This window comes from Spirillospora sp. CA-128828, from assembly GCF_050945415.1.
GTDB lineage: Bacteria > Actinomycetota > Actinomycetes > Streptosporangiales > Streptosporangiaceae > Spirillospora.
Genome location: NZ_CP191986.1, coordinates 1,431,727 through 1,658,178, shown reverse-complemented (window position 1 = coordinate 1,658,178; position 226,452 = coordinate 1,431,727). Strand labels below are relative to the sequence as shown.

Here is a 226,452-nt window from a genome sequence, read left to right as displayed (position 1 = left end):
CCGGCCTCGGGGACCAGCACCGCACAGCACACCTCGCCCAGCGCCGGATCGGGCAGGCCGACGACCGCCACGTCACGCACACCAGGATGCTCGTACAGCAGCCCCTCGACCTCCGTGGCGCTGATGTTCTCGCCTTTGCGGACGATGACGTCTTTGAGCCGCCCCGTCACGGTCACGTAGCCGTGCTCGTCGATGGTTCCCAGGTCGCCGGTGCGGAAGTAGCCGTCCGCGTCGAAGGCCCGCCCGTCGAGCGAGGCGTCGGCGTAGCCGGCCATCATCTGCGGTGCCCTGGCGCGGAGCTCGCCCTCCTCGCCGGGGCCGGCGACGCGGCCGTCCGGCGTCACCACGCGCAGGTCCACGCCGGGCATCGCGCGCCCCTCGGTGCCCGCGAGGGCCCGGTCCGGATCCCGCACACTCGCCATCGAGAGAATGGGGCATTCGGTCAGGCCCCAGCCCGACGCGACCCCCGCGCCGCCGAGCTCCCTCTTGACGTCGAGGTGCAGCCTGGGCGGCTTGGGAGCGCCGCCGCCCGGGCAGACCCGCAGGCTCGGGAACAGCCGGTCGCCCGGGTTCTCGCGCTGGGCGGCGAGGTAGGCCAGATGGAACGGCGTGCCCGCGCCGGCCGTCGTCACGCCCTCCCGCCGCAGCACGTCGGTCGTGGCCCGCGGGTCGAACGTCTCGGCGAGGATCTGCGCGAACCCGTGCAGCAGGCCGGCGAACAGCCAGACGATCCCGCCGATGTGGGTGAAGGGGAAGACCAGGGCGTTGCGGTCTCCGGCCGTCATGTCAAGCCGCTCGGCCATGCCCGCCGCGGTCGCCATGAGAGCGGCATCGGTGTGCAGTGCGCCCTTCGGGTCCGCGGTCGTTCCCGAGGTGTAGAAGAGCCACCGCACCGGTGGGGCGCCGCCGGGCCGTGCGGGTGGCGGCAGGGTGGCCGGGTCCCCCTCGGGCAGCGCACCGTCCACGACCAGCACGCCCACGCCCGGTGTCGCGCCCGCGATCCGGTGGGCCATCGCCGCGTGGTCGTACCCCCGCCACGCCGGCGGCACGACCAGCATCGCCGGCCGTGCCTGCCCGGCGATGAAGCCGACCTCGCGATCCCGGTAGATCGGCAGGATCGGATTCTGCACGACGCCGAGCCGGGCGAGCGCCGCCACCAGCACGAGCGACTCGATCCGGGTCGGCAGCTGCCAGGAGACCGCGGCGATCCGGCCAGGTCCTCCCCCGTCCGCAGCACCTGCGGCGAGCCCGGCCGCGGCCCGTTCGGCCGCCGCGCGGTACTCCCCGAACGTCAGGCGGCGGCCGTGCTCGTCGACGGCCATCTCGGCGTCCGGCGAGGCCGCCGCCCGCCACTCGACCAGCTCCCACAGGCCCGAGGGCCGCATCGTCGTCATCTGCGGGCCGCCGGCTCAGGCGTTCGGCCGGGCGCCGTCGGCGGCGGCCCGGGCCATCGCCTCGATCCGGTCCAGCATCGGCATCCGCTCCTGGCCGATGTCGCCGGGCAGCCGGTCCGCGATCTCCGCGGGAGTCCAGCGGCCGTCGGCGTACATCGCGCGCGTCTCGTGCGGCTGGTTCCACACGGCGATCTTGCCGCCCGCGGCGGTGTAGACCTGGCCGGTGACGTCGCGCGCCGCGTCCGACAGCAGGTAGACCACCAGCGGGGCGACGTCCTCGGGCTCGCCCATCTCCCCCAGCGCGAACGGCACGCCCGCCGACATCCGGGTGCGGGCGACCGGCGCGACGGCGTTCGCGGTGACGCCGTACTTGTGCATGCCGAGCGCGGCGCTGCGCACCAGCGAGACCACCCCGCCCTTGGCCGCCGAGTAGTTGGCCTGCGACACGCTGCCCGCGTGGTTTCCGGAGGTGAAGCCGATGAGACTGCCCGAGCGCTGCCGCCGCATCTGCTCGGCGGCGGCGCGGAACACGGTGAACGTGCCCTTGAGGTGGGTGGCGACCACCGGGTCCCACTCGTCCTCGGTCATGTTGAACAGCATCCGCTCGCGCAGGATCCCCGCCACGCACACGACGCCGTCGATCCGGCCGAACGCCTCGACGGCGGCTCCCACGATGCGGCCGCCGCCCGCCATGGTCGTCACGGTGTCGGCGACCGCGACGGCCGCGCCGCCCGCCCCCGTGATCTCCGCGGCGACGGCCTCGGCGACCTCGCTCGCCGGCTCCTCGCCGGAGACGCCCACACCGTGGTCGTTGACGACGACGGCGGCGCCCTCGGCGGCGCAGGCCAGCGCCACCGCCCGGCCGATGCCGCGCCCGGCGCCCGTCACCGCGACGACCTTGTCCTTCAGGAAACCCGTCAACTCTCGCTCCTCGTGTCCGGTGTGATCAGCTCAGTCGAGGGTCAGGGCCGCGGCGAGCGCCTCCTCGTGCACGGCCGCGGTCCCGAAGGAGGCCGCCAGCACCGACGCGCGCTTCAGGAAGAGGTGCACTCCGGCCTCCCAGGTGAAGCCCATGCCGCCGTGCACCTGGACGCAGCTCCGGGCGTTGTCCAGCGCGGCCCGGTCGGCCATGACCTTGGCCGTGGCGACGGGCGGTTCCCGGTCCCCCGGCGGGACGTCCGGGTCGTCCAGCGTCACGGCGGCGGCGTACACAGCGACGCGGGCCAGTTCCGCCCGGGCGAACATGTCGGCGCACAGATGCTTGACCGCCTGGAACGACCCGATGGGGCGCCCGAACTGCTCGCGCTCCTTGGCGTACGCCACGGCCAGCTCGGTGGTGCTCAGCGCGATGCCCGCCTGAAGGGCCGCGGTGAGCACCGCGCCCTCCCGCCGCCATCGCCGCGCGGTCTCCGGACCGCCGATGTCCTCACCCGCCGGCAGTCCGGTGGCGCGATGCAAGGGGGTGAGCGGGTCCAACGGCTCGGCGACCGGCGCGAGGGCGCCCGGTTCCAGTGCCTTGACGTCCAGGCGCCGCACACCCGTTTCGTCCAGGACGAACAGAACGTCAAGCGCGTCGGCGTGCTGGACGAGCGTGTGCGCGGCGGGCAGTTCGACCACCCCTGCCACCAGGTCTCCGGTGCCCGCCCGGGGAAGCACACCGCTCGCCAGGAAGGTGGCGGCCAGCGGACCCGGCATCAGCGACCGGCCGAGCTCCTCGAACACCAGCGCCGCCTCGGCCATGCCCAGGCCCGCGCCGCCGGCCTCGTCCGGCAGACGCAGGGAGAACACCCCGACGTCCGCCAGTTCCCGCCAGAGCTCCGGGGCGAAGGGCTTTCCGTCCGCGAGGGCCAGTAGCCGCCGCCGGTCGAGACGGCCGTCCAGCAGCTCCCGGATGCCCGTCCGCAGCGCCCGCTGATCCTCGGTGGGCTGGAAGTCCACTGCTGGCTCCTCCCGTCGTCGTACCGGATGGATGTCATCGCGAGGCGGTGTCCGGCTCCCTGGGCAGGCCGAGGATCCGCTCGCCGATGATGTTGCGCTGGATCTGGGAGCTGCCCGCCGCGATCGTGTACGAGAGCGAGGACAGCCGTTCCCGCGCGTACCGGCCGCTCGGCGGCCCGCCGAGATCGGACATGGCCAGCGCGGCCGGGCCGAGCACCGCGGCCGCCGCCTCGAACAGCCGCTGCCGCAGTTCGGAGAAGCGCAGCTTGACCACGGAGCCGCCGATTCCGGGGACGCCCGACCGGCTCTGCGACACGTTCCACTTGGTCAGCGACCAGAGCGCGGCCAGCTCCGCGTGCAGCCGTCCCAGCTCGCGGCGGAGCGCGCCATCGCCCCACACGGCCTCCGACGCGCGGGCCAGGACGGCGAGCTCGCGCAGCAGCCGCAGGCACGAGACGAGGTCTCCGGCGAACGCCGTGCCGCGCTCGAACCGGAGGGTGACCATGGCCACCCGCCAGCCGTCGTTCTCCGCGCCGATCCGGTTGGCGACCGGCACGCGGACGTCGTCGAGGAACAGCTCGGCGAACTCCGCCGACCCCGCCAGGGTGCGCATGGGGCGGATCTCGATGCCCGGCAGATCCATCGGAAGGATCAACCAGGTGATCCCCTTGTGCTTGGCGGCGTCCGGATCGGTGCGGACGAGCAGCTCGCAGTAGTCCGCCACCTGGGCGAACGAGCTCCACGTCTTCTGACCCCGCACCACGTAGGAGTCACCGTCGCGCACCGCGGTCGTGCGCAGCGCGGCGAGGTCCGACCCGGCGGCGGGCTCGGAGAAGCCCTGGCACCAGACCTCCTCCCCGGACAGGATCCGCGGCAGGTGGCGGCGCCGCTGCTCGGGCGTGCCCTCAGCGATGATCGTCGGACCGGCGTGGAGCAGGCCCACGAAGTTCACCCCCACGTACGGGACGCCGGGGCGCGCGGTCTCCTCCAGATAGATCAGCTGCTCTACCGGTGAGGACCCGCGCCCGCCCGACTCCGCCGGCCAGTCGACGCCCGCGTACCCGGCCTCGTGGAGCCTGCGCTGCCAGCCGGTGTCGTACGCGCGGCGTCCGGTCCAGTCGTCGCGCCGCGGAGCGGGCGGGAGGACGGGCAGGGTCGCGGCCAGCCACGTCCGCAGGTCATGCCGGAACGCCGACTCGGATTCGCTCAAACGCAGGTCCATGCTTCACGCCAGATCGAGCTTCAGCATGCGGATCGCGTTCCCTCTCACGATCTTGTGGACGGTGTCGGCGTCCAGCCCCTGGAACATCTCCTCGGCCACCTCCCTGGTGTGCGGCCAGGTGGAGTCGGTGTGCGGGTAGTCGGTCTCGAACGTCACCCGGTCCACGCCGATGCGGTGCAGGGACTCCAGCCCATGCCGGTCGCGGAAGAAGCAGCCGTACACCTGGCGGTGGAAGTAGGTGGACGGCGGCTCGGGAATCGTGTCGCGGACGCCGCCCCAGGCGCGGTGCTCGTCCCAGACGTCGTCGACCCGCTCCAGGACGTACGGCAGCCAGCCGATCTGGCCTTCGGAGTAGGCCACGTCCAGCCGCGGGAACCTGACCAGGACGCCGGAGAACAGGAAGTCGCACAACGAGGCCATGGCGTTGTTGAACGACAGCGAGGCGGCGACGGCGGGCGGCGCGTCGGCGGAGGTGGCCGGCATCTTGGACGACGACCCGATGTGCATGTTCACGACCGTGCCCGTGTCCTCGCAGGCGGCGAAGAAGGGGTCCCAGTCGCCGGAGTGGATGCTCGGCAGTCCGAGGTGGGGCGGGATCTCGCTGAAGCACACCGCGCGGACGCCCCGTTCGGCGTTGCGGAGCACCTCCTGTGCGGCGAGTTCGGCGTCCCACAGGGGGATCAGGCAGAGCGGGATCAGCCTGCCGCCCGAGTCGCCGCACCACTCCTCGACCATCCAGTCGTTGTAGGCCTTCACGCAGGCCAGGCCGAGTTCGCGGTCACTGGCCTCGGTGAAGGTCTGCCCGCAGAAGCGGGGGAAGGTGGGGAAGCACAGCGAGGCCTCGACGTGGTTGAGCTCCATGTCCTCGACACGGGCCTTCGGGTCCCAGCACCCCTTGCGCATCTCGTCGTAGGTGATGGGCGACATCGTCATGTCGTCGCGGTCGAACCCCACGGCGGCGACATGACGCTTGTGGATGTAGACGAGGTCCTCGTAGATCCAGCAGTCCGCCTGGGGGCCGTCGTCGTCGAACGTCTGGCGGTAGGTGCCGCCGCCGAGATGCTCCATCGCGCCGATGCCGCGGCGCTCGATCCGCGGGCCGCGGTCGCGGAGCCGGGCGGGCAGCCAGTCGCGCCAGACGTGCGGCGGTTCGACGACGTGATCGTCGACGCTGATGATCTTCGGCAGTTCCCCGAAGGACAGGGTCATTTCACACATCCTCAGCTATCTGATGGGTCGTCAGAAACAAGGTAATCGGTGTGCGTCCGGTACGGAAGACGGCCGAGCGAACAATCTGATGGTGTGTCAGTTACCTGCCTTCGAAGGACGCGCGGCGTCCCTCGGCGAAGGCCCGCAGCCCCTCCCGGGCGTCCCGGGTGGTCATGTTGATCTCCTGCGCCAGCGCCTCGGCCTCGAAGCAGGACGCCCGGTCGCCCTCCAGCGCCCGGTTCACCAGGCGCTTGGTGAGCGCATGGGCGAGGGTGGGTCCGGCGGCCAGACGCCGTGCCCAGTGCTCCGCCGTCGACGCCAGCTCGTCGTCCGCGACGACGCGGTTGACCAGCCCGAGCCGGGCCGCCTCGGCGGCCGGCAGATCGTCGCCGAAGAACATCAGCTCCTTCGCCCGCTGCGGGCCGGCCAGCCGTGTCAGCAGGTAGGCGCCGCCGCCGTCGGGCACCAGCCCGCGCCGGGCGAAAACCTCGATGAACCGCGCGCCGTCCGCGGCCAGGACCAGGTCGCACGCCAGGGCCAGATGGCAGCCGATCCCGGCGGCGGTCCCGTTGACCACCGCGATCACGGGACGCTCACAGTCCAGCACGGCGGCGACGAGCCGCTGCGCCCCGTCGCGGAGGAGACGCGCGATGTCGCCCGCGCGCGGTGCGGCGCCGTCCTCCTGGACGCCGGCCGCGGCGCGGAGGTCGGCCCCGGAGCAGAAGGCCCGGCCCGTCCCGGTGAGCAGCACCGCCCGGACGCCGGGATTCCCGCTTGCGTCACCGAACGCCTCGATCAGCCGTTCCCGCATGTCAGGGGTGATGGCGTTGAGGGCCCGTGGACGGTTGAGCGTCAGCCGGCAGACACCGTCCTCCACCTCGTAGAGCAGGTCGTCAGCGCTCATCATCGCTCTCCTCACTGCGGGACTCACGCGTCCGCTCGGCGGCGGTGACGGCGAGCGCGTCGAGGGCGACCGCTCCGGCGGGCAGCACGGCCAGGGGGTTGATGTCCAGTTCGGTGAGGACGCCGTCCAGCTCCAGGCCCATCCGCTGCACCTTCATGATCACGTCGACGAGCGCACCGACGTCCGCGGCGGGCCGGCCGCGGGTCCCGGTGAGCAGCGGGAACCCGCGCAGCCCGGTCACCATCCGCCGGGCCTCGTCGGCGTCGAACGGCGGGACCCGGAAGGCCATGTCCCGGAACACCTCGACGAACACCCCGCCCAGGCCGACCATCACCGTGGGGCCGAACACCTCGTCGCGGGCCAGGCCGACGACCGTCTCGACGCCGCCCCGCACCTGCTCGCAGACGAGTGCGGCGTCGACTCCGTCATGCGCGATGACGTGCCGGTACGCGTCCCGGACCTGCGCCTCACCGCGCAGGTCCAGATGCACGAGCCCGAGCTCGGACTTGTGCTCGACACCCGGCCCGCAGCCCTTGAGGACGACCGGGAAACCGATCTTCGCCGCGGCGCGTACGGCCGCCTCGGCGCCGTCCACCAGCTCCTCGCGCGGCGTCCGGATGCCGTACGCGCGCAGCAGCCGCTTGGCCGTGTGCTCCGACGCGGGGACCGACGCAAGCGACCGCCGGGCCTCGGCGGCGGCCGGAGACGGGTGCCGGGGCACGTCGCCGAAGGGAGACCGGTACCGGGCCCGGAACTCGTGGTGGTCGAAGTAGGCGCGGACCGCGCCGACGCAGTTGCCGAACGTGCGGAACACCGCCAGCCGCCGCGATCCGAGCAGGATGTCGCGGTACGCCGCCTCGGTGCCGACCGGCGAGCCCCACACCACGCACACCGGCTTGTCGGTCCGTTCGGCGATGTCGGCCAGGTCCCGCGCCAAGGTGTCGCTCATGGGCGGGAACGCTCCGGTGATCGGGCAGATGAGCACGCCGACCGCCGGGTCGTCGACGAGGGCCTCCAGGATGCGGCGGCCACGCCAGTCGCCGACGGGGTGGCCGCCGTTGTCGACGGGGTTGGAGACCCGCAGGTAACCGGGGATCCACTGGTGCAGCGCCTCCTGCGTCCGCTCCGACAGCGCGGGCAGCGGCAGGCCCGCGGCCGCGCACAGGTCGGCCATGTGCGCGCCCGTGCCGCCTGAGATGGCGTACACGCAGACACCGGTACTCACCGGCGGCTTGGCTCGGGCCAGCAGCTGCGAGGTGTCCAGGAGTTCGTCGAGCCCGTCGACCCGGGTGACGCCGTACTGGCGCAGGACCGCGGAGGTCACCGCGTCGGACCCGGTGAGCTTTCCGGTGTGGGACGCGGCCATCGACGCGCCGTCCCGGGTCCGTCCGACCTTCACCACCACGACCGGGAGGCCGCGCCGGGCCGCGTGGTCGGCGGCGAGCATGAGGGTGCGGCCGTCCTTGAAGCCCTCGACGTAGCCGGCCACGGCGCCGACCTCGGGAAGGTCGGCGAAGTACCGGAGGAAGTCGGCGAACTCCAGATCCGCCTCGTTGCCGGTGGGGGCCCAGTGCGACACCCGGATGCCGAGTTCCTGGGCCTGGAAGACGGGCCGTCCCTGGTGCCCGCTCTGCGAGATGAGCGCGATGGCGGGCCCGTCGAGGTCTTCGCGGAAGGTCTCGAACGCGTTGAGGTTGGTGTTGGGACCGAGGACGCGCGGACCACCGGCGGCGACCGCGGCCATCCGCTCCTGCGCGTGCCTGCCGTCGCCGTCGAGCTCGGCGAAACCGGAGGCGAAGACCACGGCGAAGCGCGCCCCGGCCACCGCCAGTTCCTCGATCACCTTGAGCGGATCGCCCACGAGGACCGCCGCGACGTCGATGGGCTCCGGCACGTCGGCCACCGACCGGTGGCACGGCTCGCCGTCCACCAGGTCACGCCCGGCGTTGACGGGATGGACGCGCGCGCCGACGCGCCCGGCCCAGGCGCGCAGCCTGCGGTAGACGGCGGTGTTCGGCCGGTCCGGCGCGTCCGAGGCCCCGATCACCGCGAGGGTGCGAGGCCGGAAGAAGGTGTCGAGATCCGCCATGCCGAGCGCCAGGACCCGGCCGCTCACGTCCTGTTCCGCGTCCACCGCCTGCGGCGGGCTGTTATCTGACATGTCGTCAGTTTAAGCTCACCGACGAGATTATCTGATAGCCCGTCAGATTTCTTTCGAAGGAGGGGAGCCTTGGCGCAGTCGCATCTGCCGCTGATCGAGGAGGAGACACGGCCGTACTGGGACGCCGCCCGAGAAGGCAGGCTGCTGATCCAGCACTGCGAGCCCTGCGGGGAGCCGTTCTTCTACCCTCGGCCGTTCTGCCCGCGATGCTGGAGCGACCGGGTCCGCTGGACGGAGGCGAGCGGACGGGCCCGCCTCTACACCTACTCGGTCGTGCGCTGGAACGACCTGCCGCCGTTCGGCGAGCGGGTGCCCTACATCCCGGCCGTCGTCGACCTGGCGGAAGGACCGCGCATGATGACCGAGCTCGTCGGCTGCGAACCCGGCGCGGCGGCCATCGGCATGCCGCTCAGGGTCGAGTTCCGCGACGAGGGAGAGGTGAGCGTCCCGGTGTTCCGGCCCGGGTGACCAGACCGGCCAGGGCACGCCGGTCGACCTTGTACATCGAGGTGAGGGGAAGTTCGGCCACGACTTGCAGCTCCTCCGGGAGCTTGTGCCGGGCCAGCCGTCCAACGGCGAACGCGCGCAGTTCGTCGAGCCCGGGCGGCACGCCCGGATCCGCCGGCACGACGACCGCCACCCCGATCTCGCCCATCACCGCGTCCGGCCTGGGCGCCACCGCGACCGCCGCGACGCCGGGACACTCGGCGAGAACGGCCTCCACCTCCTGCGGATGGACGTTGTAGCCGCCGCGGATGTACATCTCCCCGTGCCGGCCGGCCAGCCGCAGGCATCCCCGGTCGTCGACGACGCCGAGGTCCCCGGTGCGCAGGAACCCGCCGGCGAGCGCGGCGCCGGTCGCCGCTTCGTCCCGCCAGTAGCCGGTCATCGCCGCGGGCGACCTGAGGAAGATCTGCCCGACCTCACCGGGCGGCAGCGCGCGTCCGCGATCGTCGCGGATCTCGACGTCGATGCCCGGCCGGGGGCGGCCCACGGTGTGCAGCGCCTCCTCGTCCGGTGCGTCGAAGGCGGTCATGGTCCCCACCCCGCCGGACTCGGTGCTCGAATAGCGGATCGAGTACGCCGCCCCGAACCGCCGCCGCGCCCGGCGCACCAGCTCGGGCGGCGAGGGGCCGCCTCCCACGACCAGCGCCCGCACCGCCGACAGATCGTGGGAACCGAACTCCGGTACCCGCAGCAGCAGCGCCACCTGCGCGGACACCCCGCCGATCACCGGCATGCGCTGCTCGGCGACCAGCCGCAGCACATCCGCCGCGCGCCAGCGGCGCAGCAACTGCACACGGGCACCCGCCAGCAGGTGACCTGGCAGCTTGGTCATGAAACCCACATGCGGCAGCTCCGTCCCGGCCAGCACCGGCGGAGCGGGGCGCGGACCGCCCGCGTCGATCGACGCGATCGCCCGCAGCTGGCGGCCTGCGAACACCGCACCCTTGGGCGTCCCGGTGGAGCCCGAGGTGAACACGATCGCCACCGGCCGATCCGGATCGGTCCGCACGGCCGGCGGAGCCCGCCGGTCGTCGCGCAGGCCGGCGAGCACCGCGTCCGGCGTCCCGGCGAGCGGCACCTCGATCGTCTCTGCGGCGCACCGCCGTTCCGCGACGAGCTCCGCGGTGCCGATGACCACGTCCGGCCGGGCCCTGTCCAGGACGGCCCGGCCCTCCGGCGCGGTGAGCCGCGGGTTCACGCCCGCGGTGATCGCGCCGAGCCGGGCGAGGGCCAGGTAGGCCACCACGTACTCCGCCGAGGCCGACAGCAGCAGCGCCGCCACCTGCCCTTCGCGGACCCCGCGGCGGGCCAGGCCGGCGGCCGTCTCGTCGGTGAGCCGGCCGAGATCGGCGTACGACAGCTCCCCTCCCTCAGGCGTGCGGAGCGCCGGCCTGCGGCCATACCGCCTCACCGCCTCATCGAGCGCCTCGGTCAGCACGCCGAACCCCCGGTCACCGGTCGGCTCCCAGGATCATCGTGCCGTTGGAGCAGAACCAGCCGCCCGTCCCGCTCACGCAGCCCAGCCGCGCGCCGGGGACCTGCCGCTCGCCGCCCTCGCCGCGGAGCTGGCGCACCGCCTCCACCAGCAGGAACAGGCCGCGCATTCCCGGATGGCAGGCCGACAGCCCGCCGCCGTCGGTGTTGGTGGGCAGCGCGCCGCCCGGTCCGATCCGCCCCTCCGCGACGAACGCGCCTCCCTCACCCTTGGCACAGAAGCCGAGGTCCTCCAGGGCGACCGGCACCATGTAGGTGAACGCGTCGTAGATCTCGCACACGTCGATCTCGTCCGGCCGTATCCCCGCCCTGCCGAAGGCCAGCGGCCCCGAGACCGCCGCGGGCGACACCGTGAAGTCCGGCCACTCGCTCATCGTGACGTGCGAGACGTGCTCGCCGGTCCCCAGCACCCACACCGGCGGCCGGGCGCTGTCGCGGACGAGATCCGCGGCCGCCAGGATGACCGCGGCGCCGCCGTCCGACCGGATACAGCAGTGCAGCCTGGTGAACGGATCCGCGATCATCGGCGCGCCGAGCACGTCGTCCACCGTGATCGGATCGCGGTACTGGGCGCCGGGGTTGCGCGCGGCGTGCCGCCGGGCCGCGACGGCGACCTCCGCGAGCTGCTCGGGCGTCGTGCCGTACTCGTGCATGTGCCGCCGGGCCGCCATCGCGTACTTGGCGATGAGGGTATGGCCGTAGGGCGCCTCGAACTGGGCCGGGCCGCGGTTGCCGGAGGACAGGTTCGCGGCGCGCAGCCCGCGCTTGAGGTCCGAGCGGGCGGTGGACCCGTAGGCGAGCAGCACCGCGTCGGCGTGACCGGCCGCGATGGCGTCGGCCGCGTGCGCGGCCATCACCTCCCAGGTGCCGCCGCCCACCGAGGTGGAGTCGACCCAGCGCGGCCGGAGCCCCAGGTACTCGGCGACCTCGGCCGGGGCCAGCGTGCCGAGCCCGGCGGAGGCGAAGCCGTCGATCCGCGTCCGCGGCAGCCCGGCGTCGTCGAGCGCACGACGCGCGGCCTGGGCGTGCAACGCGTAGGGAGTCGCGCCGTCGGCCCGCCCGCAGTCGGACAGCGCGGCGCCGACGATCGCCACCTGGCGGCTGGACACCGGTCCCTCCCCACGCTCATCTGACGGGTCATCAGATTAACGCTCGCACGAACCGGTGGGAATACCCCCGCCCGGGCGGCTACTTCGGCGGGCGCCGGCCCGAGACGGCCCAGCAGACCAGTTGGGCCATGCTGTCCCGCAGGTCCTCGACGGAGATCTCCCAGGCCTCGAAACCCCGCTGATGTGCGGCGTTGTGCGCGAGCATGCCGACGAGCGCGCCGGCCATGGCGACCGGCCGCACGTTCTCGGCCACCCGCCCGCGTCGCTGCAGTTCCGCGATCTCGTCGGCGAGGGCCGTCGTCACGTTGTTGAGCATGCGGACGCGCAGCTCGTGGAAACGCTCGTCGCCCTCGATCGTGGCCAGGTCCACCACACGGAGGACGGACTCGTGGTGGCGCCAGAACTCCAGGAACCCGTCGACGAGCATCCGCGCCGTCTCGTACCCCGACTTGCCGGTCCAGGGCTGGTCCTCGACCAGCGGGCGCAGCTGCTTGCCCCCCTGCGCCATCTCGGCCGCGATCGTGAGGACGGCGGCCTCGATGTCGGGAAAGTACTGGTAGAACGTGGCAGGCGACGTTCCGGCGCGGCGCGCCATGTCGATCACCGTGATGTCGCGGTACGGCGATTCGCCGAGCATCTCCGTGAGCACCTCGAGCAGTCGCCGCCGGGTGGCTTTGGCGCGCCGCCCTGCGACCCTGCCGTCTGCGGTCAGCACCGTTTCTGGCATGTCGTCAGCTTAGAGCCTCCATACGTCTGACTGGGTGTCAGATCGGCATCTCCCTCCGCCGCTCGCCCTGAGGCGTTCCCGGCACGGTCGGCTTGAAGGGTCACCGGCCAAGAACTCTGAGCGCGACAGCCACCACGCACAGTTACTCCCATGGCTTGCCCTGCGGGTTCTTCTCCGGACGGTAAGCAATGTCCAGACCAAGCCAGATCTCGGACCGTTCGTGACCAGGTCACGGACGAACATAAACGGAGGAAAGATGAGCAATTATCGCACTGGCCAGGCGTCCCATATAGGTTCGCATCGCAATCTGTTGACCGACTTATCAAAGGTCGACGTCGGGACCCCTGGAACGTTGGACGCCATTGTGGTTCCCACGATCCATCCACAGCGGGTGGGACCCGCGATCGCCCTGGCAAAGGACCTGGGGTGCGCGATCGTCCTGCTCTGCAGCACATCTTCACAACTGCAGGAGATCCGGAAAAGGTATTCGCTGCCCTCCAACGCACTTCTCCTCGAAGTTCCGCCGGGACACGACCACCCACTGCTCGACTTCGGGCGGCGGGCCCAGGAAAAGCATACGGATATCGCGACGAAGAGGAACATCGGGCTACTGCTCGCCCACCTGTGCGGCTGGCGGACGATCTTCTTCCTCGATGACGACATCCGGGGTATGACGGCTTCCATGATCAGGAGGGCCGCCGCCCTGACCGAGCAGTACCCGATAGTCGGGTTCCGGGTTCCCGAGTTCCCGGATAATTCGATCGTATGCCACGCACACCGGGCTTCCGGAGGTGCGCAGTCGACCTTCGTTGGCGGCAACGCCATCATCGTCGACACATTTCGCGTGGTTGCATACTTCCCCGATATATTCAACGAGGACTGGATGTACATGCGCGACGCGGTCGCCGCTGGTTTGGTGGCCGTCGCAGGCGAACTGCGGCAGCTGCCGTACGATCCGTTCAGCCGGAACGCCGCAACGGAGGAGTTCGGCGACCTCATCGCCGAAGCACTGGTCCGGGCACTCCATTCCGAATTGGACGTGTCCTCGGTGCTCTTCTGGGTGGACGCGATCGAAAAGCGCTCGCGTTTCCTTGCCGAGGTGGCGGACCGCATTCACGGTCGCGAAAAGGAAGATCCAGTTCCGGATCGCGACCGGATCCTGGCACGCCTCGCCGAGGCGGAGGAGCGTCTCCGGGAGATCCGGCCGACGGACTGCCTGTTCTTCTATCGCGCCTGGCGCGAGAACGGGGACATCTGGCGGCGGCGGCTTCGGAGTCTTCCCACCTCCCTCACCCCTCATCAGGCGGCCGCTTACCTGGACCTGTCAGCCGCGTAGCCGGAACTCGCCGGCAAGGGAAAGGGAACAGGGACTCCAAATGGGGATCCGGTCGGCAAGGGCCGGATCCCGCCAGCCAACTTGTCCCGGGGGCTGAGGCCCCCGGGAAACTTTCCGGGACGAACCGACCAGGTTTCCCGCCCGATCGCCCGGCTCGATGTCGGCGGGAGGATCTACGCTTCCGAAGCATGAGCTTCGACCTGAGTGTCTGGCGCGAGGAAACCCCCATAACGGCGAGCGTGGCCGGTGAGAAGTACCGTCAGTTCTGCGACGGAATGCCGAACGGCGAGACGGACCCGCGAGTCGCCGACTTCCTCACGGGTCTGAGGGCTCGTTTCCCAGATCTCAAGGACGACCTGGAGTCATCGCCCTGGAACAGCGACCCCTGGGTCGGCAGCGACCACGTGATCCTGACCGCCGCCTGGTCGCGGGCCGACGAGATCGAAGCCGTCGTCAAACGCCTGGCCGCGGAGCATGAACTGGTCCTCTACAACCCGCAGGAGGAGATCGTCCGCAACCCGCCGGTCTTGTTGTCCCTGCCTGGCCAGACGTTGAGCATGTGCGACGGCTCCGCGCTCCACAAGCCTGCCGGCGCCGCTTTGAGAGAGGCACTCCACACGCTTTCACCACGCAACTGGTTCGCCATCCTCGACGTCGCGGAACAGGTGTACGTCCAGGTCGGCCTCGGCCCGAATGCGGGCCTCGACGAAGGCGTGTACTCCCTGGAACACCGGGACGGCTCCCCGGAGCGGCACCGCCGTCACGTGACCACCGACCTGGAGGCCGTGATCGCGGCCTTTGAAGCAGTCGCCGCGAACGAGCCGGACTGGACCGAACGGCTGACCTGGGAGCCGCTCACCTTCTGATCTGACGTGTGCGGCGAACTGGTACACAGCGTGGCCCGCGAGATTCTTGTGGTCGTCATGGGACTTGCGGGCACCCGTGGCCCTGGCGGACGATCTGGTTCGACGGCACGGCGCGACGGGGACGGGCGTGGGGCATGAGCGGTGCGGTGGGACGTGGGATCGTGGCGGCGGGATCGATCGTCCTCGGGGGCGTCACGGGGGCCGCCATCAACATCGCGACGAGCGAACCGGTGACGGCCGCCGTGGTCGGGGCCGTCGTCCTCGTGCTGGCCTGGGCGGCGGTGGAGGGATGGCGCGCCTACCGCGAGCACGAGCCGCAGAGCCGGTCCGAGCCGTCCCGCGAACCCGAGTCGTCGGACGATCCTCGGCCGTCCAGCCGGTCGATCGACCTCCAGCAGGACGTCGAGACGCTCAGCGGCGCGAACATGACGGGCGCCCGCGCGGTGTCACCGGACGCGTCGGTGAAGATCAGGCAGAAGGTGAAGAAGGCCGAGGGCCGAAGCGAGATCGTCGGTTACGACGGAAGGGCCGATGGATAACCGTTCAGGCCCCCCGTCCGTCCCCGACTCCTTCATCCCGCGGCCGTGGGTGCTCCGCCGGGTCGGCGGGTGGCTGCGCGATCCGTCCGGCGGATCGCTGCTGATCACCGGGGACCCCGGCGCCGGCAAGACGGAGATCGCCGGACATCTGGTGCGCATCGCGCGCGGCGAGGTCCCCGCACCGGGCGAGCTGGACGGATTCCGGCTGAACGCCGCGCACTTCTGCCGCGTCCGGGTCTCCGACAGCATCAGCGGAGGCGGCGTCGTCAGCAACATCTCCGCGCAGCTCGCGGACTCCGTCCCCGGCTACCTTCGCGTCCTGGCGGATCAGGCGGGAGACGCGGTCCCGCGAGAGTTCACCCTGAGCCAGCACATCGGCGAGGTCACCGGCGGCACGGTCGAGATGAGCCTGATCCGCGAGCTTCACCTCGCTGCGCACAACCACCGGGAGACCTACAACCTCCTGATCCGCAGGCCGCTGCGGGCGCTGAGCGAGTCGGGCGCCCTGACCGGCGCCGCGGTCGTGCTCGTCGACGGCGTCGACGAGGCGCGGTCCGGCGACCACGGCAGGCTGTTCCTCGACCTGCTGGAGGCCGAGCTGGCCGAGGCGGTCCCCGGTCTGCGGTGGCTGCTGCTCGGTCGTTCCAAGCCGGTCGCCGGACGGATCGCGCGCTACCTGGACACCCGGATCGACCTGCACGCGGACCGCCTGGACGACGCCGACGACATCGGCTCCTACGTCGCGGCCCGGCTCGGCGACCGGCCGCGGCTGGCGGCCCGCATCGCCGGGCAGGCCCAGGGCAACTTCCTCTACGCCCACTTCGTGACCGAGGAGATCCTGGCCGGACGGCGCGACGCCGGCCCTTCGCTGCCCCGCGGACTGACCCAGGTGTACGGGGACTTCCTCGACCGTGAGGTGCGCGCCGACCACGACCGGTGGGCGTCGGTCGTCCGTCCCGTCCTCTCGGCGCTCGCGGTCAGCTATGGCGAGGGCCTGACCAGGCGGCAGCTCCGCCTGGCGACCGGCCTGCCCCCTGCGCTGGTGGCGGACGCCGTCCGGGTGTGCGGTCCCTACCTGCGCGCGCATTCGACGGACGGCCCCTTCCGCCTTAACCACGACTCCCTGCGCACGCACCTGCTCTCCCCGCCCCAGGCGGCGCCGTCGGCGACGTCCCGCCCCGGGGACGACATCGCCGAGCCCGCCGAGCGCCACATCGACCCGGCGGGCGCACGGACGGCGCTCATCGAGGGCCTGCACGGCGCCCAGTCCGGCCGCTGGTCGGAGTGCGACCCCTATGTCCTGAAATACCTCCTGGAGCACATGGTCGACGCACTCGACGACGGCTCCGGCGACCTCGCCGCCGCATTCGCGGCCACCTGCGCAGACCCCGGCTTCCTCTGCGCCGTGATGGCCGGCGACGACACGTCCGACGCCTTCGTGCTCACGCTGGCCCGGGCGCGCAGGAACGGGGACACCCGAGTCCGCCGCGCCGCCGACGACGTCTACCTCATCATCTCCAGGCAGCGTGCCTCGATGCGGTTCAACGTCAAGGACTTCCCGTTCGACTTCCTATGCCATCTCGCCCACCAGGCCCATCTGGTGGGCCTCCCAGGCTTCGCCGCCGCGGTCGACGACCATCTCGACCGGCACGGGGCCGCGGGCCTGCGCACCCGCTAGTCCACCGACCATCGGATGCCCGTCGTCGCGCACCTGACCGCGGGCAGGCGTGAAGAGTTCGCCTGCAACGTCCTGACGATCATCGACGACGGCCGCCGTGCCCTGGGCGGGTTCGCCGACGGGACGGTCTGCCTCTGGGACATCGCGACCGGCGTCCGGCGGTACTCGGCGCGCGTCCACGAGGACGGGGTCAGCGCCCTCGCCGTGACCTCCGACGAGACGACGGCCGTGAGCGGCGGGTACGACGGCTCGCTGTGCGTCTGGCACGTGGAGACCGGAGAGATCGTCCATCGCCTGCGGCCGTCCGACCGGCGCCGCAAGGCCTGGCAGAACGGCGGCAACGGCTCCTACCAGCACATCTCCGGCGCCGCGAGTATGGTCGGGCGGATCCTCGTCGCCCCCGACGACCGGACCGTCATCGCGGGCGCGGGCACCGACGTCGAGCTCTGGGACCTGGAGACCGGCGACCACCTGACGACCCTCACCGGACACCGGAACCTAGTCGTCCACCCGATCATCACCGCGTCGGGCGACCTTGTCACCGCCGACGGCATGCGGGAGTGGGCCGTGTGGTCCGAAGCGTCCGACCTGCTCCGCGACCGCCTGCGCGACCGGCGCCCGCGGAGACGGGACCACCTGGTGTCCACCGACATCACCGGCGTGCACCTCCACGACCCCGCGACCGGCGAGCTCGTCGCGTCCGTCGCCGCGGCGGACGACACGCCCGAGCAACCCGCGGTCACCTCCGACGGCGGTTTCGCCGTCGTCCCCGCACCGGGCAACTCCTACATCATCAAGGCGGTGACCGGCGGCGAGGTCGTGGGCGGGTTCAAGAGCGACCGCACGCTCAAGTGCCACATCGTCGACTGGCGCGCGGAGAACATCGCGGTGAGCGTCCCGGGCGGCTATGTCCTCGAAGGCCTGATGAGCGGCGTGGTCCGCGTCCACCGCCTGGGCTCCGAGAAGGACTCGCGCCGCGTCCCGCACGCCGACATCGTCGGCGCGGTGGCGTTCGCCCCGGACGGCCGGACGGCGATCACGGCCTCGCGCGACACCACGCTCGGACGTTGGGACGTCGACACCGGCGCCTGCACGCGGCACAAGTACACCACCGACGACGAGGACGATATCCAGCGGTTCGCCCAGGAGCGGGCCTGGTGGATGGAGATGAGGTCCCCCGACCTGGAGATCCTGGCGATGGCAGTGACGCCCGACGGCCGCACCCTCGCAGGTGGCTGGAGCAGCGGGGCGGTGACGCTGTGGGACGCCCGCTCGGGCGAGCGCACCGGCGTCCTGCTCGGACACCAGTCCTTTGGGAGAGGCGACTACATCACGGCGATCGGGACGGGCGACGACCTGGTCACCGCCGCCTCCGGCAGGTCCGTCCGGGCTTGGCACCCGTCCGACGGCCGGGAGGTGTTCACCACCGAGCACGACGGAGACGCCGTCATCACCCCTTCGGGTAGCCACGCGCTCATCCCCTGCGGCGAGGACTTCCACGCCTGGGAGATCGCAACCGGCACCCTGGTCGCCGAGCTGACGGGGGCCCGCAACCGGGCCCTCCGCGTGGGAGACAGCCACCACCTCTCGTCCGACGGACGCACCGCCGTGCTGTACGGGGACGAGATCGAGATCTGGGACCTCACCGAATCCCGCATGCTCCACCGCTTGTCCGGCCCGCGCCAATGGAACGGCCGCAGGGAGGTCACCGCCGACGGCGGCCGCCTGATCGACATCGCCGAGCGCCGCTCGAACGCCCGGTACGAGGGCACCGCCACACGGCACAAGGGCACCACCGCGCGCCGCCTCACCTGGGATTCGGAGCCCGTCCTCACCGTGTGGGACCTGCGCACCGGCACCCGGCTTCACGAGACAAGGATGTCGTTCCTTCCGGGGAGGACGGCGCTTTCCCGGAGCGGCCGGCTCCTCCTGGCCCACGACGGCCGCACCCTCGCCGTCTGGGATCTGGAACACGCCGCCGAGCTCGGCATCCTCACCTTCGGCAAGAGCGTGTCCCACTGCGTGATCAACCCGGCGCGCGAGACCGAATTCATGGTCGTGCTGGAGAGCGGCGAGGTCGTCTGCCTGCGTCAGGTGGGCGTGACCTCGTAGGGATCCGCGCCGCCGCAATTCCGGGTCACAGCCGGGTCACAGCTTTTGGCGCCGCGCTGTGACCGTCCGTTGGATAGGAAATTGCCGACGGCAAAGTGATCCCAAAAGGGAGAAGGCCATGGCAAATGACGGAGAATGGGACCGGCGTTCGCTGTTGCGAGGCGCCGCCGTGGTGGCCGGCGCCGCCGCGACCGCACCACTGCTGGGCAACGCCATGGCACAAGCCGACACCGGTGACGCGGATGCGCTGTTCAAGGCCGGGAAGTTCGAGCAGGCCGGCCGCGCATACGAGGAGATCCTGAAAAGGGACCCCACGAACGTGCACGCGGCCCGCCAGCGCGGCCATGTGGCGCTACTGGTCAACCAGTTCCCCGATGCCGAGAAGTATCTGACGATGGCCCTCAAACTGGCGCCCAGCGACAAGGACACCAACCAGCTCCTTGGCGACTGCTACATCCGGCAGGACAAATTCTCCCTCTCCATCCCATGCTGGCAAGCAGCCGGAGGGGACGTCCGCGCCAAATGGTTCGGAGCGCTCCGCGGCCGGCCGTATCAGATCCACGGCGACATCGCACGGCTGCCATGGCAGCAGATGGATCCGACACCGCTGGTAGAGGCCTCGATCAACGGCGGACCACCGAAGCGCTTCATGTTCTACACCGGCGCCCCGTGGCTGGGGATGAACGCAGAAGTAGCCAGGGAAGCCGGGCTCACCGCCGTGGCCAAACAGCAGATCGACTATCTGGACGGCACCGCATGGCAGTACTTCGGGGTGCTGGACTCCTTCAAGCTGGGCGGCATCGAACTGCGCAACATCCCCGTGGAGTGGACGGAGACGGACCAGCCCAACCCCGGGGGGGCCAACGACGGCATCATCGGAACGTGGATCTGGTACCACTTGCTGACCACCTTCGACTACGCGGGCCGGTCGCTGATTCTGCGGCGCAGAACCCCCGAAACGGCCAGGAAGGCACGCGCCGAGGCGGCCCGGGCGGGCGCCAAGCCCCTGCCGCTGTGGCTGGGCCATGAGCACGAGGTGTACAGCAAGGGCAGCATCGCCGGCTCCGGCCCGGGAATGGTGGGCCTGTCCATCGGCGGAGTCGGCGAGATCGCCGCGGCCATGTCCGAGGAAACGGCCAAGCGGCTGCGCATCCGCATCGACTACGACCGCCCATTGGAGACTTTCGCCCACAGCCACCCGGTCGTCGTCTACCCCTGCTACCCGAAGGAAATCCGCCTCGGCGACGCCGTGGCAAAGGGCGTCTACTGCAACGCGAACCCGGACAGCAGACCCTCGCGCTCCGGATTCGACACGCTGGGCGCCTTCTTCCACCCCTTCTACAAGCCCTACAACGTCACCCTCGACTTCACCGACATGAAGCTCTACATAGCCCGCGGCAAAGCCACCTGACCCCCGCGATCGGCCCCATCACCCCTGCAACTCGTCCACCCAGAGTTTGGAATTGAAGAGCGCGTCGCCAGGATACGTATCCGCGCTTCCCGAAGGCCCGGGGCCCCGCGGAGCGTCCGCCACCGGTCGGACTGGAGGGTGTTGCGCACGTGCACCTGGTCGCCGACCGTGATCACGCGCACCGCTCCCGTCCTGACCAGATCCTCGCTGTACTGGCGGCCGATCGTGGTCTTGACCGAGAACAGGTCCAGATCGGTGGCGGGGCGCCCCGGCATGGATCGATGGGTCCCCCGCATCTGTGCGGACGTCCGGAACGACGGGATCGCGAGAGTGTGCGCATAGACGTCGACTGCAAGGTCACACGGGACGGAGGCGCCCGCTTGCCGGTTGCGGGCTTTCGATCCATCGCGCAGCACCAAGTAGGACTTGGTGGCAGGCGTCGTCGCTGACGCTTGTGGGTGCCGGCGCCTTGCCACCCCCCGTCGCTTACGGACGGTAAGCATCGCAAGGTCAGCCAACAAATCAAACTCACGAAGGGGAGAACTCGCATGACCGAGATCTCTGAAGTGCCTCCTCACCAGGCGGACCAGGGTTCCCGCTACGGGCTCTGGCACGAGCCGACGGAATCTGCCGTCCCTGCGGCCCAGGGCCTGGTCGGCCACGCGCTGCAGGCGTTCGGCGTCCACCAGGACCACGACGTCTACGACGTCGCTGATGGTGCCGTCTGCCACCTGGTGGACTACTCGGTCCAGTCCATGCGGAACCTGGGCCGGTCCGAGGACCCCGCCGTCAGCACGCGGCAGTCCGACGACATCTTCCTGAAGGTCCGCTTGGCCCGGAAGGGCGAGCGGCTGCAGGTCGTCATCGCGGTCCGCGACTCCTGCACCGATGAGCCCGAGCTCACCGGCGAGCACAACGCCGAGTTCTACTGGGTGCCACTGGCATCCGGCAGGCAGATCTCGGTGACGGTCGAGGTCTAGTCACGACACGACCGCCGCCTCGGCCTTCGGGCCGGAATCGGTAACGCCCGGCCCCCACCCCTCCACAGGTGGGGGCCGGTTCTTCGTCGTGGCCGGAGACCACAAGATCCGCTGACGAATCCATCTCGTGCCCCCGGCCCCTCACCCCGAGGTGCGCCCGATGCCGATGACCTGGCGGCGCTGCGCCACGCCGCGCGCCGTTCCGCTTAGACCCGTGGGGCGTTCGCGGCGGGTTCCTTCTGACCGGCGCGACGCCGTTCCGCAGACCCCACCCCGCCAAGCCGCGTTGGCGGCGCTGACGGCGCCGCCGCCGACGTCAGCCTCCGGGGAGTGATCCGCTCCCAGGGGGACAAACGCCGTCAGGGCCGTACTCCATGCGCGGAGTACGGCCCCGATCTGCGTCTTCGTGGTGGAGCTGAGGGGATTTGAACCCCTGACCCCCTCGATGCGAACTACCTGCCCGGCCGAGGTGATCCCTTCGCCTCGCTGGTCGTGGGTGTGGTGGCGAGTGATCAGATACGCCCGTGTGCGGGTGCGTTGCTGTACTTCTCTGCTGTACAGCAGAGCCATCGAATGCCCAGGTACGGGACGCCTCTACGCGTCCTCGTCGCCGTTCAACGCGCGCATGAACCAGTCGAGAGAACCAGTCCTCTGCGCCTCCTCGGCGAGAAGCTTCGCGGACGCGGTCTGAAGTTGTGCGAGCGAGCTGTCTATCCACGGCTGGGTGTTCTGGTTGCCGTGCTCCCGATACTCGATGGCCTGGATGAGGCACTCAAGCTTGTCTGCGTCGCGGGCGCACATCGCCTCGGCGCTGGCCTTGCCTTCGTACTCCGCGACGACGCCTGTGATCATCGCGGTGACCACCTCCGGCAGGCCGCGCGTCTGGCGCTCGGTGACCTGCTCGTTGGGCGCCTTCTTCACGTATGGCTTGGCCACGTAAGGGATGTCGGTGAGGCGCGTCTCCTGGCTGTCGTGGAAGAGGCTGAGCAACGCGGCACGCTCGGGGTTGGCGCCCTCCATCGCGGCCAGGACGCTCGCGATGATCGCCGTACGGAGCGAGTGATCGGCGATGCTCTCGGGGTCCTTCACACCTGCCACAAGCCACCCGGTGCGCTTGTAGCGCTTGAGAAGACCGATCTCGTACAGGAACCCCGCCAGCCGCTCCGTCTCGTTCGCCATGCTCACCCTTCTCTCAACGGCCGTCCGCCATACGTAGACCGTAGAGGACCTCTTCCAACTCACGTTGAGCTTCCCCCCGTTTCACGGCCACGGGACCTGAGTTGGCCGTGGGCCAACGGGGAAGGAAGAGTCTCGTGCCACCACCTCATCCGCCGGAGTTCCGGCGACGCGCTGTCGAGCTGGCTCTGACCGGCGACAAACCGGTCACGGCGCTAGCCAAGAGCCTGGGCATCAGCCAATCGTGCCTGAGCAATTGGATACGGCAGGCAAAGGCCGACGAGGGCCGCGGGGACGGCCTGACGAGCGCGGAGAAGAAGGAACTGGTCGAACTGCGGCGCAAGGCCAGGCAGCTGGAACTGGAGAACGAGATCCTTAAACGGGCCGCGGCGTACTTCGCTCGCGAGAACGTCCTCCCAAAATAAAGTACTCGCTGGTCCGTGAACTCGCCGATTACGACATTCCCGTCGCGGTGGCCTGCCGAGTTTTGGGCGTCTCGCGATCCGGTTACAAGGACTGGCTCGGCTGGCCCGCCTCGATCCGCGAGCAACGCAACACCGAGTTGCTGAAGCTCATCCGCACCGTCCACGCCGAATCCCGGCTCAGCTACGGCGCACCACGTGTCCACGCCGAACTGACGCTCGGGCTGAGCGAACGGGTGAACCGCAAGCGGGTCGAGCGGCTCATGCGCGAGGCGGGCATCCAGGGCATCTACCGGCGCAAAGGCCGCCGCAACCCGGTCAACGAGCCCACCGAGGAGGACCTGGTGCAGCGCGCGTTCGACATCCAGGCCCCGGACCGCCTGTGGGTAACCGACATCACCGAACACCCGACCGCCGAAGGGAAACTCTACTGCGCCGCCGTTCTCGACTGCTTCTCCCGCCGCATCATCGGCCATTCCATCGATATCCGCCAGACCACAACCCTGGTCGTCGACGCGATGGCCGCATCGGTCGCCCGCCGCAAACCATTGGCCAACTCCACGATCCTGCATTCTGACCACGGAACGCAGTTCACGTCCTGGACATTCGGGAAACGTCTGCGAGATACGGGCCTACTCGGCTCGATGGGGACGGTCGGCGACTGTTTCGACTGTGAGACTGTCGTTCGTCGCCTGGTGCCGGTCTGACCCTTGCTACGATCGGCCCGCTCGAGTGCCCTGGCGTTGATCTGTCGGCCGGTCACCAGGCGACGCGCCCCTGGAGGCGCGTGCCGAGCGAGCAGTGACCTCATAGGAGCCTGAGTACAGCAGGTCCCATCACAGTCTTGTCCACCCGCCCGGCCGCGTCGACCACGCCGCCCTGGGAAGGACAGGCAGTCGTTGACCAGCATCTCTCACGTTCGCGCCGCGCGCATCACCGTCGGTGTCGACACCCACAAGCACACTCACGTCGCCGTCGCGCTCAACGAGATCAGCGGTCGGCTGGCCGAGACCACCATCGAGGTCAGCTCCGACGGATACCGGCGGCTCGAGCAGTGGGCCCTGGCTCTGGGGATCCGCGCTGACTTCGGTATCGAAGGAACCGGGTCCTACGGCGCCGGGCTGGCCTCCCACCTACGGCGCGCAGGTCACCGCGTCATCGAGGTGACCCGGCCGAACCGGCAGCAACGCTACCTGCGCGGCAAGAACGACGCCCTGGACGCCGAGAACGCTGCCCGAGCCGTGCTGGCCGGCACCGCGACCGCCGTTCCCAAGACCGGCGACGGCTGCGTCGAGATGATCCGGCAAATCAAAATCGCCAAAGATACTGCGATCAAATCCCGCAGCCAGGCGATGATCTCTCTCAAGACAATTCTGGTGAACGCACCCGAAGAACTGCGGGAAGAACTCGGCGGACTCGGCGACCGGCCACTGATCGAGCGGTGCGCTGACCTGCCCTTTGAATCCATGACCACTCCGGCTGATGCGGCACGCTACACCTTGCGCACGCTGGCCCGCAGATACCGCCAGCTCGGCCAGGAGATCGACATCCACGAACGTATCCTGCAGACCCTCACCGCGCGCGCCGCACCCCAGCTGACCAGCGTCATCGGCATCGGAGCCGACTCAGCGGCCGAGTTGCTCATCGTTGCCGGGGACAATCCCGAACGCATCAGGAGCGAAGCGGCCTTCGCGAAGCTTTGCGGCGCCTGCCCGATCCCTGCCTCCTCGGGGAAGACCAACCGGCACCGCCTCTACCGCGGCGGTCACCGCCAAGCCAACGCCGCCCTGCACCGCATCGCCCTCAGCCGGATGCGATTCCACGCACCAACCATCGAATACACCGCGCGACGAACTGCGGAAGGGAAAACCAAGCTCGAGATCATGCGCTGCCTCAAGCGATTTATCGCGCGAGAAATCTACCATTTTCTCTTGATGGATCGCAAGAAACAAGAATTCGCTGGTGCGCTTGACGGGTCATAGGAGCATCAATGCAATGATGCAATGCCGTTTAGCTAAGCTGCCGGATGCATTAGATGGATCGTGGGTGGTGAGCTGTGGGATTCGTTCTTGTCAGTTGGACGCTTCGCTCGGTATGAATTGTGTCTGACTCTCTTTAGGGCGCGCGGGCAGGAGCGTTGACGTCGTTCGGGATTGGGGCGTTCGAGGATCTCTTCAACTGCTTCAGCGAGGTTCTCTGCCAGCCGGTGAGGGGGAAAAAGCCGCCTGGCCGGAGACCTGGCGGCGGACCACGCGGAGGGAGCGGATGAATGAGAGCCTGTCGGGATCAAGATCTGCTTGGTCAGCGGCCTCGCGCATGAGGTGGCGTATCCCATAATGTGTTAGCAGTAGCCCCCAAATCTCCTGCTCTACGAGCTCCGGCTTTCGCGACCGCAGGACAACGGTACTGCCCCGCTGATGTGTTTTGATCTCTCCTATGACCAGCTCGACCTCCCACCGCTCGTGATAAGAAATGGCGAGGTCGACCGCGTTGAGGTCATCCGGGTCAATGATATTGCTGATCAGTGTTATCAGCTCGCCGTCATCGTCGCCTCGGTCGGGCACCTCGTATTCAACGACTCGCACGTAGAATCCCGGCAGATCGGTGATCTGAATCTTGCCGGCGCGGATTTTGACTGATGCGCGCGCCTTCTCGGCGGAGTCGGCCACATAGGATAGGTATGAGCCGTCTGGAAGCCATTTTAGGAGGGGAAGCCCGACATTCGCCCCAACGCGGAAGAGTGCCTCGGCTCCCGCGTCTATTACCATGCGGAGATGATTATAACTGTAAAGGCCAGAGTCGACCATGACGAGCATGCCCGGCTCGATCGCTCCTGACTTCAGAATGCGGCTGGCCAGCGTCTCCTCGCCCTCGCCCTTGCGTCCGATCTCGGCCGCGACGAGGGCATGGGTTCCGCATTCGGCCAGGCCGGCGAGCCGAACGAAAGGCAGGGAACATCGTTCTTTCTTCCCTGCATAGCCGAAATATTCAGCATTCTCTGGACTGTCCGGAACGTCCATCCCGAATCCATCCAACGACATCAGCCTGCGGCCGCCGGTCCAAGCGCCCTTCGTCGACTTCATCGCGCACGGAACAGCCACACGCTCGTAGAGCTCGCGCATCACCTCGGCACCAAGGCGCTGCCTGGCCTGGCACAATGCTCCCGGGGTCGGCATGCCCCATCCTTGGCGCCACGTCCCCATAAAGCGTAGTCCATCGACGAGCTTCCGCATGACTTCTTCGTAAGCCTCACCGTAGAACAGCGCCATGGCCATCACGAAATAGACCATCACGCGAGCAGGAAGCTTACCGCTCCGCTGTTCTTTGCGGCCCAGGTCAGCAACGACCTCATCTACCAGTTCGCGCGACACCAGACGCGTCAAAACGCCGATCCCGATATGATCAACCATGGAGGAACGCGGAAAAACCGTGTTGCCGGAATCATCAGTCACGCGGAGACAAGATAGTCCTCCAGTGTACTTGATTCAACGGGTTCCCAGTTATCCACAGACATGCGGTGCCACCCCTGTGGAAATGTGGATAGATGAATACCACAACGCTTAGCTAAACGGCATTGTGCGATGATGCAATCGTTCTGGGGGACCATGTAACTCGAACTTCTGGACACCAAGAAGTGGTCAACAAGAGGAGAACTCGCCGCCGCAATGTTTGAATGGATCGAGTGCTGGTACAACCCATTCAGAAGACATTCCAGCATCGGAATGCTGAGCCCGGTCGCCTTCGAGGAACAACACCACGCCTCACCACCGACCGGCTGACCCATCTCACCCCAGGTGGCCGCGCTACGGGGGGAACCTCAAGTCGAGCCCGTTTACAACGGCAGTTGACTTCGTTCCCTGAACACTCGCCGTCAGGTACCGGCAAGCGTGATCCGGTCACTCGGTGCCCCAGCGTGTGGCGTCCACTTCGGCACCGTCCGCGACTTCTACGCCCGCGCCGCCGCGGGAGGCAACGCCGTCATCAAGGAGATCGGCTAGCCGAGGCGCTGAGTGAGGGACGTCGCGAGGCGGGTGGCGACCGGGGCCATGGTCTCCGGCTGGTTCACGGTGACCAGGTCGCCGTCCAGGATTCCCTGGAGGATCACGTTGTCCTTGCGCACGAGGACATCGACTCGCGGCGGGTCCACGGTGGATTGCCTGCCGATCACGCGGTAGCGGCACTCGTCCGCCGCGACCTTGCATTTGTGGCGGTAACCGGGCGTGATCCGTACCGCATAGATGGCCTTGGCCCGTTCTTCGCCGCTCTTCTTGGAATCTGTTCTGTAGAGGAGGACGAACGTCGCCAGAGATTCCCATCGGGCCGTCAAGGCCGGAGACTCGTCGGCGCGCTTCCAGACGCAGTCCTGCGGGTCGTCCTCGATCGTCGGAGGCTTCACCGCGGCTCCGGCGCCTAGAAACGCCTGGACGACCCCGTCGTCGAGGAGAGTACAGGCGTCCGGGGGGATGGCGTACGCGTCGGGTTTCGACCGGCCGAACGGCCCGGCACACGCCGAGGCGGCCAATGCCATGACCAACGCGAATGCGACGGCCGATCTCCTGCGCATGGGGCCTCCGGGAGTCAGTTCACGGACTTTGGTTGCGCGTGGCGAGGTCCGCGTCATCGCTTTGATCGTTGACGATCCACTGGCCGTTGGCGTTGTAGTTGAAGGTAGGTCCTGGAGTCCACACCCTCGTTCCTCGGCCGTGGTCGTCATGGGAGTGATTTCACCGGGGCCGCTGGTCCACGGATCTGACGCCATCGGCTGGTAGGCGGTCTCTGCGTTCGCCGATGCAGCCAAGCAGTCCGCGGCTTCATGACGGCTTCAGATCGGCTTCATCCCTGATCAGGGGGCCGAAGTGATCAAGGCAGGCCGTCCTGAGCAGCCGCGGCGGTCTCGCCGCACTCGACGCAGCGCCTGCCCCAGGTTCCTTTCGGTCGGGATTGGCCCGGTGCCGCGCTGGCCGCGCCGGTCGTCCCGCAGATCCCGCCCCGGCAGGCCGGAACCGCGCTGGTGGCGGCACTGGCCGTGACCGCGGTCCTAGGAATGTGCTACGACGCATGGCAGTGGCTCGCCGGCCGCTACGAACTGGCCCGCGGTGACCGTCCGGAGGCGGGCTGGCGGATCCGTCGCCGCTGGTACGCGCCCGGCTCGGTCGTCTGGTCCGCCGACTCGGTGGCGCCTCCGGCGCCGCTGGTGGTGCTGGGCTGGGTCTGCGACCCGGCCTGTCACGTGCCGTGGGCGCTGGTCCACAACGGCACCGAGCCCAACTCGGCCACCGGCGCCGGGGGCGCGTGCTGGGTCCCGCTGGACGAACTGGCACCCCACCCCACCCGGCCCGACACCTGGGACTACGGATCGGGGTCCGGCAAGTTCGGGCTGATGGCGTGAGCTGGCGGCAGATCCTCGCCCGGCTCGGGCTGATCGATGTGGCCATGCTCGCAGGTATCGCCGCCGGGGCGGTGTGGCTGGTCCTGACCCACTTCACTGCGATCGAACCCACCGCGGCGCTGATGCTGGCCGGGCTCGCTGCGGTGGCTGCGTTCAGCGCCCTGCACAAGCGGCTCCGGCACACGCCCGGCCCGCGGCACACCGCCCTGTCCGGTGACCGCGCCCCGACCGGTGAGCAGACCTCGCGCGAGTGAGCCAACCCGCGGGGTCTCCCCTCCTGACCGAACCCGTCCCCGAGCCGCCCCCGAGCCGCCCCGGCTCGGGGGCGGTTGCGGGTAGAAGGAGACGCCCTGATGAACGCCAACCCGACGACCCCCGCCCCGGTGAACACCGGCCCCCGGCCCGCCGGGACGCGTTCACCCCGAACCCCCGAACCGTTCACGGCCCGCCCCGCCGCGTTCACGACGGACACCGCGCCGTTCACGGCCTTGCCCGGTCCGGTGAACGGTCCGGTGAACGCCGCTCAGATCCGTTCAGCCGAGCGGGCGCTGTCGGCGGGCACGTGGCTGATCGTGTTCGGCGCGATGCTGTACTCCGTCCTGACGGTCACCCCGCTGATGCGCGCGCACACCCCCGATAAGTGGGATTGGACGGCGCCGATTCTGCCGCTGGTGGTGGACGCCGCGGTCGTGATCGTGGTCCGGCTTGACTCGGTGCTGGCCCGCCTGGGCCACCATGGCGGCCGGTGGCCGGCCGTCCTGCGGTGGATGACCGGCACCATGACCCTGTCCCTCAACATCACCGACTCGGCACTGAAGAAGGACCTGGTGGGGGTGGCGGTGCATGCGGTGGCGCCGCTGCTGTTGATCGTGACCGCCGAGACCGGGCTGGCCTACCGCCGGGCCATCACCGCCGCCCTGACCGCCGAGCACGCCCGCCAGCGCGCCGCACACGCCGCGGCCGAGCAGGCCGCCGCCGAGCGCGCCGAGGCCGAGCGGCAGCAGGCCCGCGAGGAACGCGAACACCAAGCCCGCCTCGTTCGCGAGCAACGCGAGCGCGAGGCCGCGATGGCGCGGCAGGAGGCCGAACGCCGCGAAGGTCTGGAGCGCGAGGAACGCCAGCGGGCCGAGGCTGCCGAGCGTGAACGGCAGGCCGAGCGTGAACGCGCCGAACGGGAACGTGAACGCGCCGAGCGTGAACGCCGCCAGCAGCAAGCAGACGCCGAGCGGCGTGAACGCGAGCGTGAACACGCCCGCGGCGAGGCCGAGCGGCAGCGCACCGAACGCGCCGAGCGTGAACGCCGCGCGCTGCTCGCGGCGGGACCGGCCCCGCACAAGTTGCCCCAGCCCCAAGCCCGACAGGTCGTGGCCGCAGCGTTCGAGGCCGGGCTGTCGGTGCGTGACGCCGCCGAGCGGTGCGGCTGGTCCATCGGCTGGGTCGCCGGCCGCTACCAAGAACTGCGCGACGCCCCGGCCGATCAGACCTCGGCCGATCAAAAGGGCCCCGTACCGGCCTGACGGTCCCGCTCGGCCCTGCCGGGTGCCACCTGTCCGCTACTTCACCCCTGTCCATCGCCGTCCCGGCCGCGTCCCCGCACGCGCCGGGACGGCCCTGCTCATGCCCTCTGTGTTCTGTCTCCAACCGAAGGGATCAACCGATGGAAGTCGGCAAATGGATCGTGTTCGCCTTCCTGTCCGGCGTCGTCATCGTCGGGTTCAAGACCCGGTCGCTGAAGGGCTGGGAGTTCTTCGCCTCCGGCGCGTTCGTACTGCTGCTGGACCAACTGGTGTTCAAGGGCCAGATCTCCACCTGGCTGGGCAACCTGGGCTCCAACGTCAAGGGCGCCGCCGGGAACGCTGCGGCCGGGATGGTGCTGTTCTTCAAACCCGGTGCCTGGCCGCGCGTGCAGCGGTTCGCCGCACGCATGTGGCAGCACCGCCCCGACCTGCCCGACCTGGCCATCTACGCCGCCGCGATCGTGCTCATGCACGTCTGGGCGGGCGCGCCCTGGCTGGTGGCTGCCCTCGCCCTCACCGGCCTGCTGATCGCCTTCACCGCGATCAGCGCCGCCACCGCACCCCAGCCCCGCACCACCCAGCCCGCCCCCATCCACGAGCCCGCCCCCCAACCCCGCGACTGGACGGGCGACAACACGGGGACCGGGTGCGGGCCGCTGTGCCCGGTGTGCGGGGACACCCACAACCACCGCATTCGCCCGCCCTGGCGATGCCATAACCCTCCCGTCCCAAACGGCCCCGGCGGACACACCACCAAGCACACCCGCCGGGGCCGCCACCTCTGCTAGGAGGCAGCAACACCATGCCCACGTCTGGCCCCGAATTGCAGAGCGTTCAGCAGAACCGTGACGAGATCCGGATCCACACCAAGGAAGAAGCCGCCGAGATCTTGCGCGTCAAGGTGAGCTGGCTCGAACGGCGGGCCGCCGCCCGTCAAATCCCCTTCACCATGCTCGGCGGCGCCTACCGATTCACCGACGCACACCTGGCCGAGATCGTGCGCCTGAACGAGCAAGGGGCCCTGTCGTCGCCGGCTACACCCGCCGCAGGCCGCCGCCCGCGGCGCCGCGCGGTCCAGCCCGCGACAAACACGAGCGGCTTCGTGCCGTTGCGACCGCGCCCCACGGCCAGAAAAGCAAGCTGACCCCGAACGAAAGGAAGTGCATTGGCGTACGCCGAAAATCGCGGCAACTACTGGCGGGCCCGCTGGCGTGGACCTGACGGCGTCCTGGAGTCGTCGCCAGCCAGTCTGCGTTTCAAGACCAAGAAGGACGCCGAGAACTACGGGCGCGATCAAGAGTCGGCCATCCGCAACAACACCTACGTCAACCCCCGCGCTGGCCAGATCATGCTGTTGGAATGGGTCAACACCTGGTACCCCGGCCTGGACCTGGAGCCTTCAACTCTGGCGAACTACAAGTATCTGATCGAGGTACATCTACTCCCAGAGTTCGGAGAGCGCGAACTCAAGTCGCTCACCCTCGAAGAGATCGAGAGCTGGGAGCGGAGACTCCGAGCGAATCCGGCCTACAAGGCACGAACCGCCAAGGATGCCCGGTCGATGCTCATCACCGTGCTAGAGGCCGCCGTCCCGCGGCACATCCAGACCAACCCGGCCGTGCGCCATAAAGGCCGCGGCAAGAAGGGGCAGCGCAGAATCCAGGAGGCCGAGCGCAAGGAGAAGGTCTGGGCGACGCCGCTCCAGGTGCTACTCCTCGCCGAGCGATGCTCTGTCCTTTCGGGAGTAGATACCGACTTCGTTGCCATGGTGATGATGGCCTACACCGGCGCCCGTTGGGGCGAAATGGTGGGCCTAGACCCCAATGAGGTCGAAGACGGCACCGCCGGTCTGAAGTGGAAGCTGTATGAGCTGAACGGCCGGTTCTATCGAGGCCGCCCCAAGGACGGATCCATTCGCGGCGTAGACCTACCGCCCTTCCTCGGGAAGTTGCTACGGCGTCACCTGTCCACAGGCGGCGGAGGAATCTGCAATTGCCGCCACCTGGAAGAGCCTTGGTGTCCCGGTCGCCGGTACGTCTTCCTTGGCCCGGACGGCGGTCACTTCCGCCGTTCCAACTTCAGCGAGCGGTTCATGCGTCCGGCGTCCGATGGCTGGTACCCAGCCAGAAAGGGGAAGGATGCACGTCCTTCGATGCCCGTCCTAGCCGACGTGAGCCGGGTTTGGCCGGGCCGCCCCCTGCCACCATGGCCCGCCGCGGTACCCGGCGATCCGTTCACAGTGCCGACCGGTCGTGGACGCCCCCGTCTAATCAGCGACGGGGAGAGTGGCCGGTGCGGCTATTGCGGTCGCAGCCATCGCCGCCGCGTCAATGGCACCTTGATCAACCATCGGCTGGGCAAGGGTGCGGAACAGTGCCCGGGGTCGGGAAAGCAACCTGCGGACGACGTGGCGGTCGCGACCTGGCTGGCGTTGGTCCCCGGGCTGACGCCGCACGGGCTCCGGCACGGTCACCAGACTTGGCTGGCGGACGCAGCTGTGCATTACTTCCTGATCTCCCAGCGGATGGGGCACGAAGTCCCCGGGATGCGCGGTACCTGGCATGTCACCCCGGCCATGCGGGAGAAGGCCGTCACTGCCCTGCAAGGCATGCGGGAGAAGGCCGTCACTGCCCTGCAAGGCATGTGGGAGGAGTCGTTGCGGCAGCGCGCCGCACTGGCGCCCCGCTCCGCCGTGGGGGTGCTGGACGACCTGCTTCAGGAGCTTCCGTCAGCCCCAAGGGAGTGACCCGCTCCCAAATCCGCTCCCAGGATCGGACATAACGCCGTCAGGGCCGTACTCCATGCGCGGAGTACGGCCCTGACCTGTGTCTTCGTGGTGGAGCTGAGGGGATTTGAACCCCTGACCCCCTCGATGCGAACGAGGTGCGCTACCGGACTGCGCTACAGCCCCGAGGACTCCGTAAGGTTAGCAAACATCGTGGGGTGTTCGCGCATCGGTTACTCGCCGACGGCGCGGCGGTCGTCGGCGTACTGGTCGAAGACCTCTTCGGGGGTGACCAGCTCGATGACCTCGGCGGGCTCGGCGGCTTCGGCGGCGCGGCGGGCCTCCAGGGCGCGGGCGCGGGCCGCCGCGCGGGCCTGGACGGCGGCGCGGCGGCGGGCGGCGTCCATGCCGACGGCGACGCGGAGCAGCGCCAGGTGGCCGGCCAGCAGCAGGACCGGGGGCGCGGTGATCCACCAGGGCGCGAGGCCGGACGCGGCGACGGCGCCCGCGGTGAGGACCAGCGCGGTGAGGCCCGTGGTGCGGCGGCGCCGCCGGGCGATGACGGTGGCCCGGCCCACCGGGCGGCGGGGCTCGGGGATCTCCTCGGTGAGCGGCTCCTCCTCGTCGTCCTCGGTCTCCTCGGGACGCTTGTGGAGGAGGCGGGAGATTCCGGTCGCCTCGGTGTCGCGGCGCAGCCACATGGGCACGAGGACGATGGCCCAGACGGCGACGATGGCGAGGTACAGGACGGCGCTGCTCATCGGCCCCACCGTTCCCGGGCACGCTCAAGTGGCGGGCCGACTTTCGGCGCGCGAACGTGCAATGGGAGCAGGGTCACGCCCCGCACGGTACGAGGGGGTGTCAGAGGTTGACGAGTATAAGGGGCGGTGTGTCGCGAGATCGTTCTCGCCGTTACTCTCCGTTTGCCGGGCCTTCTCGATCGCAGGATTCTTACGGCGGGAAAGTCATGGCCGGCTCAGGTGTGCCGGGGAAATGCCTGTTTCCGGCCGGCCAGCCAGCGGGCGCGCAGGCCACCGGGCACGTCCTCGACGGTGAGGGCGTAACAGATGTGGTCGCGCCATGCGCCGTCGATGTGCAGATGGCGGCGCCGAATTCCCTCTTCGCGGAATCCGAGTTTTTCGACGACGCGGCGGCTCGCGGTGTTCTCCGGACGGATATTCGCCTCGAGGCGGTGCAGGCCGACGGTGAAGAAACAGTGGTCGACGGCCAGGGCCACGGCGGTGGGAATGACGCCGCGTCCGGCGACGCGCTTGTCGACCCAGTAGCCGATCTGGGCGGACCTGGCCGAACCCCAGACGATGGCGCCGATGGTGAGCTGACCGGCGAATTCGTCCTCGTGGGTGACGACCCAGGGCAGCGCGAGACCCTGGCGGGCCTCGCGGCGCATGGTGTGGACCATGCTGAGGTACGGTCCGAGGCCGCTGCGGAACAGCGGCGTCTCGGGGTTCGTGGGCTCCCAGGGGCGGAGCCAGTCGGCGTTGCGGACCCGCAGTTCACGCCAGACGGCGGCGTCGCGATGCCGCAGCGGGCGCAGCCCGACAGGGCCTTCGGTCAGGGTGACCGGCCATCCCCGCAAACGTTCCACGCTTCCATGATTCCCTGGTCGGACGTCAGGACGCCATCAATTGGCACCGAGAAATCGGGCACGCGGGATGTTCGGTCACGGGAGTCACACGTGGCGGCCCTGTTTCATCACCCAGGCGACGTGGAGATCGGCGTCCAGGACGACCAGGTCGGCGTCCTTGCCCGGCTCCAGTGAGCCGACACGGGAATCGATGCCCAGCGCGCGTGCCGGTGCGAGGGACGCGGCCTCGGCGGCCCGCTCGATGGGCAGGCCGATGTCGGCCACGGCGCGGCGGAAGGCGTCCGCCATCGTGATCGTGCTGCCGGCGATGGACGTCCCTCCGGCGAGGGTGGCGCGGCCGTCGCGGACCTGGACGTCCATGACGCCGAGGCGGTAGTCGCCGTCGCCCATCCCGGCCGCGGCCATCGCGTCGGTGATCAGCGCGACCCGGGGCGAGGCCGCGAACGCGAGGCGGACCACGGCGGGCTCGACGTGGACGCCGTCGTTGATCAACTCGACGGTGACCCGGGGGTCGTTCAGCGCGGCGGCGACCGGCCCGCCCTCGCGGTGGTGCAGCGGCCGCATCGCGTTGAACAGGTGCGTCACCACCCGGGCGCCCGCGTCGAACGCCGCGCGCGCAGTCTCGCCGGTGCCGTCGGTGTGGCCGACGGCGGCGATCACGTCCGAGGCGACCGCCTCCTGGACGAGGTCGAGGGCGCCCGGCAGTTCGGGCGCGAGGGTGATCATGCGGACGTGCCCGCGCCCGAGCCGGACGAGCCGGCGGAACTCGCCGAGGTCGGGGGCCCGCAGCAGCGCCGGGTCGTGCGCGCCGCAGCGGTCGCGGGCCAGGTAGGGGCCTTCGAGGTGGATGCCCGCGATCACGCAGTCCGCGGCGAGGTCCGCCAGGCCCGCGACGGCGTCGGCCAGTTCGCCGGGGGCTCCGGTGACGAGGCTCGCCATCGTGGTCGTCGTCCCCTGCGCGAGGTGGAACGCCGCGGCCCGCCGCGTCTCGTCCGGGCTTCCGAGCTGGTAGGACGCGCCCGCTCCACCGTGGACGTGCATGTCCACGAAGCCGGGGACGACGTGCCGTCCGCCGAGATCGATCACGTCGGCGGAACCGGCCGCCGACGCCGTGATCACGCCGCCGGCGATGTGGAGGGCGCCGTGCCGGACGCCGTCCGGCAGGACGATCCGCGCGTTGACCAGAGAGACGGCGTCGACCGGCTTTGGCATGGAATCCCCTCGATGCGCGCCTATGATCGATGCTGATTGTTCCACGGCGGGAACGCGCAGGTAAGTCCAGCGACCACCGCCCGGACGCCCGTCCGAAAGGGGGCCGGTGTGACCCGGCACGAGCGCTGGAACGCGCTGCTCGAGATGCTCGCGGACGCCGGCCGGCTGACCGTCGAGGAGGCGTCCCAGCGGATGGCGGTGTCGGCCGCGACGATCCGCCGCGACTTCGACCAGCTCGCGCAGCAGCAGATGCTGACCCGCACCCGCGGCGGCGCCGTCGCGCAGAGCGTCAGCTACGACCTGCCGCTGCGGTACAAGGCGGCCCGGCACGCGTCCGAGAAGCAGCGGATAGCGGCGGCGACCGCCGAGCTGGCCAGGCCGGGGTCGATCATCGGGCTGAACGGCGGGACGACGACGTCCGAGGTCGCCCGGGTGCTCGCCACCCGCGCCGACCTGCACGCCGAGGGTTCGGCTCCGGCGCTCACGATCGTGACGAACGCGCTGAACATCGGCAACGAGCTGGCCGTCCGGCCGCATGTGAAGATCGTCCTGACCGGCGGGGTGCCGCGGCCGCAGTCCTACGAGCTGACCGGGCCGCTCGCCACCGGCATCTTCGACCATGTCACGCTGGACGTGGCGATCATCGGGGTGAACGGGGTGGACGCCCGGCACGGCGCGACCTGCCACAACGAGGGCGAGGCGGACGTGAACCGGCTGATGGCCGAGCGCGCCGACCAGGTGGTCGTGGTGGCGGACGGTTCGAAGGTCGGGCACCGCGCGTTCGCGCGGATCTGCGGCATCGATGAGATCGACGTCCTGGTGACGGACGGCACCGTGCCCGCGGACGAGCTGACCGCTTTCGCCGAGGCCGGCGTCCGCGTCATCCGGGCTTGACCGGTTCCAGGCCGGCGGGCCGGCCGCTCAGGAGGGCGGACGCGGATGGTCGCCGCCCCTGATCTGGTCCACGGCGTGGGTCAGGACGCGGCCGAGGACGGTCATGCCGTCGCGGACGCCGCCGGTGGAGCCCGGCAGGTTGACGATGAGGGTGCGGTCCGCGACGCCGGCCAGGCCGCGCGACAGGATCGCGGCCGGGACCTTCTCGCGTCCTTCCAGCCGGATCGCCTCGGCGATGCCCGGTATCTCCCATTCGATGACCCGGCGGGTCATCTCCGGGGTCTCGTCGGTCGGGGTGAGGCCGGTTCCGCCGGACGTGACGACGACGTCGTAGCCCTCCGCGACCGCGTCCCGCAGGACGTCGGCGACCGGCTCGCCGTCCGGGACGACGACCGGGCCGTCGACCTGGCAGCCGAGGTCCTCCAGCATCTCGACGAGCACCGGCCCTGACCTGTCGTCGTAGACGCCGGCCGCGGCCCGGTTCGACACCGTGACCGCCATCGCCCTGATCACCGGCGCCACACCCCGGTCTTGCCGCCGGTCTTCTCCTCGACCCGGACGTCGGTGATCACTGCGGCGGGATCGATCGCCTTCACCATGTCGACCAGCGCGAGCGCGGCGACGCTGACGGACGTGAGCGCCTCCATCTCCACGCCGGTCCGGTCGGCGGTCCGGGTCACGGCCGTGATCGCGACGCCCTCGTCCCGGATGTCCAGGTCGACGGTGACACCGTGCAGCGCGATCGGGTGGCACAGCGGGACGAGGTCGGGGACGCGCTTGGCCCCCATGATCCCGGCAATGCGGGCGACGGACAGGGCGTCGCCCTTGGGGATGTCACCGGCGCGCAGCATTTCGACGCACGCGGCCGAGAGGCGGACGAATCCCGTGGCCGTCGCCGTCCGGGACGAGACGTCCTTCGACGACACGTCGACCATGCGGGCCGACCCCTTGTCGTCCAGATGGGTGAACTCCGACCCCATGGCACTCATGACGGCAACCTCATGACCTCGACGCGGGAACCGGCCCGCATGGCTTCGACATCCTCCGGAAGCTCGATCAGCGCGTTCGCCGAGGAGAGCGAGCCGAGCTGGTGCGAGCCCTGCACTTCGGCCGCCGTGACGCTGTAGGAGCCCCGGTCGGACGACAGCCTGCCGCGCAGGAAATGGCGGAGCCCCGCAGGCGACGTGAGGTCTTCGGCGAGTACGGCGCTCACGGTCGGGAGGGGTTCGGGAGCCAATCCCTGCATCGCCATTAGCGCGGGGCGGACGAACACCTGGAACGACACATACGCGCTCACCGGGTTACCAGGGAGCGTGAAGATCGGCGTGCCTTCAAGGAGGCCGAACCCTTGGGGCTTACCCGGACGCATGGCCACCTTGTGGAAACCCACCGTCCCGGTGCCGGCAAGCACTTCCTTGACGACGTCCCTGGTGCCCATGGAAACGCCGCCGGTGGTGACGATGGCGTCGGCCCGCACAAGCTGGTCGTGAAGCATTTCCAAGACCTTGGCGGGCTCGTCCTCCACCGTGGCCTGCCGGTATCCTTGTCCGCCTGCCTCGACGACAGCGGCGGTGAGCATGAAGCTGTTCGACTCCCAGATCTGTCCGGGCGCCAGTGGCGTGCCGGGCTCGCGCAGTTCGTCGCCTGTGGAAACGACGACGATGCGCGGCTTCGGACGCACCGTCACCCGGGAGCGTCCCACCGCCGCGAGCATGCCGATCTGGGCGGCGCCGAGCCGCGTGCCGGCGCCGGCCACGACCTGCCCGGCGAGGACGTCCTCCCCCGCCCGGCGGATGTAGTTGCCGGGCGGGGCGGCGCGCGAGACCCGCACGGTGGCGTTGCCGCCGTCCGTCCACTCGACCGGGATGACCGCGTCGGCTCCGGCCGGCAGCGGCGCGCCGGTCATGATCCGGGCGGTCAGGCCCGGCCGGATCGCCGACACGCCGGGGTCGCCCGCGACGATGTCGCCGACGACCGGCAGCGTGACCGGCCCGGTCTCGGTGGCCGCCGCGATGTCGGCCGCGACGACGGCATAGCCGTCCATCGCGGAGTTGTCGAACGGCGGCAGCGGCGACGGCGCGGACACGGGCTCCGCGAGCACCGTGCCCTGCGCCTCCAGCAGTGCCAGTTCGAGCGGCGGCAGGACCGCGACGCTGCCGAGGATCTCCGTCAGATGCTCGTCGACCGTTCTCATGCCCACGGCCCCAGTCTGGCGCCCGTCACGAGCCCGCGGCGTCACCCACGCCGTCCTGCCTGCGGACGAACTCGCGCAGCCACGGGATGAACTCCGGCGCCAGATCAGGACGTTCCGCGGCGAACTGGACGACCGTCCGCAGGTACTCCAGCTTGTTGCCGGTGTCGTAGCGGCGGCCCCGGAACTTCACCCCGTAGACGCCCCCGCCCTGGTCGGCGGGCATGTCGGCGAGGGTGCGCAGCGCGTCGGTCAGCTGGATCTCGCCGCCCCGGCCCGGCGGGGTCTTCTCCAGGACGTCGAACACCGCGGGGTCGCAGACGTACCGGCCGATGATGATCCAGTTGCTCGGCGCCTCCTCGGCGGCGGGCTTCTCGACGAGGTCGGAGACGCGCACGACGTCGTCCTCGCCGGTCGCCTCGATCGCCGCGCAGCCGTACGCCGACACCTGGTCGGGCTCGACCTCCATCAGCGCGATGACGCTGCCGCCGTGCTGGTTCCGCACCTCGATCATGCGCCGCAGCAGCTTGTCGCGGTCGTCGATCATGTCGTCGCCGAGCAGCACCGCGAACGGCTCATGGCCGACGTGCTGGCGGGCGCAGTGCACCGCGTGCCCGAGCCCCTTCGGTTCGCCCTGCCGGACGTAGTGCATGATCGCCAGGTCGCTGGACTCGTGCACGGCGTCGAGCCGCTCGTCGTCGCCCTTCGCGCGCAGCGCCTCCTCCAGCTCGTAGGCCCGGTCGAAGTGGTCCTCGATGGAACGTTTGCTGCGTCCGGTGACCATGAGCACGTCGGTGAGCCCGGCGTCGACCGCCTCCTCCACGACGTACTGGATCGCCGGTTTGTCGACGATGGGCAGCATTTCTTTTGGAGTCGCCTTGGTTGCGGGCAAGAATCGTGTACCGAGGCCGGCCGCCGGGACGACCGCCTTGAGCACAGGTGCAATGTCGGCCATGTACTGACCCTAGTCACCCGCGAGGACAACAGCGTGCAGGACATCGTTTCGAAGACCGATCTCCGGGCCGCGGTGCTCGGACGACGTGCGGCGATGCCGCCCGAGGCCCGTGCAGAGGCGGCGCGCCCGATCCGGGACGCGCTGCTGTCCGTCCCGGAGGTCGAGATGGCCGGGACCGTCGCGGCGTACGTCTCGATCGGCAATGAACCGGACACGCGCAGCCTGCTGTTCGCGCTGTGGAAGCGAGGGACGTACGTGCTGCTCCCCCGGCTGCTCCCGGACGGCGATCTCGACTGGGCCTCCTACGAGGGGCCGGACTCGCTCGTCCCGGGCGCCCGCGGGTGCCTGGAGCCGTCCGAGCCCCCGCGCGGCGTGAACGCCGTGGGCAGCGCGGACGTCGTGGTGGTCCCCGCCGTCGCGGTCGACCGGACGGGCATACGCCTCGGGCGCGGCGGCGGCTCCTACGACCGGGCGCTCGCGCGGGTCGGCCCGGCGATCCTGACCGTGGCGCCGCTGTACGACGCCGAGCTGGTGGCGAGCCTGCCCGCGGAGCCGCACGACCAGCGCGTCCGGGCCGTGGTGACGCCGTCGCAGGGGCTGGTCCGCCTCGGCTGACCCGGGTGCCGGGCTCGTAGAGTGAGAGGGCCAAGATCGCGGACGGGGACGCGGTCGGAGACGGCCTGACAGGAGGTTCGAGATGACGGCGCCGTGGCGGATCCTTTCCCTGCCCCGGATCGGAGAAGAGATCGTCCGGGGGTTGTTCGCACCGCTCGGTGACGCCGCGGAGGTCACGTTCCCGCGGACCAGGGATCGGGCCGGCCTGCTCGCCGCGCTTCCCGGCGCCGACATCGTGATCGGCGACTTCACCGGACGGCTGGCGCTGGACGCCGAGGCGGTGGCCGAGGCGCGGCGCGTGTCGTTCGTGCAGATGCCCGCGGTCGGGACGGACAGCATCGACGTCGCCGCGCTGACGGAGGCGAACGTGCCGGTGGCGAACGCGGCGGGCTTCAACGCGCGCGGGGTCGCCGAATGGGCGGTCGGCGCGGCGTTCGCGCTGTGCCGCAACCTCGTCTGGGGCGACCGTGCCGTCCGGGCGGGTGGGTGGCCGCAGATGGAGATGGCGGGACGGCATCCGCGCGAGATCCATTCCCAGCGCGTCGGCATCGTCGGGTTCGGTGCGATCGGTGCCGAGGCCGCGCGGCTGTTCGCGGCGCTGGGCTGCACGGTTTCGTACTGGTCAAGGCGGAAACGTTCGGATGCGGCGGTCACGTACCGGGAACTGGACGACCTCGTCTCGACGTCGGACATCCTTGTCCTCGCCTTGCCGCTGACCGACGAGACCAGGGGGCTGATAGGGCCGGAACGTCTGGCCCTGCTGCCGGACAAGGCGCTGCTGGTGAACGTGGCGCGCGGGGGCATCGCGCCTGACGACGCGGTCATCGCCGCTCTGGATTCGGGTCGGCTGGCGGGCGCCGCCCTGGACGTGTTCGACGAGGAACCGCTTCCCGACGGGCATCCACTGCGTTCCCATGAGGACGTCCTGCTGTCGCCGCATGCGGCGGGGGCGTCCGTCCAGTCGCAGTTCAATCTGGTCGCGATGGTGCAGGAGAACGTCATCGCGGCCGTCCAGGGACGTGACGTGCAGAACATCGTCAACGGGGTAAATCCGCAGGTCACACGGCGATAGCGGCGATCCCGGACACGCCATCCCTCAATCGTAAGTATGTGATCAGCTCGTGAATCTGTAGGATTGCTAAACGATCAACTTTGACGACCTCGAAGGGTGGGATGTTGCACCTCGACATCTGGCTACTCCTCGGGGCCACGCTTGTACTCAGCGCTATCATCGCCGTCAGGCTGTCGCACAAGGCGGGTCTCCCGACCCTGCTGGCCTACATGGGCCTCGGCCTCTTCATCGGCGAGTCCGGCCCCCTCCACATCTATTTCGACAACGCGGAACTCGCCGAGACGCTCGGCTTCGCCGCTCTCGTCCTGATCCTCGCCGAGGGCGGCGTCACCACAAGCTGGCGGCACGTGCGGCCCTCGGTGCCGGCCGCACTCAGCGTCTCCACCATCGGCACCCTGATCAGCATCCTCGTCGTCGCGTTCGCCGCCATGTGGCTCGTCGACATGGACTGGCGGCCCGCCTTCCTGCTCGCCGCGGTGCTCGCCCCGACCGACGCCGCGGCCGTGTTCTCGGTGCTGCGACGGCTGCCGCTGCCGTCCCGGCTGTCCGGCCTGCTGGAGGCCGAGTCCGGCTTCAACGACGCGCCCGTCGTGATCATCGTGGTCACGCTCAGCGCGCACGGCACCGCCCCCAACCTGGCCGAACTGCTCGGCGTGATGATCTACGAGCTGGTCGCCGGCGGGATCATCGGCTTCGTCGTCGGCTGGCTGGGCGCCCAGGCGCTGCGCCGCGTCGCGCTGCCCGCGTCCGGCCTCTACCCCATCGCCGTCCTGTCGCTGTCCATCGGCGCATACGGGGCCACGTCGCTGCTGCATGCCAGCGGATTCCTCGCCGTCTACGTGAGCGCGCTCGTCCTCGGCAACTCGCGGCTCCCGCACCGCCCCGCCACCAGGGGGTTCGCCGAGGGCGTCGGATGGCTCGCACAGATCGGGCTGTTCGTGATGCTGGGCCTGCTGGCCGATCCCGGCGACCTTCCCGGCCAGATCGTGCCCGCCCTCGTCGTCGGATTCGTGCTGCTGCTCGTCGCCCGTCCCGTGTCGGTGGTGCTTTCCACGATCGGGTTCGGGATGTCGTGGGGCGAGAAGGTGTTCGCGTCCTGGGCCGGACTGCGGGGCGCCGTCCCGATCGTCCTCGCCACCATCCCGATGGTGGCGGAGGTCCCGAGCGCCGACCGGATGTTCGCGATCGTCTTCAACATCGTCGTCGTGTTCACGCTGCTCCAGGGGCCGACGCTGCCGCTGGTCGCGCGCTGGTGCCGGCTGAAGAGCGACGAGCAGACCCGCGAGCTGGACGTCGAGGCGGCGCCGCTGGAGGAACTGCACGCCGACCTGCTGGAGGTGCGGATTCCCGCCGACTCCATGATGAGCGGCGTGGAGATCTTCGAGCTGCGGCTGCCGCCCGGCGCGTCGATCACCCTCATCGTGCGGGAGGGGGCGAGCTTCGTACCCGAACCCACCACGCCCCTGCAGGCGGGCGACACCCTCCTGGTGGTCACCACCGAGGCCGTGCGCGAGACCGCCGAACGCCGGCTGCGCGCGGTCAGCCGGAAGGGCAGGCTGGCGGGATGGTTCGGCGAGACCGGCGGCTGACCTCCGGCCCGCCGGGGAACATCCCGGGGGCGAATCCTGTTTCAGGCATGGGTACCATTAGCAGTCGTTCAGAGTGAGTGCCAGTCCGGGCTCCGCCGGACTGAGTCAGCGAGGAGGAACCGTGCCGACGTATCAGTACGTTTGCACCGAGTGCGGCGAGCCTCTGGAGGTCGTGCAGAAGTTCAGCGACGACGCGCTGACCGAGTGCCCGGCATGCAGCGGCAAGCTCCGCAAGGTCTTCTCTGCGGCGGGGATCATCTTCAAGGGTTCCGGCTTCTACCGCACCGACAGCCGCGGCTCGGGCAAGTCGTCCTCGACCGTGGGCGCCTCGTCCAACGGGTCGTCCAACGGCTCGGGTGAGTCCAACGGTTCTTCGGGCGACTCCGCCAAGGCGTCCTCGTCCTCCTCTGACTCCTCGTCGTCTTCGTCTGGGGGCGACTCGTCGTCGTCCAGCAAGTCGTCCTCCTCGTCTGAGAAGGTCGCCTGACCTTCTAGGTCTCGTACGCGCACCGGGGGATCCGCTGACGGATCCCCCGGGTTTTCCTGTGCTCTGACGCCGCCGGCTACATCTTCCGATGTAGCCGGCGGCTTTTCTGTGCCTCGAAGGAGGTAGCCGACTTCCCTCCTCATGCCGGACGCGCAGGCGGGCCGGCCTGGCGACCATTGAGGAGATGGGAGATTCGGCCCGGGTCGCCCGGAACCATCCCGGCTTGACATAGCTCTACTTTAGAGAGACTCTTAGTTCGAGAAGCTCGCCAGCGCCTCCCGCGCTGGAAGTAATCGCGATAGTACTTGACATATCTCGCGGGTCGAGAGATTCTGGCGCGAACGCGACATATCTCGAATCGCCCGGTGCACACAGGAGAGGAACCATGAGCGCACCTAGCCCGGCTCCCCCCAGGGGACGGTCACACCGCCTGGCCGGACTGATCGCCGGACGGCGGACCAAGTGGGCCGTCCTGGCCCTGTGGGTCGTCCTGCTGATGGCCCTCGGCCCGCTCGCCGGCAAGCTCGGCGACGTCGAGGAGAACGACGCGGCCGCCTGGCTGCCAGGCGGCGCGGAGTCCACCCAGGTGGTGAGCCTGGAGAAGCAGTTCCGCAAGGACGAGACGATGCTCGCCGTCGTCGTCTACGAGCGGTCCGGCGGCATCACCCCGGCGGACAAGGCCAAGGCCGCCTCGGACGTCGCCGCGTTGCAGAAGCTGCCCGGCGCCCAGAAGGCACAGGGGCCGTTCCCGTCCAAGGACGGCAAAGCCCTGCAAACCCTCGTGCCCTTGACGGACGTGGACCTCACCGGCGCCGTCGACCAGGCGCGCGACCTCGCCAAGCGCGGACCTCCCGGACTGACCGCGCACGTCACCGGCCCCGCCGGTGGTGGCGCCGACCAGTTCGAGGTCTTCCAGAGCCTCGACGGCTTCCTGCTCATGGCCGCAGGGCTCGTCGTCATCGTCCTGCTGCTCTTCATCTACCGCAGCCCGATCCTGTGGTTCGTCCCTGTGCTCGGCGCCGTCTTCGCCCTAGGGCTCGCCCAATCCACGGTGTATCTGCTCGCCAAGTACGCGGACCTCACCGTCAACGGCCAGAGTGCCGGAATCCTGACCGTCCTCGTCTTCGGTGTCGCCACCGACTACGCGCTGCTGCTCGTCGCGCGCTACCGGGAGGAACTGCACCGGCACGAGGACCGGCACGAGGCCATGGCGTACGCGCTGCACCGCGCGGGGCCCGCCATCATCGCGTCCGCCGCCACCGTCGCGATCGGTCTGCTGTGCCTGCTGCTCGCCGACATGAACTCCACCGTGGGCATGGGCCCCGTGGCCGCCGCCGGCGTCCTCACCGCGCTCGCCGCCATGACGACCCTCCTGCCGGCCCTCCTCGTCATCTTCGGCCGCTGGCTGTTCTGGCCGCTGGTCCCCCGGTACGACGAGAAGTACCTGAAGCCGGAGGCTTACGAGGCCGAGCACGGCATGTGGAACCGCGTGGCCGGTCTGGTCGGCAGGCGCCCGCGCGCGCTCTGGGCCGTGACCATGCTCGGACTGATCGCCCTCACCCTCGGCTTGGGCTCGCTCAAGGCGGACGGCCTGTCGGACGCGGGACAGTTCACCGGAAAGCCCGACTCGGTGAAGGGTTCCGCGGTCGTCGCCCGGCACTACCCCGCCGGTTCGGGTTCGCCGGCCGTGGTCATCGGGTCCGCACCGGCGTCCGGCCCGCTCGCGCAGACCCTCCGCGGGACGCCCGGCGTCGCCGAGGTCGGCCCGCCGGTCACGGCGAACGGACTGGTCAAGTACGAGGCCACCCTCAAGGACCCGGCCGACAGCGAGGCAGCGCGCACGACCATCGACCGGCTGCGGGCCGCGGCGCACTCGGTCCCGTCCGCGGACGCCAAGGTCGGCGGCATGACCGCGACGCAGCTGGACATCAAGCGCGCCTCCGCCCGCGACAACAAGCTGATCATCCCGATCGTGCTGGGCGTGGTGTTCCTGATCCTCATCGCGCTGCTGCGCGCCGTCGTCGCGCCGCTGCTGATGATGGGCACCGTGGTGCTGTCGTTCCTCGCCTCGCTCGGCGCCTGCGCGCTGATCTTCGAGCACGGCTTCGGCTTCGAGGGCACCGACTCCGGCTTCCCGCTGCTGACGTTCATCTTCCTGGTCGCGCTGGGGGTCGACTACAACATCTTCCTGATGCACCGCGTCCGGGAGGAGTCGCAGGCGCTCGGCACCCGCCGCGGCATCCAGCGCGGCCTCACCGTCACCGGCGGCGTGATCACCTCGGCCGGCCTGGTGCTGGCGGCCACGTTCGCGTCCATGGTCACGCTGCCCCTGGTGGGCATGGTCGAGATGGGCTTCGCGGTCGCGTTCGGCGTGCTGCTCGACACCCTGATCGTCCGGTCGCTGCTGCTGCCCGCCCTGTCGTACGACATCGGCCGGCGGATCTGGGCCCCGGGCCGGCTCGCCAAGAAGCAGGCCTCCGCCCCGCCCAAGATCCTCGACCCCGTCGGCTGACGGCGTACCCGGCGATGTGAAGGCGCCCGGCTCCGGCCGGGCCCCGGGGAAGAAGGGGTCCGGCTTCGGCCGGGCCCCGGGGAGGAAGGGGTCCGGCTTCGGCCGGGCCCCTTCTTCGCGGAGTTATCCACAATCGGCGGACGGCCTGCCGGGGCGGCGGCCCGGGTGGCTAGTGTCGGCGCCATGTCCACTCAGCCTTCCGCCTCCCAGCCCGCCGCCGAGATCGGGGTCATCGGCGGCTCAGGGTTCTACTCGTTCCTCGACGACATCGAGGAGGTGCGGGTCGACACCCCGTACGGCCCGCCGAGCGACCCCATCGCGATCGGCGAACTGGCGGGCCGCCGCGTCGCGTTCGTCCCCCGGCACGGCCGCGACCACCGGTTCCCGCCGCACCGGATCCCGTACCGGGCGAACATGTGGGCGCTGCGGTCCCTCGGCGTCCGGCAGGTGCTCGGCCCCTGCGCGGTCGGCTCCCTCACCCCCGACTACGGCCCCGGCACCCTGGCCGTGCCCGACCAGCTCGCCGACCGGACGTCCGGGCGCGACCAGACCTTCTACGACGAGGGCGCGGCCGTGCACGTGTCGTTCTCCGACCCGTACTGCCCGGCGGGCCGTCGCGCCGCCGTGGAGTCCGCCCGGACGTCCGGGTGGGACCCGGTCGACCGCGGCACCCTCGTCGTCATCGAGGGCCCCCGCTTCTCGACCCGGGCGGAGTCCCAGTGGTTCGCCTCCCAGGGCTGGGCGCTGATCGGGATGACCGGCCATCCCGAGGCCGTCCTCGCCCGGGAACTGGCGCTCTGCTACACCTCCCTGTGCCTCGTCACCGACCTCGACGCCGGCATCGAGGAGGGCGAGGGCGTCACGATGGAGGAGGTCCTCCGCGTCTTCGGCCAGAACATCGGCCGACTGCGCGACCTCGTCGCGGACGTCGTCAAGGCGCTGCCCGCCGAACGGTCCTGCCCCTGCCCGAACACCCTGGACGGCATCAAGCTCCCCCTGGAACTGCCGTGAACGCCCGCTTAGCCCGCCTGCGGCGGCCGCTGGCGGCGCTGTTCGCCGCGGCCGCCGCGGGCCTCGCCCTCCTGGCGCTCCGCCCGGGGCCGCCGCCGTCCGTCCGCGTCCTCGGCGCCGCCCGCGACCTTCCGGCGGGGACGGCCCTCGCCCCGTCCGACCTGCGGTACCTGGAACTGCCGGCGGCCGCCGTCCCGTCCGGCGCGCTCCGGTCGGGCGCCGCGGGCCGCGTCATCGCCGGTCCCATGCGCCGCGGCGAACCCCTCACCGATGCCCGCGTCGTCGGCGACGGCCTGCTGCGCGGGTACGGGCCCGGGACGGTGGCCACACCGGTTCGCATCGCCGACGCGGACGCCGTCCGGCTCCTTCACCCCGGCGACCACATCGACGTGCTGACGGCCCCGCCCGACGGCGCCTCGCTCCGGCTCCCACCCGACGACGCCCCCGTGTCCGGCCCGCTCACGACGCACGGCGCCGACGCGCGTTCGTCCGGCCGTCCATCGGGCTCCGGGCCGGGGTGGGGCGGGGCCCGGATGGTGGTGTCGGAGGTGCCGGTCCTCGCGGTTCCGCCGCCGGACGAGGACGGCGGGCGCGAGGGGGCGCTGGTCATGCTCGCGACCGACCGGACCCAGGCGGTGGCGATCGCGGGGGCCGGCGCGCCGCTGACGCTGACGATCACCGGTCACTGAGGTCGCGCCGAGCCCTCAGAGATCGTTCATGCGCCCGACTTGGCGAACCGCGAGGGTTTCATTACGATCCGTAGCCGTTCCGGTGCCTCTCAGCCAGGGGCGCACCCCCGACAATCCCTGGAGCCGGCAAATGGGTGGATTCAAGAAGTTCCTCTTCCGCGGGAACCTGGTCGACCTCGCGGTGGCGTTCGTCGTCGGAGCCGCGTTCGCCAGCCTCGTGAAGGACTTCGCGACCTCCTTCATCACCCCGCTGATCGCGCTGATCGGCGGCAAGCCCGACTACACCGGGCTGGCCGTCACGATCAACGGCACGAAGTTCCCCTACGGGGTCTTCGTAACGTCGGCGATCGCGTTCGTCATCACCGCCGTGATCGTCTACTTCCTGGTCGTGCTGCCGACGGCCAAACTGATCGAGCGGATGGACCGCGGCAAGGAGGCCACCGAGCGCGAATGCCCGCAGTGCCTCAGCGAGATCCCGGTGAAGGCGAGCCGCTGCCGCTACTGCACCGCGGACCTCGTCCCCGCCACCGAGATCCCCTCCTAGACCCCGCGGCGGACGGCCCTGCTCACTCGTTCTCCGTCCCGAACTCCCAGTGCCAGGGCTCGAACGGATTGCTGTAGGCCCACGACGGGTGGATCCATCCGTACTTCCCGGCGTGGGCCTCCATCCAGTTGAACTGGACGGAACCCGAATTCTGCACGCCGCCGCACAGATCGAGGGCCTGCCCCTTGCCGTGGTTGCTCGTCCCCGGGACGGCCGCGAACCCAGGGCGCTGGGCATAGACCGCATGCTGCTCGGACAGGCTCCGGTACGCGTCCGTCACGCACATGTCGCGGCCGAAGTTGCGCTTGTACGCGGCGTTCAGCTTGTAGAAGGCGAGCGCCGCGTCCGCGCGCAGCTTGTGCCCGCCCTTCTGCGGCAGGTCGCAGAGGTACTTCGACGGGATGAGCCCGTTGGGGAACTTCTTGGCGTCCGCCGCGAGGCTCTTGTCGCAGCCGAGTTCGAGCCGTTTCTGCCGGGTCACGGCGAGCTTGTCGAGCATCGCGTTGAGCTGCTTGGTCAGCTGCGCCGACCGGGTCTTCAACCCGTCCACCTCCTGCTGGAGGCGTGTCTGCTCGACCGCGTTCTTCGACTGCAACTCCTGCACGGTGGACGCGAGCCGCTGCCGCCGGTCCTGCAGCTCGTCGGCACGGTCCACAAGAGCCTTCTGCGACCTGGCGATCAGCGTCACGTCCGCCGTCGACCGCAGCGCCTGGCTCGGGTCGCCGCCGCCGAAGATCGCCATGGACCCGGCCGCGCCACTCTGCTGGTAGGAGGTGTTCGCGAGCCTGGCCAGCGGCTGCCGGATACGGTTCAGCTCCGCCTCGGCACCGGCGAGATCCTTCAGCGTGCCGCGCAGCTTGACCTGCGAGGCGGCGAGGTCCTTCTGCCGGCCCTCCATCTGCTTCGTGGCCTTCTCCAGCTCGGTGCGCGCCTTCGAGGCCTCGCGGCGCAGCGACTCGAGCGAGTCGGCCCCCGCCGCCGCGTTCGCGGCGCCGAGCGGTGAGAGCGTCGTCATCACCAGGAAGACCGCGGTCAGCGCCGCCGACCGGGGGTTCGGCACGGTGGTATTCCTCCTGATGCCCAAAAGCGGAACAGCGGCAGAACGCTACTACAGGTTCTACGATGACCTGTGCGTAACGGGTTCAGCGACCACGGTGACGTTGCCCCTCACACCACTGCCGCATCCACCAGACGTCGTCCCACCCCGCCGGGCAGGGCCGCCGCACCCGCGCCGACGGCGACGGCGACGGAGCGGGCGTCGTCCTCCGCGGCGTGACCGCCGGCCGCGGGGGCCGGTCCGGCGCCTTGGTCGCGGCCTGCGGCTGCGTCTCGGGCGGCACGTATCTCCCGAACGTCGGCTCCCCTTCCGGGGTCACGATCCGCTGCGGCGTCCCCGCCGTCTCCGGCCGCTCCTGGGCGGGCTCCTCCCGCAGCCCGACCGCGATCACCGACGCCAGCAGGACGGGCACCGCGAAAGCCACCGCCACGACCGCGATCCGCTTGCCGCGAGACGTGCCCTCGTCCACCTCGTCCTCGGCAACCCTGTCACTCGACTGCTCGCGATGCCGTCCGGTCACGCCACCGAAGCGTACCCACACCGGCCCCGCGGGGCCTAGAGTCCGAGCCCCATAACAAGGAGCGCCCACCGCTCCCCTTCCCCTACTCTGTAGGAGCCGTCCGCTACGCTCTAGCCGCAAGCGAGACAAGCCTCCGTAGCTCAGGGGATAGAGCACCGCTCTCCTAAAGCGGGTGTCGCAGGTTCGAATCCTGCCGGGGGCGCCCCTCTGACCACACAGAAAAAGCCCCTGACCAGCGCGGACGCCGGTCAGGGGCTTTGAGGTCTATGCGGTTGTGTTCGGCTCTACGCGGCGGCCTGCGGTTGATCGGTCCCAATACCGTCCCACGGGACCGCACAGCCCTCGGGGTGGCTACTCGCCGGCCAGCGCGTCGGAGATACGGCGCTTGGCCGCTTCGTCCTGCCCAGCGATGCACTTGGCGTAGGTCTTGAGCAGGACTTCGACGCTGTGGCCTGCCCACTCGGCGACCTGGGGCGCCGGGACCCCGGCGTTGAGCCAGGTGGACACGCACGCGTGGCGCAGATCGTAGGGACGTTCGGCCAGCGGCGACGCAGCCTGATCGGCGGTGAGGGCGTCCGTCCGCGCTCTCCTCCAGGCGCGTCGGTAGGTGATGTTGGGGAGCTCTCCACTGCGCACGCCGTAGAAGACCCGACCGGCGGGGCCGTCGGTGAACTCGGCGAGGTGAGCACGAAGGATGCGGGTCAGTTCGGGCGGGCAGGGCACCGGCCGCGTCTCGTCCTCCGCACGGTGCTTAAGAGAGCGTTCCTCGCGCAGTGCGCCGTCGTCGGTCCAGTCGCGGCCGGCGAACGGCGCAGCCTTACGGACCACGATCTCGCCCCAGCCATCTGCCGGTTCTACAAGTTCTCCCGTCTCTTCGTTCTTCACCAGCGGAGGCAAGGTGATGTCCGGTCGCCGGAGGTTGACCGCTTCCTCGGGGCGAAGGGCGGCGTAGTACATCACAGCGAAGAACGCCACCAGTCGCATCCCGCTGGGCTCCTGGTTCCGTACCGCGTTGAGTAGCGCGCGGGCTTGGGCATGATTCACGACGCGCCGCCGGTCTACCTCGCCGGTCGTACGTGACGGTTTCCATTTCAGGTCGCGAATCGGGTTTCCCTCCAAGAGCTTGAGTTCCGCGGCGTAGTCCATAGCGTTGGCCAACAGCATGCGGTGCTTTCTGGCCGTGGTGGCGGCGGCCTTCTTACCGTTGAGCTTGGAGGTTGCCGCATCCAAGAGCGCCCGCGCTGTTGCCGGTTCAGCGAGCGCAGATACGGGTGCGGTGTTCTCCGACAGCCACCGCAGGATGGTGGCGATGTCATCGGGGGCGTTGCCACGGTTCTTGGTGTTATACCCCCAGCGCTGCATGGCGCTGCGAAGCTTCTTCGCGTCCGGCTTACCGCGCTCGCTGGACAGCAGCGCGGGAGTGGCGGCGGTCATCGCTCGCGCAATGTCGTCTCGGTACCTCGCCGCGGCCCCCTTCCACTTCATGTCCACGTAGGCACAGGCGAAGTCGTACCAGCTCATTTCGGTCAGATCGTCACGTGCCCACGAGACCGGCTTGCCCGTGGCCGTGCTGAACGCTTCGCCGTTACGGGCCGCAGTGATGAGGGCGCTGCGGTAGGCGTCAGCTTGTGCGTAGTTCTTGAACGGCTCCTTCCACACATTGCCTGCAACCTTCCACCGCACCCGATATGAGGTGACCTTGCCATGCTTGTTCTTACGCGTTTCGATCTCGTAGACGCGGACGTTGTATGTGCTGTTCTGTATCAAGCGGCGTCCTCACAGTTGTCGTACCAGCGGTCGAACTCGGCACGGCGGACACGGAGTTCCCCGTTCGGGATCCGCTTGCAGCGCGGCGCCCTGCCCTTTGCGCGCCACTCATAGAAGGTTCTCCGTGAAATCTGGAGGATCCGGCAGATGTCCGTGACGGTGAGGTCTTTCTCATCTTTGGCCGCCATCATGGTCTCCCTTTTCGAGCAAAGACCCGGCCGCGCTGATGGGCTGGCCGGGGCCAATTGAGTAAGAGTCGCCCTGGTTGCGTATGAAGGGCCGGGGTGTGCTGCGGGGATAGGTAGCGCGGGGAAAGGCCCGGCGGGTGTGCTTGGTCGTGTGTCCGCCGGGGCCGTCTGAGCGTGGGTGAACGAGGACCGGCCGCGGCCCCTCATGCGGGGGCGGCGGCCGGTTGACTGTGTGTAGCGGCGGTCTGGGGTCGGGTGGGGGTTCGGGGACAGGTGACAGGGTGACAGAAGGCGACAGAAGTCCTTTTGTCGCCTTCTGTCACCCTGTCCCTGTGTCCCTGGCCCCGGGTACGGGCCTGGTGGGGTGACGCTGGGTGTTGTGCGTGGGCCCGGCTTATTGGGTGTCGTTGAAGAGGTCGGGGTGGAGTTCGTAGGCGGGTGCGGTGGGGCGTCCGCCGGTGGCGTTGCCGGGGATTTGGCGGGTCCAGCCGTGGGTTTCCAGGACGCGTAGGGCGGGTTCGAGGTCGGCGACTTTGCGGACTTTGCCGCCTTTGAGTGGGCCGCGCATGAGGTCGCGGGCGGTGAATCGGGTGGTGTTGGTGCGGTGGGCCCAGTCGATGATGGTGCGGGCGTGGTTGACGGCGGGGTCGGCGCCGATGGCGTCGTAGGCGGCTTGGGCGTGGGTGGTGAAGTACTCGCCGAGTTGGACGGCTTCTTGGAAGGTGGCCGGGTCGATGGGGCGGCCGTAGCCATCGCGTAGGTGTTTGCCGAGGTGGAGTAGTGCGGCGATGCGGACGACGGCGCCGACGAGTTTGCCGCCCCAGTCGGTCATGTGGGCCAGGTCGCCGGTGCCGGTGCGGAATCGTGGTTCGGTGGCCTCCAACAGGTCGATGACGGCTTCTTGTGCTTCGGTGGTGAAGGTCAGGGCGACCGGTGCGGTGTCGGGGTCGTCGGGGTCTCCGAACGGCCTGAGTGACAGCACGAGTTCGGTGAGGATGCGTTCGTAGACGGTGGTGGTGTGTGCGGGGATGGGATCGGGGCGGGCGTTGCGGTGGCCGAGCATGGATTCGGGCATGGAGATCAGCAGGCGTCCGAGGAGGCCCTGTTCCCGGAATTCGGGGGTGTCGCCGAGCCCAGCGAGTACACCGGGTTGCAGGCAGATGCCGATGGTGAGTGCGGCGGCGTCGATGGTTTCGCCGGTGCGGGTCATGCGGTCGGTGCGGATTTCCTCACCGGCGTGGCCGGACAGGAAAACCCCGATGTCGACGTTGCCGGAGTAGCGGCCTCCGGCGATGGAGAACAGTTTCCCCCCTTCGGGGGCCAGGACGGCGAAGCGGCCGTTTTGTTCGGCCAGCCGTGAGGTCACTTTCTCTGTGGTGGAGTCGTTGCCGCCGAACAGCCGGGGTTCGGCCGGGACGCGGGTCGCCTCCAGGGCTTGGCGGGCTTCTGAGGCGTCCAGCGTGAACGTGGGGTCGTCGGGGTTGGCGATCGCGGCTCTTTCTGCGTCCTCGGCTTTGCCCTCGGCCACCTTGCGGGAGATGACGGCCTCGGCGATGGCGGGGCCGGCCAGTTCGGCCAGGGTGCGTTCGGCCGCGCGGATAGGGGCGGTCATGGCCTTGTAGACCTCGGACTTGCGGTTCCCCGGGGGCAGCACCATGACCAGGAACAGGTTGGTCGGCTCGGCCCAGGCCCCGGCGCTGACGGTCACGTTGCCGCCCGCGGCGGCGGCGAGCGCGGCCAGCGCCAGGCAGCCGGCCAGATCGACCGGGGTTTGGGTGACCTCGGCGACGCACGCGGCGTACTCGGCGGCCCACTCCGGCAGGCACCAGACCGGGAACCGCGGCAGATCCGGCGCTGAGGTGAGCGGGGTGGGGTCGGGCCAGCCGCGCCGGTCGGCGCCGGTGACCGCGGCGACCTCGGCGACGACTCGGGCGCGGAGATCGGCCGGTTGGTCGGCGGCGGCGCTGGCAAGTTGGATGAGCCGTGTTCCGGTGGCGGCGACGTGGCGGGCGTAGCTCAGGTCACGGATGATGTGAGCCCAGTAGGTCGCGTTGGCGGCGGTGGGGACACGGCTGATCAGGGTGTGCAGGTAGGGGCCGCCGCCGATCTTGTTGAGGTTGCGGGCGCCGATCTCGGCGCCGACGGCCAGCGGGTCGGCGGGCGCGCCACGGTCGGCCAGTGCACATATGGCGTCCCAGATGCGGGCGTGCGCGGGCCGGTAGAAGTCGGCGGCGTCCAGCAGGGGCCGCACCTCGGCCAGCGCGGCCGGGGACAGCATGGCGGCGCCGAGCACGCATTGTTCGGCTTCGATGTTGTGCGGCGGCGCGTCCCGGGGACCGATGTCAGAGCCGTCTTCGGCGGGCTCGTTGTGGACGACACGGAGAGGGGCGGATTTGGTCACGCAGGCACCTCCAGGTCTTGGCCGGTGATGGCCTCCACGAGCGCCGACACCAGGACCTCGGCGACGGGTGGGGTGACGGCGTTGCCGTACTGGCGGACGCGTTGGCGTTTGTTGCCAAGGACGATGTAGTCGTCGCCGAACGCCATGGCGGCGCCGATCTCGTGGGGTTCGAGCATGCGGAACAGCACGTCGTCCAGGTCGACTCCGGCGGTGTCCTCGGCTGTGGCCTGAGCGGCGTTCTGGGCGAGGGCGTACCTGTCGCGGGTCGACAGGGTTCCGACCGGTTCGCTTGCCGGGCGGGCGGTGCCGTTGCCGTAGTAGGGGACCAGCAGGTGTTCGGCGGTGATGAGGGACTGGTGGCCGGCGGTGGTGAGCGTGCGGAGCGGCTCGGACGCGGGCGTGCACATCTGCGCGAGATCACCGCGGGGGGTGTTGTTGCGCATCACCATCGCGGCGGGGGCCACCAGGCCGTGGTGGTTGCCGGACGCGGTGACCGTGGTGAGCGGGTCACCGATCGGGCGGGCGTTCTCCTTGTCGCCGCCACCGCGCAGCGGGACCAGGAAGGGCTCGGTGAGACCCTGGGCCGCAAGCGCTATCCCGGTCTCGTTGCGGGCGGTCTGGGTGCGCAGCGGCGTCGAGGCGGGCGCGGCGGTCTTGCCGGGGCGGCCTTCGACCGGGACCATCAGCGGCGGCACCGGTGGCGGTACGGCGATGCCGTCGTTCTCCCGGGTGGTGCGGGCGGGCATCGGCTCGTGAACGGTGGTGGCGTCCTTGCGCCAGGTGCCGCCCGCCGGTGTGAGGACGGGTGTCCAGTACCGGGTGATCCCGGCCTGGATGCGCGCCAGCGTCGCCGCGGCGAGCGGCTCGTCGCGGTCCCCGATGCGCTTGCCGGTGATGGTCCAGTCGATCGCGTGCGCGGCGGGCAGGACGTCGGGATCCACGACCTGGTTGCGGCAGGAGGTGGACGGGCAGCGGTAGAGGTACTGCTGCCGGTAGCGGCCCATGAACGCGCCGGGCTTCTTGAACACCTGCATGGCCGCCACGGTGCGGTCGCAGGTGGGGCAGTACGCCTTCGGGGACAGCCACTTGCGCAAGTCGGGACGGCGTCCGAACGCCTTGTGGATGTACATGATGAACGCCCGGTCGCGTGACTGCGGGGCCCGCCTTGAGGCGACCGGGCGGGCGTGCATGGAGTTGAAGGCGATGACGTACACCTCATACGGGCCGATCGCTTCGATCTCGCGGCGCCACCGGCCGAACTGGTCCCACTTGGTGACCTGGATGACGTTCTCGACCACGCCGCCCAGGACGGGGCGGCCCTTGTCGGCCCAGTGCCGCAGGTAGCGGGGCACCTCCTCCATCAGGGCGCGGGCCCGTGCGATGTTTTCGGTCGGCCCGTCGGGGCCGAAGAGGACCTGCTGGTTGGTGCGGTCGAAGTCCCGTTTGACGCCGCGGGCGTCGGTCCAGGGCGGGCAGGCCGGCGAGGCCCAGAACAGGTGCGCGTAGGGGAAGCGGGTGATGTCGGCTTCGACGACGTTGCCCTTGTAGTGCTCGACGCCGGGGAAGTTCGCCGCGTGTGAGGCGATGGCGGTGTCGTCGTGGTTGGCGACGAACACCGGGCGGACGCCGGGCACGGCGGCGGCGCCCTGGGTGGAGCCACCGGCCCCGGAGAACTCGTCGTACAGGGTCAGCTCATCGCCGGGCGTCCAGCGGGTGAAGAAGGACATCAGGCACCTCCGGTCATCGGGGCGGGCGTCTGGTCAGGGGTGCGGCGGTCGTCGGCCGGGGGCGCGGCGGTGTCCAGGCGGCGGAGGCGGCGCGGGAACGGGATCACCTCGCGGGTGCCGTCCGGGCGGCGTACGAGCACGTTGCGGGGTCCGCCGCCGGGCCCCCACCGGGTCAGGACCGTCACGGCCTCGGGCGGGTTCTTGCGGCCCGACAGCCGGTCGCCGGGGTCGAGGTAGCGGCGGCCGATCATGCCCGTCATGCGGCATCGCTCCCGGCGGGCATGGCGTTGTGGGTGCGGCCGTCCAGCAGCCGCCCGGCGTCCTTCTTGCTGGTGCGGCGCATCCACACGCCGCCCGGCGCGCTGGGCTCGCCCTGTTTGCCGGTGGGCAGGATCCAGGCGTAGGCGCCCGGCCCGTAGGGGTAGTGCGGCGTGCCGTCGAAGGGCACCCAGTTCCCCCATTGCTTGTGGAAGTAGGCGACGCCGGCGTTCTGGCATTGGTCGCGGATGGAGCGGAACCAGTCGGGGTGTGCGGGGCGGGCGCCGGGGCCGGACTCGCCGCCGGTGATGACCCAGTCGATGCCGTGGAAGCGGTCGCAGCATCCGCCGGCGTGGATGTAGCTGGCGGTGAGCCCGTGGCCGCGTTCGCTGCCGCACGTCCACACCGCCCGGGTCAACTCGATCGGCCCCAGCAGTGGTTCGGCGGAGACGAACCGGACCGCGGCGGGGGTCTCGATCAGGGCGGGGATGCGCCGTCCGGCCCATGACTGGTTCTCGGCGGACACCCCCAGCCACACGTTCAGCAGCGGCCACCGTCGCGCCGGGACGGGCCCCGGACCGTAGTAGGCGGCGGCAGCGTCGTGCACCGCGGCGGTGAACCGGGAGTCGCGCAGCAGGGCCCGCATGCGGGCGTGCCGCTTGGTGAGGACTTGGAAGGTGTGCTGGGGCGCGGCGAGCATCACGGCGAACACGCGGGCGATGTACTCGGTCGGGACGCCGGGGTGGAACAGGTCGGACATGGAGTTGACGAACACCCGCCGCGGGGCACGCCACCTGAGCGGCTGGCCGAGCCGTTCGGGCCGCAACGTCAGGTCGAAGCCGCGCTCGAAGTGGTGGCCGGGCACGCCCCGCCAGCGTTCGGCGAAGGTCTCGGCGTAGCAGTGATCGCACCCAGGGCTGACCTTGGTGCATCCGGTGACGGGGTTCCAGGTGGCGTCGGTCCACTCGATCGCACTGTGATCACTCACGACATGACCTCGATTTCGCACAGCGGCACCTCTTGCTGGAGTTGCCGGTGAAGTTGCAGGAGCCGGACACCGGCGTGCGCGTCGCGCCGGTTGAGAGCGGCGCGGACGGGCGCTCGGAGCGCCCGCCAGCATCCGCGGCACAGGTAGTGGCGGCGTTCTTTGGCGCCGTGGCAGGCCGGGCACCTCATGCGGCGTCACTCTCGGCGGGTGCGGCTGGTAGCTGGCGCCGGACGTGGCGGCGGGTGACGTAGGTGACCGGTCGTCCCGCGTCCTCGGCGATCTGGATCTGTTCGGCGGTCTCGGCGGTGATCCGGCCTTGCGGGGTGATGACCACACCGCCGTTTCGGGCGATCGCGGCGCGGTTCCACTCCCGGATGAAGTCGGCCGCCGCGCTCATGCGGCGTCCTCGGGAAGGACGATCAGCCCCTCAAGGGTGAGGACGAATTCGTGCCCGTTGTGGCAGGTCCACAGGTCGCCGGGGACGTCGGGGGCGAGGGTGGCCCAGCAGGTGACGTCGGTGCGGCAGTACGGGCAGTCGGGGCCGTCGGTCACCGGCCAGTGGTGGGCGGGGACGGCCCACTCGCCGCAGCATTCGCCGCACTCCCAGAGGTTGACCGGGTCGCCGTTGTAGTCCAGGCCGAGGGCGGAGCCACGCCAGCGGACGTAGTCGGTGGCACCGCAGTCGGGGCAGTCGGGGCCGGTCAGGATCGGCCATTGCTCGACCGGCGGGAGTTCGTCGGGATCGGGTGTCGGCAGTGTCATGATGGGTGTGCCTCTTTCACGGGTCGGCGGGTCTTCGGGTCCGGGCGGGCCATGATCGGTTGGGGCGGGCCCTCGGCGGCGTGCTTTGGTGGCTGTGCGCCGAGGGCCCTTTTGCGTCCCCGACGAGGGGCCGGTTTCCCCTCGTCGGGGCACCTTCCAGATCGGTGGACAGGGATTACGGCCGGTCTCCCGTCCGCCGGGCGTCCAGTCGCCGGGCGATGTCCTCACGGCGCTGTTGCCTCTGCCGGTTGCCGGTGAGGGTCCAGTAGAGGCCGTGGACGGTGGTGGCGCCCCGGCGGCGGTGCAGGCCGGTGCCCGCGCACTTCTTGCAGGTGCGAACGCGGCCGAGGCGGGTCTGGACGATGTGGGCGCCCTTGCAGCGCGGGCAGGTCCCGATGGGGTGGCGCAGCAGGGACATGACCCACAGGACCAGGGCGGCCAGCGCGATGAGGATCGTGGTGATCGGGTCGGTGGGCATGGGTCAGTGCCTTTCGGAGAGTGCGGCGGCGTATCCGGCGGCGTATCCGTGGGTCTGGCCTTCGCTGTAGCCCTGGGCGTAGCCCTCGGCGTGCCCGACCACGTGGCCTTGGGCGTAGCCGTGTTCGCGGCCCTCGGCGTAGATCCGGCAGGGGAAGCGGTCGCAGTCGTGGGCGGCGTGGCGCCGGTCGCCCTGGCTGGTGTTGAAGCACTCGCGGTGATCGTGGGCGTCGGCACGCCCGGTGGCGCGGCCCGTGGACGGAGAGCGCCCACCCTGCCGCGGCTTGGCCGGGGTCGCTTTGGGACGCGTCGGCTTGGCCGGGGCGCGGTTGGCGGGGGCGGGCTTGGGCCGGTTGCGCTGGCGTTCGCGCTGCCGTTGGCGAGCGGCTTTGGCCTTGGCCTTCTTGGCATCGGCCTTGGCCTTGCGGGCTTGGGCGGCCTTGCGCTTGCGGAAGTCGGTCTTGACAGTGCAGGTGTGGGTGAGCGGGTTGGTGTAGGGCTTGCCGCAGGTGCCACAGGTGCGGGTGGCGGCGGGCTTGAGCCGGGTCTTGCCGGGGCGCCGCTTGCGGTCCATCCGGGTGACGCAGGTGTGGGTCAGCGGGTTGGCGTAGGACTTGCCGCAGGTGCCGCAGCGGAACAGAGTGATCCCCATCCGGGGTGCCTCCCAAGGGCGGTTGAGCGGGTGTAGCGGCCCGGCGGGGTGTTGCCGGGGCCGGGTGTCTAGACGGGCGGGTTCTGCGGGTGCGGGCCGGTTCGCCGCTACGCCGTAACAGCGCAGGTCAGCGCGTTACGGCGGTTCGGGCATGTAGCGGCGAACCGGGGGTTTGTGCAGGTGGCCGGGGTGTAGCGGCGCCGTAACGGGTGGCGGTGTGTGGCGCTACGCGCCGGCCGCCTCCCCCGCCGTCTCGCGGTCGTCGGTACGCCCGTCGACGGTGGCGCCAGCGGGGGCGCCGGTGATGGCCAGCAGGGCGGCGCGTTCGCAGCCCTTGCGGGGGGTCTTGCCGGGTTCGCGGACGTTCTTGACCGTGACGCCCAGGGCGCGCAGTTGGCTGGAGACCGCTTCCTGGGTGATGTCTGCGTACAGGCCGGGCAGGTGCTCGCGGAGCCGGGCGGCGATGGTCTCGCACCACAGCGCGCGCGCGTCGCCGAACACGGTCAGGACGTCGGCGGCGAAGTCGCGGGCGGGCTCATCGGACTCGATCTCGCCGAGGGCGTAGCCGGACAGCACCCCGGCGGCTTCGCGCATCGCGCGGGCGCGGGCGGCGATCCGGGCTGTGTCGTGCATGTCCAGGTAGTGGGTGCGGACGGCCTGCATCTCGCCGGCGCCGTTGAACCAGCCCAGCCCGCGGTCCACGTCCAGGCGGAGTTCGGAGGCGCGGTATCCGGCCTTGTAGGCGCCGGTGCCCAGGATCATGTCGTTGGAGACCTGATCGGGGACCTTCAGGCAGAACCTGACCAGGGCCAGGTCCCGGACCTTGGGCGGCAGCGCGTCCCCGTCGGGGCGCTGGGTGGCGAAGATGATGATGATGCCGTAGGCGCGGCCGACCCGTTCCACCATGGCCAGGTCTTCGACCAGGGCGGGGCCGCCGTGGTCGGGGTGCAGGATCAGGTTCTGCACCTCATCGAAGATCACGCCGATGGGGCGAAGGTTGCGGCGCCGGTCGGCGGCCAGTTCGCGGGTGAGCTTGCCGTCCGGCTTGGCCTCGCGCGGCAGCTTCTTGAAGATCTCGCTGCGGCGGTGCACCTCGGCTTTGAGCTTGCGGACCGATTCGGCGGCGTAGGCGATCGCGTCATCGTCCATGCCGGAGGTGTAGCGGTGGCTGACCTGGGCCAGGGGTTCCAGGTCGCCCTTGCCGGCCAGCTCGTGAATCCACAGATCACAAAGCACGTCCAGGGCGATCCCCGATGCCAGGGCCCGCACGCCGGTGGTCTTGCCCTGCCCGGGCGCCGCGCCGATCACCCAGTTGTATTCGAACAGCGGCGCCCCGACGAGCTGGCCGCGGGGGGTGACCGCGAACGGGACGGTGGCGAACACGTCGGTGGTGCCGGTCCGGATCAGCGGGTACGGGATCGGCTTGGCCTTGGAGATGTCACGCCGCCCGATCCACAGGTACAGGCGCCCGGCGTGCTCGTGGGCGACGCGTTCGGGCCAGGTCGCCGACAAGGGTCGCCGCAGCCCGGACGCCAGTTCCTCACGCCTTTGCAGGATGTTGGTGGCGGTCACCCCGTGCGGCAGGTCCAGCTCCACGCCCCACCCGTCGCCGTCGCGGTGCACGTCGCTGATGAATCCCAGCCCTTCACCGTTCTTGATCAGGGTGTTGATCGCGGAGATGCCCAGCGATCCCAGCCCGCGGGTGATGATCTCGGGGGTGGGGGTCTGGTAGGCGGTCGGGACGACCGCGGCGCCGATGATCGGCTGCCCCTCGGGGGCGCCGTGCCGGGCCAGCACCGGTGCCGCGCCCGCCATGGCCAGCGGCCACGTCCAGCCGGGCAGGAACTTCCAGCCCACCAGGCCCGCCACCGCCGCGCCGACCGTGCATGCGGCGACGATCTGGCCGCGGGCGGCGCGGGTCTTCTTGCCTTCGCGGTGGGCGTTCATCGCGTCGTGGTGCCCGGACCGTCCGGCGGCCACGGCCTGGGATTCCAGGATCCAGCCGTCGGTCCATTGCCACCACGCCATCAGGCGGCCCGTCAGCCGCCGCACCCCGCGCAGCGCGTACCAGGCGATCACGATGGTGTGCTTGGGGGACCGGACGCCGTGGTAGCGGGTCTTGTACCACCACAGCCCGGCGTGATCGGCCAGCGTGGTCCGCCAGGTGTCGCGGCCCCATTCGGCCGGGACGATCGGCCGCCGGGTCGGCTCGTCATCGCCGCCGTCACCGGTCACCGGGTCGGTGACGGTGCTGTCGCCCAGGTAGTCGTCCGGGTTGTCGTCGGTGTCGGTGTCCGGGGCCGTCGGCCGCAGCGGGACCACCGTGGTGTCGTCGTCGGTGAGCTTGTCCAGGGAACTCATGAACGGGTGTCTCCCTCGGCATCGGTCGGGCCGGTCGGGCCGGTCGGCGGGTCGGTGGGGGTGTCGGTCTTCAGGCGGGCCAGCAGCGCGCCGACGCGGGCGTTACCGGCGGTCTGTCCGGCCTCCCGCAGCCGGGCGGCGAGGGTGTTGCGGGTCAGGGGCCGGCCGCTCTCGGCGAGGTCGGCGGCGATCTGCCGCCCGAGCGGCATGAGGTCGTCCACGTCCGGCGGCGGCGCGGCGGGCTTGCCGGTCCGGGACCGGGCGGCGGACGGTCCGCGCTTGCGTCCGGTGGACCGGGCGCCCGTGGTCCGGGTGCGCGTCCGGGACGGCCCCTCGGACGGTCCGGCGTCCGGTCCGGTGGACGGTCCGCCGTCGGGCGGGGTGGACGGTCCGGACTCCAGTGCCGGACGGTCCGGCACGGGCAGGGCGGGACGGTCGGCGTCCGATCCACCGGACGCGTCGGCGGAAACCTCTGCCGATACCTCGGTGGACGCCTCGGCGGTCAGTTCGCCGAGGCGGTACAGGGCCCGCGTGCGGCGGGGTGCCTTGCGGTGCCACGCCCACCGCCCGTAGGTGTCCTGTAGGCCGGTCAGGGCCAAGACGCGGGCGCGTTCGCGGGCCAGCGCGTCGGGGTAGGAGCGGATCTCCCACAGCACCATGCGGCGCCACAGCTTCAGCGTGGGCCACGGCGCCAGGATCCACCGCGAGATGCGGATGGTCTCCATGCGGGTTCCGGCGGCGATGCCGACGCGGATCCGGATCACGTGCGCGGCGATCTCCACCGCGATGACCCACAGCGCGGGCAGCACGGCGTGCGCAACCTTGCCGAAGCCGTCGTGCTCACCATCGACGTTCAGGTACACCGTCGCCGCGGTCAGTCCCCAGGGGATGAACCGCAGCCACCGGATCCGCATGTTCAGGTGCGCCAGCACGATGTCCAGCGCGGCGAAGATCGCGATGCCCAGGTCAATGCCGAGGGGCACCGTCCAGGCCATGTGCCCGAACGAGGGCTGGGCGCGTTCGGCGACGGCGGCGAAGCTGTTGACGAACCCCAGCAGGCCCAGCGCCGCCACCAGCGCGGCCACCACCGCCACCGCGGTGAACTGGTTACTGGTCAGATCACCGACCTTGGGCGGCAGCGCGTCCCCGTCGCAGGCGTCGGGCCCGGCCGGGCCCGACGTGCCGCCCTCGGCGCCCTCGGCGCCCTCGGTGGGCTCGGTGGGCTCGGTGAGCTCGGTCGGCAAGGCGGGCGGGGTCTGGGCGTCGAGGGTGTCGGCGGCGGGCACGCCGAAGCCGGCGGGCACGCTGCGGCTCGCGGGCGTGCGGTGATGATTGAGCGTGGTCATGCCGTCTGCCTCCTTTCGAGGGCGATGCGGAACGGGTCGAAGAACCAGGCGGGGCTACGGCGGCCCGTCATCGCACGACACCCCCCACCGGGACCGGTGCGGGGATCGAGGGCGGGCGGTACACGGTGACCAGGTGCCAGCCGCCATCGCGCAGCGACCGGTAGACCAGCGCACCTGCGGCCACCGTCAGTCCGGCCGTCACCACGGCGGTGAGCGTCAGCGTCGGCGCCGGGTGGGTGGCCAGCAGCGCCCCGGCGGCGAACGTGAGCCGGACCGGGGAGGAGCACAGCCAGCACGCCAAGGCGGTGAGCGCGGCAAGCGTCAGCGCAACGGGGGTCATCGGGACACCTCCTGCGGGGTGGCGGCGGTGATGATGTCTGCCATGGACATGTCCGCGCGGAAACGGTGGTTCAGCTCGGTTTCCAGCGCTGCGTACTCGGCGGCCAGGTCGGGCCTGAGCCGGGCGGCGCGGATGAGGTCGTCTCGGCTGGCCAGTACGCACAGCGAGCACGACAGGCGGGTCATGCCTCGGTCGTAGGCCGGGTGGTAGGGCACGCCACTGGCGCGGATCCGGTCCCACACCTGCGCGTCGCTCCAGTCATGGATCGGCAGCCAGCGGCGCATCACGCGCCGCCCGGACGTGCCCGCCTTGTCGATCTCCAGGACGGGTTTGCGTGCCCGGCCGGGCGACTCCTGGGCACGCAGGCCCAGGCAGTACAGGACTTCGGCCGGGCGGCCGGTGATGCCCAGCTCGCGGACGAGCCGGGTGACGGCCTTGCGGCCCTGGCCGGTCTTTTGGTCGGAGGTGCACCAGCGCGCCGACGCCGAGGGCCACTTGCGCCGCTCGTTGCGCAGCTGCTGGAACAGGCCGCCCTTGTCCCGCCGGGTGACCACCACAGGGAAGCCGTAGTGCGCGGCCTGCCGGTGGACGAGATCGGCGGTGCCGGGCCATTCGATCGGGATGCCGGTGTCGGTGGCGCCCAGGTCGTTGTGGACCACGGTCACCCGGTCGCTGACACCGGCCTCGGCCGCGAGCTGGGCGACATAGTCCAGCATCGCCTGGGAGTCCTTACCGCCACTGCTGTTGACCACGATCACGTCCGCGCCGGTGACCAGCCCCGCAGGGGTGATCGGGGCGATCTCCATCGGGTCGATCTGCGTCATGGGATTCCACTTCGTTCACGCGCGGTCGATTTCCCACCGGTCCGCGCAGGTCAGGCACGCCCCGATACGTTGGGGCAGGACGTATCCGGCGTCGCGTCCGCAGCGCGGGCAGGTGCGGCGCGCGGCCAGTGCTTTGGCCAGCGCGCGCAGTTGGGCCGGGGTGGCGGGGCGGCGGGGCTTGGCCCGGCGCACGTCGTACAGGTACGCGGCGCGGATCCACCCGTTGCGGGCGGCCTGCCGTGAGCGCCACAGGATCTGGCCCGCTACCGGCTGCCCACCCGGACGCAGCCCGCGTGCGCGTAGCTGTGTCCGGGTGAGCAGGTGCCCGGGCGCCATGCCCCATGACCATGTCGGGATACCCCAGCGGTCCCCGGCCGGGTCCATGAACGCGACGCTCGCGGCGGCCGGCATCACTTACCGGCCGGGAGCGTCGATCAGCCGGAGCGGCGTGATCCGCTCCTGGCATTTGGAGCATCGGACGCTGGTCATGGTCGCCTTCACCGGTGCCTTGCAGCACCCGGATATCTGCGCGGCCATGTCAGTGGCTCTCCCGGCAGCGCGCGGCCTCGGCCGGGGTGTCGTAGGCGGCCCCGCACTGGGGGCACTCGTTCCACGAACTCATCGCGCGGCCCTACTTGTTCTTCTTGCCGGACTGGGCGGCGTCGTGGGCGTCGCGGACGGACTTGCCCTTGGTCGGGTCGTCGGCCATCGTGGATGGTTCCTTCCTGTTGAAGGAGCCCCGGGACGCTCGTGCTTTGGTCGGTGCTGGCGTCTCGGGGCGCACCGTGTCCGGTGCGGGAGCGGCGGTACTGCCGTTCCGTGAGCCGCTCACCCACCGGGGGGCAGGGTGAGCGGCCGGACGCAACGTCAGTCAAGCCAGTCGTCGGTGTCCACCATCCGCAGGTGCTCATCGGCGTGGGTCAGCAGCACCGTGCGGGCGGCCGGGTCGTCGGTGGCCAGCGCGTCGCGCAGGTAGCGGTGCGCGGCGTCGATCTCGTCTTGGTCGTCGGCCCAGGTCTGGGACTGCCAAAGCCGTTCGGCGGCTTCGGCCACCAGGTCGGTGAATTCCTCGGGGGTGTGGGCGATCGCGGGGATGGCCGTGCCCGGGGTGGTGTCGATGATCGCGGCGATCAGGTCACGGTTGCGGTCGATGACCCGCTCGAACGTCATGCCGCCGGTCCGGGCGGTCTGCGCGGTCTGTGTGGCCATGGAGTGATCCCTTTCGGTCGGGGGTTCTGCCGTTCCGTGAGCCCGCTCACCCCACCGGGGGGCGGGGTGAGCGGCCGGATGCAACGTCAAGCCGGGGGATGCTGCTCCTCGGCCCGCGGGCCGAGGGCGGTGTCGAGGGTGACGTCGAGGTAGAGCGAGACCAGCGCCGAGGTTCCGCGGCGCGGGTAGGGCCGGGAGGTCTCCAGCACGGTGACCACGCCGGCGATGCGGGCGGCGGCGGTCTCGACCTCGGCGGGCAGGCCGGTCAGGCGGACCTTCACGTGAGCCCTCCGGTCAGCAGCGCCGCGGCGGCGATCGCGAGGAACACCACGGCGATCACCACGCGGATCCGGCCTTGCGGGTCCTGCACGGCGCTGCGGGCGCGGCCGATCAGCGCACTCGGGCGGACCATTCAGGCCACCCCCAGCATCGTGACGAGCATGGCGGCGTGGGCGTTGAAGACCTTGCCGCCGTAGACCTCGGCGAGGTGGGCGGACAGGGTGTCGTAGTTGTCAGCGCGGACCCAGGCGGCGCGGGCGGCGTCGTCGGCGCCGGTGACCGGCGGGAAGTGGTCGAGGGTGCCCAGGTTCTTGGTGCACAGCACCGTGACCATCCACGCCTCGTCGCTGGCGCGGGGGTCGGGCACGTACCGGGGCGGCATGGTGTTCCACCACGGGTCGGACGGGGAAAGGCCGGTCTCTTCGGCCAGCTCACGCGCCGCCGCCTCCAGGGCGGTCTCGCCGGGGTCGACAAATCCGCCGGGCAGTGCCCAGCCGTGCCCGTCGTCGCGCTCGACCATGAGGATCCAGCGGCGGCCCCGGCCGTCCAGCAGCCAGACCAGCGCGTCGGCGGCCAGCGCCTCACCCCAGTGCCCCAGCTCGTTGCGGCCGTAACGCACGGTGGTCTTCTCACACGGGTTGACCGGGCGCCCGTCGATCACCTCGAACGGGATCGCAGCCGACGCCTGACGCGCCTTCCAGTCGATGCGGGTGGGGTCGGTTTCCGGGTCGGCCCAGCCGTCGCGGAGACCGATGGTGAGCACGTCGGGGTGGGTGTAGGTCCGCATGGTCAGGCCACCTCGTTCAGGTCGGGGGCGAACGGGTCGAGGTCGGACAGGTCGGCGAGGATGGCGAGTTCGGGGGCGGTGAAACCGGCCCACACCCCGTGCTCGGGGCGGATCTGCATCGCCAGCTCGAAGCACTGGGCGCGCAGCGGGCAGGACTCGCACACCTCGGCGGCCACCGCCTCACGGGCCGCGCGCTCATCCGGGGACTCGTCGCCGTCCGGGCCGGTGTGCAACTCGGGATCGAACCGGCACTGCGCGCCGGTGACGGGCTTGCCCCGCAGGTCCACACCGGTCAGCGCGGCGAACGGGGTCAGGGAGCGGGACACGGGCACCTCGTTGGGGTCGGTGAGCGGGGGAACGGTGATCGGTGGAGCGGTCATCACGGGGCGTCAGAAGCCCAGCGAGCTGGCGATCACGCTGATCGCGTGGATCACCTTGTTGATCAGCGCGGCGGCCTTCTCCGGGTGGTTGATCGCGTATCCGAAAGCGGCGACCGCCACGAACATCGGCCAGATCTTCTTCGGCTGCGGCATGGTGAGATCTCCTTGCATCGGTGGCGCTTCGTTGACCGGCAGGCGGGCGCCTGCGGCCGGGGGCTGTCGCCGAACGTCAGGCGGCTTTCTGGCCAGAGGCCAGCAGGGCGTTGAGGGTGCCGACCGGAAGTTCCCGGCCGGGCTGAGCGGTGACGCGGGTGGTCTCGTAGAGCCACCAACCGGCCTCACGGCACCCGTCGGTGACGAACTCGCGGACACGGTCCACCTCGACGCGTGCGGCGCGGTGGCTGTCGTAAGGGCCCAGCGCGAGCGCGGCGTGGGCTCGGGCGCCGGTCCGCACCGCGACGTAGAACCCCGTCGCCCCCACCTGAGCGGGAGCCGGAGCGGAAGCGGCGGGGCCGGAAGAGGCTGCAAGGAACATCCGGCTTCTCCGTAGATCAGAGGAGTGAAAAAGAACGCGAAAGGACGAGATAGGTGCGTCGCCCCCGCCGCAGCACGGCAGGGACGACGCCAGGTTTCGGGACTTGACCCGGTCATCGACCAGGGCGTTCATACAGAGATGTCGTCTTCGGGAGCGCGCTCCCGTTTCAGGCGGAGACGTGACCTTCACGTCTCAGGCCCTCCGGTTGACCAGGGTTCCGGGTCCCTCGGCCCCATCTATCCGGGGCCCCTTGAGGAACAACTAACTTAAGTCAGCTGTTCTGGATTGAGACAGTAGGCCCAGCGAGGGCGCTCGTCAAGACCCCGTCTCAAGACAGTTGGGTAAGGTGGTTTCGTGGCGGACAGAGAAGATGAGCGGCTACCGAGCCGACGAGTCGCGCGCCTCCTTCGCGCCGAGATCGAAGGGGGCACTCGGTATCCACCGGGCCGCAAGCTGCCCTCGTATCGGCAGCTCGCGGAGCGGTACGAGGTCGCGACCAACACCGCAGCGGCGGCGGTCCAACTCCTTGCCCGGGAAGGGCTGGTCACGATCCGTGCAGCGAGCGGCGCCTACGTGCGCTCCCCCGGCGAAGTCGAGCCCGACATGAGAAACGAACTCATGAAGATTCGTGCTCAGCTCCACCGTTCGCGGTCGGAGTTGGACGACGCTGAGAAGGCTTTGGTCCACTTGCTCAGCCGCATCCCCTCGGCGGAGTCGGACGGGTAATCGCTTCGTCATGTCATCGAGGTTCTGTCGTCAGGCCGGATGTTCGGAAGTGGGAACCATGAGACCTAACACTCCGCTGACATTCGCCTGACATCCACCGATCTCGCCCCCGGAGACCTTCACAGTGGCCACCGACGAAGTACCAGAAGCGAGGAAAGCACTAGGCCGGAAGCTTCGCGGCCTTCGCGAAGCTTCGGGTTATACACAGCAGGAACTTGCCGACCTGCTTGGCTACTCTCGTCCTCGCGTCGCTGGCGCCGAACGCGGCGAAAGCTGTTCTGCACTATTCTGGCAAGGATGCGACAAACTCCTTAACACCGGCGCCCTCACCTCCGCCTATCACGAGGTAGAGGAGATCCGGCGTACAGAAGCCCGCAAGGCGGCAGAGGCGGAACGGATAAGGCGAGGGGTCAGCGCGGCCAAAGTCCCGCAAATCAAGGGCGATAGCGGCAGTGCGCTTGCGGGATTTTCTGCGCGTTCACATAAGTTCATAGCAGCTTTTATAGGCGCACGGGCCGCCGAGAAAGTAGCGAGTTCAAGCGAAGCGAAGACACCCCCAACCCCGCAGTGGATTTCTTGCCTATCCATCCCTTTCGCGCACTCGTCCGGACAGTGCGAGCTACACATTTGGCCATTTGGCGTCGCGATATTCCACTTGGTGGAAGAACTAAAGATGCCCAACATCGCCAGTCTCGCGCTATGGAGGATGCGCAGCTACGCCGAAAATCTGGCATGGGCAACTGCCAACCTCCAAAAGTTGACCGGGCTCGATGAGATTAGCGCGTCATACGTACTAAGCGCCTATTGGGTCACCGAGCCAGGATGGCCCGAGAACACGCTTGATACCGCCTTGCGGACCATCTGCACGCCAAGGATCCTATTGCAGCGCGAAGCGCGATTCCTTGAAAGCGAGAGGGAGGACGCCGAACAGGCCGAGCGCAGAATCCTAGCGAGTGGGCACGATGGAAGCGGAATCGAGCCGTTTGGACTTAGCGGCCTGTCTGTCGGATACGCTTCTTGGTCGGGCGTTGTTTACCATCCCATGTCTCCGGACCAAGCACTAGCCGAGAGCGACCTAGTTGCATGCGAGTTGGCAACTCAATCAATATGGGCGTACTGCGAACACATCAACCGACAGGTTGAATTCGGTCTCGATCCAGTCTTGCCCGAGGAACATGGGTGGCGGTTCTTGCGCGGCGCGAGATCCCGCCTGGTCAACCCTCGACCGCAAGAGACAGGTCAGCATCGTTCAATGAGGGATTCGATCGTAAAGACCAGCAGCCTGCTCGACCACCTCGATCAAGCGATAGAAATAGTGCGCCAATCGCAGAGTTAGGAGATCTCGTGACCTCAACTAGTACCGTACTGGTCGTCGTAGATGTACAGAACGGCTTCGTTCGCGCGGAGTCTAGCCACGTCGTTCCGGTAATAGCCGATCTGGTGGAACGCTGGCAGGCATCGGGAGGCGATGTCGTGTTCACGCGCTATATCAACTATGAGGGCAGCCCGTTCGAGCGGCTCATCAAGTGGAAGGAGCTTCGCTCCTCCCCACAGATAGACATCGTTCCCGAACTCGAACCACTCGCCGCGAGGGCAACGGCTGTCGTCGATAAGACTACTTACAGCCTATTTGCCGACGATAAGGGCCGCGCCCTGGTCAGCGAGCGCGGCTGGAAAGACATATACGTATGCGGTATCGCCACGGAGAGTTGCGTCCTCAAAACCGCCGTAGACGCATTTGAACTCGACCTTACCCCGTGGCTGATCGAGGACGCTTCCGCGAGCCACGCTGGGCAAGCCGTCCACGAGGCGGGAGTCCTGGTTACTCGACGCTTCATCGGTGAAGGCCAAATCATCACCACAAGCGCCATCCCCAATGCCCTCACTGGCGGTCCGGTCCAGCGCAACTAACCCCCAGGCAGGAGTCGCGGCCTGGCTGACGACCCAGGCAACGGCGAGCGTCTGAGCCCACCGAGGGCCCCGTGGTCCCAATGCATGCCCACGGAGACGACAAACACCCCAGATCGGCGACGTGCGCGCAGGTGAGCGCCGTTGATCGTCCGGCATGCACCTCTGACTCCTAAAGCGGGTGTCGCAGGTTCGAATCCTGCCGGGGGCGCACAGAACATGGGAAGCTCCTCCCGGCCTCGCCCGAGCGGCGCCCGCTCGCTGAGCTCGACGTTGTCGAGGTTGCGGCGTTGAGTGCGTGCACGGTGTCCTCTCTGATGGTGACGCGGATCAGGGCCTCATGCCGTGGCTTGTTGTAGCGGACCTGAAGCTGGAAGGCGTCATAGAGCTGACGTTGCAGTTCCTCGGGCAGCTCTCCCAGTTTGAGGGGGTAGTTGAGGGATCTCTCCGAGCAGCGCGATGTCATCACCGGGCGGTTGAGCCCGGGTGGTGAGCTGGGCCAGCCTTGCTTGTGCTTCGCGGCGCCTGGTGACCAGTTCGGCGAAGCGGCGCTGGATGCCGGCCCGGTACTCCCGGTCGATGTCGGTCTCACCGGTGGGCTCGTACTCCTCCAATTGCACCAGCAGGTTGTCCTGACGCCGCTGGAGGTCGGTGATCTCGGCGGCGAGCTTCGTCTTATGCGCGTCAGCGAGCGATTCCACCGGCGCGTCGATCGTTTCAGCGAGTCTGGCTCGCAGGTATTGCTGACGGCGCTGGCCGAAGATCCGCTGGGCGAAGAAATCGTGAACGGCCTCCAGCAAGGCGTCTTCACGGACCCAAATGCTCTTGGGATGGTCGTCGTACCAGTCACGTCGTCCCTTGTGATGCTGGCGTTGCGGCTGGCAAGCGTAATAGGCCCAGCCCTTGCGGGTCTTGCCGAACTTCCGGCGATCGCACAAGTCACACGCGATGAAGGAGCGCATCATGTAGCTGCGTTTGGTCTGCGGGTGACGGTTGGGCCCAACTGCGGCCCGGGACCCTTGGCGGTGCCGTGCCACCGGTGATGCAGCTTCGAACAACTCGTGGGTCACCAGAGGTTCGTGCGTGGGTTGCGGCGACCACACCCATTCGTTCATAGGGTTGTAGTGGCCACCCTGCTTACTGGCCCGCCGGTTCCACACCATGTAACCGGTGTACTTGGGATTGCTGAGGACACCCCGCACCGCCGAGCCCGTCCACCGACCTACGGCACGGCGCGGATCAACCGGCATCGGCGGAGGATTACGATCCAGATCGGTGTTGAGTCGGTCGGCGATGTCGTCGTATCCCAGGCGATCCAGTGCACGCAGTTGAAAGATCCGGGTGACCACAGGTCCGGTCACCGGATCAGTCTGCAGCCGCGTTTTGGTCTTGCCCTGCGCACGCTGTGCAGGTACTGGGTGAGGGCACCGCTCAGCCTGGTAGCCGTAAGGCGGGCGGCCGACGTTCCAGCCCTGCTCGGTATGCTCGTGGAAGCCGTTCCACGCCAGCTCCAGCATCTGCAGCACGTACCACTCGGCGATCGCCTGCTTGACCCGGCGGGTCAACGTTGCCGTGGCGCGCTTCTTGGTTTTACGGCCGGGTGTCGGGTCGTGCGATATGGGCTCGTCGGCGGCCAGCAAGGCGACGCCGCCCTGTTCCAGCTCATATTCCAGGATTAATTGGTGATGGCGGGTGTGGTGGTGACGGTGAGGCCGGTGGTGGTCAGGCAACCGTCGATCACGCCGGGGTGGTTCTTGATCACCTTGAGGCGGTGCTTGATCATGCCGGTCAGGTGGTCCAGGTCTGTGGCCAGGAAGTTGGCCATGGAGCGTTTCAGCAGGGACCACACGCTCTCGGCCGGGTTGAGGTCGGGAGCGTAGGCCGGCAGGTAGAACACCGTGAGCCAGGCGGTGTGGGCGTCGATGAACGCCCGCATCGCCGCGGAGTGGTGGATGTTCAGATTGTCCCAGACCAGCACGATCTTCCCGCCGGGCAGCTGCTGGTGGGCGCCCTGCAGCATGCTCTTGTACTCGGTCAGGGTGAAGGCGGCGCGTTCGCCTTTGCGGCGGCGGTAATGGTGCAGCCGGTAGATCAGCCGGGACCGCATCCCCGGGCGGTAGCAGACCATCCCGGCGACCGAGATGCGGGCGCCGTGTTCGCCGCCGTGCACCCTCACCTGCGGCCGGTGTCCCCGGCGGCTCCAGGAGCGTCCTTTTGGCGGCCTGAGCCCCTGACCGGTCTCATCGAGGAAACAGATCCAGGCGTCCAGGTCCGCCGCGGTGGTTCCACTTGCGGCCACACCTGCTCTTTCCACACCTGCACGGCGTGATCGTCGCGTTCGATGGCGCGGCGTCCGGCCACCTGTACCGACCAGCCGCCCAGGCGCAGCAGCAGCGACACCCCGGGCAGGGTGTAGTCGATCCCGAACAGCCGTCGGATCAGCGCGGCCACCCGGCCCAGCGTCCACCGCTGGTCATCGGCATAGCCGTGCGCGGCCGGACCGCGGTTCAGTTCGGCCTCCAACCGCGCGAAGGCCGCATCGTCCAGCCGCGGCCGCCGATGCGGGCCCTTGGACCGCAGCGCCTCGACCCCGCCCTCGCGCCAGGTCCGCCGCCATTTCTCCACCTGCCGCAGCCCGACTCGCAACTCGGCGGCGATCCACGCGTTGGGCCGACCCTCGCCGAACCATTGCGCGGCCTGCATCCGGACCTGTTCTCGTCGCCAGCGGCCGGCGTCGGTCATCCCACCGCCCTGGGGGTATCTGGCCATGCCACCGGCATACGCCCACACCACCGGCTCGTCCACTCACCCGGCCGCCATCACTCATTAACCCTGGGTTAGTGGCCCTGGTACGAACTCCGGTTCTGGTGTAGCCATCGCAGAATCTCTCGAATCACGGCGAGTTGGCGAACCTCAAGGGCTTCACCATCACGTCCACCGACAGCGACGAACTGAACCCTCACTGCCAGCGAGCGTCCCGATCCATCTGTGTCACGACCTTGACGGTCGTCCTGGTTCGCGAGCGGGCCCGCCCTCTCAGAGGCCGGGACAGCGATCTCAGGCAGGTCACCGGGAGGCCCGTCCGGACTTGATTCGGCAGCATATTGGCTGCTCAACTCGGTACGCCTAACCACTTGGTGAGGTTCATGTATCTGGCGCCTCACCGTGCGTTACCCCCGTGGCCGCTGTCCTCCCGGAGTCTGCGTTTGGCGATGCTGCGCAGGGCTGGTGTCTGTTCTACGCCGATGAAGGCGCGGCCGAGGTGCCGGGCGGCAATCCCGGTGGTGGCGATTCCTGCGAACATGTCCAGAACGGTGCCGCCGGGTCGGCATCCGGCGGCAATGCAACAGAGCGGCACCTCGATCGGCAGGGTGTGCCATTGCGGCCGCGTCGGCAACGACCAGACGTCTCCGGCAGGCCCGACCGGCACTGCTCCGGGATCGTGCCGCCGACTCGGCTCTTTTGCCGTGCCGCTTCGGTCGCGGCAATCGCCGATAGCTCTGCCGCCGACGCCACTGCCGTGCTGGCCGGATTGCCGTCTGAGGTGCGACCAATTGCACCCACGCGCGCTGCCGCCGGTACCCTGTTCGGTTTCCGGAACGCAGCGGAGGTCAAGCTCAGCGTTCGCATGATCGCGGATACGGCGCCTGTGTCGTCCGCGCGGTGGGCCGGCCGACCCGGACGCGTCCGCGTAGCGGTCGCTGGTGATCAGCCAAGCGGTCCCCTGGTCGGTCAGTACCCGGTGGGCTTGGGCGAAGACGCGGCGTAGGGCGGCGAGGTGAAGGGCCGGTGTGGGCTCGCGGCCGTAGCGGCTCGGGGTGTCTGCGGTCGTGTCGCGTGGTTGTGGTGTCCAGGGTGGTGGGCTGGTGATGATGCAGTCGGCGGATCCGGCTGGCATCTCGGCCAGCACCTGGCGGGGGTCTCCGGTGTAGAGGGCGTGGGTCTTGTCGTGCCAGTAGGGTTCGCGCACCTGTTCGGTCCCTCCTGTGCGTTCAGGTCGGTTTCCGGTATGGGCGCGATTGTCGGCACGGGCTTCATAGGAACCTCATAGAAGCGGCATCTACCTCGGGCGTTTGCCGTGCCGCCATGCGCCGGCCCAGGTTGCCGTTGCCGCCGTGCCGTTCCGTTCAGCACTGGTTCGCCGTCCGCTCTGCCGCGTGTGTTGCCGTGTTCGCGACCGGTTGATCCGACGTTGCCGCCGCGGCACACGACGATCAGCGTCCTTGCCGCTCCCGGCGTGCGGAGGAGTCGGGGCCCTTTGCCGAAGTCCGGCACGCCTGGTTTGAGGCTGGTCGTACTTACGGGCTGATGTGTGGCGTCGTAGGCAGCGTATTGGCTGTGTCACTTTCCGTGGACGTCGTTTCGACGCGAGTTCGGGAGTCACCAGAGAGCTGTCTGCATGATCAAAGTCGATGAGAATTGATGTCACTGTGCCGCTGCGTCAGCCCGTCAGGGCTGACGCAGCGGGCCGATCGTTGACGCGAAGGTGGCCGCCAGGAGGAAAGATCGATAGGGCAGGCCAACGAGGATCCTGACGTCCAGGTCAGGCCGTGGGAGGGACGGCGCGGTTGAGAGGTTCCAGGTCGCCGTGCGGGGCGGCATGGAGTGCGGCCGCGAGCTCACGGGCCCGCTCCTCGCGCGACACGTTGTGCATCATGAAGTAGATCGGCCCTGTGTAGGCGTCCGCACCGACTTCACGATTGTGGACCAAACGGGTGATCGCGGCCCGGACGGCGTCGTTCACCTCGTCGTCGACGTGGTGTCCGGAGCTCGCGGTGAGTGTGTCCGCCTTCACGGTCCACCGAGGACCGTCGGTTTCAATGGCGATGAATACGGCGTGCTGCCCCATGGCCCGCCTGTATGCCTTGTGGAAAGCGTCAGTGCCACTGGCGTTGGGGACGAGGGCCGGGCTGAATGTGCTGCTCGGGGCGTGGCGGCAGGCGCAGGCGCGTGGAGCGGTGCTGGTGCTGGCCTGTGTGCCTGAGCATCTGCGGCGGATCCTCGAGATGACCGGGAGCGGATCAGGTTCTGCGCGTCTTTGACACCGTCACCGACGCGGAAGCGGTGTTCTCTGGCTGAGCCGGGTTTCCGGTCTCGTGGTCCACGATAAGGTCAACGAGAGATTGCAGCGTGAGGCTGGCTTCCGCGGGATGCCTTTAGTGGGCTGTCGCCCAGCTCCCCAGCAGGGCCAGTCGTTCCGCCGTCTCCGAGCCCGGTTCCGGTGTGTAGACCACGATGGTCTGTTCCGGTGTCTCCGGGAGCGTCAGGGACTCGAACGGGAGGGTCAGCAGGCCCGCGACCGGGTGCCGGAGGCGTATCACGCCGTGCATGCATGCCCTGACCTGGTGATCGGCCCACAGGCGGCGGAAGTCCTCGCTCTTGAGGGAGAGCTCGCCCACGAGGTCGCGCACGGCGCGGTCGTCGGGGTGGGCGCCCGCGCTCAGCCGCAGGTTTGCGACGGACTGGGCGGCGTACGCGGCCCAGTCGGGGTAGAAGTCGCGGCCCCCGGGTTCGAGGAAGAGCTGACGGACGAGGTTGCGCCGGCCGGGGGCCATGCGGCCGAAGCCGTGCACGGCGTCGGCGAGGGCGTTCCAGGCCAGGGTGTCCATGGCGGGTCCGGTGACGAAGGCCGGGGTGCGCTCCATGCTGTCGAGCAACAGCTGGACGCCGGGGCGGACGCGGGGCGCGCCGCTGCGGCGCTCGGCCTTCTTCGGCGGCCGCGCCACCCTGAGCAGATGGGCGTGCTCGGTCTCGTCCAGGCGCAGTACCCGGGCGATGGAATCCAGGACGGCGTCCGACACCCTCGGCCCGCGGTCCTGTTCCAGGCGGACGTAGTAGTCGACGCTCACCCCGGCCAGCTGTGCCACCTCCTCGCGGCGCAGCCCGGGCACCCGGCGTCGGCCGTACGAGGGCAGCCCCACTTCCGCGGGCTGGATGCGGGCGCGGCGTGTGCGCAGGAAGTCACCGAGATCCCCGTCCATGGACTCGATCGTAGGGGAGCACCCGGCGCGGAACCTGGTACTGACAGACCCAGGAAAAGCTCAGCCCTGGGTAGAGCCGTCAGAGCGGCGGAGGGTCGTGGACGAGGCCGGGGATGTCCCGGCCGACTTCCCTTCCGAGGAGCACTTCCATGTCGTACGAGAACCTGGCCGGACGCACCGCCGTCGTCACCGGAGCCGCGAGCGGGATCGGCGAGGCCGTCGCTCTGACGCTGGCCGCGCAGGGGGCGAAGGTCGCGCTGTTGGCGCGGCGCACGGAGCGGCTCGACGCCCTCGCCGAGAAGATCCGGACCGACGGCGGGCAGGCGCTGCCCGTGGTCGCCGACGTCACCGACGGCGCGTCCGTCGCGGCCGCCGTGGACCGGATCCACGAGGTGTACGGGACCGTCGACCTGGTCGTCAACAACGCCGGCATCGGCCTGCTGAGCTTCTCCATCGAAGACGCGCCCGTCGACGACTTGCAGCGGATGATCGACACCAATGTCACCGGAGTCCTGCGTGTCACGCGCGCCTTCGCCAAGGACCTGAACGAAGCGGCCGCACAGGGCCGCAGCGCGGACCTGGTGAACGTCTCGTCCATCGGCGCGCACCACCTGCCCGGTTTCCCCGGCGCCGCCGTGTACGGGGCGACGAAGGCCGCGGTCACCCACCTCTCGGCGCTGCTGCGCGCCGAGTTCGGACCGCGGGACGTGCGGGTCACCAACATCGAGCCCGGGGCAGTCGCGACCGAGATCGCCGCGCACCTCGATGAGGACAGTCTGCAGAAGCTGGCCGGGGCGGCAGCGCCGGCGTACGGCCCACTGGCGGCCGGGGACCTGGCCGATGTCGTCGCCTACGTCACCAGCCGTCCCCGGCACGTCAACCTGCGGCAGATCATCGTGCTGCCCACCAGGATGGTCTGAGCGGGCATAGTGCAAGGACCCCTTAGCGGCAGGTCGAGGCTGAGGGTGTACTGGTTGCGCCGTCCGCTGAGTTGCCGGTGCAGATAGCCGGCTTGTTCGAGGTCGGCGATGATGACCTGGACGGCTCGTTCCGTGATCAGGCAGGCGGCGGCGATGGAACGCAGCCGTGCATCGGGGTCTCGGGCGATGGCCAGCAGCACCCGCGCATGATTGGTCAGGAACGTCCACCGGCCATCCGGGCGATCTCTGGCGTCAGCTGCCATCCCGCCCTACCTCCCGCCTCGACGTGCGATGAAGAATGCCGGAAATCCTCATCGCCCGTTGTGGCAGGGGGAACGTGATCGAATTGCCGTGTATGCCCATTGCCGGTGCATGGTCGTTGACCTGGCGGCCCCGGGCGTCCCACGCCGGCGTGCCCGCTGGGTCAGCCCACCACGATGGTCACGGCGTATCGCGGCGTACAGATCAGCCTTCGACTGAGACTTCCCCATCCGGCCCCCTGCGGCAGAAGCACACCCACCGTCCCACCGCAAGCCCCTGGCTGCCGTCAAAACAAACCGACACCGCAAACTCGGTCAGAAGGTGACTCCCGCAGTCACCTCGAAACGACTCCCCCTCTCGGTTACAAAGCCAGGCGTATGGCCGTTGGGGTTGCGGCGCTGAGATTTCGCATAGGTCCCTCTGACCGATCGGTGGGCCGTGCCTGTTGTGAGGTTTCTATGCGGGGGTGTGGCGTCCTGATGGGCGCCGGGGCCCTGCAGTCGGCCGATCCGCCCGCCCCATGCGGGCCGGATCTCTGTCCGACCGCGTGACCGTGGCCGGAGGGAGGTGATGGTCTCCGCCGGCAGAGCCCGCTTCCCTCCCGGTCGCTTCGGGGCCCCGGTCACGTCCATCTAGGAGGTGGCTGATGCGCTCGAAGATGTCCCGGTGGGCGGCGCCAGCCGTGGTCGTGCTGGTCGGTGTGCTGCTGGTGCTGTTGGCGGCGCCGGATGCGTTCGCCGATGCGCTGGCGGCGCCGCCGAAGGATCTGAATGAGGTGATCAATCGGATCACCAGGTGGCTGGTGGGGTTGCTGGTGGCGCTGGCGACCTTGTTCCTGACCGTCGGCGGGATCCGTTACCTGCTGGCCGGGGGTGACCCGGGCGAGGTCGGCAAGGCCAAGGACACCTTGAAGTACGCGGCGATCGGCTATGGCGTGGCTGCGCTCTGAGTAGCAGTCCGCCCAGGTGGTGCAGGTCGTCGTGGCGTCGGCGGCATGATCGCGGCGCAGAACGCCATGAACGCGCCCTTGGCACCGCCGCAGAACACCGCCACCTGGTCCGGGGTGCAGGGGACGCCGACGCTGGTGAAGTGGGCGGCGGCGAACGCGCGGGCCTCCTCATCCAACCCGGACGATCCGCCCCGGTAGGCGCCAAGCCGGTGGCGGCGCCCCGCGACATAGCGCAGGACGCCGACGGCCGATTCGCCGGGGCGGGCCAGCTGCGGGTACAGCAACTCGAATACGGCTCGGACGCTGATGCGGGGCCGGTGGGCGGCGTCGAAGACGTCCAGGTCGGCGTGGGCCGGCGCGTGGGGGCCCGCCTGGCGGCAGGCGTAGCCGAACAGGCCGCGCCGCTCGCGGTAGAAGAAGGCCCCGACATCGGTCACGACCGGGTGCGGATCAGGCGAGGCATGGCTGCCCTTGTACAGCTTGACCAGGTCGTGCCTGCTCTTGGCGTCGTCCAGCACCGCATACACCGCGGTGTACAGGTCGTCGAAGCCGCTCTGCAGCGCCGCCCCGCGGGACGTCGCCGGTCGTCCTGTCATCGGACCCGCCAGGGAGACCTCGCCGCTCATGGCGCCGTCCGCCTCGCGTGCGGCCGGGCCTGCAGGTCGGTGACGGTCGCGGCGATGAGGTCGGTGCAGCGGTGCTCGGCCCAGTCCCAGGCGTCATTGTCGACACGGGGATCAAGGGCGACCACCGCGCGGCGCAGCCGGATCCGCCGATGCGCCCGCCGTGCCTGATCGGCATCCTGGCCGACGTCATAGACCCGCCGCCGCCTGCTGGGTGCGGACGGCGATGTAGGAACGGTCAGCGGGCAGATCGGCCAGAGCACCAACCTCTTCGCCGTTCAGCCGCTCATCCAGCCATCCGGCCAGGTTGGCGGTCGAGGGCAGAAGGTGCCAGTGTGCGTGTTCGATCCGTCGTACTCCGGCGGCGGCCAAGCCGTACTCGAAGGCCAGGACGGGCAGGCCGTAGACCGCCTGCAACCGGGCGGCCAGATCCTCGACCAGGGCCTGGGCCTCCTCCAACGCATCGGTCCGCAGCTGGCCGAAGGACAGCGTGTGAGCCCGGGGCACCAGAAGCAGGTAGCCGGGGACGAAGCAGCCGTACGTCGGCACCGCGACGAGGTTCTCGCCGACCGCGATGAACCGGGACCGGCCAGGCGGCAGCAGCCCATCCAGCGGCGTGGACCGCGACGGATCCGCCCCCGCGCACAGCACACACCAACTGCGCTGTCCGACCGGTCCCGCTTGCGTGCGCTGCACCGTGCCTCCCCGCTGGGCCACCGCCCCCGACCATCGGGCGCTGTCTGGTCTCCAGTAGGCGGCGGCACAGGGATCGATGAGGCGGTGCCGCCAGTGCGGTCTGGTGCCGTTGGTGCGCGCGGGTGCAACCCGGTAGCCGAGCGGCCCGGCGCAGGGCTACGGTGCGAGCACCCGGGGATGCACGCCGCCGACTCGTGCCGGGGAGAACCTGATGACCAACTCCAACACCACCACCCCGGCCAGAGGGAACGGCCCGCCGCTGGCCGCGCTGCTCAACGCGCTGGGATGGAACCCCGAGCGGCTGGCACGCCGCCTCAACTCCTTCGCCGAACGGCAATGCCTCCCCGACCGGATCCACCCCAAGACCCCCTACAAATGGGTGACCGGCGACCGGCCCCGCCCTCCCCGGCCACCCTGGCCCTCCCTCACCGCGGCGCTCATGTCAGAAGTCCTGCACCGCGAGGTCACCCCCAGCGAGCTCGGCTGGCCGACCGACGACCCGCAGGCCGTGCCCGCCGACACCGGGCTGATCGTGCCCTGGGACACCCAAGGCACCTTGCGTGCGCTGCGCGCCCGCACCCAAGCTGGGGCCATGGACCGGCGCCTGTTCCTGATGCTGCTGGGGAGTGCGGCCACCTCACCCGCCCACGAGTGGCTGATCGCCCACACCGCCCCCGACAGCTCCCACACCACCGGGACGCGGGTGCCGATGCAGGTCGTCGACCACCTCGACCAGATCACCGCCCAACTGCGGCGAATGGACGACCAGCTCGGCGGCGGCCAGCTCCTGAACCTGGTCCACCAGCACCTGCGCTACGTCACCGGCCTGCTGGACCAGAACTCGTACACCGACGCGGTCGGCCGACGCCTGCACGCCACCGCCGCCGAGCTGCTGCGCCTGGCCGGGTTCATCAGCTTCGACGCCGGCCTCCACCCACGAGCCCAGCGGTACTGGATCGGTGCCCTGCACGCTGCCCACGCCGCCGGCGACCACGCACTCGGCGCCAACGTGCTGGGGTTCTGGTCGTGCCAGGCCAAAGACATCGGCCAGATCCGCGAGGCCGTCACCCTCGCCGAGACCGCGCGGTCCGGATACCGCGGAGCCACTCCGGCCGTCACCGCGATCCTGGAGCTGAGGGCGGCCGAAGCCCACGCCAACGACCACGCCACCACCCAAGCCCGGCGGGCGATCGACGCCGCCTTCGACGCCCTCACCGCCAACCCCACTTCATCCGGGCCACCGGACTGGTGTTACTGGATGGACCAAGCCCAGGCCCACGCCCAAGCCGGGTACTGCTACCTCAAGCTCGGCGACCACACCCGAGCCCGCACCCACCTGCGCCACGGCCTGACCCTCCAAGACTCCTCCTACTCCCGAGAAGGCGCGCTACGGCACGTGCTGCTGGCCACCACCTACCTCCAGCAAGACCGGCCCGAACTCGACCAGGCCCTCACCCACGGCAGCCACGCCCTGGACGCACTGGCGGGCGAAGTCGACTCCACCCGATGCATCGGCCACCTATCCCGCCTCGTCGACAACCTCCACCCATACCGCCGCAGAACCGGTGTCACCGAATTCGTTGACCGAGCCAGACCAGTACTCGCCGGGACGTCCTGACTAATTGATCTCTGCCGCCACAACCCGCGCGCCAGAAGCCGCCGTTTCGACTGGTCAGACAAGATATGTTGAATTCTCGTTGGATACCACTGCGACAGTTCAGCGGGGCCCTTTGAATCGACGAAGCCGATCCACAGATCGCATCAAATGGCCCGCCAGATGATGTCCTCGTCGGTCATCAGTTAGCGTCAAATTCGGTCGGCTCAGCCAGGTCAGCCATCGGCTGAGCAGCCGGGGGCCAGCAGGGCATCGAGAGCATGCTGATTGATCACCACGCCCGATCGGTCAGGGCGCGGGCTGGGGCAACAAAGGGCACTGACCGTTCAGCGGACCCCCTGCAACGGCGACCTAATCGGCGGTTCCGAACACCGCTCCGCCAAGTACCGCGTCGCCAGGATCTCGTGTATATGGCGGATGGCCAGCGGTGTCTATGAGACCAGTTTCACCGATAGACGCACGCACTGGGCAGCCCCCTGCGCGTGCGCGCTCCGACCTTCGCGACCATCGTCCACCGTGCGCCCGTCCGTGGCCGTGCCACGCTTCGTCCTACAGCGGCCCCGTCGCGCCCACTACGCCGCCTGCTCGGGTCAGGCCCGGCCGACGCTGGCGAGAAGCGCACCGGCTCGGGCGTCAAGGTCGGTGGCCTGACGCACTCCGCGGTCGCGGAAGACCGCCAACTCCTGCCGCATCTCGGTCACCGCCTTGCGGGTACGAGCCGAGTGCACACCGGCCATGAGGTCCAAAGAGCGCCGCCACGCATCGCACGCTGCCTCGATGTGCCCCTGCTTGAGGTGCATCCGCGCCTCGGCGGTGGTGTTGAGGGCGTTCACCCGGGCGTAGGTGCCGTCCGGCCGTGAGGCCGCCGCGTGCGCGTACTGCCCGGCCGCGTTCGCAGGGTCGTCCAGCGTGTTGAAGACCTCGCCGAGCCGGGCGTACACGGTGCCCGCCGGTGGCCCCCATGCCAGTACCCAGAATGGGATCTCCTCCGGCGGGTGCGGTACCGCCATCAGTTCATGGGTGCGCTTGACCTCCGCCACTGCCTCGCCGCGCCGCCCAGCCTTGGCGTAGGTGTGGGCGAGCGCGCTGCGGAACGTCGCCTCGGTGAACGGGTCGGCCTTCCCTCTCAACCGCGACAGGGCGGTTTCGGCGAGCGTCACGCAGTCGGCGGCTGGGCTGCGCTTGAGGCCTTGCAATGCCATCGTGCGCATGACCTGGCCGTCGACTTGAGGCGCCCTGGATCTTCCGGACAGGTCCCCAACTAGGGTTGGGGAGAACCGGAAGGGAAGGTCGTTGGCACGACAGAGGCGGCATTTCACCCAGGAGCACAAGGACGAGATCGTCCGCATGGTCCTGGACGGCCCACGCCCCATCGCCCATGTAGCCCGTGAGGTCGGGATCCACGACACGACGCTTGGTAACTGGGTCAAGGACTACCGCAGGCGACACGGCGGCGACGCGTCGACGGAAAGCGGCGGCGGCGAGAAGAAGAGCGCCCGGGAACTTGAGCTCGAGCGGGAGAACCGCAGGCTCCGCGAGGAGAACGCCTTTCTGGTAAAAGCCGCGGCCTTCTTCGCGAAGGATCATCGGTGAGCGCCAAGTACGAGCTCATCGATGCGGAGAAGGCCAACCACGCCATCATTGACATGTGCGCCTGGCTGCGCGTTTCCCGGTCCGGCTTCTATGACTGGCGGACTCGTCCGTTGTCGGCGACTGCCGAACGCCGGGAACGCCTCAAGCCGATGATCGAGGCGGTGTTCGAGGCCAACCACGAGACCTACGGCTATCGGCGTGTCCACGCGGTGCTGGCGCGCTCGGGTGAGCAGGTCTCGCCGGAGCTGGTGCGGCAGTTGATGCGCGAGCTGGGGCTTGTGCCGGTGCAGCCGCGGCCGTGGCGGCCGGTCACCACCCAGGCCGGCGAGCCCGGTGCGATCCCCGACCTGGTCAACCGGATCTTCACCGCCGAGCGTCCAGGCACCAAGCTGGTCGGTGATATTACATACATCCCGACCTGGGAAGGCTTTCTGTATTTGGCGACCGTGATCGATTGCCATTCGAAGATGGTGGTCGGTTGGGCGATGGCCGATCACTTCAAGACCTCGCTCATCATGACCGCCCTGGACTCGGCAGCCGGAAACGTCAACATCGAGGAGGGCTGCATCTTCCATAGCGATCGCGGGTCGAACTATACGAGCGATGAGTTCGGCCGGCACCTGCGCCGATACGGCATGCGCAGGTCGGTTGGAAGAACCGGGGTTTGCTGGGACAACGCGATGGCGGAATCGTTCTTCGGAGCGTTGAAGAACGAGTGGCTCAACCGTATGGTATTTGCCACACGCAGCAAAGCACGCCGCGCGGTTGTGCAATACATCGAGGGCTTCTATAATCGACGCAGACTTCATTCCGCGAACGGGTATCGGACCCCTCTTGAGGTCCACATAGAGTATCTGGGCCGGCAGCAAGCAGCGTAGATCTGCCCGCGGATCACCCATCAGTCAGCTGTCCGGAAAGCGCGGGGCCCCTCACCCTGACTGAGAACGACCAAAACGGCCACGTCCACGATCTCCTGAGACCGTCAAAGAACTCCCGAACCTGTCCAACAAGCATTGGACCCACTCCGTTCAAGATCTCCTGGAGGCGCACATTGACACCGGGCCCGAAAGGCGCATGACGGAAAACTTGACCTTGCCTTCCTTCGATATTCCTGCGCGTGACGGTAATGTTGAGCCGCACGCAGCAGTCCGGATCTGCGTGCGGGCTCGCATCAATCCGACCAGGTGGCTGCAGGCTATGCACCAACCGAAATGCGGTACGGAGCGACGAGCGATGAATGGAGGGGCCATGTACTTTCGGTCGGACACAGGATTACCCCATGGGTGACGCGAAGAGCTCGATCTGGGAGGCTGTTCCTGGAGCGGGCTCTTCCTCGTTGTTGCCGACCACGGTGCAAGATGACCTGTCGCAGACGATGGCGAGACCGTTGCGCTTGAGGAGTGCGACGAGTTCATACGGTGAGCGAGCTTCGCCTCGTCGTGGTGAAATCTGCCGCATCAACTCGTCGAGCAGGTGGTCTTCTCGTAGGTAAAGGTTCTTCGGCGCGTCGCGAGAGCGCGGCTTGGTGCTGTCGTAGCCGTGGCGGCAGCGATAGCCGCTGCGTCCGTTGACCCAATGGGAGTCCATCCGCCGCCGGCAGAGGCCGCATAGGAGCATGCCGGCCAGGAGGTATACGCGGACGCTCCCATCGCGGGTGGGTCTGGCGGCGCGGATCGTCTGCGCGGCGACGAAGTCGGCGTCGGAGACCAGTGCCGGATGGGCGGGCTTCTTGGAGATCGCCCATCCCGTGGTCGTGTCGTCGAACCCGGCTTGCCGGTCCCAGACTTGACGGCCGGTGTAGCGGGGGTTCTCCAGGATCGTGGCGACCGTGTTCAGCGTCCAGTCCTGTCCCGACCGGTGGGGATTTCGCTTTCGATCGACACGGGACGGGCAGGGGACACCGCGTTCGTTGAGTTCGCGGGCGATTCCGGCCACGCTCACGCCGGAGAGGCGGCGCGCGAAGATCCATCTCACGTGCGGAGCGGTCAGCGGGTCGGGATCGAGGCGCCGCAGGCGACGTCCCCATTGGGCGTGCACCTGGTTCGGGTGCGGACCGGCGTCCACGAGCCGGTACCCGTAAGGGGGCCGGCCGCCGAGGTAGCGGCCCTGCTCGCAGGCTTGGATGCGCATCGCGGCCAGGACACGGTGCCGTGCCCGCAGTACCTCGCGCCGCGACTGCGCGCCCAGCATCATCATGAGCGCACGGTGCGCCGGCTCGTTCATGTCGACGGGACCGAACGCCTCAGGCAGCCACAGCCGGATGCCGTGTGCGTCCAGGAGCGGAGCGAGCGCGGCAAACTGGTTTCCGGAGAACGCGCGTTCGTACTCCCCGACCACGATGGCATCGAAGGTGCGGGCCGTCAGGGCTTCGAGCAGTGCCGCCGCCTGTGGACGTCGTGACCACGGCACCTCGCGTGAGCATCCAGCGTCGAAGTAGTCGGCCACGATCACGCCTTCGCCGGTGATAAGGGAGTCGGCGGCTTCACGCCGCCACCCATACGACGTCCGCCGATCCTGGTGACCGGTAGTCGAGGTCCGCCCATAGAAGGCGAAGCGCAGGCCCTTCCCGACCGGTTGGGTACCGCTGGCGGCCTTCCGGCCGCCGGCCCGCCCTTTGTGCTTCGCCCACTCGCCGAACGGGTCATGAGACGACTGTTCTCGGATCGCCATCGCGGAGGCCTCCCAGGGGATGAGGTGACACACCGATCAGATGACATGAGCCGTCGGCTACGACACCGAACCATCGACGTCGTCCCGGACACGACGCCTTCCGCCTTGCTCGCCTGATCCACCCCCTGATCGCCCAACGCCCTCCTTGCACTGCGGCTGCCGTTGCCGTCCCCCACTCGTGACCGTGCCGCGGCCCGGCGGCTGCGCGAGTCAACGGACGGAGGGGGCAGGCAAGTTCCAGCGTTTACGATCGACGGTCGTGGCGACGAAGCGGATGAACAAGGACGAGTTCTACAAGGAACTGGCCGGTCTCGACGATGACGCGTTGAGGAAGCTGCTGTGGACGTTGTACTGGCGGGGCACCAAGCAGTTCCGAGAGCGCATCGAGACCGAACTCCAGCCCGCCGACACCGAGCCGGCCGTTTCCAACAAGGAGCGGATCGACCCCCAAGGGGTCTTGCGCGGCATCACCGACTTCGTGGCACTCGCCCGCGCGGGCGCCTACATGGCCGGGGATCGGCGCGTATCACCCCAGGAACGCAGTCGGTGGCGCTTCATCTTCCAGCGTCTGGCCAAGGACGCGCGCTCCGCGCTCGCTCTCGACGTCCCGACCGGCGCCGCCGCCCTTGAGCAGCTCATCGACCTGGCTTGCGAGATCAAGAGCTACGATCTGTTCCATTCCGAGGATCCCGTGGAGGCTGCCGGTTTCGTCGTCTCCGATGCCGTCGCCACCCTGTGGCAAGGTCTGCGCGACCACCACGGATTCTCCAGTTTCGCGCGGCTGGCCGCGCCGCAGCTCATCCGCTGGGAGCAGGAGCACGGGTGGACCCGTTCCGGATGGGGCCGCATCAGCGAGAAGGAGACCACCCTCGCCGCCGTTCTTGCCGGGCTGCTGCGGGGCAGCGACGCCTGGGCCGACTTCGCCGGCCACTACCTGACCGCACTCGACCAGACCCGAACCGCCGCCCCCAGAATCTACGGCGTCGACGCCGATCACTCTCGCAGAGAGCGCACCGGTGATCTCGCGGAGTGGCATCTGCTTCTGCTTGAACGCCTGGAAGGCACCAATGCCGACCATCTGCTCGACCGGCTCGTCACCCACCCCCAACTCGCCGGTCCCGAACTCACCTACCTCCAAGCCCGCCGCGCAATCCAGATCGGCGCTCCAGACAGAGCTCGTGCCCTGATGCGACTGTCTGAAAAAGTTGCCCGGCCATGAGGGCTTCCTCGCATTCGCGAAGAAGATCAGCGCCCGGTGAAGCTCACCCGCGTCGCCGGCACGTAGCTGAGCAGACGCCCCACCCAAATGCAACTGAAACTGCGGTAAATGTAACCGCATCTCTGTTACATTTGGCGCGTGAGCATGAATCTGGACGACCTGGTGGAACGCCTGCGCACAGCAGGCGGCGACTCGTCGGATGTGGAGGTCAAGTCGGCCGCTGGCGGGCTGCCGAAGTCGTTGACCTCGACACTCAGCGCCCTGGCGAACCTTCCGGGCGGCGGGACGATCATCCTGGGGCTCGATGAGGCGACAGGCTTCCGGCCCGTACCGCTCACCGACCCGCAGAAGCTCAAGCAAGGCATCGCCGTGAAGGCACGCTCGTTCACCCCACCCGTCCGGATCACCGTGGAAGACGGGGTTGTCGAGGGAATGCCGGTCGTTGTGGCGCACGTTCACGAGTGCGATCCGTCGGCCAAGCCGTGCCGCGTGACCGGATCCGGCACAGCCTACCTGCGCGGGTACGACGGGGACTTCGAACTATCAGCCCTTGAGGAGCAGGCATTCCTCGCCGCACGGCAGCCACCCCTTTTCGACCGGGCCCCGGTCGACGGCGCCACCCGCGACGACCTCGACCGTGATCTCGTTGAGGGCTTCCTGCGGTCGGTGCGCGAACGGGACCCCCACGGGCTGGGCCGTTTCGACGACAGCGCGGAACTCCTCCGCCGCGCGGGGGTGACGACGCCTGACGGGACGCCCACGGTCGCCGGGCTGCTGTCCCTGGGCGTCCACCCGCAGGAATGGTTCCCGCGGTTCGTCATCCAGGCATCGGCCGAACCACTGCCGAACGACCCTGCGGGATCACGCGCCCGCAACCAGGCCACCATCACCGGCCCGATCCCCCTCATGCTCGACGAGGCACTCGCCTGGGCAAGACGGACCTTCGACACCGCGATCGTCTCGGCACCCGACGGCACCGTCCACGACGAACCGGCCTTCCCCCTCATCGCCTTCCGCGAGATCATCGCCAACGCGCTCGTCCACCGCGACCTCGACCACTGGTCGGCTGGCATGGCCGTCGAGGTACGCCTGCGCCGTGACCGCCTAATCGTCTCCAATCCCGGTGGTCTTTACGGCATCACCGTCGAGAGACTCGGCCGCGAGGCCGTGACCTCGGCCCGCAATGCCCGGCTCGTCGCCATCTGCCAGCATGTCCGCACCCCCGACGGCGGCGCCCGCGTCATCGAAGCCCTCGCCACCGGCATCCCCATCGTGACCAAAACCCTCGCCGAAGCGGGACTCCCACCCGCGCACTACATCGACGCCGGTATCCGCTTCACGGTCCTCCTCCGGAGGGCCGCCTCCACAACGCGCCCCGGCGACGACTTCAACCAGACAGAGCTGCGCGTCTACGACGCACTGGCGACCGGCGCGCGTACCGTGGCAGAACTCCAGGGTCAGCTGAACCTGACCGCCCCCAACATCCGCAAGGCCCTCCGTGAGTTGCGCCGCCGGGGACTCATCGAACAACACGGCGGAAGAGGCCGAACGACCACCTACCGCCGACCGGCGGACTAGCCACCCGAACCTCCGGCCGTGATCCGGCACGGACCACCGATCGGGTACCGGCGAGGCGCTGTGCTGCCAGAGCGTGATCTCGGCCCGGCCGCTCAGGTGCCCGGCGGCGGGTGCTCCCCGTCCTGGACGGCGAGACTCCGGTACACGGGGTCGAGCAACTCGAGCAGTGGCGTGCCGCGTACCTCCACTCGGGGAGGCTCCAGAGCACGCAGCAGCAGATCCGCCGGTGCGGGGCCCGGGATGACGCGCGGCACCCGTCCGCCGGTGAAGAAGTCCTCCATGCGCTCGGCGAACGGGGTGTCCTGCACGTCGAGCAGCCCGGGCCGTCGCGGCTCCTCGTCGGCGGGTGCGCCGCGCAGGTCGTCCAGCAGGTCCTCCCTGGTCCTGCCCCGCCAGGCCAGGACCAGGAACGGGTCGTCGTCGAACGCCTCGGCCAGCAGGTACAGGGCCGCGGACACGTGCTTGCACGGCCATCCCCAGTCCGGGCAGGAGCAGTCCATCTCCAGTTCGGAGCCGTCGGGGAACAGCGGCAGTTCCAGGTCGTCGAAGACCTGCTCGATCTCCGGCGGCATCTCCCCGGCGAGCAGTTTGGCACGGTGGACGGCCCGCGCCGCCAGCTCGCCGGTCAGGTCTTCCCACTCGCCGGCGTCATAGGCGTCGATCTGGAGCGAGACGTTGTAGGGGCGGGGACGCGACCCCTGCACTCGCGCGCGGACCTCGCCGGGGGCGACCTCCAGTGACAGGACCTGGCCCTTGCGGGCGTAGGCGCGGCCGCGTGAGAGCCGGCCGGGGTCGCAGATCTCCTCCAGGACGTCGATGAACCGCCGCGACCACCACTGCGCGCCGATGGAGCCGCGCCGCGATCTCGCTTTGAGCCCGCCCTCGACCTGGACCGGCCGGGACGGCTCGAACCAGGGGCTCATGTCACCGCCGTCTCGCGGTCCAGGGCGAACAGGTCGCGGAGCCGGTCGGTGGACAGTTCGGAGATCCAGTCCTCGCCGGTGCCGACGACGCTTTCGGCCAGGGCCTGCTTGCGTTCGATCATCTCGTCGATCCGCTCCTCCAGGGTGCCCAGGCAGACGAACTTGCGGACCTGCACGTCACGGGTCTGCCCGATCCGGAACGCCCGGTCGGTCGCCTGGTTCTCCACCGCCGGGTTCCACCAGCGGTCCACGTGTATCACGTGGTTGGCGGCCGTCAGGTTCAGGCCGGTCCCAGCCGCCTTCAGCGACAGCAGGAAGATCACGGGTTCGTCGGCCTGCTGGAAGCGGTCCACCAGTTCGGCCCGCCGCCGCTTGGTCAGGCCGCCGTGCAGCCACAGCACCAGACGGTCCAGCCGGGCCTCCAGGTGCGGCTGCAGCAGCGTGCCGTACTCGGCGTACTGGGTGAACACCAGCGCCTTGTCGCCCTCCTCGACGATCTCGGCGGCCAGTTCCTCCAGCCGGGCCAGCTTCCCCGACCGGCCCGGCAGCGCCGAGCCGTCCTTGAGCAGCAGCGCGGGGTGTCCGCACACCTGTTTCAGCCGGGTCATCGCGGCCAGCACGTTCCCGCGCCGCTCGATGCCCTCGCTGCCGTCGATGCGGGCCATCATGTCCTCCACCACCGCCTGGTAGAGGGTGGCCTGTTCGGGCGTCAGAGTGCACCAGGTCTTCATCTCCAACTTGTCGGGCAGATCGGAGATGATCGACTTGTCGGTCTTCAGGCGGCGCAGCACGAACGGACCGGTCGCCCGCTTGAGCGCGGCGGCGGCCTGCTCGTCGGCGCGGGCCTCGATCGGTTCCTGGAACCGCCGCCGGAACCGCCGGGCAGGGCCGAGCAGCCCCGGGTTGGTGAACTCCATGAGCGACCACAGCTCGGCCAGGTGGTTCTCCACCGGGGTGCCGGTCAGCGCCAGCCGGAACGGCGCCGGGATCGCGCGGACCGCCTGCGCCTGCTTCGCCGCGCTGTTCTTGATCGCCTGGGCCTCGTCGCAGACGACCCGCGCCCACTCGACCGCCGCCAGCGCCTCCCGGTCGCGCAGCGCCGTCCCGTAGGTGGAGACGACCAGGTCGGCCTCGTGGACGAGCGCGACGTCCCGGTCCGGGCCGTGGTGGACGTACACGCGTAGCCCCGGCGCGAAACGCTCCGCCTCCCGCTGCCAGTTCCCCACCAGCGACATCGGGCACACCAGTAGCGTCCGGCCCGGTGCCACCAGCAGCAGCGCCAGCGTCTGTGCGGTCTTCCCCAAGCCCATGTCGTCGGCCAGGATGCCGCCCAGCCCGAGCCCTGACAGGAACGACAGCCACGCCAGCCCCCGCTCCTGGTACGGACGCAGCGTGCCGCAGAACGTCTCCGGCGTCGGGACGGGCGCGAGCCGACGGTCGGCCTCGCCCGACAGCAGGTCCCCCAGCAGCCCATCGGCGTCGACTGCCGTCAGCGGCAGGTCCTCCTCGCCCGCCAGGGCGATCTCGCCGAGCGCCTCGGCCACGGTCATCTCGCCCCGGCCCCGCTCCTGGACGACCCGCAACGCCGCGTCGAGCTGGCCGCCGTCCAGTTCGACCCACTGCCCGCGCACCCGCACGAGCGGCACTTTCAGCCGGACGAGTTCCGCCAGCTCCTCCTCGCCGATGGGTTCCCCGTCCATCGCCAGGTCGATCCGGAAGTCCAGCAGCTCCTCCAAGCCGAACCCCTGCCCGACCGCCGAGCCCGGGCCCTTGCGCTGCCGCGCCGTCATCCTCAACCCGACACGCCGCCGGCCCGCCCATGCCGGGAGCCGCACCCCGAACCCGGCCGCCTGCAACAGGGCCGCGGCGTCGCGCAGGAACGCCGCCGCCTCGGCCGTGGTCAGCTCCAGTGCGCACGGCCGGGCGCGTTGCAGCGCGCGGTCGAGTTCCGGATAGAGCCGCCCGGCCCGCCCCAGGCCCGCCAGCAGCCGCTCCTCGGGCCGGCCGCCGTCCGCCCAGACCTCCTCGGCCGGTACGTAGACACTCGGGTCGTCGGCCGGCTGCAGCGCGAAATCCAGCCGCCACGTGTCGTCGCCGCCGTCCGGTTCGGCCAACCGGAAGCACGTCCGCACCGGCTGGTCCAGCGCCTGCGCGTCGGTGAACCACGCGTGCAGCGCAGCGGCCGGCTCCTGCGCCTGATCCTCCCGCACTCCGGGAAGCGAACCGTCCGTGCCGCTCAGCGCCGCCGCCCACCGGTCGGGCAGCGGGGACCGCGCCCCCGGACGGCGGCCGCCGACGACGGGCCCGGACAGCGCGGCGCGGACGGCGGCGTCGGCCAGGCACACCAGCGCCTCGATCAGCACGTGCGCCGACGGGCGTTCCTCCTCGACGGCCCGGCCCACCGGCGGCATCGCCGCCGCCGTCTCGCGGAACCAGCGCGCGTCGTCCCCGGTCAGCACCGGCCGCCAGCGCGCCGCGAACCCCGCGGGCTCCCGCACCAGCTGGGGAAGCACCCGGCCGCGCCGCACCAGGTCACCCGCCCGCTCCGCGACGGCGGCCAGGTACCGCAGCGACGCCCCGGCCTTCTCGTCGACCGTCCCGCGCGTCAGCAGCGCGAACGCCTCGGGCGCAGCGACGGACAGCGCGGGAACCCGCCAACGTCCCAGCCGAGGGGCACGAACCGACACCGCCACCCCGCACCCGGGCGAGGCCAGCGGCGACGCCGCGGAACCCGGCAGCGTCAGCGTGACCTGCTCCTCCATGCCGTCCACTTCGGGAAAGGCGCTGACCAGATCGGCATGGGAGGCTGCGAACGGATGCGGTCTGACCCTCGCCCGCGAGGTGTTCCGCGTCACCTCACCGGACCGCTCCGCCCACAGCACCAGCCGGTCACCCGTCCAATTTCCGTGCGCCACAAGCACAGTGGATCGCCCTTCCCACGCGAAAGCACTCGCGCAAGGCTACGCTGGCCCGCGCTCGCAGGGACACGACCGGACGCACCCGGCCGCAGACCGCCACTTCAGCGCGGCGCGGAGAACCAGTGGCGCGGGCGACGGGTCACCGTGTAGCCCGCCACCGCGAAGCCGGCGGCGAGGACACCTCCGCCGATCGTCCACCACCATCGGCCGGACGGCCAGGAGAACCGGCCTTCGAGCCGCTCCGTGCGGGGGTCCGCCTGGACATGATCGAGGAACCGCGGTTGCCCGCCGGGACGCAGTGGGCTCCGCCCCGCGAAGGTTCGTATTGTGTCGGGCTGGGTGCGCACACCAGAACTGCGACGCCACGGCCGGCGGTTCCGCCCGGTCGACTGGTCGTGGAAGCGCAGGTTCACCTGTGACTTCCCGCCTTGGTCGGCCGCGAGGGACTGCCGTGTTCGCCACTGAGCAGCAACGTCGAGGTTGAGGCCACCTGGGGCATCTGCCAACCGCCGCCTATCGCAACCCGGATCGAGCCTCCGCGAAGACCGGGCCGGCGGAGATCATCACCGTCATCAGCGCGGCGGTGCCCACGGCCCTGACCGAGCTGATCAGCGGCGGGCGAACGCTCAAACGCCGGGCCGCCAGCGTGCCGGCCTACTTCGACCGGGTCGGCACCGGCAACGGCGCGACCGGAGCGATCAACGGCCGCGTCGAAGACCCAGGCGGCTCCGCGCTGGGCTTCAGCAGCCTCACCGGCTACACCGCAAGATCACTACTCGAGGCCGGCGGGTTCAGACCACGACTACAGCCTCAGATCGGATGAGCCCGGAAAGTTTTGAAAGAAATCCGGGAGGCGTGTCGGATCGGGGCGGTGGTGTTCGTAGCGAGGGTGAGGCCGCCACAAGGCGCGGCGCGACCGACTTCCCGCCAAGGAGACACCATGACCGCCACGTACACCTTCGACATCTTCTCCACGCTCGACGGCTTCGCCAACCACAACGGCGACTGGGGCGGCTACTGGGGCAAGCAGGGCCCCGAATTCCTCGCGCATCGCGCCGCTGCCTACCGCGACCCGCTGCGCATGGTGCTCGGGGCCAAGACCTACTCCTCGAACGCGCCGTTCCTCAACCCAGGCTTCGATCGCAGCCTGCTCGACGGGTGGATCACGCGCATGTTCGACTCTCCGGTCACGGTGCTCTCCAACCGGCTGACCGAGCCGCTCGACTGGCCGGACACCACCATCGAGTCCGGCGATCCTGTCGAGGTGGTCACGCGGCTCAAGGCCGAATCCGACCTGCCGCTGCGTTCCCACGGCAGCCTGACGCTCAACCGCGCGCTGCTGAACGCCGGCCTGATCGACACCATCGAGGTGACGGTCTTCCCAGTGATCTCCGGGGCGACCGGCGTGGACCGGATCTTCGACGGTGCGGACGACTTCGACCTCGAACTGCTCCAGGCCCGGACCTTCGACGGCCACACGCAGGTGCTGACCTATCGGCCGACCCGACACGGCTGACTCTCCCCGCTGACGTGTCGTGGCCACGCGCTGATCGCTCACGTTCATTGGGCTGGTGGTGACGTGAGCCCGAGCGCCGGTGGCCGGGTGGCGCGCACGTCGGCCAACCACGATCACCCCACGCGGAGCGGGAAGAGATCGTGCTGACGCCGCGACATCGATGGCTCGCCGCACGACGTGCACTACGCGTTCGTCAAGGAAGTCCGCAAGAAGATGAACGAAGGCTTCGTCTTCTCGCGGCCGGAGGCGGACGCTGCGCCCGGTCAGCTGGTGTTGGAGTGCCTGGCGCCCAACCGGTGTGCGTCGGACGCGTTCGACCTGCGTCCCGACGGAGCCGAGCTAGCCGTGGGGACCACCCTCAAGGAGGGGTACGGCGCTGAACTCCATTTGATCGACGTGGCGACCGGCGAACGAAGGCTCGTGCACGCCGAGCCGGTTGGGCCGCATCAGACGTTCGTCCACGCAGTCCGGTATGACGCGGACGGCACTTCCCTGATCTACGCGCTGAACGGGGAGACGCGCAGGCTCAATCTTGAGACCGGTGCCACGTGCGTGCTCGCCGCCTACGACCAGTGGAAGTCGGCATCGTTCAACCCGTTCTGCGTGAAACCCGCATGGGACGACGCACGGCGGAGGCTGCTCGTGTTCACCGCTACCACGACGCCTTGCACGACACGACCAACGAGATCGAGGTATGGACATCGCGGCGCGGCGCCTCACCGCTCGGATCCCCGTGCCGGTTCCATTGCGCGAACGGCCATTGCACGAGATCGGATTCGATCCCACCGAGAGTCTCGTCGTGACCAACCCCGACCCCGTCCAGGGGCCGTGCGCGCTGTCGATCGACACCGGTGAAGTGGCCTGGCACTTTCCGGATGCTTACCGCGCCGACCGCTGGGACACCTGTTTCACATGGACCTACGCCCCCTCCGGCGGCCCGCTGGCGATCGGGCGGCGGTTCGACGGCGCGGTGGACCTCCGTGACCCGGCTACGCGCGAACCGTGGCCGGTGGATTTGGAACGCCCCGAGCGACACCGTGTGCAGCGCATCGCCTTCTCGCGGGACGGGCGACTGATGGCGGCGGGGGGCGGCTCGGGTCCGGCGTTGGGGATGCGGGTGGCATCGAGGTCGAAGTGGTGGCAGGGCGGAAATCACCTGGACTCGGGAAGGCGCGATCAGGGGAAGAGTGAAGCGTCTGCGCGAGTCACGGCCTGGGAGAAAGGTTCAGGGCCGTCAGACCTGTTGGTCTGACGGCCCTGTTCGGCGGGTTCATGGTCAGGCTTTGTTGTAGGTGTGCTTGGCCCACAGGTAGGAGAGGGCGGCGATGCCGGTGCACCAGGCGGTGGCGATTGCGGCGTTGTTGCCGATGGGGGTGCCGAGCAGGAGTCCGCGGATGGTTTCCATGATGGGGGTGAAGGGCTGGTATTCGGCGAACCAGCGCAGGAGGGTGGGCATGGAGTCGGTGGGGACGAAGCCGCTGCCCAGGAAGGGCAGCAGGATGAGGGGCATGGGTGCGTTGCTGGCGGACTCGGGGGTCTGGGCTTTGAGGCCGAGGGCGACCGCGAGCCAGGTGATGGCCAGGGCGAACAGGGTGAGCAGGCCGGCGGCGGCGAGCCATTCGACGGGGGTGGCGTTGGGGTTGAAGTCGATGGCCAGGGCGACGCCGAGCAGGGCGGCGATGCCGAGCAGTTGCTGGATGACGGCGCCGACGACGTGGCCGGTCAGGACCGAGGCGCGGGAGATCCGCATGGTGCGGAAGCGGGCGATGATGCCTTCGGTCATGTCGGTGGCGACCATGACGGCGGTTCCGGTGGCGGCGGTGGCCACGGCCATGAGCAGGATGCCGGGCAGGACGTAGTTGACGTAGGTGTCGCGGCCGCCGCCGATGCCGGCGCCGAGGGTGCCGCCGAAGACGTAGACGAACAGCAGTAGCAGGATGACGGGGGTGATGACCAGCTGGATGGTCATGGAGGGGTAGCGGATCAGGCGTTTGAGCTGGCGGCGGACCATGGTGGAGGAGTCGCGCACGGCCAGAGAGAGGGTGAGAGTGCTCATCAGAGGGCCTCGGCGTTCTGGTCGGTGTTCTGGCCGGTGTGCTGGCCGGTGTGCTGGCCGGTGTTCTGGCCGGTGAGGGTGAGGAAGACGTCGTCGAGGTCGGGGGTGTGGATGCTGAGGTCGGCCGGTTCGATGCCGGCGGTGTCCAGCCGGGTGAGCAGTTGGCGTAGTGAGGCGACACCGACGTCGGAGGGGACCTGCAGGGTGAGCCGGTCGTCGTCGGCCGGGTCCAGGAAGCCCTGGCCGAGCGTGTCGAGGGCGGTCTTGAGTGAGTCGTCGTCGGTGAACCGCAGGGAGACGTGGCCGCCGGGGATGAGGCGTTTGAGTTCTTCGGAGGTGCCTTGGGCGATCAGGCGTCCGTGGTCCAGCAGGGCGATCTGGTCGGCGAGTTCGTCGGCTTCTTCCAGGTACTGGGTGGTCAGGAAGATGGTGACGCCGGCGGTGACCAGGTCGCGGATGATCTGGTACATGGCGCGGCGGCTGCGCGGGTCCAGGCCGGTGGTGGGCTCGTCCAGGAAGATCAGGCGGGGGTCGCCGACCAGGGTCATCGCCAGGTCCAGACGGCGCTGCATGCCGCCGGAGTAGGTGGAGGCGGGCTTGCCGGCCGCCTCCACCAGGTCGAACCGCTCCAGCAGTTCGGCGGCCTTGCTCCTGCCGTCCTTACGCGACAGGTGGTGCAGGTCGGCCATCAGCAGCAGGTTCTCCTGGCCGGTGAGCAGCTTGTCGACCGCCGAGTACTGCCCGGTCACCCCGATCGCGCCACGCACGTCGTCGGCCTGCCGGTCCAGATCGAACCCGGCGACCTGGACGGTGCCGCCGTCGGCGCGGATCAGGGTGGACAGGATCTGCACGGTGGTGGTCTTGCCGGCGCCGTTGGGGCCGAGCAGGGAGAAGACGGAGCCTTCGGGGACGGCCAGGTCGACACCGTCGAGCACGACCTTCTCGCCTTTCTTGTCGGGGTAGGTCTTGCGCAGCCCGTTCGCTGCGATGGCCAGGTTCGTCATGATGGATGCTCCTCGGGGGGCTGGGGGTCGGGGGGCTGGGGGTCGGGGCCTGCTGGTCAGAGGCTGCGGGCGGTGATGTCGCCCTGGGAGGTGGTGGCGCGGATGTCCAGTTCGGCGGCGCCGTCGTTCTTCAAGCTGTTGGTGATGCGGCCGTAGGAGGTGCCGGCATCCAGCGAGGATGAAACTCCGGTGGCGGCGGAGATGGTGATGTCGCCGGACTGGGTGTTCAGCACGACCTGGCCGCCCATGGCCTCGGCGATGGTGATGTCGCCCCGTGCGGTGCTGATCTGGGCGGGGCCGCGCAGCCGTCCGACCTCGACGTCACCGTCGGTCGCGGTGAGATGGACGCTCTCGGCCTCGTCGATCTTGATCTGGCGGTAGGCGCCGTCGAACGCGACGTCACCCAGGCGCCCGACGGCCCGCAGTTCGGTGGCGGTCGCCTGGGCCTCGACCCGGGAACCGGCGGGCAGCTTGACCGTCACCTCCACGCTGCCGGACGGGCCGAGGATCTGGTTGCCCGCCGCGGCCACCACCCGCAGCACCCCGTCGCCGTAGTCGACGGTGGTCTGCTCGGCGGCCTTCACGTCGCGGCTCTTGGCGGGGTTGGCGGGCCGGACCTCGACCGCGGTGTCGGTGCGGTCGGCGGCGATGACCTGGATCCGGCCGGCGGGCAGGGCGAAGGTCGCGGTGATCGGGGCGGGGGTGGCGAAGGTGTTCATCGTGTGCTCCTTGTGCTTGCGGCTCGTTGTTTCGAACACTGGAAAAGCTACGTTGCTTTCCAGTTTCACACAACAAGATCTTTGCCCTAGACCGCTATCTATGCAGGTAGAAGCACTATAATCATTGCAACGGTCTGTCGTTTAACGCAACAATGAGAGCATCTTCCGTTGCAATGTGTTGAAGGTGAACGCTATGGTCGAGGTGTCGAGCAACACCGAGCAGCACCTACGGCGGCACCCGTGGGGCAGGAAAGGGGTCGTGATGCCGGGAGGCAGGCTCACCCAGCAGGAGCGCCAGCAGATCGCGGCCGGGCTGGCCGACGGCCTGGCCTACGCCGAGATCGCCCGACGTCTCGACCGTCCGACCTCCACGATCACGCGTGAGGTGATGCGCAACGGCGGCCCCACCGGCTACCGCGCAGAACTGGCCCACCGCGCCACACAGCAGCGCACCCAACGGCGCAGGCAGGCCGCTCCCCGGGGGGCGGAACCGGTCTCCCTCCCATATGGACGCGACGCCAAGGCCGTACAGGAGTACGAAGAGACCCTCACCACCGTCCTCATGACCTCAGGCCTGCCCACGATGATGGCCCGGGTAATGGCCTGCCTCTACACCACCGACGCCGGCAGCCTCACCGCATCCGAACTCGCCCGGCGCCTCCGGGTCAGCCCGGCGTCCGTCTCCAAGGCGATCGCGTTCCTGGAAGGCCTGGACCTCGTCCGCCGGGAGAGCGCCGAAGGCCGCCGCGAGCGGTACGTCGTCGACGACGACCTTTGGTACAAGTCGATGATCCGCAGTGCCCGGGACAATGACCAGTTCGTCCAGACCGCCCGCCAAGGCGTCGCCGTCCTCGGCCCCGGCACCCCGGCCGCCGCCCGCCTGGAGAACGCCGCCCGCTTCCTCGACTTCGTCACCGAAGGGCTCATCCGCGCCGCAGAGCAGGCCCGCGAGATCCTCAACACCAAGAGTTCAGATCGCGGCTAGGGAGCCATCCCGACGGCCGCACCATGCACGCGAATCAGCCGAGGAGTCTGGCGATCAACTCCTCTCGGGCGGACACTGGGCGGACACACCGAGCTTGCGGTAGATCGATTTGAAGTGGTCATTGACGGTGTGGGGCGACATTCCCAGGCGCCGGGCGATCTGTTTGGTGGCCTGCCCCTCAAGGACGTGGTCGATGACCGCGCGTTCCTTGGGAGTCAGGCCGTGCCAGAGCGCCATCGCGGGCAGCAGTTCGGTGCCGGTGGCCGCCTGGATCGTCACGGCCACCGCGCTCTCCTTATCGCCGGTCATCGGCTGGGCGCGCAGTACGATCCATCCGCGCCGGGTCGGGACGCGGGTGAGCGCGGGCGTGTCCGAGCGGCGTGCGGCCTGGGTCAGGTTCCAGATGGTGCTTTCCATCGGCATGTGCGGCGCAGCGAGTGCGTGGGCGGGCAAGGTCTCCAACTCGCCGATCCAATCGCGCGCCGATGGTGTGGCCGCCACGACCACCTCATCGGCTCCGACGACGAGCACGCCTGGCGGTCGGCCGAGCCTGCTGGGCTCTGGCGGTGCGCCCGTCGCATAGCGTCTCATCGCGGCGACGACGTCCCGGCCGAGCCGCTGAGCGCGGGCCGCCTCGGCCACTGAGAACGGCCGGGCTCCCCGAGGGCGGAGCAGGACCAGTCCGCCCCATGCGGTTCCGGCCTCGACCAACGCGACACGCAACTCGCTACCGACGCCCTGGTCGGCCATCACGGAGCGCATCGCGGCGTTGCGGCGCAGGCCCGGAGCGTCGGTGTTGAGGACGCCCACCCGGCACGAACCCTCCACCAGCCGTTCGAAGGGAAAGGGGTGATCGCCATCCAGCCGGTCGCCCAGGGTCAGCCGGCGGGCTGCCGCCGGGCTGTAGCCGTGCTCTCTTGCCAGGAAGCACCCGACGCCGGTGAGCGGGTCCACCGCGGCGAGCATGTACCCCTCGTGCGGTATTACGGTCCTGATCCACCGTGAGATCACCGTGCCCAGCTCCGTAGTGGAGCCGACCTCCGCTGCGGCCCCGATCACCGCGACGCCAGATGCGCTCTCTCCAGTGCCCACCCGGCCAGTATCGGCGACGCAACGCAGCTCAACGGGCACATAGTGCCATCACTCACTGCCGTGCCACGGCTTCGTGCCCACGACAACCCCCAAGAGCTGGGGATACCTCCGCGCCCGCTGCCCGGGCGACCGTTGGGGCTGACAGCGCGGGTCACCGCCGGTGCGGCGGATGACCCCAGGACAGGATTGGAGAGCACGATGCGCAGATCCTCGATGCTGGCGCTGCTGCCGGCCATCGCCATGCTCGGCGGGCTGTGGGCCTTCCCCTCGGCTTCGGCGGCGCCCGCGCCGCGTCCGGAATCCCAGCGGCTCGCCGGCGTGCTGATCAAGCCCCGGACGGCCGGCGACCTGTGCCTCGAAGTCGCCGACGGCAACACCGGCAATGGCGCCCTGGTCACCGTGTGGGGCTGCCATGGCGGCAGCAACCAGCGGTGGACCTTCGACGACAACGGAAGGATCAAGAGCGATCTCCCCGGCGACAAGTGCCTGGACGTCCGGGGCGGGAACGGGGGCAACGGAGCCGCCATCAACCTCTACGACTGCAACACCGCAAACGGGCAGAAGTGGCACTTCGACGGAGACAGGCTGGTCAGCGGGGTCAACAACCACTGCCTCACCATCGTCGCCGCGAACTTCGCCGGCGGGGGCGCCGTTGTGAACTGGGAGTGCGTCGGCCACGTCGAGCAGGCGTGGGAACTGTCCTGACCGACGACGTCACGCCGAGCGGTTCGCCTCAAAGGCGAGGCGAACCGCTCGGCGGCGGCGTTGCCGGTCTCACCCCCTGCTAGGCGTCGGCGGCAGCGGTCATCGCCTTGACCGCCTCTTCGGCCTCGTCGGCGGTGTGCCGTCCGAGGCCGCAGGCCGTGGCCACCGCGTATGCCTCGCGGCCCGCGGCGGCCTCGAACAGCCGCAGGCTCTCTACGCCGCCCGCCGGGTCGGCCGCCGCCGCGATCCCAGCGATGACCTTCCACTCCGGGGCGAGCCGGCTCAGCGGCCGGTAGAACGCCTCGGTACGCGGCGCGGGGTGCGCGCCGTAGGCCGCAGGGAGGTGCACCGGCGGCAGGCGCCGGCCGCGGCGGCGCAGCGCGTCCGCGAGGAGGTCGAGGTATCGGACGGCCGAGCCGAGGTCGCGGGGCGCGAACATCTCGGTGTTGCGGTAGTTGCCGTAGCACAGATGCAAGATCACTTGAGCGTCGTCGGGGAAGCGCGCGATCAGGCTCGCGACCTGGGCGGCCATGAGCCGCGCGGCCAGGGCCGGCCCTCCGGGAGCGCGCCTGGCCATGTCCATGCCGATCAGCACGGACGGCGTCTCAAGCTGCCAGACGACGTCCGGTCCGGCGTAGGCCGCCAGGTCCGCCACCTCGTCCACGACGGCCTGAGCGAACACCGGCAGGTACCGCAGGGACGACCACGGCCGGCCGGCGAACACGAAGATCGCCAGGTCGAGCGGGCTGGGGAGGCTGATCTGCAGACGGACGTCGGCGAGCTCTGGGCGCTCGGCGCGCAGCGCACGGAACTCGTCCACGATCTCGCGCAACCGTTCGGTGCGGCGCATCGACACGTCATCGGGCCGCAACCGCCGGCCGCGCCGAACGCCGTGGGTGCGCATGTCGTCGTAGTCGGCGTACTCGCCGGGCCGCTTGATCTCGAACGCCTCCCGCTCGGCGAGGTCCCGTAGGTAGGCGATGACCCAGTTCGGGTCGAGATCGCAGGGCAGGGAGATCAGCCGGTGGCCGCGGGCATGATCGAGGACCCACTCCATGGCCTGACGGGGGCTGGTCGACAGATCCGGCGGCAGACTACCGACAAAGTGAACGGAACGTTCCATACCCTCCATTCCACACAAGGCGTGATATCCAGGGTGCCAAATACACATAACCGTGATTCAGGATCGCCGGATGGTGGGTCGGCTCGGGGTGTGGGAGGAGAGCACCTGGCGGACGGCGTGGGGCGACGGTGACCGCGTCCAGCGCACCGACACACCACAGGCGGTCCGCGCTGGTCATTTGGAAGTGGTCGATGCGGCTTGCGAGTCGCGGACCTTCAGGGCGAACCATAGGTCGTAGCGGGCTGAGGGGCCGTTCAGGAGCGAGCGGCCGAGCATCGTTTCGACACGGGTCAGCCGCTTTCGCGCACCGGGTATCGAGATGTCGAGTGTCGATGCGGTCGGTTCTATGCGAGCGTTGTTGGCCAGCCATACACGGAGTGTTTTCAGGTAGGGCTTGGGGTCTCGCTCAAGGAGTGGGGAAAGTTGCAAGTGGGCCCAGCGGCCGACCTCGGGATCGTCCAGTAGCGCGTCAAGGGGCACCTGGTCGCCGTCTCCTCCCGGGCCGTCCAGGATGCGGAGTGCCAGGTGAAGGCTTGATTGCGTTCCCATGTCGTGGAGTGATCGTCCGAGGAGCCCTTCGATGTGCCGCAGCCGAGCGACCAGGGTGTTGCGGTGGATCTTCAACTGGCGCGCGGCGCCACCGTTGAAGTCCAGCCATGCTCGGAGCGTCGCGGTCAGTTCGGGTGCATCGGGATCCTGCTTGCGCTTGGGGCGGTAGGCGGACAGCGGTTCGAGCGTCGCTTCCGCCCATTCGCGGGCGCGGGGGCGCAACAGCGCGGCGAGGTCTCCGCTCGGGCTGAAACGCGCGTAGCCCGTGCCTTGCCCGCGCGCCAACGCGAGCGCGTGAAACGCCTGCCCGTACGCCGATTCCAGGTCGCGGAGCGCGACGATCTCGCTACCGCCGATACTGATGCCGTTCGATGGGCGGGCCCAGCCCCGGAGGGCCTCTTCCATCGCGTCAGTATCATCTGTGGCCGGTGCGAGAACGATGATGTGCCGCCTGTAGACGGGACATTTGACGATCCATGCCCGGCCCTCCGACGCCTCCTCGCAGTGAGTGACCAATTCGCCGCGCGCTTTCGCGGGGCTCTCCATGACGTAGACACGGACCTCGTCCGCCAGGCTCGGTCCGATCGCGCCCGCCACACGACGGGCGCCCTGGACATTGCCCGTCATGAGCAGGTGGAGGACGGCTTCCCTGGTGTGTCCGTCCGCCTGGTCCGCGCGTCGCCCGCGGCGTGCGTCCTCCTCCGCGCGCCAGCACAACCCGACGAGCCGGGACGCGTCCGCTATCAAGAAGCGCGTGGGTGGGGAAAATGGTTTCTCCCGCGTCACCACCAGCACGCCGGCGTTGTCCGGCGTACCGACCGACTGGACGTTCACGACGCCTGAGCCGAGGTTCACCGCGGCCGCCCCGGCCAATCCGCTCAGTACGCGTTGGATCTCGCCTTGCGCCTGGTCCAGGACGTCCTGGGGAAGTTCGGGAAAGGCGTGCCGTGCCCTGCCGATGCGGTCGAGGAGCGCGACGTTTCCGGTCACGCGTCGTGCCAGCCAGCGCAGAAGGCACTCAAGACCGTTCGGGCGCATCGCCTCCCGATGCATCTCCCGATAGTCGTCGATGGCGCGCGCCCGATCCTCTCTGATGACCGTCATGATCCGCGCCCACGCCCGGGACGAGGGAAGGTGTGTCATCAGGAGCGGTATGCCGGCACGTTCGGCCGACGTGGTCACTGCCCGGAGATCGGGTTCTCGGCCGTCCGGGAGAGCGGGGGCCAGCACGACGCCTGCGGAACCCATGCCGCCGAGTCTTCGCACGGCGGTGTCGAGCACCTCGGGCGGCGACTCGGCGGACAGCGACAGGATGGGAAGTACCCGCCGGAGAATGCCGGGAGCCGAGTCGGGCCGGACGGCCAGATCCGCACCGTCGACGAGAAGCGCCGACTCGACCTCCGACATGCCCGCGGCCTCCCCAGTGAGGAGACGCAACCCCAGCTCAGGGTGTTCCAGAAGTGCGCTGAGCGTGGGCACCATGAAACCTCTTCCGCCTCGCGTGGTGGTCCGCGCAGGACACCGTCCTGCGTGGACCGGTCCTACACCGGAGGAGCGAGGTAAGGGAAGTCGGGGCCGGGGACGCCCGCGGCGGAGCCGGCGTCGATACCCAGTGGTACGGCCTTGTTGAGCACCAGCGCGAACATCACCTCCGGTGAGGGCTCGGTGAGCCCGCGCCCGTTGCGAACGGCGAAGCCGAAGTTCGCCGGCGTTCCGATCCGGTAGCGGAGGATGTCGGGGAAGATCGTGTCGACCACCTGCTGCGCGTGCGCTCGCGGATCGTCGTTCGTGCGCATCGCCGCGACGACCTTGGTGACCACGTCGCTCACGAGCGGGCCGTAAAGCAGCCTGTCCTCGGTCGGGTGGGTCGTGTTGTAGTCGCTGGCCCGTTGCGAGTCGTCCGGGTGGAAGATCGTGTTCACGAGCGGAGTCGCGCACCGGTTGATCTGGCGCCAGCCACCGGCATCGGTCGCAAGCGCCGTCGTCCCCCAGAAACCGATCTCGGCGACGTCGAAGGCACTGTCGGGAATCTCCAGGACGATGGCTCCGACGTTCGTGCCGGCGAACAGGTTCGTCGCATGACCGTGGTCCACGGCGGCGAAATCGACGGGTGTGCCGTTCGCGACCGCCTCCTTGACGGCTCCGACGGCGGCGCCATTGATGTAGAACGGATCCGCGGCCGGGCCGGCCCAGACCCGCGCACCGCCCGTGCCGATGAGCTCCTGCCGGGTCCTGCCCTGTGCGATGACCGTTCCGGCACTGTCGCGAAAGCGCGCCGCGGCTCCGTCGATTCGGTGGACTTCGAAGGCCTGGTCGCCATCAGGATCGCGGTCCGCGAAGGTGAGAACATAGGTGCGGTCCTCGACCGCGTCGCCATCGGTGTCGATTCTGAACTCGTATCGCGCCTCCGGATGAAAACCTCCACCGCCGGACAGCGGATTCACGTTCATCACGAAGACCGTGCCCGTGCCGCCTCGGAAGACGTACACGTCGGAGATGTCCAGACGTGGATCCTGCCGAGCGAGTGGCGAATCGAGATGGTGGGACACTAATGCTCCATCGCGGGGTGTCGGGGAGGTCGTTCCTCCAGGAAGCAATGGATCACGGTAAGACCGTCGCCGGGAATGCACTAGAAACACTTTGCACAGCGAGGCGGACGTCCGGTTTCGAAATGCTGAATCACTCCTCTCGTTGTACCTTGGAACGATCCAAAGCGTCTTGTGGCGTTATGCTCCGGGCGCATTCATGCACGCCACACGACCTAGGGCAGGAGCCTGTGATGACCCTTCCCCACGCCTTCCGCCTGGTGACCCCCGTCGATGAGGACGCGCCGCGCCGCGCGGCACGGCTGCGGGAGCTGGACCTCCGCGAGGAGCCCGATCCCGAGTTCGACGAGTTCGCCCGCGAGCTGGCGCAATCGCTGGACGCCCCGTTCGCCATGGTGAACCTCATCGGTCCCGAGCGGCAGTACTTCGCCGGGCTGTACCCGTCCTCTCTCGACCGTGGCGTCGACCCGGCGACGGACCCGTTCCGGACCATGGCCTGCGATCACGGGTACTGCATGTACGTGGTGACGCGGCGGCATGCCATGGCCTTGAACGAGGTCATGGACTATCACCTCTTCGCCGGCAACCCGGTGGTGGACGAAATCGGCATTCGCGCCTACCTTGGTGCCCCGCTGATCGACCAGGCCGGGACGCTGGGCACTATCTGTGTCGTGGACACCGAGCCCCATGATTGGGGTGCACAGGGAGTCGCCTTCATCAAAGCCCGGGCCGCCGAACTCGTGGAGAGGATCCACCAACGGGCGAATCTGCGGAACGGGCACGGATATCCGCCGGGCGCAGCCTCCTAGAATCGTCACCAAGGACATCGATGCCCGAAATTCCCAGGTACCCCGCACATCCCGCCGGAACCGGAGACGGACGGCACCGTCGACATTCCGAGAACGGCGAGCGCCCTGCGGTCGGTTTCCATTCTTCGCACCTGTACCTTTCCATTGTCCCGGCGGTTCTCATCGCCTGCCTGGGAGGGGCCGCGGTGGCGGTCCTGGTCGTCGCCGGGACCTTCTCCCGGGCGGCCGCGGCGACAGTGGTCCTCGCCGCCGCCGGAGCGGTGGCCGTCGTGTGCGGTGCCATCGTCGCGGCGGAGAAGGTGACACGGCGGGAGCACGAGCTCCTCGGTCGTTCGGCGTCCGACAACGAGAATCTGCGACGGCGGCTGAGCGAACTCGAATCGGTGATCGCTCAGGGCCCGAGGGAGGTGCGGGTCGCGGCGGCCCCCTCGCAGCGGGTCGAGGTCTTCGTCAACCTCGCCCGGCGCATGCAGACGCTGTCCCATCGCGCGCTTCAGAAGCTCGACGAACTGGAGAACCGGGTCGAGGACCCGGACCTCCTCAAGGGCCTTTTCAGGGTCGACCACCTCAGCACGCGCCTGCGCCGCCAGGCCGAAAGCCTCGCCGTGATCGGCGGTACCGCGTCCAGGCGCCAGTGGAGCAGGCCGGTCAGGGTCTACGAGGTACTGCGCTCGGCTGTCGCAGAGGTCGAGGACTTCAACCGGGTCAAGATCATGCCGCCCGTCGAGGGGACGCTCGAAGGCGGCGCGGTGGCGAACCTCATCCATCTGTTCGCCGAGCTCGTGGAGAACGCCACCAAGTACTCGCCACCGCACACCAAGGTCGTGCTCCGGGTGGAGGCCGTGACGGCCGGCCTGGCGGTCGAGATCGAGGACCGCGGCCTCGGCATCCCGCGGGAGACCCAGCGCCGGCTGAACGACCTGCTCGCCGACCCGGAGCGATTCGACGCCGACGAACTGGTGCGCGACGGTCGTATCGGGCTGCTGGTGGTGTCGGCCCTCGCACGCCGGCACAAGATCACCGTCAGGCTGCAGACCAACATGTTCGCCGGCACCCAGGCCGTGATCGTGATCCCGAAGGAGCTGGTCGATCCGATCGGCACCGAGGGCGGTGCACGACGACCGGCGGCGCCGCCCGAACCCGCCCGGCCGATGTCTCAGCCGTCAGGCGGGGCAGGGGACCCAATGCGCGGCCCGGTGCGTCCCGCGCATGAGGAGGGCGGCGCCCGCCCGGCCCCGCCGCCCGAAGGCATCGCGACGTCCGCCATGCAGACGAGTGGATGGAACGACCCCGGCCCTCCGGCAAATGGCGGGCGCCGTCCGGACCTGCCGAGGCGCCGCCCGCAGACGAATCTGTCCCCCGAGCTCGTCAATGCCCCCGCGCCACGAGACGACGGTGCGGACATCGGCCACAACCACCGGCTCATGGCCGCCTTCAAGCGGGGCATGGCCAGCGGTCAGGAAGCGGACCCGGTGGACAGGACCGACGAGGCCGGTTCATAGAGCACGAAACTCGTTAGGAGCATCCTTTGAGCGCCGTTTCTCCCAACCAGGCCTCAGATCTCGCCTGGCTGCTGCAAGGTCTGTCCCAGGAGGTCCCCCTCATCAGGGGAAGCGTGCTGTTGTCCTCCGACGGGATCACGAAGGCCGCCTACGGCCTTGATCGCGCCAACTCGGAATATCTCGCCGCACTCGCCTCCGGGCTCTTCTCCATGGCGCGGTCCGCCGGCACGAAACTCGACGGGGGCAACAAGGTCCGCCAGGTCGTGGCCGAACTGGAGTCCAGTCAGCTGTTCATCTCCTGGGCCGGCTTCAACTCGGTTCTCGCCGTCCTGGCCAGGGCCGAGGCCGACCCGGCCATCATCGGAATGGAGATGGCCCGGTTGATCAAGGCGGTCCAGCCCTTCCTGGAAACGGCGGTACGCCCGTCGTTCTCCGCCTCAGGCAACGAAAGCCGTCGAAATGGCAGCCGGTGACGAGGAAGTCTGGCTCGACGACGACGCCGGCCCGCTGATTCGTCCGTACACGGTCAACGAGGGCCGCACTCATCCGACCGTGCACCTGGACATGCTCTCCCTGGTGGTCGCCACCGGCGGCCCCACCCCGGAGATGGATCCGGAGCACGTCAGGGTGCTGGAACTCTGCCATACCCCGATATCCGTCACCGAAGTGGCCGCGCACATACGCCTCCCCCTGGCCGTCACCAAGGTTCTCATCGCGGATCTCCTTGACCGCGGTGCCATGGCGACCCGAGTCTCGTCCCCACTGTCCGGCGCCGAAGACCGTGCCCTACTGGAGGCATTGCTCGATGGTCTACAACGACTCTGAGATATCTCCCACCCCGGTCAAGGTTCTGATCGCGGGCGGTTTCGGTGCCGGAAAGACCACCTTCGTCGGTGCGGCGAGCGAGATCGAACCGCTTGACACGGAAGAGGTCATCACCACGGCCAGTGTGGGGATCGACGACCTCGGCGGGACGGCGGACAAGTCCACGACCACCGTGGCCTTCGACTTCGGCCGGATAACCCTTCCCCAGCAGAACATCGTGCTCTACCTGTTCGGCACACCCGGACAGGAACGCTTCTGGTTCATGTGGGACGAACTGTCCGCCGGAGCACTGGGCGCGATCGTCGTGGCCGACGCGGGACGCCTGGCCGACAGTTTCTCGGTCCTCGACTTCTTCGAGAGCCGGGGCATTTATTTCCTTGTCGCAGTGAACGAGTTCGACGGCGGGTTTCGCTATGCGCCAGAGGAGGTGCGTGTCGCTCTAGGGCTCGACCAGCGTGTACCGATCGTGTCATGCGACGCACGAGACACTCAATCCGCAAGAGGGGTGCTTCGGTCGCTGGTCCAGTACCTTCTCCTCTCCGCTCGATCATCTTCCGCTGTCCCGTAGGACGAGGCGGCCGTTGCCGCGCCGTTCTGCTCGGCCACCCATGCCGCGATCTCGGCCCGGCTGGTGAACCCCAGTTTGCGGAGGGCGGCGCTCACGTGCGACTGGACGGTACGGGGACTGAGGAACAACACCGAGGCGATCTGCTTGTCGGTCTTCCCTTGGGCGATCAGCTCGGCCACGGCGTGCTGCTTGTCGGTGAGCAGCCGGTTCACCGGCCGCGGCCGGGCCGGAACGTCGGCCCGCGGGCTGGACGACTGGCTCAGCGCCAGGTCGATCGCGGCGTCGAGTTCCATCTCCGCGCCGTAGCTCTCGGTCACGTCGTACGCGTCGCCGAGGGCCGACCGCGCCTGTTCGGCGCAGGCCGCGTGGGCCTCCGCCCAGGGACGCAGCCGGTGGATGGCCACGCCGAGGGCCCGCTGCATGTTCCGCGCGGCGCCGAGGAGCAGGGCGGCCTCTTCGTGATGACCGCGGGCCACCGCGCACCACGCGAGCGACTCCACGCACCAGACCGACCCCCACCGTTCGCCGATGTCCCACTGGGCGCGCAGCGCGGACCGGAACATCGTGACGGCGGACGCCGGGTCGCCGTGCCGGAGCTCGGCCACGGCACGGGCCCATTGGGCCCAAGCGGCGGCCCAGCTCGCGCCGTGGGCGCCGGCGTCGGCGAGGTGCCGGTCGGTGATGGCGAGGGCGTCCCGCGCGGGCGCGGTGAACGCGGCGGCGATGGCGTGGAGCATCTCGGCCATCGGCAGCACACGCGTGTCGTTCATCGCGGCCAGCTCGTCGCGTACGGCGGCCCACAGCGCGAGCGCATCGGGGTCGCCGTGGACGAACAGGGCCGTCGTGGCGGTGAAGAAGCGGTGAACGGCCAGCGCGAACGCCGCCTCGCCGTCTCCGGACACCGCCGGCGCCAGGGCTCGACAGCGGCGCGCCAAGATCTCGGCGTTGACCTCGTCGCCCAGGCACAGCGCGATCCAGCCGGCCTGCGCGAGCACCGTCAGCCGGAGCGGTGCGGCCGCCGGGTCGCCGGCCAGGGCCGCCTCGGCTCGCAGCAGGGTCCGCATGCCCTCGCCCAGCGTCCCGCCGAAGAACCACAGCCGCATGGCGGTCAGCGCGGCGGCGAGCCGGGCGCCGGCCTCCGCGTCCTCCGGCGTCGTCGAGGCGGCGCACCGGTCCAGGACGGCCCTGTGGTTCGGCAGGTCCTGGCATGCCTCCCACAGATACCGGGTCTCGTCCTGCCCGTACCAGTGCCGGCTGCACCATTCGGCGCGGTCGAGAAGGTACGCGCTGAGCCGGCGGTGCGCGGCCGTCTCGTCGACCGACGGCGGCGCGGGCCGGCGCCCCTCCGGTGCCGGCCGGTCTCCGGCGCGCGCGCCGAGGCGGGCCAGCCCGTACTCCCGCACGGTCGCGAGCATGGTGTACCGCGTCGGAATGGAATCGGTGTCGGGGACGATGATGCTCTTGGCGGCCAGCTCGCCGAGGAGCATCGGCACCTGGCCGGCGTCGAGCTCGCCGTCCGCGGCGACGGCGGCGGCCGCGTCCATCGTGAAGCCGCCCGCGAACACCGCCAGCCGGGCCCACAGCAGCCGCTCGGCCGGCGAGCACAGCCGGTGGCTCCACTCGAAGCTGTCCCAGAGGGTCCGGTGACGGGCCGGGGCGTGCACGTCCTCCGTGAGCGTCCGCAGCCGGAAGTCCGACAGCATCGACACGATCTCCGCGACCGACATCATGCGTACGAGCGGCGCCGCGAGTTCGATGGCGAGCGGGATGCCGTCCAGCATCCCGACCAGGCGCGCGGCGTCGGGGGCGTTCTGCGGCGTGATCGCGAAGTCCGCGCGCGCGGCGGAGGCGCGCGCCGCGAACAGCCGTACGGCCTCGTACTCGGTCACGACGGCGCGTTCGGGCGCGGCCGGGACGCTCAGCGGCGGCACGTCGATCAGGTGTTCACCCGCACAGCGCAACGGCACCCTGCTGGTCGCGATGATCCGCAGTTCGGGGCAGCCGCGCAGGAGACGGACCACCAAGGGAGCCAGCGTCGGGACGAGGTGCTCGCAGTTGTCGAGCACGAGCAGGGCCGCCCGCCTGCTCAGCTCCGCGACCAGGACGTCGCCGGACTCCCGCGCCGACACGTCGTCGATGGGCAGCGCGTCCAGGATGACCCGCCCGGCCGAGGCCGGGTCGGTGTGGGAGGCGAGGTCGACCCACCACGCTCCGTCGGGGTGGGCGCGGCGCGCCTCGCTCGCCAGCCGCATCGCGAGCCGGGTCTTGCCCGTTCCGCCGGCGCCGGTCAGGGACAGCAGCCGTACACCCGGGTCGGCCAGCCGCGCCTTCGCCGAGGTGAGCAGCTCCCGGCGGCCGATGAAACCGTTGAGCTCGGCCGGAACGTAGCCGTCGCGCCAGCCGTCCGCCATGCGTTCCGTCACCGCTCCGCCTGTCCTCGCCGCCCGCCGCGGGAGCGGGGATGCCGAACGATCCGAGATCGTAGTGAATACGGTGCCGTCCGGTGGCGGAGTCGGCAGTTCCGTCCCATCGCTCGCGAAGCCCCCGTAGGGGTGATTCCGTACCGGGCTCCGTAAATCTACGGATGAGCCGGGAATCCCTGCGGCCCCACCATTTCCGTATGCATCAGGCACCGGCGGCGCCCCGCGAATCCGCCGCCCGCGGAGCCCAGCCGGATCACGGTCGCGGATGATGAGCGAAGCACTGCGGCGCGTCGGCGAGCCGATCCGCGATCCCGGGCCCACGATGACGTCGGCGGCCCCGTCCATCGCCCGCGTCATCGACTGCCTGCTGGGCGGCAAGGACAACTTCCGGGTGGACCGCGAACAGGCGAGGGCGGCGGTCGCCGCCGATCCCCGGATCCAGCAGGTCGTCGTCGAGAACCGCCGGTTCTCCCGCAGAGCCGTCCGGTACCTGGTCCGTGAGTGCGGCGTCACGCAGTTCGTCGACATCGGGACCGGCCTGCCGGCCGCCGAGAACGCCCATGACATCGCCCAGGGCCACGACGCGAGCGCCCGGGTGCTCTATGTGGACAACGATCCGATCGTCGTGGCCCACGGTCAGGCCCTGCTCGCTGAGAACGACCGCATCGGGGTCGTCCACGCCGACCTGCGCGACCCCGGCGCGATCCTGGGCCACCCGGAGTTCATTCGGCTCATCGACCTGGACGAACCTGTCGCGGTACTGCTCACCCCGGTCCTGCAGTTCCTGTCCGACGCCGACCGTCCGGAGGAGGTCATGCGGAAGATCCGCGAGGCGCTCCCCCCGGGCGGTCACCTCGTGCTCTCCCACGCGTGCCCGGAGGCGCGCCCCCGGCAGGTCGAGGGCGTCATGGACGTCTACCGGTCCGTCGTGCCCTCGGCCACGGCGCGCGAACGCGAGCGCATCGCGGGCTTCTTCGGCGACTTCACCTTCGCCGAGCCGGGCCTGACCTGGGTGTCGTCCTGGCGTCCGGACGTCGCGGTGCCGCCCCGGGTGGCCGAACGCGTCTGGCAGCTCGGCGGCGTCGCCCGCAAGCCGGACCCGGCCGCCGTCCCAGCCTGACATCCACCACGACGAGCCGACGCATTGGAGAACGAACGCACATGAGCAGGAGACCGGTCCGCCGTTTCCGTGAACTCGGAGCCGCGTGGCCGCCGGCCGGCACGAGGATCGTGATGCGGCGTGCCGTCGTGCTGGGCGGCAGCATCGCCGGCCTGCTCGCGGCCCGGGTCCTCAGTGACCACGCCGACGAGGTGGTCGTCCTGGAACGCGATGACCCGGACGCGCACGGGGCCAGGCCAGGGGTGCCGCAGGGAACGCAGGTGCACGTCTTGCTGCACGGGGGGCGGGTCCAGCTCGACCGCTGGTTCCCCGGGTTTTCCGAAAGCCTGCTCGCAGACGGTGCGGTGCTGTCGAAGGACGAGGCCATCCACATGTACGTCGACGGCACCCTCAAGGTGCCGGTCGCCGACGAGATCGTCAGCGCCAGCCGGCCGTTCCTGGAGAGCCGGGTACGGGCCAGGACGCTCGCCCTCCGCAACGTCCGGCTGATCCGGGCCCGGGCCTGCGGCCTGACGTTCGCGACGGACCGGGTCACCGGCGTGCGGTACACCGCCGAGGGCGATCCGGCCGAAGGGATCGCCGAGTTGCCCGCCGATCTCGTCGTCGACGCGATGGGCCGGTCGAGCCGGCTCGGTGACTGGCTCGAAGAGGCCGGCCGGCCCCGGCCGCCGATGCGGCGGGTCGGCATCGACCTCGGCTACGCCACCGCCAGCTTCCGGCGTGACGGCGCCCCGCTCGGCGTCTCCACCGTCCAGTCGGTCGTCCAGCCGGGCGCGGGACGCCGCCCGGGGGTCTGCGTGCTGACCGCGGTCGAGGACGGCCGCTGGTCCATCCTGCTGTCCGGATTCGCCGACGACCGGCCGACGCGGGACCCGGAGGAGTTCCGCGCGCGCTGCCGGCGGCTCCCGCCCTTCTTCGGGTGGGTCGCCGAGGGGTCCCCGATGATCGGACCGGTCGTGACCTACCGGCAGGCCGACTCCCGGCGCCGCGACTTCCACGCGGTGCGGCGGCTGCCGGCCGGTCTCGTCGCGGTGGGCGACGCGGTCGCCTCGTTCAATCCCGTGTACGGCCAGGGCATGTCGTCGGCCGCGCTCCACGCCTCCTGCCTGTCGGCCTACCTGCGGTCGGCGCCGTCGCTCGCCGAGCCGGCGCGCGACTACTTCGCCCGCGTACGGCTGGTCGTCGACGCCGCCTGGCAGACGTCGACGACCAACGACCTCGCGCTGCCGCACGTCACCGGCCCCTATCCGCGCGGCTTCCGGGTCGCGCACCGCATCAGCGACCTGATCCTGCGGGCCTCCGTGACCGACGCGGAGATCAACCACCGCTTCCTCCAGGTCACGCACATGCGAGCCCACCCGAACACCCTCATCCGGCCCGGTCTCCTGCTTCGCGCCATGCGCGCCGAACGGGCGGGCACGGCGGAGCATCCCTGAGCATGCCGATCCGACCACCCGGAGGAACCACCATGGACACCGTCCCAGGCGGAACCGGACACCTTCCGCCGCACCCGGAGCGTGTGCGGCTGTACGACCAGGCATTCGCCGAGGACCCCGCGCGGACATACGCGCGGCTGCGGGAGTACGGAGAGGCCGTGCCGGTCGAGCTGGCCCCCGGCGTTCCGGCGACCCTCATCGTCGGCTACGAGGCCGCGCTCCAGGTGCTGCGGGATCCGATGACCTTCCCCAAGGACCCGCGGGAATGGCAGCAGGACGTCCCGCATGACTGCCCGGTGCTGCCGCTGATGATGTACCGGCCGAACTGCATGTACACCGACGATCCACTGCACACGCGGCTGCGGCGGGCGGTCACGCACGCGCTGGACCACATCGACTCGTCCTTGCTGCGCGAGCAGGTGGGCGACATCGCCGACGAGCTCATCGCGGGATTCGGCGCCGCGGGCGAGGCCGACCTGCTCGCCGCCTTCGCACGACCCCTGTCGCTGCTGCTGTTCACCCGGCTGCTCGGCTGCCCGCCCGCCCTCAGCGAGCGGCTGGCCCGCGGGTTCAAGGACATCTTCGACGGCGTCGACGCGGAGAAGGCGAACGCCGAGCTCACCCAGGGCGTCGCCGAGCTGATCGCGTTGAAACGGCGCCTGCCGGGGCAGGACCTGACCTCGCGGATGCTGGCCGATCCGGTCGGGCTGTCCGACGAGGAGGCGCTGCACCAGGTGCTCCTCCTCATGGGCGCCGGGGCCGAACCGGAGCAGAACCTCATCGCCAACGGAGTCCACCTGCTGCTGACCAGTGAGAAGACGGCCGACGACGTCTGGGGCGGCAACCTGCTCATCGAGGACGCGCTGGACGAGCTGCTGTGGACCGACCCGCCCATCGCGAACTTCGGCTTCACCTATCCCCGACGGGACGTGGAGTTCCGCGGGACGGTCCTGCCCGCGCACCAGCCGGTGGTGATCGGTTTCTCCGCCGCCAACACCGACCCGCACTCCATGGCGGATGCACGGGTCGGCAACCGGGCCCACCTCGCCTGGGGCGCCGGCTCGCACCTGTGCCCCGCGAAGCGGCCCGCGCTCCTCATCGCGACGGCCGCCATCGAAAGGCTCCTCGACGGACTGCCCGGACTGACGCCGGCTTTCCCGGGCGGCGAGGCGACCTGGCGGCCCGGTCCGTTCCACCGTGCCCTGACAGCGCTGCCCGTCCGCTTCACCCCGACCACGGCCGGTCCCGGCCGCCATCGCTGAAGCGATCGGCCTTCAACCCAGAGTCGGGCGTGGCCGGGCTAGGCGACGATCGCGAGCAGGGCCGTGATGGCGCTGGTGAGCTCCGGGTCGCCGCTGGTCGTCGAGCGCTTGCGTGCCTGCTCCACGGTGATGCCTCTGGTCGCCAGCCGCCAGAAGGTGTCCTGGTCCATCGAGACGCGGGCGGTCGGCTCCTCTTGGGGCTCGGCCATCCGCCATCGTCCGTCCTGCCGGATCACGCCCCATCGTCCGCCCGCCGGGCCCAGCACCTCCAGGTGAGCCGTGCTGCCCTCCGGCCGGTCGTGAGTCCGCAAGGTATGCGGCAGGGCGCGGGCGAAGAGGTCCAGCACCGGAGCCATGAGATCGGGCTCGGTGGCGCCTGAGACGGCGACGGCGTCGCGCACCTGCTGCTGGTGGACCCAGAACTCGGTGTAGTCGCGGCCGATGTCGAGCCAGGCGGGGCTGTCGAGGTCGGTCGCGGCCCAGGAGACGTTCAGGTCGGCGGGAGCCTGGAGGTCCCGTCCCGCCCACACGGCGTCCAGCCGCGGTCCCAGGTGATCCAGCAGTTCGATCATCAGTTGCGGGCTGAGCTGCCGGGACGCCCGGACGAACTCGTCGTTGGTGCGCGCCAGATATGCGGGAAGCGTCTCGTCATCGGCGAACACCGCGCCGCCATGCCCGTCGCGGCTGCCCGACAGACGCCGCATGTAGTCGTTGAGCACGTGCGCGACGACATCGTGCACGTCCCATCCGGGGCACACCGTCGGCGCGGCCCAGTCGGCGGGGCCCAGGGCTCCGAGCAGTTCGAGCATCACGCGCCGTTCACGCGGGAACAGCGGACGAACGTCGAGGACCGGGCCGAAGATCATCATTGCGCGACCCTACCGACGCGCCTTTCCATGTGGCGAACGGGTTTGGGCATGGGGGCCGACGTGCCGGGTAGGGGACGGCCGACACAATGGAGAGGAGGCGAAACAAGTGAGCACAGCACAGGAGACCGGCGGCATCACCGGCACGATGGACAAGGACTACAACCTGGTCTGGTTCGTCGAGCAGTGCCTGAGCAACGCGCTGCGGCTGGAGACCTTCATCGCCGACGCCGAGCGCGCCGGCGACAACGAACTGGCCGATCTGTTCCGCCGTGCCCAGACCGAGAGCCGCAAGGGCGCCGAGCAGGGCAAGGACTACCTGCGGCGGCGGATGGCCGGCTGAGCGACCACCGGGGCCGCGCCCACTGATCGGCGGGAGACGACCGGCGCACGGGCGTGGTCTTCGGATCGGGGCCGTGATCGCCGTGGCGATCGCGGCCCCGCGCAACGGTGAAGATCGATCATGCGTCCTCGTTGTGACGGTGCCTGCCACTAGGTTGCCGATCATGATGGACGACAACGACGCCGTTTCCGTCGACGCCATGATCAACGGGGACCGTCCGAAGGTTCTCGCGGCGCTGGACCGAGCGCCGAGCACGATGGCGGCGATCCACCGGACTTCGCATCACGTGCACCGCGATATGGCCCCGTGGAAGCGGCGGCAGATCCTCGCGCTGGACGCGGCGCGGTTCGGAGACCGGGCGTTGTCCTCCCAGATCATCGCGACGCCCGTACCGGACGAACCGGACGCCGAGTGGACGGTGGACTGGGCGACGGGAGCCCTCGTCGAGCCTCGCTTGCGCGTCACGATCGATACCGGTCCGCATTCGGTCGGGGCGGTCGCCCCGGTCGTGATCGGCGGACGGCCGCACGTCGTCAGCGGTGGCGACTGCGAAGACGGCGGCCGCGGGACGGCCCGGCTGTGGGACGCGGTCACCGGGGAGCCGGTCGGCGAGCCGATGGAATGCGGCGACGAAACGTGGGTGCGCGCCGTGACGACGCTGGAGATCGACGGCCGCCCGCACGCGATCACCGCCGGCACCGACGAGAACCTGCGGGTGTGGGACCTGACCACCTGCCGACAGGTGCGCACGTACACGGCCAGGTTCAACTGGATCGACTCTCTGGCCACCGTGACGGCCGGTGGGCACGCGTACGCCGTCGCCAGCTACAGCGACGACGGCTCCACCGACGGAATGGTCGAGGGCTGGGATCTCACCACCGGCTCGGCGCTGTACTGCCCCGATGACGAAGGGCTCGCCGCGCTGGCCGCCGTGGTGATCGACGGCCGGGCGCACGCGGTCGCCGGCTTCCGGGACGGGAGCGTGTGGGTGTGGGACATGGCCACTGGCAATCCGGCCGATCCGAGCCCGCGCGGGCATGACGCGGCGGTGAACACGGTGACCACGGTCGTCCTCGGCGAGCGTCCCCACGCCGTCACCACCGCCACCGACGGAACGGTGTTCCTGTGGGATCTGACCACGGGCGAACGGGTCGGCGCGCCGCTGGTCAGCCGGCCCGAACCGGTGCTGGACGTGTCCATCGTCGAGATCGACGGGCGGACCCACGCCGTCGTCCTGGACCGCGACGGGATGCTCGCCGTCCTGGACTTCGACAGCCGTGACGAGGTGATCGAGAAGCTGTCGGTCGGCTATGCCGGCTGCGTGAGCGGCACCGTCGTCGATGGCCGTCCGCACGCGATCACCGGACATCCGGACGGGACCGTCCGCGTGTGGGAGCTGAGGCCGCTCCCGCCGGAGTGCCGCCCGGTGCCCGGCCACCGGAAGATGGTCGACGCGGTGCTGACGGCCGAGCTCGACGGGCGCCCGCACGTCGTCTCCGGTGACTCCGGCGGAGTCGTGCGGACCTGGGACCTCGCCACGGGCGCCCCGGGCATCGTCCTGGAGACCGGTGGGCTCGGTGCCGAGATCGCACATTCCACGATCGGCTTCGGCGGCCGCGAGCACCTCGTCACCGGCAGGGGCCGCGGCGCCGAGGCCGGGATGTGGGACCTGATCACCGGCAAGCCGGCCGGCGAGCCGTTCACCGTCGGCAACGGGTTGGGCCCGGCCGCCACGGTGATGATCGACGGGCGGCCGCACGCCGTCTTCTGCACCGACGACGGCCTGCCCGTCTGGGACCTCACCACCCGCGAGCGGGTCGGCACGCCGATGGACGGCGACGAGTACTGGGACATCGCCGCACCGGTGGAGATCGACGGGCGGCCGCACCTGGTCGTCGCCGCGCTGGGCGGCACGCTGTACCTGTGGGACCTCATCACCGGCCGGCCGGTGGGCCAGCCTCTGACCGGCCACGACCAGTCCGTCTACGCCATCGCCACGACAGCGGTGGACGGGCGGCCGCACGCCGTCACCGCCGGCCCGGACCGGACCGTCCGGGTGTGGGACCTGACCGCGGGAGCCCAGGCCGGCGCGCCCATCACCGCCCACGAGTGGGGCGCGAACGCCGTGGCCGTCGGCGACATCGGCGGCCGCCGGCTCATCGTCACCGGCGGCGACGACCACACGGTCAGATTCTGGGATCTCGCCACCAGGGAGCAGGTCGGCCGAGACCTGCACTTCACGTGGAAGGTCTTCGGCGTCGCCATCTCTTCGGACGGACAGATCGTCGTCGGCTTCGGCCACGAAGTCGTCGCCCTGAGCAGGACGGCGGCGTTCACTCCAGATCGCTTCACCCGGCTCTGATGCCGGATGCCGCGAGGTCCGCGTCGATCATCTCGGTGAACAGCGCCCCGGTCGCGGCCGCCAGCTCCCGCATCACCGAATCGGGCAGCACCGCGCCGCTCTCGAAGGCCCGCCGCACGGTCCGTGCGAGCAGGTCGGCCCGCGGCTCCCAGCCGTCGGCCGACGCGCCGTCCTCCTGGGCGCGCAGGAACCCCTCGAACGTCGCCTGATAGGCGTAGCCGACCTCGGCCACGTCCATATCGGCGCAGAGCAGGCCGTGCCCGGCCAGCAGCTCGAAGTAGCCCTGGGCCATCGTGGCGTGGCGGTCGTCCAGGTCGACGGTCAGCCTGCCGATCAGCTCGGCGTCGGCGAGCAGGAAGCCGCGCAGCAGCGGCCGCCGCGCGATGGCCAGGAAGTAGGCGTGCGCGAAGCGGTGGAGCAGGGCGGTCCGCGGTTCGTCCGCCAGGGCCTGGCGCACCTCGTCGATCGCGAGGCAGACCTCGCGGGTGAAGACGGCGGAGAACAGCTGGTCGCGGCTCTTCCAGTGCAGGTAGACGGTGCCCTTGCCGATGCCGGCCCCGGCCGCCACGTCGTCGATGCTCACCCGCCGGTAGCCGTGGCGCAGCAGCAGGTCGGCGGCCGCGTCGAGGATGCGGGCGGCGCGGGCGGCGCGTTCGCGGGGGTCACGGAGGCGTTCCACGCCATGACCATATGACCAGATGTCACTTCTGGTCAACTTCCAGTTAGTAGTTGACTAAATTTCAAATCTGGTCATACGGTCTCCTCAATCCCTGAGGAGGACCCTGTGAAGACTGTTCTGATCTCCGGCGCCGGCATCGGCGGGACCACGCTGGCCTACTGGCTCGCCCGGAGCGGCTTCCGGACCACGGTCGTGGAGCGGGCCGCCGGCCTGCGCTCCAGCGGCAGCCCGGTGGACGTGCGCGGCCCGGCCGTGGAGGTGGCCGAGGGCATGGGCGTGATGGAGCGGCTGCGCGCGGCGGCGACCACCGCGACCGGAATGACCTTCGTCAACGACTCCGGCCGCCGGGTGGGCGGGGTGAACACCCGCGCCCTGCGGCGGGCCGGACGCAGCCGGGAGGTGGAGGTGACGCGCACCGACCTGGCCGAGATCCTCTACGAGGCCGGCCGCGACTCGGCCGAGTACCTGTTCGGCGACACCATGACCGCCGTCCAGCAGGACGGGAGCGGTGTGGAGGTCACCTTCGCCAAGGCCGTGCCGCGCCGGTTCGACCTGGTGATCGGCGCCGACGGGCTGCACTCGATGACACGCCGCCTGGCCTTCGGCCCCGAGGAGCGGTTCGTGCGCCACGCGGGGCTGTACGTGGCGACGATGGCGCTGGACGGCCCGGCCGAGGACGAACGCAACGTGGTCATCCACAACTCGCCCGGCCGCATGGTCGCGCTCCACCCCGTGCGCGGCCGCGCCCTGGCCGCGTTCATCTTCCGCAGCCCGGAGGTGGACGGCTTCGACCACCGCGACACCGGCCGGAACAAGCGCATCCTGGCCGAGGCCTATGCCGGCGCCGGCTGGCGCGTGCCCGATCTACTGGACCAGGCCATGGCCGCCGACGACCTGTGGTTGGACTCGGTCAGCCAGGTGCGGATCGACCGCTGGCACGACGGGCGCGTGGCGCTACTGGGCGACGCGGCCTCCTCGGTGTCGCTGTTCGGTGACGGCTCCACCCTGGCCATGGCGGGCGCCTACACGCTCGCCAACGAACTCGCCGCCACCCCTGAGGGCGCCTTCGCCCGCTACGAGGCCGCCCACCGCGAGCTGGTCGACCCCAGGCAGGACAACGTGGCCACGGCGGCCGCACTGATGGTCCCCACCTCACGCATGGGCATCACCGCGCGGAATTTCGCCTCCCGCCTGTGGCCCGCCGCCGCAGCCGCCGGCTGGGTCCGCACCCGGCTGACGTTCGGGTATCCGAGCCGGTGATATGTGTTGAGAGGTCGCGACCCATCGGCCACCGCCAGGAGGCGTTTCCATGAGCACTGGCCCGCCCGCCACGGTGTCCATGGCGTTGCTGGTCCTCTACACCGATCACCTAGAAGAATCCCGCCGGTTCTACACCCGCCTGGGTCTGACGTTCCGCAAAGAACAACACGGCAATGGGCCGGAGCACTACGCCGCCGTGATGCCCGACGGGACGGTGCTGGAGCTCTATCCCGCCACCGAGCGACGCCCTGCCACCAGCGCTCGACTCGGCTTCAACGTCACCGGCCACACCATGACGCCCCCGATGAAAGCCGGTCGGCACCTGCTCGACGATCCCGACGGGCGAACCGTCGAAGTGCACGCCGGGCCGGCCGTGCCGCCGGAATCCGAAGAGTGACGAAACCGCTCGGATTCGCTCTCCCGTCGTTCGTCGCCGTCTCCCTCCAGTTCGTTCCATGTGCGGTGCCGCGAATCCGCTTGCCCGGGCCCGCAGCGGTCGGACGGTTCCAGCAGAAGATCATTACGAACAAGAGAACCGGAGGTTCGCATGTTGGAGACCGAGCGGCGTCAGCCTGGCCTCAGCGAGCAGGAGCGCAAGGTTTACGACGACGCGGTGACGGCCGGGATTTCGCCCCAGGACCTGGACGACTTCCTCGCCTACCGTGTCGAGCCGCTCTCGCTTCTCGACTACGTCATCGCCCGCGAAGGCGCGACCCGTCAAGAGGTGTGTGAGGCCCTCAGGATCGTCGCCGGCTTTCGTCTCCGAGACCGGCGCGGCGTTTGGCAGCGCTACTGCGGTGCACGCCTGCTAGGCGACGGGACGCAGCGGGAGGCGATCGAGATCGCCCACCGCAGCGATCTCGACAACTGGGGGTACTTCACCGTACGGGCACACGGCGAGTCCCCCGAGGGCGCGAAGGAACTGTTCGTGCACCTGTTCGACGCCCGCGAGTACCAGCAGGTCCAGTTCTGGGCGATCGCCTTCACCGGAACCGCTCCCAGCCGTCAGATGATCATCGAGGTTCTGGGGGCCGCGGGCGACTACACCAAGGTCGAGAAGGGGTCCTGCTCGACGAGGGAGAGCCAGCCCGGCCTGCGCTACGGCCGGCTGCTGGGGACCGGCGCCTCCCATGTGCAGGCGCTGGAAGTCCTCGTCGCCGCCCGTTTCGACGGCGTGGAGTTCGAGGACTACTACATGCGCCGCGGGTTCTCCGGCGATTCAGTCGCGGGAAGGCCCTGGCGCATGCTGCCTGGGGGGCCCTACGAGCGGGCTCCCCTCGGGCACAATGCCGCGCTCCGCAACTGCGGGGAGCGGTGACCTACCGGCCCTCACCTCCGTCAACCGGAGGTGAGGGCCGGCACGTTCGCGCCAGGCCGGAGGGCGCGGGGTAGGGTGCTCGCGCACGTCCACGCGAGGGGGAACATGGCGGCAGGCTACGAGGAGACCAAGGCCCGTCTCCTACGCGCTGCGGTGGATCATGTGGCCGCCAACGGGGTCAGCGACCTCAGCCTGCGCCGCCTCGCCACTGCCTTGGGCACCAGCCACCGCATGCTGGTGTACTACTTCGGCTCCAAAGAAGGGCTCCAGGCCGAGATCGTGCGGGAGGTCGAGGAGCGCCAGCGCGCGGTCCTCCACGAGATCTCCCTGAGCCGGGACCTTCCGGCCACCGCGCGAGAACTGTGGAGCCGGCTCACCGATCCGGCGATGTTCCCGCACGAGCGGCTGTTCTTCGAGGTGTACGCGCACGCGCTGCAAGGCCGCTCCTACTCCCCCGACGTCGCGGACAAGTTCGTACAGTCCTGGCTCTCCCAGCTGACCGAACTCAACATCCGATCCGGCATGCCGCCCGAAACCGCCCGGCCGACCGCCCGGCTCGGCCTGGCGGTCATCCGCGGACTTCTGCTCGACCTCCTCGCGACCGGCGACACCGAGGGCGTGACCGAGGCCCTGGAGACCTTCATCACTGGTGGATTCGTACGCGGCCACGAGTGAACCAGGCCAAAGCCTGATCGATCTCTTCGGGTGGGCGGCGGAGTGCGGTCACGGCGAAGCGAAGGCCTTTGAAACCGAACTGCTTGCGCTGCAATGTGCGCTGAACGTCCGGGTGATCGAGCCCGATGACGCCTGGCGCGGCCGCCGTCACACCGGGGGCGAGTTGAATGAGAAGAGATTTCTGGCCGCGCCAGGATTTGAGGTGAAGCGCAACGACGGTGGGCCACGGGAGAAAGACCGGCGGCGCTCCATCCATACCGCAACGTAGCCCATCGTGGGACAGATGCATCGCCACTTCGGGGATACCTGCGGCCGCCCAGGTCTGCTTTATCCGCCGCAGCCCGGCGAACCGGCTACGTGCTCCGTAAAGCATGATCAACCCCGGTGCGCTGATGAACACCGCGATCGGCCAATTATCACCCAGATCGCGCTTTACCAGAATGGCGACGGCGCCTCCACAGGCGATGATGAGGCCACCGCCGGCCACCTGCACCCATGCCGATATTCGCAGTATCCGCGCTACTGCGCGACGGGCTCGGGCGACCGACTCTTGATTGACGGGGACGACGAATTCTGGCGTGAAGTCCTGCTCGGGGAGCACCGGTATTCCGCCTTGATCAGCCATGGCCACAGCCTAGTGCCGGCCCCATTGCCCGTTGCGTTACTCGCGGCCGGCGCCGTGCACAGCCGAAGAGTGCACGGCCGAAGAGTGCCCGTCCGGAAGTCCCAGGAGCGGCAGCCGGCGGCGCTCGACCTCTTCCAGCTCGGCGATCTGCTTCGCGCGCCGCGGCCCGAGCTTGGTGTTGTTGATCTTGTCGTGCAGCTTCAGGATCGCGTCCAGCAGCATCTCCGGGCGCGGCGGGCAGCCGGGCAGGTAGATGTCCACCGGGACGATGTGGTCCACGCCCTGCACGATCGCGTAGTTGTTGAACATGCCGCCGGACGAGGCGCACACGCCCATCGCGATGACCCACTTCGGCTCGGTCATCTGGTCGTAGATCTGCCGCAGCACCGGCGCCATCTTCTGGCTCACCCGGCCCGCCACGATCATCAGGTCGGCCTGCCGCGGCGTCGCCGCCGCGCGCTCCATCCCCCATCTGGACATGTCATGGCGGGGGTCGCCGGTGGCCATGAGTTCCATCGCGCAGCATGCCAGGCCGAACGTCGCCGGCCACACCGAACTGCTGCGCGCCCACCCCGCGACCTGCTCAACCGTGGTCAGCAGGAAGCCGCTGGGCAGGCTCTCCTCCAAGCCCATGCATCACTCCAAGCCGCGATCGCCCGGGCACGCGGGGCATCCGGAACGAGCACCATGAACCGATCTTGTACCACATGGTACAAGGCGAGGGTCATGGAGCGACCGCGGCCGCGACGAGGGCCTCCAGTTCGGCGGCGACGTCGTCCAGCGGGCGGATGTCACCGCTCGCACGGCACATCGCGACGGTGCCCTCGACCGCCGCGACGATGAGGGTGGCCAGCCTGCGCGCCTGTGAGTCACCGGCGCCGTGCGCGCGCAGCGATCCGGCGAGCATCTCCTGCCAGCCGGCGAACACTTCGGCGGCCGCGGTGATGGCTTCGGGGTCGCCGTCGGCGGGCGGTTCCTCGACCGCGACGGCGAGGACGGGGCAGCCCGCCCGGAACCCGCTGGAGATCACGGTTTCGCGCCACAGGGCCAGGAAGGCCCGCAGCCCCGGGATGGGTCCGGCTCGCAGTTCGCGGTCCAGGGCCAGGAGCACCAGGTCGCCCGCGAATCGGACGGCCTCGGCGGCCAGCTGCTGCTTGCCCCGCGGAAAGTAGTGGTAGGTCGAGCCGAGCGGCGCCTCGGCGTGCTCGGCCAGGTCGCGGACCGTACTGGCGGCCAGCCCGCGCCGCCGGATCAGGTCGGCGGCGCCGATGACGATCCGCTGCCGCGACTCCGCGCCGCTTCGTGACACCCTCACACCACTCCCTATGACGTACGTCATAGGATACGCGGGGCCCCAGGCGCGTGCGGCGGCCGGAGAAGGCGGCTCCGGCGCCGTCGCCGCCACGCCCCGGAATCAGCGTCGGCAGGTGTAACCGTTCGCGGAGGCCGGGTCGCCGCCGGTGTAGCGCGGGAACAGCGGGTAGGCGCAGACGGGCTTGGCGGCCAGCACCTCGAACGGCGGCGCATAGTGGTTGGCGGTGGCCGTCACCGAGCTTCCCGGTGCCCTGCCGTTCAGTGTCCAGTTCTCCAGGACGCCGAACCAGTCGACGTTGCGCGGCACTCCGTTGACGGTCCCGGCGCTGGTGCCGACTCCGTAGGGGGTCTTGCCGCCGGCGTCGAGGGTGGCGGGGTCGATGCTTCCGCCGCAGCCGTGGTCGGTGCCTGGTGAAACGTACAGTCGCATGAACCCGCCGGTCGTCGCCTTGCCCATGGTCGAGACCACCGAGTCGTAGTACTTCATTCCCATCGCCGCGCTCTGGGCGTAGTCGGCGGTGCACTCCAGGACGATGAGCTTGCCGCCGCGCTTGTCGAAGGTCGACAGGTCGGGGTCGAGCGTGTCCATCATCGTCGAGACCTGCGCCATGCGTTGCCGGTACTCGGTCCGGTCGAAGCCGTTCACCACGTCCAGGCCGGGGTCGCGGCCGAACACGAACTTGGCGGCGCCGACGCCGTACTCGGCGTATCTGGGGTATCCGGTGTCGCCGTAGTCGAGAGAGGGGTTGTCGCCGACCTTCGATGCCAGGGACCAGGGTTCTCCCCCGAACAGGAACCCCGGGTAGTGGTCCAGGCCGCTTGGCAGCCTGAACCCGAGGTCGAGCCGAGTGAACACCGTGTCGACGACGTTGAGTTGCGCGGCGGAGAGGCAGCTGCCCGGCCGTGGCGCCCCGGCGCATTTCAGGGCGCGCACGGCCTTGAGGACCTTGGCCTGGCAGCCGCGGTAGTCGCTGAGGACGGCGTCGGCGATGCCGTCGCGCGCGTCGCAGGCACGCGCGGACGTGCGTCCCAGCAGGCCGATGTCGGCGGCGGTGAAGCCGCCCGCCTTCCCGTTGCGCTCGACGGCCTGGAGGGTGGCGATGAAGTTGCTGAACAGCCCGGTCCATCCGATGACCGGCACGCGTGCGAAGACACCGTCGATGTCTTCCGGGAATCGCTGCGCCATGAGCAGGCCCTCGCGTCCTCCCTCGGAACCGCCGACCCAGAACCGTTTGCGGGGACGTTCGCCGTAGTAGCCCTTGGCGATCTCCTCCCCCACGTCGTGGACCTTCTTGTAGGCGTCGGTGGCGAAGTTGCGGAACATCTCCGGATCGAGCGCGAAGTCGAAGGTCGCGCCCGCCCGCTCGACGGGGTCGGGTGAGTCGTAGCGCGGGCTTGCGGTGATGAGGTGGCCGGAGTCGGTGCCCACGGTCATGTAGCCGCGCTTCAGCGGGGTGAGGACGTCGCCGGCGTTGATGTCGCTGCTGATGTATCCGGCCGCGTCGGTCAGGCGTCCGTTGAACCCTCCCCCGCCGAACTGGGTGGACGAGCCGTTCCACTCGGTCGGCAGGTTCACCTCGAACCCGATCGGCTGCGCGCTCTTGGTCACCGGCGCGATGTTCCCGGTCAGCCTGCAGTGGGCCGGCTTGGCCGGCGTCACGACAGCCGAGGAGTTGGCGGCGTTGCGTGCGGGCTGCCCGTTCGCGCTGAGGACCGCGTCGGACGCGTTCTGGTAGACGGCCGAGGTCACCGTGGCGTCGGCCCGGAGCATCCCGGGCGTGCCGATCCTGCCGGCGGGGACGGTGGTGCCGCGCATGGCGGCGCAGGCGGATTCCGGATCGGCCACGGTCACGGCGGGAGCGCCGTCCCGGAGGGGCGCGCCCGCCGGCCCGGCGACGGCGGGAGCCGCCATCGCCGAGGCCAGCAGGATCGCCGCCGCGACGGCGCTGAAAGGGGCTCTTCTCACGGGGACTCCTTCGCCGACGGCGCGACGACCGCCGTCGCCCGCGGGGGAGCGGCGATCATGCTACAAAACTATGACGTAGCTCAGAAGTTCCGTCAATAATCAATCGGCCCCGGCGGTCACCAGGCGGTGGGTTTGCCCGGTGCGTGGAGCCAGACCCTGAAGAACGCGCCGAGGTCCTGCCCGGAGACCTGCTCGGCCAGTGCCTCGAAGTCCTCGGTGGACGCGTTGCCGTACTTCTTGGTCGCCACCCAGGTGCGGACCAGCCGCAGGAACCGCTCGTCACCGATCTTGTGGCGGAGCGCCTGGAGCGTCATCGCGCCGCGGAAGTACATCGCGCGGTGGAACATCTGGTCGCGGGTGGGGTCGGCGATCACGACGTCCCAGAACGGGGGCCGGTCCGGCTGGATGGGCGGCGGGTCGTCGTAGGACTGCTGGAAGGAGAGCTGCGCGGACTGGCCGCCGTGCCGCTCGGCCCAGTACCACTCGACCCACTTCGCGAAGCCCTCGTTCAGCCAGACGTCCTTCCAGCGGCGCACGGAGACGCTGTCGCCGAACCACTGGTGGCTGATCTCGTGGGCCACGCCCTTCTCGACGGGCGGGCTCTGGTAGGTCGGCCGTGTCTGGGTCTCCAGCGCGTTCTCGAGGTTCAGCGGCGGGCCGGAGTCGTTCTCGACGATGGACCCGGTGCTGGTGAACGGGTAGGCGCCGATGTAGCCGGCCAGTTCGTCGGTCACCCGCGTGGTGTTGCGCGGGGTGTCGAGCGAGTTGGGGTCCGACGCCACCTCCGGGTCGACCGCGTCGAGCTGCGGGACGCCCTTGGGGGTCGTGGTCGTGGAGACGTTGAACCGCCCGATCGAGTTGGTCACCAGGTACGTCGCCATCGGGCGGTCCTCCCGCCACAGGAAGGTGTCCTTGCCGCCGGCGGTCCGCTGCCGGAGGAGGCGGCCGTTGGAGATCGCCTTGAGGCCGTGCGGCACGGTCGTCTCGACCGTGAACAGCGCCTTGTCGGTCGGATGGTCGTTGGCCGGGAACCAGGTGGACGCCCCGTTGGGTTCGCCCATGACCGTGGCGCCGTCCTTGGTCGCCAGGAATCCGTACGGCAGGTCGAAGACGACCGGGCCGCTCAGCGGCTGGGGCACACCGTCGTACCGGACGGTCACGCCGAACGACCTCAGCTTCCGCAGCCCCTTCCGCGGCGTGATCTCCAGTTCACGCTCGCCCGTGCGCTCGAACGATGCCTTGTGGCCGTTCACGCGCACCGACCGGACGTTCATCTTGTAGAAGTCGAGGTTGAACCGGGACAGGTTCTGGGTGGCGGTGGCCGTGATGGTGGTCGTGCCGGTGAGCCGGTCGGTGGCGGGGTCGTACGCGGTCTTCAGGTGGTACCGCTCGACGTCGTACCCGCCGTTGCCGAGGTCGGGGAAGTAGGAGTCGCCGAGGCCGGATGAACCGGGCTCGTACCGGACGTCGGCCGCCGCCGCGGGCGCGAACAGCCCGAGCGTCGTCGCGCCGGCCGCGGCCACCGCCAGCGGAAGCCGGTGCGCGGACCTGGGAATCGCCATCGGATGCCCTCTCCGTCGATGTCGGACGATCACCTTGGGGCGATCTATACAAGATCATTACCGCGACGGACGGGAAATGTCGATCATGCTTCGGCCGGTGCTCGGCCGGACACCGACGCGCTGAGCTGGGCGGTTCGTGATTTTGGGGGAGTTTGCCTTCCTTTGGTGGTCCATGTAGCTTGTCGTCCCATCAAGGTGCTCGCCAGGCACTTCCGTGTTATGTGCCCCATGGGGCACGAACGCCTCATCCGGCACCGCCGGCCGACCATGCGCACGCCACGCGTGCAGGTCTGAGCGAGCGCCCGCAGGTGTTCCCAGCACGCGGCCCCGACGCGGCCGCGCACCCATAACCATCAGCGCCGCTCTTTCGCGCACGGGACACAGGTCCCGTGGCCGGGCCCAGCGCCCACGGATCGCAGCGGCAAACGCCGAGTCCGCCATCGCGCGGAGCCGGGGACCCAGCGTGCCGGACTCCAGGCAGTCCCGCACTGGGGTGAATCGGCCTGTTCTCAGGCCGTAGGGCGACTTCCACGTCCGAACCCGTCAGCTAACCCGGTAGGCGGCTTGGAAGAAGGAGTCCCCCTTGAAAGGCAAGCACAGCAAGAGCCGTAGACCTCTGCGTCTGAACCCCAGCGCCACCGGCGCCCTCGTGGGCCTCGCCTTCGTGGGCGTGGCGGCGACGACGGCGGCGCACGCGTCGATCCTGTCGTCCGGTTCGGACGGCGGCGACAAGGTGACCGCCGCCGTGGCGACGCTTCCCGTGAAGCGGACGCACGCAAAGAAGTCGGCACACGCATCGAGCGACAGCCGCGCGGACGCGAAGGCCACGGATGATTCAGGGAGCAGCCGCTCCAAAGTGATAGCCCGGGCCAAGACCTGGCACCCGCACACCGACCAGAGGATCCCTTACAGCCAGACGAGCACTCACAACGGATACCGCACGGACTGCTCGGGCTTCGTTTCAATGGCGCTGGGCCTTTCCAAGCCCGGCCTCAACACCGTCGGGCTGACGTCATCGAGGTACACCGAGCGCATCCAGATGTCCGAGCTGAAGAAGGGCGACCTCGTGATGGACGCGCTCGGGACCAACACGACCCGGCACGTGGTCATCTTCGAGAAGTGGACCGACAGCAAGCACACGTCCTACTGGGCGTACGAGCAGCGTGGCCACTACGGCACCGACCACCGCACGCGCGACTACGGCGTGTCGTCCGACAGCGAGTACAAGGCCTACCGGCCGACGAACCTCTGAGGAGACGGTGAGACACGCCCGGCCGGGGCCTCCCGGCCGGGCGTTCTCCCATGCCGCCCTCGCCGCGCATATGGAAGCCGTGAAAGGTGAGGGCGCGGGCGTATGGAGTCCGTCAAGACGGGATCGGCGGCCGCCGGGCCGAGGTTGTCTCGGTGAGACGCCGCCGAAGGGGCGGGGGCTCGGGCTGGAAGGATGGGGAGCATGGCCAGGGGGCAGCTCCGCGTCTACCTGGGGGCCGCCCCCGGTGTCGGGAAGACGTACGCGATGCTCTCGGAGGCGCGCCGGCGGTGCGAGCGGGGCACCGATGTGGTCGTGGGATATGTCGAGACGCATGACCGGCCGCGCACCGAGGCGCTGCTGGACGGGCTGGAGATCGTCCCGCGCCGGAGGCTGACCTACCGGGAGACGGAGTTCACCGAGCTGGACACGGCCGCGGTGATCGCCCGCGCCCCGGCGGTCGTCCTCGTGGACGAGCTGGCCCACACGAACGTCCCGGGCGGCGGGCATGCCAAGCGGTGGCAGGACGTCGACGACATCCTGGACGCCGGCATCGACGTCATCTCGACCCTGAACATCCAGCATCTGGAGTCGGTCAACGACGTCGTGGAGCAGATCACCGGGGTCGCGCAGCGGGAGACGCTGCCCGACGAGGTGGTCCGCCGCGCCGACCAGGTGGAGCTCGTCGACATGGCGCCGGAGGCGCTGCGCCGGCGGATGGCGCACGGCAACGTCTACCGGCCGGAGAAGGTCGATGCGGCGCTGTCCAACTACTTCCGGGTCGGCAACCTGACGGCGCTGCGGGAGCTGGCGCTGCTGTGGCTGGCCGGCAAGGTGGACGAACAGCTCGACCGTTACCGCGCCGACCACGGCATCGTCGGGACGTGGGAGGCGCGCGAGCGGATCGTCGTCGCGCTGACCGGCGGCCCCGAGGGCGCCACGCTGCTGCGCCGGGCCACCCGCATCGCCGCGCGGTCGAAGGGCTCGGACCTGCTCGCCGTCCACGTGGCGCGCGGGGACGGCCTGACCGGGGCGCGGCCGAAGGACCTGGCCCGGCAGCGGCAGATCGTGGAGGGCCTCGGCGGCACCTACCACCAGGTCGTCGGCGACGACGTGCCGCGGGCGCTGCTGGACTTCGCGCGCGGCGTGAACGCGACCCAGCTCGTCCTCGGGGTGTCGCGGCGCGGCCGGTTCGCGCAGCTGCTGCGCCCGGGCATCGGGGTGACGACGACGGCGCGGTCCGGCTCGATCGACGTGCACATGGTCACGCACGACCAGGCGCGGCGTGGGGTGCCGCGGCCCGGCCGGGAGCAGGGAGTGTCGGTGAGCCGCCGGCTCAGCGGATTCCTGCTCGCCCTGTTCGGGCTGCCGCTGCTGACGTACGGGCTGCTGGCGGCGCGCCCGGCGATCACGCTGCCGTCCGACATCCTGTTCTTCCTGGCGGCGGTGGTCGCGATCGCGCTGGTCGGCGGCATGTGGCCCGCGCTCGTCACGGCGGTCGTCGGGTTCCTGCTGCTCAACTGGTACTTCACGCCGCCGGTGCACAAGCTGACCATCGCCGAGCAGGAGAACCTGATCGCGCTGGCGGTGTTCGTCCTGGTCGGGGTCGGGGTCAGCATCGTGGTGGACCGTGCCGCGCGAAGGTCGCGGGAGGCGGCCCGGCTCGGCGCGGAGGCGGAGGTGCTGTCCACGCTGGCCGGCGACGTCCTGCGCGGTGAGCACGCGCTGGACGCGGTGCTGCGCCGGCTCCGCGAGACGTTCGGGCTCACGTCGGTCACACTGCTGGAACGTCCCGCGGCGGATGAGGGCTGGCGGATCGTCGCGACCGTCGGCGGCCGTCCCTGCGCCACGCCCGGCGAGGGCGACGCCGAGATCCCGGTCGGGGACGACCTGACGCTGGCGATCCGGGGGCGTCCGATGCCCGCCGGTGACCGGCGCGTCCTGGAGGCGTTCGCGGTGCAGGCGGCGGGAGCGCTGCGGCAGCAGCGGCTGCGGGCGGAGGCGGAGAAGGCGCGCCCGCTGGAGGCCGCCGACCGGATGCGCACCGCCCTGCTCAACGCGGTCAGCCACGACCTGCGCACACCGCTGGCGTCGGCGAAGGCCGCGACCGACAGCCTGAGCAGCACCTCGATCGCCTGGACGGACGAGGAACGCGCCGAGCTGCTCGACACCGCCCGGCAGTCCCTCGACCGGCTCGACCGGCTGGTCGCGAACCTGCTCGACATGAGCCGGCTGCAGGCGGGCGTCCTCGGCATCGCCGCCCGCCCCCTGGCGCTGGACGAGGTGGTGCCCCGCGCACTGGACGACCTGGGCGCCGGCGACGTCTCGGTGCTGCTGGACACCGACCTGCCCGAGGTCGAAGCGGACCCGGCCCTGCTGGAGCGCGTCCTGGTCAACCTCATCGCCAACGCGCTCCGGCACAGCCCGCCTGGCGGGCCCGTCCTGATCACCGCGAGCCCGATCCGCGACCGGGTCGAGCTGCGGATCGCCGACCGCGGCCCGGGCATTCCGCCCCGTGAGAGGGAGCGGGCGTTCCTGCCGTTCCAGCGGCTCGGCGACCGCGACAACCACACGGGCGTCGGGCTCGGGCTGGCGCTGGCCCGCGGGCTGACCGAGGCGATGGGCGGCGAGCTGATCCCCGAGGACACCCCGGGCGGCGGCCTCACGATGATCGTTTCTCTGCCCGTCCACTCCACCGGCGGAAGGAAGCCCGATGACGCGGGTCCTCGTGGTCGATGACGAACCCCAGCTGCTCCGGGCGCTGCGGATCAACCTGCGCGCCCGCGGCTACGAGGTGGAGGTCGCCGCCGACGGCACGGGCGCGCTGCGCCGGGCCGGCTCGTGGCGTCCCGACCTCGTCGTCCTGGACCTCGGCCTGCCCGATCTGGAGGGCATCGAGGTCATCTACGGGCTGCGCGGCTGGACGGAGGTCCCGATCATCGTGCTGTCGGGGCGGGCGGGCAGCCGCGACAAGGTGGAGGCGCTGGAGGCGGGCGCCGACGACTACGTGACCAAGCCGTTCGACATCGAGGAGCTGGTCGCGCGGATCCGTGCCGTGAGCCGCCGGATCTCGTCCGCCGAGTCGGTCGTGCCCGTCCAGGTGGGCGGGCACACGGTCGATCTGGCCGCGAAGACAGTGACGGGCGGCGTTCATCTGACGCCCACCGAATGGCGGCTGCTGGACGTCCTGCTTCGCAACCCGGGCAAGCTCGTCGCGCAGCAGCAGCTCCTCACCACGGTGTGGGGTCCGGCCTACAAGAGCGAGACGCACTACCTGCGCCAGTACATGGCGCAGCTGCGGCGGAAGCTCGAAAGCGACCCGTCCCATCCCCGGCACCTGCTGACGGAGCCGGGGATGGGGTACCGGTATCAGCCCTGACGTACCGGGTAGGCGCGGTCCAAAGCAAGGTTGAGCTTGAGCACGTTGACGGCCGGTTCGCCCATGAAGCCGAGGGCCCTGCCCTGTCGCCGGATCAGCCGCTCGACCTGCGCCGGCGCGATCCCGCGGGCCTGGGCCACGCGCTTGACCTGGATGGCGGCGTAGGCCGGGGAGATGTCCGGGTCCAGGCCGCTGCCGCTGGCGGTCACGGCGTCCGGCGGGACAGCCGGCTCGGCGGGGGCGTCACCGCGGACCGGCACGACGAGGCCCTTGGCGTAGTCCTCGCCGGGGCGGGCGAGCTCGACGCGCACTCCCTTGTAGGACGCGACGAACGGCGCCTTCACCACGCCCGCCTCCTCGTTGAGGCTGACGACCCGGGTGGGATGCGGGACGGTTCCGTCCGCGGCGCGGCTCCCGAAGACCGCCAGCACGGCGCCGAGACCGCCCCGTGTGCAGAACGGCCGCGCGCCGCTCACGCCGTTGAGCTCGCCGACGGCCTTGCTGCGCGCGCAGACCTGGGTGAGCAGGCTTTGCACGCCCTCCACGCCGGCCTTCGGGTCGGGCAGCGTGTCGACGACGTTCTCCGGCCCGAGGTTGCTCGCCCCGGACGCCGCCGGGTCGTACTCGCCGCTGGACGGACGGCTCTGGAAGTACTGCCTGAGCGGCCGCCCGTCCGGGCCGGTGAACGACTGGCCGATCAGCTCGCTGCCGACCGTCCGGCCGCCGATCGTGACGAGGGAACCGTCGGCGCGGCTCTCCAGGCCGGGCAGTCGTCCGGCCGCGTAGACGGCCAGCGGGTAGACGAGGCCGAGCACCACGGTCAGGACGAGCAGGGCCCGCACGGCGGCCAGGTGCACCCGGAGCCAACTGGGATAGCGCATATCAGGACATCCCCGGAAGGAACTGAACGAACAGGTCGATGATCTTGATGCCGGCGAACGGCGCGACGAGGCCGCCGAGCCCGTAGACGGCGAGGTTGCGCGACAGCAGCCGGGACGCGCCGCCGGGCCGGTAGGACACCCCGCGCAGCGCCAGCGGGATCAGCGCGACGATCACCAGCGCGTTGAACACGACCGCGGACAGGATCGCCGACTGCGGGCTGTGCAGCCGCATGATGTTCAGCGCGTCGAGCCCCGGATACAGGCCCGCGAACAGCGCCGGGATGATCGCGAAGTACTTGGCGATGTCGTTGGCGATCGAGAACGTGGTCAGCGCGCCCCGCGTGATGAGCAGCTGCTTGCCGATCTCCACGATCTCGATGAGCTTGGTCGGGTCGGAGTCGAGGTCGACCATGTTGCCCGCCTCCTTGGCGGCGGACGTGCCGGTGTTCATCGCCACCCCGACGTCGGCCTGCGCGAGCGCGGGCGCGTCGTTGGTGCCGTCCCCGGTCATCGCGACGAGCCGGCCGCCGTCCTGCTCCCGCCTGATCAGCGCGAGCTTGTCCTCCGGCCTGGCCTCGGCGAGGAAGTCGTCCACCCCCGCCTCGTCCGCGATCGCCCTGGCGGTCAGCGGGTTGTCGCCGGTGATCATCACGGTGCGGATGCCCATCCGGCGCATCTCGTCGAACCGCTCCCGCATCCCGTCCTTCACCACGTCCTTCAGATGGACGACGCCGAGGACGCGCGCGGCGCCGTCGGCACGTTCGCCGACGACGAGCGGGGTGCCGCCCGACGCCGAGATGCCGTCCACGATCCGGCCCAGGTCGGACGGGACGTCGCCGCCGTGCCCCCGCACCCATTCGGCGACCGCGGCGGCCGCGCCCTTGCGCAGCATCCTCTTGGGGTCGTCGAGGTCGACGCCGCTCATCCGGGTCTGCGCGCTGAACGGCACCCAGGTCGCGTGGGTCAGCTCGCCCGGCGTGCGTTCCCGCAGTCCGTAGCGCTGCTTGGCGAACACGACGACCGACCGCCCCTCCGGGGTCTCGTCGGCGAGGCTGGACAGCTGCGCCGCGTCGGCCAGCTCGTCCTCCGCCGTGCCCTCGACCGGGACGAACCCGGCCGCCTGCCGGTTGCCGAGCGTGATCGTGCCGGTCTTGTCGAGCAGCAGCGTGTCGACGTCGCCGGCCGCCTCGACCGCGCGTCCGCTCATCGCGAGGACGTTGCGCTGGACGAGCCGGTCCATCCCGGCGATGCCGATCGCCGACAGCAGCGCCCCGATCGTCGTCGGGATGAGGCAGACCAGCAGCGACACCAGCACGATCCCGGTGACGCCGTGCGCGTCGAGGGCGAGGGAGTCCGGAACGCCCGGGTTGACGTCCTTGGCGTAGATCGCCATCGGCTGCAGCGTCGCGACCGCCAGCAGGAACACGATCGTGAGCGCGGCGAGCAGGATGTTGAGCGCGATCTCGTTCGGCGTCTTCTGCCGGCTCGCGCCCTCGACGAGCGCGATCATCCGGTCGACGAACGACCGGCCCGGCTCCTGGGTGATCTCGATGACGATCCGGTCGGACAGCACCCGCGTCCCGCCGGTCACCGCGGACCGGTCGCCGCCCGACTCGCGGATCACCGGTGCCGACTCGCCGGTGATCGCCGACTCGTCCACGCTGGCGATTCCCTCGACCACGTCGCCGTCGCCCGGGACGATGCCGCCGGCCTCCACGACCACGAGGTCGCCGCGGCGCAGTTCGGGCGCCGGCACCCGCTCTTCGACTGCGTCCAGTAGGCCGGGCCGCCAGCCGGTCAGCCGGCGCGCGACCGCGTCGGTCTTGGCCCTGCGCAGCGAGTCGGCCTGCGCCTTGCCGCGCCCCTCCGCGACCGCCTCGGCCAGGTTCGCGAAGATCACGGTGAGCCAGAGCCAGCCGACGATCAGCCACCCGAACACACTCGGGTGCAGGACCGCGAGGACGGTCGTCCACACGGCGCCGATCTCGACGATGAACATGACCGGGTTGCGCCACAGCGTGCGCGGATCGAGCTTGCGGCACGCGTCCGGCAGCGACCTGAGCAGCTGCGCGGGGTCGAGCAGCCCCTTGCCGCGCGCCGACGCCGGCGGGCGGACGGGGGACGACGTCTGCGTCGTCATCAGCGGATCCCTTCGGCGAGCGGGCCGAGCGCGAGCGCCGGCAGGAACGTGAGCGCGACCAGGACGACCGTCACGCCGACGACCATCCCGACGAACTGCGGCCGGTGGGTCGGGAGCGTCCCGGCCGACTCGGGGACGTGCCCCTGCCGCGCCAGCGACCCGGCCAGCGCGAGGACGAGGACGAGCGGCAGGAAGCGCCCGAACGCCATGCACAGGCCGAGCGCCGTGTCGTAGAAGACGGTGTTGACGGTCAGCCCCGCGAACGCGGACCCGTTGTTGTTGGACGCCGACGTGAACGCGTACAGCACCTCGCTGAAGCCGTGCGCGCCGCCGTTGAGCATGCCAGCCCGCCCGTCCGGCGTCGCCATCGCCACCGCCGTCCCGGTCAGCACGAGGGCCGGCGTGACGAGGAAGTACAGCGCCGCGAACTTGATCTCGCGGGAGCCGATCTTCTTGCCGAGGTACTCCGGCGTCCGGCCGACCATCAGCCCGGCGACGAACACGGTGATCACGGCGAGGATCAGCATCCCGTACAGCCCGGATCCGACCCCGCCGGGCGCGACCTCGCCGAGCATCATGTTGAGCATCGTCATCAGGCCGCCGAGGCTCGTGAACGAGTCGTGGAAGGAGTCGACGGCGCCGGTGGACGTCAGCGTGGTCGCCCCCGCGAACGTCGCCGAGTTCGCGACGCCGAACCGTGTCTCCACGCCCTCCATCGACGCCCCGGCGGCGGTCGGGACGGTGCCGTGGTGCATCAGCTGGAGGACGTTGACCAGCGAGATGCTGACGAGGGCGATCGTGCCCATCACCGCGAGGATCGCGTAGCCCTGCCGGTTCTGCCCGACCAGGCGGCCGAACGTCCGGCACAGCGCGAACGGGATCACCAGAAGCAGGAAGATCTCCAGCCAGTTCGTCCAGGACGTGGCGTTCTCGAACGGGTGCGCCGAGTTGGCGTTGTAGAAGCCGCCGCCGTTCGTGCCGAGTTCCTTGATGGCCTCCTGGCTCGCCACCGGCCCGCCGGGGATGTTCTGGTGGACGCCCGCGAGCGTGCCGGCCGCGTGACCGCCGCTGAAGTTCTGCACGACCCCGCCGGCGATCAGGACGATCGCGGCGGCGAACGCGATGGGCAGCAGAATCCGGATGCAGGTCCGCGTCAGATCCACCCAGAAGTTCCCCAGGTGCCCGGTCTTCCTGCGCGTGAAACCGCGGATCAGCGCGACGGCGATGCACATGCCGACGGCGGCCGACACGAAATTCTGCACCGCGAGACCCGTCATCTGCACCAGGTGGCCCATCGTCGACTCGCCCGAGTACGACTGCCAGTTGGTGTTGGTGACGAAGCTGACGGCGGTGTTCCACGCCTGGTCCGGCTTCACCGGGGCGCGACCCAGGCCCAGCGGCAGATGTTCTTGAAGCCGCTGAAGCCCGTACAGGAGCAGAACGCCGACCACCGAGAAGGCCAGCACGCTGCGGGCGTAGACGCCCCAGGTCTGCTCACCGTCCGGATCGGCGCCCACCGCACGGTACACGGCACGTTCCACCCGGTTGTGCCCTGAACTGCTGTAGACGCGATACATGTAATCGCCCAGGGGCCGGTAGACCACGGCAAGGGCGAATAGCAGAGACCCGATGAAAAGGATCCCCGCGAGGGTCGTACTCATTCAGAAACGCTCCGGGAAAAGCAATGCGGCGACGAGGAACAGGATCAGCGCCGCCGCCAGGACGAGCCCGACGGCGTTCTCGGCGGTCAAAGCCTCTCCACGCCCTTCACCACCAGGCCGAGCAGCACGAACACCGCCACGGTCAGCAGTACGAAGACCACGTCACTCACGAAAGTCCCCCCAAATCGAATTTTGCTGCCGGCAGCCAGGTATGCACTTTTTCTCCTGAAATCTGCCGACAAGGCACACCCTAGGGACGCGCTCCGGCCGTGACGCCTTCAGCTACGCGATATTGACACCGTCCCCGCCGATCCTGACGCCGGCCTGACGCGCCCGGCTTGCCCGGCGGGGGTTCGGCTGCTGGCAGAATCGCGGTGTGGCCAAGACTTGTCCCTGCGGTGTCGGCTCCCGGTATCGCGATTGCTGCGGACGGCTGCACCGGGGTGCGGCGGCGGCCGAGACGGCCGGGGAGCTGATGCGCTCGCGGTTCACCGCGTTCGCCGTCGGGGACGAGCCGTATCTGCTGAGGACGTGGCATCCGGCGACGCGCCCGGAGCGGATCGGCTTCGAGGACGGCACGCGGTGGACGCGGCTGGAGATCGTCCGTGAGGAGGGCGGCGGCCCCGGCGACAACAAGGGCGTCGTCGAATTCCGCGCCCATTATCTGGCGGGCTCGGAACCCGGAGAACTGCACGAGGTCAGCCGGTTCGTCCGGCATGACGGCGCGTGGGTCTACGTCCGGGGGAAAGTGAGCTGACATTCCGCCTTGCGGGCTAGGCGGTTCGGTCTCGCGGGGGAAGGCCGCCCCCGGTGGGCGCTGCGAACGTGTGGGAGGCGGACGAAGGGCGTCCGCGGAAAAGGGGATCCACATGTCGCGGAAAAGGCGTGTTCTGGTCGCCGGCCTCGCCGTGCTGGGGATGGCCGGAGCGGTCGGCACCGGCAGCGCGATGGCCCAGGACAAGGCCGCGAGCCCGAAGGAGGCCCACGTCACCGGGGACGCTTGGCTGAAGTACCCGGGCGATCCGGAGTACCCGTACCGGCGGTTCGTCGTGGACGCGCACGGCGGGCCGTGGAAGTTCGTCAACGGCAAGATGGTCATGGGAGCCGCACGCGGAACGGTGCGGTTCGACCATTACTCCCCGGACGAGCCCGGCGGGCCGTCGAAGCACCACTGGGGCTGGATCAAGGTCGACTACGTGATGGCGTCCGGCCCGATCGCGGTCGTGTCCGGAATCCGGCAGGACGACGAGCACGGCATCCCGCCGAACCAGAAACGCGCGAACCTGACCTTCTACCAGTCGCCGCGCGGCCACAAGTACGACCGGATGGGCTTCTCGTGGGGCGTCGTGTTCCCGCAGTGCCAGCAGATGGGGAGCGGCCCGGCGCCGTTCAGCACGGCCAGCTCCGGTCCCTTCGGGAAATGGCTGAAGGGATACACGGTGAAGGACGCGCCGCTGACGCTTCCGTCCGGTGAATTCCAGCCGCCGGACAACCCGGCCGACTGCTCGTTCGCCGACGAGTAGGCTCCCCGTACGTGGACGACCTGGACTGGGAGGCGCACCGCCCGGCGGTGTTCGGCGCCGCGTACCGGCTGCTCGGCAGCGTGGCCGAGGCGGAGGACGTCGTCCAGGACGTCTGGCTGCGTGCTTCGGCGGCCGACCGGTCCGGCGTCGCCGACCCCCGCGCGTGGCTGGTCACGATCGCCGCCCGGCTCGCGTACAACGTCCTGAAGTCGGCGCGGGTGCGCCGCGAGGAGTACGCCGGGCCGTGGCTGCCGGAGCCGCTGCCGACCGGCCCGGACGCGGCCGAGCGGGTGATCGTGGACGACTCCGTCGGCACCGCGATGCTGCTCGTGATGGAGGAACTGACGCCGCCGGAACGGGTGGCGTTCGTCCTGCACGACGTGTTCGAGATCCCGTTCGACCAGGTCGCCGGGGTGCTCGGGAACTCGTCGGCGGCCTCCCGCAAGCTCGCGTCCCGCGCCCGCAGACGGGTGGCGGACGCCCGCGACGACCGGCCGAGGGCGAGCCGCGCGGAACGGGAGCAGGTACGGTGCTCACCGCGTTCCGCGCGGCCGCCGAGGGCGGCGACTTCGAACGCCTCCTGAAACTGCTGCACCCCGAGGCCGTGTACGTGGCCGACGGCGGCGGCAAGGCCGTCGCGTCCCGCCGACCGGTCGTCGGCGCGGAGCGGGTCGCACACCTGCTGGCCCGGATCATGTCGCACTACCGCGTCGACCGGATCGGCTTCGTCGAGATCGGCGGCGAACTCGCCCTGGCCGCCCACCGAGACGGCCGCGTCATCTGGGTCGACACACTCGAAATCACCAACGGCCAGGTCACCACGTTCCGCCGAGTGGCCAACCCGGAAAAGCTAGGCCACATGTAAGCCTCCACAAACCCGGCCACATGCGAGCCCGACGGCCGGCCGCCCGTTCAACCCTCACGACCACGGCGAACGCGTCGGAACACAGCCGTCCGGCGGGTCGATATCCGAAGCCCGGTCACATGTGGGGGTGGTGTCTTGTCTTCCTGGCAGCAGTCGAGATGAGGGAGACGGACATGTCGCATGTCGTGGTCGTGGGCGGCGGTTTCGCCGGGGTGTGGGGGGCGGCCGCGGCTGAAGCGGATCCTGGAGCCGGTCGGTGTGGAGCACGTCCGCGCGGCGGTGCAGGACATCGACGTGGACGGCCGCGTGGTGATCGCGGACGGACGGCCGGTCGAGTACGACCGGCTGGTCCTCGCCGCGGGCAGCCGACTTGTCCGGCCGGACATTCCGGGCGCCGAGCGGCTGTTCGACGTGGACACCCTGGAGGGCGCGCAGCGGCTCCGCGGCCACCTCCGCGGCCGCGACGGCTACACGGCGGTCGTGGTCGGCGCCGGGTTCGCCGGTCTTGAGATCGCCACCGAACTCGCCGGGCGCGGGCGGGTCGTCCTGGTCGAGAAGGCCGGCGAGATCGCCCCGGACCTGGGTCTCGGGCCGCGACCGGTGATCGAGGTGGCCCTCGACCGGCTCGGGATCGAACGGCGCCTCGGCACGAGCGTGGCCGAGGTGACCGAGGGCGGGGCGCTGCTGGCCGACGGCTCGTCGATCCCCGCCGACGCGGTCGTGTGGACGGCGGGCCTGGAGGCGAGCCCGCTCACGTCCCGGATTCCCGGTGACCGTGACCGCCTGGGCCGCCTGAAGGTCGACACGCGCCTGCGGGCCCACCCGCACGTCTTCGCCGCCGGGGACGTCGCCGCCGCCCGCGCCGACGACGGTCACTGGACGGTGCAGAGCTGCCAGCACGCGACGCCCATGGGCAAGACGGCCGGGCACAACGCGGCGGCGGACCTCCTCGGCGTCGCGCTGATCGACTTCGCCCCGGCCCCGTACGTCACGGACGTCGACCTCGGCGCCGCCGGCGGCGTCTACACCCGCGGCTGGGACCGGCTCGTCGCGCTGTCCGGCGCGGGCGGCGCGGTCACGGGGCGATGAGGACGTCGAGCATTCCGGCGGCGGTGGTCGTCCAGGGGTAGCGCTCGGCGCGTGCGCGGGCGGCGGCGCGGCGTCGGGCGGACGGCAGGCGCAGGACCTCCTGGACGCCGTCCGCGAACGCCGTCGCGCGCGGCGCCACCCGGGCGCCGGCCCCCGGGACGACGAGTTCGTGTGCGGCGCCGCGGTCCGCCGCCACGACGGGCGTCCCGCAGGCGAGCGCTTCGAGGACGGCCAGGCCGAACGACTCGATGGGGCAGGTGGCGAGCGCGACGTCGGCGTCCGCCAGCAGCCGGGCCACGGCGGCGCGCTCACCGACATGGCCGTGGAACCGGACGGGAAGCCGCTCACGCCGGGCCCATTCCCGCAGCCTGGGCCCGCACGGCCCGTCGCCGACGACGTCCAGCCGGACCGGCACGCCACGGCGCCCGAGTTCCACCGCCGCGCCGATCGCCAGGTCGGGCCGCTTCTCCTTGGACAGGCGGCCGAGGTGCACCAGCCTGACACCGTCCTGCCCGGACTGCGGGCGGGGGCGGAAGGTCGTGAGGTCCACGCCCAGCGGGACGCGGTGCAGGGACGGCGCGCCGACCCGGGCGAACTCGGCGGCGGCGAACGCCGAGGTGACCACGATCGCGTCGAACTCCGCCGCGAGCCGCCGGTTCCAGCGGTCCGCGAGGGTCTCCAGCGGCATCCAGGACGGCACGCGCGGTGCGAGGATCGCGTCCAGCCGCTCATGGGAGAACAGCACCGCGCGGACGCCACGACGCCTTGCCCAGCGGGCCGCCACGGTGAGCGTCGCCTTGTCGGAAACCTCGACGACGTCCGGGCGGAGCTGGCAGAGGACCCGCAGCACCGGACGCGGATCGAGAACGAGCCGGTATCCGGGCGCCACCGACGGCCCGGGGACGGTGATGACCGGCCCGCTCTCCGTGTCGCGGCGCGTGTAGGCGGGCCCGGGGACGACGAGGGCCCGCCGGTGCCCCGCCGCGTGATAGCCGGCGCCCAGCATGTCGACGGCCGTGCGGAGCCCGCCCGAGACCGGGCTGTACAGGTTGGCGAGCTGGACGATCCTCACCCGGACACCAGCGACTCGTAGGTCACCGGGCGGCCGCCCGAGGCGACGGCGGCGTCGATGGCGGCGAGCGCCGCCCGGCGTAGACCGGGCCTGGTCAGGTCGGCCGGGTGCAGGGCGATGCGGAACGGCGTCCGCGTCCTCGCGAACGCGCGGGCCGCGCCGGTCATGAGGCGGGCGCCCGCGCGTTCGCCCGTCCCGCCGGGCCGATGCGACAGCGCGGGCATCCGGTGGACCGGGCCGCCGGGCAGGCCGTGCACGCCCAGGTGGCTCGTCCAGTAGGCGAAGCCGAGGGCCGCGAGGGCCCGTCGCGTGCCCGGGGAGGCGAGCCAGCCGGGCGGGGTGAAGCCGGTCACGCGGATGCCCGCGTCGGCGAGCAGGCCGAGACCGGCCTCCAGCCGCCGGACGGCCTCGCCTTCGGTCAGCGACCAGAACTCGCCGGCGCCCCTGGCCAGCATCCGGTTCACGCCGCCGCGCCACCGGGGGCCGCCGGGCACACCCGCGTGCAGATAGCCGTGGAGGGCGAGTTCGTGTCCGCGCCCGGCGGCGGCGTGCAGGAAGGAGACGAGGGCGTCGTCCTCGGGCAGGGAGGCGCCACCCCCGAACGGGCCCGGGATCGCGAGCAGCGTGCAGGGCGCGCCGCGCTCGTCCAGGTCGGTGAGCCAGCGCGCGGTGGGTTCCGCCGTGGACGGGGCGACATCGTGGATGGACACGACGAACGGGAAGGTTCTCACGCGGCCTGCTCCGTGCGTCGTCGTTCCCCTGTGCCGTGCACGATCTCTCTGTAATGGCCCATCAGTTGCTCGCAGACCGCGTCCCAGCCGCGTCCCCTGACCGACTCCCTTGCCTGGACGGCCATCCGCCGGCGCATCTTGACGTCGTCCACGAGCGTCGACACCGCCGCGCGCAGTTCGGAGCCGTCGTCCGGCGCGTACAGCAGCCCATTCACACCCGGACGGACGAGGTCGAGCGGGCCTCCCGCCGCGGCGGCGACCACGGGGACCCCCGAGGCGAGCCCTTCCTGCACCGCCTGGCAGAACGTGTCGTCCGCGCCCGTGTGGACGAACACGTCGAACGACGCGACCAGCTCCGACAGCTCCCTTCCTGTGCGGAACCCCGTGAAGACGGCGTCGGGCATCCGGCGGCGCAGCTTCTCCTCCTCCGGCCCGGCCCCGACGATCACGACCTTCGCACCGGGCACGCCCACGAGCCTGGTGAGCATCTCCGGCCGCTTCTCGGCGGCGAGCCGTCCCACGAACCCGACGATGGCCCGGCCGTCCGGCGCGAGCCGCGCGCGGAGCTCCGGCGACCGGTGGACGGGGCTGAACCGTTCCTGGTCGACGCCCCTCCCCCAGCGGGCGAGCCGCGGCACGCCGCACCTTTCGAGTTCCGCGAGCACGGGCGAGGACGGCGCGAGCGTGCGTTCCGCGCGTGAGTGCAGCCGGCGGAGCCACCACCAGATCAGCGGGTCGGTGCCGCGCAGCCCGTAGCGCCGGGCGAACCCGGCGATGTCGGTCTGGAACACGGCGAGCGCCGGGACGTCCAGCCTCCGCGCGGCGGCGAGCCCGGACGAGCCGAGCACGAACGGCGAGGCGATATGTGCGATGTCGGGCCCGAAGTCGCGCAGGATCGCGGTGACGCGCCGCGTAGGAACCCCCACGGCGAACGACGGGTAGAACGGCGGGAAGAAGCCCCGGACTCTTTCGACCGGGGCTCCGGCGTAGTCGGCGGGCCCGGGACCAGGCGCGACGACGACGGCCTCATGGCCATGGGCGGCGAGGTGTTCGAGAACGCGGCACACCGAGTTCGTGACCCCGTTGACCTGGGGCAGGAACGACTCGGTCACGATGGCGACCTTCACGGCCGAGAGGCTCTCCGGCGCGCCCGACGTCCGGACCGCCTCCCGACGCCGCCGAGGAGAACTTCACGCGAACGGCGGACTCACCTCGGTGATCACGCCGTCGCTCTGAGCCGCCATCCGCAACGCACCAGCAGGACCGTGAGCAGGGCGGGCGCGACGAGAACGGCCGCGCGCAACGTGGTGAGGTCGGCGAGCGTCCCAAGGAGGGGCGGCGCGATGCCGATCGCCACCCCCGACGCGAGCGCACAACGCGCGGCGGCCCGGACCGGCTGCGACGCCCACGCGGCCAGCGCCTGCCCCAGGATGACCGGGTAGAGCAGCGCCACACCGAGCCCGACCAGCAGCAGCCCGGCGACCGCGACCGGCGCGGGCGACGTCCACAGCACCGCGAACCCGGCGATGCCGACGAAGGCGGCCACGAGGAGCAGCCGCTCGGGCCGCCCCGCGACCCTCACCACCGGCCCGGCGGCCGCCCGCCCGACGGCCATCCCGAGCACGAACGCGGCCGACAACGTCGCCGCGCTCCCCGCCCCGAACCCCTTCACACTCCCCAGGAAGTCCGCCGCCCAGAACACCATGCAGAACTCCACCCCCACGGCAAGCACAAGATCCCCCCACCACCCCCAGAACACCCACCCACCCCCACCCCCGACGGCAGCGGTACCGGACGGATCGGCGGGCGTGGTTTTGGATCGGACGGGGGTGCGGAGGGAGGTGCGGGCCAGGAGGAGCAGGAGGGCGGCTGCGGTGAGGGGTGGGAGGACGAAGGCCGTGCGCCAGCCGAGGCCGTGGGCCAGGGCGGCGCCGATGAGGATCGGGGACAGGACGGACGCGGCGCTGGCGACCGCGTTCGCCTCGCCGATCTGGACCGTTCCATCACCGTGGTGCGCGGCCCGCAGCGCCGCCGGGACGAGCTGGACGAGCCCCGCCCCGCCGAGACCGAAGATCAGCGCGCCGGCGGCCGTGCCGAGGCGTCCGCCGGCGGCGGCGAGGAGCGCGGCGCCGCCGACGAGCGCGGTCAGAGCCGTGGGCAGCGCGTATCGTCCGAGCCGTTCCGTCAGGCGGGGCCCGATCAGGCCGATCACCACCAGTCCGAGCGCGAACGCCGACGGGTAGAGGGCGGCCTCCGCGCGCGGCAGGTCCCGTTCCTCGCGCAGCTCCGGCAGAATCGAGCCGAACGAGGCAAGCAGGTAGCCGAGGCACCCGAACATGGCGTACAGGGCGATCGTTCCCGCGGTCCGTTCGGAGGTCGTGTCGGAGGCGCCTGCTCGATGCGTGCCCTCGTCGGGCGCCCGGTCCGTGTCCATGTCACGACCTCCCGGATTATGCTCGTGCAGCGAGGATAACCCGCCGAGCGAAGCTCGTCCTTTGATTGGTGGTGGGTGGGGGCTGGAGGACGGTCTGTCCGGCGAGGATGTCACCATGCAGCCGAAGACCGCGCACTCGGCGCGCGCCCTGCGCAGCCAGGGGGCGCTCGCCGTGCTCCGGTACGTCCATGCGCACCCGTCCGCGACACGCGCGGATGCGACACGCGCCCTGGGCCTGAGTAGCGGCAACGCGGCCGAGATCACGGCCCGGCTCAAGGCGTCGCGGCTGGTCGAGGAGGAGGCGCCACCCCTTACCGGTGGACGCGGCCGTCCGTCCCCCACTCTCACCGCGCATCCCGACGGCCCGGTCGTCTGCGTCGTCGACATCAGCCACGAGCGGTGGCGCGTGGCCGCCGTCCAGCTCGGCGGCGGCCTCGTGACCGAGGAGGCGGGGCACCACTCCGGCTCGCCGACGATCCTCGGGGCGCTCGCCGAGCATGTCTCGGCCCTGCACACCCGTTACGGCCGTCGGCTCCGCGCGGTGTCCGCCTGCGTCGCGGGAACCGTCAGCGGGACAGCGATCGTCCAGGCATCCGGCATGGGCTGGCGCGACGTCGACCTCGACCCGCTCAAGCCGCCCGGCGTCCCGCTGCTCGTCGGCAACGACGCCTCCCTCGCCGGGCTGGCGGAGGCCAGGCGCGGGGCGGGCGCGGGGGCGCGCGTCGTCCTGCACCTGACCGTGGAGGTCGGCGTCGGCGGCATCCTCGTCGTGGACGGACGCCCGGTGGACGGCGCGACCGGCGCAGGCGGCGAGTTCGGCCACATGCCGTTCGGCGATCCCGACCTGGAATGCCCGTGCGGTGCGCGGGGCTGCTGGGACCTGGAGGTCGACGGCCGCGCCATGGCCCGCGCACTCGGCCGTCCCGCCCCCCGCGATCCGCGGACGGCGGCCGAGCAGATCATCGCCGCGGCCGCATCCGCTCCGGCCTCGCGCACCGCCGTCGCGGCCGCCGCGCACGCGCTGGGACGGGGCATGGGCGCCCTGGTCAACGCCCTCGATCCCGACGTCGTCACGCTCTCCGGCCTCGCGCCCGCCCTCGCCGAGACGGCACCGGTCGCACTCGAAAGCGGCTACACCGCCGCCCTGATGCGTTATCGCCGATCGGCCCCGCCACCCGTCCGCCCATCGACCTTGGGCGCGCAAGGCCCCCTGACGGGCGCCGCCGACGCCGCCTTCGACGTCCTCCTGACAGAAGACGGCCTGGACGCCTGGACGAGTGGCTAGGCCTGGCTCCATTCGGGGACTGCGCCGGGCTGGTGCAGGCAGTAGTCCGGGGCGGCCTCCAGGGCCTTCTCTTCGCCGCCCGGCGTGTAGGTGACGATGAGGCGGAGCGGGCGCCATGTCGTGTTGTACGTGGAATGCCAGACGCCCTTCGGAATGTGGACCGCGTCGCCCTCACGGAACGGGAACGGCTGCCCGTCGTCCACCATCTGCGCCGCCTCGCCGGAGATCACGTAGATGACCTCCTCGGTGTTCGGATGGTTGTGCCGCGCGTGTCCCTTGCCCGGGTTGACGATCACCTCGCCCAGCGTGCTGCCCGCGCCGGGCACGGTGGACGGCGTGACGAACCATTTGATCGATCCCCAGTCGAAGGTCATCGTCGTCACGTCGCCGGGATTCACCAGCATTCAGAGCTCCAGATTCTTGAAGGCGGCCACCTGCCGCGTGATGGCCCGCTCGGTCGGCAGCCGCTCGACGGAGGACGCGCCGAAGAAGCCGACGACACCCTGCGTTCGCGACAGGACGTATGCGGCGTCGTCCGGCTCGGCGATGGGTCCGCCGTGGCAGAGGACGAGGATGTCGGGACGGGCGGCGAACGCGGCGTCGCGCATGGCCTGCACGCGCTCGACCGCCTCGTCCAGCGTCAGGGCCGTCCCGGCGCCGATGCTGCCCTTGGTGGTGAGACCGACATGCGGGACGAGCACATCGGCGCCGGCTTCGGCCATCGCCCGCGCCTGGTCCTCGTCGAAGACGTACGGGGCGGTGACCAGGCCGCGCTCATGGGCGAGCCGCACCATCTCGATCTCCAGGTCGTACCCCATACCGGTCTCTTCGAGGTTCTGCCGGAACACCCCGTCGTAGAGCCCGACGGTCGGGAAGTTCTGGACGCCCGCGAAACCCATCGCCTTGAGCTGGTCGAGGAACACCGGCATCACCCGGAACGGGTCGGTGCCGCACACTCCGGCCAGGACGGGCGTGTCCTTCACGACCGGCAGCACCTCGGACGCCATCTCCACCACGATCTGGTTGGCGTCCCCGTAAGGCAGCAGGCCGGCCAGCGATCCGCGTCCCGCCATCCGATACCGGCCCGAGTTGTAGATGATGATGAGGTCGACGCCGCCCGCCTCCGCGCATTTGGCGGACAGCCCGGTGCCCGCACCTGCGCCGATGACGGGCTTGCCCTCCGCGACGGCGTTCCGCAGCCGGTACAGGACGGTCTCGCGGTTCACCGGGAGCCTCCCGAGATCATCTGGTGCAGCCGGTCGGCCATCGCGCGGCCGAACGCCGGATCGTTGATGTTCATGTCGAGCGTCTCCGACTCCGCCGCTCCCTCCAGCGCCACGAAGCACGCCTCGTCCGCGACCGGATCGTGGAACGGCATGCCGGGCGCGTCCAGCGCCGACACACCCCCGAGCGGGACGAACAGCACGGTGGGCCCGGTGGTGACGGCCAGCTTGGACGCGATCCGCCGTCCCAGCTCGCCCATCTCCTCCGGCGTCGTCCGCATCAGCGTCACGGTCGGGTTGTGGACGTACAGCTCGCGCCCCTCGAACCGCTCGGGAACCGTCTCGCGCGGGCCGAAGTTGACCATGTCCAGCGCCCCCGGCGCCACGACCTGCGGGACGCCGTGCCGCCCGGCCGCCGTGAGCCGGCCGGGCCCGGCCGAAAGCACCCCGCCGACGAGATCGTCCGCCAGTTCCGTCGTGGTCAGGTCGAGGACCCCGGCCAGCAGCCCGCTCTCCACGAGCCCTTCGAGCGCCCGCCCGCCGGCCCCGGTCGCATGGAAGACGAGCACTTCGTAGCCCAGTTCGTCCAGCCGCTCCCGCGCCGCGTCGACCGCCGGCGTGGTGACCCCGAACATGGACGCCCCGATCAGCGGCCGTTCGTCCACCACGCGCGCCGACCGCGCGTCGGCGTACGCCTTCGCCATCCCGGCGGCCGCCGCCGCCGCGTTCCCGAGGATCAGCCGCGACACCCGGTTGATCCCGGCGATGTCGACGACGCTGTAGGTCATCGTGACGTCCTTGGCGCCCACGTAGGGCGCGGCGTCCCCCGATGCCATCGTGGAAACGATCAGCTTCGGCAGGCCGATGGGCAGATCCCGGACGGCCCGCGCCGCGATCGACGATCCTCCGCTCCCGCCGACCGCGAGCACCGCGTCCATCTCCGGCAGCCCCGCGAGAACGGCCGCGGCCCCTTCACCCATCGCCGTGACCGCCGCGCCCCGATCCCCCGCGTCCCGCAGGGACTCAAGCGACGCGCCCCCCGCTCGGGCGACCACCTCTGCGGAGACATCGGCGTCCACTGCGGACGGCCCGGTACCCCCGTCGACGAGCACGGTGTCGCACCCCAGCTCCCGCACCCGCTCACGAAGCCACGTGTACTCCGCGCCCTTGGTGTCGAGCGTCCCCAACAGCACAACGGTCGCCATCGAGCCCTCCCATCCCGATACCGATTCCCCGGCTGATCACCCGGCAACCGGCGCGGCGAGGGCCCACCGGCACGGCGAACGTCACCGCAGGTAAGACGCCAAGATCCATCAAATGGGACAATGGGGACATGGCCCAGCCCTCCCTCTCCGGGATCCTGCGCAGCACCGTCGCGACCGTGCTCACCCTGCTCGCCGGCATCGCCCTCGTGGCGCTCGCCGTCTTCTTCGTCGCAACGGAAGCCCCCGACGGCACCCGGAACCTGGACGCCTACAACGCCGCACCGCGCTGCCCGGCCGCGCCGTCCAAGCCCGCCGAGTGCCGCTGGACGGAGGAGTTCACCGTGTCCGGCATCCACCGGACGTCCAAAAGGGGCCAACTGGATCGCGCCACGCTGACGGACGCGGACGGCACCAGGTGGGAAACGGCCTACACCAACAGACGCCCCGTCTTCAGTGACCTCAACAAGGGCGACCGGATCACCGGCACCATCTGGCGCGGCCACGTGACCGAGATCGCGGCGAACGGCGACACCCAGACCACGGACGCCGCCCCGGCCGACTTGCGCACACGGCTCCTCATCGGCGCCCTGATCGTGATCCCGCCCGGCCTCCTCGTCACGGCCGCCTGCGTCTGGCGCCTGACCCGCCGCGCCGTCCCGGACCCGACTCCAGGCATGATCGCCACCCTCGGCCTGGCCATCGGCGTCTTCTTCGTCGGCCTCCTCACCCCGCTCCTGACCAGCGCGGCCGGCGAGAACTTCTGGGTCATAGCAGCCGCCTGGCTCCCCTTGACCGCCATATCAATCACCGCGGCCCGCATCTACACAACCCAAAAACGAACCCTCACCCCCCAGACCACATCGCCATAACCCGCACCACCGCCGACGTCGACCAGCGCCGACTCCCGCGTGTGATGCCCGAACCACGTCCCGCCGTACTGCCGTCCGAGCAAGCGGACCCGTCTCGTCCAGGACTCCCAAGCTCACGGCTCGATGTCCCAGACGAACTCCGCCCACATGGTTTGACCGGTCTCATCGAGGTCGTGGCCGATCTTGTCGGCCACCTGCTCGACGAGAAACAGCCCTCGCCCGTACTCGGCCACTCCGTCGAGGACGGCTTCCGGGCGGTTCCACTGACCGGACCCGGCATCGGCCACGGAGATCCGTGCCCAACCGGGCCGCATCGCCACCGTGATGAACAATTCACCGCCGACGCCACCGCTCGGGGTGTGCCGCAAGGAGTTTCCGGCCAGCTCGGAGACCACGAGTTCGGCATCGGCAGCTCGTGGAGAACCGTCAAGGAGTCCGCGAACGAATGCGCGAATCGCAGGAACCATGGCTGGAAACCCTGGGTAGGTCTGCGACCATTCCATGACCAGAACACCCCTAAGCGATCAACTCATGACGTTGAGTAACGACCAAGCTGAGTACACAGCTTGATAGTTGAGTACTCAGGTTGTCAAGCTTGAGTCGAGAATCTGCAGCCGCCTCGCCACCCGGAGTCACAGTGACCCAGCCCGCGTACCTGCGCATCGCCGACAATCTGCGGCAACGGATCGTCAAAGGCACTCTCGCGCCCGGCGATCGGGTTCCCTCCAGGCACGAGCTGGCACGCGAGCACGGCGTCTCGGATCGTGTGGCCGTCGAGGCCGTCCGGCTTCTGGTGGCCGAGGGTTACCTGGAGTCCCGCTCGGGCAGCGGCACGTACGTGCGGCAGCGCCCGAAGGTGAAGCGCCTTACGAGGAGCTGGTATCGCGGGCAGGCCGGGGCGGGCTCCCCATTCCGCGCGGACATGGAGTCTCAGGGGCGCGCCGGGACATGGCGCTCCATCTCGGAGACGAGCACGGCGTCGTCCAGTGTGGCTGAACGACTGGGTGTTGCCGAGGGCGACCCCGTGATGGAGACGCGGTACACGTTCCTCGCGGACGACCGGCCCGTCATGCTCTCGACATCATGGGAGCCGTTGGAGATCACGCGTGATACTCCAGTGATGCTGCCCGAGGAGGGGCCGTACGCAGGTGCCGGTGTCGTTGCGCGGATGCGGGCCATCGGGCAGGACGTGGCGCTGGCCACCGAAGTGGTCTCGGCACGGGGCATTCTCGCGGACGAGGCCGAGCGGCTCGGCGAGCCGGTCGGATCGATCGTGACCGTGATCCAGCGGACCTACCTCGGGGAACGGCCGCTTGAGACCGCCGAGATCGTGGTTCCCGTCGAGCGGTACGAGCTGGTGTACGCCATCCCCGTCGATTGACGGCCAGCCGGGAGCGGACGGCGGGGCCGAGCTGCTCGACGCCGCCGGAACCGCCCCCGGATTACCAGGTCCGGGTCACTGGAAAGTGGTCGTGGAGGTGGGGAGGGCTTTTTGGCCTGTGACGAATTCGCTCCATAGGCCGAAGCGCAGTGGGGTGCCGGGGCGGGCAGAGGTCTCGGCGAAACCGATCGGGCGGCCGTGACGGTGGGTGGTGGCGCCGAAGGAGAGCCGGAACCGGGAGGTGCCGGCGCGGTCCTGCGGCGGTACGGAGGTGGGCGGCAGGATCTCGTCCAGCGCCCACCTGTAGGTGCCCTGGTAGGGGGTGGAGACCCGTTCGAAGGTCTGCTCCAGGATTACGCCCGTTTCGGGGAGGACCACCAGGACACCGGGCAGAGCGCCGATGCGGGTGTTGAACGCCAGGACCGGCTGTTCGCTTCCGTCGAAGGAGGTTCCGATGCCCCTGCCGACATGTGATCCCGGTGGGCAGGCGTCCGCGCCGTCCGTGACGATGGTCGTGCGCGCGCAGGTGGGGAACGCCTCGGGATTGAAGGAGATCGCCCGGTCGAAGAGGAACACGAACCGGCGGGCGCCCGCCGGGACCGTGCCCTCGGCGGTGCGGCTGCGGCGGTCGAAGGCGACCGTCACGCTGCGCCCTTCGTCCTTCGTCGCCGTCACCTGAAGCGAGTCCAGGTTGCGCGGGCCCGTCACATCGGGTTCGAAGGGCCGTTGAGGGCCACCGGGGGCGGGGTCGGGCGGAGCCGTCGCCGCGGCGGCAGGTACCGCCAGGACGACCAAGACCGTGGCCGCGAGCCCTGTGCGAAGCACGCTTTTCATCACGCCTCCAAGATCAGCTGTGACACCAACCAATCAGTGACGGCGGAAAGGCGACATAAAGCCGTCGGCGAAGTACGTGCGGCTGGAGGGGGCGATCCACAGGAGGGCCCAGACGGTCAGGGTCACTGCCCAGCCGATGACTATGAGTGTGCGGAGCAGGGGGCGGCCGTCGTGGGTGAAGACCACGAACCTGCCGGCGAACTGGACCGCCAGCAGGGCTGTCAGCCAGGCTCGGGCCCAGGGGCGCGGTCGGCGCAGGAGCAGGGCCAGCCATGCGTAGGCCAGGCCCCAGACCAGGTGGAAGAGGCCCGGCCACTGATCACGTGGAGCCCGGCATGCCGCCGGGCAGAACGGCGGCGCCGTCAGAGACGCATGCCAGCCCCGAACAGGGGCAATCGCACCAGTAAGCGGCGGGCGAATCCCGAGCTGGTGGACGCCGTTCCCGTCGAGTGACGGTCAGGCGGGGACGGGCGCCTCGGTTACTACGCCGTCTTCCAGGTTCAGCACTCGGTCGGCCTCCGCCAGGAGGGTCTGGTCGTGGGTGGCTACCAGGACCGTTACGCCTTCGCTGGAGACGACCGCGCGGAGCAGCGGCATGATCGCGGCGGCGGTTTCGGAGTCGAGCTGGCCTGTGGGTTCGTCCGCCAAGAGCAGGCGGGGGCGGTTGGCCAGGGCGCGGGCTATGGCCACGCGCTGGCGTTGGCCGCCGGAGAGTTCGTAGGGCCGCTGGGCTGCGTGGTCGGCCAGGCCGACGAGGCCCAGGAGAACGCGGACGCGTTCGTCGCGCTTCGCGGGCGGCGTGCGGACGAGGCGGAGCGGCACCTCGACGTTCTCAGCGGCCGACAGGACGGGGATGAGGCCGTGCGACTGGAAGATGTAGCCGATGTCGTCGCGGCGCAGGGCGAGGAGGTCGTCCTCGGAGAGGGCGCCGACGTCGCGGCCGTCGACGCGGACCGAGCCGCCGTCGGGGGTGTCCAGGCCGCCGATCAGGTTGAGCAGCGTCGTCTTGCCGGAGCCCGAGCGTCCCTTGACGGCGACGAGCTCGCCGGGCTCGACGGTGAACGACGCGCCGCGCAGCGCCGGCACCTCGATCTTGCCCGTCCGGTAGGTCCGGACGAGTTCTTCGACGGCCACCATCGGGTCGGTCATTCCGTTTCCTCCCGGTCGGGCCAGACGCCGACGTGGTCGCTTTCCAGGGCGAGGCGGACGCGGTCGCGCATGTCCAAGGCCTCGGTGAACCCCTTGGGGAGCTGGACGCGGCCGACGCGGTCGAGGAGGGCGTACTCCTCGACCGTGCGCGTCCCGTCGTCCTCGGAGCGGCGGCGGACCTCGACGCTGGTGCGGCCGTCGCGGATGCCGACGGTCCGGTCGACGCGCTCGGACACCTGCGCGTCGTGGGTGACGACGACGGTGGTGGTGCCGAGTTCCTCGTTGACGCGGCGCAGCGCGGCGAACACCCCGGCGGCGGTGGCCGTGTCGAGTTCGCCGGTGGGTTCGTCGGCGAGAACGACGTGCGGCTCGTTCGCGACGGCGACGGCGATCGCGATGCGCTGCTGCTGCCCGCCGGACAGCTCGGCGGGGCGGCGGCCCGCGCAGTCGCCGACGTCCAGCATGCCGAGCAGTTCGGCCGCGCGGGTGGCGCGTGCCCGGCGGGAGCGGCCGGCGAACTTCATGGGCAGTTCGACGTTCTGCGCGGCGGTCAGGTACGGCAGCAGGTTCCGGGACGTCTGCTGCCAGATGAACCCGACCTGCTCCCGCCGGAACTTCAGCCGTTCCTTGGACGCCATGGTGAGCAGGTCGGAGCCGGCGACGCGGGCGACGCCGGCGGTCGGCACGTCCAGGCCCGACAGGATGTTCAGCAGCGTCGACTTCCCCGAGCCGGAGGCGCCCACGATGGCGACCAGCTCGCCGGGGTCGACGAGCAGGTCGAGGCCCTGCAGCGCGACGACCTCGACGCCGTCGGTCTTGTAGATGCGGACGAGGTTGTCGCAGACGATGTGCGCGCCCTCGCCGTAGACGGGGCCGCGTTCGGCGGCGCGGCGTTCCAGTTCGGCGAGGTCCGGCGTGTTGGTCATGAGTCCCCCGTTCTCAGGACGTTTCCGGGGTCGGTGTCGAAGGCGCGGTCGACGGCGACGGCCGCGGCGGCGGCGAGGAGCAGCGCGCCGAGAAGCCCGAGCAGCGCCGAGACCCCCGGGACGTGTGCGGTGACGGCGAAGCCGCCGGTGTAAGGGCGCAGGTCCACGACCGGCCCGGTGATCTCGGGGAGCAGCAGGCCGAGCACCCATCCGGCGCCGACCGCGCACAGCAGGACGGGCGCGATCTCGACGAGCGCGAGGCCCCGGCTCTGCCGTCGGCTCAGCCCGAGGGCACGCAGGTGGGCGATGGTGCGGCCGCGGGCGCGGGCGCCGACGACGAGGACGAGCAGGACGGCGAGCAGCCCGAACGTCCCGCCGGCCAGAGCGCCGTCCCGGAACGTGTCGTGGACGACCGACACCAGCGGCAGCCGCGTCATGTCGCGGAGCACGTCCCGCCGCATCACGACGTCGTTCCCGGAGGCGGCGCGCAGCACCTTGGCGTCGATGTCGTGCCCGGCGACGAAGACCTGGGACGGGAAGCCGGTAGCCCCGGCGACCATCCGGTAGGGGACGATGACGAACGCGCTGCCGGTCTCCTGCCCGGGGAAGCTCTCGATCTGGGCGGACGGCTTCACGCGGATCGGGTCCATGCCCGCGCGGCTGAGGGCGGCGTCACCGGACCCCAGGGTGCGGGCGGCGAGCGGCGACGCCAGGACGCCGGAATCCGGGATGCCGGGTACCTCGGGGGCGAGCTTCCGGTAGGCGTCGACGTCCACGCCGACCACCGTCACCGGCGCCGGGTCCGTGGCGGTCGTGGCCCCGACGATGACCCGGGCCCGGACGGCGCCGGTCACCCCGGGTGCGGTGCGGATGCGGCGCAGCGCGGCGTCGTCCAGCGGCCCTGCCTCGACGCGCGCCTCGGCGCCGGTCTCGGCCCAGGAGGCGCGCTCCTGCCCGGTCCGCAGCGCGGTGTCCACGGTGGCGGTGAAGCCGGCGACGACCGCGGCCAGCAGCAGGACGACCAGCGGCAGCGCCCCGACGAGGTTCTGCCGGGAGGCGCGGGCGACGCCGATGAACGCGACGGCCCCGCTGCGCCGCCGCAGGAACGGCCCGGCCGCCCGCAGCAGAACCGGGTAGACGCGCAGGACGAGCACGCCGAGGGCCGCGCCGAGCAGCACGGGGACGGCGGCGATCAGCGGGTCGGTGCCGGCGGACGCGCCGCGCTCCCGCAGCAGCACGACGCCGATCACGGCGAGCGTCACCAGCAGGACGTCCAGAACGAGCCGCCGCCGCGACGGGCGCGCCGCGACGAGATCGTCCCGCCGGTCGGTCACCGAGCCGAGGCCGCCGCCGCGCTCCCGCAGGACCGTGACCGCCGAAACGCCCAGCACCACCACGACGAGCACGGCGATCGCGTAGATCGAAACGGTCTGCGGCGGGCCGGCGTCCAGCAGCCGTCCCGCCGCGTATCCGAGCACGGCGGACGGGACGGCGGCGAGGGCCGTCAGCCCGCAGGCGGGCCCGGCGAGCTGGCGCAGCGACGCGCCGCGCGCCCGCATGACGCCGAGGACGGGCCGGAGCCGCTCGCCGAGGAGCCCGGCGGCGAGAAGCAGCACCCCGGCGGCGACCGCGACGAGCCCGCCGGAGGCGAGGCCGATGACGGACTGGGCGGTGCGCAGCCGTCCGGTGAACTCCTTCAGCCGGTTGTCGAGCGCGGTGGAGACCTCGCAGGGGAACAGGTCGGCGCGTCCCTCGACCGCCGAGCGGAAGGCGTCGAGGTCGCGGCCCATGGCCCTGGCCTGTCCCGCGCTGACCGCGCCGGTGCGGACCGGGAACCGCCACTCGTACGTCAGCTTGGTGCGCGGGTCGCGGGTGAGGCGCGTGTACCCGGCGCTGTCGATCAAGGCCGTCCCCGCGTCGGCCTCGATGGTCGTCTTGGGGAGGAACTCGACGGTCGGGTGCAGGATCCGGGCGCGCGGCGCCCAGAACGGGTCGGCGGGGTTCAGCGGCTCGTACAGGCCGGTGATGCGGACGCTCATGCCACTGATCGTGATCAGGTCGCCGGTCTTGTGGCCGAGCCGGTCCGCGTACGCCTTGGCGACCATGGCCTGCATGTCGCCGCTCGTCTGTCCCGGCTTGTTGTAGGCCGGCTGCCCGGTCACGACCCGGATGCGGCGCCACGCACCCGGCTCCCAGCCCAGGTAGAGGAGCCTGGGCCGGCTGAACCGTCCCTCGACCGCGTTCCCAGGCGAGGTGACGGACGACTCGGGCTCGCCGACGACATCGCTCAGGGAGCGGGGCAGCCGCTGCTGCCAGGCGATGGCGTTGGCGCCCAGGGCCGCCTCGCTGGGGACGCCGGAGAAGGCGGTGCTGCCCGCCGCCTCGCCACGCACGCGGATGTCGGCGCCCGGGCCCACCGCGGCGGCCACGGCGCGGTCGTAGCCGGCGGTCGTCCGGGACGGGACGGCGACGGCGAGCAGCGCGGACACCAGCGTCAGCACGGCCAGCGCGGTGAGCGGCGCCCACTGCGCGCGGGCGAGCCGGATCGCGGCCCCTCTCATCGGTCCTCCCCCACGCGCAGGCCCGCGCCGAGGTTCCGGCGCCGCAGCGTCCGGATCACCGGTGCCAGCACGAGCCCGAGCACCGCCGCCACCGCACCGAGCACGGCCAGCACCACGGGCCATTGGACGACCAGCTCCGCGGGCGGATACGGCTGCGCGGCCTGCACGCTGAGCACGATGTGCGGGACGACGAGCCGGGCCACGACGAGGCCGAGGACCGTCCCGCCCAGCAGTCCCAGCGCGACCAGGTACGCCTGCTCGATCGCGAGCATCCCGGCGACCTGCCGGGGATGCACCCCAAGGGCCCGCAGCACCGCGAACTCGCGGTACCGCTCGCCGGCGGTCACCGCCGCGTTCACCACGAAGGCGATGACGGCGAACGCCAGCGCCGCGCCGAAGCCGAGCACGAGCGCGCCCTGGAGCGCCGCTCCGAGCGGAGCGTCGCGGAGCCGGGAGCGGGTCTCGACGCGGTCGGCGGCGACCTCGCCCCAGCCGGGATGCCGGGTGAGCTCCCGGACGGCCGGGGCCGTGCGCCCGCCGCGCGCAGACACCCACCATTCGCGGGGGGTGATGCTCTCGACGCCGGCTCCGTCCACGGCGAGCCGGTCCTGGGTGAGGGTGGGCAGGTCGACCAGGACGCCCGGCCGGCCGGGCGGCACGCTCGGCAGCGCCGGCGTGATCCCCGTGACCTTGACCGGCTGGTCGCCGTCGAGGGTGTTCACGGTGACGGTGCCGCCGACGCCGACCTTGGCGCGTTTCGCCATCTCCGCGGTGATGACGCCGGGCACGACCGGCAGAAGGTCGGTGTTCTTGATGTCGTGGGACGGCGGCTTGGACGTGCCGAGCATCGCGTGGACGGCAGTGCCGGTCGCGTAGCCGTAGAAGCCCTCGCGGTCGAGGGCGGGGGACGAGGGGACCGTGAGCTTCGCCAGTGCGTCCTTCGTGCTCTCGGCGCGCGCCTTGAGCGGGTGCTCCAGGTCCTGCGGGGCGGCGAAGGCGTCCCAGCGGGCTCCGGCGGGCAGCGCGGCCTCGCCCGTGCCGTCGCCGCGGATGCCCAGCACGTCGAGGTCGAGCCTGCCCGAGAGCCTGTTGTCGTCGTAGTCGAAGTGGATGCCGCGGACCGACAATGGGTAGGACAGCACGCCGTCCGGCCCGGCCAGGTCGGCGGCGTCCACCGCGAGGGTGTGCTCGTCGCCGTCCGCGTCGAAGCCGGGCAGGGGCACCTGGCGGGTCAGCCCGTTCGCGTCCACGACGGTCACCTCGAACCGGTAGCCCTTGCCGAGCGGCGGGACGTAGTCCGGGGGCACTTCGGGGTCCGGGCCGGAGCGGCCGAGCTTCAGGTCGAACAGCAGCCGCTTCGGCTTCCCCGGGACCGTCAGCGCCGGGACGGCCGGACGCGCCTTCGCCAGTTCGCCCAGCCGCAGGTCGTCCCGCAGCGCGGGCTCGACGCGCAGGAGCGGGCCGAGGGTCTTCGCGTCGACGCCGAGCATCGTCGCGGGCTCGGTGCCGAGGTCGGCGTCCATGCGCAGCACCGCCGTCGCGGCCGAGACGCCGGGCAGCGCCGCGAACCTCCCCTGCTGCCCGAGCGGGGCCGGGCTCCCCGCCGCGGGGGAGACGGAGAGCCGCAGGTCGGCGCCGCTCTGGAAGTCGGCCTGGTCGGTCTGCGACCGCCGCCAGGTCGCCATCGTCGTCACCGACAGCACCCCGACGGCCATCGCCATGACCAGCAGCAGCACCGGCCCGGTGTACCTGAGCTGGCGGCGCCCGACCTGCCGGGTGCCGAGGACGGGCACGAGCCCGCGGCCCCGGGTGGCGGCCCGTTCGGCGACCCCGGAGACGAACGGGACCAGACGGAGCAGCAGCACCCCGCCGGCGAGCAGGGCCAGGGCCGGGCCGGACACGATGAACGGGTCGATGCCGGACGTGCCGTCCCCGCCGCCCGCGCCGTCCGCCCCGTACCGGGTGAGCTGCCAGATCGCGAGCCCGGCGACGAGCAGCAGCGCGAGGTCGGTGCCCGAGCCGCGCAGGCCGCCGCGCCCCTGCCGCCCGATGCCGGCCTGCGCCTCCACGAACGTCCGGTTCGCGCCGCGCAGCGTCGGGACGGTCAGGACGACCGCGCAGGCGAGCGCGGTCAGCACGGAGACGATCCAGAGCGGCGGGAGCGGCCCGGCGTCGAGCCGCAGTCCCGAGTCCCGCACCGCGGGCGCGTGCCCGGCCAGCCGCAGCAGGGGCCCGGCCAGCAGCGGGCCGAACGCCGCCGCGGGCAGGACGATCAGCAGCCCCTCGGCGAGGCCGAGCCGGGCGAGCTGGCGCATCCCCATGCCGCGGGTCCGCAGCAGGGCGGTCTCGCCGCGCCGGTGGTCGGCGAGCAGCCGGGCGACGAGCAGCCACGCGCAGCCGGCGAGCAGGACGAGCTGGATCACCGGGATGAGCATGGTGGACCGTGCCACCTGAAGGGCGGTGCTCAGCTGCCCGGTCAGCTCGGGCAGATCGGTCGCGACGCTGAACTGCGCCCCGTCACCGGCCTTCTTGAAGGTGTCGCCGCCGGCGGTGACCCGGTCGCCGAGCGGGCCGAGGTCGCCGGGGGCGACACTGCGCAGGTCGGGCATGACGGTGAAGCGGGCCTCGGAGCCGGTGCCGGTGAACCGGGCGGCGAACACCTCGGGCGGCACGACGAACGGCCCGTACGTCGTGTAGTCGAGCCGTTCGACGCCGGTGGTGATGAGCTTGTCGTCCTGCCAGAAGTAGTCCTGCGGGTCGGGGACGTCGAACAACCCGACGACGCGCACCTTCACGACCGACTTCTCGTCCACGCGTCCGTGCAGCGTGAGGACGTCGCCGACGTCGGCGTGCATGGCGCGGGCGGCGGCGCCGGGCAGGGCCGCCTCGACCTCTTCGGCGGTCCCCGGCCCGGGCCAGCGGCCGTTGGTGAGCCGGGCCTGCTCGTCGATCCCGGTGTAGGTCTCGAACGCCGTCAGGTCGGGATGGTCGCTCTTCTCCTGCCCTGGCAGCGTGTAGGAGTCGCTGCGCACGCTCATCGAGATCGACAGCGGGACGTCCCGGTAGATCTGCTTGAGCGCCTGGTCGACCTGCCCCTGCACCTTGGTGAGGCCGTTCGCCGGGACGTGCGTGCCGAGCGTGGTCCCCACGGACTCGAAGGTCGCGTCCGCCAGCGTGCGGCGCAGCCCCTCGCGGGTGACCGATCCGGTGTAGCCGACCAGGGCGGCGAGGACGGTCGTGGCGAACAGCGCGGTCGCGCACGCGGCGAGCACCAGCGTCCGATCGCCGGTCATGCGTCTGAGAACTATCCCCCGCGGCCCCACGGCCGATGATCATCTTTCATGCACGGGGCCCCCACAAGGGCCTGTGACGCTATTTTGACATTTCGCAACGTTCTTGCAATACGGGACAAATTGCTCACCGTGGCGCCCAGCCGGAGGGACCCTCCGGCGGGACGGACTCCGCCCGCCGCAGGATCTCCGCCGGTTCGAGAAGGGCGCCGGCGGCGAACGCCTCCGCGAACCCGTCCGCGTCGAGCGCGTCGCGTGCGCGACCGGTGGCCCGTTCGATGTCGTCCTGCTCGGCCGGGCCGGGGGGCACACCGGCCGCTTCCCGGACGTCCGCCGCCTTCCCCAGCGCCTCCGCCGCGTCCCGGTGCCGTCCGGACAGCGTCAGCGCGGCGGCCAGGCCCTCCAGGGAGCCCGCCAGGTCGCGCGGCGCCTCCAGCCTGATCGCGACGGCCAGCGCGTCCCGCTGGTACCGCACGGCGGACGCCGCGTCGCCGCGCGCCTCGGCCACGTATCCGAGCCCCGTCTGGACCAGCGTCAGATACAGCGGCGGGGTCTCCTCGGGCGACGCCGCCGCGAGCATGGGCCGCAGCCGGTCCTCCGCGTCGTCGAGGCGCCCCTCACGGCACGCCACCAGCCCGAGCCCGAGGTCGGCGAACGTCACGGCCTGCGCGAACCCCTGCTCCACGGCGATCCGGTGCGCCCGCCCGAACAGCCTGCGGGCGGTCGCGTGGTCACGGCGCAGGTGGGCGATCCAGCCGCGCCACGCCATCCGGACGGCGACGTCCGGCCACATCCGCAGTTCCTCCGCCATCCGCTGCCCGTCGTGCTGCAGCCGCTCGGCCCGTTCGTAGTCGCCGGTCAGCTCCGCCAGCGCGCCCAGCCACTCCACCGCCTGGAGCCGGCCCCAGCGGTCACCGACCTCGCCGAACAGCGCGGCGGCCCGCTCGGCGTCGTGTTCCAGCGCGGCCGGGTCACCGCGGGCGTGGGCGTACATGGCCCGCATCACCAGCGCCGCCGCCTCACCCCATCGGTCGCCGGACGCGCGGAACGCCGCCAGCGCCTCGTCCAGCGGTGCGGCGCCCGCCGCGATGTCGTCCAGGTCGGACCGGGCGAACGTCAGGAACCAGCGCGCCCACGCCTTGAGGTGCGCGTCACCGGTCGCGTCCACGAGCCGGAGGGCCTCCTCGCGCCGGGCCGCCCAGTCGCCGGGGACGCCCTATCTGGACGGTGGCCGGGCGGTGCAAGAACCTGCGGTTCACCTGCTCACCCGACCAGGCCAAAATGCTCGCCGCGCACCGCAAGGGAGAATCCGACCTGGTCCACCGGGACGGGAAATGGTTCCTGATCGCCACCTGCGACGTCCCTGACCCGCAGGTGTACCAGCCCGCCGACTGGGTCGGGGTCGACCGCGGCATCATCAACCTGGCCACTACCTCCGACGGCGACAACCACCAGGGTCGGCGTCTGGACCGGTACCGGCGGTGGCAGGCCCGCAAACGCGCCGAACTCCAGGCCAAACGCACCCGCGCGGCGGCCCGGCGGCTGAAGAAGCGCGCCCGCCGGGAGGCGCGGCACGCCCGGCATGTCAATCACACGATTTCCAAGCAGGTCGTCGCCGTCGCGGCACACACCGGACGCGGCATCGCACTCGAAGAGCTGAGTGGGATACGCGCACGGGTCACGGTTCCTCGCGACCAGCGGGCATGCCTGTCCTCCTGGCCCTTCCACCAACTCGGCGCGTTCATCGCCTACAAGGCCCGTCGCGCCGGTGTGCCGTTCATCACGGTGGATCCGGCCTACACCTCGCAGCGCTGCCCGCGCTGCGGCCACATCGCGCAGGCCAACCGGCCCGCTCGGGATCGCTTCTGCTGTCGTCGGTGTGGTCTCGCTGGGCCCGCCGACGTCGTCGCCGGGGTCAACGTGCGCGACCGCGCACGCTCGGCGTGGGTATTCGTCAACATGCCCGATCCGGCCCCCGCCTAGCGTCGGGCTGGTGGATGCGACCCGTGACCGCCCCGCCGTAGCGGGCAGTCGGGAGCGTAAACAACGCCCACAAGGACCGAATCGGCAAGCTCGGTCCTTCAGGGCCAAGGCCGCGTAGTTAGGCGGTGGGGGGCAGTGGCAAGTCCGTGATCGTTTCTGGTGCTTGCCAGGTCGGTGTCAGCCGGTAGAGCCCTCGGGCTGTCCTGTGAAGGACGCCTTCTTTCACCCAGTGCCCAAGCTGCGCGCAGAGGCTGCGGTAGTGGTCGATCCCGAGGGCTTTGGCGATCTCGTGCGCGGTCCAGTCGCGGTCGCTGTCGGTCCTTAGGAGGCGGACGGTGCGATCGCGTCGCCCTTGGCCGCTGGTGCTGGGAGAGGAGGTGATGTCTTGGGGTGGTTTTGTGATCGTGATGGCGAGGTGGGTGATGTTCCGGCTGGTCAGCGGCCTGGGATCGGCGGAGTTGCCGCGATAGCGGGAGGTGAACGCCTTGACCTTTCGGGCGCTGGTGCGGGTGCGGCGCCTGGGCAGCAGGCTGGAAAGGACCGCCTCGGTGAGGGCCCCGCTGCCCGGGGAGCCGGGGAGGATGCCTTGCGCGGTGACGAGCTGGTCGCGGGCGGCCTCACGGGCGGTTGTGAAGCTGGCCCGGTCGGGGTCGATGCCGGGAACGGTGCCGGTGGCCTCGGACATCGCGCGCCGCAGGGCCTGGTAGACGGTCAGCTGGGCCCACAGTTCCTGGGCGATGCCGAACGGGTCTTGTGAGCGCAGGACGAGACCGTCCAGGAGGGTGTGGCGCAGGGCGTAGAAGGCGGATTCGACCTCCCAGCGTTCGTGGTAGAGCTTGACCAGGGCTGCGGCCTGGTCGGTGCGGTGGTCCAGCAGGGTTGTGGCCAGCCGGTAGTGCTCGGTGAAGGGCTGGCCGTCGGCGCAGGTGACAGTGATGCCGGCGTTGATGATCCGCAGGTGCCGGCCGCCGATCCGGGTCAAGAACGACCCGTCGGGCAGGCGGGCGAGCACGGCCGGGGTCCGTCGTCCGTTCAGGCGGATCAGCAGGTGAGCTTGGGTGTCGGTCACCTGGGCGAGGAAGTCATCGGAGTCAAAGCCGCGGTCGGCCAGCACCAGCATGCTCGCATCCAGCAGGTTCAGCAGGGACTGGGCGTAGTGGCGCTCGCCGCGGTCGGTGGGGCCGAAGCAGGCGCCGAGCAGCGCGCGGGTTCCGGTCTCGCACAAGACCATCAGCCGCAGCATCGGATAGCCGTCCCAGCCGTTGGGCCGCAAGACCTTGCCCAGCCAGCCGATGACCCGCGGCTGGTCAGGAGCCTTGATCGAGGAGCAGCCGTCCAGGGCCACGGTCCGCCAGCGCCGGTAGCAGGCGCCCGGGGTTCCCGGCTGAGCCACCGGACCTGCCAGCGTTTCGAACAGCAGCTTCAAAGGTGCCGCGCCGATGCGTCGGCGCACGTCACGCAGCGCCTTCTCCGATGGGGCCGCGCCTGCGGCCGGGCCCAGGCCCGCCACCAGTTTGCTCCACACCCGGGCGTACCCCAGGGCAGGGAACAGCGCGAGAGCGAGCACGAAGTACACCCCGACCCGCGAGGGCAGTCGTCGCAGCCGGCGCTCGGTACGGCCGGTGCGTTCCAGCACGTCGTCGACGAGTTCGAAGGGGATGTGCTGGGTCAATTCGCCCAGATGACCAGGCGCGAACAGACCTGCGGCAGCTTCAACGGCACGGGTGACCACGCAGATGGCAGACTGGCGGGACAACGGGACCTCTCATACGAGCAGTGAAGACCTTGGTCGGCTTCACCGCGACTATCAGAGGTCCCGTTCCTGTTGCACGGCGCCACACCGCCACGAAACAAGTGAGTTGACGGACGCCCTCCACCGCCTAACTACGCGGCCTTGCTTTCAGGGCCGAGTAGTTGACCCCGGGCACCGGAACCCAGCACTCCGAAGCGCACATCCCGACCCTAGTGGGGCCGTCCGGTCCCGGCCGCGCGGCGCCGATCCGCCCCCGCCGCGGAAAAGGGGCCGTAAGGATGTCGTAAACGGTCGGGCGCATCGTGGTTCAGGCCAGCGAGAAGGCGAACGATCACAGGCGACGGAGGACAACATGCGCAAGATCATCAACTCGACGTACGTGTCACTGGACGGCGTCATCGACAACCCGCAGAACTGGACGTCGGCCTACTTCCAGGACGAGGCCGCCTCATACGCCAACGAGCTGCTGTTCTCCTGCGGCGCCCTGCTCATGGGCCGCAGGACGTTCGACGGCTTCTCGCAGGCGTGGCCGGCGATGGAGGAGGCGACCGGCGACTTCGGCGTCCGGATGAACAACCTGCCCCACTACGTCGTGTCCGACTCCCTGAAGAAGCCCGGCTGGGGGAACACGACGGCGATCCCGCGGGCCGAGGCCGTCGCCGAGATCACGAAGCTGAAGGAGGAGGACGGCCAGGACATCCTGCAGTACGGCTTCGGGCCGGTGTCGCGGACGCTCGTCTCGAACGGTCTGCTGGACGAGCTGCGGCTGTGGATCCACCCGGTGCTCGTCGGACCCGGCGACCCCGTGGGCATGCTCAACGTCAAGGACTTCTCCGCGTCGTTCGAGCTGGCCGGCACCGAGGTCTTCAAGACCGGCGTCATCATCGCCACCTACGTCCCGGCCGGGAAGTAGGGCGCTCAGATCAGCCGGGACAGGGCGGTCCGGAGGAGCTCCCGGGTGCGGTCCGGTGGCTCGGCCTGGACACCGAGGCGGTTCAGGACGTCCCGGTAGCGGGCGATGTCGGAGGTCCTGTCCGGGTAGAGGGCGCCCGTGAGCTGCTCCAGGTAGACGACGTCGGGCAGTTCCGGCTCGGCGAACCGCAGCAGCGTCACCCGGCCGCCCTCCGCCGCGTGGCCGCCCGAGGTGAACGGGAGGATCTGCACGGTGATGTTGGGCAGCGCCGCCATCTCGGCCAGATGCTCGATCTGGCCGAGCATGGTCGCGGCGCCGCCGACCGTCCGGCACAGCGCCGCCTCGTCCAGAATCGCCCACAGCCGCAGCGGTCGGGAGCGGTCGAACACGCGGCGACGACGCATCCGCAGGTCCACCCGGCGTTCGATCTCCTCCGGCCGTGCCTCGGGGTGGCGGGCGGTGAGGAGGGCGCGGGCGTAGTCCGGGGTCTGCAGCAGTTCGGGGACGTCCTGGACCTCGTACACACGGACGACCACGGCGCCCTGTTCCAGGCCGAGGTACGGCTCGAACCAGGCGGGCACGACGTCGCCGAACCGCTGCCACCAGCCGGGCGTGTTGGCGTGCTCGGCCAGCTCCAGGAGCGGCTCGCGCAGGTCCGGGTCGGTCACGCCATAGAGGGTCAGGAGGTCGGCGACGTCGCGCTCCTTGAAGCCGACGCGGCCGAGCTCCATCCGGCTGATCTTCGAGTGGGAGCCGCGGATCTCGTACCCGGCGTCCTCGGTGGAGATTCCCGCGTCCTCACGGAACCGGCGCAGCTGCGCGCCGACCAGCATCCGGAGCACCGTCGGACCGACCGTCAGGTGGTGGTCCTGGGCGACGCGGGCCCGGTCGCCGGGGAGTTCGTCGCTCATGGCGCCTTGCGCCCCACGGCGCAGAACTCGTCGACCTCGCCCGGTTCCCCGGACGGGCCCGGCTCGGCGCGCCATCGCGACACCGGCACGACGCCCGGCTCCAGCAGGTCCAGGCCCTTGAAGTACCCGGCGATCTGCTCGGGCTTCCGCAGGTGGTACGGGGTGTCGCTCGCCTGGTTCCACATGTGGATCGCGGAGCGGAAGCGCTCACCGGTGAAGACGTCGGTGCCGTCGGCGACCACGAGGTGGCTGCCCCCGGGGAGCGCGTCGAGAAGGTGGCTCACGACGGACCGCGCCTCGTCGTAGCCGGGGACGTGCCCGAGGATGTTCAGCAGCATCAGCCCGACGGGCCGGCTGAAGTCGAGCGTCCGCGCGGCCTCGGCGAGGATGCGGCCCGGATCGCGCACGTCGGCGTCGACGCACTCGGTGGCGCCCTCGCGGGTGCCGGTCAGCAGCGCGCGGGCATGAGCGAGGACGAGCGGATCGTTGTCGACGTACACGATGCGGGCGTCCGGCGCGACGCGCTGCGCCACCTCATGGGTGTTGTCGGCGGTCGGCAGGCCGGTGCCGACGTCGAGGAACTGCCTGATGCCCGCCTCTCCGGCCAGGTGCCGGACGGCACGGCCGAGGAAGGCCCGCGAATGCTTGGCGATGTCCACGATCTGCGGGTAGACGCCGATGAACCGGTCGCCGGCCACCCGGTCGGCGGGGTAGTGGTCCCTGCCGCCCAGCCAGTAGTTCCAGACGCGCGCCGACTGCGGTCGCGTGCCACCGGTCCGGGGCATGGACTGCACACCGGTATCCGGTGCCGGGTCTCCCAAGGGACGCCTCCTCGACGCGTAAGAACCTTTCCACCGAAAGAAGTTACTCGTTGGAGACTCACTTGCCCACCGGACCGGGTCGGCGGGACGAGTGGGAGAAGGCGGGCAAAAAGGACTACGGCCTGGCACGATACGGCCCCGGGAGAAAATCCGAAAGATTCCGGGCCGCGGTGTCGATCCGGTCCCCCCTTCTTCGACGCGTGAGTGACGGGCCGGGAGGACCGGCCGGGAGACAGAGGAGACAGAGATGCGCTTCCTGATGATGACGACGGACGACGGCGCCGCGCAGGCCGGGCCGCCGGACGAGAAGACGCAAGTGGAGATGGGCAAGTTCATCGAGGAGATGTCCAAGAGCGGGGTGCTGCTGGCGACCGGCGGGCTGGAGCCCGGCGGCACCCGCATCACCTCCTCCGGCGGCAAGATCACGGTCACCGACGGGCCGTTCACCGAGGCGAAGGAGGCGGTCGTCGGCTTCGCGCTCATCGAGGTCCGCTCCCGCGAGGAGGCGATCGAGCTGTCCAAGCGGTTCTGGGCGATCGTCGGGGACGGCCAGGGCGTCATCCAGCAGGTGTTCGGCCCGGGCGACCCGTTCCCCGGGGAGTGAGCGTCCGCTGAGCTTGCGCGGCGGCCGGTGCGGGTGCTCTCATCGGCAGCGTGACGACTTCGGACGTGTCCGGTGTCCACGCGAGCGTCGACGCGGTGTGGCGGCTGGAGGCCGCGCGCATCATCGCCGGGCTCGCCCGGATGGTGCACGACATCGGGCTCGCCGAGGAACTCGCGCAGGACGCTCTGGTCGCCGCGCTCGAACAGTGGCCGGAGTCGGGCGTCCCGGACAACCCGGGCGCCTGGCTCATGGCCGTCGGCAAGCGCCGCGCCATCGACCGGATCCGCCGCCGGCAGCGCCTGGACAACAAGATCGAGGAGCTCGGGCGCGATCTGGAGACCCGGGAGCCGGCCGAACTCGACGTTCCCGACGACGACCGGATCGAGGACGACGTCCTGCGGCTCGTCTTCACCGCCTGCCACCCCGTCCTGTCCACACAGGCGCGGGTCGCGCTGACGCTGCGGATGCTCGGCGGCCTCACCACCGAGGAGATCGCGCACGCGTTCCTCGTGGCCGAGCCGACCGTGGCGCAGCGGATCGTCCGGGCGAAGCGGACGCTGTCGGAGGCGGGCGTGCCGTTCGAGGTCCCCGAGGGGCCGGACCGCGCCGCCCGGCTGTCGTCCGTCCTGGAGGTCATCTACCTGATCTTCAACGAGGGGTACGCGGCCACCTCGGGCGACGCCTGGGTGCGGACGGACCTCTGCCAGGAGGCGCTCCGCCTCGGCCGCGTCCTCGCCGAGCTGGCGCCCGGCGAACCCGAGGTGCACGGGCTCGTCGCGCTGATGGAGATCCAGGCGTCCCGCACCCGGGCGCGCACCGGGGCGTCCGGCGAGCCCGTCCCGCTGCTGGAGCAGGACCGGGGCCGCTGGGACCGGCTCCTCATCCACCGCGGCTTCGCCGCCCTCCTCCGCGCGAAGGCGATCGGCGAGCCGCCCGGGCCCTACGTCCTGCAGGCCGCGATCGCCGCCTCGCACGCCCAGGCCGCCACCGCGGACGACACCGACTGGACGCAGATCGCCTCGCTCTACGAGATCCTCGCGAGCGTCGCGCCGTCCCCCATCGTGGAGCTGAACCGCGCGGTGGCCGTCGGTATGGCGCACGGCCCCGGCAAGGGCCTCGAAATCGCCGACGCGCTGCTGGACGAGCCGGTCCTGCGCGACCACCACCTGCTGCCCAGTGTCCGCGGCGATCTGCTCGCCCGCCTCGGCCGCCCGGACGAGGCCCGCGCACAGTTCGAGCGCGCCGCGGAGCTCACCCGCAACGCGCCCGAACGCAGGGTCCTGCTGGAGCGGGCCGCCTCGCTCAGTAGTCCCGCACGGTGAACGAGCCCACGATCTCCCCGAAGTCCTGAAAGTCGATCATCTCGGTCTCGGCGCCCATCTCGGCGTTGCGCTGCGCCTCCACCCGCGCCTTGTTGGTCAGCGCGAGCTCCTGGTTCGCGGCGACGTACCCGCGCAGTTCCCGCTCGTAGTTCGCGAACGCGGCGCGGTGGTCGCCGCCCACCGCCTTCAGCTCCCCGGCCAGGACGTACGCGCCGACGATGGCCATGCTCGTCCCCTGCCCGGACAGCGGCGAGCCGCAGTAGCCGGCGTCCCCGAGCAGGACGACGCGCCCCTTCGACCAGGAGTCCATGCGGATCTGCGCCATCGAGTCGAAGTGGAAGTCCTTCGCGTCCCACATCGCCTCCAGCAGCTCGGGCAGGACCCAGCCGCCGCCGGCCAGCGCGTCCTCCATGATCTTCTTCTGCGCGGCGGTGTCCCGGAAGTCGTACTCGATCGGCTCCTCGGACTCGAAGCCCAGGTAGACGCGGACCTCCTCGTTGTCCCGGACGCTCATCACGCCGCCGCCCCAGCTGCTGCCCGGCACCTGGTGGAAGACCTGCCAGCGGTCCAGGCCGAGGAAGTTCGGGGCCGTCCACACCGCCAGGTACGTGCCGAGGTGGGCGATGAAGTCCTTCTCCGGCCCGAAGACGAGGCGGCGCGTGTTGGAGTGGGCGCCGTCGGCGCCGACGACCAGGTCGAACGTCCGGACCATCCCGCTCTGGAAGATCACCCGGACGCCGTCGTCGTCCTGCTCCAGCCCGGCGATCGAGTCGCCGAACAGGTACTCGACGCCGTCCCCGGCCGCGTCCACGAGGATGCGGGACAGGTCGTCGCGGAGGATCTCGACATCGGGGCTGCCCAGCTCGCCGCCGGTGATCGTGTACTCCTCGCTCCGGTAGAGCTCGCCGCCGTCCGCGTCCACCATGGACATTCCGCGCATCTCGACGCGCTCCGCGCGGATCCGGTCGAGGACGCCCATCCGCTCGGCGACCTCCAGCGCCGGCCCGCGCACGTCGATCGCCTGCCCGCCGGCCCGCAGCCCCTCCGACACCTCGACGACCGTCACACCGAACCCGTGCCGCTTCAGCCAGTACGCCAGCGCGGGACCGCCGACACTCGCACCCGAGATGAGGATGTTCTTCATGAGGGACTCCTATTTCATCCGGCGGGACGTGTTTCCCGCGCCGATGAAGAGACTCGCCGCCCCCGCTGACCATCGACGCACCGCGCGCTGACCGGCGTCCGGAGCGGAGCGCCGGCGGAGTGGAGGACGACGGTCAGCCGCCCTTGCCGGGGGTCTGGGGTCGCCCCAGACCAGCGCTGACGGCCGGGTGGCCCGGGGAGTGGTCATGCGCCAAACTAGGGTTGGCTGCTTATGTCTCGGGAGGGAGACCCGGTGATCGAACCTTCGGACGTCCAGGCCGCGGCGCGTCGCGTGGCGGGGCGCATCCGCCGCACGCCGCTGATCGAGGTCGACCCGGGCCCGCTCGCGGCCGCCGGGCGGATGTGGCTGAAGCTCGAACTGACGCAGCACAGCGGGTCGTTCAAGGCGCGCGGCGCGTTCAACCACATCCTGGCCGCGCGGGACGAGGGGCGGCTGCCGGACGCCGGCGTCGTCGCGGCGTCGGGCGGCAACGCGGGTCTCGCCTTCGCGTACGCGGCGTCGCAGGTGGGCGTCTCCGCCGAGGTGTTCGTTCCGGAGACGGCGCCGGCGGTGAAGGTCGCGCGGCTGCGCGCCCTCGGCGCGCAGGTCGTCCAGGTCGGCACCCGGTACGCCGAGGCCCAGGACGCCGCCACCAAGCGGGCGGCCGACACCGGCGCGCTGTTCTGCCACGCCTACGATCAGCCCGAGGTGTGCGCCGGCCAGGGCACTCTCGGCCTGGAGATCCTGGAGCAGACGGGCGGCGAGGTGGACACCGTCCTGCTGGCGGTCGGCGGGGGCGGGCTGATCGCGGGCGTCGCCACCGCCCTCGACGGGCACGCCCGCGCAGTCGGCGTCGAGCCGGAGACGATCCCGACCCTCGAACGCGCCCTGCACGCGGGACGCCCGGTCGACGTCGACGTCTCCGGGATCGCCGCGGACTCGCTCGGCGCCACGCGGCTCGGCGACATCGCGTTCGCGGTCGCGTCCCGTACCGGTGTGCTCCCCGCCCTGGTCACCGACGAGGCGATCATCGAGGCGCGCCGGTTCGTCTGGGACGAGTACCGGCTGGTCGTCGAGCACGGCACGGCGGCCGCGGTCGCCGCCCTGCGCACCGGCGCCTACCGGCCGTCCGCCGGGGAACGCGTCGTGGTGGTGCTGTGCGGCGCCAACACCGACCCGTCCGACCTCGTCTGAGCGGAGGTCCGGCGGCTCACCGGACGACGTGCAGGGACTGGAGCGGCTGCAGCCGGACGGGCGGGGCGGGGCCCGCCGTCCTCGTGGCGGGCTGGGTACCGCAGAGGGCCTCCACCACGTGCGCGGCCAGCGCGTTGTCGATCGGGTGCGGGGCGGGCGAGCCGTTGGCGTTGAGCTGCTGGTACTTCATCAGGTTGAGCGCGACCGAGATCTGCCGGGCACCGCCGGCTGACGACAGCGACTGGGTTCCGGCCCCGAAGACGGCGCCGTCGTGGCCCCAGAACGTCCCGCACGGCAGGTCGAGGGAGTAGAGCCCGAGACCGTAGTTCATGAGGACGTTGCCGTCGGCGTCCTTCACGGGAATGGTCCGCTGCATCTGCGCCAGGGCGTCCTTACCGATGAGACCGCCGGTGAGGAGCTTGCGGTAGAAGCGGTTGAGGTCGTCCATCGTGGAGACCAGCGCGCCCGCCGTCCCGGCCCAGCTCATGTCGTAGGTGCTGTAGTCGCGCGGGGGCTTGATGTGCTGGTACAGCGATTCGTACATCCGCGAGTGCGGGCCGGTCATCCACGCTGTGGACGGGAAGTAGGTGTGCTTCAACCCGGCCTTGTCGATGACGTTCCGGGTGATGTACTTCTCCGCCTTGCTTCTGGTCACCTTCTCCAGGAGAAGTCCGGCGATGACGTAGTTGGTGTTGGAGTAAGACCACCGCTCGCCTGGCTCTCCTGTACGCGGCGCCTGCAACCCCCACTTGATGAGCTGCTCTGGCCGGACGTTGCGGAACCGGGACTCGTCCAGGCTCTCCGGTGACAGTTCCTGCAACGACGGGAACGCCCCGGCGATGTAGTCGCCGATCCCGCTGGTGTGGTCGAGCAGCATCCGGACGGTGGTCTGGTCGCCGTAGGAGCCCGGAAGGAGGCCGGGCAGATAGCGGCCGACCGGGGTGTCGAGGCCGATGTGCCCCTTCTCGACCTGCTGAAGGATCGCGGTGGCGACGAACGACTTGGTGATGCTGCCCACGCGCTGCTGCATGTTCGCCGTGACCGGGCGCGCGGTGCGCACGTCCGCGACACCGGACGCGCCCGCCCAGGTGGTGGCGCCGTCCTTGGCCTCGGAGAAGATCCCGTACATCCCCGCGTCATGGGTGGCGTCCAGCGTGGCCCGCAGCTTGGCGGGGTCGAACGGCATGGTCGACGGGCCGGGCACCGGCAGGGCGGAGGGCGAGGCCGCGGGCGGAGCGGCGGCGGGCCCGTCCTGCGCCGCCGTCGCGGGCGCCTGCGCCAGGGTCACGGTCAGCGCCAGCGCGGCGCCGGCCGCACCCCCGCGCAACGCGTCGGTGCCCGCGAGCCGCCCCAGCCGTCCGAACCGCCTCGCCATCGTCCCCGTCTCTCCGCCGCGCCGAGATGTCCCGAGAAGTCGCCTCTCTGATCATCTACTTTCTCATTCCGGCGCGCGGGGAGTGCACCGTTTCGGCGACGTTCTCCGGTCATCGACCGATGTACGCGCCGCCGTGGGGACGGAGGACCCGGCCGGCGAACGGTGCCCCCGTCTCAGCTGAGCAGGTCGGCGAGGGTTTCGCGGCGGGACGGGTGGCGCAGCTTGTGCATGCCCTTGGACTCGATCTGCCGGATGCGCTCGCGCGTCACCCCGTAGACCTTGCCGACCTCTTCGAGCGTCTTGGGCTCGCCGCCGGACAGCCCGAACCGCAGCGAGATCACGCCGGCCTCGCGTTCGGTGAGCGTCTCCAGGACGGCGTCGAGGCGCCCGCGCAGCATCGAGGACGCGACGACGTCGGCGGGGTCGCCGCCGTCCGGGTCCTCGATGACGTCGCCGAGCTCGCCGTCTCCGTCCTCGCCGAGCGGGGTGTGCAGGGACAGCGGCTCGCGGGCCTGCCGCCGCAGCCACTCGACCTTCTCCGGCGTGACGTCGAGCTCGACGGCCAGCTCCTGCGAGGTCGGCTCGCGGCCGAGGTCCTGCATCATCCGCCGGCGGACCCGCGTCATCCGGTTGAGCACCTCGACGACGTGCACCGGGATGCGGATCGTGCGGCTCTGGTCGGCCAGCGCGCGGCTGATCGCCTGCTTGATCCACCAGACGGCGTAGGTGGAGAACTTCAGGCCGCGGCGGTACTCGAACTTCTCCACGGCGCGGATCAGGCCGAGGTTGCCCTCCTGGACGAGGTCGTTCAGCGGAAGGCCGTGGCCCATGTAGCGCTTGGCGAGCGACACGACGAGGCGCAGGTTCGCCTCGACCATGTGCTCCTTGGCGCGGCGGCCGTCGGCGGCGATCCACTCCAGGTCCTGCTTGTCCTGGAGGCTCAGTTCGTCGCCGAGGGTTTCGAGGCGCTCACGGGCGAACAGGCCGGCCTCGATGCGCTTGGCCAGTTCGACCTCCTGCTCGGCGGTGAGCAGCGCGGTGCGCCCGATGCGGGAGAGGTAGTCCTTCATCGGGTCGACGAGGTTCACGGTGGCGCGGAGAGACGCGCTCGGCGCGTGGCTGGCGTTCAGGGCGGTGTCCTTTGCTCGTCCGGCCGGGAGGGAACGGGTCACCCGATCTCGGTACCCATCAGGCTTGCGACATAAACTTAGGATCGACATAAGTATATGTCAAGAAGAAATTTAGGTCGAGGTATGAGATGATGGCCGCATGGGACTCCGTGAGATGAAGAAGCAGCAGACGAGGCAGAACATCTCGCACCAGGCGACGCGCCTGTTCATGCGGCACGGCTTCGACCAGGTGACGATCGCCGACGTCGCGGCGGCGGCGCAGGTCGCGAAGATGACGGTCACCAACTACTTCCCGCGCAAGGAGGACCTGGCGCTCGACCTGCACGAGGTGTTCGTCGCCCTGCTCGCCCGGACGGTCGCCGAGCGGGAGCCGGGCGAGTCGGCGCTGGCCGCGCTCCGCCGCGGGTTCCTGCAGGCGGTCGCCAAGCACGACGCCGTGATCGGCTTCTCCGGCCCCGGCTTCGCGCGCATGATCGTCGAGAGTCCGGCGCTGGTCGCGCGGCTCCGCGAGTTCCATGAGGAGCGGGAGGACGCCCTCGCCGCAGTCCTGGCCACGGAGACCGGCAAAGGACCGGACGACGTCCTCCCCCGCATCGTCGCCGCGCAACTGGGCGGAGTCCACCGCGTCCTGTTCCAGGAGACCCTCCGCCGGACCCTGAACGGCGAGACCCACGACGAGATCGCGACGGCCCTCGCCGAGTCCGCGAGGACCGCCTTCGACCTCCTGGAACCGTCCCTCTCCGGCTACGCGGTACGCCCTCCGTCCAGTCCTGGATGACGAGCTACTCCTGGATGACGAGAAGGAGGTCGCCGGCCTGGACCGGGGTCGCCGCGGGGACGGCCAGGCGGGCGATGGTGCCGGCCACCGGGGCGGTGATGGCGGCCTCCATCTTCATCGCCTCGATGGTGGCGACCACGTCACCGGTGGCGACCTCGTCGCCCTTCGCCACGCGCAACGTCACCGACCCGTCGAACGGGGCGGCGACGTGGCCGGGTTCGGCCGGGTCGGCGCGTTCGACCGGCGGCGCGTCCGAGGCGACGGACTTGTCGCGGACGGACAGGGTGCGGAGCTGGCCGTTCACCGTGCAGATGACCTGCCGGACGCCGGCCTCGTCGATGTCGCCGACGGCCTCCAGCCCGGCCAGGACACGCACACCGGGTTCGAGGTCGAACGCGACCTCGTGTCCCGTGTGGAGCCCGTAGAGGAACGGGCCCGTGGGCAGGACGGACAGGTCGCCGTAGGCCGCGCGGGCTTCGCGGTAGTCCTTCGCTGGGCCGGGGAAGAGCAGACGGTCGAGAGTGTCACGCACGTCTGGGCCGTCCAATGCCTTCTCCTCGGCGCCGTTGAGTTCGGCGCGGGCGGGCGTGTACTGGCGTCCTGCGAGGGCCTTGGTGCGGAACGGTTCGGGCCATCCGCCGGGCGGGTCGCCCAGTTCACCGTTGAGGAACCCGATGACGCTGTCCGGGATGTCGTAGCGGTCCGGGTTCTCGGCGAAGTCGTCCGGGTCGGCGCCCGCCGCGACGAGGTGCAGGGCCAGGTCGCCGACGACCTTGCTGGACGGGGTGACCTTCACGAGCCGCCCGAGGATCGCGTCCGCGGCCGCGTAGCAGCGCTCGATCTCCTCGAAGCGGTCGCCGAGGCCGAGCGCGACGGCCTGCTGCCGCAGATTGGACAGCTGCCCGCCTGGGATCTCGTGCTGGTAGACGCGTCCGGTCGGAGACGGGAGCCCCATCTCGAACGGTGCGTAAAGCTTCCGGACGGCCTCCCAGTACGGCTCCATCACGGTGAGCGCGTCCAGGTCGATCCCGGTGGCGGCGTCGGTGAAGTCGGTCGCGGCCACGATGGCCTGGAGGGGCGGCTGGCTCGTGGTGCCCGAGAGTGGTGCGGCGGCTCCGTCGACGGCGTCGACACCCGCCTCGATGGCGGCGATGTAAGTGCCGATCTGACCGCCGGCAGTGTCGTGGGTGTGCAGGTGGACGGGCAGGTCGAACCGCTCGCGGAGGGCCCGGACCAGTGTGCGCGCGGCCGGGGCCCGGAGCAGACCGGCCATGTCCTTGATGCACAGGATGTGGACGCCCGCCTCGACCAGTTCCTCGGCGAGCCGCAGGTAGTAGTCGAGGGTGTACAGACGTTCGTCTGGGGCCGACAAGTCACCGGTGTAGCAGAGGGTGCCTTCGACCAGGGCGTGGGTCTGCAGAACGGCGTCGATGGCCGGACGCATGCGCTCCACGTCGTTCAGGGCGTCGAACACGCGGAAGATGTCGACTCCTGTAGTGGCCGCTTCCTTCACGAAGGCGCGAGCCACGGAGTCGGGGTACGGCGTGTATCCGACGGTGTTGCGGCCACGCAGAAGCATCTGGATGCACAGGTTCGGCGCGGCCTCCCGGATCGCGGCCAGCCTGTCCCAGGGAGACTCGCCCAGGAAACGGAGCGCGACGTCGTACGTTGCGCCGCCCCATGCCTCGACGGAGAGAAGCTCCGGAGTCATACGGGCGAGGTAGGGCGCGGCGGCGAGCAGGTCGTAGGTACGTACTCGCGTGGCGAGTAGCGACTGATGCGCGTCCCGGAACGTCGTGTCGGTGACGGCCAAGGTGTTCTGGTTCCGGAGTTGCTCGGCGAACGCGCGCGCGCCGAGAGCCAGTAGCCGGTCACGCGAGCCTTCAGGGAGCGGTCCGTCCTGGTTCAGCGGAGGCAGCTTGGTCGCCGGGTCGAGGTCGGTGGGCGCGTCGCCGTGCGGCTTGTTGACGGTGACGTCCGCCAGATACCGGACGAGCCGCGTCGCGCGGTCACCGCTCGAACGGGCCGTGAGCAGGTCGGGATGGTCGGCGATGTAGGACGTCGTGACGCCGCCCGCACGGAAGTCCGGCTCCTCCAGAAGTGCCCGGAGGAAGGGGATGTTGGACGCGACACCGCGGATGCGGAACTCGGCGACGGCCCGGCGCGCCCGCCGCACGGCCTCCTCGAACGTCCGGCCGCGGCACGTCAGCTTCACCAGCAGCGAGTCGAAGTGCGGCGAGACGATCGCGCCGCCGTAGGCGGTACCGGTGTCGAGCCGCACCCCGGCGCCGCCCGGCGACCGGTACGCCGAGATCTTCCCGGTGTCGGGACGGAAGCCGTTCGCGGGGTCCTCGGTGGTGATGCGGCACTGCACGGCGAAGCCGTTCACGCTCACCTCGTCCTGCGCGATGCCGAGGTCGGCGAGCGTCTCGCCCCCCGCGATGCGCAACTGGCTCTGCACCAGGTCGATGCCCGTGACCTCCTCGGTGACGGTGTGCTCGACCTGGATGCGCGGGTTCATCTCGATGAACACGTGCTCGCCGCGGTCGTCCACAAGGAACTCGACCGTGCCCGCGTTCTCGTAGCCGATCTCCTGGGCGAACCGCACGGCGTCATCGCACAGCCGCCGCGCGGCATCCGCGTCCAGCCGGGGCGCGGGCGCGATCTCGACGACCTTCTGGTGGCGGCGCTGCACCGAGCAGTCACGTTCGCGCAGATGGACGACGTGCCCGGCGCCGTCCGCGAGGATCTGCACCTCGATGTGCCGGGGGCGGTCCACGGCCTGCTCAAGGAAGACGGTGGGGTCGCCGAACGCGCTCTCCGCCTCGCGGCGCGCCGTGTCCACGGCGGCCTCCAGGTCCTCGCGGTGGTCGACGCGGCGCAGGCCGCGCCCGCCGCCGCCCGCCGCGGCCTTCACGAACAGAGGAAAACCGACCTCGTCGGCCGCCGCGAGTTCCCGTCCCGGCTCGGGCGTCGCCGAGCGCAGCACCGGCAGGCCCGCGCGCCGCGCCGCGGCGACCGCCTCGATCTTGTTGCCCGCCAGGTTCAGCACGCGCGACGGCGGCCCGACGAACGTGATCCCGTTGCGTTCGCACGCCGCCGCCAGCTCCGGGCTCTCCGACAGGAACCCGTAGCCGGGGTAGACGGCGTCGGCCCCCACCCGCAGCGCCGTCTCGACGATCCCGTCCACGTCCAGGTAGGCGCGGACGGGATGGCCGTGCTCGCCGATCTCGTACGCCTCGTCCGCCTTCTGCCGGTGCAGGGACAGCCGGTCCTCGTGTGCGTAGACGGCGACGCTGGCGATGCCGAGTTCGTAGGCCGCGCGGAAGGCGCGCACGGCGATCTCGCCCCGGTTGGCGACGAGCAGCTTTGTGATCACGTATGTCTCCCACGGCGGGCGCGAACCGAATCTTCAGATACCTACCCAGTTGAACGGTTCGGCCGCCGCCGCGGACCGGTCGTGCGTGGTGAACAACGTGATAGATCGCGGCTGGATCGAAAAATGCGCGATTGTTCTGCGCGCGCCCCCTGGTCGAGTCCCGTTCGTCCGGTCCCGGGGGAGCTTCCAGCTCGTTACGCTGTTCGGCCGGGGTTGTGTGCTTTGAGAGGGAACGCGGTGCGGCTGCCGGAACACCTGGAACTGCTCGTCTCGGACGAGCCCGTGCTCGATTTCTACGCGGCGGGGCCGTGGCGCGTCCCGGACGGGCTGTTCGACGAGATCCGCGACCGGATCGACGCGCTCGCCGGCGACGAGCGCTGCAGCAAGCTGACCACCGCCCAGCACGGCCTGATGACCACCCCTGCCTCGCTGGTCGTCGCCGAGATGATGACGCTCCTCGGCTTCCTGCCGGGCTCCGCCACCATCCAGTCGGGGTCCAGCTCGAAGCTGTTCCACGAGTTCTTCGGGCGGTACCTGGCCGAGCCGCTCGACCCGGCCCAGGCGCGCGCCGAATGGAGCGCCGGGTCGGGCACCTTCCGGCCGTTCGACTGGCTTGAGGACGCCGGCGACCAGGACCTCGCCCTCACCCTGGCCCGCGAGTCGCTCGCCGTCTTCGCGGGCGTCGAGCCGTTCGAGCGGCGGCGGCAGGCGCTGCTCAGGCTGTACGAGACCCCTCCGCCCGGCAAGTGGATCGAACATCCGCTGGAGCGGCGGCGCGACCTCTGGGAGGCCCAGGCCGACGACGAGATCGTGGCGGTCCTGCCGGAACTGGCCGGGCCCATCGGCTACCTGGAATGGGTGTGCTCTGGGCTGCTGCCCGTGCACGAGCACCTCCGCGAGGTCGCCCCGCACGACGAGAGCACCGACGAGCTGCTCTACCGGCTGCTGCTCCAGGCCGGGCTCAAGCAGGTGCCCGCCGAGCTGTCGGTCGTCCTCACCGAGGACCAGTACGGCGAGCTGCTCAGGCGGTTCGAGGACGCGCGCGGCTCGTTCGACCCCGAAACATGGTCGATCGACGAGTGGGCATGGCTGGCGCGGGCCCTGGGCGCCGGTGCCATCGACGCCTGCCGCGGCTGGCTCGACATGGCGACCCGCTTCACCGGCGTCGTCCAGGGGCTGCCCGGTCCCGCGAACTCCCCCGAACCCGTATGGATCCCGGTCGCGGGCTTCCAGCAGGACGTCCGGCGGCTGTTCACGCCGCGCCGCAAGATGGTGAACCCGCTGGCCGCGAGCCTCTCCAAGGCCCCGTCCCGCCCGCGCGGCGCCCGCCGGGTCGAGATCGAGACCGGTCTCGTCGGCCAGCCCGCCGTCGTCGCCGCGCTGGAGGAGATCGCGGCGGGCGACGGGCCGGTCCGGCTGATGATCGTCGGCCCGGACGGCACCGGCAAGCGGGACGCGGCCCAGGAGATCGCCCGGCTCGTCCAGCGGCACGGCATCACCGAACCGCCACTGTGGCTGGCCGACGACTTCTTCGCCGCCAAGGAGGTCGCGGCCGCGACCATGCACCTCTACAACGACGCACGCGACTGCGCCGGGACGCGCTTGATGGTCATCGACGGCCTGGACGACATGTCCCACGACGCGCAGAGCGGCGAGGCCATCGTCGAGCAGTTGCACCGGGCCCTCGACGTCCACGACGACCTCCACGTCGTCGCTCTGTGCGAGCCCGGCGGGGATGAACGGATCCGTGAGGTCAACCCTGGGCTCGCGTTGCGGTTCCAGGTCGTCCGAACGCATCCGTTCACCGCGGAGGGATACGCCGAGCTGTTCAACCGTGCCGTCCAGAACCGTGGGGCGCGCGCACACAAGCGTGCCCTGACCGCGGCCGGTCAGCTGCTCGTCCGGACGCCGCCCGTGCGGAACCTGCGCAACGCCCGCCTCGCCCAGCGCCTCGCCGACATCGTCGTGGAATCGGTCCGCGGACGCACGGAGCCCGGGGAAGAGCTCGTCGTCAAGCGTCCGGACGTCCCCGCCTCGTTCGACTCACCCGCCGACGACCCGATGACCGAACTCGCCGCGCTCACCGGTCTCGGCACCGTCAAGCAGGAGATCGAGCTCATCGTCGCCGGCGCGAAGGCCGCGAAGATGCGCCGCGACGCCGGGCTGCCCGTCCCGGCGGGGCCCGCCAGGCACATGGTGTTCACCGGCAATCCCGGCACCGGCAAGACCGTGGTCGCGCGGCTGCTCGCCCGCGTCCTCAAGGACCTCGGGGTGCTGACCTCCGGGCACATGATCGAGACGTCCCGTGCCGGGCTCGTGGGCCGCTACGTGGGCGAGACGGCCGTGAAGACACGGCAGGTCGCCCAGCGCGCCATCGGCGGCGTCCTGTTCATCGACGAGGCCTACGCGCTGACCCAGACGGGGTCGGACGACGACTACGGCCCCGAGGCCATCGCCGAGCTGCTGAAGGTCATGGAGGACAACCGCGACGACCTCGTCGTCATCGTCGCCGGATACCAGCGCGAGATGCAGCGGTTCATCACGTCCGACCCCGGCCTCGCGTCCCGCTTCCCGCTCACCGTCCGGTTCCCCGACTTCACCGACGCCGAGCTCGTCGAGATCTTCGCCGGGCAGGCCGCGGCCGCCGGGCTGTCGCCCTCCCCCGCCGCCCACGACAAGATCGTCGAGCTGCTGCGCCGCGTCCCGCGCGGCCGCTCGTTCGGGAACGCCCGCGTCATGCGCAACCTCTCCGAACGCGCCACCGCCCTCCAGGCGCGCCGCGTCACCGCCCTGCGCAAACCCGCCCCTGAGGACCTCGCGGCCCTCCTCCCGTCCGACATCCCGGACACCCTCACCGGATCCACCCGCGTGCGGCCGGTCACCGACCCGCTCGCCGAACTCGACGCGCTCATCGGCCTCACCGCCGTCAAGCAGGAGGTGCACCGGCTCGCCGCCGAGGCCCGCGCCGCCGAGCTCCGCCGCGCCGCCGGTCAGCCGGTCGGCGTACCGGCCCGCCACATGATCTTCACCGGCAACCCGGGCACCGCGAAGACGACCGTCGCCCGCCTCGTCGCCGCCGTGTACGCGCAACTCGGGCTCCTGTCGTCCGGACATCTCGTCGAGGTCTCCCGGGCCGACCTCGTCGGGCCCTACATGGGGCAGACGGCACCGCGCGTGCGGGCCGCCGTGGAGCAGGCCCTCGGTGGCGTCCTGTTCATCGACGAGGCCTACGCGCTGGCCGGCGACATCTACAGCCAGGAGGCCGTGTCCACGCTCGTCCAGCTCATGGAGGAGTACCGCGGCGACCTGGTGGTCATCGTGGCCGGATACGAACGCGAGATGAAGGGCTTCCTGGCCGCGAACTCCGGTCTCGAATCCCGGCTGCCCAAGCGCCTGTCCTTCCCCGACTACTCCGAGGGCGAACTGGTCGCGATCTTCACGCGGCTCGCCGAGCGCGAGGGCCTCACCCTGGCCGCGGACGTCCCCGCCCGCCTCCGGCTGCTGCTCCGGGACGTGCCGCGGGGCCCGTCCTTCGGCAACGGCCGCCTGATGCGCAACCTCCTGGACGGCGCCATAGGCGCCCAGTCCGAACGCCTCACGGCCTCGTCGGACGCCTCCGAGCTCGCCACCCTGCGGGCCGCCGACCTGCGGCCCGGCAAGCACGGGACGCCCGACGGCGTCGGCCTCTACCTCTGACGGACACCTCTGACGGCTCGCCGCTCGCGGCGGCCGGATCCGGACCGGCGCTAAACGGAACGATCACTCGGAATAGCCGGAAGGATCTTGCGGTTGCAACTACCGTGCGAAGCCCGGCCGGCCGGGTAGCACGCACGTCCACGACCCACGGAGGTGAACCGTGCCGAGCAGCATTCCCCGCACCCGTTCCACCGCCGAACGGAAACATGTGAAGACAACGTCGTTGCGCGCCCTCGCGGTCGCCGCGCAGTTGGAACGCAATCACGCCCAGGAGGGTCCACCGGGCAAGGCGGAAGGCCGGGCGGAGGCCCGCTCAAAGCGGCGGACACCCGACCCGGCCTGACACCCACCGCCTTGGCCCCGGCAGGCCCAGGCGCACGAAAGCCCCCGCATGCGGGGGCTTTCGTCGTTTCCGGATCTCTCTAGCTAGGCGCCATGTCGAAGAACGCGCGGACGGTGGCGCGCGCGCGTTCCGTCCCCACGCCCTCGACCATGGCGGCCAGGTGTTCCGCGCCGAGGACGGCGAGCAGTGCGTGCGCCACGGCCTCGCCGTCGGGGACCGCGTCGCCGCACTGATCGAGCAGGATCGTCAGGTGCCTATGCCAGAAGCCGTAGGCGCCGATGCGGTATCGCGCCCCAGGCGAGGCCGTCTCCGACATGCGCACCAGCGACAGGTGGTCGAGGACGTAGTCCAGGTAGGCATCGGCGAAGGCGTGCAGACGCTCCGGCGCCGGGACGGCCGCGGCACCGCCCCCAGGGCCGAGCGGAGCCGGACCCGACAGGATCGCGTCCTGCAACTCGCGTTCGCGTTCGTTCAGGAGGGCCACGGCCAGGCCGGCCTTGTCCCCGAACCGGCGGAAAAGTGTGCCCTTGCCCACACCGGCCTCGGTGGCGACGGCGTCCATCGTGACCGTCTCGACTCCGTGCCGCGCGAAGAGCGCGGCGGCGGCGTCCAGCACCTTCACGCGGTTGCGCGCGGCGTCGGCGCGCTCCTTGGGCGGCGGCGTCCGCATCAGTTCCAGGTCGACGCGCCTGCCACCGGCCGGCCGACGATCCATCGACATCTCCCTTCACCAGAACCGGACTATAGTCCAATTAAGTCTTCGCAGCCAACGCCCGTGATCAGCGGCTTTGCGCAGCGCATACGATCGTCTGGTCATAGTCTTGCCGGACGGTCCTGCGAGGCGGAAGCGACAGGGAGCGAGTGGTGTGACGGACAGGACGATGCCGGACGCCCAGCCACTGCGGTCGGGAGACCCGGTGGAGCTGGGCGGTTACAAGATCCTGGGCCGCCTCGGTGAGGGCGGACAGGGCGCGGTCTTCCTGGGCCGTCCGGCGGGCGAGGCCGCGGGCGCCCGTCCCAAGGAGTTCGTCGCGATCAAGCTGCTGCACGGCGGGCTCGCCGGGAACGAGTCGGCCCGCGCGCGCTTCGTCCGCGAGCTGGAGGTCGCCAAGCGCGTCGCACGCTTCTGCACCGCGCAGGTCCTCGACGCCGACGTGGCGGGCGATCAGCCGTACATCGTCAGCGAGTACGTGCCCGGACTGTCCCTGCACAACATCGTGAAGGCGGAGGGGCCCCGTACGGGCGGCGCCCTGGAACGGCTCGCCGTCAGCACCCTCACCGCTCTCACCGCGATCCACCAGGCCGGGATCGTCCACCGCGACTTCAAGCCCCACAACGTGATGATGGGGCCGGACGGCCCGCGCGTCATCGACTTCGGCGTGGCACGCGCGCTGGGCCGGGCGAATGAGACGCACAACGTCGGCACGCCCGCCTACATGGCCCCCGAGCACTTCACCGACGACGAGATCGGCCCGGCCGCCGACATGTTCGCCTGGGGCACGACGATGACGTTCGCCGCCACCGGACGTCCCGCCTTCGGCAACGACAAGATGGCCAAGATCATGCACCGGATCCTGACGGAGGAGCCGGATCTGGGCGAGCTGCCGAGCCCGATGCGCGAGCTCGTCCTGGCGTGCCTAGCGAAGGACCCCGCACAGCGTCCGACCGCCCGCGAGGCCCAGGAACGCCTGGTCGGCGCGGCCAGCGGCACGTCCTCGCCGGTGCCCTCCGTCCCGCCGCCGGGCGCCTTCCCCGGGCTTCCGCCGGAGATGCCGGCACCCCAGCAGGCGTTCATGCCGCCGGGACCGGCCGATCCGCAGGGCTCCCCGTCCGGCGTGCCCGGAGCGGCCCCGCCGCCCGAGCACGTCACCGACCCGTCGGGCGCCGGGCACCACACGGCGCCGCAGCCCGCCCCCTTCGGCGACGAGCCGTCCTTCGACGGGCCGCCGCCCGGTGGGCACGGCCAGTTCCACGCCGCGCCCGGGATGCCGCCGACGATCCCGCCGGTCCCGTCCGGCGGGCACGGATCGGACGGCAGGAGGCGCGGGCGTCTCGCCGTGCCCATCGCGGCCGCGGTGGCGGTCGCCGTGGTCATCGCGGGTGGTGCCGCCTGGGCCGCGACAAGGTCGGGGGACGGCAAGCGCAACGACGAGCCCGCCGCGGCGTCCGGTCAGAACCAGGGCACGCAGGGCGACTCCGGATCCGCGAACGGCGCCGGGCCAGGGGGCCAGAACCCGACGAAGACGCAGCCGGGGCGGCCGAAGGGCGGCCAGAGCAGGAACCCTGCGAACCCCAACGGAAGCAAGAAGCCGGGTTCACCGCAGCAACCGGGGGGCTCGACGCCCACGCGAAGCCCCGGCGGCGGTGGTACCCCTCCCAAGGAGCCGCCCAACAAGTACACCCCGCAGCAGGTGTGCAACAGCGGCGGTCATGGAAGCGGGTACTACGTGCAACGCTCCATGGGCGTCTCCGGGGGCGTCGCCTATCTGCTCTACAACAGTTCGACCTACAACTGCGCCGTCACCATCAAGACGAAGTACGTCGGTAAGTCGTCGTCCGTGTCGACGTGGGTCCAGAAGCAGGGCGCCAACCCTGTCACCGACAGCGGATCGTACGCGTGGTACGCGGGCCCGGTGTACGTGAAGGCGCCCAGCGCGTGCGTACGGTTCGGCGGAAACGGCCGTACGTCCGCCTACGGCAACTGCGGCTGAGACGGCGGCAAGAGCCGGCCGGAGGCATAAAAAGAGGCCACCCTCGCGCCTGGGTGGCCCGTGTCGCGTTGGGGCGACCTGGTCGACGTCGGTGCACCGGTGCCGACCGGCCGCTCGCGGTTCAGTTGCTCGAAGCGATCAGATGGTCGAAGTCGCCGTCCTTGGCTCCAAGGATGAGCGCTTCTATCTCGGGGCGGGTGTAGATGAGGGCGGGACCCTCGGGATGGCGGGAGTTGCGCATCGCCACCTGCCCGTCGGGCAGCTCGGCGATTTCCACACAGTTCCCCTGGGAGTTGCTTCGCCGGGACTTCAGCCATCGCGCACCGAGGAGCTCGGCGGCCGGCATCCCGTTGTCGTAATCGGTCTGGAGCATCATGTCTCTCTGAGAAGATCACCAAGAAGCTCGACGGTGCGCTCCGGGGTCGCGCTGTCGACGCACAGGCGTTCCATGGCCTGCAGATAGGTGTCGACGTCGTCGCGCTTGTCCAGGTACATCGCGCCGGTGAGGTTCTCGACGTAAACCACGTCCGGCAGGTCCTGCTCGGGAAAACGCAGGATCGTGAAGGCGCCCCCCTCGGCGGCGTGTCCTCCGAACCTGAACGGCATGATCTGGATGGTGACGTTGGGCAGCTTGGACATCTCGATGAGGTGCTCGAACTGGCCCCGCATCACCTCCGGACCACCGATGGGACGCCGCAGCGCCCCCTCGTCCACCACGGCCCAAAGGCGCGGTGCGTCCGGGCCCGTGAGGCGCTCCTGACGTTGCAGGCGCAGTTCCACGCGCTGGTCGATCTCTTGCTCGGCGGCTCCGGCGTTGCCCAGGCGGATCACCGCTCGCGCATACCCCTCCGACTGCAGCAGCCCCGGGACGAACTGCAGTTCATATGTGCGGATCAACGCCGCCGACTCCTCCAGGCCGACATAGGTCTGGAACCAGCCGGGCAGCACGTCGTTGTACCGGTGCCACCAACCGGGGGTGTTGGCCTCCCGCGCAAGCTGTAGCAGCGCCTCGCGTTCCGTCTTGTCGCCGACGCCGTACAACGTGAGCAGGTCGTCCACGTCGCGTTCTTTGAAGCTGACCCGGCCGAGCTCAAGGCGGCTGATCTTCGACTCCGACGCACGGATGACGTAGCCGGCGTCCTGACGGGTCACGCCCTTCTGCTCGCGCAGACGGCGAAGCTGTGACCCGAGCAGGATCCGACGGACCGTCGACCCGCTTCCCGGCGTCTCTGGAGTCACGCCCAACCTCCCGGCTATTGCGGCGGACAGCGAACCTAGTGTGCCACTGGCCTCAGTGTCCTGCGGTTACCTCCGATCACCCGCGCACGACCCGCGTCGCCCCACACCCTCAGGACGCGGATGCACGTGCATTGGGCCTTGCATTCGCACGCTACGATGCGCAGGATAACGCACGAGACTTCCGAGCCACGGCTGCACAACGAGATCACTCTGCGGGGTCCGGTGGAATGACGTCACGCCATGCGCACGACGACACGCGGTGGGAGCTCGGCCCTGTGGCGGGGCCGGCCGACCCACGGGGCCACGATGGGCGCTCGACGCCCGTCCCGGAGTCCTGTGACCTGCCTCCACTGCTCGACACGGCCGTCACGGCGCTGACGGACCTCAGCGGCCCGACGGTCTCGTTCACCGTCGAACCCGACCCCGAGTCGGTCACCGCCGCCCGGCACTTCGCCGTCTCCTGGCTCGCCGAATGGAACCTGTCCGAGCTCGCCGACGACGTCGGCCTCGTCGTCTCCGAGCTCGTCACGAACGCTCTGCGGCACAGCGGAAGGGTGGTCGGCGGGCGGCCCGGCGACGCCGTGCACCGCGAGGGACTGTACGGCGACCCGGCCGACCCGCTGGGATCCGCGCCGTCCGCGATCCGGCTGCGGCTGGGACACGAGGCGCCCTGGCTGCTCTGCGGGATCATGGACGCGAGCCGGACGGCGCCGCGCCGCAAGGAGCCCGACTACATCGCCGAGACCGGGCGCGGCCTGCACCTGGTCGAGTCCTTCAGCGTCCGGTGGGGCTGGCGGGCCCTGTCGCGCGGCAAGGTGGTGTGGGCGCTGTTCAGGTCCCCATGACGTGTGTCACCGGCCGGACGGGCGTAACGGCGCGCGACGAGGGTAGCTAATGAGTTCCCCTTCGGGGGCCCTGGAAGTTCCCTAGGGCTCTTGACGAGACGAGCGGCAGAGAGGAGCACCGGTGGACTTCGCCGTCGAGCATCGCGTCGAAAAGGGCCTCACGGTCGTGAAGATCAGCGGTGAGATCGACGTCTTCACCAGCCCCCGCCTGCGGGAGGCCCTGCTCGAGATCATCGACAACGGCGGCTCGCATCTGGTCATCGACCTCGGCGAGGTGACCTTCCTGGACTCCACGGGTCTCGGCGTGCTGGTCGGGATCTACCACCGGCTGCGCGCGCGGGACGGCTCGATGTCCTTCATGGGCGTCAACGACCGGGTGCGGCGCGTCTTCCACGTCACCCAGCTCACCAAGATCTTCGTCCTGCACCGGTCGCTCGAGGACGCCATCGCGGCGCACGAGTCGGCCGCGTCCTGATTCCGACGAAGTCGGCCGGGGGGTGTGCACCCGGTACGGTGAGACCGAGATCAAGCCCGCCGCCTGGGCACGTCCCGCTGACGGGCGCGGTGCTGTCCACCAGCCGACCCATCGAACGGACGGGAGCGCTCCGTGGCAGAACAGCCGCTGCATGAGCACACGCTCGGCAATGGCCTGCGCGTGGTGGTCTGCGAGGACCACGTCGTACCTCTGGCCGCCGTGAACATCTGGTACGGGGTGGGCTCGCGGCACGAGCGCGCCGGCCGCACCGGGCTCGCCCACCTCTTCGAGCACCTGATGTTCCAGGGTTCCGCGAACGTCGCCGAGGGCGAGCACGCGGCGCTGCTGGAGAGCGCGGGCGCCGCGTTCAACGCCAGCACGGCGTTCGAGCGCACGAACTACTACGAGACGGTGCCGGTCAGCCATCTGGAGCTCGCGCTCTGGCTGGAGGCCGACCGGATGGGCACGCTCCCCGCCGCGCTCACCCAGGCCAACCTCGACAACCAGCGCGACGTCGTGAAGAACGAGCGCCGCCAGCGCTACGACAACCAGCCCTATGGGACGGCCTTCGAGCGGCTGTGCGCGCTGACGTTCCCGGAGGGGCACCCCTACGCTCACACCCCCATCGGCTCCATGGACGACCTGGACGCCACCACCCTCGACGACTGCACGGACTTCTTCGCCACCTGGTACGCGCCGGGCAACGCCGTCCTGTCCGTCGTCGGCGACGTCGACGCCGAGAAGACGCTGGAGGCGGTGGAGCGTTACTTCGGCGGCCTTCCGGTGGGCCCGCAGCAGCCCGCCGCGCGTCCCGGCGAGCTCGGGCCGCTGACCGGCGTCCGCGGCGAGTCGGTCGACGAGGAGGTCCCGTCGCCCGCGTACTTCGCGATGTTCACCCTGCCCACCGACGGCGGCGACGACGTCGAGGCCGCCGAGCTCGCCGTCGAGATCCTCGGCGGCGGCTCCGGCTCCCGCCTCTACGACCGGATGGTGCGCCGCGACCAGATCGCGACCGAGGTCTGGGCCGGGGTGACCCGGCTGGCGTCCGGCCCCTCCCTGGCGATCGTGGACGCCATCGGCCCCGAACCGGACAAGATCGCCGCCGTGCTGGACGAGGAACTCCAGCGGTTCGCCGCGCAGGGCCCGGACGCCGACGAGACCGCCCGCGCCACCGCCCAGGCCGAACGCGGCTTCCTGGAGCAGACCGAGACGGTGACCGGCCTCGCCAACGCGCTGTCGCAGAACGCGACGCAGTTCGGCGACCCGGCCCGGGTCTTCACCGCCCCCGGCCGCGCCGCCGCGGTCACCGGAGACGCGATCAAGGAGATGGCGGGCCGCTGGCTGGCCCCCGGCGCCCGCACCGCCCTGACCTACGGAGGCACCTCGTGAGCAGCGGCCTTGCACTGCAGCCCCGTCCCGTCCCGGGGCCCGTCCCGGTCTGGGAGTTCCCGGCCGGCGCCGCGGGCCGCGTCCCGGCCGGCCCGGCGACGCTCCGCTGCGACCTGCCCGGGCGGCGCCTCGCCGCGGTCCGGCTCGTCCTGCATGCGGGCGCGGGCCGCGAGCCGTCCGGCCTGGACGGCGTCGCGACGCTGGCCGCCCGCGCCCTGCTGGAGGGCACCGAGCCGGGCGGCGGCACAGCGCTCACCGCCGCGTTCGAGCGGCTCGGCGCCAGCCTCTACGCGCACGCCGACCTGACCGCGCTGCGGATCGCGCTGGACGTCCCGACGACCCGGCTCGGCGCGGCCCTGGAGCTGTTCTCCTCGGTGGTGCGCCGCCCCGCGCTGGACGACGCCGACGTGCGCCGCCTCGTCCGCGAGCGGCTGGAGGAGATCGCCCAGGAGGACGCCGACCCGGGCTCGCGAGCCATGCGCGAACTGCGCGCGGTGATGTTCCCGGCCGAGGCCCGGGCGTCCAGGCCGACGGGCGGCACCCGCACCTCGATCGGGGCGCTCCAGGGCTCGGACGTCCGCTCCTTCTACGGCTCCGCGGTCCCCGCCGAGGCGACCGCGGTCGTCGCCGGCGACCTGGCCGGGACGGACGCCGACGCGGCCCTCGCCGCCGCCCTGCGGGAATGGGCGGGCACCGGCGGGCCGCTCCCCACCGCCGACCGGATCATGCCCGAGTCCGCCGCCCGCATCGTCGTCGTGGACCGTCCCGGGTCGGTCCAGACGTACCTCAGCTTCGGCCACGGGGTCCCGGACCGGTCGCACCACGACTGGCCGTCCCTGATGGTCGCGTCGCACGTCCTCGGCGGCGGCCTCACGTCGCGTCTGAACGCGGTGCTGCGGGAGGAGAAGGGCTACACCTACGGCATGCGCGCCGGCCTCCTGCGGATGCGGCACTGCGGCCTGTTCATCGCCCAGGGCGCCGTCCACACCGAGGTCACCGCCGACGCCGTCGCCGACGCGCTGACCGAGCTGCGCGGCATCGTCTCCCGGGGCATCGACGCCGACGAGCACGGCTCGTCCGTCCGCGCGCTGGCGGACCGGGCGCCCGCCGAGTACGAGACGGCCCGCTCCGTGGCCGCCGAGCTGGCCGACGTGTCCGCCAACGGCCTGGGCGCCGACTACCCGAGCGCCTACCTGGCCGCCGTCCGCACCTCCACCCCCGACGGCGTGGCCCACGCCTACCGCAAGCACGTCGACCCGGAGGCCCTGACCGTCATCGCCGTCGGGGACGCCGCCCAGATCCGCGAGCCACTGGAGAAACTCGGCTACGCCACCGTCACCGTCACCTCGAAGGAGGAGTAGCCGCCCACCCGGGCAGGCGGAGGCCGCGGCCACGACCACCGACGCCCAGGCAGCCACCACGCCGCACATCGGCGACCTCCGGCTGGCCACCGCGATGCCCTCGTTCATCGACGGCGGCTGACCGGATGCCCCGCCCGTCCCCGCGTCCATCGATCACCGCGCGTCGGGGCACGGCCACGTTTGTGCGGCTTGGCGGCAATCCACAAATCGCACACGGCCAGGCATGCGCAACCTGGCGCCGCGGGGCATTCGGCGGGGCGGGGGGCGGCACGGAAAATGGGCTTGTTTCCGCTTCGAGGCGTGAACCGATGGCATGGTGGACTAGGTCTAACTTGAGCGGGCCGATGTGCGCGGCCCGCGTCGCGCGGGCGGAGATGCGCGGGGAGTGCCCCGCGTCGGGAGAGGGGAACGGCCTGTGTCCTACGGGCAGATGGCAGGCGGCGGGCCGTCCGTCGACACGATCCTGGCCGAGCCGAACTGCAAGCCCGGCGGGGTCGTGGCGGGCAAGGTGCATCTGCGCGGCGGCTCCGGGCCCGCGGAGGTCCGGCATGTGACGCTGGCGCTGATGCCGCGCATGCGGGACGGGTACGGGGGCGAGACCGCCGGGCCCGAGGTGTACCGCGGCGCCCTCACCCGCGGTTTCCGGCTGGACCCCGGCGGGCAGCGCGACCTGTCGTTCTCGATCCCGCTGCCGTACGAACTGCCGTTCACCACCGTCCTCGGCCACGAACTCCCGGGCTTCACCATCGGGATGTGCACCGAGGTCGACCTGGCCGGCCAGCCCGATCCCGGCGATGTCGACCCGATCTCGGTGGAACCGCTGGAATCGCAGCAGTGGGTGCTCGCCGCGATCGCGCAGCTCGGCTTCCAGATCACCAATGTGACGTTCGAGTCGTCCAAACTGCGGGGCGTCTCCCAGCAGCTGCCGTTCCACCAGGAGATCCACCTCAACCCGCCGACGGCGTTCGCGGGCCGCATCGACAAGGTCGGGCTGAGCTTCGTCGCCAGCCCGAGCGCCATGGCGTTCGTCCTGCGCGCCGAAGACCGCGACACCCCGCAGGACGAGTCGTTCGGCGTCTTCCGGGTGCCGCACGCCGAGGCCGCCGAGACGGACTGGAACGCCAAGATCGGCCAGTGGCTGGACGCCGCCGTCGCGCTGCCGCGGTCGTCCCGCCCGGGCCCCTCTGCCCATGGTGCGCCCCCGCCGCCACCACCGGGTCAGGCGCCGCTGCCACCGCCCGGCGGGCCCGCGGCCTTCCCGCCTCCGCCCCCCGGGCAGCCCGCCGCGGCGGCCTATGGCGGGCCGGGCGAGTACGGGCAGTACGGCAACGCGCAGTTCCCGCCGCCCGCACCCGACCCCGGCCGGCATCCGGCTCCCATGGCGAGCCCTGGCCCCGCGTACCCGCCGGGCCCGTCCAACGCGCCCGCTCCCGGCGCCGCACCGGGCCACGGCGCCGCGCCGGGCCATGCCTTCCCGCCGCCCCCTCCGAGCGCACCGCCCGCACACTCCCCCATGCCCGGCCATGGAGGCCCGCCCGGCCCGCCTCCTCCGCCCGGCCACGGGGGCCCGCCAGGCCTGCCTCCCGCGCCCGGCCACGGAGGGCCGGCCGGTCCGCCTCCCGCGCCCGGCCATGGTGGCCCGCCTGCACACTCTCCTATGCCCGGCCACGGAGGTCCGCCTCCCGCGCCCGGGCACGTCACCCCACCAGGCGCCATGCCGCCCGGGCCCATGCCGCCCGGCGGGACGCCGCCTCCGGCGCCCGGGGGTCCGCCCCCGTACGCGCCGCCTGCCCACGCCGGGCCGCCCCCGCCCGCTCCGCCGGGCCCGGCCCCCTATCCGCCTGCCGCGCCAGGGCACCCGGGCCCGCCGCCGGTGCACGTCCATCACGGTCCGCCCGGCTATCACGGGCATCGCGGCCACCACGGGCACGGCGTCGCCGCGGCCGGACTGGTCGGCGGCGCGGCCGCGGCCGGGATCGCCGGCGGTGTGGCCATCGGCGCGATGGGCGACGTCGCGGGATACGTCGCCGGCGCCCCCGTGGACGCGTTCGGCAACGCCGTCGCCGGGTACGCGGGCGATGTCGCCGGCCACGTGATCGCGGACGCGGCCGGCGGCATCGCCGGGGACATCGCGGGCGACGTGGCCGGCGAACTCGCGGGCGGTGCCGCGGAAGTCCTCGGCGGTCTGCTGGGCGGCCTCTTCGGCTGACGCCGGCGGGGCGCGCCGCCCAGGAAATGAGGGCGTTTCGGACGAGATCCGTCGCGCACTCGGCCAATGCGGCCACGGGTGGTTATCGTCGAGAGCGCAGCCCGCTTCCCGAGGAGTCACATGAGCACCGTGATCCTGGTCCTGCTCTGCCTTGCGATCGCCGGACGCGAGCTCTACCTGGCGTCCGACAAACGGCTCCCCCAGGCCCAGGCGGAACTGCGCAACCTGCGGAAGCAACTGAACGAGCTCGCCAGGGAGCATGACGCCCTCAAGCAGGTCGTCGACGAGGCGACGGAGCCGGTCGGCATCCCGATCCCGCCGCCGCAGCCGGAGGGCCCGCCCACCGACCTCGTCGAAAGGCTGGACTCCGTCACCGGCCGGGTGGACCAGCTGGAGAAGCAGTTCGGCGACCTCTCCGAGGAGATGGCGGGCGTCGACCTCGACCGGGACGCACAGCACGCGCTGGCACGCTCCCTCGACGCGGTGGAGCAGGACGTCGCGGAACTGAACCGCGAGATGCTCGACCGTCTCGACCGGGAGGAAGGCGTCGTCACCGGCGTCCTGCTCAGCGAGGAGGGTGAGGGCGAGGCCCTGCTCGCCGAGGCCTATGAGCAGTGCGCCGCCGAGTGCGGGCTGCGGGTCCGCGTTCGCGACCAGCGGTCTGCGCAGGCCACGGGCACCTACTGGGGCACCGTCTACCAGATGTCCGGACGCCGCCCGGACGTCCTCGCCGAGGACCTGTTCTCCTACGTCCGCGGCCTGTACGACCCGCAGGACGCGTCCGCCGTGAACGCGCTGCTCGCCGAGCTGGCGTCGCTGCGCGGCGGCGGGGTCGCGCAGTTCGGCCCGTTCGTCGCGGTCGGCACGCAGAGCGCGCTGCTGTGCGGCGTGCTGCCGGACGAGGGCACGCCGCCGACGGAGCCGTGGCAGCTCGTGGACCACATCCGCGAGCTTCCGGCCGACCGGCAGCGCGACCTGTCCTGGCTGCGCTCGGACGACTGATCAGGACCGGACGAACCGCGGCGCGCCGTCCGCCCGGTCCACGCTGAACGCCAGCAGGCACCGCGGGACACGCGCCGCGTCGATCTGCAGGCACAGCCCGAGCCCGAGCTCCGGATCGACGAACACGACGCGCCGCAGGGCCCGCAGCGCGCTGCGCGCCCTGGCCCGCGACCCCGGGCGGCCCGGTTCCAGCAGCGTCCCGGTGACGACCCGGCCCGCGTACCTCCAGAGCACCGCCGAGTCCAGCACCCGGACGCCCGCGGACGTCAGGTTCGCGACGATCACGACGCCGCTGTCGTCGTCCTCCGCCGCGGACGGGACCGGCAGCGTCCCCTCCCCCGGCAGGTCGCGCGGCGCCCGCGGCCCGCCCACGGCCCGGTGGTAGCGCAGCGGATCCAGCGTGTCGACGACGAACGCGCCCGCGTACGGCCTGGACGCGCGCGCCGGACGCGGCCGTTCCGGCGCCGCGGCCCGCACCGCCCGCACGCCCAGCCGGGCGCTGAGGTCGAACACCATCCCGGCGTCGTCCAGCCACGCCGGCACCCCGAGCTTGGCCGCCGCCGTCCGGTCGAGCGGGTGCATCGTCCGCCACAGCTCATCGGGGCGCCGCGAGAGCGTCGCCGCCAACCCGAGCCCGGGGAACGCGCTCTCCAGCACCGCGAGCGTCGCCCGCCACGTGGTGCTGCCGACGAACTCCGCCACGAACGCGTCCGCCATCGCGCGGCGCCGCTCGGGATCCGCCATCGGCCCGGGCCGCACCACCGGCGCCCACCGCGGCCGCGGCACGGTCACCGCCGGCGGCTCGGCCGACAGCCCCTTCCCCGGCAGGAACGGCTCATCGTCCCCCCGCACATGCCGCCCCGCCCGCGCCCTCGAACCCGACCCATAAGACGCCCACGACGGCGACTCCGAGCGCGGCCCGGGCAGCGGCTCGTCCGGGGCAAACTCTGGCGACGTTGAGCCGGACGCAGGGGCATCGCCGGGTCTACCCGAACCGCCCGACTCATAGGGCGTCCACGAGGACCCCGGCTCTCCTGACTGACCACCTGGCCGAGAACCGGCCGAAGAACCCGCATCAGACCCACGCGGCGCCCAGGACGGCGACTCCGACGCCGCCGAGCCCGGCTGCGAGTGCGGCCCGGGCAACGGCTCGTCGGAGGCGGGCTCCGGTGACACTGAGCCAGGCCCCGATGCGGCAGACCCAGACGAGCCACCCGAGCCATAAGACGCCCACGATGGCGGCTCCGACGGGGGCGAGCCCGGCTGCACGCGCGGCCCGGGCAGCGGCTCGTCGGAGGCGGACTCCGGTGACACTGAGCCAGGCCCCGATGTAGCACCCGACTCATGAGACGTCCACGACGGTGGCAGGGCTGGTTGCGGGTTTGGGCCGGGCAGCGGCTCGTGCGGGGTGGGCTCTGGTGGCGTTGAGGCGGGTGTAGGGGCAGTGCCGGGTCTGGGTGAGCTGCCCGAGTCGTAGGGCGTCCAGGATGAGGTCGGCTCGCTTGGCTGACCGCCCGGCCACGGGCCCGCGGGGGAACCGGTGTCGGATCGCTGTGGTGCCCAGGACGGCGATTCCGATGGTGCTGGGCCCGGCTCAGGCGGTTTCTGGGGCGGGTTCTCCGCCGAGGCCGACTCCGGGGCGGGCGAGCTGCCCGAGTCGTAGGGCGTCCAGGGTGAAGTCGGCTCGCCTGGCTGAGCGCCCGGCCACGCGGCCTCCGAGGCGCCGGGGCTGGGGTCCGGTGGCGTCCATGGGGCTGGCGGGGGCGGTTCGTGCTGTGGTGTCGGCTCTGTTGCGCCGGGTGTCGGGGAGACACCTGGTTCGTATGGGGTCCACGAGGGTGAGCTTGGTTGGGTGGCGCCGCGGTTCCGTGGCGTTTGCGGCTCGCCCTCGGTGTCCGGTGGGGGCTGGACCGGGACCCAGTCGGCCGGGGGGTCGTTCGAGGCGGGGGTGGTGCTCCTGCCCGCCACGTGGACGTCCCCGGGATAGGGGCCCTGGCGGGGGCCGGCGTCCTCGGGGTCGGAGGACTCCGGGGGGCCGGGGTCCTCGGGTTCGGGGCTGCGACGGTCACGCGGGCCGAATCTCACGGTGTCGATCCTGCGCCGAGTTCAAGATCATCGGCAAGTTCAGCGGTGGCTTTGGGGGGCGCCGAAGAGGGCGGCGCACAGGGCGTCGAGGCGGTCCGGGCCGTCCTCGGCGGGCAGCACGGTGAGCACGGGACGCGGTTCCCGATCGAGCCGCAGCCGGACGGACACCTCGCGCCGCATCGGCTCGTCGACGCCCTGAGCGGCGGCGATGTCCTGGAGACCGACGGAGACGATCTCAGGGATCTCGACCACGAGGGGCTGCTCGCCGGCAGGCAGTTCGTCCAGCCAGAGGTCCAGGACGCGGCGGGCGAGGCCGTTCAGGAGCCGCCCCCACGGCTCGACGAGGCCGGGTGGGACGTTCTCCGTCTGCAGTTCCGGGAGACCGAATCTGGCGAGCCCCTTGGTGGTGAAGTAGAAACCGCTCCGGCCGGAGGTGTGCGGAAGGAGCATCCAGTCGGTGAGCCTGATCGTGCCGCCGGGCCCCGGCAGAGAGCGGAAGAGGCGGTCCCGCGGCAGGACCTGCGGGGTGAAGACGTCGATCACCGGGGAGTCCGTGGCGGCGCCGAGCGCGCCGGCGACGGCGCGGGCGGCCCATTCGTGCGCGGGCGGACGGCCCGGCCGGTACGCGGCGCGAACGGCGAGCACGTGCTCGGCGGCGTCGACGGCCTCCAGGGTGGACGGGGAGCCGCCGTACGCGGCGAGCAGTTCTCCCGGCAGCGGCGGGAAGCCCCCCGCCGGCCGCTGGTCGAGGGTGAGCATGGGGCTGTCGAGCATGCCGAGGACGAGGTCGCGAAGCGGCGGCGAGGTGCGCCGCGTCACCTCGCCGTGCGCGAGGGCGGCGGGGTCGGGGATCGGCTCGGCGAGCGCCACGGCGTACGTGCCGTAGAGCGTCTCCGGAACCGGCAGCGTCAGATCCTCACCCAACTCGTCCCCCGGTGGGCCTCGATGAACGGCGACACCTTCGATCAGAACGAAGGGGAGGTTGGAAAGTATCTGGCGCGAACGGGACATTTACCTCTCAGAATCGCGAGGCGGGCCCACGACCACGGTGATCAGTACGGCCGGATGCGCTGCTCGAACCACACGATCTTGCCTTCCTCGGTGCGGTGCGTGCCCCAGCGGGTGGACAGGTGGCTGACGAGCTGGAGCCCGCGGCCGGACTCGTCGGTGGCGTCGGCGTGCCGGAGATGCGGCATGTCGGCGCCGTCGTCGTGCACCTCGCAGAGCAGCGTCCGGCCCTTGATCAGGCGGACGCCGAGGGATCCGGCGCCGTGCACGAGGGCGTTGGTGACGAGCTCGCTGACGAGGAGCCGCGCGGTGTCGGTGAGGGCCCCGAGGCCCCAGCCGGCGAGCCGGGAGGCGACCTGGGCGCGGATCCACGGGACCGAGCCGGGCTCGGGTTCGAGCTCCCAGCTGACGACGTCGTCGGCCGGGATGCCGTCGAAGCCGACCGCGACGATGGCGATGTCGTCGGCGGGCGTGGGCGCCGGGAGCGTGTCGAGCAGGTCGTCGCAGGTGCCGTCGAGGTCGGCGGACGCCCCGGCGAGCCGGTCGCGCAGCTCCTCCAGCCCGGTGTCGATGTCGCGGTCGCGGCGTTCGAGGAGCCCGTCGGTGCACAGCACGAGCTGGGACCCGTCCTCGACCTTGACCTCCATCGTCTCGAACGGCTCCCCGCCGACCCCGACGGGCACGCCGGACGGGACGGGCAGGACGCGGCTCTCACCGTCCGCCGAGACCAGCACGGGCGGGACGTGCCCGGCGTTGGCGAGCGTGCACAGCCGCTCGACCGGGTCGTACACCGCGAACAGGCAGGTGGCGAGGTAGTCCTCGCCGAGTCGGCGGGCGAGCCCGTCGAGCTGGCGCAGCAGCCGGGCGGGCCGCATGTCCTCGGCGGCCAGGGTGCGGACGGCGGTGCGCAGCTGCCCCATGATCGCGGCGGAGGTGAGGCCGTGCCCCATCACGTCGCCGACGACGATGCCGAGCCGGCAGCCGGGCAGCGGGATGGCGTCGAACCAGTCGCCGCCGACCTGGGCGGCCTGCCCGGCGGGCCGGTAGCGGTAGCGGACCCGGGCCCCGGCGACGTCCGGCGGGTCGTCCGGAAGCATGCTGCGCTGCAGCTCCTCGGCGACCTTCACCTCGCGCCGGTACAGCCGCCCGTTGTCGACGCAGAGCGCGGCGCGGCGGGCCAGCTCGTCGACCATGGCGAGGTCGAGCTCGTCGAACCCGGGCCGGTCGGGCTTGCGGAGCAGCTTGAACGTGCCGAGCACCCGGCCCCGCGCGATCAGCGGGACGACCAGCAGCGCGCGGCCGGTGAACAGCGGCCGCAGGTCGCGGTCGCCGAACACGGCGGCGATCCGCGCTGCCTGCTCGGGGTCGACGCACGGGATGTGGACGGGCCGCCCCGTCCGCATCGCCTGGACGAACGGCGTGCCGGACGGCAGGAACAGCGCCTCGCCTTCGGGGACGGCCTCCTCCCAGCGTCCGGGCTCGTCGTTGTGGGCGACGGCGACGCGGCGCATCGGTGTGGTCTCGTCGACCTCGTCGGCGGGCGGCGCCGAGTCGGCGACGACGCGTTCGAGCAGCTCGACGGCGGCGAAGTCGGCGAGCCGCGGCACGACGACCTCGGCGAGCGTCCGCGCGGCGTGCAGGTGGTCCAGCGAGCTGCCGATCTGCTCGCCGGCCGCGCCGAGGTAGGCGAGCGGTTCCAGCGAGCGCGACACGTCCCGGCGGGCGGGCGGCGGCCGGTCCGCGGGCCCGGACGTCCCCGGCCCTCTTCTCGGGTGCGCGCCGCCGCCCGCGCGGGGCGCGGCGCCTCCCAGGGGTGTGAGGCCCGCGTGCGGGGCGGACGGCGTGTGCGGGACGAGGGGCAGCCGGATGGTCAGCCCGAGCGAGACCGCCGGGCAGCCGAAGCCGAGCACCTGCGAGGTGATCTTCTCGGACGCGGCGCGGTCCAGCGCGGTCAGCAGTTCGGCGAGGCGGCCGGCGAACGGGCCCGCGATCCGGTCGGGCTCGTCCCCGGACGGCGCCGCGAGGGTCGGCTCGACCCGCAGCAGCCGGGCGGCGGCCGGATGCCGGGCGGCGCCGTCGGACGGCCCGGCCGAGTCGGGCGGGGCGAGCAGGAGGTCGCCGATGGTGATGCCGATCCCGTCGCGGCGGAGCCGGCGCAGGTCGGCGGCCAGCGCCAGGACCCGGATGCCGTGGTCGCCCGGCTCCCCGTCGATCGGGTAGACCCACCAGCCGACCTCGGCCGGTTCGCCGTCGTCGACGCGCCGCAGGGTGCAGGTCCCGCACCAGACGTGCCCGAAGACCTCCGGCTCGAAGGCGCCGCGATGCTCCCTCGGGAGCCCGAGCAGGGCGGCGGGCGGACGCCCGACGGCCTGCGGCCGGGCGGCGCCGAACAGGTCTGCGGCGGTGTCGTCCCAGTGGCTGATGCGCCCACGCCCGTCCAGCGTGATGGCGGTCATCCTCGCCACTCCCAGCAGGTCCGCGATCACCATGCGGTCCCCCTCACCCGAGCGGAAACGACGCTCGAAGCTTCCCGGCAACGCGCGGTGAAGGGGAAGTTACCTGCTGTGAGACAAGATCGCCGGAAGTCCGCGAAAATGGACCGGGTGAGCGCTCACTCATCGCCCTCGGGCATGCTAACGTCCACGGTGGAAGGTGAGGTGACGCGGGGTTTGGCAGCACGGGCGGAACCGATGCGGGAGCGGATCCTGGCCGCGGCGGTGACGGTGATCCAGGCACGCGGGATCGTCGCCGCGACGACCAAGGAGATCGCGCGCACCGCGGGCGTCTCCGAGGGCAGTCTCTACAACCACTTCGCCAACAAGACCGCGTTGTTCGCTGCGGCCTTGGCCGAGGTGACCGGGACGGCGCGCACCGCGATGATGGCCCTCCTCGGGTCCGCCGGGCAGAACACGGTGGAGGAGAACCTCATCCGCCTTGCCACGCAGATGGTCGCCTTCTACGGCGAACTGCTGCCGATGACCGGCCCCGTCCTCGCCGACCCGGAACTGATCGCATGGCTGAGGGACAACGGCCCGGTGAAAGCACAGGACGAGGCCGCCGCCAAGGCGCGCGCACGGAACGGCGGCGGCCACAGAGCCGGGCCACTGCCCCCTGGGGCGCCGGGCGGCCCCCCGGCGGGGCCGCCCGGCGGCTCCATGGCGGGTCCGGTGATGGGCCACTCCGCCCTGATCGGCTATCTGGAGGCCGAGCGGAAGGCCGGACGGCTCGCGGACGGCGCGCCGCTCCCCTTCATCGCGGCGGCCCTGCTCGGAGGGTGTCAGCAGCACGCGTTCCTGACCCGGCTGGCCGGCCCGGAGACGGTGGCGGCGGGCGCCGGGCTGCCGGCCGCGCCGGAGGAGTTCGCGGCACGGCTCGTCCCGGCCGTACTGGCGGGCCATCTCGCCACCCCGTGACCGAACGCGGGACGCCCCCGGAATCCGCGCCTCATACCTTCTGATCAGTACCGGTTCGTCCGTCTCGCCACCCGGTGTGATGGACGACACGAAAACTCATGGCAACCTTTTGGCCCGTTCCAGGCGTCTTACATACCAGGAAGACCCACCGGCGGGTGGGAGGCGCCAGATCGGGCACAGCCCGCGACGTCCCGAAGATGCGGGGTCGCTCTGGCAATCGCCGAAGCGCGCAGCACCCTCGGCCGACCCTCCATGCGAGGCCGAGGCTCTACCGAACCCGCCGGGAACGGTGGCACGTACCAGTTGACGGGGGGCGGTTTTCCGCCCGGTCCGCGCGTGCCCCCGAACACGCGCCATGCAACCGGCCTCTCACGAGGCACTATCACGGGGAGCGACGATGACCGCTGTCACCACACCTGTCCGCCGCAGCACCAAGGTCGACAACGGCCGCGACGCCAAGGGCACCGCGACGATCGAGAACACGCGGCGCTACGAGCGCGACGTCCTGCCGCTCGCCGACCCGCTGTACGCCAGCGCCGTCCGCATGACCCGCAACACCGCCGACGCCGAGGACCTCGTCCAGGAGACCCTGGCCAAGGCCTACGTGAACTTCCACCAGTTCCAAGAAGGCACGAACCTCAAGGCGTGGCTGCACCGCATCCTCACCAACAACTTCATCAACACCTACCGCAAGAAGCAGCGCGAGCCCCAGCGCGCCGGCTCCGAGGAGCTGGAGGAGTGGCAGATCGCGCAGGGCGAGTCGCGCACGTCCGGTTTCCGGTCCGCCGAGTCCGAGGCCCTCGACCGCATCCCCGACTCCCAGGTCGTCGACGCCCTGCGCGCCCTCCCCAAGGACTTCCGGGACGCCGTCTACCTCGCGGACGTCGAGGGCTACGCCTACAAGGAGATCGCGGAGATGATGGGCACCCCCATCGGAACCGTCATGTCCCGCCTGCACCGCGGCCGCAAGCAACTCCGCGAATCCCTCTCGGCCCACAACCGCGCCGCGCACACGCTGGCCGCCTGAACGTTCCGAGACCTGCAGTAACACGCGATCCCGCAGCTGCCCCGTGACTGCGGGATCGCCCATTTGCGTGCACGTTCTGTCATTGGGTCGATACAATCTGCGACAACCCCTCGTTGTCGGGAGTGTCGATGCCGAATCTTGCGACCGGTGTGATCATGGGTGCGTTGGTTGCCCTCGTGGCGGCCGCGCCTTCCGATTCGGGGACGTCCCTGCGGCTCTCGGTCACGCATCCCGGCGAGAACACGTCCGGGACCAGGGCCGTCACGCTGCGTTGCGATCCGCCCGGCGGCGAGCATCCCGAGGCGGCGCGGGCGTGCCTGGAGCTGAGCGGGTCGGGCGGGAGGTTCGCGCACGCGCCGGACGGCCGGATGTGCACGGACGTCTACGCTCCCGTCGTCGCCCGCGCGGAGGGACGCTGGCGTGGAAGACCCGCCCGCTTCCGGGCCGAGTACGGCAACGACTGCGTCATGCGATCACGGACCGGAACCGTCTTCGCGTTCTGAGCCGTGCGGCTCGGCGACCGATCAGGAGACCGTCCGAATAGGCGCGCCGACCGTGGGTAGGGCGCGCACACAGGCCACGCGAGCCGCCGGCGAGTCGGGAGGATGTGCGCGCGATGCCACCCAGGGTCAGCGACGTGATGACAGCGGCACCCCTCTCCCTGCCGCTGGACGCGACGCTGTACGAGGCCGCCCGTGTCATGCGGGACGAGGGAATCGGCGATGTGCTGGTCACGTACGCCGGACAGCTCTGCGGGCTGGTCACCGACCGGGACATCGTGGTGCGCGCGGTGGCGGAGAGCCGCGACACCGCGCTGACGCACCTCGGTGACGTGTGCACGGCCGAGCTGACAACCGTCCGCCCCGAGGACGACACCGACACCGCGGCGAGACTCATGTGCGAACAGGCCGTCCGGCGGCTGCCGGTCGTGGACGCCGACCACCGCCCCGTCGGCATCGTGTCCATCGGGGACCTGTCCGTGGCGAACGGGGAGGTCGGCCCCCTCCCCGAGATCAGCAAGGCCCCGCCCAACAATTAGGACCCCCCATGAAGCATCAGGTCCGTGTGCCGGGACAGGCATCGGCGCAGTCCACAGGCCAGGATAATCTCGGAGGGGTGACGCCCACCGAAACGGTCCTGACGGACCAGCTCGCCCTGGAGATCGCCCAGCTGGGCGTGGTCGGGGAGTCCTCGGACGTGGGCACCCTGCACCGGGTGACCGAACTCGCCGCGCGTGCCGTGGCCGGCTGCGCGGGCGCGGCGAGCGTGCGCTGGGCCCTTCCCGAGGCGGCCGGGAGCGATCCGGGCCCGGGGTTCGGCCTGCCGCCCGACACGGTGACCGACGTCCCGCACATCCCCGCGCCGGGTTCCGGGCCGGAGGCCGCTCCGGCGCCGGCGAAGCCCCGTCCGGAGCCGCTGGCCGCCGCGGCCAGCCATCCCGACCTCGCCGAGGTCACCGACCGGCAGCTGTCCCGCGGGCACGGGCCGATCTTCGACGTGGTCCGGGACCGGCGGGCGCTGGCCTCCGACGACATCCTCGCCGAGACCCGCTGGCCCGAGGCGATGTCGGACATGCTCCGCCGCGGGGTGCGGTGCTTCACCACGACCCCGCACGTGAACCCGCCCGTCCTCGTCACGCTCACGCTGTACGGGGTGACCCCGAAGTCGCTCGGGCACGGCCGGCACGCGCTCGCGTCCCTGCTGGTCGCGCAGGGCACCGCCGCGGTCTCCAACACCCAGCAGTACGACGACGTGCACCGCACCGCCGTCCAGCTGCAGGCCGCGGTCGAGGCACGCGCCGTCGTCGATCAGGCCAAGGGCATTCTGATGCACGCGCTCGGCTGCGACGCCGACGAGGCGTTCGCCGAGATGCGCCGGATCTCGCAGACGCGTCACGTGAAGCTGACCGCGCTCGCCCAGCGTATCGTCGGTCAGCAGGGGCTGCCGTAGTGGCGGGCGAGGCGCATAGGCTGCCAATGGCGGCCCCGTAGATCGTGGTCCGGCCCGGTACGGGCGGAAGCCGTCCTGGTTCCACCGTGTGACGCGGACGAGAGGGAGACCAGATGCACGATCAGCCTGACCAGCTCGAACCCGAGTCCCTGCTGAGGGAGATCTCGGATCTCGAAGGACGCATCGGCGAGCTGCGCCAGGCCGCCGGCGTGCCCGAACCCGACCTGCGCGCCACGCTGGACGCGGCCCTGGTCGAGCTCGAGCTGGCGCTGACCGTGCTGCGGACGATGGGCGGCGAGCACACCGGTGAACCGGGCGGGTCGGCCGCCGCCGAGAACGAGCGGCGGGTGCTGCGGACCGTCTTCCAGGACGCCCCCGTGCCGCTCTTCCTGCTGGACCGGACGACCAGCGTCCGCCGCGTCAACCGGCAGGCGGCGCAGCTGCTCGGCACGTCGTCCGGATACGTGTCCGGCAAGCAGTTCACGGCGTTCTGCGACATGGCGACCCGGGCCGCGGTGCGGTCGCAGCTGGCGGCGGTGGTCCGGACCGGGCAGCGCCGCCGCGTCAACGTCCGCTTCCTCGGCCGGGACCACCCGATCGACGCCGTGGTGACGCTGGCCCGGGTGTGGATCCGCGGCGAACCCGACCCGATGGTCGTGGTGGCCGCGGGTCCGACGACCACCCCGGCCGACGACCCGGCGGCCAGGTCCAAGGGCGCGGGGGCCACCCGGGTGCGGACCGCCGAGGGCGGCGGGCCGGGCGACGACGAGGCCGTGGCGACGATCGTCCACCGGATGGACGTCCTCGCCACCGCGAGCGAACTGCTGCTTGACGAGCCGGTCTTCAACGAGACCGTCGCCGTCCGGCGGTGCGCCCGGCTGCTGGCCGCCGAGCTGGCCGACTGGGCGTTCATCGATCTGACCGGTCCGAACGGCGGCCCGGGCGCGCCCCCGCAGGGCGGCATCCACGCGGCGGGCACCGCGCCGGACCTGCGCCGCCAGGTCGTGATGGGCCCGGAGGACGAGCGGTCCGTCGAGGCCGCGCGGATGCTGGAGGAGGTCGACCCCGCGGGGGACACCCTCCCCTACAGCGTGTTCGTCACCCGGCAGAGCGCGCTCCGGCCGCACGTGGAGAACCTCGACGTGCTCGGCGTGTGCCCGGACGGGCAGCCCGTGTGCGGCAAGATCGGCGCGACGTCGGTGCTGAGCGTCCCGATCGAGGACGGCGACCGCGCCATCGGCACGATCACGCTGGCGGCGAGCGGCGAGTACGGCCCGTTCGACCTGATGGACCTCGGGGTCGTCCAGCGGCTCGGCCGCTACCTGGCCCTGGTGATCCGGGCGGCCCGGCTGTACCGGCGCCGCGCCGAGGTCGCGGACACGCTGCAGGCCGGGCTGCTGCCGCGCAAGCTCCCGGCCATCCCGGGGGTGAGCGTCGCCGCACGGTACCTGACGGCCACGCACGGCTCGGACGTGGGCGGCGACTTCTACGACGTGTTCCGCACCGAGAGCGGCTGGGGGCTGGTCCTCGGCGACGTGTGCGGCAAGGGAGAGGACGCGGCGGCCGTGACCGCGACGGCCCGGCACTGCGTCCGGCTCGCGTCCCGGTGGAAGGCCCGTCCGGGGGACGTCCTCGGCATCGTGAACGAGGCCCTGCTGGACGAGGACCGGTTCGTCACCGCGGTGATGGCGGGCCTGACGCTGGAGACCGAGCGGATCATCGTGTCGCTCGGCACCGCGGGTCACCCGCCGGCGATCGTCGTGCGCGCGAACGGCGTGATCAGGTCGGCGTCCCGCGGCGGCGTCCCGCTCGGCCTGTTCGAGGACTTCGAGGCGGGGCTCGACACGATCGACCTCGCCGTGGGCGACACCCTGATCCTGCATTCGGACGGGGTGCTGGAGGCGTGCGACATGGTGCGGCAGGAGTTCGGCCAGGAGCGCCTGCTGGAGGCGCTCGCCGGGCAGGCCGGCGCACCGCCGGACAAGATGCTCGCCGCCGTGGAGCGGGCGCTGCTGGAGTTCTGCGACAGCGACCTGCGCGATGACGTGTCGATGCTCGCGCTGCGCGTGGAGCCGCCCACCCTCGGTTAGGCGCGCGGAGCCGCCCCGCAGGTGACCTGCCCGGACTGACGGTCGATTTGTCGGGTAAAGGGGCAACCATGACCGTCAATCCCGCGGACAAGCCCCGCAACGAGACCGAGCACGAACGTCTCGACCGGCAGTTGATGGAACTTCTCCAGGGCTTCCGCGTGGCGACGACCGGCGTGCAGGTGCTGTTCGCGTTCCTGCTCACCGTCCCGTTCTCCGCCCGTTTCGACATGAAGGTGGACGGCACCGGCAAGGCGATGTTCTACGTCGCGCTGTTCGGGGCGGCGCTCGCGTCGATCTGCTTCATCGCCCCGGTGTTCCAGCACCGGATCCTGTTCCAGCTCGACCAGAAGCCGCTGCTGATCCGGCGCGCCAACCGGTTCGGGATCGCCGGCGCCTTCGCGCTCGCGATCTCGATCACCGCGTCCACGACGCTGATCGTCCACGCGCTGTCCGACGAGGCGGCGGCGGTGGTCACGACGGTCGTGGTCGTCCTGCTGCTGTGCGGCTGGGCGTGGTTCGTCCAGCCGTACCTGACCAGGGTGCACGCGAGCGGCCGGGCGTCGGGTGACACCTGACGCCCGGCCGTCCCCGTCTCAGTACGCCCGGCCGAAGATGACGCGCTTGCCGTACGCGGACGGCCGGCCGCACTTCACGCAGACGCCGGTCTCCTCGGGCGCGTCGGCCGCGATGACCCGGGGGGTCGCGGCGGTCTCGGCCTTGATGTCGTCCTCGCACGCGGTCTCGCCGCAGTGGAACGCCCGCGCCCAGCCGGTCGCGACCTGCGCGGCGAACGCGTCCCAGCCGTCCACCACGGCCGTGTTGTCCTCGCGGAACTTCTCGGCCCTGGCCAGCAGGAACGACTGGAAGTCGGCGAGCATCCCGGGCAGCAGCTCGGGCAGCTTGTCGAGCGGGATCTGCTCCTTGCCCTGCCCCTCCACGGTCGGCAGCCGCCGCGCGACGGTCGCGACGCCGCCCTCGATGTCGCGTTTGCCGAGCTCGACGCGGATCGGGACGCCGCGCATCTCCCACTCGTTGAACTTGAACCCGGGCGACAGCTGCGGCCGGTTGTCGTCGACGTGCACCCGGATGCCCATCGCCTTGATCGCCGCACCGAGCCGGCGGGCCTCGGCGGCGGCCTGCTCGCCCTGCTCCTTGCGCCCGATCGGGACGATCACCACCTGGTAGGGCGCGAGCCGCGGCGGCAGGACGAGCCCCTTGTCGTCCCCGTGCGTCATGATCACGCCGCCGATCATGCGGGTGCTCATGCCCCAGGACGTCGTGTGGGCGTGGGTCAGCTTGCCCGCCTCGTCCTGGTACTGGATCTCGAACGCCTTGGCGAAGTTGGTGCCGAGGTAGTGGGACGTGCCGGCCTGGAGCGCCCGGCCGTCCCGCATCATGCCCTCGATCGTGTACGTGCGGACGGCGCCGGCGAACCGCTCGCCGGGCGTCTTCTCCCCCGCCACGACGGGGATCGCCGCCAGCTCCCGCGCCACGGCCGCGTAGGCGTCCAGCGCCCACATCGTCTCGCGCATCGCGTCGGCCTCGTCGATGTGCGCGGTGTGGCCCTCCTGCCAGAGGAACTCGGTGGTGCGCAGGAACAGCCGGGGCCGCATCTCCCACCGGACGACGTTCGCCCACTGGTTCAGCAGCAGCGGCAGGTCGCGGTGCGAGTCGATCCACTTGGCCATGTACTCGCCGATGACGGTCTCGGACGTCGGCCGCATGACCAGCGGCTCTTCGAGGTCCTTGCCGCCCGCGTGCGTCACGACCGCCAGCTCCGGGGAGAAGCCCTCGACGTGCTCGGCCTCGCGTTTGAGATAGGACTCCGGGATGAGCATCGGGAAGCAGGCGTTGTCGTGCCCCGCGTCCTTGATCCGCCGGTCCAGGTCGGCCTGGAGCAGCTCCCACACCCGGTAACCGTACGGGCGGATGACCATCGTGCCGCGCACCGGTCCGCGGTCGACGAGCTGGGCCTGCACGACCAGCTCGTTGTACCAGGCGGAGAAATCCTCGCTCTGCGGCGTCACACCTTCTCGACTCACGGCACACAAGGGTACTGACCATCGGCGTTGGTCAGGGCACCTTCGCTACCCTCGCGAGATGCGCTGGTCCCAGATGTTCGTGCCCACGCTCCGCGACGACCCCGCCGAGGCGGAGGCGCCGAGCCACCGGCTGCTGCTCCGGGCGGGCTACATCCGGCAGCTCACCGCCGGCCACTACTCGCTGCTCCCGCTGGCCGTCCGCGTCCGGGCGAGGATCATCCAGATCATCCGCGAGGAGATGAACCGGATCGGCGCGCAGGAGATGCTGTTGCCGGCGCTGCACCCGGCGGAGCCGTGGCAGCGGTCCGGCCGCTGGGAGCTGATGGGCCAGGAGATGTTCCGGCTCCGCGACCGGCGCGGCACCGACCACGCCCTCGGCATGACGCACGAGGAGATCTTCGCGACCGTCGCCAGGGAGCTGAACTCCTACCGGCAGCTCCCGCAGCAGTGGTACCAGTTCCAGACGAAGTTCCGGGACGAGCCGCGCCCCAAGGGCGGCCTCATGCGAACCCGCGAGTTCACGATGAAGGACGCCTACAGCTTCGACGTCGACCGTCCCGGCCTGGACGCCTCGTTCGACGCCTACCACGGCGCCTACACGCGGATCTTCGAGCGGCTGGGCATCCCGGCGCTGCCGTGCGAGGCGTCCAGCGGCACGATGGGCGGCTCCGGCTCGACCGAGTTCATGTGCCCCTCCGACATCGGCGAGGACCTCGTCGTCCACTCCCCGGCGTGCGGTTACGCGGCGAACATCGAGCGGGCGACGTCGGCGCTGCCGCCCGCGTCGGACGGCCCCGGCCCGGACGCTCCCGAACGCTTCGACACGCCCGGCGTCCGCACCATCGAGGACCTGCTGGCGTACGACGCGCCGGGCGACCGCCAGATCAAGACGCTCGTCTACGTCCTGGACGGGACGCTCACCCTCGTCCTGCTGCGCGGTGACCACCCGCTCAACGAGCAGAAGCTCGTGGACGCGACCGGTGCGGCCCGGATCCGCGCCGCCGAGCCCGCCGAGATCCAGGACGCCCTCGGCGCGCTGCCCGGCAGCCTCGGCGCGGTCGGCGTGACCCTCCCCGTGATCGCGGACGAGGCGCTGCGGGGCCGCCGCGACATGTTCACCGGTGCCAACACCGACGACGTCCACCTCCGCGGCGTCGACGTCGACCGCGACATCGACGCCGGCACGTGGGCGGACCTGCGCGAGGTCTCGGAAGGGGAGCCCTGCGTCCGCTGCGGGGAGCCGCTGCGGATCCAGCGGGCGATCGAGATCGGGCACATCTTCAAGCTCGGCGACCGCTACGCCCGCGCCCTCGGCGTCGAGGTGCTCGACCCGGACGGCCGGCGCGTCCCGGTGATCATGGGCAGCTACGGGATCGGCGTGGAGCGCGCGATGGCCGCGATCGTCGAGACCCACAACGACGAGCGCGGCGTCGTCTGGCCGGTGGCGGTGGCCCCGTTCCAGGTCGTCGTCGTGATCGCCCAGTCCGATGACGCCGACGTGGCCAAGGCCGCCGAGGACGTCTACGCCGGCCTGGCCGGCGCCGGCGTCGAGGTGGTGATCGACGACCGTCCCGAGCGCGCGGGCGTGAAGTTCCGCGACGCCGAGCTGACGGGCATCCCGTTCCGGGTGACCGCGGGCCGCCGGGGTCTGGCCGAGGGCGTGGCCGAGGTGACCGCGCGCGCCACCGGCGACACGTCCAAGATCGCCCTGGGCTCCGTCGTCGACCACGTCCGGACGCTTCTGGACGCGTAATTCGTTTGACGCTCCCCGCGCGCCTTCCCGAGACTCGGACACCATGGGACACGTCGAGGCCGGGCACATCGGCCATGTGCTGCCGGACGGCCGAGTGCTGCTGGACGACGCCTCGTTCCGGGTCGGCGACGGCGTCACGGCCGCCCTGGTCGGCCCGAACGGCGCGGGCAAGACGACCCTCCTCAGGCTGATCGCCGGGGACCTGGCGCTCCAGTCCGGAACCGTCGCGCACAGCGGCGGCATCGGCGTGATGCGCCAGTTCATCGGCAGCATGCGGGACGGGTCGTCCGTCCACGACCTGCTGCTGTCGCTGGCCCCGCCCCGGGTACGGGAGGCGGCCGAGGCCGTGGAGACGGCCGAGCTGGCGATGATGGAGCGCGACGACGAACCCGCCCAGCTCCGCTACGCCACGGCCCTCGCAGGCTGGGGCGACGCGGGCGGCTACGAGATCGAAGTGCTGTGGGACGCGTGCTGCGTCGCGGCCCTGGGCGTCCCGTACGACTCGTGCCGCTGGCGCGAGGTCCGCACGCTTTCGGGCGGCGAACAGAAACGCCTCGCGCTCGAAGCGCTGCTCCGCGGCCCCGACGAGGTCCTCCTGCTGGACGAGCCCGACAACTATCTGGACGTCCCGGGCAAACGATGGCTTGAGGAAAGGCTGCGGGAGACCTCCAAGACGGTCCTCCTGGTGTCCCACGATCGTGAGCTCCTCGACCGTTCCGCCGACCGGATCGTCACCGTCGAGGCGGCCCGCGTCTGGATCCACGGCGGCCGCTTCTCGACCTACGCCGCCGCCCGCCGCGACCGCAACGAACGCCTGGAAGAGCTGCGCCGGCGCTGGGACGAGGAGCACGCGAAGCTCAAGGAACTCGTCAACACGCTCAGGACCAAGGCCACGGTCAACGACGGTTTCGCGTCCCGCTACCGCGCCGCGCAGACGCGGCTGCGCAAGTTCGAGGAGGCGGGCCCGCCCGAGGTCCCGCCCCGCGACCAGAGCCTCAAGATGCGGCTCCGCGGCGGCCGCACCGGGAAACGCTCGGTGATCTGCGAGGGGCTCGAACTGACGGGCCTCATGAAGCCCTTCAGCACCGAGGTCTGGTACGGCGAGCGCGTGGCCGTCCTCGGCTCGAACGGCTCGGGCAAGTCCCACTTCCTGCGCCTGCTCACCGCGATCGCCGAAGCGCTCCCCCGCGGCGCGACGCCGGTGGAGCCCGTCGCCCACACCGGCGTCGCCCGCCTGGGCGCCCGCGTCGTCCCGGGCCTGTTCGCGCAGACCCACGCCCGTCCGGACCTGGCCGGGCGCACCCCGTGCGAGATCGTCATGACCGAGCACGCCCGCCTCCGCAACGACGCGATGAACGCCCTGGCCCGCTACGAGCTGAACGTCTGCGCCGAGCAGCCCTTCGAAACCCTCTCCGGAGGCCAGCAGGCCCGCCTGCAGATCCTCCTCCTGGAGCTGGGCGGCGCCACGCTCCTCCTCCTGGACGAGCCCACCGACAACCTGGACCTGGCCAGCGCCGAAGCCCTCCAGGAGGGCCTGGAGTCCTTCGAGGGAACCGTCCTCTCGGTGACGCATGACCGCTGGTTCGCCCGCGCCTTCGACCGCCACCTGATCTTCGGCGCCGACGGCTCCGTCTACGAATCCGCGGAACCCGTCTGGGACGAGGCCCGCGTGGCCCGCCCCCGCTGAGCCCCGAGGGGGCAGAGAAGACGGACCGTGGCTCTGTCCCGGGTTGGGCTGCGGCGGATAAAGTGCCCGCGTGCGGGTGGTTGTTACTGGTGCGGCGGGGTTCATCGGAAGTCATGTGGTCGACGCGCTTTCGGGGGCGGGCCATGAGGTGCTCGCCGTGGACGCGCCCGGCCGGTCGCTCGCCCCGGATGTCGCGCGGCGCACATGGGCGGAGGTCGCGGCGCGGCCGGGGGTCGTCGCGGCGGAGGCCGATCTGGCGGTGGACGAGCTGAACGCCGTCGTCGCGGCGGACGTCGTCGTGCATCTGGCCGGACGGCCCGGCGTACGCGACTCGTGGGGTGCGGGCGAGGCCATCGCGGAGCGGGACAACGTCCGGGCGACCCGGCGGCTGCTCGCGGCCTGCCTGGAAAGGCCGGCCGGGCAGCGGCCGAAGGTGGTCGTGGCGTCCAGTTCGTCGGTGTACGGGTCGGCGGGGCGGCGGCCGAACCGGGAGGACGATCGGCTGAGCCCGGCCAGCCCCTACGCGGCCAGCAAGGTCGAGGTGGAGCGGCTCACCGGCCTGGCCGCCGGTGGCGGTCTGCGGACCGTCCTGCTCCGGTACTTCTCCGTCTACGGGCCCCGGCAGCGGCCCGACATGGCGTTCCACCGATTCGTGGAGGCCGCGCTGGACGGGCGTCCGCTGCCCGTGTTCGGTGACGGGCGCAATTCCCGGAGCTTCACCCACGTGCGGGATGTGGTCGCGGCGACGCTCGCGGCGGCGGCCGAGGACCTGCCGCCCGGTATCGCCGTCAACATCGGGCACAGCGAGCATGTCGCGGTACGAGACGCCATCGCGATGCTCACCGATGCCCTGGGCGTCCAAGCGGAGATCCAGCGGGAGACGCCCGTTGCCGGGGACGCGGCGCGCACCTGGGCCGACACCGGGCGCGCTCGGGACATGCTCGGCTGGACGGCCACGGCGGACCTGGCGGAAGGTCTCGCGGACCAGATCGCCTGGCACCGTGGGCGCCGGGCCGTCCCCGAGGAGGTCGGCGTCGGATGAAGCACAGGGCGGCGTACGTCGCGTTCGACCGGTTCCCCTCCAGCAAGGGGTCGGCGGTGCACATCGCGCAGATGGCCGACGAGCTGTTCGCGCACCACGGTGGCGGGCTCCTCGGCGTGATCGGCGGCGGCGACCTGCCGCGCTACCAGCGGGAGGGGGCTCGGGAGATCGCCCGGTTCGACGAGCAGATCCCGAACCTGATCGACCGGGCCGAGGCGTTCTCCGGCTGGGTGGCCGCGCACCTCGAACCGCACTGGGAGAGCCTGGAGGTCTGCCACGTCCGGGACCCGTGGAGCGCGCTGCCCGCGGTCGCGGACGGGCGCCGCCACAAGGTCGTGTACGAGGTCAACGGGCTGCCGTCCGTCGAGATGAGCCACACGTGGCCGTGGGCGGCGCCGAAGACACTCGGCAAGATCCGCGAACTGGAGCGGTACTGCCTGGAGCGCAGCGACGCCGTCGTGGTGCCGTCGCGGGTGATCGGCAGGGCGGTCCGGGATCGGGGCGTCCCCGAGGGCAGGATCCATCTCGTGCCCAACGGGGCCGACGTGCGCGACATGCCGGTCCGCCCCGCCGACGCGCCCGCCCATTACATCGTCTACGTCGGCGCGTTGCAGCCTTGGCAGGGCTTGGACGTCCTGATGCGCGCGTTCGCACGGCTCGCCGATCTGGCCGATCTGCGGCTGGTGATCTGCGCGTCCGTGCCGGAGCGGCGGGCCAAGCCGGTGCGGCGGCTGGCCGAGCGGCTCGGGGTCGCCGAGCGGATCGACTGGCGGTTCACGCTGCCGCACCACGAGGTGGCCGCCTGGCTGGCGCACGCCGAGGTGTCGCTGGCGCCGCTGACCGGATGCGCCCGCAACCTCGACCAGGGCTGCGCGCCGCTGAAGGTGATCGAGTCCATGGCGGCGGGCGTGCCGGTGGTCGCCTCGGACCTGCCGGCGGTCCGGGAGCTGATGGCGGACGGGGAGCACGGGCGGCTCGTCCCGGCCGACCGTCCCGCCGAGCTGGCGCGGGCCGTCCGGATCCTGCTGGAGTACCCGGAGGAGGCCGCCGCCATGGGGCGCAGGGGCCGCGAGCACATCGAGGAGAGTCTGACCTGGGCGCGGTCGCGCGCCCGGCTGGCCGAGGTCTACCGCACGATCGCACGGGTCCGTTAGGTGGTTCGTCATGTTCTGGCGTAAGCAGAAGGCCGCCATCGAGCGGTTCCATCCGCTGCACAAGGCGCTCACGCTGGAGAAGGGCTTCTCCGTCTCGCTGCGGCGCGACGACTGGGAGCCGGTGATCCAGAGCCTCGCGCGGCACCGCGTCGAGATCCGGCGGCACAGGTGGCGGCTGTCCGAACGGGTGCCGGAGGTGGTCGTGCCGATGCTGCGGGTGCTGGCGTCCGACATGACGCCGGACGGCGTGCTGTCGGTGGCCCTCGACATGCGCGGCCCCAACGCTCCCGGGAAGCAGGGGCCGAGGTTCGACCTGCCCGTCCACCGGCCGGTCCTGGCGATGCAGCAGTGGTTCGCGATGGACCCCTGGCTGCGGATGCGCGCCGAACTGCGGGACGGCAGCGTCCTGGAACTGACGGTCACCGACCGGGTGCGGTACCGCTGGCGCAAGAAGCGCAACCCGCGCGGCAAGGTCAAGGTGAAGACCAAGACGAAGACGGTGCATCTGGTCCGGGCCACCCGGCAGCTGGCGAAGAACGCCGCCGTCCAGCGGCCCGGGACGCCTCCGCCGAACTGGGTGAGGGTCCAGGTGAAGCAGGGGAAGCGGCTCGTGATCCGGTCGACCTGCAAGCTTCCCGGCCAGTCCGCCATGGGGAACCTGACCGGCCAGATCCTGCTGGTGGCGACGGAACCGTTCCGATGGACGCCGCCGGCCTCGTCCGCGAGGAGGACCACGTGACCCGCTGCACCGTGACCACCGGGTTCTTCGTGCTCGGACGCTGCGGGCAGACCGCGGTGGCGGCGTGCCCGCAGTGCGCCCGGCCGGTCTGCGCCGTCCATGCCGGGCCGGGCGGGCTGTGCCCCGAATGCGCCATGGCCCAGGGGTACCGCCCGCACGACCCGCACGATCCGTCCTGGACGGGCTGGTACCGGCGCCACTACTACCAGACCAGCTCCCGCACCTACAGCGACACCTACTGGTACTCCTCGTTCGACCAGTACGACCGCGGGGCGTTCAACCCGGGCGACGACTACTCCCACGGGGGCGACTGGGGACCGGACGACGACACCGGCTTCGTGGACAGCTGATGCCCCGCGTCCTGTGGATCACCGAGCACTATCCGCCGAGCCAGGGTGGCATGTCGCAGTCGTGCGACCGGATCGTGCGGGGCCTGCGCGACGCCGGCGCCGAAGTGGACGTCGCGCACCTGACCCGCCGGACACGCCCGTGGGGCGTCCGGCGGGAGCACGGCGGGCGGCTGCTGACCGCCCCGCTCGGCGACGACCCCGAGCACGCGCTGCGCCGCCTGTGGACGACCATCACGGCCGAGAACCTCACCGGCTACACCCACCTCGTCGCGTTCGGCGGCGTGTACGCGATGCTCGCCGCGCCCGTCCTGGCCGCGCTGCTGGACGCGCCGCTGGTCACGCTGCTGCGCGGCAACGACATCGATGTCGGCGTCTTCTCCATGCGGCGGCGCGGCGTGCTGGCGGACGCGCTGCGCGCCTCGTCGCGCGTCTGCGTCGTCGCCCGCTCGCATGCACCGCTGGTGTCGGCGCTGGCCCCGGACGCGGCGGTCACGTTCGTCGCGAACAGCGTCGACACCGCGCAGTGGCGCGTCCTGCCGTCCGAGCGGGAGCGCGGCCGGGTGTGGCGGGACGAGAACGTCGAGCCGGGGCGCCGCACCCTCGGGCTCATCGGCCAACTCAAGGTGAAGAAGGGCGTGGGCTTCTTTCTGGACGCCCTGGCTGCGTCAGGCCACTCCGAGTCGTTCCACCTGCTGCTCGTGGGCGAGGTCGAGGAGTCCGTGCAGGAGTGGCTGGCCGAGCACGACGTCCCGCATTCGGTCCTCCCGTTCATGGAGCGCTACGACCTTCCGGCCGTCTACGCGAGCTGTGACCTGGTCGCGCTGCCGTCCTTCTATGACGGGATGCCGAACGTGGCGCTGGAGGCGGCGGCGCTCGGCGTGCCGCTGATCGCCTCGGACGGCGGCGGGCTCGCGGACGTGGCCGACGACGAGATCGGGTTCACATTCCCCGCGGGCGACGCGCACGCCTGCCGCGCGGCGATCGACCGGGCCGCGCGGGCGGGCGGCGAAGAACTGGCGAAGCTCGGCGCGGCGGGCGCGGAACGGATCCGGCGCGACTTCGCACCGGCCACTGAAACGGCCGGCTACCTCGCCGTTCTCGACTCGGCCCGGTGATCGTCTGCTACGCGGCCGGCGACGGGCTGGGGCATCTGACCCGGCTCCGGTCCGCCCTGCACACCCTCCGCCTGGAGGGCCCGGTAACCGTTGTCACCGGCTCGCCGTTCGCCGGCGATCCGCGCGTCACAGGCGGCTGGCAGGTCGTGGAGACCGCCGACCTCGCGGCCCTGCGGCCGGACGAAGTGATCGTGGACGCCTTCCCGGCCGGGTTGAAGGGCGAACTGACGCGCCTCCCCCGCGGCAAAAGGACGACGCATCTGGCGCGGCTGCTTCGCTGGGACGCCTACCGGCCGTTCCTTCCCGCGGAGCCGCCCCGCTTCGACCGCACGTTCGTCCTAGAGGAACTCGACCCCGCGCACTACGCCTACTTGCGCACAGTCTCGGACGAGGTCCTGCCACTGACGCTCACCGATCCCCCATCGGACCCCGTCGACGTGGACGGTTGGCTCATCGTTCACAGTGGGCCCGACGCAGAGACGCTCGAACTCGTCGCCTACGCGCAGGACATGGCGTCCGCCGAAAGGGTCCGACCGCCGATGACCCTGGTGTCGCCCTACCGGCCGGCTGATCTGCCCCAAGGCATCGCGCACGTGGACATCTACCCCGCCTACACGCCAGGCCCGAACGTCGAACGGATCGTCACCGCGGCCGGTTTCAATGCCGTCCGCCAATACGCGCCCTGGCGGGAACGGCACCGCATGATGCCGTTCCCGCGCAGCCTCGACGATCAGTACGAACGCGCAGCCCGCGCTAGAAGTACGTAGAGGTCAGGTCACCGGTCGGCCAGGTCTTCACCGCATTGGCGGCCTTGTGAAGCAGCAGGTCGATGCCGTCGTAGCTGGGCGCGTCGCCCTCCTGGCGCTGGTCGAACAGCACCGCCCACGACAGGCCGTCGTACCGGCGGACCATCAGCGTGTACGTCCCGGGAAGGCTCCCGTTGTGCCAGGTGTTCATGCCGCCGGTGACGGGGCGCACCTGCCATCCGCAGCCGTAGTACCAGCCGTCGTCGTTGATGCCGGTCTCCGGCTTGGCGAGCGCCCGCTTGATGGACGTCGAGGTCAGGACCGACGTCCCGCCGTCGTAGACGCCCGCGAAACGGGTCAGGTCCATGGCAGTGGCCAGCCAGCCACCGTGCGAGTCCATGTTCTCCAGCTTGAAGGCACCGTAGGGATAGGCGACCTTATTGCCGCTGTTGTCGAACACGGTCGTCCCGGTGTACGCCGAGTAGTACGGCACTTCACCGGACGCCTTCGTGAGCGTGCGCCCCTGCCGCATCCGGGTGATCTTGCGCGGCCCCAGCACGACCTGCCGGACGTAGTCCTCGTACTTCTTCCCGGTGACCTTCTCGATGATCCGGCCGAGCAGGAGGAACCCGTAGTTGGAGTACGCGTACTGCGTCCCGGGCGCGTGGTCGAGCTTGTGGGCCGACACGTACCTCATGATGTCGGCCCGCGTGACGGGCAGCGAGACGCCGAGCGCCGCCGCGATCTTCGCGTCCTGGAACATCGGGTCGGGCGTGATGTCGCGGTCCCAGCCGCCGAGGTGCTGGAGGAGCCGCAGCACGGTGACGTCCTTCAGCCGCGGGTCGGCCGTGGTGGAGAGCCCCAGCAGCGTCGCGGCCCGGTCGGTGAGCTTGAGCTTCCCGTCCTGGACGAGCCGGAGCACGGCCGTCGCCGTCACCGGCTTGGAGATGCTGGCGATGCGGAACAGCGAGGTCGGCTGCGTCTTGAGGCCGCTTTCGCTCGTGTAGGTGTAGCCGCGCGAAAGGACCAGCTTGCCCTTGCGGACGACGGCGAGCTGCCCGCACGAGATGTTGCGCTGCTGCATGAACGTCTTGAGCGTCGAGTCGAAGCCGCCGAGTCCCGCGAGCGCCTTGCCGGTCACCTGCCACGAGCGGGCCGCCGCGACCGCCTGCGCGGTCTTGGACGAGCCGGAGGAGCATCCGGCGAGCAGCGCCGGCGCGGCCGCCAGCCCCGCCGCCTTGCCGAAGTCCCGCCTGCTGAGAGCGACCATCCCCGTCCCCCCTGAAGATCGAATGTCGGGAATGCGACGATCCCGCACCCTAGTGCATGGTGATCTTCCGGGGAGACCGGAATCCTCCAGGAGGTGAACCGAAGGTCAGCCGGGCAGGCGGAGGTCGAACTCGATCTCGACCTCGTCGGCGAGGCGCAGCGCGCCGAAGAAGGCCGAGTACGGCTTGATGCCCCAGCGGCTCTGCTCGACGGTGAAGCCGCCGCGCAGCCGGCCGGCGTTCAGCACGGCCCCGATCCGCACCGGTTTGACCCGGCCCATGATCGTCAGATCGCCCTCGACGGCGTCCTCGCCCACCGCGGTCGACACGAAGGTGATCCGCGGATACCGCTGCGCGTCCAGCACCTTGCGCAGGTTCTTCTTGATCTCCGCGCGGTCCTGGTCGGTCAGCGGCTTCACGCCGCCGGCGCCCTCGCGCACCTCCAGCGCGTCCACGTCGACGGTCACCTCGACGGACGACGCGTCCCGCGGCTCACGGGCCTCGACCGCCGCAGTCCAGCGGGTGGCCTCGATGGTCAGGTCGTGCCCGGCGCGCCGGCCGAGCCCGCTGCGGCCCGTGCGGACGAGCAGCCGCCCGTCGTCCGGTCCCAGCTCGAACGTTCCCTCCATGCATCCCACCCTGCCACGCGGGGTCAGAGGCACTTCACCCTGGGCTGGGCGCGGTACTCGGTGTGGAACCTCTCGCGGCGCACCTCGCGCCCGCCGGCGGACAGCGTCCGCCACACGTCGATCTTGAAGCCCTTCCGTCCCGTCATGGGAACGCACTTCTGGCCTCGCCCCTCGCCCGTCCCGTACGACTTGAAGCCGTACCGCTCGGACGTCCGCGACTGGACCTCGTACTTGCGCTCGCCCCAGAGGCTCACCGTCAGCGACGACGCGGTGTAGGCGGCCTGGATGCGCACAGGGGCGTCGGTGTCGTTCTTCCAGGTGAAGTCGAGCCCCGGATAGAACACGGCGGCTTCTCGCCCTTCCGGATACTCCGGCATCCACATGGTGTGTGCGCGCGCCTTGCGGATGTCCAGGCCGGCTCTGAACACCGCGTTGTACAGAGTCGTGGACACCTGGCAGATGCCGCCGCCCACGTCCTTCACCAGACGCGATCCCATGATGGCGGGCGCGGGCACGTAGCCGCGGCTCCTGGTGCGCGGCCCGACGACGTCGTTGAACGAGAACGTCGTCCCCGGCTCGACGATGTGCCCGTCCAGAATCTGGGCGGCGAGTTCGATGTTGCGGACGCGCGGCTCGCCCGGCGTGAACTCCGTGGTGTACGCGCTCATCGGCCGCTCCGGTGGCGCCGCGTCCGGCGCGGCCGAGCCGGCGGCGGCGTGCTCGGGGACGGCCAGCGCCGCCGACGCCCCCGGCCGCCGCGGAAAATCCAGGTAGGCGCCTAACAGAAGCCCCGTCGTGGCGAGCGCGCCCGCCACGATCGGCCACCACCGCCGGGCGCACTCCCGCAACAGCGGCTGGCCCCCGCGGCTCAGCGGCCCGCAACGCCGCCGTCTCCGGCCGGCCCGGGTCCCCCCCACCTCAACACCCCCCGAAGATCCCCCACCGGGATCCTCCACGGACCCTGCCGGTCCCCCGCGACCAACGCCCGCCCCTTTACCCGAACAAGACGCACCCCCGAACAACCCCAGCCCCGGCGCATAGCGCCGATCGCCCGGCCGGGCTCATGTCGGGTGACGACCCCCTACACCCCCCGAAAAGGCCGCCCGGCCGGACTCCCGTGAGGGGGCGACCCCCCACACACCCCCGGAAGAGCCCACCGGACGGGCCGGGCGGCCGTGTCGGCGGCTCGCCCTCAGCGGGCGCGGGCTCCCTCGCGAAGCCGTTCGGGATCGATCTCGCGGCCGGGACGCCGCCGGAGGTACTCGGCCTCCAGCTCGTTCATCCGGCGCGTGTGCTCGCCGTACGCCTGGTCGGCGGCGTGCCGGAGCGCGTCCAGCCTCGTCTCGTACAGGTGGCCGAGCTCACGGAACAGGTCGTCGTCGGTGAGGTCGCCGGGCGCGATCCCCAGGTCACGGCTCGTCATCGTGCGGTTCCCCTCCTTCGCGGGCGTCCCGTCCCCTACCCGCCCGCCGCCGGCCGAATCGCCGGCCCCCCGTCCCGGGGACGGCGGGACGGAACACCGTGAGCGCGCCGGCGTGCTTGCCGAACCGCACCGCCGGCGGGAGCGACGCCACCTCGCCGTCGCGCGCCAGCCGCAGCTCGCCACCCGGCGACACGACCTCCAGGCCGCTCGTCCGCCAGGCGTGGTAGCCGGGCGTGACGTGCAGGTGCCCGGCGAGGACCGCGGCGACCGCGCGGACGCGGGGCACGCGCCGCCCGGCAGTGATCATCCGGACGTCCAGCCGCCCGTCGTCGAGGCGGTCGCGCCAGGTGGGGGCGGGGCCCCGCGACCCGAAGCCGCAGTTGCCGACGAACGCGAGCCAGACCCGGCGCCGCCTGCCGTCCACCATCAGCTCGCCCGGTTCGGAGCGGCGCAGCGTCCGAACGGCGGCGACCGCGAGCGCCGGCCACTTCCCGATCCGCTTCTGCAGCCGCTCGCGCCGGTCGACCAGCTCGGTGTAGGCGCCGAAGCTCGCCGTGTTGAGGAACAGGCGCTCCTCGTCGCGGTCCGGCCCGGCCGCGAGGGGTGTGGCGTAGGAGACGTCGACCCGGCCGACCTGGCCGCTCCGGTAGGCGTCGACGGCCTGGGCCGCGGACTCCACCCCGAGCGTGCGGGCGAAGTGGTCGAAGGTTCCGCCCGGGATGACGAGCAGCGGGACGTCGTGCCTCAGCGCGGCCCGCGCGGCCGCGTTCACCGTGCCGTCCCCGCCGATCACGCCCAGGACCGCGGCCCGCTCGGCGGCCACGGCGAACGCCTTGTCGACGTCCCCGTCCGGGCCCAGCCGGACGATCTCCGCCGCGGGCAGTTCGGCCTCGACCAGCGCGAGCGCGAGCTCGGCGCGTCCCGGCAGGATCCTGGTGTCGGCCTCGCCGGAGGCGCCCGAACCGAGGTTGACGACCGCGACGAGGCCGCGTCCGTCGGCGCTGACCCGGACATCGGCGTCCTCGGCCCGGGGCACGCGGGCCGCCGGAGGGTGGGACGGCCAGACCGTGCGCGTCCCGAGCCCGGCGAGCGCGCCGATCCCGAGCCCGGCCAGCACGTCGCCCGGATAGTGCGCGCCGGTGTACACCCGGGAGAAGGCCACCGCCGCGGCCGTCGCCGCGACCGGGACGGCCACCGCGCGCGGCGCCTCCAGCGCGACGCCCGTCGCGAACGCGGCGGCGGACGCCGAGTGGCCGGACGGGAAGGCGTGCGAGGTCGGCAGCTTCCAGCGGATCCGGATCGGCGGCACCAGGTCCACGAGGGGACGCTTCCGGCGGAACGCCTGCTTGCCGATGATGTTCACGGCGGGGCTGGCCACCGCGATCGCGACGGACCCGCGCAGCGCGGCCCGCCGCAGCCGGGGCCGTCCCGCGACCCCCATCGCGCCGGCGGCCGTGAACCACAGGACACCGTGGTCGGCGATCCGGGACAGCCGCGGCAGGACGTATTCCAGTCCGCGCAGCCGGGCCGCCGCCACCCGGTCGAAAGCCCACCGGTCGGCCCGCCCGAGCCTGCGCAGCAGGCCGATGCGCGCCAGGCCGGACCGGGCCTCGGGCCGGGCCTCGGCCCACCGGGTCCGCGGACGGTGCGAGATGACCCTCCATGACGGCACGGCGACGCGCCGTGAGTGGTTAACGCGCATGATCGGGGTATCCCCAGGGACGCCGACATGATTCCGTAAGATCTCAAATCGGGGGTCACATGCGGGCGAACGTCACTCTCGACTCACCGACTGCAATAGGCTTCGCGGCATGAGTCACCCGGAAAGGCTCGCTTCCCCGGGTGGCGAGTCGGTCGGAACGATCGCGGAGTCTCCTCACGTGAACGAGACGCTGGCCGACTACGCCGCACGGTATGGCCTGAGGCAGAGCGCTGCGCGCCCCCCGCTGCGCAAGTACATCCAGGATGTTTGGGCTCGCCGGAACTTCATCTGGGCGTTCGCATCCGCCAAGAACATCTCGATGTACACGGACTCGCGCCTGGGTCAGGTATGGCAGCTGCTCACCCCGCTGCTGAACGCGGCCGTCTACTATCTGATCTTCGGAAAGCTGCTGAACACCAGCCGGGGGTTGCCGGACTTCATCCCCTTCCTGGTGACCGGCGTCTTCCTCTTCGGCTTCACGCAGCGCTCCGTCACCTCGGGGTCCAAGTCGGTCGGCGACAACCTCTCCCTGATCAGGGCGCTGCACTTCCCGCGCGCGACGCTGCCGCTGGCCATCGCGGTCGTCGAGTTCCAGCAGCTGCTGCTGGCCCTGGTCGTGCTCTTCGCGATCATCTTCGCGAAGGGGGAGCCGATCGACCTCGACATGCTGCTGTTCGTCCCGGTCGTGGGGCTCCAGCTCATGTTCAACGTCGGCATCAGCATGGTCATGGCGCGGCTGGGCGCGTTCAACCGGGACATCACCCAGCTGCTGCCGTTCGTCATGCGGACCTGGCTCTACATGTCCGGCGTGATCTTCAGCCTGCCGTCGCTGATGAAGCCGGGCTCCCGGCTGGCCGAGTACCCCTGGCTGGCCGAGCTCCTGAAGGCCAACCCGGCGTACGTGTACGTCGAGCTGAGCCGGCACGTGCTGCTCGGCAAATACCGTGAGCACGTCGAGGCCGTCTACAACATGGACACGTCGGGGCAGCTGTGGCTGTACGCCGTCCTGTGGGCCGTCGTGATGCTGGCCGGCGGATTCCTGTTCTTCTACCGTGCCGAGGAGCGATACGGCCGTGGCTGACACTATGGTCCGCGGGGCGCTGGACATCGACCCGACCCGGGAGCCGATCGTCGTCGTGGACGACCTGCACATCGTCTACCGGGTGTACGGAGCGGGCGGCAAGGGCAACGCCGCGTCGGCGATGTCCCGTGTCCTGCGCCGCAAGCACCGTCCCTCGATGACCGAGGTGCACGCGATCAAGGGCCTGTCGTTCGTGGCCTACCGGGGCGAGGCCGTCGGGATCATCGGCACCAACGGCTCCGGCAAGTCGACGCTCCTCAAGGCCATCGCGGGGCTGCTGCCCCCGCACAGCGGCGGCGTCTACACCGACGGGCAGCCGTCCCTGCTCGGCGTGAACGCGGCCCTGATGAAGGACCTCACCGGCGAGCGCAACATCGTCCTCGGCTGCCTGGCCATGGGCATGTCCCCCACCGAGACGAAGGCGAAGTACAAGGAGATCGTCGACTTCGCCGGTCTCAAGGAGGGCTTCATCCAGTACCCCATGCGGACGTACTCGTCCGGCATGGGCGCCCGGCTCCGGTTCGCGATCGCCGCGGCCAAGACCCACGACGTGCTGCTGATCGACGAGGCCCTCGCCACCGGCGACGCCAAGTTCAAGAAGAAGAGCAAGCGCCGGGTCGACGAGCTGCGCAAGGATGCCGGCGCGGTGTTCCTCGTCGCGCACCAGCTGGACACGGTCAAGGAGATGTGCGACCGCGTCATCTGGATCGACGAGGGCCGCATGCACATGGACGGCGACCCCGAAGAGGTCGTCGCCGCGTACATCGAGGCCACCGGCAAGTAACGGGCGCACGAAAAGCAGCCGTCGGGCGGGGCCGCAAGGAGCCGGTGGCCGGTGCCGCGGGGGCGGGTGTGCCCTGCGGTGCCATAGTGACGCAGAGTTATCGGATCGTCGCTGGATGGTGCGGCCTAGCGGATCTACGGTCGTAAGGGAGACCTTCAGCGGCGAGGGAGAATCCCATGGCCGAGCGGCTCAGCCCCATCAGCAGACGCGGCTTCCTGTCCTCCACGGCGCTCGCGGCGGGCGCTTACGGCGTCCTGGCGGCGTGCGCCAGCGAGACCAGCGGCCCACAGGCGAAGAGCTCCGGGAACGCGCCGAAGGAGGTGTTCACCTCCCCCGCGAAGAAGCTGAGCGGCTCGCTCAGCATCCTGATGTGGAGCCACTTCGTGCCCCGGCACGACAAGTGGTTCGACAAGTTCCTCTCCGACTGGGGCAAGAAGGTCGGGGTGAACGTCCGGGTCGACCACATCAACACGGTGGACGTCCCCCGCCGGGCCGCGTCGGAGATCCAGGCGGGACGAGGCCACGACCTGATCCAGCACATCGCGCCGTTCTCGCAGTACGAGCCGTCCGTCCTGGACATGACCGACCTCGTCCAGGAGGCCAGCAAGCGGTGGGGTAAGCAGCTGGAGCTGTGCCGCAAGTCGAGCTACAACCCGAACACCAGGCGGTTCTACGCGTACTGCCCCGGCTGGTCGCCCGACCCGGGCGACTACCGCAAGTCGATGTGGCAGAAGGCGGGGATGCCGAACGGGCCGGCGAGCTGGGACGACCTGCTGCGCGGCGCGTCGGAGATCAAGAAGCAGACCGGGGTGCCGTGCGGGATCGGGCTGTCGCCGGAGACCGACTCGAACATGGCGGCGCGGGCACTGCTGTGGTCGTTCGGCGGGTCCGTCCAGGACGAGAACGAGAAGGTCGTGCTCAACTCGGACGCGACCGTCGCCGCCGTCGAGTACATGGCGCGGCTGTTCAAGGGCGCCGAGACCAGTGAGGTCTTCTCCTGGACGCCCGCGTCCAACAACCAGGCGCTCATCGCCGGCAAGTCGTCCTACATCCTGAACTCGATCTCGGCGTGGCGCACCGCGATGGGCACCAACCGGACGATCGGCGACGACATCTTCTTCGTGCCCGCGCTGCGCGGCCCGAAGGCGGCGCTGGCGGCCCAGCACGTGATCCAGCAGTGGATCGTCCCGAAGTACGCGGCCAACCCGGACGCGGCGAAGGAGTTCCTGCTGCACTACACGGCGAACTTCCCGTCGGTGTCGTACTACTCCGAGCTGTACGACCTGCCGGGGTGGCCGTCGATCGTGCCGCAGCTGAACGGCTGGCTCGACGACGACCCGTGGGGCGCCAAGCCCGCGAACAAGCTGAGCCTGCTGAAGACGGCGACGTCGTGGAGCGCGAACATCGGCTACCCGGGCCCGTCCAACCCGGCGATCGGCGAGATCTTCAACACCAACGTGCTGCCGACGATGTTCGGCCGCGCCGCCCGCGGCCAGGCGTCCGCGGGCCAGGCGGTCGCGGAGGCGGAGAAGCGCGTCAACGCGATCTTCGGCAACTGGCGCACCCGCGGCCTCGTCGGCGGCTGACCCGAAGTGAACAGCGCCGAGCGGAGGCGAGGCAGTTGAACACGGTTGAGGTCAAGGGGCTGGTGAAGACCTTCGACGGGCATGTGCGGGCGCGGCGCGGGCGGTCGGAGCAAGTGCGGGCGCTGGACGGCGTGGATCTGGCGGCCGAGCCCGGGGAGTACCTGGTGCTGCTCGGGCCGTCCGGCTGCGGGAAGACGACGCTGCTGCGCACGATCGCGGGCCTGGAGCAGCCCACCGAGGGCGAGGTGCTCATCGGCGGGAACGTGGTGAACGGGCTTCCGCCGCGGGTCCGGCAGATCGCGATGGTCTTCCAGTCGTACGCGCTCTATCCGCACAAGACGGTGAAGGACAACATCGTCTTCCCGTTGCGCGCGGAGGGCATGGCCCGTGACGAGCGGGAGCGCAAGGCGAAGTGGGCGGCGGACCTGCTGGAGATCGAGCCGCTGCTGCGCCGCAAGCCGCGTCAACTGTCGGGCGGGGAGCGGCAGCGGGTGGCACTGGCACGCGCTCTCGTCCGGGACCCGGCGGTGTTCCTGCTGGACGAGCCGCTGTCCAACCTGGACGCGAAGATGCGCGCGACGGCGCGGGACGAGCTGAAACGCTTCCAGGAGCGGGTCGGGACGACCACGATCTACGTCACCCACGACCAGGCGGAGGCGATGGGCCTCGGGGACCGGATCGCGGTGCTGGAGCACGGCCGGGTCCGGCAGATCGGGACGCCGCAGGAGGTGTACGACGACCCGTCCGACACGTTCGTCGCGACGTTCATCGGGTCGCCGCCGATGAACCTGGTGAGGCGGGACGACGCGCTGGTGGGGTTCCGTCCCGAGCATCTGCTGCCCGCCGGGAACGTGGTGTCCGAGCCGCGGCTGACCATGCCGTTGCAGGTGGAGCGGGTGGAGTACCTGTCAGGCGACCGGCACGTGTACGGCACGGTCACGGGCATCGGCGAGGAGACCCGCGTCATCGCCCGGCTGCCCGCCACCGTGGAGACGCCGCTGGAGGCCGGGGAGACGCACGAGTTCGCGGTGCCGTCGGACAGGCTCCGGTTCTTCGACGCCGGATCGGGTGCCCGCACCGCCGCCGTGCCCCTCGGGGACGCGCCATGACGCACGCGCGGACCGGCGCGAAGCCCGTCATGGTCGAACCGCCGAAGGTGCGCACGAAGGCGGCGCTGTCCGACCGCGAGGGGTTCCTCGCGTGGGTGATGCTGCTGCCGTCTGTCGTCTACATCATCGCGCTGGTCGGCGTTCCGTTCCTGCTGGCCATCGCGTTCGCGTTCTCGGACGTGACGACCGGCGACCCGTCCTTCGACTTCGTCGGGTTCCGCAACTTCGACGAGATCTTCGGGGACGGGGTGTTCTGGCGTGCGCTGCGGAACACGCTGATCTTCACGCTGGTGAGCATGGTGCTGATCGTCGTGTTCGGGAAGATCCTCGCGAACATCCTGGTCGCCGACTTCCGCGGCAAGTGGTTCGTCCGGTTCCTGGTGCTGCTGCCGTGGACGACGCCGGTGGCGCTGTCGACGATCTCGTGGCTGTGGTTCCTGGACTCGATCTACTCGCCGCTCGACTGGGTGCTCCGCCATCTCGGGCTGATCGACGCGAACGTCGTCTGGCTGGGGCGTCCCGGCACGGCGATGGCGTCGGTGATCGCGGTGCAGACATGGCGGCTGACCCCGCTCGCCGCGGTGATCGTGATGGCCGGGCTGGTCGCGATCCCCCGCGACATCGACGAGGCCGCCCGGATCGATGGCGCCGGGTTCTGGCGGCGGATGTTCGAGGTGACGATCCCGCTGACACTGCCGGTGATCGCCGTCGCCGGCCTGTTCGGCGCGATCATGACGTTCACCGACATGACGGTCCCGTACGTGCTGACGCGGGGCGGCCCCACGCACTCGACGGACGTGCTGGCGTCGTGGGCGTACTTCCGGGGCATCGAGGGCGGGGACGTCGGCCAGGGCGCCGCCATCGCGCTGTTCCTGTTCCCGCTGCTGCTCGCGGGCGCGGTCGCGATCCTGCGCACAGTAAGACGCCTGGAGGCCGGATGATTACGACCACCGCGCAGGACATGGCGGGGCTTCGGCGGCGGTACGCGCGGCGGCACGTGGCGGCCCGGTGCGGGGTGTACGCGGCGGCGATCCTCTCGGCGCTGGTGTGCGCGCTGCCGTTCCTGTGGAGCGTGATCAGCGCGTTCAAGCAGAACCAGGACCTGTACAACCCGGAGAGCAACCCGTTCTTCTTCAACAAGCCGGCGACGCCCGACCACGTGACGTTCCTGTTCACCGACACGCCGTTCCTGACGTTCGTGGCGAACACGCTGATCGTCGGCGCGGCGGTGGTGGCGATCACGCTGCTGCTCGCGCTGCCGGCCGCCTACTCGCTCGCGCGCCTCGACCGTCCGTGGGGCACCCCGATGGGCATCGCGATCTTCATGGTGTACCTGGTGCCGCCGTCGCTGCTGTTCCTGTCGCTGACCCGCGTCGTGGTGGCGCTGCACCTGGAGGACACGCTGTGGTCGATGATCGTCGTGTATCCGACGATCACGATCCCGGTGTCGGTGTGGCTGCTGATCGGCTTCCTGAAGGCGGTCCCGAAGGACGTCGAGGAACAGGCCATGGTGGACGGCTACAGCCGTCTGGGCGCGTTCCTGCGGACGGTCCTGCCGCTGGTGTTCCCGGGGATCGTCGCGGTCGTCGTGTTCAGCTTCACGCTCACGTCGAGCGAGTTCGTGTACGCGCTGGCGTTCGTGTCGGCGAGCCCGGAGATGGTGGTCAGCACCGGCGTGCCGACCCAGCTCGTCCGGGGGGACGTGTTCTTCTGGCAGTCGCTCCAGGCGTCCACCGTGATCACCGCGGTGCCGATCGCGTTCCTGTTCAACCTGTTCCTGGACCGTTTCGTCACCGGGTTCACGATGGGTGCCGTCAAGACGTGAGGCCCCTGATAGAGATGGGGGGTCACGCAGATCCTGATGTAGGAGGTCGCCATGGCCGGCAAGCCGCCGCTTCCGCACGAGCACCTGCCCGAGGTCCCGTCGTTCACCGTCACCAGCGACGACGTCACCGACGGCGAGCGGCTCGCGGACAGGCACGTGTTCGACGACTGGGGGTTCAGCGGCGGCAACGAGTCCCCGCACCTGCGGTGGTCCGGTTTCCCGGCGGAGACGAAGAGCTTCGCGGTGACCTGCTACGACCCGGACGCGCCGACGGGCAGCGGCTTCTGGCACTGGTCGCTGTTCGACGTCCCCGCGTCCGTGACCGAGCTGCCCGCGGGAGCCGGAGCCGAGGACTCGAAGGTCGGCGTGCACGCCCGCAACGACTACGGGACCAAGGCGTTCGGCGGCGCCGCCCCGCCGCCCGGCGACCCGCACCGCTACGTCTTCACCGTCCACGCGCTGGACGTGGAGTCGCTCGGCCTGGGCTCGGACACCTCGCCGGCCGTCGTGGGCTTCAACATCACCGCCCACACCCTGGCCCGCGCAACGATCGTGCCCGTCTACGGCACCTGAGGCGTCCGCCGAGCCGAACGTTCTCCGAGGCCGTCCCGCGTTCCGGGACGGCCTCACCCGTCTCGACCCCCGCCCTGCTCACCCCGCCCCGCCCGGCTTGAGGCGCCGGAAGCCGGGGTGGACGCCCATGCCGAGCCCCTGCTGCTCGGCCACGCGCTCCAGCAGCGTCTTCAACCGCCGGTGTTCGTCTTCTGAGAGCGCCTGGGTCATCTCCTTCTCGTGCGCCGCGCCCGCCTCCGCGAGCCCGCCCAGCAGGGTGAACCCCTTCTCGGTCAGGTACAGCGCGTAGAGGCGCCGGTCGCCGGGATTCCTGCGGCGTTCGATCAGCCCCCGCTCCTCCAGTTCGTCCGCGAACGGGACGAACCGGCTCGGCGGCATGCCGAGCGAGTCGGCGAGTTCCCGCTGGCTGCGTCCGGGCGCACCGGCCAGCATGCGCAGCAGCCCGGCCTGCGGCGGCGTCAGCTCCAGTTCGGCGATCCGCTCGGCGAACCGGCCGGCCGCGTGCGCACCCAGCTGGGCCAGCAGAAACGCCACTCCGACCGGGATCGCGGGACCGTCACCCTCACGATTCATGCTCATGTGTACATGATAGCGGCTTGACAATCGTTCTACTTTGTAATCATTATCGTTCGTATAGCACTTCGCTGAACGCGACCGAAGGAGATGTCATGACCACCGCTTCCGTCCCGGACCGTCCCGCGACCGCGGGCCGCCGGCCGCAGTCCGGACCGCCGCTGCTCGCCCCGGTCCTGTCCTTCACCGCGCTGACCATTGGCTACGTGATCGCCAACCGGTCCACCCCGCATCCCGGCGCGACGGGCGCCGAGGTGCTGCGGTACGCGCAGGAGCACGGCACCGCGATCAAGGCGGGCTCCTGGCTGCTGCTGGCCTCGGCGATCCCGCTGGCGCTGCTGGCGGCCGTCCTCTACCGGCGGCTGCGCGCCCTCGGCGTCACGGCGCCGGGCTCGGCGATCACCCTGGCCGGCGGGCTGCTGGCCTCCAGCGCGCTGACGCTGAGCGCGATGCTCGCCTGGACGGGCGGCCGGCTGCCGGACGACGCGAGCCCGGCGCTCGCCCGCGCGCTCGCCGACCTGTCGTTCCTGGCC

Annotated in this window: 216 protein-coding genes, 2 tRNA genes, 2 pseudogenes and 1 riboswitch (2 of these 221 cut by a window edge); of the genes and pseudogenes, 104 read left to right on the top strand and 116 right to left on the bottom strand. The window is 70.8% G+C overall.

What is annotated here, in order from left to right; translation table 11 throughout:
• From ACQPXG_RS08500 to ACQPXG_RS08470, 7 genes are all read right to left on the bottom strand, one after another.
• Positions 1-1,394, bottom strand: partial view of an AMP-binding protein gene (locus tag ACQPXG_RS08500; protein WP_433467063.1) — the 5' portion only. Its footprint begins 157 nt before the window's first position; the window shows 1,394 of its 1,551 coding nt (coding positions 1-1,394); the start codon lies at positions 1,392-1,394; its stop codon lies off the left edge, out of view.
• A 15-nt stretch (positions 1,395-1,409) separates the two neighbouring features.
• Positions 1,410-2,315, bottom strand: a complete 906-nt coding sequence (locus ACQPXG_RS08495; protein WP_433467062.1) for an SDR family oxidoreductase — start codon at positions 2,313-2,315, stop codon at positions 1,410-1,412.
• A 30-nt stretch (positions 2,316-2,345) separates the two neighbouring features.
• Positions 2,346-3,332 carry an acyl-CoA dehydrogenase family protein gene (locus ACQPXG_RS08490; RefSeq protein WP_433467061.1) on the bottom strand — a complete coding sequence of 329 codons (987 nt, stop codon included), beginning with the start codon at positions 3,330-3,332 and terminating at the stop codon, positions 2,346-2,348.
• Between the two features lie 34 nt (positions 3,333-3,366).
• Positions 3,367-4,554, bottom strand: coding sequence for an acyl-CoA dehydrogenase family protein (locus ACQPXG_RS08485; protein ID WP_433467060.1), 1,188 nt, complete (start codon positions 4,552-4,554; stop codon positions 3,367-3,369).
• A gap of 3 nt (positions 4,555-4,557) precedes the next feature.
• Positions 4,558-5,763, bottom strand: coding sequence for an amidohydrolase family protein (locus ACQPXG_RS08480; protein ID WP_433467059.1), 1,206 nt, complete (start codon positions 5,761-5,763; stop codon positions 4,558-4,560).
• A 100-nt stretch (positions 5,764-5,863) separates the two neighbouring features.
• On the bottom strand, positions 5,864-6,670 hold the full coding sequence (locus ACQPXG_RS08475) for an enoyl-CoA hydratase/isomerase family protein (protein WP_433467058.1): 807 nt from the start codon (positions 6,668-6,670) through the stop codon (positions 5,864-5,866).
• Positions 6,657-8,828, bottom strand: a complete 2,172-nt coding sequence (locus ACQPXG_RS08470) for an acetate--CoA ligase family protein (RefSeq protein ID WP_433467057.1) — start codon at positions 8,826-8,828, stop codon at positions 6,657-6,659. Before ACQPXG_RS08470 ends, ACQPXG_RS08475 begins: the two co-directional genes overlap by 14 nt.
• Positions 8,829-8,897: 69 nt before the next feature.
• On the opposite strand from ACQPXG_RS08470, the gene ACQPXG_RS08465 reads away from it, so the two are divergent.
• Positions 8,898-9,296 (top strand): Zn-ribbon domain-containing OB-fold protein, encoded by a 399-nt coding sequence (locus tag ACQPXG_RS08465; protein WP_433467056.1) that lies wholly within the window; start codon positions 8,898-8,900, stop codon positions 9,294-9,296.
• Here the strand turns inward: ACQPXG_RS08465 and ACQPXG_RS08460 are convergent.
• The 3 genes from ACQPXG_RS08460 to ACQPXG_RS08450 form a co-directional block, all read right to left on the bottom strand.
• A complete protein-coding gene (locus ACQPXG_RS08460) occupies positions 9,238-10,773 on the bottom strand; it encodes a class I adenylate-forming enzyme family protein (protein WP_433467055.1) in 1,536 nt (511 codons plus the stop codon). The two genes, ACQPXG_RS08465 and ACQPXG_RS08460, sit on opposite strands and share 59 nt — an antisense overlap.
• Before the next feature lie 13 nt (positions 10,774-10,786).
• A complete protein-coding gene (locus tag ACQPXG_RS08455; protein ID WP_433467054.1) occupies positions 10,787-11,938 on the bottom strand; it encodes an acetyl-CoA acetyltransferase in 1,152 nt (383 codons plus the stop codon).
• Between the two features lie 79 nt (positions 11,939-12,017).
• Positions 12,018-12,665: a TetR family transcriptional regulator gene (locus ACQPXG_RS08450; RefSeq protein WP_433467053.1), complete on the bottom strand. Its 648-nt coding sequence runs from the start codon at positions 12,663-12,665 to the stop codon at positions 12,018-12,020.
• Positions 12,666-12,921: 256 nt separating this feature from the next.
• On the opposite strand from ACQPXG_RS08450, the gene ACQPXG_RS08445 reads away from it, so the two are divergent.
• The 7 genes from ACQPXG_RS08445 (at position 12,922) to ACQPXG_RS08415 (ending at position 21,587) form a co-directional block, all read left to right on the top strand.
• Entirely contained in the window at positions 12,922-14,001 is a 1,080-nt protein-coding gene (locus tag ACQPXG_RS08445) for a hypothetical protein (RefSeq protein WP_433467052.1), read from the top strand.
• Between the two features lie 188 nt (positions 14,002-14,189).
• Entirely contained in the window at positions 14,190-14,867 is a 678-nt protein-coding gene (locus ACQPXG_RS08440) for a hypothetical protein (RefSeq protein ID WP_433467051.1), read from the top strand.
• Positions 14,868-15,001: 134 nt separating this feature from the next.
• Positions 15,002-15,406, top strand: coding sequence for a hypothetical protein (locus ACQPXG_RS08435; protein WP_433467050.1), 405 nt, complete (start codon positions 15,002-15,004; stop codon positions 15,404-15,406).
• Complete coding sequence (locus tag ACQPXG_RS08430) at positions 15,399-17,084, top strand: hypothetical protein (protein ID WP_433467049.1); 1,686 nt, start codon at positions 15,399-15,401, stop codon at positions 17,082-17,084. The genes ACQPXG_RS08435 and ACQPXG_RS08430 overlap by 8 nt, the downstream gene beginning before the upstream one ends.
• A gap of 15 nt (positions 17,085-17,099) precedes the next feature.
• Entirely contained in the window at positions 17,100-19,196 is a 2,097-nt protein-coding gene (locus tag ACQPXG_RS08425) for a WD40 repeat domain-containing protein (RefSeq protein WP_433467048.1), read from the top strand.
• Positions 19,197-19,314: 118 nt separating this feature from the next.
• Entirely contained in the window at positions 19,315-20,607 is a 1,293-nt protein-coding gene (locus ACQPXG_RS08420; RefSeq protein WP_433467047.1) for an aspartyl protease family protein, read from the top strand.
• 548 nt (positions 20,608-21,155) lie between these two features.
• Positions 21,156-21,587: a hypothetical protein gene (locus ACQPXG_RS08415; RefSeq protein WP_433467046.1), complete on the top strand. Its 432-nt coding sequence runs from the start codon at positions 21,156-21,158 to the stop codon at positions 21,585-21,587.
• 594 nt (positions 21,588-22,181) lie between these two features.
• Here the strand turns inward: ACQPXG_RS08415 and ACQPXG_RS08410 are convergent.
• The gene (locus ACQPXG_RS08410; protein WP_433469927.1) at positions 22,182-22,766 is read right to left on the bottom strand and encodes an HD domain-containing protein; all 585 of its coding nucleotides are present in this window, start codon (positions 22,764-22,766) and stop codon (positions 22,182-22,184) included.
• Between the two features lie 134 nt (positions 22,767-22,900).
• Here ACQPXG_RS08410 and ACQPXG_RS08405 point away from each other — a divergent pair, with 134 nt between their 5' ends.
• From ACQPXG_RS08405 to ACQPXG_RS08395, 3 genes are all read left to right on the top strand, one after another.
• Entirely contained in the window at positions 22,901-23,188 is a 288-nt protein-coding gene (locus tag ACQPXG_RS08405; protein WP_433467045.1) for a transposase, read from the top strand.
• Positions 23,185-23,892 (top strand): IS3 family transposase, encoded by a 708-nt coding sequence (locus ACQPXG_RS08400; RefSeq protein ID WP_433469926.1) that lies wholly within the window; start codon positions 23,185-23,187, stop codon positions 23,890-23,892. Before ACQPXG_RS08405 ends, ACQPXG_RS08400 begins: the two co-directional genes overlap by 4 nt.
• A gap of 192 nt (positions 23,893-24,084) precedes the next feature.
• Entirely contained in the window at positions 24,085-25,167 is a 1,083-nt protein-coding gene (locus ACQPXG_RS08395; protein WP_433467044.1) for an IS110 family transposase, read from the top strand.
• A 201-nt stretch (positions 25,168-25,368) separates the two neighbouring features.
• Here ACQPXG_RS08395 and ACQPXG_RS08390 read toward each other — a convergent pair whose 3' ends face one another.
• Positions 25,369-26,595 (bottom strand): IS4 family transposase, encoded by a 1,227-nt coding sequence (locus tag ACQPXG_RS08390; RefSeq protein WP_433469900.1) that lies wholly within the window; start codon positions 26,593-26,595, stop codon positions 25,369-25,371.
• Positions 26,596-26,805: 210 nt separating this feature from the next.
• Here ACQPXG_RS08390 and ACQPXG_RS08385 point away from each other — a divergent pair, with 210 nt between their 5' ends.
• Positions 26,806-26,964, top strand: coding sequence for an IS3 family transposase (locus ACQPXG_RS08385; RefSeq protein ID WP_433469925.1), 159 nt, complete (start codon positions 26,806-26,808; stop codon positions 26,962-26,964).
• 215 nt (positions 26,965-27,179) lie between these two features.
• On the opposite strand, the gene ACQPXG_RS08380 is transcribed toward ACQPXG_RS08385, so the two are convergent.
• Entirely contained in the window at positions 27,180-27,749 is a 570-nt protein-coding gene (locus ACQPXG_RS08380) for a hypothetical protein (RefSeq protein ID WP_433467043.1), read from the bottom strand.
• Between the two features lie 447 nt (positions 27,750-28,196).
• Here ACQPXG_RS08380 and ACQPXG_RS08375 point away from each other — a divergent pair, with 447 nt between their 5' ends.
• The 6 genes from ACQPXG_RS08375 to ACQPXG_RS08350 all read left to right on the top strand — a co-directional run bounded on the left by ACQPXG_RS08375 (position 28,197) and on the right by ACQPXG_RS08350 (position 32,837).
• Entirely contained in the window at positions 28,197-28,574 is a 378-nt protein-coding gene (locus ACQPXG_RS08375) for a hypothetical protein (RefSeq protein WP_433467042.1), read from the top strand.
• Positions 28,571-28,828 (top strand): hypothetical protein, encoded by a 258-nt coding sequence (locus ACQPXG_RS08370; protein WP_433467041.1) that lies wholly within the window; start codon positions 28,571-28,573, stop codon positions 28,826-28,828. The genes ACQPXG_RS08375 and ACQPXG_RS08370 overlap by 4 nt, the downstream gene beginning before the upstream one ends.
• A 99-nt stretch (positions 28,829-28,927) precedes the next feature.
• Positions 28,928-30,091 carry a hypothetical protein gene (locus tag ACQPXG_RS08365; protein WP_433467040.1) on the top strand — a complete coding sequence of 388 codons (1,164 nt, stop codon included), beginning with the start codon at positions 28,928-28,930 and terminating at the stop codon, positions 30,089-30,091.
• A gap of 140 nt (positions 30,092-30,231) precedes the next feature.
• The gene (locus ACQPXG_RS08360) at positions 30,232-30,879 is read left to right on the top strand and encodes a hypothetical protein (protein WP_433467039.1); all 648 of its coding nucleotides are present in this window, start codon (positions 30,232-30,234) and stop codon (positions 30,877-30,879) included.
• 14 nt (positions 30,880-30,893) lie between these two features.
• A complete protein-coding gene (locus tag ACQPXG_RS08355; RefSeq protein ID WP_433467038.1) occupies positions 30,894-31,235 on the top strand; it encodes a helix-turn-helix domain-containing protein in 342 nt (113 codons plus the stop codon).
• A 21-nt stretch (positions 31,236-31,256) separates the two neighbouring features.
• Positions 31,257-32,837: a hypothetical protein gene (locus ACQPXG_RS08350; RefSeq protein ID WP_433467037.1), complete on the top strand. Its 1,581-nt coding sequence runs from the start codon at positions 31,257-31,259 to the stop codon at positions 32,835-32,837.
• 88 nt (positions 32,838-32,925) lie between these two features.
• Here ACQPXG_RS08350 and ACQPXG_RS08345 read toward each other — a convergent pair.
• The 4 genes from ACQPXG_RS08345 to nagA all read right to left on the bottom strand — a co-directional run bounded on the left by ACQPXG_RS08345 (position 32,926) and on the right by nagA (position 35,634).
• Positions 32,926-33,002: transfer RNA gene (locus ACQPXG_RS08345), tRNA-Ala, on the bottom strand.
• Between the two features lie 47 nt (positions 33,003-33,049).
• Complete coding sequence (sepX, locus tag ACQPXG_RS08340; RefSeq protein ID WP_433467036.1) at positions 33,050-33,577, bottom strand: divisome protein SepX/GlpR; 528 nt, start codon at positions 33,575-33,577, stop codon at positions 33,050-33,052.
• Between the two features lie 215 nt (positions 33,578-33,792).
• Positions 33,793-34,422 (bottom strand): GNAT family N-acetyltransferase, encoded by a 630-nt coding sequence (locus ACQPXG_RS08335; RefSeq protein ID WP_433467035.1) that lies wholly within the window; start codon positions 34,420-34,422, stop codon positions 33,793-33,795.
• A gap of 84 nt (positions 34,423-34,506) precedes the next feature.
• Positions 34,507-35,634, bottom strand: a complete 1,128-nt coding sequence (nagA, locus tag ACQPXG_RS08330; RefSeq protein ID WP_433467034.1) for an N-acetylglucosamine-6-phosphate deacetylase — start codon at positions 35,632-35,634, stop codon at positions 34,507-34,509.
• Between the two features lie 108 nt (positions 35,635-35,742).
• Between nagA and ACQPXG_RS08325 the strand changes: the two genes are divergently transcribed.
• Positions 35,743-36,528 carry a DeoR/GlpR family DNA-binding transcription regulator gene (locus ACQPXG_RS08325; protein ID WP_433467033.1) on the top strand — a complete coding sequence of 262 codons (786 nt, stop codon included), beginning with the start codon at positions 35,743-35,745 and terminating at the stop codon, positions 36,526-36,528.
• A gap of 27 nt (positions 36,529-36,555) precedes the next feature.
• Here the strand turns inward: ACQPXG_RS08325 and ACQPXG_RS08320 are convergent, their stop codons facing one another.
• Genes ACQPXG_RS08320 through galU form a run of 4 tightly spaced genes read right to left on the bottom strand, consistent with a single transcriptional unit; the run spans position 36,556 to position 39,674 of the window.
• Positions 36,556-37,029: a MogA/MoaB family molybdenum cofactor biosynthesis protein gene (locus ACQPXG_RS08320; RefSeq protein WP_433469924.1), complete on the bottom strand. Its 474-nt coding sequence runs from the start codon at positions 37,027-37,029 to the stop codon at positions 36,556-36,558.
• 8 nt (positions 37,030-37,037) lie between these two features.
• Positions 37,038-37,508, bottom strand: a complete 471-nt coding sequence (gene moaC / locus ACQPXG_RS08315; protein WP_433469923.1) for a cyclic pyranopterin monophosphate synthase MoaC — start codon at positions 37,506-37,508, stop codon at positions 37,038-37,040.
• A 5-nt stretch (positions 37,509-37,513) separates the two neighbouring features.
• Complete coding sequence (gene glp / locus ACQPXG_RS08310; RefSeq protein ID WP_433469922.1) at positions 37,514-38,722, bottom strand: molybdotransferase-like divisome protein Glp; 1,209 nt, start codon at positions 38,720-38,722, stop codon at positions 37,514-37,516.
• Between the two features lie 25 nt (positions 38,723-38,747).
• Positions 38,748-39,674 carry a UTP--glucose-1-phosphate uridylyltransferase GalU gene (gene galU, locus ACQPXG_RS08305; RefSeq protein ID WP_433467032.1) on the bottom strand — a complete coding sequence of 309 codons (927 nt, stop codon included), beginning with the start codon at positions 39,672-39,674 and terminating at the stop codon, positions 38,748-38,750.
• A 33-nt stretch (positions 39,675-39,707) separates the two neighbouring features.
• Here galU and ACQPXG_RS08300 point away from each other — a divergent pair, with 33 nt between their 5' ends.
• From ACQPXG_RS08300 to mscL, 8 genes are all read left to right on the top strand, one after another.
• Complete coding sequence (locus tag ACQPXG_RS08300) at positions 39,708-40,289, top strand: 5-formyltetrahydrofolate cyclo-ligase (protein ID WP_433467031.1); 582 nt, start codon at positions 39,708-39,710, stop codon at positions 40,287-40,289.
• Between the two features lie 82 nt (positions 40,290-40,371).
• A complete protein-coding gene (locus ACQPXG_RS08295) occupies positions 40,372-41,361 on the top strand; it encodes an NAD(P)-dependent oxidoreductase (RefSeq protein ID WP_433467030.1) in 990 nt (329 codons plus the stop codon).
• 101 nt (positions 41,362-41,462) lie between these two features.
• The gene (locus tag ACQPXG_RS08290) at positions 41,463-42,950 is read left to right on the top strand and encodes a potassium/proton antiporter (RefSeq protein WP_433467029.1); all 1,488 of its coding nucleotides are present in this window, start codon (positions 41,463-41,465) and stop codon (positions 42,948-42,950) included.
• Positions 42,951-43,071: 121 nt separating this feature from the next.
• Positions 43,072-43,437: an FmdB family zinc ribbon protein gene (locus ACQPXG_RS08285; protein WP_433467028.1), complete on the top strand. Its 366-nt coding sequence runs from the start codon at positions 43,072-43,074 to the stop codon at positions 43,435-43,437.
• Positions 43,438-43,822: 385 nt separating this feature from the next.
• Entirely contained in the window at positions 43,823-45,949 is a 2,127-nt protein-coding gene (locus ACQPXG_RS08280; protein ID WP_433467027.1) for an MMPL family transporter, read from the top strand.
• A gap of 183 nt (positions 45,950-46,132) precedes the next feature.
• Positions 46,133-46,960: an S-methyl-5'-thioadenosine phosphorylase gene (locus ACQPXG_RS08275; RefSeq protein WP_433467026.1), complete on the top strand. Its 828-nt coding sequence runs from the start codon at positions 46,133-46,135 to the stop codon at positions 46,958-46,960.
• Positions 46,957-47,649, top strand: coding sequence for an SAF domain-containing protein (locus ACQPXG_RS08270; protein ID WP_433467025.1), 693 nt, complete (start codon positions 46,957-46,959; stop codon positions 47,647-47,649). The genes ACQPXG_RS08275 and ACQPXG_RS08270 overlap by 4 nt, the downstream gene beginning before the upstream one ends.
• A 130-nt stretch (positions 47,650-47,779) precedes the next feature.
• Positions 47,780-48,193, top strand: a complete 414-nt coding sequence (mscL, locus tag ACQPXG_RS08265; RefSeq protein ID WP_433467024.1) for a large conductance mechanosensitive channel protein MscL — start codon at positions 47,780-47,782, stop codon at positions 48,191-48,193.
• A gap of 22 nt (positions 48,194-48,215) precedes the next feature.
• Here mscL and ACQPXG_RS08260 read toward each other — a convergent pair whose 3' ends face one another.
• On the bottom strand, positions 48,216-49,253 hold the full coding sequence (locus ACQPXG_RS08260) for a D-alanyl-D-alanine carboxypeptidase family protein (RefSeq protein ID WP_433467023.1): 1,038 nt from the start codon (positions 49,251-49,253) through the stop codon (positions 48,216-48,218).
• Positions 49,254-49,335: 82 nt separating this feature from the next.
• Positions 49,336-49,770: a hypothetical protein gene (locus ACQPXG_RS08255; RefSeq protein ID WP_433467022.1), complete on the bottom strand. Its 435-nt coding sequence runs from the start codon at positions 49,768-49,770 to the stop codon at positions 49,336-49,338.
• 129 nt (positions 49,771-49,899) lie between these two features.
• On the opposite strand from ACQPXG_RS08255, the gene ACQPXG_RS08250 reads away from it, so the two are divergent.
• Positions 49,900-49,972, top strand: a tRNA-Arg gene (locus tag ACQPXG_RS08250).
• 149 nt (positions 49,973-50,121) lie between these two features.
• Here ACQPXG_RS08250 and ACQPXG_RS08245 read toward each other — a convergent pair.
• The 25 genes from ACQPXG_RS08245 to ACQPXG_RS08125 all read right to left on the bottom strand — a co-directional run bounded on the left by ACQPXG_RS08245 (position 50,122) and on the right by ACQPXG_RS08125 (position 67,051).
• Positions 50,122-51,537 carry a tyrosine-type recombinase/integrase gene (locus ACQPXG_RS08245; protein ID WP_433467021.1) on the bottom strand — a complete coding sequence of 472 codons (1,416 nt, stop codon included), beginning with the start codon at positions 51,535-51,537 and terminating at the stop codon, positions 50,122-50,124.
• Positions 51,534-51,725 (bottom strand): helix-turn-helix transcriptional regulator, encoded by a 192-nt coding sequence (locus ACQPXG_RS08240; RefSeq protein WP_433469921.1) that lies wholly within the window; start codon positions 51,723-51,725, stop codon positions 51,534-51,536. Before ACQPXG_RS08240 ends, ACQPXG_RS08245 begins: the two co-directional genes overlap by 4 nt.
• 394 nt (positions 51,726-52,119) lie before the next feature.
• On the bottom strand, positions 52,120-54,126 hold the full coding sequence (locus tag ACQPXG_RS08235) for a DUF3987 domain-containing protein (RefSeq protein ID WP_433467020.1): 2,007 nt from the start codon (positions 54,124-54,126) through the stop codon (positions 52,120-52,122).
• Complete coding sequence (locus tag ACQPXG_RS08230; protein WP_433467019.1) at positions 54,123-55,853, bottom strand: DNA cytosine methyltransferase; 1,731 nt, start codon at positions 55,851-55,853, stop codon at positions 54,123-54,125. Before ACQPXG_RS08230 ends, ACQPXG_RS08235 begins: the two co-directional genes overlap by 4 nt.
• Positions 55,853-56,113: a hypothetical protein gene (locus ACQPXG_RS08225; RefSeq protein WP_433467018.1), complete on the bottom strand. Its 261-nt coding sequence runs from the start codon at positions 56,111-56,113 to the stop codon at positions 55,853-55,855. The genes ACQPXG_RS08230 and ACQPXG_RS08225 overlap by 1 nt, the downstream gene beginning before the upstream one ends.
• Complete coding sequence (locus ACQPXG_RS08220) at positions 56,110-57,099, bottom strand: DUF5131 family protein (protein WP_433467017.1); 990 nt, start codon at positions 57,097-57,099, stop codon at positions 56,110-56,112. The genes ACQPXG_RS08225 and ACQPXG_RS08220 overlap by 4 nt, the downstream gene beginning before the upstream one ends.
• A complete protein-coding gene (locus ACQPXG_RS08215; RefSeq protein WP_433467016.1) occupies positions 57,096-57,287 on the bottom strand; it encodes a hypothetical protein in 192 nt (63 codons plus the stop codon). The genes ACQPXG_RS08220 and ACQPXG_RS08215 overlap by 4 nt, the downstream gene beginning before the upstream one ends.
• The gene (locus tag ACQPXG_RS08210; RefSeq protein WP_433467015.1) at positions 57,284-57,496 is read right to left on the bottom strand and encodes a hypothetical protein; all 213 of its coding nucleotides are present in this window, start codon (positions 57,494-57,496) and stop codon (positions 57,284-57,286) included. Before ACQPXG_RS08210 ends, ACQPXG_RS08215 begins: the two co-directional genes overlap by 4 nt.
• Positions 57,493-57,861 (bottom strand): hypothetical protein, encoded by a 369-nt coding sequence (locus tag ACQPXG_RS08205; protein WP_433467014.1) that lies wholly within the window; start codon positions 57,859-57,861, stop codon positions 57,493-57,495. Before ACQPXG_RS08205 ends, ACQPXG_RS08210 begins: the two co-directional genes overlap by 4 nt.
• Positions 57,862-58,036: 175 nt before the next feature.
• Positions 58,037-58,339, bottom strand: a complete 303-nt coding sequence (locus ACQPXG_RS08200) for a hypothetical protein (protein ID WP_433467013.1) — start codon at positions 58,337-58,339, stop codon at positions 58,037-58,039.
• 3 nt (positions 58,340-58,342) lie between these two features.
• On the bottom strand, positions 58,343-58,990 hold the full coding sequence (locus tag ACQPXG_RS08195) for a hypothetical protein (protein ID WP_433467012.1): 648 nt from the start codon (positions 58,988-58,990) through the stop codon (positions 58,343-58,345).
• Positions 58,991-59,215: 225 nt separating this feature from the next.
• Positions 59,216-61,351, bottom strand: coding sequence for a hypothetical protein (locus tag ACQPXG_RS08190; RefSeq protein ID WP_433467011.1), 2,136 nt, complete (start codon positions 61,349-61,351; stop codon positions 59,216-59,218).
• A complete protein-coding gene (locus ACQPXG_RS08185) occupies positions 61,348-62,697 on the bottom strand; it encodes a DUF2637 domain-containing protein (protein WP_433467010.1) in 1,350 nt (449 codons plus the stop codon). The genes ACQPXG_RS08190 and ACQPXG_RS08185 overlap by 4 nt, the downstream gene beginning before the upstream one ends.
• Before the next feature lie 67 nt (positions 62,698-62,764).
• The gene (locus ACQPXG_RS08180; RefSeq protein ID WP_433467009.1) at positions 62,765-63,037 is read right to left on the bottom strand and encodes a hypothetical protein; all 273 of its coding nucleotides are present in this window, start codon (positions 63,035-63,037) and stop codon (positions 62,765-62,767) included.
• Positions 63,034-63,861, bottom strand: a complete 828-nt coding sequence (locus tag ACQPXG_RS08175; RefSeq protein ID WP_433467008.1) for a phosphoadenosine phosphosulfate reductase family protein — start codon at positions 63,859-63,861, stop codon at positions 63,034-63,036. Before ACQPXG_RS08175 ends, ACQPXG_RS08180 begins: the two co-directional genes overlap by 4 nt.
• Positions 63,862-63,876: 15 nt before the next feature.
• Positions 63,877-64,245: an RRQRL motif-containing zinc-binding protein gene (locus tag ACQPXG_RS08170; protein ID WP_433467007.1), complete on the bottom strand. Its 369-nt coding sequence runs from the start codon at positions 64,243-64,245 to the stop codon at positions 63,877-63,879.
• Between the two features lie 30 nt (positions 64,246-64,275).
• Positions 64,276-64,398: a hypothetical protein gene (locus ACQPXG_RS08165; RefSeq protein ID WP_433467006.1), complete on the bottom strand. Its 123-nt coding sequence runs from the start codon at positions 64,396-64,398 to the stop codon at positions 64,276-64,278.
• Between the two features lie 94 nt (positions 64,399-64,492).
• Entirely contained in the window at positions 64,493-64,693 is a 201-nt protein-coding gene (locus ACQPXG_RS08160) for a hypothetical protein (protein ID WP_433467005.1), read from the bottom strand.
• Positions 64,694-64,728: 35 nt separating this feature from the next.
• Positions 64,729-65,070, bottom strand: coding sequence for a hypothetical protein (locus tag ACQPXG_RS08155; RefSeq protein WP_433467004.1), 342 nt, complete (start codon positions 65,068-65,070; stop codon positions 64,729-64,731).
• Between the two features lie 86 nt (positions 65,071-65,156).
• Positions 65,157-65,351, bottom strand: a complete 195-nt coding sequence (locus tag ACQPXG_RS08150; RefSeq protein WP_433467003.1) for a hypothetical protein — start codon at positions 65,349-65,351, stop codon at positions 65,157-65,159.
• Positions 65,348-65,482, bottom strand: a complete 135-nt coding sequence (locus tag ACQPXG_RS08145; RefSeq protein WP_433467002.1) for a hypothetical protein — start codon at positions 65,480-65,482, stop codon at positions 65,348-65,350. The genes ACQPXG_RS08150 and ACQPXG_RS08145 overlap by 4 nt, the downstream gene beginning before the upstream one ends.
• Positions 65,483-66,136 (bottom strand): NUDIX domain-containing protein, encoded by a 654-nt coding sequence (locus ACQPXG_RS08140; protein ID WP_433467001.1) that lies wholly within the window; start codon positions 66,134-66,136, stop codon positions 65,483-65,485.
• A 2-nt stretch (positions 66,137-66,138) separates the two neighbouring features.
• Positions 66,139-66,516 carry a WhiB family transcriptional regulator gene (locus ACQPXG_RS08135; RefSeq protein WP_433467000.1) on the bottom strand — a complete coding sequence of 126 codons (378 nt, stop codon included), beginning with the start codon at positions 66,514-66,516 and terminating at the stop codon, positions 66,139-66,141.
• Positions 66,517-66,525: 9 nt separating this feature from the next.
• Complete coding sequence (locus tag ACQPXG_RS08130; protein WP_433466999.1) at positions 66,526-66,669, bottom strand: hypothetical protein; 144 nt, start codon at positions 66,667-66,669, stop codon at positions 66,526-66,528.
• Positions 66,670-66,745: 76 nt separating this feature from the next.
• Positions 66,746-67,051 (bottom strand): hypothetical protein, encoded by a 306-nt coding sequence (locus tag ACQPXG_RS08125; protein WP_433466998.1) that lies wholly within the window; start codon positions 67,049-67,051, stop codon positions 66,746-66,748.
• Between the two features lie 354 nt (positions 67,052-67,405).
• Between ACQPXG_RS08125 and ACQPXG_RS08120 the strand changes: the two genes are divergently transcribed.
• The 3 genes from ACQPXG_RS08120 (at position 67,406) to ACQPXG_RS08110 (ending at position 69,688) form a co-directional block, all read left to right on the top strand.
• Positions 67,406-67,777, top strand: a complete 372-nt coding sequence (locus ACQPXG_RS08120) for a GntR family transcriptional regulator (protein WP_433466997.1) — start codon at positions 67,406-67,408, stop codon at positions 67,775-67,777.
• A gap of 124 nt (positions 67,778-67,901) precedes the next feature.
• Complete coding sequence (locus ACQPXG_RS08115; protein ID WP_433466996.1) at positions 67,902-69,113, top strand: helix-turn-helix domain-containing protein; 1,212 nt, start codon at positions 67,902-67,904, stop codon at positions 69,111-69,113.
• 8 nt (positions 69,114-69,121) lie between these two features.
• Entirely contained in the window at positions 69,122-69,688 is a 567-nt protein-coding gene (locus ACQPXG_RS08110; protein ID WP_433466995.1) for a cysteine hydrolase, read from the top strand.
• A gap of 377 nt (positions 69,689-70,065) precedes the next feature.
• Here ACQPXG_RS08110 and ACQPXG_RS08105 read toward each other — a convergent pair whose 3' ends face one another.
• The 6 genes from ACQPXG_RS08105 to ACQPXG_RS08080 all read right to left on the bottom strand — a co-directional run bounded on the left by ACQPXG_RS08105 (position 70,066) and on the right by ACQPXG_RS08080 (position 75,666).
• Entirely contained in the window at positions 70,066-71,415 is a 1,350-nt protein-coding gene (locus ACQPXG_RS08105; RefSeq protein WP_433466994.1) for a recombinase family protein, read from the bottom strand.
• On the bottom strand, positions 71,361-71,942 hold the full coding sequence (locus tag ACQPXG_RS08100) for an IS630 family transposase (RefSeq protein WP_433469920.1): 582 nt from the start codon (positions 71,940-71,942) through the stop codon (positions 71,361-71,363). Before ACQPXG_RS08100 ends, ACQPXG_RS08105 begins: the two co-directional genes overlap by 55 nt.
• Positions 71,858-72,454, bottom strand: a complete 597-nt coding sequence (locus ACQPXG_RS08095) for a winged helix-turn-helix domain-containing protein (RefSeq protein ID WP_433466993.1) — start codon at positions 72,452-72,454, stop codon at positions 71,858-71,860. Before ACQPXG_RS08095 ends, ACQPXG_RS08100 begins: the two co-directional genes overlap by 85 nt.
• 391 nt (positions 72,455-72,845) lie before the next feature.
• Positions 72,846-73,655 carry a DNA-methyltransferase gene (locus ACQPXG_RS08090; protein WP_433466992.1) on the bottom strand — a complete coding sequence of 270 codons (810 nt, stop codon included), beginning with the start codon at positions 73,653-73,655 and terminating at the stop codon, positions 72,846-72,848.
• Positions 73,656-74,228: 573 nt separating this feature from the next.
• Positions 74,229-74,480, bottom strand: a complete 252-nt coding sequence (locus tag ACQPXG_RS08085) for a hypothetical protein (protein WP_433466991.1) — start codon at positions 74,478-74,480, stop codon at positions 74,229-74,231.
• Positions 74,481-74,841: 361 nt separating this feature from the next.
• Positions 74,842-75,666 (bottom strand): helix-turn-helix transcriptional regulator, encoded by an 825-nt coding sequence (locus ACQPXG_RS08080; protein ID WP_433466990.1) that lies wholly within the window; start codon positions 75,664-75,666, stop codon positions 74,842-74,844.
• 149 nt (positions 75,667-75,815) lie between these two features.
• On the opposite strand from ACQPXG_RS08080, the gene ACQPXG_RS08075 reads away from it, so the two are divergent.
• Positions 75,816-76,586, top strand: coding sequence for an SDR family oxidoreductase (locus tag ACQPXG_RS08075; RefSeq protein WP_433466989.1), 771 nt, complete (start codon positions 75,816-75,818; stop codon positions 76,584-76,586).
• Here the strand turns inward: ACQPXG_RS08075 and ACQPXG_RS08070 are convergent.
• Entirely contained in the window at positions 76,517-76,849 is a 333-nt protein-coding gene (locus ACQPXG_RS08070; protein WP_433466988.1) for a MarR family transcriptional regulator, read from the bottom strand. The genes ACQPXG_RS08075 and ACQPXG_RS08070 overlap by 70 nt on opposite strands.
• A 644-nt stretch (positions 76,850-77,493) precedes the next feature.
• Here ACQPXG_RS08070 and ACQPXG_RS08065 point away from each other — a divergent pair.
• The gene (locus ACQPXG_RS08065; RefSeq protein ID WP_433466987.1) at positions 77,494-77,796 is read left to right on the top strand and encodes a pilin; all 303 of its coding nucleotides are present in this window, start codon (positions 77,494-77,496) and stop codon (positions 77,794-77,796) included.
• Here ACQPXG_RS08065 and ACQPXG_RS08060 read toward each other — a convergent pair.
• A complete protein-coding gene (locus ACQPXG_RS08060; RefSeq protein WP_433466986.1) occupies positions 77,775-78,392 on the bottom strand; it encodes a hypothetical protein in 618 nt (205 codons plus the stop codon). The two genes, ACQPXG_RS08065 and ACQPXG_RS08060, sit on opposite strands and share 22 nt — an antisense overlap.
• Before the next feature lie 216 nt (positions 78,393-78,608).
• Positions 78,609-79,115 carry an HIT family protein gene (locus tag ACQPXG_RS08055; protein WP_433466985.1) on the bottom strand — a complete coding sequence of 169 codons (507 nt, stop codon included), beginning with the start codon at positions 79,113-79,115 and terminating at the stop codon, positions 78,609-78,611.
• Positions 79,116-79,326: 211 nt separating this feature from the next.
• Between ACQPXG_RS08055 and ACQPXG_RS08050 the strand changes: the two genes are divergently transcribed.
• The gene (locus ACQPXG_RS08050) at positions 79,327-80,733 is read left to right on the top strand and encodes a hypothetical protein (protein ID WP_433466984.1); all 1,407 of its coding nucleotides are present in this window, start codon (positions 79,327-79,329) and stop codon (positions 80,731-80,733) included.
• Between the two features lie 587 nt (positions 80,734-81,320).
• Here ACQPXG_RS08050 and ACQPXG_RS08045 read toward each other — a convergent pair.
• The gene (locus tag ACQPXG_RS08045; protein ID WP_433466983.1) at positions 81,321-81,932 is read right to left on the bottom strand and encodes a hypothetical protein; all 612 of its coding nucleotides are present in this window, start codon (positions 81,930-81,932) and stop codon (positions 81,321-81,323) included.
• Between the two features lie 91 nt (positions 81,933-82,023).
• On the opposite strand from ACQPXG_RS08045, the gene ACQPXG_RS08040 reads away from it, so the two are divergent.
• Positions 82,024-83,201 (top strand): IS3 family transposase gene (locus tag ACQPXG_RS08040; RefSeq protein WP_433466982.1). Its coding sequence is split into 2 segments (ribosomal slippage): positions 82,024-82,285 and positions 82,285-83,201, totalling 1,179 coding nucleotides; the frame shifts between segments, so codons are not numbered across the junction.
• Between the two features lie 394 nt (positions 83,202-83,595).
• Here ACQPXG_RS08040 and ACQPXG_RS08035 read toward each other — a convergent pair.
• Positions 83,596-84,993 carry a recombinase family protein gene (locus tag ACQPXG_RS08035; protein WP_433466981.1) on the bottom strand — a complete coding sequence of 466 codons (1,398 nt, stop codon included), beginning with the start codon at positions 84,991-84,993 and terminating at the stop codon, positions 83,596-83,598.
• A gap of 259 nt (positions 84,994-85,252) precedes the next feature.
• On the opposite strand from ACQPXG_RS08035, the gene ACQPXG_RS08030 reads away from it, so the two are divergent.
• Positions 85,253-86,212: a hypothetical protein gene (locus tag ACQPXG_RS08030; protein ID WP_433466980.1), complete on the top strand. Its 960-nt coding sequence runs from the start codon at positions 85,253-85,255 to the stop codon at positions 86,210-86,212.
• A gap of 144 nt (positions 86,213-86,356) precedes the next feature.
• A complete protein-coding gene (locus ACQPXG_RS08025) occupies positions 86,357-87,790 on the top strand; it encodes an ATP-binding protein (protein WP_433469919.1) in 1,434 nt (477 codons plus the stop codon).
• 92 nt (positions 87,791-87,882) lie between these two features.
• Here ACQPXG_RS08025 and ACQPXG_RS08020 read toward each other — a convergent pair whose 3' ends face one another.
• From ACQPXG_RS08020 to ACQPXG_RS08010, 3 genes are all read right to left on the bottom strand, one after another.
• Positions 87,883-88,713: an SWIM zinc finger family protein gene (locus ACQPXG_RS08020; RefSeq protein ID WP_433466979.1), complete on the bottom strand. Its 831-nt coding sequence runs from the start codon at positions 88,711-88,713 to the stop codon at positions 87,883-87,885.
• Positions 88,710-91,628: a DEAD/DEAH box helicase gene (locus ACQPXG_RS08015; protein WP_433466978.1), complete on the bottom strand. Its 2,919-nt coding sequence runs from the start codon at positions 91,626-91,628 to the stop codon at positions 88,710-88,712. Before ACQPXG_RS08015 ends, ACQPXG_RS08020 begins: the two co-directional genes overlap by 4 nt.
• Positions 91,629-91,732: 104 nt before the next feature.
• Entirely contained in the window at positions 91,733-91,978 is a 246-nt protein-coding gene (locus ACQPXG_RS08010) for a hypothetical protein (protein ID WP_433466977.1), read from the bottom strand.
• A gap of 120 nt (positions 91,979-92,098) precedes the next feature.
• On the opposite strand from ACQPXG_RS08010, the pseudogene ACQPXG_RS08005 reads away from it, so the two are divergent.
• From ACQPXG_RS08005 to ACQPXG_RS07995, 3 genes and pseudogenes are all read left to right on the top strand, one after another.
• Positions 92,099-92,454 (top strand): annotated as a pseudogene (locus ACQPXG_RS08005) (transposase); the annotation flags it as partial.
• 117 nt (positions 92,455-92,571) lie between these two features.
• The gene (locus tag ACQPXG_RS08000; protein ID WP_433466976.1) at positions 92,572-93,147 is read left to right on the top strand and encodes a dihydrofolate reductase family protein; all 576 of its coding nucleotides are present in this window, start codon (positions 92,572-92,574) and stop codon (positions 93,145-93,147) included.
• Between the two features lie 694 nt (positions 93,148-93,841).
• Complete coding sequence (locus tag ACQPXG_RS07995; protein WP_433466975.1) at positions 93,842-94,399, top strand: hypothetical protein; 558 nt, start codon at positions 93,842-93,844, stop codon at positions 94,397-94,399.
• 24 nt (positions 94,400-94,423) lie between these two features.
• Here ACQPXG_RS07995 and ACQPXG_RS07990 read toward each other — a convergent pair whose 3' ends face one another.
• From ACQPXG_RS07990 to ACQPXG_RS07980, 3 genes are read right to left on the bottom strand one after another with little or no spacing between them, the layout of a single operon-like run.
• A complete protein-coding gene (locus ACQPXG_RS07990; protein ID WP_433466974.1) occupies positions 94,424-95,203 on the bottom strand; it encodes an ABC transporter permease in 780 nt (259 codons plus the stop codon).
• Positions 95,203-96,207 carry an ATP-binding cassette domain-containing protein gene (locus tag ACQPXG_RS07985; RefSeq protein ID WP_433466973.1) on the bottom strand — a complete coding sequence of 335 codons (1,005 nt, stop codon included), beginning with the start codon at positions 96,205-96,207 and terminating at the stop codon, positions 95,203-95,205. The genes ACQPXG_RS07990 and ACQPXG_RS07985 overlap by 1 nt, the downstream gene beginning before the upstream one ends.
• Positions 96,208-96,263: 56 nt before the next feature.
• On the bottom strand, positions 96,264-96,926 hold the full coding sequence (locus ACQPXG_RS07980) for a DUF4097 family beta strand repeat-containing protein (protein ID WP_433466450.1): 663 nt from the start codon (positions 96,924-96,926) through the stop codon (positions 96,264-96,266).
• 262 nt (positions 96,927-97,188) lie between these two features.
• On the opposite strand from ACQPXG_RS07980, the gene ACQPXG_RS07975 reads away from it, so the two are divergent.
• Positions 97,189-97,911 carry a helix-turn-helix domain-containing protein gene (locus ACQPXG_RS07975; protein WP_433469918.1) on the top strand — a complete coding sequence of 241 codons (723 nt, stop codon included), beginning with the start codon at positions 97,189-97,191 and terminating at the stop codon, positions 97,909-97,911.
• 54 nt (positions 97,912-97,965) lie between these two features.
• Here the strand turns inward: ACQPXG_RS07975 and ACQPXG_RS07970 are convergent, their stop codons facing one another.
• The gene (locus ACQPXG_RS07970; protein ID WP_433466972.1) at positions 97,966-98,877 is read right to left on the bottom strand and encodes a response regulator transcription factor; all 912 of its coding nucleotides are present in this window, start codon (positions 98,875-98,877) and stop codon (positions 97,966-97,968) included.
• A 324-nt stretch (positions 98,878-99,201) separates the two neighbouring features.
• On the opposite strand from ACQPXG_RS07970, the gene ACQPXG_RS07965 reads away from it, so the two are divergent.
• Positions 99,202-99,708 (top strand): RICIN domain-containing protein, encoded by a 507-nt coding sequence (locus tag ACQPXG_RS07965; protein ID WP_433466971.1) that lies wholly within the window; start codon positions 99,202-99,204, stop codon positions 99,706-99,708.
• A gap of 79 nt (positions 99,709-99,787) precedes the next feature.
• Here the strand turns inward: ACQPXG_RS07965 and ACQPXG_RS07960 are convergent, their stop codons facing one another.
• The 3 genes from ACQPXG_RS07960 to ACQPXG_RS07950 all read right to left on the bottom strand — a co-directional run bounded on the left by ACQPXG_RS07960 (position 99,788) and on the right by ACQPXG_RS07950 (position 103,929).
• The gene (locus tag ACQPXG_RS07960) at positions 99,788-100,765 is read right to left on the bottom strand and encodes a hypothetical protein (protein WP_433466970.1); all 978 of its coding nucleotides are present in this window, start codon (positions 100,763-100,765) and stop codon (positions 99,788-99,790) included.
• 240 nt (positions 100,766-101,005) lie between these two features.
• On the bottom strand, positions 101,006-102,787 hold the full coding sequence (locus tag ACQPXG_RS07955) for a PucR family transcriptional regulator (protein ID WP_433466969.1): 1,782 nt from the start codon (positions 102,785-102,787) through the stop codon (positions 101,006-101,008).
• 134 nt (positions 102,788-102,921) lie between these two features.
• The gene (locus ACQPXG_RS07950; RefSeq protein ID WP_433466968.1) at positions 102,922-103,929 is read right to left on the bottom strand and encodes a DUF4331 family protein; all 1,008 of its coding nucleotides are present in this window, start codon (positions 103,927-103,929) and stop codon (positions 102,922-102,924) included.
• 230 nt (positions 103,930-104,159) lie between these two features.
• Between ACQPXG_RS07950 and ACQPXG_RS07945 the strand changes: the two genes are divergently transcribed.
• From ACQPXG_RS07945 to ACQPXG_RS07925, 5 genes are all read left to right on the top strand, one after another.
• Positions 104,160-104,735: a GAF domain-containing protein gene (locus tag ACQPXG_RS07945; protein ID WP_433466967.1), complete on the top strand. Its 576-nt coding sequence runs from the start codon at positions 104,160-104,162 to the stop codon at positions 104,733-104,735.
• A 185-nt stretch (positions 104,736-104,920) separates the two neighbouring features.
• Complete coding sequence (locus ACQPXG_RS07940) at positions 104,921-106,237, top strand: ATP-binding protein (RefSeq protein ID WP_433466966.1); 1,317 nt, start codon at positions 104,921-104,923, stop codon at positions 106,235-106,237.
• A 26-nt stretch (positions 106,238-106,263) separates the two neighbouring features.
• Complete coding sequence (locus ACQPXG_RS07935; protein ID WP_433466965.1) at positions 106,264-106,710, top strand: roadblock/LC7 domain-containing protein; 447 nt, start codon at positions 106,264-106,266, stop codon at positions 106,708-106,710.
• Positions 106,697-107,062, top strand: a complete 366-nt coding sequence (locus ACQPXG_RS07930) for a DUF742 domain-containing protein (RefSeq protein ID WP_433466964.1) — start codon at positions 106,697-106,699, stop codon at positions 107,060-107,062. The genes ACQPXG_RS07935 and ACQPXG_RS07930 overlap by 14 nt, the downstream gene beginning before the upstream one ends.
• Positions 107,043-107,630 carry a GTP-binding protein gene (locus tag ACQPXG_RS07925; RefSeq protein ID WP_433466963.1) on the top strand — a complete coding sequence of 196 codons (588 nt, stop codon included), beginning with the start codon at positions 107,043-107,045 and terminating at the stop codon, positions 107,628-107,630. Before ACQPXG_RS07930 ends, ACQPXG_RS07925 begins: the two co-directional genes overlap by 20 nt.
• Here ACQPXG_RS07925 and ACQPXG_RS07920 read toward each other — a convergent pair.
• Positions 107,552-110,053, bottom strand: a complete 2,502-nt coding sequence (locus ACQPXG_RS07920) for an ATP-binding protein (protein WP_433466962.1) — start codon at positions 110,051-110,053, stop codon at positions 107,552-107,554. The genes ACQPXG_RS07925 and ACQPXG_RS07920 overlap by 79 nt on opposite strands.
• Positions 110,054-110,318: 265 nt before the next feature.
• Here ACQPXG_RS07920 and ACQPXG_RS07915 point away from each other — a divergent pair, with 265 nt between their 5' ends.
• The 3 genes from ACQPXG_RS07915 to ACQPXG_RS07905 are packed head-to-tail and all read left to right on the top strand — an operon-like array spanning position 110,319 to position 113,871.
• Entirely contained in the window at positions 110,319-111,173 is an 855-nt protein-coding gene (locus tag ACQPXG_RS07915; RefSeq protein WP_433466961.1) for an SAM-dependent methyltransferase, read from the top strand.
• A 41-nt stretch (positions 111,174-111,214) separates the two neighbouring features.
• Positions 111,215-112,609, top strand: a complete 1,395-nt coding sequence (locus ACQPXG_RS07910; RefSeq protein ID WP_433466960.1) for an FAD-dependent oxidoreductase — start codon at positions 111,215-111,217, stop codon at positions 112,607-112,609.
• A 32-nt stretch (positions 112,610-112,641) separates the two neighbouring features.
• Complete coding sequence (locus ACQPXG_RS07905) at positions 112,642-113,871, top strand: cytochrome P450 (RefSeq protein ID WP_433466959.1); 1,230 nt, start codon at positions 112,642-112,644, stop codon at positions 113,869-113,871.
• A gap of 38 nt (positions 113,872-113,909) precedes the next feature.
• On the opposite strand, the gene ACQPXG_RS07900 is transcribed toward ACQPXG_RS07905, so the two are convergent.
• Complete coding sequence (locus ACQPXG_RS07900; RefSeq protein WP_433466958.1) at positions 113,910-114,740, bottom strand: maleylpyruvate isomerase family mycothiol-dependent enzyme; 831 nt, start codon at positions 114,738-114,740, stop codon at positions 113,910-113,912.
• Positions 114,741-114,846: 106 nt separating this feature from the next.
• Between ACQPXG_RS07900 and ACQPXG_RS07895 the strand changes: the two genes are divergently transcribed.
• Together ACQPXG_RS07895 and ACQPXG_RS07890 are read left to right on the top strand one after the other, a co-directional pair.
• Positions 114,847-115,080, top strand: coding sequence for a hypothetical protein (locus ACQPXG_RS07895; protein ID WP_433466957.1), 234 nt, complete (start codon positions 114,847-114,849; stop codon positions 115,078-115,080).
• Between the two features lie 163 nt (positions 115,081-115,243).
• Entirely contained in the window at positions 115,244-117,442 is a 2,199-nt protein-coding gene (locus tag ACQPXG_RS07890) for a WD40 repeat domain-containing protein (RefSeq protein WP_433466956.1), read from the top strand.
• On the opposite strand, the gene ACQPXG_RS07885 is transcribed toward ACQPXG_RS07890, so the two are convergent.
• Complete coding sequence (locus ACQPXG_RS07885) at positions 117,429-118,121, bottom strand: TetR/AcrR family transcriptional regulator (protein ID WP_433466955.1); 693 nt, start codon at positions 118,119-118,121, stop codon at positions 117,429-117,431. The genes ACQPXG_RS07890 and ACQPXG_RS07885 overlap by 14 nt on opposite strands.
• A 105-nt stretch (positions 118,122-118,226) precedes the next feature.
• Here ACQPXG_RS07885 and ACQPXG_RS07880 point away from each other — a divergent pair, with 105 nt between their 5' ends.
• From ACQPXG_RS07880 to ACQPXG_RS07865, 4 genes are all read left to right on the top strand, one after another.
• Positions 118,227-119,381: an FAD-dependent monooxygenase gene (locus ACQPXG_RS07880; protein WP_433466954.1), complete on the top strand. Its 1,155-nt coding sequence runs from the start codon at positions 118,227-118,229 to the stop codon at positions 119,379-119,381.
• Between the two features lie 49 nt (positions 119,382-119,430).
• Positions 119,431-119,778, top strand: coding sequence for a VOC family protein (locus ACQPXG_RS07875; RefSeq protein ID WP_433466953.1), 348 nt, complete (start codon positions 119,431-119,433; stop codon positions 119,776-119,778).
• Between the two features lie 150 nt (positions 119,779-119,928).
• A complete protein-coding gene (locus ACQPXG_RS07870; protein ID WP_433466952.1) occupies positions 119,929-120,699 on the top strand; it encodes a hypothetical protein in 771 nt (256 codons plus the stop codon).
• Positions 120,700-120,804: 105 nt separating this feature from the next.
• Positions 120,805-121,374 carry a TetR/AcrR family transcriptional regulator gene (locus tag ACQPXG_RS07865; RefSeq protein ID WP_433466951.1) on the top strand — a complete coding sequence of 190 codons (570 nt, stop codon included), beginning with the start codon at positions 120,805-120,807 and terminating at the stop codon, positions 121,372-121,374.
• On the opposite strand, the gene ACQPXG_RS07860 is transcribed toward ACQPXG_RS07865, so the two are convergent.
• From ACQPXG_RS07860 to ACQPXG_RS07840, 5 genes are all read right to left on the bottom strand, one after another.
• Positions 121,343-121,999, bottom strand: a complete 657-nt coding sequence (locus tag ACQPXG_RS07860) for a hypothetical protein (protein WP_433466950.1) — start codon at positions 121,997-121,999, stop codon at positions 121,343-121,345. The two genes, ACQPXG_RS07865 and ACQPXG_RS07860, sit on opposite strands and share 32 nt — an antisense overlap.
• 36 nt (positions 122,000-122,035) lie before the next feature.
• The gene (locus ACQPXG_RS07855; RefSeq protein ID WP_433466949.1) at positions 122,036-122,632 is read right to left on the bottom strand and encodes a NuoB/complex I 20 kDa subunit family protein; all 597 of its coding nucleotides are present in this window, start codon (positions 122,630-122,632) and stop codon (positions 122,036-122,038) included.
• Between the two features lie 91 nt (positions 122,633-122,723).
• Positions 122,724-123,314: a TetR/AcrR family transcriptional regulator gene (locus ACQPXG_RS07850; protein ID WP_433466948.1), complete on the bottom strand. Its 591-nt coding sequence runs from the start codon at positions 123,312-123,314 to the stop codon at positions 122,724-122,726.
• 99 nt (positions 123,315-123,413) lie between these two features.
• Positions 123,414-125,279, bottom strand: a complete 1,866-nt coding sequence (locus ACQPXG_RS07845) for a tannase/feruloyl esterase family alpha/beta hydrolase (RefSeq protein WP_433466947.1) — start codon at positions 125,277-125,279, stop codon at positions 123,414-123,416.
• 116 nt (positions 125,280-125,395) lie between these two features.
• The gene (locus ACQPXG_RS07840; protein ID WP_433466946.1) at positions 125,396-126,841 is read right to left on the bottom strand and encodes a M1 family metallopeptidase; all 1,446 of its coding nucleotides are present in this window, start codon (positions 126,839-126,841) and stop codon (positions 125,396-125,398) included.
• A 416-nt stretch (positions 126,842-127,257) separates the two neighbouring features.
• Positions 127,258-127,417: riboswitch (cyclic di-AMP (ydaO/yuaA leader) on the top strand.
• A 7-nt stretch (positions 127,418-127,424) separates the two neighbouring features.
• On the opposite strand from ACQPXG_RS07840, the gene ACQPXG_RS07835 reads away from it, so the two are divergent.
• The 3 genes from ACQPXG_RS07835 (at position 127,425) to ACQPXG_RS07825 (ending at position 131,469) form a co-directional block, all read left to right on the top strand.
• Entirely contained in the window at positions 127,425-128,093 is a 669-nt protein-coding gene (locus ACQPXG_RS07835; RefSeq protein WP_433466945.1) for an NlpC/P60 family protein, read from the top strand.
• Positions 128,094-128,294: 201 nt separating this feature from the next.
• The gene (locus tag ACQPXG_RS07830; protein ID WP_433466944.1) at positions 128,295-130,829 is read left to right on the top strand and encodes a DUF4118 domain-containing protein; all 2,535 of its coding nucleotides are present in this window, start codon (positions 128,295-128,297) and stop codon (positions 130,827-130,829) included.
• Entirely contained in the window at positions 130,804-131,469 is a 666-nt protein-coding gene (locus ACQPXG_RS07825; protein ID WP_433466943.1) for a response regulator, read from the top strand. The genes ACQPXG_RS07830 and ACQPXG_RS07825 overlap by 26 nt, the downstream gene beginning before the upstream one ends.
• Here ACQPXG_RS07825 and ACQPXG_RS07820 read toward each other — a convergent pair.
• The 5 genes from ACQPXG_RS07820 to ACQPXG_RS07800 are packed head-to-tail and all read right to left on the bottom strand — an operon-like array spanning position 131,460 to position 136,393.
• Positions 131,460-132,350: a potassium-transporting ATPase subunit C gene (locus ACQPXG_RS07820; RefSeq protein ID WP_433466942.1), complete on the bottom strand. Its 891-nt coding sequence runs from the start codon at positions 132,348-132,350 to the stop codon at positions 131,460-131,462. The genes ACQPXG_RS07825 and ACQPXG_RS07820 overlap by 10 nt on opposite strands.
• 1 nt (position 132,351) lies before the next feature.
• Positions 132,352-134,490, bottom strand: a complete 2,139-nt coding sequence (gene kdpB / locus ACQPXG_RS07815; RefSeq protein WP_433466941.1) for a potassium-transporting ATPase subunit KdpB — start codon at positions 134,488-134,490, stop codon at positions 132,352-132,354.
• Positions 134,490-136,151, bottom strand: a complete 1,662-nt coding sequence (gene kdpA, locus ACQPXG_RS07810; RefSeq protein WP_433466940.1) for a potassium-transporting ATPase subunit KdpA — start codon at positions 136,149-136,151, stop codon at positions 134,490-134,492. Before kdpA ends, kdpB begins: the two co-directional genes overlap by 1 nt.
• Positions 136,152-136,241 carry a K(+)-transporting ATPase subunit F gene (gene kdpF / locus ACQPXG_RS07805; protein WP_433466939.1) on the bottom strand — a complete coding sequence of 30 codons (90 nt, stop codon included), beginning with the start codon at positions 136,239-136,241 and terminating at the stop codon, positions 136,152-136,154.
• Entirely contained in the window at positions 136,238-136,393 is a 156-nt protein-coding gene (locus ACQPXG_RS07800; RefSeq protein ID WP_433466938.1) for a hypothetical protein, read from the bottom strand. The genes kdpF and ACQPXG_RS07800 overlap by 4 nt, the downstream gene beginning before the upstream one ends.
• 134 nt (positions 136,394-136,527) lie before the next feature.
• Between ACQPXG_RS07800 and ACQPXG_RS07795 the strand changes: the two genes are divergently transcribed.
• The 5 genes from ACQPXG_RS07795 (at position 136,528) to ACQPXG_RS07775 (ending at position 139,628) form a co-directional block, all read left to right on the top strand.
• On the top strand, positions 136,528-136,908 hold the full coding sequence (locus tag ACQPXG_RS07795; RefSeq protein ID WP_433466937.1) for a YchJ family protein: 381 nt from the start codon (positions 136,528-136,530) through the stop codon (positions 136,906-136,908).
• Between the two features lie 112 nt (positions 136,909-137,020).
• Positions 137,021-137,674: a hypothetical protein gene (locus ACQPXG_RS07790; RefSeq protein WP_433466936.1), complete on the top strand. Its 654-nt coding sequence runs from the start codon at positions 137,021-137,023 to the stop codon at positions 137,672-137,674.
• Positions 137,675-137,685: 11 nt separating this feature from the next.
• Positions 137,686-138,258 (top strand): sigma-70 family RNA polymerase sigma factor, encoded by a 573-nt coding sequence (locus ACQPXG_RS07785; RefSeq protein ID WP_433466935.1) that lies wholly within the window; start codon positions 137,686-137,688, stop codon positions 138,256-138,258.
• The gene (locus tag ACQPXG_RS07780; RefSeq protein ID WP_433466934.1) at positions 138,204-138,539 is read left to right on the top strand and encodes a hypothetical protein; all 336 of its coding nucleotides are present in this window, start codon (positions 138,204-138,206) and stop codon (positions 138,537-138,539) included. The genes ACQPXG_RS07785 and ACQPXG_RS07780 overlap by 55 nt, the downstream gene beginning before the upstream one ends.
• 180 nt (positions 138,540-138,719) lie before the next feature.
• Positions 138,720-139,628, top strand: coding sequence for an NAD(P)/FAD-dependent oxidoreductase (locus ACQPXG_RS07775; RefSeq protein ID WP_433466933.1), 909 nt, complete (start codon positions 138,720-138,722; stop codon positions 139,626-139,628).
• Here the strand turns inward: ACQPXG_RS07775 and ACQPXG_RS07770 are convergent.
• The 4 genes from ACQPXG_RS07770 to ACQPXG_RS07755 all read right to left on the bottom strand — a co-directional run bounded on the left by ACQPXG_RS07770 (position 139,615) and on the right by ACQPXG_RS07755 (position 143,865).
• On the bottom strand, positions 139,615-140,700 hold the full coding sequence (locus ACQPXG_RS07770) for a glycosyltransferase (RefSeq protein ID WP_433466932.1): 1,086 nt from the start codon (positions 140,698-140,700) through the stop codon (positions 139,615-139,617). The genes ACQPXG_RS07775 and ACQPXG_RS07770 overlap by 14 nt on opposite strands.
• Entirely contained in the window at positions 140,697-141,431 is a 735-nt protein-coding gene (locus ACQPXG_RS07765) for a DUF2334 domain-containing protein (RefSeq protein ID WP_433466931.1), read from the bottom strand. The genes ACQPXG_RS07770 and ACQPXG_RS07765 overlap by 4 nt, the downstream gene beginning before the upstream one ends.
• Positions 141,428-142,558 (bottom strand): glycosyltransferase family 4 protein, encoded by a 1,131-nt coding sequence (locus ACQPXG_RS07760; RefSeq protein WP_433466930.1) that lies wholly within the window; start codon positions 142,556-142,558, stop codon positions 141,428-141,430. Before ACQPXG_RS07760 ends, ACQPXG_RS07765 begins: the two co-directional genes overlap by 4 nt.
• Before the next feature lie 92 nt (positions 142,559-142,650).
• Positions 142,651-143,865: an MFS transporter gene (locus ACQPXG_RS07755; protein ID WP_433466929.1), complete on the bottom strand. Its 1,215-nt coding sequence runs from the start codon at positions 143,863-143,865 to the stop codon at positions 142,651-142,653.
• Between the two features lie 115 nt (positions 143,866-143,980).
• Between ACQPXG_RS07755 and ACQPXG_RS07750 the strand changes: the two genes are divergently transcribed.
• Complete coding sequence (locus ACQPXG_RS07750) at positions 143,981-145,150, top strand: ROK family transcriptional regulator (RefSeq protein WP_433466928.1); 1,170 nt, start codon at positions 143,981-143,983, stop codon at positions 145,148-145,150.
• On the opposite strand, the gene ACQPXG_RS07745 is transcribed toward ACQPXG_RS07750, so the two are convergent.
• From ACQPXG_RS07745 to ACQPXG_RS07735, 3 genes are read right to left on the bottom strand one after another with little or no spacing between them, the layout of a single operon-like run.
• Positions 145,147-145,554, bottom strand: a complete 408-nt coding sequence (locus tag ACQPXG_RS07745) for a cupin domain-containing protein (protein WP_433466927.1) — start codon at positions 145,552-145,554, stop codon at positions 145,147-145,149. The genes ACQPXG_RS07750 and ACQPXG_RS07745 overlap by 4 nt on opposite strands.
• On the bottom strand, positions 145,555-146,376 hold the full coding sequence (locus ACQPXG_RS07740) for a phosphoenolpyruvate hydrolase family protein (protein WP_433466926.1): 822 nt from the start codon (positions 146,374-146,376) through the stop codon (positions 145,555-145,557). It abuts the gene before it with no gap.
• Positions 146,373-147,578, bottom strand: a complete 1,206-nt coding sequence (locus ACQPXG_RS07735; protein WP_433466925.1) for a Tm-1-like ATP-binding domain-containing protein — start codon at positions 147,576-147,578, stop codon at positions 146,373-146,375. The genes ACQPXG_RS07740 and ACQPXG_RS07735 overlap by 4 nt, the downstream gene beginning before the upstream one ends.
• Before the next feature lie 128 nt (positions 147,579-147,706).
• Here ACQPXG_RS07735 and ACQPXG_RS07730 point away from each other — a divergent pair, with 128 nt between their 5' ends.
• A complete protein-coding gene (locus ACQPXG_RS07730; RefSeq protein WP_433466924.1) occupies positions 147,707-148,447 on the top strand; it encodes a hypothetical protein in 741 nt (246 codons plus the stop codon).
• Between the two features lie 113 nt (positions 148,448-148,560).
• On the opposite strand, the gene ACQPXG_RS07725 is transcribed toward ACQPXG_RS07730, so the two are convergent.
• A complete protein-coding gene (locus tag ACQPXG_RS07725; protein WP_433466923.1) occupies positions 148,561-148,950 on the bottom strand; it encodes an ATP-binding protein in 390 nt (129 codons plus the stop codon).
• A 134-nt stretch (positions 148,951-149,084) separates the two neighbouring features.
• Between ACQPXG_RS07725 and ACQPXG_RS07720 the strand changes: the two genes are divergently transcribed.
• Complete coding sequence (locus ACQPXG_RS07720) at positions 149,085-149,828, top strand: GntR family transcriptional regulator (protein WP_433466922.1); 744 nt, start codon at positions 149,085-149,087, stop codon at positions 149,826-149,828.
• 75 nt (positions 149,829-149,903) lie between these two features.
• Here ACQPXG_RS07720 and ACQPXG_RS07715 read toward each other — a convergent pair whose 3' ends face one another.
• From ACQPXG_RS07715 to ACQPXG_RS07690, 6 genes are all read right to left on the bottom strand, one after another.
• The gene (locus ACQPXG_RS07715; RefSeq protein WP_433466921.1) at positions 149,904-150,662 is read right to left on the bottom strand and encodes a hypothetical protein; all 759 of its coding nucleotides are present in this window, start codon (positions 150,660-150,662) and stop codon (positions 149,904-149,906) included.
• Between the two features lie 456 nt (positions 150,663-151,118).
• Entirely contained in the window at positions 151,119-151,811 is a 693-nt protein-coding gene (locus ACQPXG_RS07710) for an ABC transporter ATP-binding protein (protein WP_433466920.1), read from the bottom strand.
• Positions 151,808-152,737 carry an ABC transporter ATP-binding protein gene (locus tag ACQPXG_RS07705; RefSeq protein ID WP_433466919.1) on the bottom strand — a complete coding sequence of 310 codons (930 nt, stop codon included), beginning with the start codon at positions 152,735-152,737 and terminating at the stop codon, positions 151,808-151,810. Before ACQPXG_RS07705 ends, ACQPXG_RS07710 begins: the two co-directional genes overlap by 4 nt.
• Entirely contained in the window at positions 152,734-155,298 is a 2,565-nt protein-coding gene (gene cas5, locus ACQPXG_RS07700) for a CRISPR-associated protein Cas5 (protein WP_433466918.1), read from the bottom strand. The genes ACQPXG_RS07705 and cas5 overlap by 4 nt, the downstream gene beginning before the upstream one ends.
• A complete protein-coding gene (locus ACQPXG_RS07695) occupies positions 155,295-158,591 on the bottom strand; it encodes an FtsX-like permease family protein (protein ID WP_433466917.1) in 3,297 nt (1,098 codons plus the stop codon). The genes cas5 and ACQPXG_RS07695 overlap by 4 nt, the downstream gene beginning before the upstream one ends.
• A 124-nt stretch (positions 158,592-158,715) precedes the next feature.
• Complete coding sequence (locus ACQPXG_RS07690; protein ID WP_433466916.1) at positions 158,716-159,756, bottom strand: hypothetical protein; 1,041 nt, start codon at positions 159,754-159,756, stop codon at positions 158,716-158,718.
• 59 nt (positions 159,757-159,815) lie between these two features.
• Between ACQPXG_RS07690 and ACQPXG_RS07685 the strand changes: the two genes are divergently transcribed.
• Positions 159,816-160,571 (top strand): RNA-guided endonuclease InsQ/TnpB family protein, encoded by a 756-nt coding sequence (locus tag ACQPXG_RS07685; RefSeq protein WP_433466915.1) that lies wholly within the window; start codon positions 159,816-159,818, stop codon positions 160,569-160,571.
• A gap of 98 nt (positions 160,572-160,669) precedes the next feature.
• On the opposite strand, the pseudogene ACQPXG_RS07680 reads toward ACQPXG_RS07685, so the two are convergent.
• Positions 160,670-162,327, bottom strand: a pseudogene (locus ACQPXG_RS07680) (IS4 family transposase).
• A gap of 349 nt (positions 162,328-162,676) precedes the next feature.
• On the opposite strand from ACQPXG_RS07680, the gene ACQPXG_RS07675 reads away from it, so the two are divergent.
• Positions 162,677-163,237, top strand: a complete 561-nt coding sequence (locus ACQPXG_RS07675; protein ID WP_433466914.1) for a dihydrofolate reductase family protein — start codon at positions 162,677-162,679, stop codon at positions 163,235-163,237.
• A 5-nt stretch (positions 163,238-163,242) separates the two neighbouring features.
• Here ACQPXG_RS07675 and ACQPXG_RS07670 read toward each other — a convergent pair whose 3' ends face one another.
• Positions 163,243-164,148, bottom strand: a complete 906-nt coding sequence (locus tag ACQPXG_RS07670) for a helix-turn-helix domain-containing protein (protein WP_433466913.1) — start codon at positions 164,146-164,148, stop codon at positions 163,243-163,245.
• On the bottom strand, positions 164,145-164,933 hold the full coding sequence (locus ACQPXG_RS07665) for an SAM-dependent methyltransferase (protein WP_433466912.1): 789 nt from the start codon (positions 164,931-164,933) through the stop codon (positions 164,145-164,147). The genes ACQPXG_RS07670 and ACQPXG_RS07665 overlap by 4 nt, the downstream gene beginning before the upstream one ends.
• A gap of 283 nt (positions 164,934-165,216) precedes the next feature.
• Between ACQPXG_RS07665 and ACQPXG_RS07660 the strand changes: the two genes are divergently transcribed.
• Positions 165,217-165,573 (top strand): YciI family protein, encoded by a 357-nt coding sequence (locus ACQPXG_RS07660; protein ID WP_433466911.1) that lies wholly within the window; start codon positions 165,217-165,219, stop codon positions 165,571-165,573.
• A 140-nt stretch (positions 165,574-165,713) separates the two neighbouring features.
• Positions 165,714-166,895 carry an RNA polymerase sigma factor gene (locus ACQPXG_RS07655; protein ID WP_433469917.1) on the top strand — a complete coding sequence of 394 codons (1,182 nt, stop codon included), beginning with the start codon at positions 165,714-165,716 and terminating at the stop codon, positions 166,893-166,895.
• Here the strand turns inward: ACQPXG_RS07655 and ACQPXG_RS07650 are convergent.
• Positions 166,876-168,039: an FAD-dependent monooxygenase gene (locus ACQPXG_RS07650; RefSeq protein ID WP_433466910.1), complete on the bottom strand. Its 1,164-nt coding sequence runs from the start codon at positions 168,037-168,039 to the stop codon at positions 166,876-166,878. The genes ACQPXG_RS07655 and ACQPXG_RS07650 overlap by 20 nt on opposite strands.
• A gap of 252 nt (positions 168,040-168,291) precedes the next feature.
• Here ACQPXG_RS07650 and ACQPXG_RS07645 point away from each other — a divergent pair, with 252 nt between their 5' ends.
• Positions 168,292-169,233, top strand: a complete 942-nt coding sequence (locus ACQPXG_RS07645; protein WP_433466909.1) for a threonine/serine dehydratase — start codon at positions 168,292-168,294, stop codon at positions 169,231-169,233.
• A gap of 16 nt (positions 169,234-169,249) precedes the next feature.
• Here ACQPXG_RS07645 and ACQPXG_RS07640 read toward each other — a convergent pair whose 3' ends face one another.
• Both ACQPXG_RS07640 and ACQPXG_RS07635 read right to left on the bottom strand, forming a co-directional pair.
• A complete protein-coding gene (locus ACQPXG_RS07640) occupies positions 169,250-170,608 on the bottom strand; it encodes a serine hydrolase domain-containing protein (RefSeq protein WP_433466908.1) in 1,359 nt (452 codons plus the stop codon).
• 173 nt (positions 170,609-170,781) lie between these two features.
• Positions 170,782-171,780: an RNA polymerase sigma factor gene (locus ACQPXG_RS07635; RefSeq protein WP_433466907.1), complete on the bottom strand. Its 999-nt coding sequence runs from the start codon at positions 171,778-171,780 to the stop codon at positions 170,782-170,784.
• Between the two features lie 97 nt (positions 171,781-171,877).
• On the opposite strand from ACQPXG_RS07635, the gene ACQPXG_RS07630 reads away from it, so the two are divergent.
• A complete protein-coding gene (locus ACQPXG_RS07630; RefSeq protein WP_433466906.1) occupies positions 171,878-172,516 on the top strand; it encodes a TetR/AcrR family transcriptional regulator in 639 nt (212 codons plus the stop codon).
• Between the two features lie 4 nt (positions 172,517-172,520).
• On the opposite strand, the gene ACQPXG_RS07625 is transcribed toward ACQPXG_RS07630, so the two are convergent.
• A complete protein-coding gene (locus tag ACQPXG_RS07625; RefSeq protein WP_433466905.1) occupies positions 172,521-175,895 on the bottom strand; it encodes a pyruvate carboxylase in 3,375 nt (1,124 codons plus the stop codon).
• 237 nt (positions 175,896-176,132) lie between these two features.
• Here ACQPXG_RS07625 and ACQPXG_RS07620 point away from each other — a divergent pair, with 237 nt between their 5' ends.
• Positions 176,133-179,591: an AAA family ATPase gene (locus ACQPXG_RS07620; protein ID WP_433466904.1), complete on the top strand. Its 3,459-nt coding sequence runs from the start codon at positions 176,133-176,135 to the stop codon at positions 179,589-179,591.
• A 422-nt stretch (positions 179,592-180,013) separates the two neighbouring features.
• On the opposite strand, the gene ACQPXG_RS07615 is transcribed toward ACQPXG_RS07620, so the two are convergent.
• Complete coding sequence (locus ACQPXG_RS07615; RefSeq protein ID WP_433466903.1) at positions 180,014-180,649, bottom strand: TetR/AcrR family transcriptional regulator; 636 nt, start codon at positions 180,647-180,649, stop codon at positions 180,014-180,016.
• 151 nt (positions 180,650-180,800) lie between these two features.
• Between ACQPXG_RS07615 and ACQPXG_RS07610 the strand changes: the two genes are divergently transcribed.
• The gene (locus ACQPXG_RS07610) at positions 180,801-182,645 is read left to right on the top strand and encodes a protein kinase domain-containing protein (protein WP_433466902.1); all 1,845 of its coding nucleotides are present in this window, start codon (positions 180,801-180,803) and stop codon (positions 182,643-182,645) included.
• A gap of 121 nt (positions 182,646-182,766) precedes the next feature.
• Here ACQPXG_RS07610 and ACQPXG_RS07605 read toward each other — a convergent pair whose 3' ends face one another.
• Together ACQPXG_RS07605 and ACQPXG_RS07600 are read right to left on the bottom strand one after the other, a co-directional pair.
• Positions 182,767-183,021 carry a DUF397 domain-containing protein gene (locus tag ACQPXG_RS07605; protein WP_433466901.1) on the bottom strand — a complete coding sequence of 85 codons (255 nt, stop codon included), beginning with the start codon at positions 183,019-183,021 and terminating at the stop codon, positions 182,767-182,769.
• Complete coding sequence (locus tag ACQPXG_RS07600) at positions 183,018-183,839, bottom strand: helix-turn-helix domain-containing protein (protein ID WP_433469916.1); 822 nt, start codon at positions 183,837-183,839, stop codon at positions 183,018-183,020. Before ACQPXG_RS07600 ends, ACQPXG_RS07605 begins: the two co-directional genes overlap by 4 nt.
• Positions 183,840-184,111: 272 nt before the next feature.
• Here ACQPXG_RS07600 and ACQPXG_RS07595 point away from each other — a divergent pair, with 272 nt between their 5' ends.
• The 6 genes from ACQPXG_RS07595 (at position 184,112) to ACQPXG_RS07570 (ending at position 191,165) form a co-directional block, all read left to right on the top strand.
• Complete coding sequence (locus ACQPXG_RS07595; protein ID WP_433466900.1) at positions 184,112-184,729, top strand: ATP-binding protein; 618 nt, start codon at positions 184,112-184,114, stop codon at positions 184,727-184,729.
• A 121-nt stretch (positions 184,730-184,850) separates the two neighbouring features.
• A complete protein-coding gene (locus ACQPXG_RS07590; protein WP_433466899.1) occupies positions 184,851-185,204 on the top strand; it encodes an STAS domain-containing protein in 354 nt (117 codons plus the stop codon).
• A 132-nt stretch (positions 185,205-185,336) separates the two neighbouring features.
• Entirely contained in the window at positions 185,337-186,593 is a 1,257-nt protein-coding gene (locus tag ACQPXG_RS07585) for a M16 family metallopeptidase (RefSeq protein ID WP_433466898.1), read from the top strand.
• Positions 186,590-187,954, top strand: a complete 1,365-nt coding sequence (locus tag ACQPXG_RS07580) for a M16 family metallopeptidase (protein WP_433466897.1) — start codon at positions 186,590-186,592, stop codon at positions 187,952-187,954. Before ACQPXG_RS07585 ends, ACQPXG_RS07580 begins: the two co-directional genes overlap by 4 nt.
• Positions 187,955-188,369: 415 nt before the next feature.
• The gene (locus ACQPXG_RS07575; protein WP_433466896.1) at positions 188,370-190,163 is read left to right on the top strand and encodes a sporulation protein; all 1,794 of its coding nucleotides are present in this window, start codon (positions 188,370-188,372) and stop codon (positions 190,161-190,163) included.
• Between the two features lie 120 nt (positions 190,164-190,283).
• Positions 190,284-191,165: a hypothetical protein gene (locus ACQPXG_RS07570; RefSeq protein ID WP_433466895.1), complete on the top strand. Its 882-nt coding sequence runs from the start codon at positions 190,284-190,286 to the stop codon at positions 191,163-191,165.
• Here ACQPXG_RS07570 and ACQPXG_RS07565 read toward each other — a convergent pair whose 3' ends face one another.
• The 3 genes from ACQPXG_RS07565 to ACQPXG_RS07555 all read right to left on the bottom strand — a co-directional run bounded on the left by ACQPXG_RS07565 (position 191,166) and on the right by ACQPXG_RS07555 (position 196,747).
• Positions 191,166-192,017: a hypothetical protein gene (locus tag ACQPXG_RS07565; RefSeq protein ID WP_433466894.1), complete on the bottom strand. Its 852-nt coding sequence runs from the start codon at positions 192,015-192,017 to the stop codon at positions 191,166-191,168.
• A gap of 1,272 nt (positions 192,018-193,289) precedes the next feature.
• Complete coding sequence (locus ACQPXG_RS07560) at positions 193,290-194,174, bottom strand: hypothetical protein (protein WP_433466893.1); 885 nt, start codon at positions 194,172-194,174, stop codon at positions 193,290-193,292.
• 128 nt (positions 194,175-194,302) lie between these two features.
• Positions 194,303-196,747 carry a SpoIIE family protein phosphatase gene (locus tag ACQPXG_RS07555; protein ID WP_433466892.1) on the bottom strand — a complete coding sequence of 815 codons (2,445 nt, stop codon included), beginning with the start codon at positions 196,745-196,747 and terminating at the stop codon, positions 194,303-194,305.
• Between the two features lie 201 nt (positions 196,748-196,948).
• Here ACQPXG_RS07555 and ACQPXG_RS07550 point away from each other — a divergent pair, with 201 nt between their 5' ends.
• The 7 genes from ACQPXG_RS07550 (at position 196,949) to ACQPXG_RS07520 (ending at position 203,313) form a co-directional block, all read left to right on the top strand.
• Positions 196,949-197,671: a TetR/AcrR family transcriptional regulator gene (locus ACQPXG_RS07550; protein WP_433466891.1), complete on the top strand. Its 723-nt coding sequence runs from the start codon at positions 196,949-196,951 to the stop codon at positions 197,669-197,671.
• Positions 197,672-198,068: 397 nt separating this feature from the next.
• A complete protein-coding gene (locus ACQPXG_RS07545) occupies positions 198,069-198,698 on the top strand; it encodes a sigma-70 family RNA polymerase sigma factor (RefSeq protein WP_433466890.1) in 630 nt (209 codons plus the stop codon).
• Positions 198,699-198,853: 155 nt separating this feature from the next.
• Positions 198,854-199,201, top strand: a complete 348-nt coding sequence (locus ACQPXG_RS07540; protein ID WP_433466889.1) for an SSI family serine proteinase inhibitor — start codon at positions 198,854-198,856, stop codon at positions 199,199-199,201.
• A gap of 113 nt (positions 199,202-199,314) precedes the next feature.
• On the top strand, positions 199,315-199,737 hold the full coding sequence (locus ACQPXG_RS07535) for a CBS domain-containing protein (protein ID WP_433466888.1): 423 nt from the start codon (positions 199,315-199,317) through the stop codon (positions 199,735-199,737).
• A 77-nt stretch (positions 199,738-199,814) separates the two neighbouring features.
• The gene (locus ACQPXG_RS07530; RefSeq protein WP_433466887.1) at positions 199,815-200,648 is read left to right on the top strand and encodes an ANTAR domain-containing response regulator; all 834 of its coding nucleotides are present in this window, start codon (positions 199,815-199,817) and stop codon (positions 200,646-200,648) included.
• Positions 200,649-200,761: 113 nt separating this feature from the next.
• Positions 200,762-202,738 carry a SpoIIE family protein phosphatase gene (locus ACQPXG_RS07525; protein ID WP_433466886.1) on the top strand — a complete coding sequence of 659 codons (1,977 nt, stop codon included), beginning with the start codon at positions 200,762-200,764 and terminating at the stop codon, positions 202,736-202,738.
• A 68-nt stretch (positions 202,739-202,806) separates the two neighbouring features.
• Positions 202,807-203,313: a DUF6328 family protein gene (locus tag ACQPXG_RS07520; protein ID WP_433466885.1), complete on the top strand. Its 507-nt coding sequence runs from the start codon at positions 202,807-202,809 to the stop codon at positions 203,311-203,313.
• Positions 203,314-203,331: 18 nt separating this feature from the next.
• Here ACQPXG_RS07520 and proS read toward each other — a convergent pair whose 3' ends face one another.
• The gene (gene proS, locus ACQPXG_RS07515; protein WP_433466884.1) at positions 203,332-204,780 is read right to left on the bottom strand and encodes a proline--tRNA ligase; all 1,449 of its coding nucleotides are present in this window, start codon (positions 204,778-204,780) and stop codon (positions 203,332-203,334) included.
• A 58-nt stretch (positions 204,781-204,838) separates the two neighbouring features.
• On the opposite strand from proS, the gene ACQPXG_RS07510 reads away from it, so the two are divergent.
• The 8 genes from ACQPXG_RS07510 to ACQPXG_RS07475 all read left to right on the top strand — a co-directional run bounded on the left by ACQPXG_RS07510 (position 204,839) and on the right by ACQPXG_RS07475 (position 213,387).
• On the top strand, positions 204,839-206,533 hold the full coding sequence (locus ACQPXG_RS07510) for a proline--tRNA ligase (RefSeq protein WP_433466883.1): 1,695 nt from the start codon (positions 204,839-204,841) through the stop codon (positions 206,531-206,533).
• A 43-nt stretch (positions 206,534-206,576) separates the two neighbouring features.
• Positions 206,577-208,220, top strand: coding sequence for an ABC-F family ATP-binding cassette domain-containing protein (locus ACQPXG_RS07505; RefSeq protein WP_433466882.1), 1,644 nt, complete (start codon positions 206,577-206,579; stop codon positions 208,218-208,220).
• Between the two features lie 70 nt (positions 208,221-208,290).
• The gene (locus tag ACQPXG_RS07500; RefSeq protein ID WP_433466881.1) at positions 208,291-209,262 is read left to right on the top strand and encodes an NAD-dependent epimerase/dehydratase family protein; all 972 of its coding nucleotides are present in this window, start codon (positions 208,291-208,293) and stop codon (positions 209,260-209,262) included.
• Positions 209,259-210,416, top strand: coding sequence for a glycosyltransferase family 4 protein (locus ACQPXG_RS07495; RefSeq protein WP_433466880.1), 1,158 nt, complete (start codon positions 209,259-209,261; stop codon positions 210,414-210,416). Before ACQPXG_RS07500 ends, ACQPXG_RS07495 begins: the two co-directional genes overlap by 4 nt.
• 10 nt (positions 210,417-210,426) lie before the next feature.
• Positions 210,427-211,155 (top strand): hypothetical protein, encoded by a 729-nt coding sequence (locus tag ACQPXG_RS07490; RefSeq protein WP_433466879.1) that lies wholly within the window; start codon positions 210,427-210,429, stop codon positions 211,153-211,155.
• On the top strand, positions 211,152-211,505 hold the full coding sequence (locus ACQPXG_RS07485; protein ID WP_433466878.1) for a hypothetical protein: 354 nt from the start codon (positions 211,152-211,154) through the stop codon (positions 211,503-211,505). Before ACQPXG_RS07490 ends, ACQPXG_RS07485 begins: the two co-directional genes overlap by 4 nt.
• Positions 211,505-212,620, top strand: a complete 1,116-nt coding sequence (locus ACQPXG_RS07480; RefSeq protein WP_433466877.1) for a glycosyltransferase family 4 protein — start codon at positions 211,505-211,507, stop codon at positions 212,618-212,620. The genes ACQPXG_RS07485 and ACQPXG_RS07480 overlap by 1 nt, the downstream gene beginning before the upstream one ends.
• Positions 212,617-213,387 (top strand): hypothetical protein, encoded by a 771-nt coding sequence (locus tag ACQPXG_RS07475; protein ID WP_433466876.1) that lies wholly within the window; start codon positions 212,617-212,619, stop codon positions 213,385-213,387. The genes ACQPXG_RS07480 and ACQPXG_RS07475 overlap by 4 nt, the downstream gene beginning before the upstream one ends.
• On the opposite strand, the gene ACQPXG_RS07470 is transcribed toward ACQPXG_RS07475, so the two are convergent.
• The 5 genes from ACQPXG_RS07470 to ACQPXG_RS07450 form a co-directional block, all read right to left on the bottom strand.
• Positions 213,374-214,636: a serine hydrolase domain-containing protein gene (locus tag ACQPXG_RS07470; RefSeq protein ID WP_433466875.1), complete on the bottom strand. Its 1,263-nt coding sequence runs from the start codon at positions 214,634-214,636 to the stop codon at positions 213,374-213,376. The genes ACQPXG_RS07475 and ACQPXG_RS07470 overlap by 14 nt on opposite strands.
• A gap of 105 nt (positions 214,637-214,741) precedes the next feature.
• On the bottom strand, positions 214,742-215,263 hold the full coding sequence (locus ACQPXG_RS07465) for a YceI family protein (protein ID WP_433466874.1): 522 nt from the start codon (positions 215,261-215,263) through the stop codon (positions 214,742-214,744).
• 23 nt (positions 215,264-215,286) lie between these two features.
• A complete protein-coding gene (locus ACQPXG_RS07460; protein WP_433466873.1) occupies positions 215,287-216,078 on the bottom strand; it encodes a VanW family protein in 792 nt (263 codons plus the stop codon).
• Positions 216,079-216,455: 377 nt separating this feature from the next.
• Positions 216,456-216,686 carry a DUF6158 family protein gene (locus ACQPXG_RS07455; RefSeq protein ID WP_433466872.1) on the bottom strand — a complete coding sequence of 77 codons (231 nt, stop codon included), beginning with the start codon at positions 216,684-216,686 and terminating at the stop codon, positions 216,456-216,458.
• Entirely contained in the window at positions 216,673-218,388 is a 1,716-nt protein-coding gene (locus ACQPXG_RS07450; protein ID WP_433466871.1) for a bifunctional phosphatase PAP2/diacylglycerol kinase family protein, read from the bottom strand. The genes ACQPXG_RS07455 and ACQPXG_RS07450 overlap by 14 nt, the downstream gene beginning before the upstream one ends.
• Positions 218,389-218,566: 178 nt before the next feature.
• Here ACQPXG_RS07450 and ACQPXG_RS07445 point away from each other — a divergent pair, with 178 nt between their 5' ends.
• The 7 genes from ACQPXG_RS07445 to ACQPXG_RS07415 all read left to right on the top strand — a co-directional run bounded on the left by ACQPXG_RS07445 (position 218,567) and on the right by ACQPXG_RS07415 (position 225,346).
• Complete coding sequence (locus ACQPXG_RS07445) at positions 218,567-219,469, top strand: ABC transporter permease (RefSeq protein WP_433466870.1); 903 nt, start codon at positions 218,567-218,569, stop codon at positions 219,467-219,469.
• 4 nt (positions 219,470-219,473) lie between these two features.
• Positions 219,474-220,253, top strand: a complete 780-nt coding sequence (locus ACQPXG_RS07440; RefSeq protein ID WP_433469915.1) for an ABC transporter ATP-binding protein — start codon at positions 219,474-219,476, stop codon at positions 220,251-220,253.
• Between the two features lie 176 nt (positions 220,254-220,429).
• A complete protein-coding gene (locus ACQPXG_RS07435) occupies positions 220,430-221,839 on the top strand; it encodes an ABC transporter substrate-binding protein (RefSeq protein WP_433466869.1) in 1,410 nt (469 codons plus the stop codon).
• 35 nt (positions 221,840-221,874) lie between these two features.
• Positions 221,875-222,948 carry an ABC transporter ATP-binding protein gene (locus ACQPXG_RS07430; RefSeq protein WP_433466868.1) on the top strand — a complete coding sequence of 358 codons (1,074 nt, stop codon included), beginning with the start codon at positions 221,875-221,877 and terminating at the stop codon, positions 222,946-222,948.
• The gene (locus ACQPXG_RS07425; RefSeq protein WP_433466867.1) at positions 222,945-223,889 is read left to right on the top strand and encodes a carbohydrate ABC transporter permease; all 945 of its coding nucleotides are present in this window, start codon (positions 222,945-222,947) and stop codon (positions 223,887-223,889) included. Before ACQPXG_RS07430 ends, ACQPXG_RS07425 begins: the two co-directional genes overlap by 4 nt.
• A complete protein-coding gene (locus tag ACQPXG_RS07420) occupies positions 223,886-224,773 on the top strand; it encodes a carbohydrate ABC transporter permease (protein WP_433466866.1) in 888 nt (295 codons plus the stop codon). Before ACQPXG_RS07425 ends, ACQPXG_RS07420 begins: the two co-directional genes overlap by 4 nt.
• A gap of 51 nt (positions 224,774-224,824) precedes the next feature.
• Positions 224,825-225,346: a YbhB/YbcL family Raf kinase inhibitor-like protein gene (locus ACQPXG_RS07415; protein ID WP_433466865.1), complete on the top strand. Its 522-nt coding sequence runs from the start codon at positions 224,825-224,827 to the stop codon at positions 225,344-225,346.
• 78 nt (positions 225,347-225,424) lie between these two features.
• On the opposite strand, the gene ACQPXG_RS07410 is transcribed toward ACQPXG_RS07415, so the two are convergent.
• Positions 225,425-225,925, bottom strand: coding sequence for a MarR family winged helix-turn-helix transcriptional regulator (locus ACQPXG_RS07410; RefSeq protein ID WP_433466864.1), 501 nt, complete (start codon positions 225,923-225,925; stop codon positions 225,425-225,427).
• Between the two features lie 89 nt (positions 225,926-226,014).
• On the opposite strand from ACQPXG_RS07410, the gene ACQPXG_RS07405 reads away from it, so the two are divergent.
• On the top strand, positions 226,015-226,452 hold the 5' portion of the coding sequence (locus ACQPXG_RS07405) for a hypothetical protein (RefSeq protein ID WP_433466863.1). The gene runs 252 nt beyond the window's last position; 438 of the gene's 690 nt are visible here — the first part of the coding sequence; its start codon is at positions 226,015-226,017; its stop codon lies beyond the right edge, outside the window.

Bases quoted from the DNA above. Each gene is read 5' to 3' on its own strand.
- ACQPXG_RS08485 (WP_433467060.1), bottom strand. From the start codon at position 4,554: ATGGACCTGCGTTTGAGCGAATCCGAGTCGGCGTTCCGGCATGACCTG.
- ACQPXG_RS08480 (WP_433467059.1), bottom strand. From the start codon at position 5,763: ATGACCCTGTCCTTCGGGGAACTGCCGAAGATCATCAGCGTCGACGAT.
- ACQPXG_RS08475 (WP_433467058.1), bottom strand. From the start codon at position 6,670: ATGATGAGCGCTGACGACCTGCTCTACGAGGTGGAGGACGGTGTCTGC.
- ACQPXG_RS08470 (WP_433467057.1), bottom strand. From the start codon at position 8,828: ATGTCAGATAACAGCCCGCCGCAGGCGGTGGACGCGGAACAGGACGTG.
- ACQPXG_RS08450 (WP_433467053.1), bottom strand. From the start codon at position 12,665: ATGCCAGAAACGGTGCTGACCGCAGACGGCAGGGTCGCAGGGCGGCGC.
- ACQPXG_RS08445 (WP_433467052.1), top strand. From the start codon at position 12,922: ATGAGCAATTATCGCACTGGCCAGGCGTCCCATATAGGTTCGCATCGC.
- ACQPXG_RS08440 (WP_433467051.1), top strand. From the start codon at position 14,190: ATGAGCTTCGACCTGAGTGTCTGGCGCGAGGAAACCCCCATAACGGCG.
- ACQPXG_RS08435 (WP_433467050.1), top strand. From the start codon at position 15,002: ATGAGCGGTGCGGTGGGACGTGGGATCGTGGCGGCGGGATCGATCGTC.
- ACQPXG_RS08430 (WP_433467049.1), top strand. From the start codon at position 15,399: ATGGATAACCGTTCAGGCCCCCCGTCCGTCCCCGACTCCTTCATCCCG.
- ACQPXG_RS08425 (WP_433467048.1), top strand. From the start codon at position 17,100: ATGCCCGTCGTCGCGCACCTGACCGCGGGCAGGCGTGAAGAGTTCGCC.
- ACQPXG_RS08420 (WP_433467047.1), top strand. From the start codon at position 19,315: ATGGCAAATGACGGAGAATGGGACCGGCGTTCGCTGTTGCGAGGCGCC.
- ACQPXG_RS08415 (WP_433467046.1), top strand. From the start codon at position 21,156: ATGACCGAGATCTCTGAAGTGCCTCCTCACCAGGCGGACCAGGGTTCC.
- ACQPXG_RS08410 (WP_433469927.1), bottom strand. From the start codon at position 22,766: ATGGCGAACGAGACGGAGCGGCTGGCGGGGTTCCTGTACGAGATCGGT.
- ACQPXG_RS08390 (WP_433469900.1), bottom strand. From the start codon at position 26,595: ATGGTTGATCATATCGGGATCGGCGTTTTGACGCGTCTGGTGTCGCGC.
- ACQPXG_RS08380 (WP_433467043.1), bottom strand. From the start codon at position 27,749: ATGCGCAGGAGATCGGCCGTCGCATTCGCGTTGGTCATGGCATTGGCC.
- ACQPXG_RS08365 (WP_433467040.1), top strand. From the start codon at position 28,928: ATGAACGCCAACCCGACGACCCCCGCCCCGGTGAACACCGGCCCCCGG.
- ACQPXG_RS08360 (WP_433467039.1), top strand. From the start codon at position 30,232: ATGGAAGTCGGCAAATGGATCGTGTTCGCCTTCCTGTCCGGCGTCGTC.
- ACQPXG_RS08355 (WP_433467038.1), top strand. From the start codon at position 30,894: ATGCCCACGTCTGGCCCCGAATTGCAGAGCGTTCAGCAGAACCGTGAC.
- sepX (WP_433467036.1), bottom strand. From the start codon at position 33,577: ATGAGCAGCGCCGTCCTGTACCTCGCCATCGTCGCCGTCTGGGCCATC.
- nagA (WP_433467034.1), bottom strand. From the start codon at position 35,634: ATGCCAAAGCCGGTCGACGCCGTCTCTCTGGTCAACGCGCGGATCGTC.
- ACQPXG_RS08320 (WP_433469924.1), bottom strand. From the start codon at position 37,029: ATGGCGGTCACGGTGTCGAACCGGGCCGCGGCCGGCGTCTACGACGAC.
- moaC (WP_433469923.1), bottom strand. From the start codon at position 37,508: ATGGGGTCGGAGTTCACCCATCTGGACGACAAGGGGTCGGCCCGCATG.
- glp (WP_433469922.1), bottom strand. From the start codon at position 38,722: ATGAGAACGGTCGACGAGCATCTGACGGAGATCCTCGGCAGCGTCGCG.
- galU (WP_433467032.1), bottom strand. From the start codon at position 39,674: ATGGCCGACATTGCACCTGTGCTCAAGGCGGTCGTCCCGGCGGCCGGC.
- ACQPXG_RS08295 (WP_433467030.1), top strand. From the start codon at position 40,372: ATGACGGCGCCGTGGCGGATCCTTTCCCTGCCCCGGATCGGAGAAGAG.
- ACQPXG_RS08290 (WP_433467029.1), top strand. From the start codon at position 41,463: ATGTTGCACCTCGACATCTGGCTACTCCTCGGGGCCACGCTTGTACTC.
- ACQPXG_RS08280 (WP_433467027.1), top strand. From the start codon at position 43,823: ATGAGCGCACCTAGCCCGGCTCCCCCCAGGGGACGGTCACACCGCCTG.
- ACQPXG_RS08275 (WP_433467026.1), top strand. From the start codon at position 46,133: ATGTCCACTCAGCCTTCCGCCTCCCAGCCCGCCGCCGAGATCGGGGTC.
- mscL (WP_433467024.1), top strand. From the start codon at position 47,780: ATGGGTGGATTCAAGAAGTTCCTCTTCCGCGGGAACCTGGTCGACCTC.
- ACQPXG_RS08240 (WP_433469921.1), bottom strand. From the start codon at position 51,725: ATGGCGGCCAAAGATGAGAAAGACCTCACCGTCACGGACATCTGCCGG.
- ACQPXG_RS08230 (WP_433467019.1), bottom strand. From the start codon at position 55,853: ATGTCCTTCTTCACCCGCTGGACGCCCGGCGATGAGCTGACCCTGTAC.
- ACQPXG_RS08225 (WP_433467018.1), bottom strand. From the start codon at position 56,113: ATGACGGGCATGATCGGCCGCCGCTACCTCGACCCCGGCGACCGGCTG.
- ACQPXG_RS08215 (WP_433467016.1), bottom strand. From the start codon at position 57,287: ATGAGGTGCCCGGCCTGCCACGGCGCCAAAGAACGCCGCCACTACCTG.
- ACQPXG_RS08210 (WP_433467015.1), bottom strand. From the start codon at position 57,496: ATGAGCGCGGCGGCCGACTTCATCCGGGAGTGGAACCGCGCCGCGATC.
- ACQPXG_RS08205 (WP_433467014.1), bottom strand. From the start codon at position 57,861: ATGACACTGCCGACACCCGATCCCGACGAACTCCCGCCGGTCGAGCAA.
- ACQPXG_RS08200 (WP_433467013.1), bottom strand. From the start codon at position 58,339: ATGCCCACCGACCCGATCACCACGATCCTCATCGCGCTGGCCGCCCTG.
- ACQPXG_RS08195 (WP_433467012.1), bottom strand. From the start codon at position 58,990: ATGGGGATCACTCTGTTCCGCTGCGGCACCTGCGGCAAGTCCTACGCC.
- ACQPXG_RS08190 (WP_433467011.1), bottom strand. From the start codon at position 61,351: ATGAGTTCCCTGGACAAGCTCACCGACGACGACACCACGGTGGTCCCG.
- ACQPXG_RS08185 (WP_433467010.1), bottom strand. From the start codon at position 62,697: ATGACCACGCTCAATCATCACCGCACGCCCGCGAGCCGCAGCGTGCCC.
- ACQPXG_RS08180 (WP_433467009.1), bottom strand. From the start codon at position 63,037: ATGACCCCCGTTGCGCTGACGCTTGCCGCGCTCACCGCCTTGGCGTGC.
- ACQPXG_RS08175 (WP_433467008.1), bottom strand. From the start codon at position 63,861: ATGACGCAGATCGACCCGATGGAGATCGCCCCGATCACCCCTGCGGGG.
- ACQPXG_RS08170 (WP_433467007.1), bottom strand. From the start codon at position 64,245: ATGGACCCGGCCGGGGACCGCTGGGGTATCCCGACATGGTCATGGGGC.
- ACQPXG_RS08165 (WP_433467006.1), bottom strand. From the start codon at position 64,398: ATGGCCGCGCAGATATCCGGGTGCTGCAAGGCACCGGTGAAGGCGACC.
- ACQPXG_RS08155 (WP_433467004.1), bottom strand. From the start codon at position 65,070: ATGGCCACACAGACCGCGCAGACCGCCCGGACCGGCGGCATGACGTTC.
- ACQPXG_RS08145 (WP_433467002.1), bottom strand. From the start codon at position 65,482: ATGGTCCGCCCGAGTGCGCTGATCGGCCGCGCCCGCAGCGCCGTGCAG.
- ACQPXG_RS08140 (WP_433467001.1), bottom strand. From the start codon at position 66,136: ATGCGGACCTACACCCACCCCGACGTGCTCACCATCGGTCTCCGCGAC.
- ACQPXG_RS08135 (WP_433467000.1), bottom strand. From the start codon at position 66,516: ATGACCGCTCCACCGATCACCGTTCCCCCGCTCACCGACCCCAACGAG.
- ACQPXG_RS08130 (WP_433466999.1), bottom strand. From the start codon at position 66,669: ATGCCGCAGCCGAAGAAGATCTGGCCGATGTTCGTGGCGGTCGCCGCT.
- ACQPXG_RS08125 (WP_433466998.1), bottom strand. From the start codon at position 67,051: ATGTTCCTTGCAGCCTCTTCCGGCCCCGCCGCTTCCGCTCCGGCTCCC.
- ACQPXG_RS08095 (WP_433466993.1), bottom strand. From the start codon at position 72,454: ATGGCCAGATACCCCCAGGGCGGTGGGATGACCGACGCCGGCCGCTGG.
- ACQPXG_RS08080 (WP_433466990.1), bottom strand. From the start codon at position 75,666: ATGGACGGGGATCTCGGTGACTTCCTGCGCACACGCCGCGCCCGCATC.
- ACQPXG_RS08075 (WP_433466989.1), top strand. From the start codon at position 75,816: ATGTCGTACGAGAACCTGGCCGGACGCACCGCCGTCGTCACCGGAGCC.
- ACQPXG_RS08070 (WP_433466988.1), bottom strand. From the start codon at position 76,849: ATGGCAGCTGACGCCAGAGATCGCCCGGATGGCCGGTGGACGTTCCTG.
- ACQPXG_RS08065 (WP_433466987.1), top strand. From the start codon at position 77,494: ATGCGCTCGAAGATGTCCCGGTGGGCGGCGCCAGCCGTGGTCGTGCTG.
- ACQPXG_RS08060 (WP_433466986.1), bottom strand. From the start codon at position 78,392: ATGACAGGACGACCGGCGACGTCCCGCGGGGCGGCGCTGCAGAGCGGC.
- ACQPXG_RS08050 (WP_433466984.1), top strand. From the start codon at position 79,327: ATGACCAACTCCAACACCACCACCCCGGCCAGAGGGAACGGCCCGCCG.
- ACQPXG_RS08045 (WP_433466983.1), bottom strand. From the start codon at position 81,932: ATGGCATTGCAAGGCCTCAAGCGCAGCCCAGCCGCCGACTGCGTGACG.
- ACQPXG_RS08035 (WP_433466981.1), bottom strand. From the start codon at position 84,993: ATGGCGATCCGAGAACAGTCGTCTCATGACCCGTTCGGCGAGTGGGCG.
- ACQPXG_RS08025 (WP_433469919.1), top strand. From the start codon at position 86,357: ATGAATCTGGACGACCTGGTGGAACGCCTGCGCACAGCAGGCGGCGAC.
- ACQPXG_RS08020 (WP_433466979.1), bottom strand. From the start codon at position 88,713: ATGAGCCCCTGGTTCGAGCCGTCCCGGCCGGTCCAGGTCGAGGGCGGG.
- ACQPXG_RS08000 (WP_433466976.1), top strand. From the start codon at position 92,572: ATGACCGCCACGTACACCTTCGACATCTTCTCCACGCTCGACGGCTTC.
- ACQPXG_RS07995 (WP_433466975.1), top strand. From the start codon at position 93,842: ATGGACATCGCGGCGCGGCGCCTCACCGCTCGGATCCCCGTGCCGGTT.
- ACQPXG_RS07990 (WP_433466974.1), bottom strand. From the start codon at position 95,203: ATGAGCACTCTCACCCTCTCTCTGGCCGTGCGCGACTCCTCCACCATG.
- ACQPXG_RS07985 (WP_433466973.1), bottom strand. From the start codon at position 96,207: ATGACGAACCTGGCCATCGCAGCGAACGGGCTGCGCAAGACCTACCCC.
- ACQPXG_RS07980 (WP_433466450.1), bottom strand. From the start codon at position 96,926: ATGAACACCTTCGCCACCCCCGCCCCGATCACCGCGACCTTCGCCCTG.
- ACQPXG_RS07975 (WP_433469918.1), top strand. From the start codon at position 97,189: ATGCCGGGAGGCAGGCTCACCCAGCAGGAGCGCCAGCAGATCGCGGCC.
- ACQPXG_RS07970 (WP_433466972.1), bottom strand. From the start codon at position 98,877: ATGCTCGCCGCGGTGGACCCGCTCACCGGCGTCGGGTGCTTCCTGGCA.
- ACQPXG_RS07965 (WP_433466971.1), top strand. From the start codon at position 99,202: ATGCGCAGATCCTCGATGCTGGCGCTGCTGCCGGCCATCGCCATGCTC.
- ACQPXG_RS07960 (WP_433466970.1), bottom strand. From the start codon at position 100,765: ATGGAGTGGGTCCTCGATCATGCCCGCGGCCACCGGCTGATCTCCCTG.
- ACQPXG_RS07955 (WP_433466969.1), bottom strand. From the start codon at position 102,787: ATGTCGGAGGTCGAGTCGGCGCTTCTCGTCGACGGTGCGGATCTGGCC.
- ACQPXG_RS07945 (WP_433466967.1), top strand. From the start codon at position 104,160: ATGACCCTTCCCCACGCCTTCCGCCTGGTGACCCCCGTCGATGAGGAC.
- ACQPXG_RS07930 (WP_433466964.1), top strand. From the start codon at position 106,697: ATGGCAGCCGGTGACGAGGAAGTCTGGCTCGACGACGACGCCGGCCCG.
- ACQPXG_RS07925 (WP_433466963.1), top strand. From the start codon at position 107,043: ATGGTCTACAACGACTCTGAGATATCTCCCACCCCGGTCAAGGTTCTG.
- ACQPXG_RS07915 (WP_433466961.1), top strand. From the start codon at position 110,319: ATGATGAGCGAAGCACTGCGGCGCGTCGGCGAGCCGATCCGCGATCCC.
- ACQPXG_RS07910 (WP_433466960.1), top strand. From the start codon at position 111,215: ATGAGCAGGAGACCGGTCCGCCGTTTCCGTGAACTCGGAGCCGCGTGG.
- ACQPXG_RS07905 (WP_433466959.1), top strand. From the start codon at position 112,642: ATGGACACCGTCCCAGGCGGAACCGGACACCTTCCGCCGCACCCGGAG.
- ACQPXG_RS07900 (WP_433466958.1), bottom strand. From the start codon at position 114,740: ATGATGATCTTCGGCCCGGTCCTCGACGTTCGTCCGCTGTTCCCGCGT.
- ACQPXG_RS07890 (WP_433466956.1), top strand. From the start codon at position 115,244: ATGATGGACGACAACGACGCCGTTTCCGTCGACGCCATGATCAACGGG.
- ACQPXG_RS07875 (WP_433466953.1), top strand. From the start codon at position 119,431: ATGAGCACTGGCCCGCCCGCCACGGTGTCCATGGCGTTGCTGGTCCTC.
- ACQPXG_RS07870 (WP_433466952.1), top strand. From the start codon at position 119,929: ATGTTGGAGACCGAGCGGCGTCAGCCTGGCCTCAGCGAGCAGGAGCGC.
- ACQPXG_RS07865 (WP_433466951.1), top strand. From the start codon at position 120,805: ATGGCGGCAGGCTACGAGGAGACCAAGGCCCGTCTCCTACGCGCTGCG.
- ACQPXG_RS07860 (WP_433466950.1), bottom strand. From the start codon at position 121,999: ATGGCTGATCAAGGCGGAATACCGGTGCTCCCCGAGCAGGACTTCACG.
- ACQPXG_RS07855 (WP_433466949.1), bottom strand. From the start codon at position 122,632: ATGGGCTTGGAGGAGAGCCTGCCCAGCGGCTTCCTGCTGACCACGGTT.
- ACQPXG_RS07840 (WP_433466946.1), bottom strand. From the start codon at position 126,841: ATGGCGATTCCCAGGTCCGCGCACCGGCTTCCGCTGGCGGTGGCCGCG.
- ACQPXG_RS07830 (WP_433466944.1), top strand. From the start codon at position 128,295: ATGGCCAGGGGGCAGCTCCGCGTCTACCTGGGGGCCGCCCCCGGTGTC.
- ACQPXG_RS07825 (WP_433466943.1), top strand. From the start codon at position 130,804: ATGACGCGGGTCCTCGTGGTCGATGACGAACCCCAGCTGCTCCGGGCG.
- ACQPXG_RS07820 (WP_433466942.1), bottom strand. From the start codon at position 132,350: ATGCGCTATCCCAGTTGGCTCCGGGTGCACCTGGCCGCCGTGCGGGCC.
- kdpB (WP_433466941.1), bottom strand. From the start codon at position 134,490: ATGACGACGCAGACGTCGTCCCCCGTCCGCCCGCCGGCGTCGGCGCGC.
- kdpA (WP_433466940.1), bottom strand. From the start codon at position 136,151: ATGAGTACGACCCTCGCGGGGATCCTTTTCATCGGGTCTCTGCTATTC.
- ACQPXG_RS07790 (WP_433466936.1), top strand. From the start codon at position 137,021: ATGTCGCGGAAAAGGCGTGTTCTGGTCGCCGGCCTCGCCGTGCTGGGG.
- ACQPXG_RS07775 (WP_433466933.1), top strand. From the start codon at position 138,720: ATGTCGTGGTCGTGGGCGGCGGTTTCGCCGGGGTGTGGGGGGCGGCCG.
- ACQPXG_RS07755 (WP_433466929.1), bottom strand. From the start codon at position 143,865: ATGGACACGGACCGGGCGCCCGACGAGGGCACGCATCGAGCAGGCGCC.
- ACQPXG_RS07750 (WP_433466928.1), top strand. From the start codon at position 143,981: ATGCAGCCGAAGACCGCGCACTCGGCGCGCGCCCTGCGCAGCCAGGGG.
- ACQPXG_RS07745 (WP_433466927.1), bottom strand. From the start codon at position 145,554: ATGCTGGTGAATCCCGGCGACGTGACGACGATGACCTTCGACTGGGGA.
- ACQPXG_RS07735 (WP_433466925.1), bottom strand. From the start codon at position 147,578: ATGGCGACCGTTGTGCTGTTGGGGACGCTCGACACCAAGGGCGCGGAG.
- ACQPXG_RS07730 (WP_433466924.1), top strand. From the start codon at position 147,707: ATGGCCCAGCCCTCCCTCTCCGGGATCCTGCGCAGCACCGTCGCGACC.
- ACQPXG_RS07725 (WP_433466923.1), bottom strand. From the start codon at position 148,950: ATGGAATGGTCGCAGACCTACCCAGGGTTTCCAGCCATGGTTCCTGCG.
- ACQPXG_RS07715 (WP_433466921.1), bottom strand. From the start codon at position 150,662: ATGAAAAGCGTGCTTCGCACAGGGCTCGCGGCCACGGTCTTGGTCGTC.
- ACQPXG_RS07710 (WP_433466920.1), bottom strand. From the start codon at position 151,811: ATGACCGACCCGATGGTGGCCGTCGAAGAACTCGTCCGGACCTACCGG.
- ACQPXG_RS07705 (WP_433466919.1), bottom strand. From the start codon at position 152,737: ATGACCAACACGCCGGACCTCGCCGAACTGGAACGCCGCGCCGCCGAA.
- cas5 (WP_433466918.1), bottom strand. From the start codon at position 155,298: ATGAGAGGGGCCGCGATCCGGCTCGCCCGCGCGCAGTGGGCGCCGCTC.
- ACQPXG_RS07695 (WP_433466917.1), bottom strand. From the start codon at position 158,591: ATGACCGGCGATCGGACGCTGGTGCTCGCCGCGTGCGCGACCGCGCTG.
- ACQPXG_RS07675 (WP_433466914.1), top strand. From the start codon at position 162,677: ATGCGCAAGATCATCAACTCGACGTACGTGTCACTGGACGGCGTCATC.
- ACQPXG_RS07670 (WP_433466913.1), bottom strand. From the start codon at position 164,148: ATGAGCGACGAACTCCCCGGCGACCGGGCCCGCGTCGCCCAGGACCAC.
- ACQPXG_RS07665 (WP_433466912.1), bottom strand. From the start codon at position 164,933: ATGCCCCGGACCGGTGGCACGCGACCGCAGTCGGCGCGCGTCTGGAAC.
- ACQPXG_RS07660 (WP_433466911.1), top strand. From the start codon at position 165,217: ATGCGCTTCCTGATGATGACGACGGACGACGGCGCCGCGCAGGCCGGG.
- ACQPXG_RS07655 (WP_433469917.1), top strand. From the start codon at position 165,714: ATGGTGCACGACATCGGGCTCGCCGAGGAACTCGCGCAGGACGCTCTG.
- ACQPXG_RS07650 (WP_433466910.1), bottom strand. From the start codon at position 168,039: ATGAAGAACATCCTCATCTCGGGTGCGAGTGTCGGCGGTCCCGCGCTG.
- ACQPXG_RS07640 (WP_433466908.1), bottom strand. From the start codon at position 170,608: ATGGCGAGGCGGTTCGGACGGCTGGGGCGGCTCGCGGGCACCGACGCG.
- ACQPXG_RS07630 (WP_433466906.1), top strand. From the start codon at position 171,878: ATGGGACTCCGTGAGATGAAGAAGCAGCAGACGAGGCAGAACATCTCG.
- ACQPXG_RS07615 (WP_433466903.1), bottom strand. From the start codon at position 180,649: ATGGATCGTCGGCCGGCCGGTGGCAGGCGCGTCGACCTGGAACTGATG.
- ACQPXG_RS07605 (WP_433466901.1), bottom strand. From the start codon at position 183,021: ATGATGCTCCAGACCGATTACGACAACGGGATGCCGGCCGCCGAGCTC.
- ACQPXG_RS07595 (WP_433466900.1), top strand. From the start codon at position 184,112: ATGACGTCACGCCATGCGCACGACGACACGCGGTGGGAGCTCGGCCCT.
- ACQPXG_RS07570 (WP_433466895.1), top strand. From the start codon at position 190,284: ATGAGCACCGTGATCCTGGTCCTGCTCTGCCTTGCGATCGCCGGACGC.
- ACQPXG_RS07555 (WP_433466892.1), bottom strand. From the start codon at position 196,747: ATGGTGATCGCGGACCTGCTGGGAGTGGCGAGGATGACCGCCATCACG.
- ACQPXG_RS07550 (WP_433466891.1), top strand. From the start codon at position 196,949: ATGCGGGAGCGGATCCTGGCCGCGGCGGTGACGGTGATCCAGGCACGC.
- ACQPXG_RS07545 (WP_433466890.1), top strand. From the start codon at position 198,069: ATGACCGCTGTCACCACACCTGTCCGCCGCAGCACCAAGGTCGACAAC.
- ACQPXG_RS07540 (WP_433466889.1), top strand. From the start codon at position 198,854: ATGGGTGCGTTGGTTGCCCTCGTGGCGGCCGCGCCTTCCGATTCGGGG.
- ACQPXG_RS07535 (WP_433466888.1), top strand. From the start codon at position 199,315: ATGCCACCCAGGGTCAGCGACGTGATGACAGCGGCACCCCTCTCCCTG.
- ACQPXG_RS07525 (WP_433466886.1), top strand. From the start codon at position 200,762: ATGCACGATCAGCCTGACCAGCTCGAACCCGAGTCCCTGCTGAGGGAG.
- ACQPXG_RS07520 (WP_433466885.1), top strand. From the start codon at position 202,807: ATGACCGTCAATCCCGCGGACAAGCCCCGCAACGAGACCGAGCACGAA.
- ACQPXG_RS07510 (WP_433466883.1), top strand. From the start codon at position 204,839: ATGCGCTGGTCCCAGATGTTCGTGCCCACGCTCCGCGACGACCCCGCC.
- ACQPXG_RS07505 (WP_433466882.1), top strand. From the start codon at position 206,577: ATGGGACACGTCGAGGCCGGGCACATCGGCCATGTGCTGCCGGACGGC.
- ACQPXG_RS07495 (WP_433466880.1), top strand. From the start codon at position 209,259: ATGAAGCACAGGGCGGCGTACGTCGCGTTCGACCGGTTCCCCTCCAGC.
- ACQPXG_RS07490 (WP_433466879.1), top strand. From the start codon at position 210,427: ATGTTCTGGCGTAAGCAGAAGGCCGCCATCGAGCGGTTCCATCCGCTG.
- ACQPXG_RS07480 (WP_433466877.1), top strand. From the start codon at position 211,505: ATGCCCCGCGTCCTGTGGATCACCGAGCACTATCCGCCGAGCCAGGGT.
- ACQPXG_RS07470 (WP_433466875.1), bottom strand. From the start codon at position 214,636: ATGGTCGCTCTCAGCAGGCGGGACTTCGGCAAGGCGGCGGGGCTGGCG.
- ACQPXG_RS07465 (WP_433466874.1), bottom strand. From the start codon at position 215,263: ATGGAGGGAACGTTCGAGCTGGGACCGGACGACGGGCGGCTGCTCGTC.
- ACQPXG_RS07455 (WP_433466872.1), bottom strand. From the start codon at position 216,686: ATGACGAGCCGTGACCTGGGGATCGCGCCCGGCGACCTCACCGACGAC.
- ACQPXG_RS07450 (WP_433466871.1), bottom strand. From the start codon at position 218,388: ATGCGCGTTAACCACTCACGGCGCGTCGCCGTGCCGTCATGGAGGGTC.
- ACQPXG_RS07440 (WP_433469915.1), top strand. From the start codon at position 219,474: ATGGTCCGCGGGGCGCTGGACATCGACCCGACCCGGGAGCCGATCGTC.
- ACQPXG_RS07435 (WP_433466869.1), top strand. From the start codon at position 220,430: ATGGCCGAGCGGCTCAGCCCCATCAGCAGACGCGGCTTCCTGTCCTCC.
- ACQPXG_RS07425 (WP_433466867.1), top strand. From the start codon at position 222,945: ATGACGCACGCGCGGACCGGCGCGAAGCCCGTCATGGTCGAACCGCCG.
- ACQPXG_RS07420 (WP_433466866.1), top strand. From the start codon at position 223,886: ATGATTACGACCACCGCGCAGGACATGGCGGGGCTTCGGCGGCGGTAC.
- ACQPXG_RS07415 (WP_433466865.1), top strand. From the start codon at position 224,825: ATGGCCGGCAAGCCGCCGCTTCCGCACGAGCACCTGCCCGAGGTCCCG.
- ACQPXG_RS07410 (WP_433466864.1), bottom strand. From the start codon at position 225,925: ATGAGCATGAATCGTGAGGGTGACGGTCCCGCGATCCCGGTCGGAGTG.